Genomic DNA, 230,686 nt, shown 5'->3' on the forward strand with positions numbered 1-230,686 from the left:
GGTGCATGACCTTCGGCGGCCCGCGGGTTGATGCCGCGATCGCCCGGGAGTTGTTGCAGGCGGTGGAGCCAATGGCGATCGAAGCCGCGTTCGAGGCGGAGCGGATGCACCGGGAACAACAGGAAGACCAGCAACGCATCATGGACTTGGAAATGCAGCAGGCCCGCTATGAGGCAAGCCTGGCCGAGCGACGCTACGCCGCCTGCGATCCTGACAATCGTCTCATTGCCGCGCAGTTGGAGAAGAACTGGGAGCCGCGCTCCGGCGTGTCCGGGACCTGGAGACACGCCAGCCCGCTGAAAAGCCATCAGACGTCCAGGTCGATCCGAGTGCCTTCACCAATCTGGCGGACAATCTATCGGCGGCGTGGAATGCGCCGGGTGTTACGATGCGTGCCCGCCAGCAACTATTGCGGACATTGATCACTGAGATCGTCGTCGATGTCGATGATGATGCGCGCGATGTCGTGCTCACGATCCATTGGCGTGGTGGTCAGCACTCCGAGCTGCGCGTCCATAAGCCACGGACTGGTGAACATGGTTGCGCAACGACCGAAGACGCTTTGGCGGTCATACGCAGCATGGCCGGCCGCTGGTCCGACGAACATATCGCCGCGTCGCTCAATCGAATGAGCTTGCCCACCGGCCAAGGCAAGACCTGGACGGTGCACCGGGTCGCTTCCGTTCGACGCGTGCGTGGAATCCATGCCTATCGATCCGCGGAAAAGATGGCGAATGGCTCACCATGACCGAAGCGGCAAAGGTGTTAGGCGTCACAAACCACGCGATACGGCGCCTTCGGCATAGTTGGTCAAGCAGATCCTTCCGTCATGGACAAAGCGGGTGAAGCCGTCCCACCGCTTGAGCGTAAGGCTCGTATGTCCGACTCTTCCGGTGAGGTGGCTCGCCCTACACTGCGCGTCCGAGGGTTAATCGGGCGTACCGAGCCGATCCTCATCACAGGCGGACGAGCGGTGGCAGATTATAGGGAAGCACTTGTCGGAATCGAACGCGAAGCTGAAAAGCGCCATCGCGATCGCGGAAACAGGCCGGGAAGGAGAGGTTCGCTTCTTCGGTGAGGTCGACGCGTCGGCGACCGGCATGCGCCGGGTCGTTGAACGGATCGCCAGCCGGTTTGATGGTGTGCATTTCTGTTACGAGGCCGGTCTGACTGGCTATGGCCTTTATCGCCTGATCCGGTCGCTCGGCCATGAATGCACCGTGGTTGCGCCGTCGCTGATCCAAAAGAAGCCATGTGATCGGGTGAAGACAAACCGCCGGGACGCGGTTTCCCTCGCCCGGCTGCTGCGCGCCGGCGAGCTGACGGCGGTATGGATTCCCGATGAAGGTCACGAAGCGATGCGCGATCTCGTCCGCGCCCGCGCGGCGGCGGTTGAGGCGCTGCGGGTCCACCGCCAACAGGTGAGCGCCTTCATGCTCAAGCACGGCCGCACCTATCCCCGCAAGAAGGGATGGACGATGCGCTATCTGCGTTGGCTTCAGAGCAGCAGTTCGATCATCCCGCGCATCAGATCGCGCTCCAAGAAATGGTCGAAGCAGTTCGCATCACCAGGGAGCGGGTCGAACGTCTGGAGCGCACGATCGAAGAGTTCGTCTCGGCCTGGTCCTTGGAGCCACTCGTGCCGGCGCTTCAAGCACCACGAGGTATCGATCTAATCGTCGCGGTGACATTTGCCACCGAGCTTGGTGACGCCGTTTTGAGATCTCACGTCAGCTCATGGGCTATCTCGGCCTGGTGCCGGGCGAGCGATCGACCGGGGAGACGGTCAGGCGTGGCGGCATCACCAAGGCCGTCAATAGCCGGGTTCGCCACATGTTGGTCGAGAGCGCCTGGACGTATCGACACCCGGCGAAGATCGGAAAGACAAAGCTATACCGGCTCGAGCAGGCATCGCCAGCGGTGCGAGAGATCGCATGGAAGGCGCAGATCCGCCTGACTGCTCGCTACCAAAGCTCGCTTCGCGCGGCAAGCGAACGATGGTGGTCTGCACTGCTATCGCCCGTGAACTGGTCGGCTTCATGTGGGCGGTCGCTAGGCAAGTGCAATCAGCCTGATCAGGCCCTCTCATCATCGCGCATTGGCGGAGGCGGGACCACGGTAGAGGGAATGCCCGTCAGACGCTTTGTGGCCGGCAAGAACACCGACGCCCGCAGTAAGATCGGAGCAGACCCCGGACGCACAATCGGGAATGCGGTAGCCAACCCGCGCATCAGAGCTTGATCACCGACGTCCTTCGGTTCCGCCTCTACCCATGCGCGATCATCAGTATCTACAGCCGATCAACGATCGGACGAACGTCTGCGTTCTGAGCCTTGACAACGGACATCAGAGCGCTGTTCAGCGGCCACCTACCGGATGACGGGGTGATCTGCGAGCCTGCGGTTTGTTCGGACCGTTAGGCTTAGAATGGACACAGTGCATAGTGCTATCACGGAGCCGGTGCGGCGGCTTGAGGTCTTCACCGGAGCCGGTCGTCGGCTGGAGTTGAGCGACGAGGACAAGGCGCGGATCGTCGCGGAGATCGTGGCGAGTGGCGACTCGGTGTGTTCCGTGGCCCGACGGCATGGATTGTCGCCGCAGCAGTTGTTTGGTTGGCGCCGCCAGTTGCGAGAAGCAGCAGGCGGTCATTCCGAAGCGGACAAAGTACAGTTTGTGCCAGCGGTGGTGGAGGCCGTGGTACCGGCGCCGGCTGCTCACCAGGAGCGCAAAGTGGTGCGCAAGGATCGAGATCGAAGTCGACGGCATCACGATCCGGGCAGGTCGTGGTGCGGACCCAACGATGATTGCGTCGATCGTCCAGGCGCTGAAGGCGAGCCGGTGGTCGGTCCGTCGGGTGCGGTCCGGGTGATGGTGGCGACCAAACCGGTAGACTTCCGCAATTATGCGTGACCTCGAACCGATCGAGATGAACCTGTTTCGCGGCAATAGTCCGAATACCTGCTCGCAACGGGTGTTCGGTGGCCAGGCGATTGGGCAAGCGATGGTAGCCGCCTGCCGCACGTAGAAGGCCGGCTGCCTCATTCGCTGCATTGCTACTTTATCAAGGCCGGCGATCCGCAGGTGCGATCATCTGTCAGGTCGAACGCCTGCGCGACGTCAGGAGCTACTCCACCCGGCACGTCACCGGGATCCAGCACGGCGACGCGATCTTCTCGATTATGGTATCATTCCATGTCGGTGAGAACGGCGCCCTAGACCATGAGGACAGTATGCCCGACGTACCCCAGCCAGAGCGACTCACGGCTGAGGAATTCTCTAAGCAGCCGATGTATCGCGAAATTCCGGATTTCATCCGCCGCTACTACGAATCCGATCGACCGATTGAGCTACGCCCGGTCGAGCTCGGCTGTTATGTCGGGCAGAAGATTAACGACGGTCGCATTCATATTTGGATGAAGGCCGTCGCGAAGTTGCCCGACGATCCCACGCTCCATATGTGCGCGCTGGCCTATGCCTCGGATCTCTTGCTGCTTGATGCGGTGATGGCGCGTTATGGCCGCACGCTGTTCGATGAGAGCATGATCTCGGCAAGCCTCGACCACGCAATGTGGCTTCACCGCCCGTTCCGCGCCGATGAATGGCTACTCTACGCCAAGAAATCACCGAGCGCTCAAGGCGGACGCGGTCTCACGCGCGGCCTGATCTTCAAGCCAAATGGAACGCTGGTAGCTTCCGTCGCGCAGGAAGGCTCGGTACGCCAACGAGGCGCCTAGAGACAACCATTCGCGTCACGGATGAGGATGGATTTGCGCCCGCGAGGTCGATACCGTCTGGTCGATCAGGAGACCATCTACGCGCCAAGGCACGGCAACGACCGCCTGCTGCTCGGGCTCAACGGCAGCCTCAACGAGTACGAGCTGGATCTGTTGCGCCAGCGCTCGCTCACGGCCCGCTACGAGAAGGCACGCCGGGGCGAGTTGGTTGTGGCAGCGCCCGTCGGCTTCGTGAAGGTCGGCGACCGTTATGAGAAAGGCCCGGATCGGCGTGTCCAGGAAACAATCAAGCTGGTGTTCGACAAGGTCGAAGAACTGGGCAGCGCGCGACAGGCGCTCTGCTGGCTGCACGAGTACAATCTCGATCTACCGGTGAAGCAGCCCAACGGCGACACGGCCTGGCGGCGGCCAAACTACTCCGCCATCCACCGGATCATTGAGAACCCGGTCTACGGCGGCGCCTATGCCTATGGTAAGACGGCTGTGGCGGCGGGATACGGCGCCGCGGGCGTGAGTGTGAAGATCCGCCGCAAGGCGCGGAGCCAATGGCGCCGCTGAACAGCGGTAGCCGGTCAGGCAGGACGTTTATTTTCGGTCCCTTTAGCCAGCAAGGACCGGGGAGTTGAACGTCTTGAAGCCACACCTGCAAAGCACGGTATTTACACTACTCGATCGCAACGCCAGCCAGCGCGAGATCCACAGACTGACGGGGTCGATCGCAAGACGATCCGGCGTTACCGGGCGCTGCGGGCTGGTGCGGAGGCAAATTCCCCCGGGGAAGTGACCACCGGCCCGGTGAGCGTGGACGGCCAAATTCCTCCAGCCCGACCACCGGCTTTGGGGCATCGGAAGCGACGGTCACCAGCAGCCTGGCCCGTTCGGCTTGCGAAGCGCATCGGACGTGGATCGAAGAACGGGTCCGCCTGAAGCGGAATGCGCAGGCGATTTACCAGGACCTGGTCGATCAATTTGGCTTTCCGTCCAGCTACCAGAGCGTCAAGCGGTTTGTGCGCCGGTTGCGGCACAGCGACCCCGAGCAGTTTGATCGCCTTGAGTTCCTCCCCGGCGAGGAGGCCCAGGTCGACTGTTGCCAAGGTTGAGCCATGGCTCGATCCCGTCTTCCGCGGGCTTGAACACCGGGATGTGGTAGTTCGAGCGCATTGATGTGACGCGCTCGCGGGTCCAGCGATTGCCGTTGCCGGTCTTGAGGCCGTTGCGATTGAGGAGGCCGGCGATCAGATCGTCGTTGCAGGCCCCTTCCAGCACCTCCGCGACTTCGGTGCCGCAGAAGGTGAACCGCGGCACGCGCAGGTGAGTAGCTGAAGAAGGTGTCAATGACCGTGAGCACCCGGAGCTTGAGCCCGGTCGCCAACTGATCGTGGACAAAGTCCATCGCCTAGGTCTCGTTCGATCGCGTCGCCGGCTTGCGATCATCGCGCAACTTGGCCCCGTGGTCGGTCAAACTCCCCCGGGTATGGTGAAACTCCCCCACCTGATGATCGCCGTCAGGCGGGGACGGCGCGCCCTCTTCGTGAAGCTGCGCCCAGACTCGCTGGCTGGATTGCCAAACCACCCGCCGCGACGGTAGCGGCCGCTCTTCGGATCAACCGTCGGTCGAGCACGACATAGCTGGGGACCCCGCCAAAATACCGGAACGCCTACGCCGAGGCGAGCCAGCTCTTGCCGACGCCGGCCGGGCCGCAGATCAGCAGGTTGGCATGGTCCTCAATCCAGCGGCCCTCGACAAGCTTGACGAACAGCGGGCGATCGAGGCCGCGCGGGGTGCGGTAGTCGACGTCCTCGACGCACGCCTGCTGGCGCAGCTTCACGTAGCGCAGGCGGGTGGCGAGCCGCTTGTCGTGGCGCAGCGAGGCTTCATGTTCGAGCAGCAGCGCGAGCCATTCGGCGTGACCGAGGCTTGCGGCCTCGCCGGTTGCTTCGATGTCGGCGAAGGCCTTGGCCATCCCGTGGAGGCCGAGGGCGTTGAGGCGGTCGAGGGTCGGATGGATGAGCAAGGGGTGGCCTCCTAATTGTAGTAACGCGGTCCGCGGATGGCCAACTCAACAAGGCGCGACGTGGCGAGCTTGAGATGTGCCCTCCGGTCGGCTTGGTTTACCGGAATGATCGGACCCTCGGCCTCGATCCTGACGCCCAAGTGCAGAATGCCATCCGTCTCCTGTTCGACACCTTCGAGCGGACCGAAAGTGCCGTGCAGACCGTCCACTTGTTCCGAGAGCAGGGTCTGTTGTTCCCACGTCGATTGCGCGCTGGTCCAAACAAGGGTGACCTCCTGTGGGCGCCGCCGAATCATGCGCGCATCCTGCAGATGCTCCACAATCCACGCTACGCCGGCGCCTTCGTCTATGGTCGCACGCGCACACGGCACAAGCCCGACGGCGGCAGCAGTGTCGTCAGGGTTGCCCGCGCGGACTGGCAGTTCGTCATGCCGGGCATGTACCAAGGCTACATCGACTGGGAACGGTTCGAAGCCAGTCAGCGGCGGCTCGCCGACAATGCTCGCGCCTTCGGCGGCGAACGGCGGTCGGGGCCGGCCCGCGAAGGACCGGCGTTGCTGCAAGGTCGCGTGGTCTGTGGCCTCTGTGGCGAACGCATGGATGTGCGGTACAGCCAAGAGCACAGCCGCACAGTGCCGACCTATGTCTGTCAAGCTAATGCGGTGCGGCGCGCGGGATGGACATGCCAAACGGTTCCCGGGAAGCTCGTCGATGCCGCGATCGCCGCCCTGATGATCGAGCTGATGACACCGATGAGCCCGGCGGTCACTTTGGAGATTCAGCGCGAGCTCGAGGCGCGCGCCGCGGAGACTGACGCAGCGCGTCGCCAGCATGTCGAGCGGATGCGCTATGAAGGCGAGCTCGCACGTCGGCGCTACATGAAGGTCGATCCCGACAACCGCCTCGTCGCCGATGCACTCGAAGCGGAATGGAACGAGAAGCTGCGCATTCATGCCGATGCGGCGGAAGACTACGAGCGCTGTTGCAAACAGCAGGCCGCAGCACTGAGCGCCGAGACCTGACGGCGCATTCTCGATCTTGCCGAGCAACTACCCCGAATCTGGCATGACCCGCGTATCGACGTCCGCGAGCGCAAGCGTATTGCGCGTCTACTAATCGACGACGTAACCCTGATCAAAGCGGAGAAGATCACCGTTCACGTGCGCCTGTCGGGCGGCGCCACGCGCTCCTTGGTGCTCGAACGGCCGCTGCCTATCGCACAGATCCGCAAGTTCAAACCTGAGCTCGTCGCCGAGGTCGATCGTTGCCTCGACCATCACTGCGATCGTGAGATCGCTGAGATTCTCAATCAGAACGGACGGCGCACATGGGACGCAAAGCCGTTCAATCTCAAGAAGGTCGCCTGGATTCGTTGCGCCTACAAGCTCTCGAGCCGTCATGATCGACTGCGCCGGCGCGGCATGCTCACGACGCGCGAGGTAGCCGCGAAGTTCGGTGTCTCAAAGACAGCTGTGCGCGAATGGGGCAATCAGGGGCTCATCAAAAAATGCTATACGGACAGCCTGAACCGCGGACTGTGGGAGATCCCGCCGAGCAAAATCATCATCAAGGCCATGGCGGCCCTCGCGGTTGCCCAGCACGACTCATCTCGATCACCGCGCCATCACAGGAATGAGGTGCAGTATGAAACAGCGCGGCCGCGCCGGCAATATGGCGGTGCCGTAATGCGCCGCCATTTCCGCACAGGTGCGATTGATCTGCGGGTCGTACAGGCAGGCCTTGATCACCGCGACCTTGGCGTTGTCGGGCACCAGCAGTTGCGTCGCGCCGCCAAAAAAGCTGTAGGCCGCGTTATGTCCCGCGATCCAGTCGCCGAGCTGCTCGGTCCACGTAGCTAGCGCGAACGACAAGCTGGATGCGCCCATGACCGCGACGAAGATGTGCGCGTCACGCACCTCGCCAGTCTTACGGTTAACCACCGGCACCGAGTCGCCGGCATAGTCGACAAACAATTTCTCGCCCCCGCCGTGGTGCTGGCGCATCACCAGCGGCAGCCGGCCTTCCCAGTTGCGGAACAGGTCACAGAAACGGCTGTACCGGTCCCCGTCCGGATGCTCTGCAATATACTCGTCCCACAGCACCTGCAGGGTCACATGCTTGCGCTTGAGCTCGCGGGCAATAACGGACCAGTCAGGCTCGGCCACCTTGCGGCGCCCCGGCTTCACGCCAGGTACCCCGTACAGCCGTTGCTCCAGCTCGGCGTCGCTTATCGCTTCCGGGACTGGCCATGCCAGACCCGCGCGCGCAAACCGCTTCAGTGTGTCACGTACCGTCGTCGACCCGACGCCGACACGCTCGCCAACCACGCGCGTCGAGAGCCCAGCCTCAAGGCTCAACCTCACAATCTCGCGCACCTGGCGCATGATAACCCTCCTCGTCGGCATCCAATTCTCCAAGGTGTTTCCAGCCGGAGAAATGGCCCATCGGGCCTCACACCATCCGAAACTGCGCGCGATCAAATCGGAATGCTGCGCGGACAATGCTCGGAATGCTGCGCGCGATCATTTCGGAACCCCGCGCGCCATCAAGTCGGTACGGTGCGCACCATCATCTCGGAATCGGCATCTTGGTCAGGCCGACAGCGCTCGTGTTCGCGCGTTGGTAGGAGAATTCCGTCGTGTCCTGAATGAGGAGAATTGGGCCTGTACAATCATCGTACCGCGCGCGTGTGGCGGCGAAGTGGCCGCTGAGAATGTCGGCTTCCTCCACGCGCTCGTTGGCGAAAAAGCGGTAGGCCGCCTTCGTGTTCGCCCAGTTCTGGCACGCGAACGGTATGCTCCCGCCCATGCCGTCACCAATTTGCTTCAACAGCTCGCCAAATCGCTGACCAAGACGGGCATCCTTGAAAGCTGTCTTGTCGATCTCGCGCTCTGTCCAATGTTCGACGACGCTTTCATCACCATCATCCTGGCGACCATCCGGGCCGGCCGACCAACGAGACGTCGTTCCGCTCGAACACATCAAGGCACCGCGTCGTCGCGATTCAGGTGCTCAACAATGAATCACAAGCGATTCATCCGATTCAAGATTTTCGATTAGGGCTACTGCAATCGAATCAAGCATTTGTGGGTAATTGAAAGCTACACCGGATGCGTACGATGCGGTCGCGCTTGACACGAGTCCTCGGTTGATGCGCGCACAAACTAGTCCCCCTTGCGATAGCGCATCCGGCTGGGCTGGACGCCAGCACGCGTGTCGCGCAGGAGACTCATTCTCTCTCACCCCACGCCTGTCAACTTCGGCACATCGTCCTCCCCTGGCCGTGCCCGCCGGCACGGTTGGAGGCCGAATGCGGCGGATACCGAAGCCGCGAGCCTGCAGCGCAGCCTCGAACGCATCAAACGCACATTTTTCGAAATGGTGCGGTCCGCGAGTAAGGACCCGGCGGCGGTCTCCGTGCGTGAACGCCACAACTAGTTCAGACATTGTTGGCGCTTAGCCTCCTGCTCCCAGATTCAGAGCACCTGTCGTACAAAGTTGAATGTCAGGGGCGAGCGAGTGCTCTGAATGGCATAGCGGCACTCTCGCCGCGTTGGACGCCTCTGTGATTTACAGACCCCGCGGCAATCATAGAATCGTGGTACGCTCCTTCGGTAGAAGGCCTCCGGGGAGGCATCCCGGAGGCCTTCTTGGAGGTCAGACTTAAATGGGTAGAGCGGTTACCCTTTCTCCTTCTAGTTTGACGGAGACTCACCAGTTGCGCTGAGCGCGGAGCAGCAGCGTGAGGGCGCCCTGATCCTTCAGCTCATACACAGCACCCGGCTTTGCAACACTCGACTGCACCGGCAGCGTCACGGTGCTCCCGCCCGCATACTTCTGATCGAGGATATTGTAAGTAATTTCCGCCCCGAAGGTCAGGTTTTTGACGGGGGTCCAGGCGGTGTATGTACCGACGGTCGCATAGTTGAAGTCAGGATTACAGCCGGCGATGCCACTCGATAGCGCGAGGCCTGTGACGAACGCACTGCAGATGTAGCCCTTGGCTGTGCCGTTATAGCGCACACCCCCCCACCCGCCGAAGACTTGGGTAAACCATTGCGGGTTCCAGTTGTGGGTATAGCCGGCGTTGAAGCCGTATGTCGTCGTTAATTGCTGGCCCGCGCCTGCAACGAACACGGAGTCAGAAATACCGGCGAGCCCGACGCTCTGGTAAGCACCCGCCAAGTTCGTACCAGTGTACCTCGCGTAGGTGGTCGACATATAATCATGGAAAACATAGCGGCTTGCACCGTTCGCATACACGCCTGTCAAGTTGATCGTATCACCCGCGCCAGTCGGGAGGTTCTTGATCGACAAAGCCAACTGACCAGCCCAACCCCACTTGTCGTCCGGATGTCCCGACGTTTCGTCAGCGCCATAGTAGGCGGCATGATTGTCGTGGGCAGCCACCGATGCCTGGAAGAGGCCCCAAGCCTGGTCGACGCGAAGCGAGGCAATCAGGTCCGGGGCCCGCGTACCGCCGATGTCGCCGCCACCGTACGTACCGGTGGCGAGGCCCGCCGCCGTTGCTGCGCTCACGTTCCAGATATTGGTGGTGTCGTGGACGACTTGATCCTGAGCCGAGAATGAGACCGTAACGCCTTGACCGAAGTCAGCAGTATAACTGAACTGGTTTACAGGATCCCACGCGCCAGAGCCCGGCAGGTCGACATTGTTCGCGGGGTACTGGCCCCAAGGCGTGGAGAACTGCGAGGTCGCCTTACCGAGGGTGAAACCAGCGAACTGGATGAAGGCGTAGGGGACGCCGAGCGCGCCGGCGGCGACAGCGCCCGGATTCGCGTTGAGCGGCGCTGAAACGCCACCAATCGACTGGTAAACGGTCGAGCCGTTTCCTGCCCCGGTGTAGCCCCCAGTGGTCCAAGTGAACCAACCCATGAAATAGGTGCGGACGACGCCGTACTCGGTTGCAGTGCGAGTGTCGATGGTCAGGGCTTCGCGAGACCGGAAGATATAGTCGTTGCTGAGGCGGTTTCGTGCCGCAGCTGCGCCGTTGTCGGCAGGATCAGCGTCACTGTGTGAGTTAGCGGTGACGTGGACACGCAGATACCCCCCCAGCTTGAGGCAGGTGTCCGTACCCGGAATATAATAGAATCCGGGGCCATATAGCGAACAGACCTTGACGTACTCCACCGCCTTCGCCTTTACCGGAAGATCGGCTGCCTCTGCCCCGCCCCCCGCAAACATTGCTACAGAACCGAAGACGAGACTCTTCGTCAGCTTCATGATGAACCTCCAAGTTGGAAACGTCGTTTCCGTCCTTCAAAGATCCGCCGGTACTAGCCTCGCCCCAACGGGGCCTGCTTGACGGAACGACTTCGAGGCGCCCCTCGCTGTCCATCGTCATATAATTTCGTAGATCAATTGCTACAATTAATTATTTCACGCAATCAAAATTTACCACCGATTCGTTGCGCTTCAGCAACACAAGGCATGACGACGAAGGAAGCCATCACAAAGAAAGCCCTTTAAGACCATTGCATTTCTCTAGCGTGACCGAAACATGAGAGCCTCTCATAGTCTGCAACAGCGGTCTGACAGTAATCAGATCGGTCCAATTAATTGAATTTGTCAATTGTTGGTTTGCATGGCACCTGTGTCCTGTGAGCTCTATTTCGGGTAACCCAAGAGAGATACGTACGTTCTTGATGAGTGGGCCGCCGTGCGCCTACCGGCGACACTCAGATTTGGCGGAAAGACCAACATGGCCGAGAAACAACTAGATAGAGCCGTTACTGACTTCATCTGGAACATTGTCGAGATTCACGCCCAGATCGAAGAAATACATAAGAGCTGGGCGCAGATGCTGGGAATCACGGAACCTCAGTGGCTGATTCTGCTGGCCGTCGATGAACTTGACGAAGGTCGCGGAGTCTCAGGAATAGCGGTTGCGAACAAATTACGAATCCACCCCGCCTTCGTCACCAACCAAACAAAGAAACTCGAGAAAATGGAGTTTTTGGCCCGCGTAACGTCGCCCGATGACGCAAGGTTTCTGCAGATCTCGCTGACTCAAAAGGCGCGGTCGGAAATCACAAATCTGTCGATGAAAAGACAGGCTCTCAACTCAACCATGTTTGGCGACCTCGATCAGGACGCACTTCACTACCTCAATAAGCGACTAACCTCGATTGCCAAGAACAGCCGCCTAGCGTCTCAAAAACTGAGCATAGGCTTGTTGTAGGCATAAAGCGAATGCTCGCTAGTCGGTGCCGGCAAGGCCTTGCGATTGGCCGCCGATAGCGCGTGGTATCTTCACAGTCGTACATCGACGTAGCGACGAATAGCAGGTCACGTGCGGATTGATTTTGAATATGACCACAACCTCAACGAGCCACACCGAGTCTTCCCTGCGGCCCTGGCGGATAATGGCTAGGGAGCGGATGTAGCTTATGCTCTAGCCATATGAAGATGCAGTCATCGGATACAATGAAATTTTCGATTTCCCCGACGAAGCTATGGGTCATCCGCGGCATCGTTAATTCTAGATCGATATGCGCGGACGGGCAGTCAGCTTGTAGTTTAATCGCCTCTTGCACGCTGACAACGCCGCGCCCACCGGCGACCACGAGAATTGGGCATCTAAACTGCCGTACTAATCGCGAGCGACGCGTTAACAGCGTGTCTTCGCTAACATCATCTGCAGCCCTCGTCCTCCAGCCCACAGACGCCAACACCCGAGCAAAACTCCAAAGGCCGCCATCGCAAACCGCGGCCGCAACCCGGCGATCAGACACAGCGAAATCGGTCGCGAGAACAGCTGACAGTCCTTCTCCATAGACGCCAATGCGAGCGGCATCGATATCGGGCCGAGCGGACAAGTAGTCCAAACAGCAAGACAGCAACATTTCCGATTGACCGCGCCATTCGTTTGAGACGTCATCGTGAGAGACGACGAGGACTGACAGACCTCGACCAATCACGGCGGGCAAGAGCCTTCCGAGTAGGGTCGCAGCTGTTTCATCTTCTCTGCTGATACAAATGACTGCTGGAGCACGCAAATTGGAGCCACCGGCAGGCAAGTAGTAGGCAAAAAACTCAATTTGATCGCACGAAATTGGCACAAGCTCCAACTTGCGATCCAGAGACAATCCGAATCTCTCAATGCCAGCCTGAACTTTGGCCGAAACTTCCTTACTTTGCGGATTCCCTTCGCCGGCAAGTCGCCTCGCAACCTCAAAAGCGGTTAGCGCGCATAGGCAAGCTTCAGTCGCCTCGTCGAAAGCCGCCTTCTTTATGTTCAGATCACCAAGAAGGCAGTGAGCGTCTCCTATGCTTGTCCATCTCGTGACCCAGTTCTGCCGACCTATCGCTCCATCGATCTCCTCGATATTGTCTAGGAATACCGCAGCCTCTCTCCGAGTGGACGCAAGATCACCTCTCACATGAGGCCAAGCAGCGCACTCCATCCGATTCGCCCCTTGGTGTAGATCCCTAGCGTCCGCTCAGCATTCCGGCACGAAACAACGTGGAGACGACTAGGAGGCCATCTTCAGCAAGTAATCAGGCCTCGGTCCCGACCCGTCTCCACGATCTAAAAATATTACCAACGTCCGGACATAATTCTTCGTATCATGATTGGGCGCCGAAATTCCGCGAAAATTCCAAGGATTTGACGCTTTTAATCCATGTCGGCACGGAGGTATCCGAACTTTGTCGAGATCAAGTCAATGCCGATGTCTCGCGATCCCGATTCAGATTCCTCATCCGCGGCTGGCGGGGAATACCACAAGTAATTGCAAAATAATCGGGGCGCGCCAGCGAGCACTCCAAGATCGAACTAAGCTCGCAAACGCCTCATCATAGGACGAATTCATTCTGATCGCGATTGCGGTCAAGCGAGGGTGCATTGTTGCGACAGGTCGGAAGCGCCGCGGCTCTCGACGCACCAGGCCTCGCGCTGCTCCAGAATCGGCAGCGCCGAGAGGGCCTGAACGATGTGGAACTGGGTGGGCATCTGCTCCCACGTCGTGGAATGAAAGTTCACCCGCCCCTTCCCGACGCGCAGTTTTTCGACGATAGGCTTGCCAGCCGGCGGCTGCAGACAGGCGTGTGCGACGGCGGCTTTGCCCCACTCTCCGGTTTGCGGGATGTACTTGTAGTGCAGCGTGCCAACGCTGCGTTGCTCGCCAAGACCCGGATAGGCCGGCATTCGAGGCGCGGCTTCGGAAAAGTCTGCGAGCCCCAGCCAGGACGCCGTACACGTCACCCGATCGCCCATAATTCGTGGCGGAGGGAGTTCGCACCAAAGCTTTGCGAAGCCGAGCTCCTCGCGACCGCTTATGATCGGATCAGCGAGATTTTCCCAAAGGACCGATAGGAAGTGACCGGCTACCTGGTCGCGCTCCCCGGTGTAGGCCGCCGGGAAACGCACCTGCAGCATCGAGTAACCACGCCCGGCAAGCCAGGCCAGCTCGCTCATCACAATAAATTCGACCGTCACCACGGGCTCGCCAACCAAGCCGAACCCTGGAGGCAGCAAACCGTTGAGGTGATCTCGGTCAGTGAGGAAGCTTACCGTGCGAGGTGAGAGGCGGTAACGCCAACGGCGCGATCGCGCCTTCCTCTCGCAGCAGCGACAACCATCGCTTCAGCGCTGCCCGGTCACCGGTTGGATAGACTGCTTCCCGCCTCGATGTCGGAGGTACCGCTCAACGACCTGCTCATCGAGATCGACCAGCTTATAGCGACGGCCCGCGATCCAACTCAGGAGCCCTCCAACCACGTTGAGGCAACGCCACGTACCGTGCCGAACGAGCCTCTCTTCGACGAGACGAGCGCGTAGCGCTCGACAAACTGTCCGTGCGGCCCGCTTCTGAGACGCCGGTACAGCCGGCTTCTGCCCAAGTACTCTTCAACTTCCATCTTCCTGTTCTCCGCTGTTGAAAGTGGAGGTACAGAACGAACTATGCCGAACCGACCAAACGCCGGTCAGCGAGAAATCTGGGGAAAACGATCCGACTCGACATAGTTCGGCGGGCGGCATAAACCTGCAAGCTGAACGACATAGATCCGCTCGCCTACCTCACCGGCGTGCTGACCAATCGTCAACGGTCATCCGAACCGCGACATCGACCAGCTATTGCCTTGGGCCCACCGCAATCAGTTCCTCAAAGCCGTGGCCTGAGGACGACGCTCTGATGTCCGCTGTCAAGGATTAGAACGCAGAGCATTGTCCGATTGCGTGTTTCGGCAATTTCCGGACAGCAATTTCGCTAATTCGCGGACAGCGATTTCAGTAATTCCGGGACAGTGATTCCGCTAAATCGCGGACAGTTGCGGGAGGTTGGTTTTCGGGAGCGCCGTTCAGGCAATGTTCTCTCTCAAGCTGAGTTTGAGAGGGGCAATGCCGAGACGGAAGCAAGCGAAACGAATTACTGTGAAGGACCTACGATCGATCCTGAGGCTGACGTACGAGCAGGACCTGTCGGTTCGGGAGATCTCGGAACGGCTGCAGATCAGCAAGAGTTCGGTTGCCACCTACCTGCTGCGAGCGCGTGAAGCGGGTTTGAGCTGGCCGCTGCCGCCGATTTACGAGAACGAGGCGGCCTTGCAGCGAGCCTTGTTCCGGCGGGTCGGGCGGCCCCCGCAGGACTTGAGCGAGCCCGAGTGGCCACGGGTGGCGCAGGAGCTCAAGCGCAAGGGCGTGACGTTGACGCTGCTGTGGCAGGAATACCGGACGGCGCATCCCGACGGCTATGGTTACACGTGGTTCTGCGAGAAATTTGACGCCTATCGGCGCCGGGCGAACCCGACCTTCCGTCATCGCCACGCGGCGGGTGCAGTGATGCAGACCGACTATGCCGGTCCGACGGTGGAGGTGATCGATCCGCAAACCGGCGAGATCCGTCAGGCGCAGATATTTGTCGCGGTGCTCGGGGCCTCGTCGCTGACCTTCGCTTCGACATCCCGCATGTCGGCCTCTTTGCCGTCATCGTCGCCGACGGCCGTGATCTCGCCGCAGCGCATCGCCTGCGCAATGAACTCCTGGTCGAAGCGTGGTGGCGACGCGCCGATTTCGTCTTTGACGGGCAGCCTCTCGCCGCGTCTTTGGCCTATGCGAAAACCCTCGAAGACAACTATCGTCCTCGCCCTCGCAGATGGCATCCGCGAAATGTTCGAAGGCCGCGTCCGCGACGGGCGCTCGGTGCGGCAGACACCGCCACGGGCACCATGAGCACCGCGCCTTCGCGTCGCACCAAATCGATATAGGCGGCGATGGCTTCGTAGACGGCCGCGGAGGTTCGCTGTGCGGCTTTGCGCGGCCTGTGATCAGAAGACGGCCTTCGTGCCACATGAATACCGGCATCTGGTACCAAGGCTCGAAACGGTCGTGTGTCGAACCTTTCCGAAGCGAGAGACTTATCCTGTCCCGGAGAAGAAAGTCGTCAAATCATGCCGGGACGCGCTTACATCAGGCGAATTTGCCAATCGTGACGCAGAACTTCGTTGTCAAAATCAGCCGGACCATGCGCATTCGGACGGGCTGACATGATCAGTTCGTCCAGATCCTAATCCCGTTCCCGCTTCCGTACCTTGCCACTTCAGGCAGCACCCTGCGGCAGGTAGCCAGCATCACTTTTTACCTGCTCTATGAATCAATGCAGGAGTGGGAGTTGGCGGCGACTCGATCGAGCCCTTGTGTCCGCCGCCGTCAATCCGGCTCACCATCACGAAGGGCTCTTAAGCAGCGCGATGAGCCTGTGGACGGCCTGGAAGGCGCCGAGCCGCAGATGTGGTGGAGCGATTGATTCCATAGCGTTGAGCTTCTCTATCGGATTTGCCGCCCGGTCGACAGATGAGCCTCAATCACAGTGACACGCTCACAGTTGAGCTACTCGCAGGATGATAACGCGCACGTGCGCCTGACGCTCGTGGCACGCTTCTGGTCGACGCCAAGATGCGCCCACGGCGGCGGACGCTGGGATCCAGAGCTCAGCTCGCCGCTCGGGCGGCAATTGGTCCTCGAGCGGTGGCTTGGTGGTAGGTTGGTCGTCTGAAACTGCGAGATCTACTGATTAGGCGCAGAAATTCGGCGATAGCAAAGCCCGGATTAGATGAATTTGACTTGAAGCAGTGCTATAATTTTCTTCATGACATCACAAATCCAACGCTCTCTCGGAGTCCTCCTCCTCGAGCGCGGACTGCCTCGGGACGCGCCGCGCCCATACCTACCTGGCTCGATGCTGAATCCGGCTACTTACGATTTTCCGATAATATCGGAAACAGTCGCGGGAGCTTGGGTGGAGAATGTCGTCCAAGGTGATCCAGCGCTGGAGCCGTCCTACATTGCAGCCGCCCGGCGGCTAGTCGAGAGGGGGGCCGTCGCAATAAGCTCTAACTGTGGCTTTTCTATCCGACATCAGGCTGCGGTGGCGACATCGGTGAACGTTCCTGTGGCGATGTCGAGCCTTCTTCTGTTACCAGCATTGCTCCGACAGCTGCCGAGGTCCGCCAAGGTCGCCGTCTTGACTTACGACTCGACCCAATTGGGCGAAGATCTGCTTGGGGTCGATGATCCGGCCGAGCGGGCAAGAATCGTGATCGGCGGTATTGAAGGCAGCAAGTTCTGGAACGACGAGCTGAAGCGACCGGCCCCCCCCGTTGATGTGTCCGCGATTGAGACGGATGTGGCCGCCTGCGTCGCGCGACTCCGTGCGGAGCATCAAGAGATCAGTGGAATCCTGTTCGAATGCACAGGATTTCCGCTGGTCGCGCCGGCAATCCGTCGTCTCACGAAATTGCCTGTCTACGACATCACAAGCCTTTGCCGGATGATGATCGCGTCGATCGCCTGATGGCATTTTACATGTAGGGAACACGCACAGGCTTGGGCAGATAGCCCATTTCGCGCTAAGCAACCTCGAACCGTCAGCTCCTGGGCGATGCCCTCAACTGAACGATGCGATCACTAGGGGGTAGGCCACGTTTAGCAGATCACCCCAGCACCGTCATACCGTTCTTGATCACGGTAACGCCGCGCGCCTTCACCTTGGCTTCGAACGAGATCACATCGCCGTCCTTCCACATCTCGAGTGTCAAGGTTTCACCGGGATAAACGGGCGCCGAAAACCGGGCTGCGTGCCGCCGGAAGGCCGCTGGATCGTAGTCGGCGTATGTTTGCAAGATCCCGCGGCAAGTGATCCCGTAGGTGCACATCCCGTGCAGAATGGGCTTGGGAAAGCCGGCGTGCCGCGCATATTCTGGATCGGAATGCAATGGATTCCGATCGCCGCAAATCCGATAGATCAACGCTTGGTCAGGGCGAGTCGCGATTTCGATGGTCTTGTCTGGAGTACGGGACGGCATCAGGTGTGGTTTAAGCTGGTTGCCCGCCGGTCCGCCAAAGCCACCATCTCCGCGAGCGAAGAACGAGCCAACCACGGTCGCCAGAGGTTCGCCATCGTTGCTCTTCAGCACGTGCTGAGTTCGGATAACCGCTCCCTTGTCCTTGCCCTTATCGTAAACAGCGATGACGGAAGAGTCGGCCGTGATGTGCGCGGCCGCCGCGAGCGGCTTGTAAAAGGTTATATCGCGCTCGCCGTCCACTTCCATTAGACGGTTGTAGTTCAGTTCACCTACTGTTGCGCTGTAAGCGACTACGGTCGCGAAGGTTGGCACTACCTTCAGAGGCCGTGGCGTCGCCGTCGCCTCATTAACGAACGCAAGCTCTCTCTCATCCATGGGATCAGCTCCCATGCCAATGCAATAGGCGTAGAGCATGGCCTCTCGATCGGCGTAACTAATTTTCTGGCCAAAGTTCTTCATGGCCATAATTCGCTCGTAGTCAATTGGCATATGCGTCTTTCTTCTACTAGGACGGAGACTTTCGGCTAGCAAAGCTCGAGAGGCCAAACTGAAAATTTGCCAAGTTAGGAGCTTGACTGTGCTACGGACTTCTTCTGCCCTCGCTTGACCGTACCGGAGAACGTGAACAAGATCCGCTCATTGGTAGTCAACCGGCCTTGCACGAAGATGAGCGAGCGGCCGGCTCGGGTGATTTCGCAGTTGCCCATGATTAGATCCCCCTCCTGCGCAGCATCAATAAAGCTGCCGCTGAAGTTTATGGTTGTGGGCGCCTGTCCTTCAAGCACCGGTAAGGTGGCCACGCTTAGGCAAAAGTCGGCAAATGTCATCAAGCAGCCGCCGTGCACGTTTCCCGAGTCATTGCAGTGCTTTTTCTCAACCCGGAATGCGCTGCGCACGCTGCCGCCTGGCTCCTGCCGGTACCAAAATGGCCCGCTATGGATTTCATAGGGAGTATGGACAGACGTTCGCCACCCCGAGAACTCACCACAGGCGCTCCCGTGGACGTTCGAATTATCAGAAGTCATTTTGAAAGTTCCCGCAAAGAAAGAAGCCTTCTGTTGCCGATGTTTAGCCTTAGAATCCGATCTGCCGATAGAAGGCTTACTTTGCCCTAGCCGATAGAAGGCTTACTCTGCCCTGGAAGGCTTTTCAGCTGTGCTGTTCAGCTTCGCCGCTTTCGATTCAAACGGCTCAAAGATCCCATTGCGCCACTTCAGAGCCGCCTCAAGGCCATCGGACACAATAAGCTCACCGAAGCGCTTAAACTCCGATTGCGAGTTTTCCATTATCAAGTTGGCTTCGGCACCATAGCGCAGCGCAGAATCGAAACCTGCCACTTGTAGTGAATGGTTGAGAGCTCTTTTGCTCCAAACTAGAGTCGGCATGGCGATCCGCGACATGCGCTTCGCGATGCGAGTAACTTCTTCGTCGAGGCGGTCTTTCGGAAAGACCCGGTTCACTAGACCGAGCCGATACGCCTCTTGAGCATCGAACATGTCCCCCGTGTAGATCAGCTCGCGACAACGTTGACCGATCACCCAAGGCATTGCCATGGTCAGGACACCAGAGGCAAACCGTGTCTCACTGACCTGGAAGCGTGAATCTTCAGAGCAATAGCGAAGGTCACACAAAGTTGCGAACTCTAGGCCGCCGGCCAAGCAGTAGCCGTCGATCATCGCGATTACGGGCTTGGTGCATCTGAACGGAGAATAGTTGAACTGGAAGTCTTTACTATTGCGCCTGTCATAATGTTCGAGCAAACGCGGCTCCCCAAACTTCACTTCATTGTCTGGATCGTCGAGATCGTAGCCGGCCGAAAATGCGCGTCCCCCGGCACCAGTAATCACGATCACCCGAACTTCCGGATCGCGTTCGGCAGTCGCCATCGCATCTTGGACTTCGCCACAGAGTTTAAGAGAAAGCGCGTTCATTTTCTTGGGTCGATTGAACGTGATCCGCGCGACGCGATCGTCTGCTTCGTAGAGAATGGTGCTGTAAGTCATCAGATGCTCCTATGGGTTAAACGGTCAAATGCCAACCACTGATCTAATTTCTAATCAGTGGTGACAGAATCGGAACGCGTTAGCCGGACTTGCTCACTTAATCGCAACGCCGCTCCCATGTCTTGAGAGCAACGGCTCCGGATCTCGTCGACTGATATCATTTCCTCCGCGAACCGTTCGCACCGGAGGCGGGGACGATAAGCGCATCAACTGCGACGACACCCTGCTTCCGCACAAAGAGAGGATTGATGTCAATTGAGCTGATTTGGTCTCCAAGACCCCGCGCGATCGCATCGAGTCGTCTCACAGCTCCAAACAGAGCTTGAGTATCGAGGGCAGCCGCACCGCGCACCCCACGCAAGAGCTTTTCCGCGCGCAGCTCCGAGAGCATCTGCTCCGGTTCGCCTACCCGAAGACCTGCGGGGCGCAGAGCTGCATCGTCCATGATCTCCGTCCAGATGCCGCCCTGGCCGACCAATACGAAGGTTCCCAGAACGTCATCGGTCTCCAGACCCAAGATCATCTCGACCCCATCTCGCACATACGACTGGATAATGAGCAACTTTGAACCTGCAGCTAGTAGCTTTTTCGCTGCGGCGGACACTTCTTGCGCATCTCGCAAATTCGTGATCACACCGGACAGCTCGGTTCGATGCAGTACGTCGGTGTCTCCGATCTTCACGACAACGGGGTACCCAAGCTCGTCAGCCGCATTGACTGCGGCATCGACGCTCGTCACGAAACGGCTCTCGACGACAGGAATGCCCGCGGCCGCCAGAAAATCCAATGCAGGCCTTCCCGCGAAAGGCTTTCCCCGGAAGTCATGAAGCCGCGCGGCCATCCCGAGCGTGTCGATCGGCGGCTGGTCCGCGATCGGCGGCACAGGTCGCCTCCACGTCACGGCTCGGTCGAGCGCGCGAAAAGCCTCCTGCTGACCAAGGACGGCGACGTTCTTTTCCAGGAAACGGTCGATTTGCTCGGGCAACGCCGAAGCATCCACCGGCGTGATCAAAGTGACAAGCTTGTCCGTCCTCCCGGCGACTTCCACTGCGCAGTCGGCCCACATTTCCTGCTCCTCGCCTGTCGTGCCGACGTGATTCGGGTCGTAGGGAGTTACAAAGATGTCGACATTCGCGTCGCTTGCGATTGCATCATAAATTTTGGCAGAATCTTCCTTCTGGTTCTTCAGACCCCAGAAGTCTAGAGGGTTCCCGCAAGCCGCGAGATCTGGTAACACGCTACGGAGCGTCTTCACCGTCTGGAGCTCAAAGTCAGGATAACTGAGCGCTTCGCACTTCGACGATTCGTCCAGGATCATTTCAAGCCACGCACCTGACGACGAGGCCAATCCAAGCCTCCCCTCCCCCGGTGATCGCCCCCCCTGCATTGCAATGGCTGATGCGAGCAACTCCTCATAAGAGTCGACCTGCACCACGCCGTGCCTTTTAAAGAGCCCGCTGTAGAGTCGGAACGGTGCGGCAAGCGCACCCGTATGCGCCGCGGCCGCCTTTTGAGCAGCGTCAGTACGTCCCGACTTCAGCAAGATTACGGGCTTTCCGGCGTCACGCGCTCGGTCGCACTCGAAGAAAAAACGCTCGGGATCGCGAAGCGTCTCAATGAACCCGCAAATAACTCGCACTTGTGGATCGTCAACGAAGTACCGAAGGAAATCGGCACTTCCCGTAACAGCCTCGTTTCCACAGGACACCACATGACTCCAACGCACGCCGCGCCTATTTGCGACGAGGGCGTTTTTTGGCCCACCTCCTTGCGCAATAAGAGCCACGTGCCCCGCCTTCTTGGGCTCGAACGCTCCCAAATTGAGGTGCACGCGATCAGCCCAATTGATCAGGCCGCTACAGTTCGGCCCGACAACCGCCATTCCTGACCTTCGCGCTACATTCACAAGCCGCGCCTGCGCCGCGGCCCCTTCCGCCCCCGCTTCAGCGAAGCCCGTAGCAACCGTTACCGCCGCCCGCACTCCGACGTCTGCCGCCTCTTCGATAGCAGCGACCGTCGACGCCGCATCTCGCAGAACAAAGACAGCGTCCGGCACGAACGGCATGCTCTTGATCGACGGATGGCACGAATAACCCGCGACCTCCTCGTACCGCGGATTCACCACGGCCACCTTACCTGAGTAGCCAAGCTGCTCCAGTAGCCTAAGGAACTGAGGACCAAACTTTGAATTCGGGCTGGCGCCGACCAAGCCTATAGACTTCGGCCGGAAGAGAGCTGATAGGTCGCTGTCGCTGGCCATCTGCGGTTTGTTCATGCCGGCACGGTCTCCATTTTCAAGCATCGGGAGTAGTGGAACCCCAGATGGCCTCGATGCTAGTTAGTTAATCGCGTTCCACGATCGAGCGTTTTACTTTGGTTTTCCGCTTAAGCTCGTCGCGTTGCTTCAGGTTTGCAACAATCAGCCTGTCGAGTTGATGAGGAATAATCGCGATCATTTGGACTGGCCCCGAGCAATCCATGAATCACCGACATTTCCCCGGAAGTATCCCCTTTGCAGCGAGAATGGCCTCGCGCGGCTGCGATGAATGTAACGCGAGCCGACGCACAAACGCCATGAAATACCCTCGACAGCGCAGGATTGCTGCAAAATGTCCGGGGAATCAGCCCGGAATGCCCTGCATCTGAAATAGAACGCAAAAGTTCACCGATCACGAATTGGCTCAAATTCGGCATGTTCGCTACTTGCTGAGGCACAAAATCTCCGACGAGTAGAAAGAACAAATCGGCAAGCATGACTCGGTACTTTTGGGCGAGGTCGGCTGGTCGGACCACATCTCTCCCCGGGGCTCGCTGATTGAGTGGCGTTGCGAACTCGATCAACATGTCAACCTTCGTCCGGTTCGCGTGTGTCGGCCGTCACCCCGCCGTTTGCCAGCCGCAAGCCCGGCAGCATCAACTTGTTCGTGGTCCGCGAGGGCATCGGTTGGGAATATCCCTCGATCGACGGCCGGATCTTGAAGTAGCGAGGGAAAGAGCGATGATAGCGCGCATCGGTCTCGACCATATTCTTTCGCCTTCGACCTCGCCCAGAGCGTGGAGACGAGACCTCACTTCGGAGAGCAAGTCGGACGGCATATCGATCACAATGGCGAACGTGCACCGCGCCGACCCATCGCTCATCCCGTCGGCGGCGATGATGCTCGATTATTGATGCGGGCCGGAGCACCAAGAAGGCATCGTCGGTGCGCTGGAGACCGCGCTCACCGATGAGAGACTGCACACGTGCGATCGCGGCGGCAAGCCAACACGATCGCCAAGGGCGAGGAGACGCATCACGCCATCGACTAAGACGAGGGGGCGCGAAGCTTTTCGGTGTGAGCTTTTGCTAACCATCCAGAAACGATCGACGGTTGCGCCTTGCGGCGGAGAGGAGTCCGCGCGCGCCTCGGCTGTCGCTTCGCGCATCCCGTGGCGGGAGAGCCATCGTCAGCGAATCTCGCGAGCGCGGTGCCGACGTGTACGTGGAGGATATTGCCGGCGAGCGTGTCTTCCACGCTGACCTTGCCGCTGCAAGCGGGAATCGGGCCATGATCAGCCATGTCCCCGCAGCCGCTGGACATCTCGACATGCTTGTCTTGAATGCCGGATGTCAGTTCTTCGCACCAATCGATCAGTTTCCGGACGCCGAATGGGAGCGTTGCGAGGCGCGATGCTGGACGGACCATTCCTGGTGAGCCCCGATGCTTCCGGGCTGAACGGCGTGTGCGTCCCCATCATGTCGTCGCGAAGGGGCCACCTAGGCCGAGGCTGGCGCAATTGCGCGTTGCGATATGCAGGATGTCACTTTTTTAATTTTCAGTACTGTTGGGTGCCTGGCAAGTGCGGAAGCGATGCTGGCTGCACGAAACCATCGTTTCAAACAGCATGCGATGAAGACTTTCTCCTCTTTCAAAGCATGGGCTCGTATTGGCAATGCACAAGCAGTTCCGAAACTCCCGCATTGTTCGGCAAGCGAAGGACCGTCTCTACTAACTCTGCGAGATCTTCAGGCTGCGTCATTTCACCGCGCGGAATGTCAGTCGAATTTATTGTCATGTCCGTAGCGACATGCCCAGGGCAGACGACCGTCGCCCGAATGCCCGCTTCGCGTTCTTCGCGTCGGATACCGTGGGTGAGTGCTACTACCGCGAATTTGCTCATCGCATAACCCACATTTGATGCGACGCGCTTCCCTGAAAGCGAGCCAAGATTGACAATGCGTCCTTGTCCGCACGCCCTGAGGTATGGCAACGCAGCGCGAATCACACGCAGAGGTCCCTTTACGTTGACCTGCCACATTTCGTCCAGGAGGTCCTCTTCGTTGTCCGACACATTCACCCTGTGGCTTATGCCTGCCGCATTTACGACGGCATCGATGCGACCAAACTTAGACACTGTTGAAGCCACCCAAGCCTCGGCAGACCCAGGTTCGATCGCATTGTAGCGGTTCGCCATAAAACGCTCTTTCGACGTGCACTGATCTGGCTGACGCATCCCAGCCGAGACGGTGAAACCTGAGTTGAAGAGGCGATCGGCAACCGCGCGACCGATACCTCGCGATGCCCCCGAAACCATTACGATGCGTCCGTGTGATGCCAACATCTCCATTTCTCCACTAGCGTTCGAGCCCGGTGCCGATTGCTATGCGATAGGCTCGCAATAGGTACCATGTCTTCAAAAAGAGGATCCTGTGAGGCAAACGCTCAGCAGGAGGATCGATTCTGGACCTCGTCACTGATGCTCACGTGTCAGCCCCCGATACGAACTCAGGTGATCCCGCTCGAGATTAGATGCCGTTGCGGATTGCGACCCTCTTCAGGAGCGCAAGCCGCACAACCTCCTCGAATCCATTTTCAAGACCCAAACCGGATCGTTTGACACCACCAAACGGCGCCTCCGCCGAGCCATAATTGTTTACGAAGATCTGCCCTTCTTCAATGCTGCTGCACAGACACGTTGATCGGCCTAAGTTTGCCGTCCGTTCTCGTCTCGGAAGCTCAGGGCAACGAGTACGGGCCCGAAGATTCTCTCCTGGGCCAAAGCCTGAGTGGGAGGAACACCCCCGATCAAAGTCGGTCGCGCAATGCGACATCTTTCCCGTGATTGTAAGGCCACACTGTTAGCGGGAGTTACCGCACCCCGCGCATACAGAACATGCCTGCCAAACTCTCGGGACTGATGCGGAAGCCGACTGCATGATCAAAGCCTTCCAGCAGGTCTATTGCTTTCGCGCCGCTATGGATGGATTTCGAATAGCTCGCGCGGCAACTTCGAGAACGTTTCGACCCCGCCTTTTGTGACTCGGATTGTCTCGCTGAGTGAGTACCCAAAATCTTCGTCGATCCAATTCCCCAGCATCAAATGGAACGTCATGTTTGGTTGTAAGATAGTACGATCATCTTCCTTGAGGCTTGCAGTCGGCTCAAGCCAATCGAGGCCGATAGCATACCCGCAACGCGATTCTTTTTCGAACCCGTGCTTTCGAAGCGTGTTTTTGAAGGCAGTTGCAACGTCCGCACAAGTAGCACCCGGCTTAACGGTCAGCAGTGCGGCCTCCAGGGCTGCGACCTCGCCCTCATGAATACGGCGCAGCCGATCGGACGGCTTGCCGATCGATAAGGTTCGCATGAGCGGCGAAACGTAGCCGTGACGGACTCCAGTAAACTCCAAATTGACCTGGGAGCTTTCCCGGAACGTCTCTTCGGTCCACTTTATGTGGCAAGTGCCCGTTCGCGGCGAAGCGCATAAGAAGAACGAGTGATGTACATCAGTGCCGACTTTTCCGTTTGCGCCGCGCGCCAACGTTGAAATGATCTCAGCAGCAGCGTCCGCTTCCCTTACCCCAGGACGTACAACCTCTTGCGCTCGTCGCATTCCAGCATCGGTAATGGCCGCGGCCTCTCGCATCACGGCAATTTCCAAATCTGATTTTACCAGACGAATCCACGAGACCCCGTTGCTGAAGTCATCAATCGACGCTTCAGGAAGCCGAGATTTGAATTTGGCAATTGTTTGTGGGGTTAGAAACTTTTCCTCGAGACCAATCCGCCTCTTTGCAACACCACTGTCGAGAAGGAAGTCAACAATTGTATCAAAGCCGTCCCTCTCCAGGTTTCCGATTAATCCTTCCGGATAACCAATAATTTGATTATGGGCCAAAAACGTTTGATAGATTGCAGCCGGCGCATCCATGCGTCTCAGGATGAAAGTCGGCTCTTCGTCTTTCAACGAAACGATTAGACCTTGAGGTACATAAGCGGACTTGGCGGTGTAACCCGTGAGATAACCAATGTTTTGGGGTGTCGTTACGATCAGAACATCGATTCCGCGCTGCTGCATTTCAGATTTTACTGCTGAGAGTCTTCGCAGATATTCAGTCCGAGGAAATGCTTGCGGGCCTTTTGGCATTGCCATGACTTCAGTTCCTTCTACACAGCAGACTTCTCTTGGATGCGATCGAAAGGCACTCACCGTCGGGTGAGCAACTCTTATCGGGTTGCTTCTCGATGATAGACGGTCTCCTGCGCCGAATTTGATTGATAAGTTAACATATCTTGCTCATTTCCTGAATGGACACACTCTAAATCGGAGTTTTTTTAGCAGAGCTTGTCGCAACATAGGATGCGTCACCTCACCGGAGTAGGCAGGAGGATTAAATCGTGGCATATAGCACAATCCTGTACGAGGCGAACGACCGCGTCGCTTGAATAACTCTTGACCGCCCCGATAAGCTGAATGCATTTACCCATAAGTTTTACGTGGAGTGTTTGGATGCACTCGGAGTGGTCGAGCGCGATCCGGATGTTCGGGTTGTCGTCCTAAGAGGGGCCGGAGATTGAGCATTCTCAACTGGATTTGATGTTGGCGACGAGTCAGGAGACCCAGATCTGACTGCTGACGAGCGGAGTAGGCTGATGAGCAAGTATCGGTAGTTCTGCTACTCTGTTTGGAGCGTTCCCAAACCAACTATTGCGATGATCCACGGCTAGACGATTGCGCGCGTGCAGGCGTAGGCGGGATTGCTCTATTCACGGCGGGCCTGGCTGAAACAGGAGAGGTAGGCGCGACTCTACAAGATGAGTTGGTGCAACGCGCAGCTCAGGCTGGAATTAGGCTTATCGGCCCCAATTGCCTTGGAGGCGCGCAAGCTTGGCGGTGGCCCAAGCCTATGCGTCAGCCTAGGGAATCAAGCCGACGTCCAGATCGGGGAAGTCATCGATATTATGGCTGAAGACGAGTCCACGAAGGTGATCGTCGCCTACGTCGAGGGTGTGCGTGATGGGCGCGCATTTCTCTCGGCAGTCCGTGAAGCCGTCACTCGTAAGCCTGTCGTCATAATCAAAGGCGGTCGGACTTCTGCGGGAGCCAGGTCCGTGGTGTCGCACACAGCAAGCCCCGCGGGCTCCGCCGAGGCCTACTCGTCGATATTGCGATCGGCCTGAGCCGTTCTGGTTGAAGACCTACAGGATCTCTATCCAGTTGCCCTGACGCTTTCCAAGGCTCCTCTCGCACACGGAACAGGCGTTGCGGTCATCGGTGGCGGCGGCGGTCTGGCGACGCTCACGGCGGACGCCGCTGGAACGCAAAGGTTTGATCGTGCCCAGGCTTTCTGCGGAGGTCCAGGCGAAGTATCGGGATATTTTGATCCCACGTTCTTCCGTGAACAATCCAATAGAGTTTGCGGGCGCTGGTGAGGAACGGTCCCTTGCCGTGTACCAGCAGTGCGTCGAACTGGCGATGCAACAAGATAAGGTCGATTCAGTGTTCGTGTACGGCTATTTCGGCGGGCTACGTACAGATCTCGAACAGGGCACGAATACCTATACAGCTTCTGCCCGCGCTCTCTGCAGCTTGGTCAAACGGTATGCGAAGCCACTGGTGCTACAATCCATCTATGCGGATGATCCGCTTCCTGCGTTCGACCTACTCAGGGCCGGCGGGATCCCTGTCTTTCGGCAGCCCGAGACAGCGGCACGCGCACTTTCTTCTCTCGTCGAGGCTGGGCGTCCGTTTGGCCATGGAGGGCGTTCTGTATTCCAAGAGCCCGGACATAACTCGGCAGTGGCTGTGCAGGCGCCAAATGTCCTCTCATTTCCAAGCGCGGCCGAGCTGGCACGTGGCTACGGCATGCCCATTTCACCTCTCACCGAGGTGGCAGATGCCGAAGCGGCGGTGCAGGAGGCAGGCAGGACGGGTTATCCCGTCGTGCTCAAGCTTCTGCTTCCCGGCGTAGCCCATAAAACCGAGGTCGGTGCAGTCGCGGCCAATCTTACAAATGAAGCCCAGTTGCGCGGGGCGGTGGAGCGCATGCTAGCAGACACTCGAATGCCGGGGCCCTCGAGTGAGCGCCGGCTGGGGATTGGCCCGATGGTAAGGTCTGGGGTCGAGGCGGGGTGGGGGCGCTCCGCGACCCGACCTTTGGGCCGATTGTCATGGTTGGCTCTGGCGGGATTTTCGTTGAGCTCTTTGGAGATGTAGCATTCGATCTCGCCGGACTAGATGAAGCGGCCGCCGAACGGCTTATCAAACGCACGAAGCTGGCTGCACTTCTAAGTGGAGCTCGAGGGCGCGACGCGATCCCGCTTCAACCGCTGTGTAGGACTATCGTTGCGGTTTCGGATCTGATCCTCGCTAATCCGAGAGTTGCGGAGATCGACTTAAATCCTGTCTTCATAGGCCCAGTCGGCGCGATCGCCGCGGACGTTCGAATTGTGGAGCAACAAGCAGACCCCGGCTAATGGAACCGGCAGCGACGCTTCGATCATTGGATACCTTATTGCGGTACATCCCGGTGCGCCGGAATGCCTGAGCAAGTCTGTTCTTGCCGTATTGATCCTGAAAATCTTCCGGCGCCGTGCTGTACGCTTAGTGAGCCGGCCGCGATAAAGAGTTCGGTTCTAGCACACGGCAATATCCAATTCGAAACCGACGGCCTACCAGCCAACGAAGGTGGCGTTCCAACAACGTAGGGCTTTTCCTCTCGCATGCGATTCGTCGTACGGCCAAGTTGCCTGTTTACGACATCACAGATCTATGGCGGCTGACAATGGCTTCGATCGCATAATAGTATATTGTCGCACTACATATAAAGCGTTCGATTTCATCGCCGGTGACGGCTAAGCCCTCGCTGGTGATCGGCACTCCGCAGATGCGATCTGCGCTGCGGCTCGATCATCTCAGCGAGACTGGCGATTCTCACTGCATTTCCTGAGCCGAGCGCTTCTGCGCAAGTGCCTTTACTGCCGTTGCTAGAGCAGATTCTGATCAGACGCGATCATAGCCGGCAGCGGCGAAGAAGTTCAGACACTCTTGGGCGGTGAAGGCGGCCAAGGCGAGGGCGATAGCGTTGACCAAAGCCTCGATAGATCTGGCGGCCGCCTTTCGAAGGGCGGCTTTGAGCTTGGCGAAGGCCATTTCGATCGGATTGAGGTCGGGCGAATAAGGCGGCAGATAGAGGAGCCGAGCGCCCGCTGCATCGATTGCGATGCCGACCTCGGCCCGCTTGTGTGCTGCGAGATTGTCCATCACCACGATGTCGCCGGGCCTGAGTGTCGGCACGAGGACTTGCGTCACGTAAGCCTCGAACGCCGAACCATCCATGGGGCCATCGAGGACCATCGGCGCCGTCATGCCAGTCGCCCTGAGCGCGCCGACGAAGGTCGTCGTCTTCCAATGACCATGCGGGAGCGCTGCAACACAGCGCTGGCCGTACGGCGAACGGCCATAGAGCCGCGCCATCTTGGTCGAGGCTCCGGTCTCGTCGATGAATACCAACCGGTGGATGTCGATCTCAGGCTGGGATGCCTTCCACGCCGCGCGTTCAGCGGCGACGTCCGGCCGATCCTGGTCGCTGGCGTGCGATGTTTTTTTGAACGTGATGTTGCGGCGATCGAAGAACCGCCAGACCACGCTCGGCGCGAAACGCTCGCCGTGGACTTTGAAGAGATGATCGGCGATCTCGGCCAGCGTCATGTCAGGCGTAGCCTCGACCAGGGAGAGGATCTCTGCAGCATGCCCCTCGATCCGAGCCGAACGCCGGTCGCCACCCTGCGCTCCGCCTCACAGGCGCGGGTGCTTCGCCACTCGCTGACCAGTTCGATCGCTGTCGACGGCGCCACGCCGAACCGGCCGGCGGCAGCTCATGCCTTCATCTTCCACGGCCCGAACAAGGCGAAGGCGAGGGTCCGGCGAGAGGGGTTTAGCCATGGGGGCTGGCCTCCATCACCAGCCCTCAGGGTGAATCACGATTTGCCCCGGAAGGGAATCCCTTTCGATTCCGCCAGGTCGGAAAATGCTCTAGCCGGCATGGCCGTCAGCGGAAAGGCGTCTTTACACGCGGTCTGCAAAGGCCGAGGACCGGCGACTTCGGGCTCGAGTAGGATCGTGTCCCTTGGCGTGATGTAGATCACCACGTTCACCGGCATGGGCCGGACAGGTCAGCTGGCGATTGCCGGAAGGCTGACGGTGGGATCATCGCTCAACGGCGCGATGGTTTCCAGCGTCATGTAGCGGGCCCGCTGGACGGCCCATTCATCGTTCTGCTCAAGCAGGATCGCGCCGACGAGGCGAACGATCGCGTCTTCGTTGGGGAAGATGCCGACCACCTCGGTCCGCCGCTTGATCTCGCCGTTGAGGCGCTTGATCGGGTTGGTAACCGGTATGAGATTTCTCGGTGCCAACGTTCCGCTGCGGTATTCTACATCGTGGCGTATGGTGCGACCATCGGGACAGAGGCACCGGGAGCACGATGAGCCGAGAGCTCGAGTTAGTAGCTGCGCCTCTGCGACTCGCCCGGTTGCGCCGAGAGCGCGAATCCGTAGTTGTCGTGTCGCCCGCAGCTCCCGTGACGTATCTGACAGGAGGTGCGAATGCGACGGGTAATTGGCATTGATGTCCACCGAACCTTCGGGACGGCAGGCTTCGACATGCAGGCCGCATTGATATGACGCGGACTGCGCTGGAGGGATTTGGCAAGACCCTGCTGGCCAGTGATGAGGTGGTGCTCGAAGCGACCGGCAACAGCATCGCGGTGTCGCGAGTGCTGGCGCCATACGTGGCGCGGGTGATTATCGCCAATCCGTTGCAGGTGAAGGCGATCGCCCGGGCTCACGTCAAGACCGATAAGATCGATGCTGGCACGCTCGCCAGTCTGCTGGCGGCGGGATACCTGCCGCAGATCTGGACGCCTGACGCAGAGACCGAACGCAAGCGCAGACTGGTGGCGCGGCGCTACCAGATCGTGCGGCATCGTACGCGGCTCAAGAACGAGGTGCATTCGATCCTGCACGCACACCTGATCCCGAAGTGCCCACATGCCGATCTGTTCAACGCCCGCGGCCGGGCGTGGTTGGCCGCTCACCCGTTGCCCGACGATGAGCGAGCGACCATCGATCGGCACGTCCGTGAGCTTGACCGGCTGGCGGAAGACCTAGCCCTGCTTGACCGCGAGATCGCGCAGGACGCAATTGAGGATTCCGCGGTCAACAGATTGATGACGATTACCGGCGTGAATCTGGCGGTCGCCGCCGGCATCGTGGCGGCGATCGGCGACATCAGCCGGTTCAACAACCCGCAGAAGCTGGTGAGCTATTTCGGGCTGAACCCGCGGGTCCGGCAGTCCGGGTTGGGAGCCGCCCACCACGGCCGTATCAGCAAGGTCGGCCGCAGTCATGCGCGCGCCATGCTGGTCGAGGCGGCCTGGGCAGCGGCCAAGGCGCCCGGTCCACTGCATGCGTTTTTCGTGCGCATCCGCGCCCAGCGCGGCCATCAGATCGCCGCGGTGGTCGTGGCGCGGAAGCTCACTGTGCTCTGCTGGCATTTGCTGACGAAGGGCGAGGATTACCTGTGGGCGCGCCCAGCGCTGGTCGCCAACAAGACCCGCGCGATGCAACTTCAAGCCGGACATCCGCAACAGAAAGGCAGCCGGCGTGGACCAGCCTATGCCTACAACATCAAGGCGCTGCGCGACCACGAGATGTTGATTGCCGCCCAGGCGGAGCACAGCTACGAACGCTTCGTGTCGCAATGGAAACCGCGGCGGCCAAAAACCGGCGCGCGGGCGCCTCAGCTCGGCAAGACAAAATAGGCAGTCCGGTGACGCTTGCAGCCGACGCGTCACGCTTCACCACGAGGTCGCCCGCGCCCAACAACCATAATCGCGGCTGACGGCAAGTTCTAGCCAGGAATGCAAGTCCCATTCCACGCCAGCGTGCCGCCGCGCGCAGGGCCGGTCAAGGCCAAGCCTTGCGGTGGCCGCAAATGCGGCCAGCCTTGACCGCCCCTGCGCGCGGCGGCTGCGAGATCGGTGGCCGGGACGGAAGAATGACCCACAGCGCAGCCGAACAAAAGAATGGACTTACAGCGATCTCCGCAATCGTCGTCTCGGCCATGAAGAAATCGCTTGTCCATCTCATCCGTCGAGTGAAGGTTGGCGCGGTGCGCGGCCGGGAAGCTCATGTAGGCGAGCACGTCGGTCTCGGCCTCGTCGAGGAACGCCGCGAGCTTGGGCAGTTGGGGCGGAACTGGTCGGCAATGCGCCGCCACTGCGCCCGCGCCGCCTCCGCATGGTTCTGGGCGAAGGCGGTTGCGATGAAGGCGGGAACGATGCGCCGCCGCTCTTTCCGGCATGCGCCAGCGCGTTGCGCATGAAGTGGACGCCGCAGCGATGCCAGGTAGCGTTGAGAACCTTGCCGACCGTGGTTTGATCCCCTCATGGGCGTCGGAGATGACGAGTTTGACGCCGCGCGAGCCCCGCCGCGCCAGCTTGCGCAGGAACGCGGTCCAGAGCGTCTCTGCTTCGGACGGACCGATGTCCATGCCGGGCACCTCGCGCCGGCCGTCGCTGTTGACCCCCACCGCGATGATCAGATGATCACCGCGACCGAGACGATGCGCCGTTCTGGCGCTCTCCACAAGGTGGCGTCAATCCACAGATAGAGCCAGCAGCCCTCGATCGGACGGTTGAGGAAGGCCTTGTCGTCGATCTCACTGCACACAGCCGCGACACTGGCTCCTGGAGATCCCTCTCATGCCCATCGTCTGCAACAGGTCGTCGACCGAGCGGGTCGAGACGCCCTGCGCGTAAGCCTCCTGCACCACGGCGGTGGGCGCCTTCTCGACCAAAGCGCGGGAAGAGGAGCCTTTGCGCAGCTTGGGAATACGCGGACCGACGGTGCCGGCTCGGGTCTTCCCAGCTCCGATAGCGGTAGCCGTTGCGCCGGGCCAGAGGCTCTTGGCTCTTCGCCCGTAAGCCGCCCCGCCAGGCCATCGACTTCCAGCTCCATCAGACGGCCGACGGCAAAGCCGATCATCTCGCGCAACAGATCAGCACCTGGGGTCTTCTCCACGAACGCGCAGGTTCATCATGTCGTCGGTCATCGGTGGCTCCTCGAACAGGGTTGGTATCGCAACCCGGACCTTACCGACGAATCATCGTTGACTACCGGCGAAGCCGCTCTCTCGCCACGGCGCCAAGGCGCGCGTCGCGAGCGGCTTCACTAACCCGCTACACCATCACCCGGGATACGACCTCGAGTAGGCCTTTGCGATAGCGCGCGCATGACCAGCAATTTTACAGACCGGATCTGTGATGAAATATAGGATTTAGTCGATTCCGATAAAGACTTTTCGTCTCAGACCAGCAACGAAGAATTCAACCATCGAAGTAAAGTCGAAGACAGGAACGCCGGTCGCCCGCTGAACTGCCGCTGCGAAGGGAGGCAATTCCGAACATTCCAACAAGAATGCGCCGATGTCCGGGCGTGCTTCAAGTAAGGTCAAGGCGGCGTTGACAGTTTCGGCTTCGACCGCGCTGAAGTCAAAGTCACCACTCGCTGTCATAACCGCTGCAGAGAAGACCGGCGCGCTTTCCAGCCCAGCGATCGCTAGACGGTGAAAGTTTGTCCGAAGTCCTGCCGCTTCTAAGAAATCCGGCGCGAGCGCTGAAGCTTTCGCGGTAATGATACCAACCGTTCGGCCTGACGGAAGCATCTGCTCGAGAAGCGGGATAAGAAGAAGTGGTGAAAGGAGGACGGGTACGTCGACCGCAGCCCGAACTGCTTCCTGGTATCTGATCATGAATCCGCAGTTGGCAGTTATCAGTTGCGCGCCTTCGCGATCAAGCTCTTTCGCCGCTTCCACAACCATCGATTCTGACTCTTTATCGCCAAGATCTAAAAGCGTCGCGAATTTCAACCCTTTGACATACCTGTAGCGCACCGGGACGCTGAACGTACTTGCGTTGCCCGAACTTCCGGGCGGATAGGGACGATCGAAGGGATCATCCATGGTCAGGCGCTCGACGCCCAACATACCCACCGGTGCACCGTAGTACTGCAGTTTGCGCTTCCGCCGGGCGGACCAGAGCTTGTCCTGAGAAAACGCTGCTTTCGTGTCGTGCTTGTTCATCATTGATATTCTCCCTTCAGACGGAGTTCCAAAGACGTAATCCGCAGAACCTTGCTTGAATCACTCGGATACCGCGGCGGCCCGGCGGTTTCGCGTGTTCTAGCTTCGCGAGATATTCGCCACGACCGGTCCCCATATCAACCGCCGGGGTAGGCGGAACCAAAGATACTCCGCCGCCGTGACGACTAACTGCTATTTCGCGCGCCACGCGAGCCAACGCTCTCGTAGGTGCTCAAGGTTGGTCTTACCGTCGGAGCGTTTCACCGCGAGCCACTCGGAGTCCTGGACGACGATTTTTGAAGAGTTCTCTGGATTTACACTCAGTAGCGGGATCAAATCGGCCGGTAGATATTTGAGCTGATTTGTGTTCGGGGACGGATATCCCGTTCCCTGCGTAAAACCGGCCGCAATCTGCGCGCGGTTCATGAACGCAATGTACTTTTGCGCATTTGCTGTATTGGGTCCGTTTTTCATAATCGCTGAAATGGGGCTGTAGTTGACGTATGCATCTACCCAGGAAAATTTAATCGGAGCGCCTTGGCGGATCGCGCTGATTGCGCGGCCATCGAAGATGCTGGTCATCACGTATTCACGATTTATCAGAAGTTGAGGCGCTTCTCCGCCGGCAGTCCACCACTTTGAGATGTGCGGCCTGATCTCATCAAGCTTCTTAAATGCGCGATCGAGCTTGTCATCGGTCAGCGGCCAGACATCCTTGCGTGCTACTCCGTCGGCCAGGAGAGCGAACACGAAGTTATACCTTACGTTGGTGGTATCGAGCCCCCGTGGTCCCGGAAACTTCTTGACATCCCAGAAATCCGCCCAGTTTTTTGGGCCGCCCTTTGGAAACGCGCGCTCATCATACCCGACTACAACTCCGGAGGAGTATCGCGTCACTCCGCATTGAAGGCGAGACCGAGACGGAACGCCATCCAGGGATTCTTGGTCCCACAGACTGTAATCGATCGGCGCGAACATCCCGGCTGCATTCATGGATGGATAGTTCGACGATTGCACATCAATGACGTCCCAATCGATTTTGCCGGCGCGGAACATTGCCATCGCCTGTGGTTCAGCCTCGTCAGCCACCACATCTACGACTTTGATTCCTGTCGCCTTGGTGAACGGGTCGTAGACATTTCGCCGAACGCCTTCTGTAAAAGGCCCCCCAACGCTAAAGACGACGACTTCGCCGCTGCCGGCGAGCTTTTCCTGAGCCCAAGCAACCGTGGCCCTACCTACAAGCGGTACGCTCAATAAGCCTGCCGTTGATTGCAGTACCGTTCGCCGGCTCAGGCCGGAATTTGAACTGCTGCCGAATTTCCGCATGGTCATGAGGCTCCTCATCCATCCTGAACAGAACTACATTGTCCGCAAACCCGGCCATCGGCCTCTAGTTGTCGACGCGGCGTCGGTTACGTGCCTTACGATCCCCGAATAGATCGACGACTCTTGCACTCGTAGACCGTGGGCCGCACGTGACCCGGATCGGAACCGCATGCTGAAGTCGTTTCGGGCCAGCTCGCAGTTTCATCGTGCGCAAGCTCGCCAACCTACTCAGCCAGAATAGTCGCGTCGTTGGCAGCCCATGAGGCCACGCATGTATCGCCGATAGCGGGTCGCGCGTCAGCCGATACGTTCAGGACCTTCGATGTGAGCCGCAATCCAGAATCGTTGCAGAATTCAAGAATCGTCGCGTCTCCAACAAATGTCATGTCAACGATGCGTCCTCGAATTCCATCACGGGTTTCGATGGCTTTCTTCTCCAGACGCAAATGTTCGGGCCGAACACAAAGGCTCGCATCCCGGTCTGGCCCAGTCCAGCTCATCGCGGGCAACCTCTCGCTTGTAGAACCGTAAACGATGCCGGATCTGAGACTGACGGGTATGAGGTTAACCTCTCCGATGAAGCCCGCCACGAACAAGTCGGCCGGTTTGCGATAGATCTCCTGAGGAGCAGAAACTTGTCGAATTCGGCCCTCATGCATCACTGCGATCCGATCGGACATAGCGAGTGCCTCTTCTTGATCGTGCGTGACGTAGATCATCGTTTTACCAACTTGTTTGTGCAGGCTCTTGATCTCGTTCCTGAGGTGCTCGCGGAGCTTCCTGTCCAACGCGCCCAAAGGTTCGTCAAGAAGAAGAACGGGTGGTTCGAAGACCAGCGCCCGGGCGATGGCAACTCTCTGCTGCTGGCCACCCGACATTTGATGCGGATACCGTGAGGCCAGAGCACCGAGATGCACTTGATCGAGCACGCGATGCACGCGTTGTTCGACCTCCGACTTGGCCACACGACGCATTCGAAGCGGATATGCAACATTCTCTGCCACTGTCATATGCGGAAAGAGAGCGTAATTCTGAAAAATCACACCGAGTTCGCGACGATGGGGCGGATCCCGTGTGATCTCCTTCCCATCCAACAGGACTTGGCCACTGTCTGGGATTTCGAATCCGGCCATTATCATCAGGGTCGTTGTCTTTCCCGAGCCACTTGGACCCAGCAACGAAATGAACTCTCCGGGCGATATGGAAAGACTCACGTCGTCAACAGCCGTGACACCACCATAACGCTTCTGCAGGTTATGCAGCGCGATGGCTCCAGAGTTCGCACTGACGCTGCTCAACTTGGTCCTCATCAACATTGGAGCTCCCTAACGCAATTCAAAGTAGCTTCTTGGTTATGGTGCTGAGCCGGTCAGCTACTCTTACGGCGCAGCAGGGCACTAGCGATAATGACAACCGCCGCGAACAGCATCTGCAGGGTCGCTACGGCTGCAATAGTGGGATTGATGTCCTGCTTGATCCCTTCCCACATGCGCATCGGTAAGGTTGTGATCCTTCCGATGCCGACAAATAAGACGTAGACGACGTCGTCGAATGAAGTCAGGAAAGCAAAGAAGCAGGCAACGATGAGGGCCGGCATGACGAGCGGCACGACGATCGTGCGGAAGGTTGCCAATGGTCCGGCACCGAGGCTGCGGGCCGCGCGCTCGTACGCCGGATTAAGGTCGCGTAAGCTCGCAACCACGATCACTACCACGAACGGGATAGCGTGAACCGCATGGCCAAGCGCCAATCCGAACTGGGTTCCTTGAAGCCCCACTCGAACCAACAGGAAGTACGTCGCCACTGCGGACAAAATCGTCGGAATGATAATGGGTGAGAGAACGAGAGCGACCACCGCTCCACGGCCGGGAACGCGACCGCGCGACAATCCGAAGGCAAGCATGCCGCCGAGTACGGTGGCCATTCCGGCGGCCATCAGGGCGACGCGAATGCTGGTTAAGGTTGCGCGCGCCCACACTGGATTGGCCAGATAGGCTTCATAATTGCGCAACGAATAGCCCGGAATGGGAAAAACAAAATAGGACGATGAGCTGAACGATAGATATGCAACTATTAGTACGGGCAACAGCAATAGTGTTGCCAGACCCCCCGCGAATATTGAAACACCATGGCCGCGCATCGAAGGGAGCCAACGGTCGACCGCATTTGCCGCAACGCCGATGTTCAACAGCCACCGTCCCCCCATCTGACGGCGGACAGTGGAAGTCGCATTACTGTCCGAAAATCCCAGAAGCTGCTCAATTGGAAAGAGTTTCCCGCCAATCCACAAAATAGCTAACACCGCTACGAGAAGGACGGTCGAGAGCGCCGAGGCAAACGTCCAATTGAGCTCATTCACGATCTGTGAACTGATCTCCATCGTGATCGTGACATCCGAGAGGCCGCCGAGCAACGCCGGAGTGATGTAAAAGCCCAGACAATAGATGAACGCCAGCAGTACACCTGCGATCACACCGGGCAAACTGAGCGGCAGAAATACCGTGAGGAATGCAGCGAGCGGATTTGCTCCGTTTGCTCTCGCCGCGCGCAGCAGCCGTTGGTCGATACCTGACATCACCGTGTACAGCGGCAAGATCATGAGTGGCAGAACAATATGCGTCATGCCAATAATGACGCTAAATCGATTGTACAGCATGCCGACCGGCTGCGAGATCATGCCGAGCTGAAGCAAAATCTCATTAACAACTCCATTGCGCCCAAGGAGGATAACCCAGGCGAAGGTGCGCGCCAAGACACTGGTGAAGTAGGGTAACACCACCGCCACCAGCAGGAAGGTACGCAGGGCCGTTCCGCCGGTTGTGAGGGCGTAAGCGACTGGATAGCCGAGCACGAACGACAGCGCCGTCACCGAAGCGCTGATCTGCAACGTGTTACGCAACACGGTGACATAGGCAGCGTTGTCGGCGATACGCAGGAAATTTCCGAGCGTCCAGTTTGGCATCCCAAATGAAAGCAACAGAAGCTCCGCAACTGGAACGACAAAGAGCGCCACGAGGAAGATACCCCCGGGCAGCAATAGCCAAGCCCAACGTGTAGGCCCGGCCAAGGAAGCACGTCGCAAGGGCTCCGAAGGTCCGGCAGCATTTACCGCGATTACTGTCCCCGCCATCCTGGCCACCACTCCCCTGGTTGTTATCTGATCTCGCACCGACCTTGGGTGCCGAGCAACTGCGTATTCTGAAGCGTGGAAATGCTCGGTTCATCGCCGCTGCGCGGCGATCGAGATCGATTCTCCACTTTGTGACGACACTTAGGTCTCTTGAACCAACATTGCGTTCTCCCTCCTGACGAAGTCACACAATGCTGCCAGATTGACGTAAGATTTCAGAGCGTTAATTCACGCCAGAACGCCGGATTTATGCACACAAACGCACTTTTGCGCCGTTTTACGCGCGCCTGCAGCAAAGAGCGTCGATAGATCGGCAGCATACCACCGATCAATAGCGCCGATCCCGAGGCAACGCCCTGCACTCTCCGTACCAGCCGACTTCAAGAGCGCCTGCCGGTCTGCGAGAAGGCGATGCCAGCTCGAACCCCTCCACCGACCTCGCCCAGGGCCCGCCGCCGATTGCTCCCCTGCCAGGGCATCTGCCGGCGCCGCCGCGGGGACGCGTCATCTTGCTCGCGACCGGCAAAGGTGGCCCGCAATGGTCGCCGGCGCCGAGCGGCATTATCTCGACGCGATCGGCCTTGCCGCCGATCGCCTGCTCGGAACGGCGGCGACGTGTCACGGTCATGGCTGCGCGACGCGCCAGATCAAGGTGATCAAGGACTGCCATCCGGTGCCGGAGGATGCCCGTCTCGAGGCCGCGGCGACAGCGTTCGAGCTTGCCCGGGCGGCGACCGCCGACGATCTCGTCCCTGGTGCTTAACGACCAGAATGTAACGGACAATGCAGTGGAACGTCTTGTCTTTCATTTCTCGCCGTTTTCCAAAGGCAGACGTGCGGATCCCCTCACTACCAACTCGCCGCCGACGACAAGACGACGCGCTGGCTGATTAGGCCGCTCTGGAGATCGGAAATCATTCCCACAGTCGCCGTTACCATTGGTACAAGCGGTTGTGAGAATGACGTTAGATCAAAACTTTTCCAACGAGCGGGGCCAGCATCATCGAACCCTACGACGGATAAGTCGTCAGGAATTCGCAAACCAAACTCGTGTCGCACCACCTCGATGCACGGGAGCGCCATGTGATCGTTGGCACAAAAGATTGCGTCAGGCCGGTTCTTTTGCTGCAGTAAAGCTCGTGTTGCTCCCGCAGCCTCCATTTGGTTGTAGTGACCGACCGCTCGTTGCAACCCCGTATACCCGGCCCGCTCAAGAGCCGATCGGAAACCGCGCTCGCGATCTCGGCTCGTTGAGGACTCCTCAAGGCCCGCAATAAAAAAAGCTAGACGTTTGTGATTTCCCGCCAAGAGGAAGGACGCTATCGCCGCACCGCCACGCTCATTATCACCCGTAACGCTCGACATGTTGGCATCGTCTGTCGTTCTGTTGAACAGCACAATCGGAACACCGGCGCGTCTGCACTCGCGCGCAAGCTTAGAGGACAACATAGTCGATGCAAGTATAACTCCATCGACCTGATAGCGCATCACATTCTCGAACATGGGATCCGCTGTAGAGCCGTGTGCTGCGGTGAAAAGCAAGATTTGATAGCCGCGCGCCTGTAGTTGATTGGACAGCGCTTCTAGAACGTCAGGATGGAATGGGTTGTCGAGATAAGAGATTGTGACCTTGCCCCCAAGTTTTATCCGGTCCAGAGTTCGCCCCGGCTGTTGGATTTGCCCGGTTGGGCGGTGGTAGCGACGGGAGCTGGCGCGGAGCCCTCGGCATAGCGCAGCGCCAGATCCCGGCGCGGATGGCAGGTGAAGGCGAACTCGGACGGCGTCTTCCATCCGAGCCGCGAGTGTGGTCGTGCGTCGTTGTCATCGGTCCGCCAGCATCGGAGCGCGACGCGGGCCTGGGCCAGCGACGTGAACAGCGTCTCGTTCAACAATTCATCCCGCAGCCGGCCATTGAAGCTCTCGATAAAGGCATTCTGCATGGGCTTGCCCGGCGCAATGTAATGCCATGCGACGCGGTTCTGATCGGCCCATGTCAGGATGGGTTTGCCGGTGAACTCGCTGCCGTTGTCGCTGACCACCATCTTCGGCTTGCCACGCTCGATCACAAGCCGGTCCAGTTCCCGCGCCACCCGGGTGCCGGAGAGCGAGGTGTCGGCCACCAGTGCCAGGCACTCGCGCGTGCAGTCATCGACGACGGTCAGGATGCGGAAGCGGCGGCCGTCGGTGAGCTGATCCGACACGAAGTCGAGCGACCAGCGGTCGTTCGGCGCCATCGACACCGTCATCGGCGCCCGAGTCCCGATCGCCCGCTTGTGACCGCCGCGGCGGCGCACCGCAAGCTTCTCTTCCCGGTAGAGCCGGAACAGCTTCCTGTGGTTGATCACATAGCCCTCCCGCTTGAGGAGAACGTGCAGGCGCCGATAGCCGAAGCGACGGCGCTCCTGGGCGATCGCCCTCATGCGCTGGCGAACGCCGGCTTCGTCCGCCCGGGTCGTCTGGTATCTCACAGTCATGCGGCAGCAGCCGATGGCTTTACACGCCCGCCGTTCACTCATCCCGAAGGCGCCTCGGAGATGGGCGACAGCTTTCCGCTCGGCTGCGGGCGTCACCATTCCTTTCCCACGAGGTCCTTCAACGCCGCATTGTCCAGCATGGCGTCGGCCAGCAGCCGTTTCAGCCGCGTGTTCTCGTCCTCCAGCGTCTTCAGCCGCTTGGCCTCCGACACCGCCATCCCACCGAACTTGGCCTTCCATTTGTAGATGCTGGCGTCGCTGACACCATGCTTGCGGCAAAGATCGGCGACCGACACGCCGGCCTCATGCTCCTTCAAAATCCCGATGATCTGCTTCCGAAAAGCGGCTGCGCTTCATGCTCTGGTCCTTGTCGTGGGCCAGAACGAACTTCAAACTGGATTAAGCCCGAGGGTAAGGTCAATTGCGACCGCAATAATGCGGGAGCGACGCTGATCAACGAACGCGCAATGGCGTTTGGGCGATAGCTCAGTTTACGCGCGGCCTTCATGACGCGATCGCGAACTTCCGCGGAAATGCTGGCACCGGGAGTAAAGGCGCGACTTACGGCGGACTGTGATGTCCGCGCCTCTCGCGCGACATCTGTCGCCGTTACCCGACGATACTCGCCGCTTTCGTACTTCATTCTGCGGTCCACCCCCCGTCGATCAGGAGTGCCGAGCCCGCCATCATCGACGAAGCATCGCTAGCCAGAAAAACAATAGCGCCGCAAATATCCTCAAGTTGGGCAAGACGGCCAAGCTTAATTTTTTTGGAGCACTGCATCGCGAAATGATGCGCTCTCAAGAAAAGGCTTCGTCATGGGCGTTTCAACGAACGTCGGACAGAGCGTGTTAACGCGGATGTTGTATGGCGCAAGCTCGATGGCCATTCCTTTGAAAAGCCCTCCATGGCAACTTTGAGGCACAGTAGACGGAACGATTCGGCGATCCGACGTATTCCATTTGCGAGGATACGTTAATGATCGATCCAGGTCGCTTCGATGCTACCAATCGCCTCGCAACTGCTTGTGCGACAAAATAGGCGGCGCGTACGTTCAACCCCATAACATGATCGAAATCATCGACTGACACATCGAGCGAAGCGCAGGGCCGATTGGTTCCCGCATTATTGACTAATATTTCAAAGGGCTCGGCTTTTCCGAGGGCGGTTTGCATAGCCACCAGATCACTAACGTCGAGTGGCAAACATCAGCTTGCTCGCCCCGAGCCCGAATGGCGGCAGCGACGGCATCGATGTCACTTTTGCTCCTCGCTGCCAGCGTTACGGCGGCGCCTGCACTTGCGGCCGCAAGCCCTAAACCTCGCCCTGCACCGGTCACCAGCGCGCGTCGTCCGTCAAGCCTAAAGGAGGCTGGACGAGGAAGCGCAAGAGCAGCCGTCGCAGCGCTCATTCTGCTGCTTCTCCATAAGGAATATTGCAACCACCATAACGCCGCACGCGTATATTCGCTTGCTCGGCATGGCCAACAAATCCTTCCAACATGCAGAGACGTGAGCAGTATTCACCGACCATTCGTCGGATAGCACTCGTTGGTAAGTTACAGTCTTCAGGAATTTGCCGACCCACAGGCCGCCGGTGTAACGCGCCGACTTTTTTGTAGGCAAAGTATGATTGGTGCCGATGACCTTGTCACCGTAGGCCACGTTAGTGCGAGGCCCTAGAAACAATGCGCCATAATTAGTCATGTTTCCAGGAGATAATCGGGATTTCGTGTCATTACCTGGACGTGTTCTGATGCGATATTGTCGGCCTCACGAACCATCTCCTCGTCACTGTCACAAACCAAAACTGCCCCATAATCTTCCCATGCGCGACGTGCGACAGCCGAGGTTGGAAGGATCGTGAGAAGACGCTCGACTTCAGCCATTGTCTCACGAGCAAGCTTCTCTGACGTGGTAAGAAGAATGGCTGGCGAGTTTGGACCGTGCTCAGCTTCTCCCAGCAAATCGGTGGCGCACATTTCCGCATCAACAGAATCGTCGGCAATTACCAGTGTTTCGGTCGGACCTGCAAAGAGATCGATTCCCACGCGACCGAAAAGTTGGCGCTTTGCTTCTGCCACATATTGGTTTCCGGGCCCATCGCCTTCGATCATTTCAGTACCGATCGCCATCGCCCCGACTGCTTGCACGCGACCAAGGCAATAAATTTCATCGGCACCAGTGAGATACTGCGCAGCTACAATCGCGGGCGCTGGCTTGCCTTGATAGGGTGGCGCGCAAGTTGCGATACGCTTCACGCCCGCAACACGGGCAGTGATGACAGACATATGTGCGGATGCAAGCAGGGGATATTTGCCACCTAGCACATAGCACCCGACAGCATTTACCGGGATATTCTTGTGGCCGAGCACGACACCCGTCATTAGAGCTCTCACCGACGAAAAGGCCCTCACGCGGTTGCTCCCGCCAAGTTGTCGATTGGCAGGCGATCCGGTGCTGACAGTTGGCCTCACAATGCTGACCAATCTCGGATGGCTGGCTGGGAGGGGCTACAATATTTTCCGCGTCGGGTGCGAAATTATCTTTGACGGAAAAGCTGGATCCGTGCGCGGCAATCTAGCGTTGGTGCTCTGGGAGAACCACGCTGATCCGATACTGACCGGCCGAGAAGAACTTGGTACGCCAAAGCTATATGCTACCCTTCCCGATGCGGGTTTCCTTGAGGACAAATGCACCTTCGCTGCAAGTTGGGAGGGATTTCGTTTTGCCGAATTTGAGGTGGTAAACCTCAAATCTGGTCCGATAGCGGATCCACCGCCGCAGTATGCAGCTCAGGGGGGATTGCCGTTACTTTGCTATCGGTACCACCCGAAGGTCGGCGATTGGCAAAATGCCGATATCGCGACGATGACAATGTCAACGCCCGGGCTAGCGCCGCCGCCGGTCGTGCATCAGCAACTGAAGGGGGAAGGCCGCTTCGCGTTTTCGCGCCTCGCTGGGAGGATATGCCGACGCAGTACCCGTACGTTGCGACGCTTGCCAGCTTGCCGTTGTTGGAATTCCGCGGCGCGGTCGTTTCGAAGTCGTCAGGCATCGCAGATCTCGCTGCGATGGTCACCATTCGATAGCAGGGTTGGCCCTGGATACCAGCGGAAGAAGCATAGCGCGAGCCCTTGATTGACAAGGTCGTGAGGGGGCGACCTCTATAGGCTTTCGCACGAGCGAAAGAATCTACTACAATGAGCTGAGACAGATCGTTTTTGCGTGACAGCGATAACCCCACATAGAGCCGTCTGTTAATTGTCGCAGTCGCTGACTTAAGTAAGGATTCCGAGGCTTCGTGAACGCGCAATCATAGCGGTTTCGAGCCCGAAACCTGTAATCGATAAAAGCGCGCGGCAGTTCCGAAGAACAGCTCGTTCTTCTCGGTTGCCGAATAGCGCGCGGCGAAGCGTTTGAAGGCATTCCACAGAGTTGCGTAATCGCACGTCAGCGCATCAACCGGAAAATTGCTTTCGAACATTGCTCGTGACGGTGAGAATGCTTCTACACAAGTTTGAAGATATGGTCCCCACTCCTCGGCGAGCTGGGCGGAGGAGACTGGCTGTCTAGCGCTCAAAGAGGGGAAGCCCGAGTAGTGCATCGCAAGCCCGCCCAATTTCACGTAAACGTTCTTGCATTCAGCTAGCGCCTCGATATTGGCACGCCAAATTTGGAATCGGTCTTTCCGCTTCCCGACATACCAGCCTGTTCCCAGGGGAGTACCAACATGATCAAGGCAAATTGAAGTTTCAGGAAACGCCCTCGCGAGTTGGATTAACTCAGGAAGCTGGGGCTCCAAGAGCCAGGCATCGAAGGAAAGATCGAGCGCAGCAAGCAGCCGGAACCCAGCGCGGAACTGCGTATCACCATAGAGGCAATTGGATGTTCCGGATGCGGAGGGAGGGAGATTTATGTCGATTTCGTGAGCTATGTTTTGACGAACGCCGCGAAATCTTCCTGCGCCTGCTGCGACGTGGGCCTCGAGCACCGCTGCTGCGCGAGAGCCTAGTGCGAGATCAACATAGCCGGCGATACCAGCGCAGGGGCGACGGTCGTCATGAGCGTCACTGGCAGCCATGACCGCGATACCATTTGCAAATTCAGTTTCGCCGACTGGTGCGAATTCTATGGCGCCCGCCTCCCGATACATTGAGCCGCATTCCAAATGGACGGTGGCGCGAACATCGTGGCCCGCACTAAGATCAGCGAGCAATTCTCCGAGTAAATAACGAGGCGTTTTGCGCAAAACGTTATCGAAAGGATTTTGCGGCGTCCGAGTTGCCGCTACACGGTGCCTCCAATTCTAGAGGTGGTGATGCGGATCGATAATCGGCTGCGTAGGGTCGATGATTGCTTCGTTAATGGGTGAGCTCATTAGCTCTCTCCAGTTGATTTCGGCTCAAAAGCAAAAAGAACGTCCACATCCCATGCATCGAGATCGGCGAAGGACGATGAATGGGAATTGCCGCCGAGCTCGAGCACGACGTTGGTGGAGGCCGGCTGCTGCATCAGGAGCTTACCAACCGAATGTCGAGCCGATGAAACACACCGACGGCGCGCGATCATTACCTCCAGATTGCGACGGCATCGCCCGTCACGAGGTTGAGCACGCCTTTGGGTAAGCCCGCCCGTTCGGCGAGCCCGACCAGCGCCATGCCGTCCGAGGATCGGTCGGATAGCGTGAGCATGCGTCAAATCATTCTGATTATTAGCGTAGCGGCCTTTTCTCTTGGGTTACCATCTAGGGCGGCACGTTCAAGCGGGACGATACGCTCCAGTCCCTCAAACACGATCAGGATGGTGTCTCCACGCCGCCGACCTGGCGGAATCGAAAGGGATTCCCTTCCGGGGCAAATCGTGATTCACCCTGAGGGCTGGTGATGGAGGCCAGCCCCCATGGCTAAACCCCTCTCGCCGGACCCTCGCCTTCGCCTTGTTCGGGCCGTGGAAGATGAAGGCATGAGCTGCCGCCGGCCGGTTCGGCGTGGCGCCGTCGACAGCGATCGAACTGGTCAGCGAGTGGCGAAGCACCCGCGCCTGTGAGGCGGAGCGCAGGGTGGCGACCGGCGTTCGGCTCGGATCGAGGGGCATGCTGCAGAGATCCTCTCCCTGGTCGAGGCTACGCCTGACATGACGCTGGCCGAGATCGCCGATCATCTCTTCAAAGTCCACGGCGAGCGTTTCGCGCCGAGCGTGGTCTGGCGGTTCTTCGATCGCCGCAACATCACGTTCAAAAAAACATCGCACGCCAGCGACCAGGATCGGCCGGACGTCGCCGCTGAACGCGCGGCGTGGAAGGCATCCCAGCCTGAGATCGACATCCACCGGTTGGTATTCATCGACGAGACCGGAGCCTCGACCAAGATGGCGCGGCTCTATGGCCGTTCGCCGTACGGCCAGCGCTGTGTTGCAGCGCTCCCGCATGGTCATTGGAAGACGACGACCTTCGTCGGCGCGCTCAGGGCGACTGGCATGACGGCGCCGATGGTCCTCGATGGCCCCATGGATGGTTCGGCGTTCGAGGCTTACGTGACGCAAGTCCTCGTGCCGACACTCAGGCCCGGCGACATCGTGGTGATGGACAATCTCGCAGCACACAAGCGGGCCGAGGTCGGCATCGCAATCGATGCAGCGGGCGCTCGGCTCCTCTATCTGCCGCCTTATTCGCCCGACCTCAATCCGATCGAAATGGCCTTCGCCAAGCTCAAAGCCGCCCTTCGAAAGGCGGCCGCCAGATCTATCGAGGCTTTGGTCAACGCTATCGCCCTCGCCTTGGCCGCCTTCACCGCCCAAGAGTGTCTGAACTTCTTCGCCGCTGCCGGCTATGATCGCGTCTGATCAGAATCTGCTCTAGCGCGCAAGGCGGCCACCGTCGATGTTCCAGCCCACGCCGCGGACTTCGTCGGCATCTGGCGAGCACAGAAACGAGACGAGCCCCGCGACCTGCTCGGGCTTCACAAATTGGCCCGATGGGACGCTCGCCGACACCAGTTCAGTCGCGGCGGTTGCGAAGCTCACTCCATCCCGGGCCGCCCGGGCTTCGATCTGGCGTTCAACAAGGGGCGTCAAAACCCAGGCGGGGCAGACCGCGTTGCACGTTACGCCCGTTCGGGCAGTCTCGGAGGAGACCACCTTCGTCAGGCCAAGCAGTCCGTGCTTGCTGACGGCATAGGCCGCTTTGTGCGGGACGCCGACATAGCCGCTAACCGACGCAATGTTGATGATGCGCCCCCAATTCCGCTCCAGCATCGCGGGCAGCGCGCGCTGAATGGTCAGGAACGCCGCCGTTACGTTGACCGCTAGCACGGCGTTCCAGCGCTCAAGCGAGAACTCGGTTACCGGGCAGACGTGCTGGATACCGGCGCTGTTGACCAGGATGTCGATGCTGCCGACGGTCCGCGCAACCTCGTCGATGAGGCTCTGAGCGGCGCCAGGGTCGGCCAGGTCTCCGCCGAAGTGTCCCGGCTGGGGACCACTTCCCGATGAAGCGGCCGAGATCGCCGCCTTGATCTGTGCAGCGTCGCCCAAGCCATGCAGGCATACCGTAGCGCCATCTCGCGCGAGACGTTGCGCAATGGCTAGGCCAATACCGCTGGTCGATCCGGTGACAAGTGCAGTGCGGCCTTCAAGGCTGCGTTGGATCATAGGACGAACTCCAGTCTGATGGCGTTGCGGTCAAGCGAGGGTGCATTGTTGCGACAGGTCGGAAGCGCCGCGGCTCTCGACGCACCAGGCCTCGCGCTGCTCCAGAATCGGCAGCGCCGAGAGGGCCTGAACGATGTGGAACTGGGTGGGCATCTGCTCCCACGTCGTGGAATGAAAGTTCACCCGCCCCTTCCCGACGCGCAGTTTTTCGACGATAGGCTTGCCAGCCGGCGGCTGCAGACAGGCGTGCGCGACGGCGGCTTTGCCCCACTCTCCGGTTTGCGGGATGTACTTGTAGTGCAGCGTGCCATCGCTGCGTTGCTCGCCAAGACCCGGATAGGCCGGCATTCGAGGCGCGGCTTCGGAAAAGTCTGCGAGCTCGAGGACGGCAAACTCATGCCCCAGCCAGGACGCCGTACACGTCACCCGATCGCCCATAATTCGTGGCGGAGGAAGTTCGCACCAAAGCTTTGCGAAGCCGAGCTCCTCGCGACCGCTTATGATCGGATCAGCGAGATTTTCCCAAAGGACCGATAGGAAGTGACCGGCTACCTGGTCGCGCTCCCCGGTGTAGGCCGCCGGGAAACGCACCTGCAGCATCGAGTAACCACGCCCGGCAAGCCAGGCCAGCTCGCTCATCACAATAAATTCGACCGTCACCACGGGCTCGCCAACCAAGCCGAACCCTGGAGGCAGCAAACCGTTGAGCTGATCTCCGTCAGTGAGGAAGCTTACTGCCGCTGACCATCGGTGGGGCGTTCTCGACCAGTCGAAAGGCTTATAATCCGGTCCCTGACGAGGTCCTGCCGTAGGTCCGAAGCCATATGGCATTCGATACAACAGCCCTTCTTTATGAGCATGAACCATCAGACGATCCTCCAGCTTCCCTCTACGCGAATTCCGATGTGAACCAACCGCGTTCCGTTGGCCATTGAAGGGCACCTACCTGCGCCTCGCTAACGTCGTTGTCTTGCTTGCGCGTGAACCGGCACGCAAGGAAAGTCCTAAGCCCCGGAGCGCTCCGCTTCGGTCTTCGCCCTTCTTCACAGAGGCCCCATTTCTGGAGTTTTGATTTGCCGAGAAGATCGAAGATGCCCTCAATCGCGAGTTGCACTTTGGCGAGCGCGTCGGCACTCAACTCGCACCAGAGATGGCGATCATGTGCGAAGACCTGCACAACACCCTGGTTGGGCACGCCCCCAATTCCCTTCGGTCATTGTTACTATCTATGGCGAGCGAAACGGTCGCATGTCGACCGTTTTCGAAGCATACGGAAAGACTTATCCTGCCTCGGGGAAGAAAGTCGTCAAATTTGGCCGGGACGCGCTTACATCAGGCGAATTTACCAATCCTGACGCAGAACTCCGTCGTCAAAATCGGCCCGACCATGCGCATTCCGACGAAACTGAAGAACCGGTCGATACGACCAGCGCACCGAGATCGTAAATCCCGTCGTCGACCGCCGAGCAGCACCGTGGCAGCGGTTGGCAGATGAAGATGGCGTAAACTTCAACTGAACCTTAGAATGCGATTGGCGACCAACGCACATCGCCGCGGCCGCCTCGCCATGCTACAGCTCAGCGTGCAGGACGCATTAGATCCCTAGGGGCTCAAGGCTGAGCTTGTCTTAAGCGGCTGCCTGGGGGCGCGGCCATGCGCCCCCTCCGTTCCATCCCGCTTAGCCCAACCCACCAATATGGAAGGTCTTCATTTCGAGGTATTCCTCGATCCCGACGTGTGCTCCTTCGCGCCCCAAGCCGGATTGCTTGATACCGCTGAATGGCGCCACCTCCGTGGACAACATGCCGGCGTTGAGGCCGACCATACCGGCTTCGAACGCCTCCGCGACTTGCCACGATCGCTTCAGGTCTCTGGTGTAGAAATAAGCGGCCAGCCCAAAGGGCGTCGCATTTGCGATGGCAATCGCCTCCTCATCGGTCTCAAAACGGAAGAGAGGGGCGACCGGACCAAATGTCTCTTCGTGCGCTAGCACCATATCGGTGGTCGCCTCGGTCAGTACGTCGGCGACATGGCGGTTGATCTTGCTGATCGCCGCCTCGTTGATCATCGGTCCAATGGCCACACCCGGCTCGAGGCCTGGTCCCACCTTCATTCTCTCGACGCGGGCGACAAGCTTGTTCGCAAAAGCATCATAGACGCCGGCCTGCACGAGGATCCGATTGGCGCAGACACAGGTCTGGCCGCCGTTGCGGAATTTTGATGCGATCGCACCCTCGACCGCGAGTTCGAGATCGGCATCGTCAAAGACGATGAAGGGCGCATTTCCGCCGAGTTCGAGGCTGACGCGCTTCACGCTATCAGCGGCGCCGCGCATGAGCAGCGAGCCGACGCGGGTCGAGCCCGTAAACGAGATCTTGCGCACGGTTTCGTTGGCCATGATCTCTGCGCCGATCTCGGTCGGCAGGCCGGTGAGAATATTGATGACGCCTGCGGGAATTCCGGCGCGCTCGGCCAGCACGCCTAAAGCCAGCGCCGAATAGGGCGTGAAATCCGACGGCTTGATCACGACGGTGCACCCCGCCGCGAGCGCGGGAGCCACCTTGCGTGTGATCATGGCGTTCGGGAAATTGCAGGGCGTGATGATTGCGCACACGCCCACCGGTTCCTTGAGACCAACGATGCGCCGGTCCGCCGTTGGCGAGGGGATCGTCCTGCTGCCGATACGCCGGGCTTCTTCCGCGAACCATTTGACGAAGGAGGCACCGTAACGGATCTCGCTTTTGGACTCCTCCAATGGCTTGCCCTGTTCGAGCGTTAGAATGCGCGCCAGATCGTCCAGATGCGCGATCATGAGCCCATGCCAGGCCTCCAGAAGCGCGGCGCGCTCGGCATTCGTCTTCGCGCGCCAGGCGGGATAGGCCTTGGCGGCAGCGGCGACCGCCGCGCGCGTCTCGTCCCGCCCCATGTCTGGCACGGTACCAAGAACCGCCTGGGTCGCCGGTTCGATCACGTCGATCGTCTTGCCCGAGAGCGCCCCCTTCCATTGGTCACCGATCAAGCCCTGCTGGCGGAAGAGCTGTTTGTCGCTCAGGTTCTGCATCTATTGTTCCTTGTCGATTATGAGAGACGGGAAAGCACTGCTGCGCTTATCGCTTCGGTGCACTCTTTGCCTGGAACCGTACCGATGCCGCTGGACGTGGTGGCCTCAATTGCCGCCATGACGCGTGCTGCTGCATCAGCCTCGCCAATATGCTCAAGCATCATCGCCCCCGACCAGATCGCTGCGATCGGGTTGGCAATGCCGAGATGGGCGATGTCGGGTGCTGAGCCGTGAACGGGCTCGAACATCGAAGGAGCGCTGCGGTCCGGATTGATGTTGGCGGAAGCGGCAAAGCCGAGCCCGCCCTGAATAGCGGCGCCGAGATCGGTCAGGATGTCGCCGTAGAGGTTGGAGGCGACGACAACATCGAGGCTCTCCGGCGCCATAACCATGCGCGCGGCGAGCGCATCCACGTGGTAGCTCGTGCATTCGACATCCGGATAGTCGGCGGCAACCAGTTGTGTCACCTCGTCCCAGAAGACCATCGAGTATTTCTGAGCATTCGACTTGGTGACCGAGGCAAGCCTTCCGCGTCGCTTGCGCGCCTGGTCGAATCCGAATCGCAAGATTCGCTCCACGCCGGCGCGCGTAAACACCGAGGTCTCGACCGCGATCTCGGCGCCGGTGCCCTGATGTACACGTCCGCCGGCACCCGCATATTCTCCTTCGGTGTTCTCGCGGACGCAGAGGATATCAAACTTGGTGGCTTTCAGCGGGCCGTTGGCGCCCGGGAGCAGGCGATGCGGCCGGACGTTGGCATACTGTGTAAACCCCTTGCGGATCGGCAGCAGCAGGCCGTGCAGCGACACGGCATCGGGCACCTCCGCCGGCCAGCCGACTGCGCCAAGCAGAATGGCATCGAACCTCTCGAGCGTCTTGATGCCGTTGGCGGGCATCATCACGCCCTTTTCCTTGTAGAAGGCGCAGGACCACGGAAATCTCGTGCCGTTGAGCGCAAAGCCGGAATGCTTGGCGGCAGCATCGAGCACGGCCCATGCGGCTTCCGTCACGCCGCGGCCGATGCCGTCGCCAGGAATGAGTGCGATTGTGTAGTTCTTCATCACGACCCTTCCGGGGCAAACCGTCGATAGCACGACGAGCGTATTGCCTATTTCACGAAAAGCCTGACCAAAGGAGTGCTCTCGACCTCTGCGTTGTACTGCTCAAGAGGACTCTGCAACCGCCTAGCATGTCGCCCGTGCGACGGAGAGTACCTCTCTGAACTCAACCTAGTCTGGTGTTTCGTACGTGTTCGTTTTCAGAGCACTAGACATGTACAGCACCCCAAGTTCCGGGCTGGTAAGTACCGGAACTTGCGTCGCGCCCACCTCGAGCAGTGCATTGGCCATTGATGCTTGAGCGAGCACCACCACGTCGACACTGCCGACGACCGAAGCTAGACCTTCACGCACCAAGGCGTCGTGTGCCAGCTTTTCACCGCTCCGCAGCTTGTCGAAGGCGCCCTCGCACAGATGGCTGGCGATAGAGGCGTGACGCCCTAGCCGGGCGGCATGATGCTTAATCAGCTGTGTCGTGGGCTCCAGCGTGCTAGCAAGCGTCGCGAGCACGGCAATTCGATTCCCACGCTCAATTGCCTCGATCGCCATCCCGTCGTCGACACGGAAGAGAGGTACGGGACAGAGCGGCATCGCCATATCCACCGCGGGACCGAGGGAAGAGCAGGTGACGAGAACCGCCTGTGCCCCCGCATCCACTGTCCTTAGCATCGATGTCGAGAAGGCGATGAGCGGTTCGTTGATCGCCACCGAGCTGGTCGACTTTGTGCGCGCCAATCAGGGTAGGGCGCCGCTGGTCTATTCTTCCTCGCGTCCGGAGCAGGTCACGGCTCTGCAGGAGAAGTACAGCCGGGAAGCGGTCGCGCGCAAACTCGACAGCCTCTTTGCCGACGCGGCCAAGCGCCTCTTCGATGCTGGAGTGCGCCGCATCGTGGTCGGAGGCGGCGAGACATCGGGTGCGGTGGTTTCGGCACTCGGCGTCACCTCGTTCCGCATCGGCCCCGAGATCGATTCGGGCGTGCCCGTGCTCGTCTCTGAGGACGGCGTGAAGCTCGGCATGGCACTCAAATCGGGCAATTTCGGCGCAATTGACTTCTTCGAGAAGGCGCTCGATGCGATTTCCGGAGTGTCGGTATGAGCGGGATGGACGAGCGTACCGCGCGCGAAGCGCTGGTGCGGCTGGGGCGCTCGCTATTCGAAAGAGGCTATGCCGCTGGCTCGGCGGGCAATATCAGCGTGGCGGTTGAAGACGGAATTCTTATGACGCCGACGAATTCCTGCCTCGGCTTCCTCGAAGCGGAAGTGATCTCCAAGTTCGATCGCACAGGGCGCCACATCTCGGGCGACCAGCCATCGAAGGAAGTTTTCCTGCATCAGGCCCTCTATGACACACGCCCTGGCACAGGAGCGGTGTTTCATCTGCACTCGACCTATGCCACTGCGCTGTCCTGTCTTCCCGACCTCGACCCCGAGAACTGCATCGCCCCGCTCACGCCCTATGTGGTGATGCGCGTCGGCCGGGTCAGGTGCGGCCGGGCGATCCGGGGATGGGGGCCATGATCCGCGAACTCGACGGCGCGTTCGCAGCCATTCTCCTGGCCAATCATGGGCCCGTGGTGACGGCAAAGGACCTCAAGACAGCCATCTATGCGGCCGAGGAGCTTGAGGAGACGGCCAAGCTGCTCGTGCTGCTCCAGGGTCGTCAGCCGAGCATGCTCACCCCCGCTCAGATCGAAGAACTCAACACAGTCTTTCCAAACTAGAGTAGCACGTCATGGCCATTGCTGTTTTCCGAGCCCCGCCCGCTCGCCCTGATCCACACTGTTCCTGGCCTCATTCCGGTGTTCGAGGAACTCGTCGGCCGTCATCTGCCCGGCTGGCGTCCATTCAACATGTTGGATGAGAGCTTGCTGCGCAACACGATTCGCGAGGGCTCGCTGTCGCGGCTCACTATGCGGCGGCTCGCTGGCCAGGTCTGGTCAGCGCTAGCAGGTATTGACCGGCTCTTCAGCGCGATCACGCAGGCCTCAACGTCAGGCGCCGCATCCGTCCCGGTACGCCGAGATACTGCATTGTGCGCAGACCGCCTTCAGGTAGGATGCCCTTGGCGATGGTGTTGGCGATATCGCTCGCGCCGGTAAAATCATCGGCGATCACTCCGAGTAGCATGGCGATGTCCCCCTCCAGCAGATCGCGATTTGGGCGCTTTTCTTCATGACCGCTTGACAGGGACGGCGAAGTAACCGTCGCGGCCAAGAAAATGATGGCGGGAGACCGGCGATGAACGAGGCGATCAGCGTATATTTCTGACGATCCGACGCAGCGACGCTATCGAGCACACCAATGAGATCTTCAGACCTTTGATTCTTTCGCGAGCTCGTCCATTACCTGCTTAGTCGCTCGATAGGCGAGATCGACAATCTCATCTATCTCATGCTCGGATACGACGAGGGGCGGAGCAAAACCAAGAATGTCTCCATGGGGCATTGCTCGTGCAATAAGCCCCCGATCACGAGCAGCCTTCGAAATGCGGGCGCCCACCTTGAGCTCCGGATCAAATCGCCGCTTCGTCTGGCGATCGGCAACAAACTCCACGGCCCCCAATAACCCGACACCCCTCACTTCACCGACGATCTCTAACTGTGCAAACCGTTCCCTCAATCGTTTAAGGAAATGCGACCCGACGATCCGCGCGCGATCGCTCAGCCGCTCCTTCTCGACTATATCGAGGACTGCATTGGCAGCGGCAGCCGCGATCGGATGGCCTGAATATGTATATCCATGCGAAAAAGCTCCGACTCGATCCGCAGCTTCCTCCATCACCGCGTAGACCCTCTCACCAACGATGGCCCCTGAGAGCGGCACATACCCTGACGTCAGGCCCTTTGCGACCGTCACCAAGTCCGGCTCCATCCCGTATAGCGTGCTACCGAAGTCCGCGCCGGTTCGACCGAATCCGCAAATCACTTCGTCGGCGATCAGAAGGACATCGTATCGACTGAGCACGGCCTGAATCTCACGCCAATAGCCGGTAGGCGGGGGTGTAATTCCCCCCGTGCCCAGCACCGGCTCAGCAATAAAGGCGCCGATTGTTTCCGGCCCCTCCCGTACGATCAATGCTTCAAGCTCGGCTGCACGGCGACGAGAAAAGGACTCTTCCGTCTCGCCTGGCTCGGCGCCCCAATAGTAGTGCGGCGCGCCCGTGTGCAAAATGCCCGGAAAGGGGAGGTCCATGTGATCGTGGTAGAAGGACATTCCGGTCATCGAACCGGAGATTACTGAACAGCCATGGTACCCTCGCTCGCGCGAGATGATTTTCTTCTTCTTAGGCCGGCCACGTAGATTGTTATAATACCAAACGAGCTTAGCTTGCGTTTCGTTGGCATCCGATCCGGACAAACCGAAGAACACTTTGCTCGGCTTACCAGGCGCCATTCGCACGAGACGGTCCGCCAGCGTAGCCAGCTCTTCGGTCGTGTGCGCCGCGTATGTGTGATAGTATGCAAGACTATAGGCCTGCCGCGCAATGGCCTCAGCCACTTCCGTCCGACCGTATCCAATATTCACACAGTAGAGGCCAGCAAACCCGTCGATGTAACTACGCCCTTGCGCATCCGTTATGCGGACGCCTTTTCCTCCAGCGACGATCGTAGGTTCACCAGCCGTACCATTGGCGAATTCCCTGAGTTGGGTGAAGGGATGCAGAACACTCGAGCGATCTTTTTCAGCGATGGTTTTGACATCATTCATAGCGCTTCTCCTAATCCGCCAGATCGCCGAAGCAGACGTACTTCAGTTCCATGTATTCCGCTAAACCGTGCCGCGACCCTTCGCGACCAAGCCCAGACTGCTTCCATCCACCGAACGGAATGGGCGCGCCCGTGAACGACGCCGTATTGATGCCAACCATGCCGCACTCGATTTGCTCAGAAAGTCGCAGCGCTCGTCGCAAGCTGTCTGTGTAGACGTAGCCTGCAAGCCCCATTTCGCTCGCATTAGCTCGTGCAACGACTTCTTCTTCAGATTCGAATGGCAACACAGCAGCTACCGGCCCAAATGTTTCCTCATGGGCGATGAGCATGTCTTCGCTGACGTCACTTAACAGCGTTGGAACAACAAAGCTAGGACCTAAACTGTCGCCTTGATTGGCGGAAATAGCCCGCGCTCCCTTTGCCACAGCATCATCGATTTGCGCCCTGCACTTGCTGGCAACCGACAACTTTGTCATCGGCCCGATGTTTGTCGCCAAGTCCAAGCCATGCCCGACCTTGAGCTGGGCCATTGCCGCGGCAAACGATTCAACGAAGGCATCATAGATGCGCCTCTGTACGTAGATGCGGTTGGCGGCCAGACAGTCCTGGCCGGACGTAGCAAATTTTGCAGCCATCGCCCCTTTGACAGCCTTGTCGAGATCGACATCGTCAAAGACAACAAATGGGGCATGCCCCCCAAGCTCGAGCGAGACCTTCTTTACTGTGGTCGCCGCCCCCTCCAGAAGCAGACGACCAACTTGAGTCGAACCCGTGAACGAAAGAGCCCGTATCCTTTGATCGCTCAACAGAGGCGTCGAAAGCTCGATCGGATCACCGACCAACACCTGAAATACGCCGCGCGGGACGCCCGCCTCCTCAGCCAGCCTGGCAACCGCAAGAGCAGAGAGCGGAGTCTCGGGAGCGGGCTTCACGATGATCGGACAGCCCGCAGCCAGAGCGGCTCCAGCCTTTCGCGTAATCATGGCGACAGGAAAATTCCACGGCGTGATCGCCGCCGCAACACCAATTGGCTGCATTCGCACCTGAAGCAGACTACGAGACTTGTGGCTGGGGAACGTCTCCCCGTACGCGCGCTCCCCTTCCGCAGCAAACCACTCGAGAAATCCTGCACCATACGCAATTTCGGAGCGTGCCTCCGCCAACGGCTTGCCCTGCTCGCTCGTCACCAAGATCGCAAGCTCCTCCGAATGGGCAAGCATCAATGACGCCCAAGACCTAAGGATCGCGCCGCGTCTTGCGGGCAAGAGCTCTCGCCAAGCAGAAAAAGATCGCTCAGCTGCCGCGACTGCCAGATTCATATCTGCGGCATTACAACGAGCAACGTCCGCAATTTCTTCCCCTGTAGCGGGATCGATCACACCATCTCGTTGCTCGCCCGCAACCCAGCGACCGTCTATGAGCACCCCACCCGCGATGAAATCGCGACGACTTAGCCTATGCAGATGACTCCTGGCGAGACCGAGCAAATGCGGACTTGCATGTCGAAAAATTCCAGAAGCCACTGAGAGTCCCACGCGGTCATTTGTTGAAATCGGGTAGGCATTCAGGATACGTTCGGCCTGAAGCTGATTTACGTCGCATTTCCTACCGGCTGAACGATTTCCTGCACCGCGGACGGATTTCGTGACGAAATTCACCCTCGACCGGAGCCCATTATGCAATACGACCGAATAGATGCCCGCATTCTTGAGATCGTGCAAAAGAACAATCGTCTAACTTCCGAGTCCATCGGTGAAATAGCCGGGCTCTCTCCTACCGCGTGTCAACGAAGACTGAAGAGACTCCGTTCGGAAGGCATCATTGAGGCCGACGTCTCGATCGTTTCGCCGAGGGCGGTAGGAAGGCCAATTCAAATGCTTGTGCTCGTGACGTTGGAGCGCGAGCGTTCAGACATAATCGACAAGTTCAAGAAGGCCATCAAATCTTCAGTTGAAGTCGTCAATGGATTCTACGTCACCGGCGATGCAGACTTTGTCCTGTATGTCACCGCGCGCACCATGGAAGATTATGAGCAGTTCACCCGACGATTCTTCTATGAGAACTCGGATATCAAGGGCTTCAAGACAATAGTCATAATGGACCGCGTCAAAGCGAGCTTTGCGATTCCAGTAGAGGTTGCGCGCGAAGATTGACGAAACAAGTGGTCTTCACGCTACGGATAAAGAATTCACACCGCTTTTCGTCGCCCCTTCGCACAGAACGCGCAAAACCTGCACTCTTTGTCTGTTATCTAGGCCTGAGCTGAACGAAAGTTCGATTAGAACACACGAATATTGCATCCGGCTTAATTGCGCGGACTACTTGGGAGCGGACATAGGCTACGTCGAGGGACGCCTGTATCGGCTGGGCCGAGCTTAAGCCCACAAAGTCCCCGCCGAAGCTATGCAGCATAGAACGGTTTCAATTCCACACATAGCGCGTCGGGCGAGCGAGCAAACAGAGAGGAGGAATGGGCAAAACACGCGTGAGGTCGATAGTTTAGGAGAGGTGGAGGTCCTGAGCGGGAATTATTATGGCGCTCAGACTGTACGAGCGATCGGAAGTTTTTCTATCTCTGGAATTCCAATTAGTCTCCTTCGCAGCTTATCCACGCGATGGCGATAGTTGAGAAAGCCGCCGTTCTGGCGAACGCTAGACTTGGCGATATTCCTGCCAGCAAAGTTAGCGCAATTGCCTAGCTTCAAACAATTTGGAAGTTCCACAGTCAGAGCTGCACTTGCGTCCCAGTTGCTCAATCTGTCGCGTTGATCCATCCACCATCACGAGACCATTGAGAGCGCGAAAACTCGATTCTTCCCAGGATCATCTGACGCCTAGCTGACAAAACAGAGCAGCGCCGCGATGTCGACGAAATCGAAGAGACAGTATGCAAGCTACTTGGCGCTCTATCGCACGCGAATGGCTAGAATTGTCAGCATCGCTCCGGGGTGGTAGTAGGCCTCATGCGCAATGACTGATCCACTTAATCCCAACACATTCAGCGTCGACGGCATTACCGAACCGCTGCGCCATGGCACGTTCCGGCACATCTGGCTGGCGAGCTTGTTTTCTAATTTAGGCATCCTGATCCAGGGCGTCGGTGCTGCCTGGGCGATGACGGAGATGACCTCGTCGGCCGACAAGGTCGCACTGATGCAAACGGCCTTGATGCTGCCGGTAATGCTAATCGCGATGCCCTCCGGGGCCATTGCGGACATGTATGACCGCCGTGTAGTGGCGCTAGTTGCACTCTCGATAGCGCTTTGCGGCGCTTCCGCGCTGACTGCGCTCGATTGGTTGGGTCTTACTACACCGAATCTGTTGCTAATGCTCTGTTTTGTGGTCGGCAGCGGGATGGCATTGATGGGTCCAGCCTGGCAATCCTCTGTGAGCGAACAGGTGCCGGCCGAGACGCTGCCTGCGGCGGTTGCGCTCAACGGCATCAGCTACAACATCGCCCGCAGCTTTGGCCCTGCGATGGGCGGTATTGTGGTTGCTACTGCAGGGACAGTCGTCGCTTTTGCGCTCAATGCGCTACTTTATCTCCCGTTGATCGGAGCCCTATTTTTGTGGAGGCGTGTGGCCGAACCGTCGCGGCTGCCGCGGGAACAGCTCAGCCGCGCGATCATTTCGGGCGTGCGTTACATTGCCAATTCGCCATCCATCAAGATCGTCCTGGGCCGCACCATGGTAGCCACCGTGATCGGCAGCGCGATCCAGGCACTGATGCCGCTGGTCGCCCGCGACCTCTTACATGGCGGCGCGCAAACCTTTGGCATTATGCTGGGCGCGTTCGGCTTGGGTGCAGTGATCGGGGCACTAAGCCTTGGTGAGGTGCGCAGGCGCATGAGCGGAGAGGCTGCGGTGCGCGCCTGCACTCTATCTATGGGAGGCGCGATCACGGCGGTCGCACTGAGCTGCGAACCGGTTCTGACCATTGCGGCGCTGGTGTTGGCGGGCGTCGTGTGGACAATACTCTGGACACTGCTCAATATTGGCGTGCAGCTCTCCGCGCCCCGCTGGGTCGCGGGTCGATCACTTGCGGCTTGGCAGACTGCGTTCTCCGGCGGAATTGCCGTCGGTAGCTGGGGCTGGGGCCGGCTCACCGATGCCTTCGGCGTCGACGTAGCGCTGCTCGGATCGGCCGCGCTGATACTGCTGTCGCCCGTGCTCGGGCTCTGGCTGCGCATGCCGCGTACCAGCGCACGCGATCAAGACGCCGAAGTCCTTGCCGACCCCGAAGTGCGGCTTGCGCTCACTCATCGCAGTGGGCCTTTGGTGGTGGAGATTGAATATCGCGTGGCGCCGGAGAATGCACGCGCTTTCCACAATGTGATGCAGGACGTACAGCTCTACCGTCAGCGCAACGGGGCTTATGGCTGGTCGATTGCGCGCGACATCGCGGATCCGGAACTGTGGACCGAACGTTATCACTGCCCGACATGGCTCCACTATCTGTGTCAGCGCAACCGCTGGACGCAGTCGGAGCGCGCGCTGGATCGACAGGCGACTGGTTTCCACATTGGCCCTGGGCCTGTGCGTGTCCATCGTATGCTGGCGCGTCCATTCGGATCGGTGCGCTGGAAAGAAGACGTGCCTGACCGCGCTGCAAATGAACCCCTGCCTCGTTGACTTAGCAGGCTGTTGAAGAACTCAGCCGCGTTCGCAAACGAAGCCTGAATCGTCGCCATTGTGATGTAGAAGTGACCGACGAGCCTGCCGGCGGTGCCGATCATAGCCCATCCGTGACCTCAGGCGGGGTTATTCTCATCGTGCCCTTGCCACGAGAACTCCGCCCAGGCCGAACCGTCTCGTGCGCCGTAGCGGACGTCGAGAAAGCCCTTCAGCGCACCGAAGGCGATTTCACCGTCGGACTTGAAGGTGAGATGCGCCTGTTCGACGAGGTCGAGGAAGTCGCTGTCCTAGTTGTCCATTTCGGCAATGCGCCAGCGGCCGGCAAAGACCTTGGCGAAGCCGGACACCTTGGCCATCAGCCGGCCTCCGCGATCAGCTTGGGCAGCCGCACCAGATTGTAGGCGGCAGCAGCGAAGAAGGCCCATCCGACGCGTTCACGGCCACGGAAGGCGGTCTTCTCTTGCCCGGCGACCGTCTTGATCCAGCCGAACGCCTGCTCGATGCGCTTGCGGATGCGCTGGCTGACGAAATAGCCGCCGTGAAAGCCAATATTTGGTCGGAGCTTCTCGCCGTCTCGCCACTCGATCAGCAGCCATTCTTCCGGGCGGCTTTCGGTAAGCCAGCACTCGATGTGCCGGACGGAGCCGCACACGGGCAAAACGCGCCCAGGCCCAGCGCAAATGATCAAGCGCAATTGCCGGCTTCGTCTTGAAGGTGATTTCGTTGGGGACTCCGCCTTTGCGCCGGCGTGCACGATCCGTCACCCACTCCCTTGGTAGATAGAGACGATAGGCCACCGGCAAGCTCGCATGATGGTTCGCAAGCGAAAGCGTCACGGCAACCAGACAATTGTCTTGCTTGCCCAACTGACCGCAATATTGCCGTGCAACCCCGACCGAATGACGCCCCTTCTTAGGAAAGCCCGTATCATCGATGATCCAAGCTTCGATCTCTCCGTGTCGCTCGATGCCCGGCAGCACTAACTCTCGGACCTTGGCCAGCACGTGCTGATCCGATCAGTCGCCTTGGCCGACAACATGCAACAGGATGGTGTAGGAGGCCTTTAAACTTGTGAAGAAGAAGGGAAAGGCGGCAGGCGTCGATGGCCAGAGTCTAGAGCACTTTGCCGGCGATCTTGAGAACCACCCCTACCGGCTGCGGAATCGGTTGGCGTCACGAAGTTACTTCCCGCCACCAGTTCGGCGGGTCGAGATTCCTAAGGCCGGCGGTGGGGCTCGTCCTCTTGGCATACCGACGGTCGCGGACCGTATCGCCCAGACGAAGGGCGCACAGTTCGTGCTACATGCCAAGGCGCTGCATGGCAATCCCTTCGACGGCCACACGCTCGGCCCTATAATTGCCGACATGGAGAAGCTTACCGGCGTGGAGGCTCGCCGCATCCACGTCGACAAAGGGTATCGCGGTCACAACCACCCCCATCGGTTCAAGGTCTGGATCTCCGGTCAGGTTCGCCGCGTCACGGCTTCCATCCGTCGCGAGATGAAGCGTCGTGCGGCGGTCGAGCCCGTCATCGGCCACGTCAAGTCCGAGCACCGCATGGACCGCAACTATCTCAAAGGCCACCTCGGCGACCGCATCAACGCCCTGTCCTCGCCGCGGCCGCTGCAACTTCGGCCTGCTCCTGCGATGGCTGGCAGAACTCTTACGTGCCATCATCTGGGCCTTCGCCGAAACTGTCCCGGCTCAAGAGATCGCTTAAATCAGCGCTCGTCCGCGTTCTTCACGGCGGTCCAAGCAATCGGCGAGCCGAAAAACGGGATGCAAGTCTTGCTTGAAGAGATCTAACTCCATGTGCTTTACCTCGGGTCGGCGGAATACTTGCAGCTTCCTGTCGGGATCCAAACATAAGACGTCCTCAATCAGACACGACCGAACACGAAGGCGGGACGCGTGAAACGACGACGGCGCCTCGTGCCGCACATTTGGCGACGGGGTCCTCCTTCGGAACTAGAGCAAGACACGCTCGCTCGAAAGTTGATGTTATGCGGCAGGCACTAGGTGGTGTGGACACTAGCGCATCCATAGGACAATGGCTGCGAGAGTGACAACGGCGCGGTAGTTGCGGGCGGTTTTCTCGAAGCGGGTTGCAACGCGGCGGAATTGCTTTAGCTTTGAGAAGCAACACTCCACGAGATGGCGCTGGACATAGAAATGCTTGTCGAGCGGGTATTTGAGCGCGCGTGACGGATTGTTGGGGATGACGGCGAGCGCACCTTTAGCAGCGATGGCCTTGCGCAAGTGATCGGCATTATAGGCGGTGTCTGCCATGACGACCTCGGCTGGTAAGCCTTCGATCAATACGGCCGCTTGCGGTGCATCGCCCTTCTGCCCTGCGGTCAGGGTGAACCGCACGGGACATCCCAAGCCTCGAACGGCCAGATGTATCTTGGTGCTCAGGCCTCCGCGCGAGCGACCGAGCGCTTGATCTTCAGACCCCCTTTTTTTGGCCCCGGCAGCATGCTGATGGGCTCGGACGATGGTGGAATCGACAATCAAGTACTCGAAGTCGGGGTCATCGGACATCGCCTCAAAAATGCGGCACCAAACACCCTTGATACTCCACCGGCTGAAGCGTCGGAACACGCTGTTCCATTCGCCAAAGACCTCCGGGAGATCGCGCCAGGGAGACCCCGTACGTACGATCCACAGCATACCCTCCACGAACATCCGATTGTCGCGGCCGGTCGAGCCCTTCTGGTCAGGCCGGCCTATGATCAGCGGCGCCATCCGCTCCCACGCCGCGTCGCTCAACACCAGCCGATCCATCACACCCAAGACTGCCTCCCAAAAGCAGTCTTGAATCTGATCTGCTCCTAAAAGGGAATCCCTAGAGTCCACACCACCTAGTGGGCTGCGGGCGGTTTGAAGGCATTGATGCCGCTCGCTCACTAGCTCGCCTGTTTGCGGCGGCACGGCTGCACATCAATTTCTTCCAGCCCTCGTTTGAGCTGAAGGAGAAGCACCGCGAAGGTGCCAAGATGATTAAGCGCTATCTTCCTCCCGCGACGCCGTACGAAAGAGCATTGGTCCAACCGAGGCTCGATGAGGCATTCAAAGGTCGGCTGCGAGAGATTTACCGGACGCTTGATCCGGTGGCATTGCTGGCACAGATGCGGGACGCTCAGAATGAGCTGGGTAAGCGCGTCGATCAACGGGCTGGAAAGCCAGCGATGACTGTCGCGCAGGGGCACAGCGACTAGGCGGCCTTTGCCCGAGAGCTCGGCGATGGTTGGAAACAGGGCGAGCAGCGAGGCATTCATCGACGTCGCTATGTGCGGCGCAAGCCTGTGCCACGTCGGCCATCAATGCTCGACCCCTACATTCCCATCATAGAGGGAATGGCTCGCCGCGGCTCCGCACTTGTCCGCGGTCGATCTTCTCTCCCGGCTGCAAGCGCATGCGCGCTGCCGGTCAGCGGCCATTAGCGGCGCACGGTGCAGCGATTGGCGAAGAATTGGCGATCAAAGGCCGCTCGACAGCTCATCAGCAGCACAGAGATCAAACTATCGGTCCAAGCTTCGTGCCTTAGTATTAAATCCTGACAGGCTCTTTCGCCGAAGCACCGCAAGCCTCTCGCTCGCTACGGCGCTCTGGAGGGCGTGCTTCGCGAGCGGCTTGCTCCGACTCGCGGCAGCCGATCCAGAAGACATCAGGGTGCGCTTCGGTAACGTTGTCATCTGAGGCAATATGAGGGTGCAGTTCCGGATGGCGTTTGACAGCCTCATCTCCTGACGTCCAAGAAACCCTCCGCGAGCAGATCAAGGCGTCTACGGCGATGGGACCGCGCCTGCAGTCTCCGATCCTACCATGCTACTGCGCCGGATGATCTGGGAGGCTATGCGGCTGTACAGCGTACGCTGGTTCAACATTCGCTACGTAACCAATGATGTTACGATTGAGAATTATCGTTTTGTAAAGGACTCGCGCCTGATGCTTCTTTCCTTCGTGATCAATCGGCATTCCTCATGATATTCGGAGCCGAACCAGTTCCAACCGATCGTTACTTGAGGGGCGAAGCTGAGCCGCTTTTCCATTCGGCAACGGCCCGCGGGTCTGCATCGGCCGCGCGCTTGCGGAGCTGGAGATGCAGCTGTTGCGTCGATTTAAGCTTGAGGCGGCGTGCACTCCTTGCCCGATCGCGGGAGTCCTGTTGCAGCCTGATCGGGACGTGCTTGCAGAGCAATTAGACCTCTGGCTGGCCGGCGGCGCAAGAATGCAGGCCGCCGCCTGCAGGCCTGAACGGGAACCAGGATGCTTAAGTACTCAGCGGCGTCAGCTTCACCATCGCGGCTCCGTAATCAACAAGATAGGGCGATCTTCCACGAGTTGATCACTCCTTCCGGGACACGAAGGCGAAAGAGTTCGCCTTATTCGTCCGCGGGACGGGTCAGTGGATGATCCTGCGTCAGAAGCAGCGTGAGTTGTGGTGCTTGATCAACGCCTCGAGCGCCTGCTCAAATAATCGCTCAAGATGGCGCGCACCTGTTTGTAGGGATGGACGTGATGACGCACCGCGTGATCGCAGGCCTGCTGGACGAGTCGGGCGGGATACTTCTTCGCAAGTCCGACAATGCCCCACATCGCGCGTTGTCCGACGCGGCCTTCGGTGTCGAACAGGTGCTGACAGAGCGCCTTCGCTTGTGGTCCGATATCGTCGGCGCTTGCCAGCAGGAAGACGGTTTGACGAGATGGAATTGAACGAGCGCTCGTTGTGCGACAGTTCGAGCGTACCAGCCGTGCAGCGCGGGCATGAACAGCAACGCCTCGGTGCTGCGGTCGCGGATATCGATCGTGGTATCGTAAAGGCGTACCACAACCTGGCTGCCGATCGGCGCGGGCGCGTGGCATAGTCGCTGTGATCCACGCGCGCGGTGGTGTCGTCGTAGACGGTGCGCACGAGCTCGGAGAAGTAACGGAAACCGGTCGCGGGTAATGGCCGCAGATTCGGCTTCTTCTCCTGGAACATGGCCCTCGACCTGACGTCTTGTGCTGCCATGGATGCGTTTGGAAGCCCAGTTCGTCTCCCAGTGCGCCAGAAACCTGTTCTGAGCCTCGAGTGACTCGAAAGCGCCGCCCGGCGAACGCGGTGCCCTGGGTGTGCTAGATCGCGTTCTCCACTCCCCTTGCGGTTCGGGTCGCGCACCCGTGCCGGATCGGCGACGACGCCGTAATGCGCGAGCACCGCGCCGTAGAGCCGGTTGACTCGGACTCGTACAGGTCAGGCGTGATGACGCCTTCCTTGAGATTATCGATCACGACATAGCCGACGGCGCCGCCGAAATACCGGCTGTTCGATCCATTCCCGATGCGGTTCAGGGCGGCTGATCGGTCGCAAAGCGCGTAGCAGGACGTTTATTTTCGTCCCCTTTAGGGAAGAGGAGACGGGAGTTGAACGTCTTGAAGCCGCATCTGCAAAGCACTGTATTTACGTTACCTGAGCGCCAGACAAGCCAACGAGAGATCCACGGCTGACGGGGATCGACCGCAAGACGATCCGGTGCTACTCGGCGATTTTCGCGTCCGGGCGAGCGCCGGAGGCAAATACCCCCGGGGTGACCGCCGGCTCCGAGGCCGCGGATGGCCAAACTCCCCACCTCCGCGACCGCCGGCTATCGGAGTGAAGGTGGCCGCCAAGACGTTTGATTTCGCCCGCTCAGCCTGTGAAAGCCAGGCGGAATCAGGTGGGGGAGTTTGAGGTGACCTCACCGGGGGATTTTGACGGACCGTCGGGGCGGCTGATCGTATGTCGCCCTTCGAAAGGACCATTATGGCGGCATAGATCTCGTCGCTGCCGAGATAATCTGCGGATTCCGATGATCGCGCGCAGCTATTCCAATCTGATGCCGCGCAGCGTTCCAAACTGATCGCGCGCATGTGAAGCCCCCGATCGTTAAAGGCAATTGGCACTATCGTTAGCCCGTGGTCAAGCGGCCGCCGAAGAGCATGTCTGGTGTCGTTCGATGGAGCGAAGCTGACTGGACGCGCACCCCCAACAGTGCGTAGCGGCCGGTCAGCTTCGCGGGCGGCAGTCTCGGTCTTCATCGGCCGATCACGTAATCAAGGCCGAGGAAGAACCGGCGGGCGATGCATGAGTCACCGTTCAGTTCGAGCCGGTGGGCATTGTGAAGCAGGCGATCAAGGATGGCATCAGCGTAAGTTGGGTCATTTATGAGCTCATGCCATTTGGCAATTGGGAGCTGGCTGGTGATGAGAGTTGATCGACGGCCGTAGCGGTCTTCAAGGATTTCGAGCAGATAATGACGGGCATTGGCGACTCTCCAAACGGCGGCTCAAGCGCGGTGTCGTCCGGTCGGTCCGCGAACTCAAGGCCGCCATCAATCGCTTCCTCGACTAGACCAACAATGATCCCAGGCCCTTCACTTGGGCCGCAGATCCAGACAAAATCGTTGCCGCCGTCAAACGAGGGCACCAACTGTTAGATTCGATCCACTAGGTGCGATAGCGCGGCCGATATACGGCGCTTCAATCGTACGCCACCAAATAGTTAATGCCAGCACGGTGGCAGATCGTTTGCGGTAGCTTGGAGGTCCGACTCTTTCGATGTAAATCGCATTCCAGAACAACACGCTATCACGCGCTTGCAGTGGATGAACGAGTTGGCGCCTAAAGCGCACACCGCTCCACACCTCGAGCCTTGGCCTGCCGCGACAATCACATGAAACAACGGTCTTGCGCACAAACGGCCATGATCCTTGTCCAGTTTCTGGCAGCAGTACAATGGCTGTCGGGTTCGAAACAGCAGCCGGTGCCTGCGGCCTTCAAATTTTTCAGCGTAGTCAGAAGCTTAATGCGCCTAGGCAGGATTGGCATGGCCGTTGCTACTAAGAACCCGCGACAGAGGTCCGGGTGCATTCAACAGCGCAACCGAGCAATACTCCACGTCGCTTAAAGCCTATGTTCATTTGCGAGAGACGCGAGAGAAAGGCGTACGCTATGCGAAAAGATCTCATCCTGGTCGGGCTCGGTACCTCTGTCTTGGGCGATACATATTCGTCAGACACGATCGACAGTTGTCGAGCATTGGGCTTCCTGGCCGAGTTCGGGAAGCGCGCAAGACGATCTGGATACGTCGTTCCGGACCGACGCACACGAACCGACGTGCGTTTCGCGGGTATGCGATCTCTCCGGCCAAGGGATGATCTCATCCCGCCACTAATTTCAATCCGTTATTAAACCTGTTGGCGAACTCGAGCACGTTTTGAAAGCCGCAAGGACATCGTCATAAGCCCGAGCAAGACGCAGTATCCACCGACGCCGATCAGGGCATGAGCCGCAGCCAACCAGATCCTGATCGAGCAGAGCCGCTGCTTCTATCTGGCGTGACGCCAAGGGGCAACGACATCAAAGGGAGCTGCCCGATGCCGATCGACTATCCCGCGGTGCTTAATTTCAAGACCGAAGCCACCCCCTATTCGTGGAGCGATCGTGAGGTAATGCTTTATGCGCTTGGTATTGGCATGGGCTCCGATCCTCTGAATGAAACGGAGCTGCAGTTTGTCAACGAAGCATTTGCAACACTCAAACCATTGAAGGTGGTTCCGACCTTTGCTTCAGTCTGCGTCTGGGGGGCGCGTCCCGGAGCAATCGATCTCAACCGCGTCATGGTCGTTGATGGCGAGCGCGACATCACCTTTCACAAGCCGATCCCTGTCATGGCCAGCGTTACCGCAGATGCTCGAGTTCGCGGCGTGTACGACAAGGGGAAGGAGAAAGGTGCGATCATTCAGAACGAAGTTGTCGTCAGGAATGGCGATGGCGACAAGATCGTCACGATCGTTTCTTCGACCTTTGCGAGGGGCGATGGCGGATTTGGCGGACCATCGGAGGGAATGCCTGAGCCGCACCAAGTACCCCGCCGGGCGCCGGACAGATCAATAGATATCCCGATCCGGTCCGACCAAGCACTGATCTATCGTCTGTCGGGTGATCGGAATCCTTTGCACAGTGATCCGGAATTCGCGCGTCGGGCCGGATTTCCCAAGCCGATTCTCCATGGTATGTGTACCTACGGACTGACCTGCAGGGCCGTGTTGCAGACGTATGCCGACTATGATCCCTCTGCCTTCCGTCGTCATCGTGTCCGCTTTTCGGCGCCGGTGTTCCCGGGTGAGATCATCACGGTTGATCTCTGGAAGGACGGCAATTCGATTTCGTTCGAAGGTCATGTCCGAGAGCGCCAAGTCACCGTCGCCAAGAATGGCCAGACGGTGCTAGGCTGAGCCCTTCCGGATCGGCTCCGCCCGAACAGAAGCACGCGGCAAATGACCTATGGCCGCCATGCGGAGCTATTATGTTCCCAAGCAAGTACTGCCGTGAGCTCAATTGCAGAATGGCCTATCCATTGGTCACGCAGCCCGGCCTCCAGCTCAATGGTCGCACGCGTCTGAAGCTCGCCTGGAGGAGCTGCGGCTCTATCGGTGCGCGTTCCAGCCGATCGTGATCACCGATTGAACGAACCCGCTACGCGGGAGTGGAGGCAAGCCTGCTGAACTGAGGTCTCCTGTCTGAGAGGATGCTGGTCTTCGCACCACCCCTCTCAAGACAGGGGACCCAGATGGCTACGATAAGCCCTCTTCGCCAGAGCATGATCGAGGACATGACGGTCCGCAATCTGTGGCCGTCGACTCAACAATCCTATATCTATGCGATCGCAAAGTTTAGCTACGCGCCGGACCGGTTGAGTTTCGAGCAGGTCCGCGTCTACCAACTGCATCTCATCGGCCAAAAGCGTTCTATCAATCAGGTGGCCGCGCTGCGGTTCTTCTACGGCGTCACACTCGGGCAGACGAAGGTATTCGAGCGGATCATCGGTGGCCAGAAGCCCGACAAGGTCCGCTCCGAAGAGGTCGAGCGTCTCCTGGACGCGGTTACAGGGTTGCGCAACCGCGTCGTGCTGGCGACGGCTTATGCGGCTGGCTTACGGGGTTAGTGAAGTCGTTCGCGTGACGGTGAGCTCGATAGACAACAAGCGAATGTTGATCCACATCGAGAACGGCAAGGGGGGGCAGAGATCGTTACGCGATGCTTTCCCCCTCGGCTGCTGGATATTCCTCGTACGTACTGGATGCGAGCCCGACCGGAACTGTGGCTATTTCCAGGCCAAGCCCCAAGTGAACATGTTGCGTGGCGCGGTTGTCCCAGATCGCGATATCGGGACGCGAGCGCTGCAGGTCCTAGGGGTAATCCTAGGAGAAGCGCTATGACGATTTCGCGGGCAGAGGTGATCACATCGGTCGAGCGGCGGCGGCGGTGGTCACGAGATGAGAAGGAACGGCTCGTTGCAGCATCGCTCGAGCCCGGAGCCACTGTTTCCGAGGTGGCTCGCATGGCCGGCCTTCATGTGAGCCAGCTGTTCAAGTGGCGCAAGGAGCTTTGCAAGCACGGTGAAACGAGTGCGGCGCCGTTGGTGCCGGTCGAGATTGGGCCGTCTGTGCCGCCGCGGGATGTGGCCGAAGCGCCATTGAAGACGGCGCCGGCGCGTCGACGGAGGAGCCAGGGCATCATCGAGATTGATCTCGGTAGCGGACACCGCATCCGGGTCGATGGTGACGTTGATGGAGACACGCTGCGGCGAGTTCTCGATGCCCTGGTGCGCCGATGATCCCGGTTCCGACAGGCGCGCGAGTGTGGCCCGCGACAGGCTGCACGGATAGCGCAGAGGCTTTCCGTCGTTGGCACTCCAGGTGCAGGAGATACTGCACAAAGACCCGCTCAACGGTCATCTGTTTGTCTTCCGTGGTCGCCGCAGCGATCTTGTGAAGATGATCTGGCACGATGGCCAGGGAGCATGCCTGTTTACCAAAAGACTCAAGAGAGGAAGGTTCATCTGGCCATCGGTTGCCGGTGAATCGGTAACGATCTCGCCGGCGCAGTTGGGCTATCTGTTGTCCGGGATCGATTGGCGCAACCCACGAGAAACCCAGCGTCCAACGCGGGTCGGATAGCGTCTTATGGTTTGAATCTGCGACTTGATCTGATTCACTGGCTTCATGATATCGAAGCCGGACGATCTTCCATCGGACCTTGCGAGTGCCCTGGCGGCGCTGCAGGCCGAGCGTGAGGCGCGGCTACACGCAGAGGCGGTGGCTGCCAGTGTGCGGGCGGAGCTGTCGGACAACGAGGCGCTGATCACGCATCTTGAGCTGCGGATCGAGAAGCTCAAACGCGAACTGTACGGGCCGCGCTCCGAGCGCACGGCACGGCTGCTGGAGCAGTTGGAGCTGGAGCTCGAGGAACTCGTTACCACGGCGAGCGAGGATGAGCTTGCCGCGCAGGCTGCAGCAGCAAAGACGCAGAACGTCCGTTCCTTCACGCGCAAGCGGCCGGTGCGCAAGCCATGGCCGGATGACATCGAACGCGAGCGAGTCGTCATTGAGGCTCCAACGGGAGCTGCGCCTGCTGCGGTGGATCGCGGCTGGCGAAGATCGGCGAGGATGTGACCGAGACGCTGGAGGAGATTCCACGCCGCTTCAAGTTGATCGAGACGGTGCGCGAGAAGTTCACCTGCGCGATTGCGAGAAGATCAGCCAGCCACCCGCGCCGTTCCATGCCACGCCGCGCGGCTTTATCGGCCCACAATTGCTGGGAACGATCCTGTTCGACAAGTTCGGCATGCATATCCCGCTCAACCGCCAGAGTGCGCTTTAAGGCCGAGGGGATCGACCTGCCGTTGTCGACGCTGGCCGACCAGGTCGGCCACGGGACCTTCGCCGTCATGCCGCTCTTCCACTTGATCGAACGCCATGTACTCGCTGCCGATCGCCTTCATGGCGATGACACCACCATCCGGATCCTGGCGAGGGGCAAGTGCACGACCGGGCGGATCTGGACTTATGTGCGGGATGACCGGCCCTTCGCCGGGCCTGCGCCGCCGGCGGCGGTCTATTACGCCTCGAGCGACCGACGAGGCGAACACCCGCAGAGGCATCTGGCCGCCTTCGCCGGCATCCTGCAAGCTGATTGCTACAGCGGCTTCGAGCCGTTGTTCGATCCGCAAAAGAAACGCCGGCGTTTTGCCTGGCCCATGCGCGGCGGGGCTTCTTCGAGCTGGCTGACATCGATAAAAATGCTCGGGAAGGTAAGAAGGGCAAACCGGTCTCTCCGATCGCGCTGGAGGCGGTCAGACGCCTCGATGCGTTGTTCGAGATCGAGCGCGCCATCAACGGCTGGGGTGCCGACGAGCGGCGCGCCGTGCGCCAGGAAAAGAGCAAGCCGCTTCTCGCGGACATGCACGCCTGCTTGCTGCGTGAGCGCGAAACCCTCTCGCGCTCCTCCGAGGTCCTGAAGCCTATGAATTACATGCTCAGGCGCTGGGACGACTTCGCGCGCTTCCTCGACGATGGCAGGATCTGCTTGACCAACAATTGTGCTGAGCGCGCGTTGAGGGGCATCGCATTGGGAAGGCGCAACTGGACCTTCGCCGGAAGCCAGCGTGGCGCCGACCGTGCCGCCATTATGCTGACGATGATGACGACCTGTCGCCTCAACGAGGTCGATCCCAAGGCCTGGCTCGCCGACGTCCTCGCCCGCATCGCCGATCTTCCCGCATCGCGTCTGCACGAACTGCTGCCCTGGGAATGGAAGCTCCTGCGCCAAGCCGACAAACCCGCCGATCAGCAGGTCGCCTGACCTTCACGCAACACCGTCATAGAGCTCGCCGTGCCCGCGCGCATGCATCAATCAGGCGGTCCTCGTCGTATGCGTACAGAGTTTTTCCAGCACGTTTTCCCGCACGAGCGCTCAGACCTGAGCCATTGGCGCAAGCGGCTCGGCGACAAGCTGGAGCGGTTGTTGGCGGAGAGCCTTCGCGTGGCGCACGAGGCCGGTGCGTTCCGCAGCCAAGACCTCAAGCGGGTCACGGTCGACACGATCGTGCAGCCGAAGGCCATCAGCTTCCCAACCGACGCCAAACTGCTGCATGCAGCGATCCGGGGGTTGAACCGCCTGGCGAGGAAGCACGGGGTCAGGCTGCGGCAATCCTATGCTCGCGTGGCCAAAAGCGCGGCGATGATGGCGGGCCGTTACGCCCATGCCAAACAGTTCAACCGGCATCAGCGACAGCTGCGTATCCTGCGCAGCCGGCTCGGGCGGATCATCCGCGACATTCGCCGCAAGATCGAAGGCCAGACGACGCTGGAGGAGGCGTCGCCCTCCCGCTTGGCCGGGCCTCGCAGATCCGATCTGCAGCAGCAGCGCCAGCGCGGTTCAAGCTTTATTCTTTCCATGCTCCGGAGGCGGAGTGCATCGGCAAGGGCAAGGCCGCCGCACCTTACGAGTTCGGGGTGAAGGCCTCCATCGTTACCAACAATCGCCGCGCCCCCGGCGGACTGTTCGTGCTGCATGCCAAGTTGCTGCCCGATAACCCGACAAGGGCTACCGCGGCCACGACGCGCAAAATCCCCACCGCGTCTTCATCTCCGGCCAAAAGCGCGGCGTCTTTGGCGCCATCAAGCGCGAGCTGCGCCGCCGCTCCGCCATTGAGCCCATCATCGGACACCTCAAAGCCGAGGGACACCTTGGCCGGTGCTACCTCAAAGGCCGCGCCGGCGATGCCGCCAACGTCGTCCTCTCAGCCGTCGGCCACAACTCTCGCCGCATCCTCGCCTGGTTCAGAGAACTTTTGCGCCTGTTGCTGGTCTCGCTCTGGCGCGCTCTCAACTGTCCAACTCAGCTCAATCCGGCTTCTTAACGATCGACTGATTAGCGCGTTTGATGCGGTACGATCTACTCGTCTACCACTACAGCAACAATAGTGGATCGATACCTACCTGGTGTGTTGAGGACTACGAGAGAGGCACTCTCCTAGCCGCCAGATAACGGCGCGGCGAGGATCGCGGCGCGGTGGCGGACCTAAACCGTTGCCATTAGTTGACCGCGCAGCACGCCGAAGGTGTGCGACAAGCGTGCGCAAGCGTTGCCGCGCGTACAAACACGATCGCCGCCAGCTGAAGCGAGGTGAACCCATCCCATTGCGAAGGGCACTTTTTGAAACGCGCTCGTCGATGATCCAAGCTCTGTTGTTGCGGGCCCTACATTCAAGAGGTTCTTCAGGGCGCTTTTGGGAAGCACCTCGCGCCGCCGCCAAGCTCGACCGCTCCATCTTTTCATTCCCTAGCACAGTAGCCTCGCAACAGTCGGCTCGCACTGTTTCGCGTTCTCTCACACGAGAATGGCGGATGCTCGCGCCTTCTCGGCAATCTAAGCAACCAGATCGCCCGCGCCGACCGCGCAATTCTGGCGGGATTGCAACAAACCTGAAACGTTCGGTCCTGACTAACACCAGATGACCCCACTTGGCGTTGAACTGCCAGGGTCTTCACGAAATCCGACCTACCGCCTCTGCTAGGCAGCCTCAGCGGCCCGTGATTTCAGCCTTCTTAGGTGCGGTAAGCCCACGTCAATCGTAAGCCCGTCCATGGCCCAATGAGGACTGCCGATTTCATTGATGGGATACCGCTCGGTCGCGCGATTGTCCCAGATTGCAACGTCGCCTGATTTCCAGTTCCAGCGCAGAGTGTTCTCCGGCGCGGTGAGGTAAGATTGCAGCAGTTCGAACAATCTTTGGCTGGAATAGCGCTGCAGGCCGACAAAGTTCTGCACGGAACGACCAAGCGTGAGCATGCGTTCGCCGGTCTCGGGATGAACACGAACGATCGGATATGTCGTTTCGTAGATCGTTCCGGTGAATACGTCGTCCAGTGTCCTATTGTCGGTTTGCGTGCCGACTTCCGCCATAGTGTAGTCGAATGCGGCGCAACGCACAGCCCAGAGACTATCGGCAAGCATCCGCAGGGACTCGGGAAGGTCAAGATAAGCCGCCGCAGTGCTCGACCAGGCGATGTTACCGCCAAAAGGCGGGATCGCTGCACCTCGCAGCACTGAGATTTTCGGGTGGCCGGCATTGACGACATCGTCATCATTCATCTGGTCGAGGTGGCGGCAGGCGCGATCAGCGAGCGTTTCCCGGATCGTCAAGCCTCTCCTTGTGTCCACCATTTTGGGATGAGGTATCAGCGAGCCAAGCCGGAGAGCAAAACGCTGTTGCTCGGCATCATCGAGATGCCCCTGATTACGGAAGAAGATGACCTTATGCTCGAGCAAAAGCTGCTTAATGGCGGCGATGACCTCGTCCGACAAACCGTCCGATAGCGCAATGTTCTTGATTTCGGCGCCTAGCCGGTCCCCATGCCTGACGATGTCTGCTCGCGGAATGACGTTATCATCAATCATTGTGCTACTCATGACGGCGCCTCTCTCTGTGGATGTCGTAAATAAAGCCCCCGATTGGTGATGATGCCGGACGAGCAACGTGACGAGCCATCTGATGGCTGGCGTCCGAATTGCCTGATCCACGCCGCCCAACGAGCCAAGCAGGATTTCGGATATGCACCACCATCATCTTATGGTCTGACTCCCTGTGCGTGCGGAAGCATCCAGTGCGGTTTCGATCGAAAAACATTTACGTATAAACGCCATCGGATCGATTTTCCGATTGATCATTGACCTAGCATGACACCGCAGATCATAGAGCCAATCCATGTCCAGTCCATGAAACGAAACCAGCTTTCTTTTCCGATCTTGAGCAACGCTTGCTCGCCGCCAAACGTGGCCATGGAAGATCTTTGATGATGGTGTGATACGCCCACTCAAGCGATCCTCACGCCGCCACACGACGAACGAACCGCAACTAGTTGGCTCAGCCCTCGCCAAGCAGCAAAACAGTGCGCTCGCGACTTAAAATTGTCTATCTTTATAGAACAACCTAGGCGCGTCTACAAGCATTTGTTCGCCGCTTTGAATTGTTCAAAACACGCGCTTTTCACCAGGTTGTCAGGTCAAGCTCTCTGCCCAAGGTGCGCGACGCGAAACTCGAACGGTGCAACCGCCATTACGGTTTAACAACGGGCTCAATCCCACCATTTGCAATCTCCGTTGCTCGACCGAGACTTGGGCGGACCGGCCGTGACTTACGCCTTAGCTCCATCCGAACAGAGCCGCGGATTACCGCTGGGGCTAGAATGATAAGGCTACACAGGAACACTGGGTGCCATAACAAAGGATTGGAGCCTCAAACCGGATTCGCCGCGGTATTCGCTTCGGAACACGGCTAAGCCGGGACGGACCTGGTCCTCCACCTGACGAGACTCGGCATCGTCCAATTCGTGCAACTGAGACTAGTCACGTGATCTCGAGCGCACAAATGCACCTGCCGCTATGACGCCGCCGGGCGCGCCATGCGGAGCGAATGTGCGGCCCGGAGCTCTCCGACTATATGAGTGGGACCAAAACAATGCAGCGCTAGGTCAGTATCTCAGGATTGAAAACCGCGAATTGGCTGCGCTGTTTTTGTCCTCCCCGCCCCTATTGGCAGGTTCGGACGCTCAAGAAAGCCAGATAGGATCACAAGCTAGAACCCGCTATTCTTGATCGACCTATCGCCTTCTCTCGATCCACAACTGCAGCGCGCGTGAGCATGTCACACATGTGAAATAAATGCATGTGTTCCGAGAAGATGAGGAAAGAATGCACCCGCAGCGCAACAACGCGGCCCACACGGCGGAGCTATGGCGCAAGATGCGTAACGTACAATAGAGACCTCTAACAGACGAGGGTCGTCACAAAGCGGAACGCAGGCTCTCAAGTACTACTTAATGTGCGCACGAAGGCGCTTATAAGCACCGCGCAGTGCTTCCCGACCGTCTTGGTCGCACAGACCCTGATCTCGTAACCGCGCCAGGCGACGAGCCCTTGCCATGGGGAGCATAATGAAACCACCTCGCTAAGCGGAATAGCAAGCGTCGAAACACAATTTCGTTCGAGAGCGTTCGTAACATCTCTCACAAAATTGAGTGGCACCCATTCGTGGATGGCTGCGACGAAGGTGGATCATTTTTCGCCAGAGTCCAGAAATCCGCGTGATTTGGTTTCGAGCCACCACAGCGCTGGCGCAGTTGGTCCCAAGATTGCAATTTCGGTCGATGTGACAGTTTGCGACCGCATTGATATCGATCCGATCCTTTGAGACAACATCGTCAGGACAGATCTCGTCGCTTTTTGAGCCTCCTAGCGTGCATCCGTGCGATCTAAATCGGCCAAAATAGTCATGCTCGCACTCGAGCTGGTCGTTTATCTGGTCGCAAGTCGTCCACGCTCTTCGCGGGCTTGCCTGGTCAATTGCCGATGTACGCGGTGCCGTTTCAGGAGCTGGCATGTTGCAGCGTTATGACTGCCCTTACGGCGATGCCACGCCATTTCGCCGCAAGCTCAGCTGTTTCGGATTCGCGTCCATAACGGCGCGCTCGCTGAATGCTTCCAGTTTCCAGGCACGTTGCCGATGGATCCGGATCGACGTACTTAATCCTGTTTGGGGGAGCCGGGCAGGTTCAGCGGCGCCCCCACTTTCGGCTGAATACCTGGGTGCGGATTCCGACGAAGTCGCCCAGGCGTGCCGATATGAAGTCGCCCGCCGATTCCGAGACGATGTCGCCCACCTCTCCGATTTGATCTCGCCCGGTGGAGAGGCGTTCTGGCCGGTTGGTTCTCTGGCATCGGTCAAGCCGGATGGTCAATCTGGAATCGCAACTTGAACCTGTTTTCTTCGTCTGCGTTTGCTGTGGGCATGTGGGCAAGGCGTTTGCCTTGTCCAAGCGCAGCGGCATGTCCACAGCGCCACGGGCTCAGGTCTTTCGGGCGGATGACGGTGTTCGGCGCAGGATGGCAATGCCGTAATGCGCTGCCATCTCCGCATAGGTGCGGTTGATCTGCGGGTCGTAGAGACACGCCTTGATGACCGCGACCTTGGTGTTGTTCGGCACCTTCAGCGCCGGGATGCCGCCGATCGCCGCGAAGGCGCCAACATGGGCGCTGATCCAGTCGGCGAGCCCCTGCGTCCACGTCGCCTGAGTGTAGGTGAAGCTCGATGCGCCGAGCACGGCGACGAAGATCTGCGCCTTCCTGCGCTCCCCGGTCAGACGGTCGACCACCACTGGTACGCCATCGCCGGCATAATCGACGAACAGCTTGTCGCCGGCCGCGTGCGCCTGGCGCATCGTCACCGACAGACGCCCCTCCCAGGCGCGGTAGAGCTCACAGAAGCGCGAGTACCGGTATCCGCCGGGCTCGGCGGCGATATACTCCTCCCACAGGATCGACAGCGTCACGTGCTTGCGTTTGAGCTCGCGGTGCACGGCCGCCCAGTCGGGCTCCGTGACGCGGCGGTGACCCTGACGGTTGCCATTGCCGGTCTTCGCGAACAGGCGGAGTTCCAGAACCGTGTCGGTGACGTCGTCCGGCAACGGCCAGCTCAGACCCGCGGCCTCGAACCGCCGGATCGCCAGCCGCACCGTCGAGGGCGCCGCGCCCACCCGTCGCGCAATTTCGCGGCTCGGCAGCCCGGCCGCCTTCATCCTGATCACATCGCGCACACGGCGCATCGCAAGCCTCTCCGTCGGCATCTAGGGTCCCCCTTCGCAAAGCTGAAAGGGTAGACCTATGGGAGCCAGAAGAGGCCTCGTCACCCGGGCGACATCATCCCGGAATGGTGGGCGACATCATCTCGGAACGGGTGGGCGACTTCAAAGCGGAATGGTGGGCGAGATCATCTCGGAATCCTGGGCGACATCGACCGGAATCAGCACCTGGGAGACCCTTGCTGAACCCACATTGACGGGGCGCTGATCAACGCGTTCTGCCCGACCTGCCGGAGAACTTCGACGGACGTCTCGCCTCGAGCGGCGGCTTCCAGAATTTTGGAAGCGACGTGCGTTCGAGTGCCGGTCTCGTGAGGAGACAGCCCTTTGCAAACCTCATCCAGAACTCGACGAAGACAGGCAGTTGTTTCGGAGTCGAGCATACACGACCTCCTTCTCTGGAGCGGCGCAATGACTACACTGCGAGCGCGGCTTTCACGACACGAACAATGTCAGCCGCGATGTGAACCGCGAAAGAGATGGCTTTCCATCTCGCTTAAGGTTGTGCGACCATACAGCGGACAACGCCGCGTGTCATCACCCGCTGATGTCTCTAGCAGGATTGCCGGCATTTCGGAGAAATTGTTCGACAGCCTAACATGGTCTCCTGACCAAGCAGGTCTTCGCGACTTAAGATGTCCGCTCTCGGCACGTTATCGTCGAGCTATTCTACGTCGCGAGCCCCCAAGCCTTTCTCCATACGCAAATGCTCGGCGTGCGCGACCGGTTCAGATGTCAACGCATTCTGCGTTCCGCTGAAGCACTTGCCGCGTTCGCAGCACGGAAGAAGCATCAAGGCTCTACGCCCGGCGGCCACAGCCCAGCCTTCCTTGATTGAACAGTCAAGCCAAGCCCGGTCGGGACCTTCCTGGCAATCCAATCGGAGCCAGCGCCGTCATCTGATCCGCAGAATGACGTTCAGCCGTTCCCTTGCGGGACACTGAGTGAGATCCTCAATACATGCATGAGTCTACGTCGAGAGTATTCCTCCCAAACTTCGGCCTGCTCTGCATCCTGATTATCAGCCTTAGTTTCCAGACCACAGACTCCCTACAGCGTCTTCAAATACTCAAGCAATGCCCGCCGTTCAGCGTCGGTCAATTCCGGACCGATGGTCCCGGGCGGCAGCTTCGTTATATCGGCTTCCTTGCCCTCAAAAGAATGCCCGCGATTGCTGTTCCCAAGCAGCGACACGTTGAAGTCTGTCAGGCCGGCGGCGCAGGCGTCATTCGATCGCAGTTTCGTAACAAGCCCGACGTTAACAGGATCGAACCTGCGGCTGCCGACGCAGAAGGAGCTCGGCCGCTGGTTCTGCGGCAACAACATGTCCTTCAGCGTCGGGACGGATCCGTTGTGCAGATACGGAGCCGTTGCCCAAACCCCGTCCAGCGGGCGCGCCCGGTAGCGAGGTTCAAGAGCAAGGACATCTTCGTCCTTGCCATTACGGCTGGCCCGCGCGCCAACATAGACTTGCGGGTTTTGACAGTTTTTCCTTGGCCCCCACATCTGCTGCTTGGCCCTTTCGGTCGAGCCGTTCGCAACGTTCCATTGATCGATGGTCTTGCCAACCACGTCCATCAGCGCAAGCACAAATAGCGGGTCTGCCGACCGATCGGCTGGAAGGCCGCAACCCCACGTCTTGTTCAGATCCTCGACTGGATTGAGACCGAGCGATTTCGGCAAATGGACGCGCCGCGTCGTCAGAACATTTGATTGTTGAGGATCAGTGCCGATTGCGTTCACCGGCAGTTGAACGACATTGAAATAATGGCGCCCTCCGATCTCCACCCAGTTCTTCTCGCCTCGAGCAGAACGATCCGGGTTCTCCTCTTTCCAGAACGAATCTTCCGGCCACTTTGCGTCGAAGGCCACGTCATTGACGGGTCCTCGGTGGCACTCAAAGCAATGCGAGCGATAAAGATCGCGGCCCTTCTCAACGAGCCTTTCGTCAATCATCCAGGCCGGGTCGCCTCGGAACCTGTCCTGCGCATCCTTCCATCGTGGTGCCACAAGCCCGCTGAATTTTCTGCCGCTTGCCTCGGCTGACGAAAACGGATCGGCCCCACGCAACAGCTCCTCGAATCGCGCGATATCGGACAGATGGATCGATGATGCAAAAAGCGGCCGTCCGGGCGCGGACGCCCTCATATTGATTTTGGCGCTGACGCCAAGCGCCTCGCCGGAATTGCGAACAAGCTCGTTGAGAACCGAGGCGTCATACTGCGCCCAGAGGAAGTACGGCGTATCCCAGATCGGCGGAAAACTGACAGGAGCATCGTTCCGCGCAAAGTTGCCCTTGAGCAGCGGATCAGGGAGTTCTCCGTTCACCGGATCGAGAAAGTTGGTATAGAAGACCTGGTTACCGATCCGGTTCAATGCGTCAAGCCGGCCGAACCCCTCGTCGAGATTCGCAACGCCCTGCCCTGTCAACAGACCGTCGGTCAGGTCCTTTTGCGTCTTGATCTTTTGAAGGGCCAGCTCCAGCTCACCTCGCAGCTTCTTGCGATCGATGCTGTGGCCTTCAATGCTTTCCAGCCTACTGGCAAAGCGGTCGAACCGCCAAGGCAACATCAGCGTATAGCCGATCGACAGTCCAATGACCCGTTCGACCTCGCCCAGATTGACCATCGCCGGCCCACCGTCGTAGCGAATGCTGACATTCTTGTATTCGAGATGGCCGGTGTGACAGGCGGCGCAGGTCAGCCCGATCTGATCCTCAAAGAGAGCGCCGGTGGCCGGGTCGACGCCCCCCTTGAGGATTGCGAAGCCGACCGGCAGACCGTTAGGATTGTCAGGGGTTGTTGGTGTCCAAGTGGAGGGCACGTCCTTTGGCGCATCCTCGTGATAGCCATAGGCGGGTGCGTTACGGACAAAATCCTTTGAGCTCGGACTTGGTATGAAACCAAGGCGCCGGAGATAATCGTTGTCGGTCAAGCTCGTGTAGTGGATGGACAACTCGGGACGCTCGAGAGCCAAGAACCATCGGTATGGAACCGGAATGGTCGCCGTGCCCTGGGATGTATGGTGAAACCAGTAACGCTGCCGCGAATTCCAGTTCTGTGGCAGCCAGTACGCGGCTTCGATCTTCGAGGCAGCCGGCAGTGTCGCGGGCAGCAATTGGGCGACCAGATTTGCGTCGTTCTTGACCCTGAGCGCCGCATCGCGAAGCCTATCCGGCGCGACATACGCCATGCCAATGAACGCCGCCACGAGGATCAGAATCGCGAACATGAGGCTGACGAGATGCGGCCATCGCCGCAGGCGGCCAGTCACCCAAGCGCGGAACGAACGAGCTCCCATGGCAAACTCCTAAAAATTCATCTCAGATGGCGCTCGGGACGCGCGAGCCGCGCGGCCGCCAATGACGCCGATTACTTGTCGAGCAATCGGCTGTTGATGAAGGTGACCACGTCGGCGGTCTCAGTTGCCGCGCGTCGGGTTATGGTTGCGGCTGCAGGGCCACCATGCAAGAACGAGGGGAACCACCCGAAATTGCGAACATTCCAGTTCTCCTTCGGCAGCACCGCTCGGTTCACCCCAGGCACCGCGAAGTTCGAAACTTTCCTGGCGAGCGGCTGCGCCGTCTCGGTGTGGCAGCTGACGCAGTCCGTATTGAAGAAATGGCTCTTCTTCGGATCCGCAATGATATTGACGATCTCAAGAACGCGGCTGTTCGGGACGTTGCTGTCGATGAAATCGGCCGTCGAAACACCCTTGCGATTTTCGACAGGCAAAGGCGGGCTCTGCAGCGCCGCGTGACGGCACGTCACCGGATTTAGGTTATTCGTGACAGGCTTTGGCAGCACGTGTGTGCCGCCCACGATGCTGAACATCTGCGCGGCATGCAGGCCATCGAGGGTCGGGCCGGGCACCGGTATCAGGCCCGCCTGCGGGACCCTGAGCATCGAGACGAACACCCACGGCTCAGGCGGTGATATGCCCATGACGGCCATGGCGTTGAGCCGCTGCGGCGAGAGGTGCTTTTCCAGAAAGGCCTTCATCGCGTCGCGAAACGGCTTCGCCGAAGCCCCCACAAGGCCTGGATGCACATTCATGTCACCGCTCGTTGCGACTTTGACATTGCCGAATTGTCCCGCGGCGAGTTGATCACGCAAGGCCACGACGTCGCGAATAATCGCCTTGAAGGCTTCATCGTCAGGTTTGAACCGAGGGAATGGCGCGCAACCATCGAGAGCTGGGTCGCCATCGAGGCTGAAGCTGAAGATCAGGTGACCGGCCGTGTCATGGACTTTCAGTCCGTCGGGACCATTGGTCACCGGCTGAATGATCAGGCGAATTTGTGGTTGGCGGCCAAACTGCGCAATGATGTCCGCAGATAATCCGGGGGCTCCAGGGTCGATCCGGATGCCGGCAACGAACCAGGCATCGATCTTTTTCAAGGCCTCAGGCAGCTGAATGCGCCGCACGCCCGAGTCCGGCACCCCCGCATGTTCCGGGTTTTCGGCGTTTGCGATAAAACGCGCGAAGTCGGCGTCGGACAAAAGCCGCTGCGCAGACCCGTTGAGGCCGGCGAGATCGGAGACCGCAATCAGATTGGCGAGGTCCGCCTGCGATCTGGGGGCTGGAAACAGGATGGACACGTCATTGGCCGACAACGGCCTTGACGCGGTCTGGGCCCGGGCTGTTCCAAATGCCGAGGCAACAGCGAATATCAAGCCCGCTACACACGACTTTGCAAACAGTCGGCCAAGTGTTGAGCTGCATGGTCTTCCAGATTCAGCCATCTCGGCAATTCCCCTGCAAACAAACTACTTCAACGATCGATTGTCAGATGCAAAAACGCACAAGGCTTGCAGTAGCGTTCTACGCCTTGCGAGCGCCGCCAGCGGTTCGGCTTCTCACTCGCTACCGTAGAACTTGCTTTGCCATGTCTTGAATTGAGTGGGATGTAACGCCTCTTCGATGCAGCCGAGGAACATCTTGCTTCTCGCGTTGACGCGCTCGCTGACATCCGCGCTATGCTCCATGTCCGTCTGCAAGGAGCGCACGGCAATCCAGTCTTTCGACGGGTCCTTGAGCAGGTCGAACAGGGTTCGGTTCTGGTAGGGATGGAATCGGAAGTGAGCGAAAGCGACCTTGGCCGAAATCTTGGCATCGCCCAGTGCGTCAGGAAGCGCCAGAAGATCGAGCCCCTCGAGCTCTCTCACCTGTTGCATCTGGCTCTGCGCTTCCTGGTACTGCTCGCGGCCCACCAATTGGTACATTCCGCGCGGTCGAAACAGCCAGCCGTCATCCGTCCCGGGCCGGTTCCCGAATGGATTTTTGTCATAGGCTAGAACAAAATTGGCCAATTCCCTGGGATGGTTGAGCAATGTGTCCATGCTGACGGGCGGCTTATTTGCCGCAACAAGATCACCGTTATTCTTGTCAATTCGATCGTGCCATTTGCGCGGCAGTTGCGAGGCTGCGCTGTAAGAGAAATCTTCGCTGCTGCGTGTAAAATCGGCGCTGTCATAGGAGATTGCGCCGAGGATATAGGCCAGGATATGGGGATCGGTTTCGTCGACGCGGTCCCATTCCTGCAGCAAGGCTTTGACCCGCTCGGCCTGAAAATAGGCCATATAGCTCTTTCGATATGGCGGAACGGGTGCAGGAGGCGGCGCATGGTTCTTGACCGATTCCGCCAGCTGCTGCTCATACGCGGCAAGTCTATCCTGGTACTTCTGATAGGCTCGTTCCTGCAACCACTTGCTCTCGTAACAGGCGAGCAATGGTTGCGGTTTGATCTTCGCAGCGGGGCGGTATTCTTTGTCGAGCTCATCGGCGTAAGCAGCCTTCGCAAGCTTGGCATCCCTGAGCGTTTCAAACGCCGATGCGACAGATCCGTTCAGTAGATGAAACAGCTTCACTTGCAAGCAATCGGCGTTGCTCTGCCTCTCGCGCGATTGATCGAAGTCGTCCTTGGGCACACAATCCCAGAAGCGGCCGCTGCTCAGCGAGATGATATCTTCGGTTTTCTGAGACAGCGTCCAACCGAGCGGCAGGCTGTAAAACAGGCCTTTGACGTCGGTTCGCCCGAAGGCTGGAAAGCGTTGCACGCTGGGAATGACATCGCTGTCCGGCCGATGCTCAATATTGGCGGCGTGATTGAGCGCAATATAGGTTCGAGAGCTTCGCGTGCTCAACAGCGCCCGTACCGGCTCCATCAGCTCGCCGAACATGAAGGAACCGTGATCTCCGAACTGGCCGCTTACCAAGGATAACAGGTAAATCCGGAACTTCGGCGCGTCGGAGGTACCCTTGATGCTATTGAGCCGCTCGATCAGGTCGAGCGCGGTCTCGATTCCAGAATTCTCGACATATCCACCGTCCACCAGGCGCGCTTGCGGATTGGCGGTCATGCAATCGTTCCTCAATGGGACCGTCGCGGCCGGAGTTACCCATGGAAACCGCGCGCTGGTAAAAGCAGCTGCGCTCAGCGGAATGGGCAGCGAGTGGCTCGTGACGGTTTGATCGGCCTCGGTGCCGGCCCGATCGAGCGCCGCCAGAATACAGAGATCTTTATCTTTTGAGTGTAGCGGATCGATGTCGAAGGGAGAGAACACAACCCGCTTGCCGCTACCGGCGTCCGTCGTATTCAACAACAGCGCCGGCATATTGTTGGATGGCGTCCAATGTGACTGAAAGTCGGCCTTCAGCAAATTGGATTGATCGCCGGCGCCCTTTTTGGCCTTGAGCATTCTGTCTGCAGCATTTTCCAGCGTGTATTCCAGAAAGCGCGCGCGATCAAAACTTGGAATCGCGACCGGAGAAAACAGCTGGGTAAAATCGGTAAATAGAAAGCCGGCAACCAAGGGCGACAGAAAATCCGTCTCCAACACGCTTGCAACGCGTTGTTCCACCGGTCCGGACGCATCGATATCCTCCGCCCGGCCGACGCCTGCCAAAAAGTCTGCGATTTTCGGGCATGTCTTTGCGTCGGGGACGGTCGCATCAGCTGGCGCGTTGTCGGCATGAAGTGCAGCCGCGAAGATCGCCGAGCCGACGCTTCCGCCGGAGACGCCGCTGATCGCAAACAGATGGCGCCGAAACGCCGGACAGAGATCCTGCATCCTGGCCAAAAAGCGCGCCGCGTTGTTGGCCGCGTAGATGCCTCCGCCCTGTGCCGCCACAATGAATACAGGATATTCTCCGAGCTTTTCGGCCTCGGCCACGCGCGGTTTTTGCAGAAGCCACTCATGAAATGCTTCGACCGCAGAGAGGCGTCTCTGCTCGCCTTGGCTGGTTGCAGTGGCCACGGTGCGCAGTCCGTGGTCGTCGCTTCCGAACAAGGAAGCAATCAGGAACAAGCCCCCAAAGACAAGCGGTATAAAAGGAAAATTGAGCCTGATCGTCAGCAATGCAAAATGGGTGGTGAGGCCGACCACGCACATCGTAAAGAGCGCGATCACGCCGAACGATCCGACGAATTGCGCAAGCCGGTCAGGAACCAAAACGAAGGCTGTTGTCAAAAGGGCAATGGCGCCGATCGTGAGCGCGAGAAATCTGTAACGGATGAAATAAACCATGTTGGCCCGGTTCGCGAGCGTCGCGGAGCGATCTCTCGATCCGATCCGCCAGGCGAATACGACAAAGCAGGCGAGCAGGATCAACATCGCAAAGGCGAGGATGAGCAGCATGTTTCGCTCGAAGGCCAGCGCCTGGTCCTGAATGCGGAAGATACTTCCGACTTCTTCGACCTCACCGATTTTTTCCGCCGGGCGCGAGACGAGTTGGCCTGCCGCAGCCGCGATGATCGGCAGCGCCCCGAGCACAACGGGCGCAGCTTTGATGTAAAAGGCCATCCGCCCCGTGGCGTACGGGATTTGGGGAAGCGTTGCGGTGGTAAGCTGAAAAGCGGCCGCCCAAATCGTCAGCGCAATCACGGCAAGCGCAATGAATTCCCTGACGGTTACCCACCCAATGTCGTCAGCTGCTATCCGGTAGAGCTCCTGGATCTGATCTGGCAGATACAGCAATATTGAGATGGCGAGCGAAAGAACAACGATCCACCGCAGGTTGCGCAATAGTGTAAAGAGCTGCTCGCGCACAGTCATCGCGTCATTTCTCCCATACGGTTCTTTCGGAGATCGCCCTTGAGCTAGGTGCAGTAGATTTAGCGTCCTCGAAGCTCGTATCTGTCGTGATCGAGCGCATGACGCCGCAGACGAGGGGCGGCATGCAAATAAACTGACAGCGATCCACAACCCGGCGACGCGCTGAAATTAAATAGCTTAACCTATAGTAGTGACGCGATTTATCGATGCGTTCCGCGCGGCGGTCAAGAGATTTTCGACACCGATCAATTGAAAACGTGGCGCCGCCGTTTCGCCCCGCCGGCACGCTCATTTGCGAATTTTTTCTTCAATTATTCGGTTCAGACGCAATAAACCCGCGAAGGTCTGCGAGCCGCTCTCTGTTCGTTGTTCAAGGATTAGTGGATCCTCATCGACAGAAGTTTGCTTCAACCTCAAGGGAATTAGAATCGACCGGCGATCAGCTGCGCGGTCCCAAGCTATCCTTCCAGCTAGAAGTCGACAGCAGGCTCGCGCTTGAACCACCCGCGAGACAGTCCTGAAATTGCCGCGCTGCAGACCAGATATTGTAGCGCCGCCGGTCGGCATCGACCGTGACGAACTCGATGACGCTCACGGCTCAGAGGCGACGCCCTGTGCGTGATGGACGTGCTGCCAATCGCCTGGTTCTCAGCGCTCCGCGCAAATCGCAAGAGGCGGATTCCTATGAGCTTGGTTTGATGAAGGCTGACCACTGGCGGCGCTCCGATCCGCGTCTTTACAGAAACGCGCCAGGTCCGACGCCAGCCCGATGGGCGGGCAGGTCCCCGGCGTCGGTTCAATCTCGCCCGGCAGTGCGCTGAATCCGCGCCCTATCTCCGCCGATCGGTCCTTCTTGTCTTACCGTCACCTTATCCCAATTCCCTATGAACTTGAGGGAAATACTCTCGAAATGGGCGAGTGAGATGGCTTATAGTCGCGTGAAGCGCGTACTAAGGGGGCCAACTCGGTGCACGACAGTTCGGGGGAAAGAGCCAGATGGCTGCGTGATTTGCTGCGCTTTCTGCCTCTGCGCAGCCAATTCGTGCTCTCGGGCAATACCCGCGACCTTCAGATGCACGAGATCGTTCCCGGTGAGGTGACCGCAGCACCGCTATCCCGGGTCTTGCCGGACATCTTAAAGGCAGCTGGTTATGCCCAGATCGTATGGTTCGATCTTCTGAACGGGTTTCGAGATATCGAGCCGGCAGACGGGAGCTCCCTCACCCGGTTGGGCCTTGTGCCGGCCAATGGCACCGCGGCAGGCGGCATCGACCTGCTATCGACGACGCTTGAACGCCACGTCACAGCTGAAGGACAGCCCTGCGCCCTCATCGTCGACTTCGCCTCCAGACTGGTGGCGCGAAGCGATGCGTTATCGCCTGCCGAGCACCAGCTTTTCTCGCGGGCGCTGATCTTATCGCATGCGGCGCGTGCCCGTCCGGCTGGCGACAAGCGGCTCCCCTTCTTCAATGCGGTCGTCTGGATCGTCGACAAGGAGGGCGATCTGCCCGATTGGTTCCTGATCGGAAACCCGAAGGTCAGACACATCCCGATCGGACGGCCGGATCATCTTGCCAGAAGAAGCATGATCCGCTCCCTCGCGCGGGGTCTGCCGGGCGCGCAGAACGCAGAACAATCGAAACTGGAGACGTGTACGCAAGAGTTCGTCGACGAGACCGAAGGCCTGCTGTTGCTGGATGTGAGCGCGGTCGCCCAGCTTGCCCGCAGCGAAGGCGTCCCATTCGACCGGATCGGAGATGCCGTAAGGCGTTTCAAGGTGGGCGTGACCGAGGATCCCTGGCGCAAGATCAGCCGTGACAAGATCAACTCGGGTGAAGACTTCGTCAGGCGCCGCGTCAAGGGACAGTCCCACGCTGTCACGCATATGCTGGATATCGTCAAGCGCGCGGTGACCGGAATCGGACAATCGCCGCGCGGCGGCCGACCAAGGGGTGTGGTTTTCCTTGCTGGGCCGACAGGCGTCGGCAAGACGGAGCTTGCGAAAACGATCACGAGCCTGCTGTTCGGCGATGAATCAGCCTATATCCGCTTCGACATGTCGGAGTTCAGCGCCGAACACTCCGACCAGCGGCTGATCGGCGCACCGCCGGGCTATGTCGGGTACGACGTCGGAGGCGAGCTGACCAACGCTATTCGCGAGAAACCGTTCAGCGTCGTCCTGTTCGATGAGATCGAAAAGGCGCACCCGAGGATTCTCGACAAGTTCCTGCAGGTTCTCGACGATGGCGTCCTCACCTCCGGACGAGGCGATCGCGTCTATTTCTCCGAAGCCTTCATTGTCTTCACCTCGAATTTAGGCATCTACGTACCCGGACCGTCGGGCGAGAGAATTGCCAACGTCACGCCGGAAGAGCCTTTTGATGCGGTCCGCAGCAAGGTCCGAGGTGAGATCGACAGGCACTTCAAGCAAGTCCTCAACCGGCCCGAGATATTGAACCGCATCGGAGAGAACGTCATCGTTTTCGACTTCATCCGCCCCGGGGTCGCAAACGAGATATTCGATTCAATGGTCGACAATCTGCTCAAGGACGTCAGTTCGCTGGGCTATGAGGTGAGCTTGTCCGCCGCCGCGCGCGAGGTCCTTCGCAGCCTTTGCCTGGCTGATCTTTCCAATGGCGGCCGAGGCATCCGCAACCAGGTCGAAGCTCACCTCATCAACCCGCTATCGCGGGCCCTGTTCGATCGGGGACCACAAGATTCGCGCAGCTACAGGATCGAACAGGTTCACCTGGGGACATCGACCTCGATCGATCTCGTGAGCGAGCAGCCTTCATGAGCACGATGGTCAATCTATCGCGCATCCATTTCCCGATCACGACCTTGGGGCCTGGACGGAGGATCGGAATTTGGTTTCAAGGATGCTCGATCCGTTGCCCCGGATGCATCTCCATGGATACCTGGGTGCAGGGGCGCGGAACGACGGTTGTCGACGACGTCGTCGAGGCTGTTGCGCCATGGCTTTCGACCGCCGACGGCATCACGATTTCGGGCGGAGAGCCTTTCGACCAGCGCGAGGCATTGTTCGATCTTCTGGCACGGCTTCGAGCTCGAACGGGTGCGGACATCCTGGTGTTTACGGGCTATCCCTGGACCGCCATCTGCGAAACGCTCGCGTGCGCGCCATCTCTGATCGACGCGGTCGTGTCCGGGCCGTTCGATATCGATGAGGCGCAGACGCTTGCGCTGCGCGGCAGTGATAATCAAAAGCTGCATCTCTTGACGCCGTTGGGCCGCGCCCGGTTTGCGAGCTTCGAGCGCAAGGTAGACGAAACAGATCGCAGCTTCGACGTCATGTTCGACGACAATGGGGACGTCTGGCTTGCCGGCATTCCCGCGCGCGGCGACTTCAGGCGGCTGCGACATATTCTCGAAGGCGATGGCTCGACGCTCGGTACTTCGGAAGACACCCGTTTCCTTTCTCGTTAAGAATTTTGCTGATGATCAGACTTTGCCCGAACTGCGATAGCGAACGGCCCGTCACCGAAATCTTCTGCGAAGGCGCGTTGAATGGCCAAACCTGCGGCTGGGACCTGTCGACGGTCGATATAACGGCGCCCGGAGCGACAAGACCGAAGCCGAATCCACTGCCAACGCCTGCTTCGAACGATCCGACCTGCCGAAATGGTCACCGAGCCTCTCCCGGCGATCTGATCTGCGCGATCTGCGGCGAGCCGACCATCGAAAGCAATGAGCTGCCCACACCGGATGCCGCCCTGCCCGAGCCATCGTCCGAGACTGAGACGATCGTGGACGGTTGGCACCTGCAGGACCGGATCGCCTCGTCCAGCACAGTCCGCGAACGCTTCCTCGCCACGCGCGCCAGCGACGGACAGCGCGGAATACTCACGCTTTACGCTGCAGGCTCAGAGCCGGATCAAGCGATCTACGATTTGCTCTTCAAGCTGCCTCGAGATCACGTCCCGCAATTCTTCGCAACCGGCCGCTGGCAAGAGCGCGCCTATGAGGTTGCTGAGGAATTCAAGGGTGGCACTCTGGCGGATTTTGCCGTCGATCCTGCCGATCCGGCGGCGATAGATAACCTGGTCGGCGAGCTCGCCCGGGCCGTTCACGCTCTCACCGAAGCCGGATTGCGACATAGGGACCTGCGCCCTTCAGTCATCTTTGTGCGGTCAAGGGAGCCACTGGATCTCGTCGTCGCAGGCTTTGGATCGGCACGGCTGTCCGAATTCGATCTCGATATCGTGTCTCCGCTCGAAACCACGCGCTATATGGCCCCCGAGGCGATAGCCGGCGGCGTCGCGCCGGCTTCCGACTGGTGGAGCATGGGGATGATCTTGCTGGAAAAGATCACCCAAGGCGCGTGTTTCGAAGGTATCAACGAGCAGGCCTTTCTGATCCACATTCTGACCAATGGCGTGCATCTGCCCGACCATCTGGACGGCCGGACCAACACCTTGCTGCGCGGTCTGTTGGCCCGCGACAGGCGTCAGCGCTGGCAGTGGAAGGAAGTTCAGGCGTGGCTGCGCGGAGAGAGTGTATCAGCTCCGTCATCCGAGCCCGCGGGCGACAACGAGGGGCGGGCCCCGATTTCGCTGGGCGGAAAGCAATATCGCTCCGCGAGCATGTTCGCATTGGCGGCGGCTGAGGCGGCCAACTGGGATCAGGCCAAGTCCCTCGTGCTGAGAGGCGCCGTTGCAAGTTGGGCTTCCGATGCCGGCTTTGACGCGGCGATTGCGGCGGGTCTTCGGCAAATCCTGCGGAGCGAAGATCTTCAGGAGGATTTAAAGCTCTCCATCTCCTTGAAGACGCTCAATCCTTCGATGCCCTTGATCGTCAGGGGCAATATCGTCACGCCGGGTTGGCTACTCGACCATCCAAGCGATGGTTATGCTCTGATCACCGGCCCGGCGCCCGACCTGCTCCGGAAAATCGATCCGGACGATTGGCTTTGGCGTCTAAAAGTCCGTTCGGACACGGTTCGAAAGCGCTTGGCCCAGCTCGAAATCACGGTCGAGGAAGACGCGCTGCGTGTCCACCTTCTGTCGACGTCCATGGCCCGCCTGGGCGCCCTCTGGGAAGAACGGCGAAAGCTTTTCCCCGATAGCGACCATGCCGGCGTGGCCACCCTCACCGAGCGCCGCATCTCGGCGGAAGAAGACCTCCTTATCCTGCTCAGCGCGACGTCGAACCAGTTCCGCTCTGCCTCGGAGGTCATCGAAGAGGCTGAAAAAGAGGCCTCCACCGCGGGGCTCGGCAGCTTTTCGGCCGAGAAGGCGATGGAACTGCTTGGCCGGCCGCGTCGCGAGATCTATCAGACGATCGATGAACGCATTCAAAACTTCGCCAGATGCAGTATCAAGCAAGTTGACGAGTGGGCGGATCAGTTCCGCCTGGACAGACGGATGCCGCTTGGGCGCGCGCTCGCTCTTCTCTGTGTTGACGAAGCCAGTTGGAAGCCGCTGCCAAAGCAAGGCTATGTGTCGACGATCCTCGACTTCTTCGCCAAGCGGATCTCCGGCGGCGTTTTGCGCGGGCCGCTGACGCGGATGCTGATCGGCGCATCGGCGAGGATCGATCTCACCGAGCTCGATACGTCCAGGGTCGCGGCGGCCGATATTCTCGATCAACTGCTCGCTCGCTCCAACCGGACAGTGAATCTCGATCCGGCCGCTTTCGCAGATGATGACGGCCTTGAGCGAAGGTTGCGATCGTTGCACTCCCGCTCCCTGCTCTACAAGCGCGATACCGGCATCGACGGCCTGTTCATGGGATTTCCGTTCCTGATCATGCGCGATAGCCGGCCGAACGCGAGGCCGCGGATTGCGCCGGTGTTGCTGTGGCCGGTGCGTGTCAACCCCGAGGTCGGAAACCGCGGTCATGTCACTTTAGGCTATGGACGCGAGAAAAATCCGGATACGGAGATCGAGCACGTTCTCGTCAATCCGGCCCTCGAGGGAATGGTCGGCGTGCCTGAGGCAAGACGTTGGCAAGACGCTGCCAACGAGCTCCTTACCCATGCAGGCTTGTCCGTGCAGGCCGTGATGGACGCCTTCAGCCGATTGGCTGAGCCTGTCGGCAACAAATTGACCGCCCTCCCCGGAAAGGACGTCAAGGTCGGCACCCAGGAACGTCAACTCGTGCCGGCAGCCGTGCTTTTCCATCTGGCGTTCATGGGTCAGGCCGTCATGAAGGACCTCGAGACGCTCCGGGGTTTACCGCCGACCGACACGGCACTCGAGGCGGCTCTGCGTCTGAACGAACCTCAACCGGCGCCTTCTGCAGCCCCGTCAGTAAAGGAGGCCGAGCGATACTTCACTGCCGATAGCGATCCCTCGCAGGAGGCGGCCGTCCTTGAAGCCCGTCAGGCCCCGGGGCTGGTCATCGAAGGGCCTCCGGGAACTGGCAAGAGCCAGACCATCGTCAACATGGTCGCGGATGCGATCGGCACGGGAAAATCGCTCCTCGTGATCTGCCAGAAGCAGGCCGCTCTCGAGGTGGTGCGAAAGCGCTTGGACAAGGAGCGCCTGACGGATCGCTTCGTCATGATCACGGACGCCAATCGCGACCGCGAGGCGATCGTCGGCGCCGTCCGCTCGCAGGTGCAGACCTTGCACAACCTGCCCCGCGGCGGATCTTCGGCCTGGAAGCTGGAACGCGAGCGCCTCGCGGCGCGCATCGAGACGCTCGAGACGGAGCTCGACCGCCGGCAGATCGCGCTTCATGCGGTGGACGATCGCACCGGATTGTCCTACCGAGCGCTGCTCGGCGAACTGCTCGAGATCGAAGAAGGTGCCCCAAAACCCATCGATGCGCCTGAACTGCGCCCTTTGCTGTCGGATCTGCATCCCGCGGACGTAGCGACGATCGAGGAGAATTGCGGCCCGCTTGCCAAATTCTGGCTGCCATCGAAATTCGAGGACAATCCGCTCTCGGCCCTCAAGCCGTTCAATCCCGACCGGGGAACAACGGCCGCCATCGCTTCGCATCTGCAAACATTCTTGCAAGTCGACGCCCGGCGGGAGCAGACCGATGCTGAGACGTCGAACTGCCTGAAAATATCGGATGCGGCGGAATTGAAGTCGTGGCTTGCCGAAGCGGACGAGCTTCGCTCGATCAGCGATTCGGTATGCGCAAATCTTGCTCGATTGCGGCCACTGTTCCGTAAAGTCGAGGATGGGGTAACGGAAGCCAATCGCATTCTCGAGGGCCTGTTGCAGATCAAGGAAATCCTTTCATCGCTCCAAGGCCCGGCCTATAAGCCGAATTTTTGCTTGAAGCTTGTTGCCTTCAACGAGGAGGAGCTCAACTCCGCCGGCGAGCTCGCGGGCCAGGTTCGCTTGCCGGCCAGTGCCCTACAATGGATGAACCCGCTACATTGGCTAAGAACGCGGCGTGCACGCGAGCTGCTTGGCTCGTTGCAGCTCCCGAAAGATGCCAGTGCCATCAGCTCGTTATATTATGCGGTCGAGCTCGAACTGGCCATGCGTCAGCCGAGGCGCGAGCTCGAGCAATATTTCATTGCCCTCTTCGGCCGAGCCCCCAATCTGGATCTGTCGCCCGGTAAGCTTGCCGATCTTGCCGAGCGCCTTGGTTCGTTCCTCAACGGTCTGGGCGGCCACAATGTGCTCATCGATCGGTGCCCGAGCCGGCCCGAGCTCGATCAAGCCCTCTCGGCCGGAACCACTGAAGAACTCGGCTTGTTCTTTGAGCGGGCGGATCTGGCGCTCAGAAGGCACGATGCGAGAGAGGAGAGCCGCCTCGTCCTGGATCGGCTCAAGCCCTATTTCGACGAGCTGTGGCTCGGATCAAGACGCTCGGCGATCGAGAATGGACGTTCGAACGCCAGCGCGGTCGCCGAGATCGTCGAGGCTCTGCCGATGCTGAGCAACTACCAGGAATTTAGACTTCGATCTTCCCGCCTGGGCGAGAAGGAGCGAGCCATCTTCGCCACTCTCAGGTCCAGGGAGAGCGAACTGTTGACCCTGGCTTCCGAAGATCTCGACGCCTGTATTCGCGCCACCATCGGGCGCGAGGCCCGTCTTTCATGGAAGGCCGCCATGGAGGGCGCGAACCCTGACGTGTTGTTCGATGGCGACGAGCTGGAGGCCAAGGTAAAATCGCTCGCGGAAGCCGACGCGCAAATCCGCAAGTACAATAGGGATCTTCTCGTCCAAGGTATCGACGCGGCAAAGGTCCGTCCGACGACCGAGTGGGACGCGATCACCAAGCTGCGTGGGCCGAGAGCGTTAAGATTGCGCGAATTCATCGACCGGGCCGCTTCGCTCGGTCTGTTCGCGCTCCGCCCGGTCTGGCTCATGACGCCAGACGTCGCCAGCCGCGTGCTGCAACCTCGCGCCGGCCTCTTTGACACCGTCATCTTTGACGAGGCGTCTCAGATGCCGGTCGAATACGCCTTGCCATCCCTGTTTCGAAGCCGGCTCGTCGTTGTTAGCGGCGACGAAAAGCAGATGCCACCGACCTCCTTCTTCGCAAGCAAGGTCGAAAACGATGAAGCGGCGATATTCGACGGGGAAGAGCCAGAAGAAGGGGCAAGCGAAGAGGAACGCGAGGCCTTTGCCGAGACGTGGAATCGCAGAGAGATCAAGGACTGCCCCGACCTCCTCCAACTCGCCCGCTCCGTACTTCGGACCCGTACTCTGCAGGTGCACTATCGCTCGAAATATCGGGAGCTGATTTCATTCTCGAACGCATCGTTCTACGCCAACACCCTTAGCGTTCCCGTTCGCCATCCCCAGGAAACAATCCGCAGGCTCAAGCCGATTGAGGTGGTACGCTCGGGCGACACTTACAAGAGCCAAACCAACCAAAAGGAAGCCAGCGATGTGGTGGAATACCTCTGCAGGCTTTGGGAGGATCCCTCGCCCCCGTCAGTCGGCGTCGTCACCTTCAACCGCAAGCAGGCCGATGCCATAGAAGATGCATTGGAAGACCGCGCCGAAAGCGATGCAGCATTTCGCGAGGCCTTGATGCGCGAGCGCGAACGTATCGAGCACGGCGAAGACATGGGCTTTTTCGTCAAGAACGTGGAGAATGTGCAGGGCGATGAGCGCGACATCATCGTCTTTTCAACGACCTTCGGTCGCAACGAGCACGGGGTCTTCCGCAAGAGCTTCGGCGCACTGGGCCACGCCGGGGGCGAGCGTCGCTTGAACGTCGCGGTGACAAGGGCAAGGGAGAAGGTAGTCATCGCCACATCCATGCCGGTGCCGGAAATATCGGATCTGCTGACGCGACGGAGCGGTCCCAGGGTGCCGCGCGACTACCTGCAAGGCTATCTTGAATATGCCAGGACTGTATCCGATGGCCTCGCAGATACCGGAAAGACCCTTCTGGACCGGATGGTCACCGAACAGCGTCCCCATGACGAAGCTGGAAATCACGAAGAGGACGGCTTCACAAAGTCCGTCGAAGCCTTCCTGCACGCGAATGGCTACAAGCCCAGCCGGGCTCGCGATGGCGGCGCATTCAGCCTCGATTTCGCCGTGACCGACCCCCGTACCGGCCTTTATGCGATCGGCGTGGAATGCGACGCGCCCCGACATCGTTTGCTGGAAAGAGCGCGTGCGCGCGAGATCTGGCGTCCGAAAGTGTTGGGAAGAGCCGTTCCCCACGTCCATAGAGTTTCGTCCTATGCCTGGACTCATGCCGGAGACGCCGAACGCCTGCGGCTCAAGAACGCTGTCGAAGGCGCGCTTCGTGGGGGAGAATTGCAATGAGTGGGCCCAAAGCATTCAGGATTGTTACCCGAGCCGAGATCATCGCCATCTGTCGTCGCAACCTGGCGAGGCTCGACGCCGCGATCGAAAGCTGGACCGCAGCCGGCAGACGCAGCGGGACGCTTGAGCAAAAGGACATCGAAAAGGTCATGGCCCGGCGAGAAGAGCTTTATCGCCTGCTCGACGATGATCGTTTCGTCGAGCTGCAGAAGCAGGTCGCGGCCGAGATCGGCTTCCTTCAGATGGATTCCGATCGGCGGGTCGAAAGGGCCGCCGAACTGGCGGCGCGTTCAAAGCGTGATTTGAGGCGCTCGAGAGCAGCAGCCGAGGCGCTGCTTGAGAGACTGCAAGCTTTGAAGGTCGAGATTCCCGCCGACATTCGAAGCGAGCTTGGCGGCTCGGCCGGGTCTTTCGAGCGCCTGGAAGCGGCTATGGCAAGGGCACTGTTGCTGCTCCCTTCTCAAGCGACGCAGGATACCTCGACAGACCGCCAACGCGCACTTGCCGAGCAGCTAGGCGCCGGCGAACGCCGTGACACGCTGCAGGAATGGCTTTCGCGACAACCTCAGGAGATGGAGGATCCGGCCTTGGGCCGCGTCGACGCTGTCCTTGGCGAGTTGCGCGGTCTCGGCATCGATTCGTCACCATTCTCGGACCGCGTCGCGCTCCTGGAAGCAGAGCCCGCGGCTCGAAGATCGCTTGTCGCCGATAGCCTTTTATTGGACTTGGCGGCAGCCGTGAAGGATGGCCGCGCCCGGGCGCGACTAGCTGACGAGCTTCGGCAACGACGCGCGGAACTCACCGTGATGAGGTCACCTGAGGCAGCCTCGCTGCTCAACGAAATCGAAGAGACGCTTTCCTCACCGTCAGCGAGCAACGGTCAAGACCTCGTCGAGCGCGCGGACCTTCTCATCGAGGAAGAATTCAAGGCGATGGCCGCCGCGGAGCGCAGGCGTGCGGTCCTCGAAGGCCTCGCCAGCCTGGGATACGAGGTATCCGAGGGAATGGCGACCGCATGGGTTCAAAATGGTCAGATCGTGCTGCGCAAGGCGGCCAATCCTGGCTATGGTGTAGAACTTCTGGGCGGATCGAAATCGGATCTCCTCCAGGTACGGGCCGTAGGGATCGGCAGCTCGGCCGAAATTCGCGATAGGAGCCGTGACCGCGACATGGAAACGATCTGGTGCGGCGAGTTTGACCGGTTGAAGGCGCTGGTAGCTACCGCAGGCGGCAACGTTGCGATGGAATTCGCAAGGCCGGCCGGTCAATTCCCTCTGAAGATTGTCTCAGGTCCGGGCGTAAGCCATCAAGCCGAAGTTGTCGAAAGATCGTATCGAGGACTACCACTCAACCGTCACAATTAGGAATCTGCAAAAAACCAGTCACCAAGCTAAGGAACGTGATCTTGCAGATGCTGGCGAACATCAAACAGAGTATCGCTTTTTGCGCGATCGAGAGCTTTTGTGGCAACTGCTTTATAGCCGTCCCTTATGATTAGACCGTCTGTTGCCCGGACAGAAATTCAGGATTGGCTCATCGAGACGTGCTGCAGCGGTATGTCGCTGCGGTGACTCGACCGAACATGGTGTTCGCAGCTGGTTCCGCCCGAAGGGACACATCGTCGTCGACAGTGCGAATGGCTCGCCACGGTAACGCTCAAATTCCTCGCTTGAGCGCGATTTTTAGCGAATTTCACCAGTGTCGTCGCGCTACGCATTCTCCCTCGCGCTGACGGGACTATGCCCGCGCGCTGCCCGCATATTAATCAAAAACGCAATTGCGAATCTCAATCTTTGATTGATATTAGTGAAAAACTCACCCAACTACATTCAAGGAGAATTATGTCAAAGGTTGCTCCCTACCACACGGATTCGCCCGAATATCCCCCTCTCACCGCAACGTCTATCACGACCACGACAACTGCCCGGCCGGAAAACACATCAAGCAATGGCACCGTAAAGCCGGTTCAGCTGGTAGGCCACGTTGCGATGATTGCAAGAAGCTCGGTTAGGTCGCGAATGCTCCACACGGCACGGACCGCAGTTCAACGCCGAGCCAGGTCCGCGTAGGTTAATAAATTTTGCGCGGCGGCGCATGTCGCCGCGCGTTTCTATCAGCATGACTATCGACTGCAACCCTGCAAACAATATCCCGCACCCATCTTCTCACTCTCCCGTTACGACACATTCACAGAACAAGGTACGGCTCGATATAATATCGGTCCTCGAGGCGACACGCAGCTGGCGCCGCCTTGTTAAAGGACGGAAGCCGGTGTCGCCGGAAATCGAAACCATCGTCGATTGCGGGTTCGATGCTCACACTGCCCGCTCACTTGCAGTGAGGTTTAAAAACTACTTGGCGTTGCGTTGTTATGGGCAGTAGCCGGTTATAGTTCGCGTGTCATTCCGACGCTTCACCACAAACTCCATTTACCCTGATTCATACGGAACTGTTCACCTGGCTTGGATTCATCACAAGGTCACCACGGTGTCGCTAAGCCCGATCTATTTCACCTCCCCCGGGCTTCCGCACCAAATGGAAGGCCTGAGATCCGATGCAATAGAGAGCTTCCCACGCACCGCGGAAACGCGGTTCCTCAACTGCGGTGACTGGAAGTGGAAGATCCTGTTCGGCGACCTGACCGAGGACGGAGGATGCGAGAACTCCGCCGAATACTGTGGCGGCCGCTGCTGGAGCGGACTTGAAGAGGTGCCGGCAACGGATTCTTTTCCGATGATGCGAAGGGTTGCCGTTATGGCCCCTTGGGAGCTGCAGACACTTCGTCCGGATCGACCTCCTCGGGAAGAAGTGGCTCCTCGCCGAACGGGCGATTGATGATGCTCAGCGCTTCGGTGGCCGCATAGACGCGGTTGCGCAAGTAACCAGTACGCTCCGCCAGAATGCCAACCTCTTCCAGTTGAACGATCGCTTGATGGACTTGCGGAGGACTGATCTCGAGAAGTTCGCCAAGTCGCTTGGCCGTCACGACTGGATAATTGTGAAGTTCGTCGAGTGCGCGCGCGGCCGCCGATCCCCTTCTGAATTTGCGGCGTTCCCTCCAAACGTTGGACAGTTCGGACAGCGCCTCACGGGTCCGCATGAGTTCGTCGACCGTTCCGGTGACGGCGTCGGCCATGAACGTGATAATCGGCTGCCAGTCCAGTCGCTGTTGAGCATCCTTGAGCGAGGCGTAGTACGCTTCCTTTTTGCTTTCGATATACGGCGACAGGTACAAGGGGACGTGCTTCTCCGCCGCCATCATAAGCGGAAGAAGGAGGCGGCCGACGCGGCCGTTGCCATCGCGGAAGGGATGTACCGCTTCGAAATGAGCGTGCGCGATGGCCATGCGCGTAATGAACCCTTGAGTCATCTGCTGCATGCCCTCGTTCCGCAGGAAGTCGATGGTCTGAGCGAGGCAGTCGGGAACATCGGCTGGGGGCGGAGGATTCAAGCTCGAATACGCGATATCGCCTTTTCCGCCGATCCATACTACGCGGTTGCGGAGATCACCGGGGACGTCCTGGTAGTCTGGATCGTCCTTCATCACGGCGCGATGGAGATTTTGGATCAACTCCATCGTGAAGACGCCGTATCCATCCTTCGCCGCCAGCGGAATGAATCCATCCAGTGCCACGGCGTAGTTTCTTACCTGACGTGCTTCATCCCTGGCACCATCGTCCCCCGTCTCTTCCACGGAAAGCAGTTCGTCGAGGGTGCTCTGGGTACCTTCGATCGACGACGAACTGACCGCCTCGCGTCTGGTCAGCACGCGGCTGACGATGTAGGGGTCCTTCATCTGCGCCGCGATGGCGTCGACCTTGCCGAAAGCCGCTTGGGCAGCATCCAGAGCTTTCGCCGCCCCAGCTACCGAAACGCCCTCCTCGGGCGGCGCCGGCGGAACGACTCCGTAATGTGAATCGTACGGCGGCGGCAACCGCTTGAGGGTCTCCCGGATGGTGTGGCTGAGATCGCTCCGCTTCATGAAAAGCCAAAATTTGCTGTTGGATTTCCTATTTATAATTAGGGTTTCAGTAAAAAGCCATAACAATGCGCGACCTTTGAAGCCAAAAATAGGGGGTCCGTAAGTCGGCCGAAAGAGGCTCGACCACGTTTGCTCGCTATATGTTCCAGCCCTCGTCGCAACCGACCGACTGGCGAGCTGGCGAATGCGCACCCAGGGACAGTTGGAAAGACTAGTCTAGCTCGCGCCCTCCCCAACGACGGCGCGCACCTGCCCACCGCGCCGTCTCTGGTCAACGAAATGCGCAAGCCTCGCAGCAGTATCGCATTTACCGCGGTGGGATTGGCGTGAACCGGCTCGAGTCGGGACCGGAAGCCGCAACGCACGTGCAACGGGAGTGATCATTGCGCTGCGCAATCACCGGCCTCGCGGCCTTTCGAAGCGGCTGGGATATTCTTTATTCTGACGACGGAGAAGGTATTGATGGAGACAGGACAGGCACAGCGGAGTGCAGGTCCTTCTACGGACAACCGCAATCATGTGCTGCAGGGAAAGCTCAGTTCGCCTGGTCCAGGTTTGGTCCAAGCAGCAATTATTGGAGGCAACGACCCGACTATAGGGATCTTGCAGTTGGAGGAGCGGCCGACGTCCCCTGAGTCTCTTCGCCCATACACAGGAGCCGCCCTCTTGCGGTCGGTGGCGGAACTTTCGGGGAAATTATCGCGACGATCACGACAGCGGTAACTTGGGATCGAGCTCCTCCTGCTCGACAGTTTTGGCGCCTTCTTGGGCGAGATATGCGGCAAGTTCTGCGATGCAGGACTCTGCCGGGCATCGCGCCGGCGCGCCCTTTCTCGGCGGCACCTGTCCCGACCGCTCGGCGATGTCGACGCTCATGAGGTGCGGACGTAGCAGACGTCCGAAAGCGCGCTCGATCGTGTGGAAGATCCAGGTTCCGTCCGGATCGATGTCCGACCAGTGGAAGATCGGTGTCTGTGGCGACACCATTTCGCCGATCACGCGCAATGCTTGCTGGGTAGCGAGCGAAGGATAGCCCCCCACATACAACGTCGCGCCAAGTCGATCGGGATCGGCTTCAGTGATATGCCTGTTGAAGCTCGCGAAGTTTTCGATCGTCAGGACGTACGCCGGGGGCTTGCGGAAGCGAATGCGATCCGCCTCCTTTGGTGCGATCCCGAGATAATGCGGACAGATGCTGGACAGATCGGCCCCGTCGAGATCGATCTGCCCCGCGATCAGGAGCGGAGGCGCGAAGCGCTCCAGGCCGATCGTCCGTAGCGCCTCCCGAGGGCGGGCGCCGGGCGGCAACTCAAGGATTCCGCCGAGGAGACGGACCACGGCACCCTCGACGTGTTCCAGCGCCTTGCTGTCACCCACGATCTTCCGCGAGAATGTTTTGTAATCCACGTCGAGGTGTTTGCCATCGAGAACCGCCTGAGCGAGGGCAAATGCACCCCGCAGCTTGTCGACGTCGGACGCGAAGAAGCCGTGCCAGCTCTTCCCTCGCCCCCAAGCGTCCGCGATCGAGGAGACTGGCTCCGCCAGGCGACCGTCGAGGGCGAGGCCAGCGACGAGGCGCGTTCCGGCGTCCCGCGCGATCTGGGATGATGGGATGCGACCGAGGTGGTGGTACAGGGGTTCGGCGGCCTGGAGCCTGACATGCGCAATCTGGTCCCGCCTGGCTCCGCGCCCCCGACCAAGAATGACGGCGCCGATTTCTTCGGCGAGCGCAACCTGCTTCAGGAAGGCGTCGGCGGCGACTACGGAAGGAAACGCGTCGTAGTCCGGATGCGCGATGGGACTCGCGGCTCCGCCTTCATAACGGTCCAGCAAGTCATTGAGCAGGCCGGTTGCGTCGGTGAAGCGGCGAGCCATGGCTATTCAGCGGCGAGTCGGCGAGCGAGGTCGTCGTCCGACATCAGGTCCGGATCGATTGCCATGAGTTCGCGTTTGGCTTTCTCCTTCAGCGACACAACGGTCGCTCGCGATTGCTCGCCGATGCGGTCCACCTCCACGATCGTGTCCATGTGCTCTAGAACCGCGACCCGCTTCTCGAACGGGGCTGCGATCACGAACTGCAGGCCGAGGTTCTTGTAGAAGCTCATCATCTGGCGCTGGTTCTTGCCGTCCATCTTCGAGAACGCCTCGTCGAACATGGCGAGCGCGAAGCCCACCGGCTTGCCGGCACGCCGCTCGGCGCTGCCGTAGACGGCTGCGAGCGAGGCACCGATAGCGACATAGATAGGCACCTGTTGTTCGGCTCCCGACCCGGTACCGCGCCGCTGCTCCCAGCGCGTCTTGCGGCCAGTGACGACGTCCTCCATGTGGATCTCGAAGGTGTAGAAGTTGCGGTAGTCCTCGAACTGCGTGAAATCTTTCTCCTTATCTTCCAGCAACGCTTCGAGTGCCAGGATCGTGTCCTTGTGCGGGAAGTCTTCCGGCACGTCGCCGCGGAACAGCATGTCCAGCGCCTCCGGAGACGTCCTGGCGATCTCGATGATCTTCAGAATAGGCTGAAATTCGACGACCTGCGCGCTGTGGAACGAATACCTCTCGTTATGGAAGGGATGCGCCTCAAGGCTCCGATTCAGGGACCGGAGCTCCCGGTCCATCTTTCCGATCCGCGCAGTCAACGCGTTGATGAACTCGCCGCGCAACAGGGTCGAGGCCTTCTCCGCCGCTTCGCGGGCCTGACGTTCATATTGACGCAATTCGTTGGATTCTATGTCGGCGATCTGCTGCGCCATCCAAGGCTGCACCTCCTGGAGTGGCTCGCTCTCGACGCCGATCTGGGAGCTGATAGTGAACTCCTCGAAGAAGCCGCTGAGGAATTCGCGCACCTGCCGTTCGATTCTGATGCGGTCGTCGTTGGCACCCTCGGCATCCTTGACGGCCTTATCGGCGATGGCGCGATGCCGATCGACCTCGTTCCTGCTCGCGCGGCCATCGAGACGCGCCCGGTAGACGGGCCTGCCTTTCGCCACCGCATATAACGGCAGGTTCTTGAGGAACAGCGCCCAGGCGATACGCAGGTTGAGCTGCGAGCCCGGCACGTTTTCGCCGTCGCCGAGTCTTTCCTTTGCCCTATCCGCTTCGCTGCTATGCCTGTTGTAGAGGATCTGCTGGGCCTCGCGTGCGTCAGTCCTGATCTGCTTGAGGTTCAGCTGGGCGGTCTTCTTGTCGCGGAGACCGCCGTCGCCGGCCTCGTCCAGGGCGGCGAGCTTTGCCTGCGCATCCGCCCATTCGGACTGAGCCGCCGCGAAAGCCGCGGCGCACGTCTTCAAGTCGCCCGCCGGAGAATCGCACAGAAGCTTCAACGCCAGGAAGGCGCTCTCGGCGAGTTGGGCCTCCTTCGCCGCCGGCTCCAGAGACTGATCGAGGTCGTCCGCCTGCTCTTGCAAGACGCGCAGCGCGTTCTGCTGCGCCGTCTTGCCAATCTTGTGCTCCGAAGCATTGATCGACCGGTGACTGCGGACCAGGCCGTCGTCGTAGAGGCCATCCTTCATGATGGCGCGGCCGGGCCTATAGAACTGATCCAGCGTGTCCGCCAGCCGCACGGAACCGTAACGGCGCATGATGAACGACAACGCGTCCGGATCCTGCGTACGGAAGATCGACGGAAACGTTCCCCGCTCCGGCTTGGCTCTGAACTGCTCCAGCTTGTTCAAGCTCACCAGAGACGTGCGCCGGAATTCGCGCCGCCCTTCCTTGAAGATCGCAGTCGCCGCGCCGATGTCCGCTCGATCGACGAATACCGCATCGCGGTCGCGGCCGAGGAGCGCTTCGGCAGCCCCCGTCCATTCCGGATCGGCAACTTCGATCAGTTCACAGAGTACCCGCGGCGCCATTCCCTTCTGCCGGAGCTTCAGGCAGAGCCGCTCGGTGTCAGGCTCAAGATGCGCCCGCGGTCCTCCCGAGGAGTGCTGGCGGATCCGCTCAAGCATATCGTTTCGCTGGCTGCGAAGAGCGGAAAGCCGCGCAATGAGCGTCTGGCGCGCCTCGTCGAGCTGCACGAGCCGCTGCACCCCCATCGCCGTCACGGCGGCTTCTGCCGAGGACTGTTCGTCAGAAACGCGCTCAGCCGATGCGGCACCGACGGCGGCGAGCAGCCTGTCCACGACTGCAATGAGATCGTCGAAACCGCGCCCGTGCATCGCCCGCAGTGGCTCCAGCCGCCGGATTGTTTCGAGGCGCGCCTTGAAGTCGGCCGCCGCACGCTGCACCGACTGTTCCGCGACGGCCACCGCCTGGTGGAGGCCCTTCCTGCCGGTCTTGGCGTCGTGCTCGGCGATGGCCTCCGTAAGCCGCTGGAGTTCGGTGTCGATACCCTTGATATCCTCCTTCAAGAACTTTAGCTCTTCAGCCGCCGCATCGCGCTGCGCGACCGCGCTCCGGAGCTTGCTCCTGAAGTCGCGGTTGATGGCGCGAGCCGCGAGCCACTCCGCACGCTTGGCAATCCACTGTTCGCGGAACTTGGTTTCCAGCGCTTCTTCCAGGGTCGCGAGGATCGACCGTAGCTGCTTGAGCGCCTCCAGCTTGAGCCGCATTTTCTTGATAGTGTCGCTGATGTTCCGGTAAGTCTGGATCGACTCGCGCAATTCCTTGATGCCGATCGGACTGTCCTCGAGGATGTAGTTCCGCACGAACTGCGTGGCGGTCTGGTTGTGGTCGAGCGTCATAGCGTTGACGATCGATTTCTGCAGCGCGGCGGCATTCTGTTCGCCGTACGGCGAGTGCGGCAGGAGATGGCGCATGTACTCGCGGACGTAATCGCTCGCCCGGTCGCGGTGATTGACGAAATTGCCTTCGCCCACGGCCGCGACGACGCGTGCGCGCACGTCCTCCCATTGTGCGGGAAACAACGACTTTCCGCGCTGTTCGATAAAATCCTTGGACGTAAGCGTCGCGCCGACCGTGATGAACAGCGCCAGTACGGTCTCACGGCTATCGGATTTGCGGGCCTCGAGCGCCATACCGATGGTGATCGGCGGCCGAACTCCGTCCGTGTCCTCGAAGCTAAGAGCGACGTAGGTCCGCGCTTCGTCGCGGCGACGTTGGTCCTCGCCGAGCGTGCCGAGGCAGTAGTCGACCACGCTGCGCTTCGAGGCGCTGCGCGATTTTCCGCCGTCGCCGGCAACGGCATTCAGACGCAGGAAACGCCGGCTGCCGCCCGTCAGGACGACCTGAGCCATGTCGAGGATCGTCGACTTGCCGGAACGGTTCTCGCCGAGCACGCCGACATGGGCGTTCACCTCGATGTCGGCCACGTCGAACAGGTGCCAGTTCACCATCGTGAGGCGGCGCAGCTCCATCATGCGTCATCTCCCGTCGTCTGCGGCAGCCGAGCTTCCTCGCTCCGAACGTAGCGCTCGAGCCGCTGAAGGGCGTCGCCGCCGCTTATCAGCTTGATCATCGGACGGAGCCTGACTTCGCAGTCCTGCTGCTCATCGTCGAAGTCGCCGATCTCGATGAGGCTGCGCTGGGCCGCCTCGCGCAGGATGTCGCGGAAGCGTGCCGGCGAGATCGCGCCTCCGCCGCTGTGCTGAGCCATCTCCCGATAGCGGTCGAACAGGTCATTCAGTGTGGCGACGACGACCGCGCGGTCTTCGACCGCTCCGACGTTCACCTCCTGCTGCCAGTACGCCGCCAGCACCAACATCACGATGGTCTCGTCGAGCTTCATGCGGGGCAGCGGAACGTCCTCGTCCATGGCGACGATGCCGGCCCATTGCGCTTCCGGATCGCGATGGACGCGGAAACCGCAACTGTCGAAGAAGCCGTCGATCACGTCGCGAAAGCGACCGTCCATGATCGTGTTGTAGACCGTCCCGGTACGGGGGTCGCCGGCAAACACGAACTGCCGCCGCAGCAGGAAATGCAGCGCCTTCCGGAGATCGGCCGCCTTTTCCGAGCCGGCAGATCGTTCGATGTTCTCGAATTCACTGAGCATTTGCCGCCCTCTCCTTGCGGAACGCGCCCGACCGCGTGACCACGAAGTTCGCGCAGCTGAGCCATTCGCTATCGTGCGGCGGCGTGTCAGGCGAGGGAGCTAGATCAAAGCAGGCCCCGATCTGTGGCGGCACTTCGCCGGTCAGTGCGTAACGGCGGGCGCAATCGAAGGCGAGGAAATCATCGACGGTATCGATCTCCATGAAACGGGCCTCCTTCGTCGCGAATGGAGGTACCTGCTCTTCGAGAAATCTCCTGACGTCCTCCGGCCGGGGCGCGATACGGGCGATGTACTCCAGGCGAAGCTGCTTGCGCAGTTCGTAAAGCGGATCCGATGGCGGCGCGGCGAGCTCCCTGGCCTCGACGGGGCGTCGGGGCTGCCTCGCCGGTGCCTGATGATGTTCCGACCACGGCGACCGCATCGGCTCGATGCTCCACTCTACGGTCGCCTCGCCGTGCCTGCCGCTGCGCAGCAGTGCGTCAAGCCGGCGCACCAGGTCGCCGGCGCGGCCGACGAGTCCTTGTGCTCCGCGCTCGGCGTACTTGATGGTGTTGCGGACGCGCGCCTCGAGCTGCCTGCGAAAGGCCTCGATCCGTTCGAACATCTCGCCGATCTGCTCGAAGATGCTTTCGACGGCCAAGAGATCGTCCGCCGCCGCCATCCGCCCGTCCTCGACGTCGGAAGCCATGCTGTTGGTGGCGTACTCTTCCGCGAGCACCTGCATCGTCTCGGGCGTGTAGGAAATCCGCCGCGCGAGATCGACGATCGCATCGCGGAACCGGTAGGGATGATTGACGGTGAGGATGGACTCGAAATCCTTCAGCAGCAACTGGTCCACGAACTCCTCGAAGAACGCCTCAAGGCGAGTGCCGACGGTCTTCGATTCCATGACAGTCCGCCGGATCCGTTTGAGATCGGCGAGAATGGCGCGCAGGCTCTTGGTGAACTGGTCGGCCTGATTGCGCGCCTCGCGGACGGCCAACGCAGCTTCGCGCTGCTTGCGGTCGGTGATTTGCGGAGTGAGCTTTTCGACTGCCTCAAGATTCAGTCGGATCTGGACGATGAGACCGCCGAAGCGCTGCGAGAGGTCCTTGTTGAGGCTCGCCAGCCGCTGGATGACGAGCAGCGGGCCCATGGCCATGTCGACCGTGACCCGGAGCCCGTATTCCTCCTCTTCGAGCCATCCCCAAGCGACGAGCCGAGCGTATAGCTGGCGCGCCATTGCGAGCGCCTTGTCACCCCTCTCGGAGGCGAACGCGACATCCGCCTTCCTTATCCGACGGCGCCCCGCCGATACCATCTCGGGCAGACTGCCGAAATCGTCACCTTCGCTCCATAACGTAGTATTAGCCCGCATGACGTCGTAGATCGCGTGAACGACCTGCTGCGGGGTCGGAAACGCCGGCGAGCCGGTGAAGTATCGTTCATGGAGATCGAGCAAACAAGCCGCGTAGAGGTGCTTGTGATCTCGCGAAAAGGCCAAAAACGCGTCGTCATGCAAATGGCGGAATAAGGACAATTGACACGACTCCTTAGGGTCGGCGTCATCCCGATGAAGGCAGAGCGAGCCGACACCTAAGCTTATGATCTGCCGGGGAATGCTCTAGTTGACGTGTATCACGGGGCGTGCGCAACCCGGAGGGATCAGTTCATGGTATGTTCCTCTATAACGTGCCGAATGGTCCCTGTCGAGACTCCAAATGTCGAGATCGCGCCCGCACGCCGGCAACATCAGCAAAAGTAGTCTGGAGATGGATTGAAACCGATGACATCCCTAAGGAAATTCGAAACAGACTGCCCAAAGACTTGGTCTGCAAACCGTGTTGTTTGGCCGGCATCGAAGGACACGCCAGGCGATTTTTCGCTCCCCCGGTTCGTCACCGCATCTCGCGCGACGCCGGTTCGGCGAACGGGTGTAGGAGCCTCATGTGCTGGCTGTCCTTCAAAATCCGCCTACCGTCGGTTCGTGCCACGCGGGGGTCGGCCTCGATCGCCGCGGCGATGACATTGCATGGCGGAGCCGACAGCCCAAGATACCGACAGAATGCATTGGCCAGTGCATCTGTCGAAGCGTTGCGCAAGTATAGTACCGATACCGGCCTGACTTACCGGTACGGAGCGTCATGCCGCCGCCGCAGCTTGCGCAGGTCGCAATGCCCGTGAGGAGGATCGGCCCCGTCACCACGCGCGGAGGCGTTGCTTTCGGATTTTTGGCCTTCAGCATCGCCTGCACGGCATCGAACGTCGCAGCGTCGATGATGGGATCAACGGCGACCGCGACCTGATCGGCTTCAGGCTTGGCCTCGCGCGTTTTCCAGACCTTGCGGTTGAACCGGTGCTCGCCCTTATAGGTCGCGCGGGTCAGGATTTGATGCAGCGGGCCAATGCCCCAGCGCGCACCGACGCGCGTGCGGTAGCCGTGCTCATTCAGCCAGCAGGTGAGAGCCTTCACGCCCATGGGGCCGGATGTGCCGTCACCCTTGAGGAAGAGCTTGAACATGAGACGCACGACTTCGGCCTCGACCGGATCGATGGCGAGGCGCTTCTTCGTCTTCGCGCCGCGCTGTTCGGCATCGATCACCGCATAGCCGTAAGGCGCTTTCGATCCGTTCCAGAATCCCTGACGCGCATTCTCCTGCATCGCGCGCAAAGTATGCTTCGCGTTCTCCTTCGATTGATACTCGTCGAACAGCGCGAACACCTGCCGCACCATCACGCTCATAGGATCATCGCCGAGATCCTGCGTGATGCTGACCAGCCTTAGGACTTTTTAGAGGATATCATCGTTCGACATAGCGGCTCAAAATATCAGGTTGATATCGCGGCACGGTACAGCGCCTTCGTTCGCGGATCAGCGCATCCGCTCAAAGTGCCGCTCTTGATTCCCGAACTTCGATTTGAGGGACGCGCCAAGGCGCACAAGTATCGGTTGGATTTTTGCATCATCGACGGATCAACGATGCAGAAAAAAGGCTTCGAGCTGTCGCCTTGGTCCAGCCATGGCAAGCTCACGGCGACAAAGGGCAAACTTCAAAAGGACATCAACGCGGAGGCAAGTGCGAATTTCGACAAGGAAATGGCCAAGCATAAGGCCTATTTCAAGAAGCATGGCATCTTTGCCTCGATTTTCACCGATGCCGATCTGATAGATATGGACAAGGTCTGGGCCTACATTGCCGACTTCCTCGAACCGAAGGAGGTGATGGCGCAAATGAATCTTCACCTTCGGAACAATTTCTTTAAGAATAAGAAAAAGCCACGCAAACCGTAAAGATTGGCCGATTAGGCCGCCGTCTGGCGCGCTGATTTCGGGAGGCTTGGGCATTTCGCTGCCCATTCAGGGCCTATGAGGCCCGTAACCGAAAGAACGAGCTCGGGCGGCACGCGCATTCTTGCCGCCGTGAGCGCTTTCACCAAGGCATCGGCCTGTCCGTCGGCTCTCAGGCCGTCGGCAATCAGATCGTGGATCAGAAGCTCTGCGGTGCACAGCACCGGAAGTTTGGGAAAGGAGCTTCGGCAGATCGCTCTTGCCTTCCGCTCGTCAATGAGAGCAATTCCTGATATTTCATAGGCACAAGCTATCGTGGCTGCCTCTCCGTCGTCTAGCGTAGCGGCGGTTGAGCCATCGATAAGGGATTCGTAAATCCGTGCCCCGGTGGATTGTACCGATAGCGTTCGGATGAATCCAGCATCGGCGAGTTCCAGAAGGCGGTCATGATCGCGGTGCCCCTTTGTCGATCCGTTCGCCAACTCGAAAGAAGCGTTCTCTGTCACAAAGAAGGGGCTTCCAAGTGCGTTGATGATGTCAGCAGCACGGCCCGTTGCATTCAGATTAATGACAACGCTTGCGTCGGCGACGAGTGCTATGTGTGGACTAAGGGGAAAGCTTGACGAGTTCATTCGCTTCGCTTTCTTCAGTTTCCACACCATCAAGAAGCACTCTCACCTCGTGACGATCCAGATGGAGCAGACGCGCAAGCTGCCCCTCGCTGTATATTTCCTTCTTCGATGCCTCTCGCGCAAGCAAGGCTAGTCTGGGCGGCACAGCTCCTTGCGCGCGAGCAGAATAGGTCTTCCGGTCCGGCAATTCGCCTAGTACCTGACAGACCTGATCGTCGGTAATCCCACCATTGGCAGTGAACCAGTCCCAGGTGCCCTCACGCGCTAGCTTCAGCTCCTCAAGACGCCGGACGATAGCTTCTCGTGATACGTGCAACGCGTGCGCGAGAAGGATGATGTGACGCCGCGTCAAATGAGACTGACCTGCCGTGATCTCCGCGAAACGTTGTCGGACGGTCCGGGCGGGCATCGTAAAGGATCGCTGGAAACAGTTAGCGTATCGCTCCTCTCGCGACGTGAACCGCTCGTCCTCAGTAAGCACTTCCGGCTGACGCCTCGTCGAGATTAGATGCGCGGCCTCATGCGCTCCGGTTTGATTCAGGCGTTCCGGGGGATGATTGGAGTTGAGTAGAATACAAGCGCCCGCCGACTCGTCAAAAGCAAACAAACCGGAAACCTTGCCATCCAGAGGCCGCACGTAGACGCGGACGCCGAGTTGCAAGTCGAGAATGGACACAATGTCGGTGATTGGACCGGGGCCAAGTCCCAGCCAGTCTCGTAACTCCTGAGCATCCTGCTCCGCCTGAGCGCGCACGTCTCCAGGCAATATGGGGCGTTCGGGCGGATAGTTTCGGGTGCGGGTTACGCCGAGCGCGTTTTCCAGCTCCAATTCCGCGCGGACTAGGTCGTTCAACAATCGGGTCGCCCGTTCGACCCCACTGTCCTCATTTTCTGCAAGCTTGCGGAAGCGGGGAATCATATCGAGATGAACGGCTTCGCGGCGCAGCAACGCGTTGGCCGAAGTGCCGTAGATGTTCGCAAGCTTTTGAAGTTCATCGATCTGGACGCGTCGCTTGCCTTGTTCAATGGCTACAAGGGTGGTTCGCACCACGCCGACCTGCGCAGCCGCATCTGCCTGAGTAAGCTTTGCGCTTTCGCGCGCGACTCGCAGCCGCTCCCCGATTTCCACGTCCGTTAGCCGTTCACCGCTCATTGACTTGCCCGCGTCCACTTCCTGATGAAGGAGCGCGCTCCCAGATCATTCACAAAGCTGTTCCACTCTGCGGCATGCCGTTCAAGCATGCCTATAAGATTTTCTTCGGCATCCTCGGCTGATAGCCCAAGTGCCATTCCGGTCAACACGGCGTGACGGCGGACGGTTGGACGAGCATCTTCCTCTGCCATATCTGCCATGTGATCAAGATGGAGCGTTCCAGCGATGGCGTACTGCTCGAAGGCCGCGCTTTTTCGTTGAAAGTCCGGATGGATTGCTTCGGCAAAGGTAGGAGCTCGCAAGTCTTCGCAGATATACTTTCCCGGCTCTTCGCTAAGGCCCGCCGCGTGCACGCTCATTCGCCTCAACATGCAGGCCGCGCATACGCCGCATTGAAGTTTTCTTTTGTTAAGCGCGCTCCAACGACTGTCTCGCCAGCACGACTTCGTGTCTCTCCAGGAATCACCCTCCGGCATAGCTGCAAATTCGCGCAGCGTCTCTCCCTTGGTATTCCAGAGGCGAGGAAATTTGAATTCAACCGCATGGCCCGTGAGCGCATTCAAGAAGCGGCTCATCAGTCGCGTGAACCTCGGGTGGTTCCGGTAGTCCGGATACCCATGATTTACAGTCACTAGCGCCGGGCCAATTGCACCTTGCCCGCTTTCGGGAATAAGAATGTCGCTTGCGTTCGTCAGATAGGCCGCAAGGCCACTGATCAGCGCGAACTTGAAACCGCGGCTTCTTGCCGTCGTTTCTCCGTTCGTTAGAGCTGATTTGAATTTGTACGGCACTCTCGTGAAAGGCTGCAATCGTCCGTCGACAACAGGTTTTCCCGAAGCCTTAGCGCCGACGCGCACGCGAACAAGTTCTTTTCCGAGCGTCTTTCCAAGAAGCCCGGCCACAGCTCGCGAGTCCATGCCGTCGCTGTATGCGATAACGGCTTTCGTTGGCCGAGGGATCTGCAGGCACTCTTGCGCCGGAGAGGGTTCGGTCTTAGCCCGTTTGACGAACTCAATCTCCCAAAGATCGCCGGTCAGGAATCCCAACACTTCGTGCAACGATCCTGAAACGGAGGTATCGCTCCAGCGCATTGGATCGTGCACGGGGATGCGCAGTTCAATTTTTCGGGGCCAGCCTCGCGCCGGACGCTTGATGGCGCGATCAGAAAACTCGACCGCGGCGGCGACGACCATTGCGTCGTAAATCATCGGCTCCCATCGCGCGAACGCGAAGGATCGCAGGGCATCGGTGCTGAACTCAAGGTCACGATTGAGCTCAAGTCCGATACGGCCTTTCCGAGGGCGGCGACCCGCCTCAACCACATCAACCGCTCTTTCACTGATCTTCGGCTTGTAACACGTAATGGTCATAGTGGCGGTCCTTCATCTATCCCCGACTGGCGAGGCAGCGTAACTGACCGCTGGGAGGGCAGTTTAGTAAACGACATGAGCTCTCGGGCGAGACCTCCGCAATCGAGCTGCTGTCGGGCCCCGTCTAAGCGGACCCGAACGAACCCGGCGCTGCGGGAAGAAGCCTCGCGTTGATAGTGCTCTTCAATGCCGCGTATGTGGTCGCGTGCCGCGCCTTCCAACGCATTCGCCAAGGCAGCTTCGGTAGCGGTCTCGCCGCTCAGTCCCACGGCGACAGCTTCGATTGCGCAGTCGATAAGCTGGTGCGTCGCTGCAGAGCCATAGTGGCCTTGCCTTAGCACCTCCAGTCTTTCGATCGTCATATCTGGAAACAGGGTGCCACCTCCCAAGATATCCCGGACCTCGCCGATTGGTGCGCTCAGAATGTCCTTCTTGAGCGCATGAGGCAGTCCTTCCGCAACCTGATCCGACGAGAACGCCGCTTTCGCTGCTCGCTCGGCTAGGTCCTTCCAATGTCTCCTCATGGGGAGACTTCTGTGCGGTCCATCGCTCATCGGGGGCTCCAATGTCAGGACTATACTAAAAGAATAGTGACAATGTCAAATCTTATGAAGTGGATGATTTTCACAACTTAAGAATTGAGCGTAGATTTTTCATCTACTAAGATAGATTTTCCGAACCTGGCCTCTCTGGTGAAGAAAATTCGGAGAGCGGAGAAGATTTTTCAGAGGAAATACAATGAGCGTTGAATTTTCAGGATCGGTGAGCGTTTTTCACGACAGGCGATTGCCTGAGCCCGGTGTCCCAGCGGGTTATGCCGCGCTTATTGGAGCTTACAGGCTCTCCGTCCCAGTACCCCGAATCCTTTCAGCCATAGGGACCAAGCACCGGAGCGTTGAACAGAATGGTTGGCGCATATACACGCCGCGCCATGCTCCCGAAGCCTCGCTTGAAGGACACCTGACTTTTGCCCTCAAGAATGAAGGACTCGACCTTGCTATCCTGAAGCGACTTTTCCTCGCGGTCAAAGAGGGAGATGTCGCGGAGCTTGTCCGGCAGAAGCCTACCGGCATTTACACACGCCGTATCTGGTTTCTGTACGAGTGGCTGCTTGGCCGCGAGCTAAAGCTGTCGCTTACAGACAAGGTCTCATATGTGGACGCGGTTGATACAGATATCCAGTTCGCGGGGACAGGAGAGAATTCAGCTCGGCATCGCGTTCGCAACAACCTTCCCGGCACTCCGGAATTTTGCCCGCTCGTTTTCAAGACGCCTGCGCTGAACGAATTCATCGCGCAGGACTGGAAGGAGCGCGCGCGCGCAGTCGTAAGCGAAGTTCCGAAGGATTTGCTCGCGCGCACGGCTGCTTTCCTGCTGCTGAAAGATTCAAAGTCCAGCTACGTCATCGAAGGAGAGAGGCCGCCCCAGGATCGTATTCAAAGATGGGGCCGCGCCATCGGCGAAGCCGGGCGGGCGCCGCTTGACGAGCAAGAATTCCTGCGTCTGCAAGGCATTGTCATCGGAGACGAGCGTTTCGTGAAGCTTGGGTTTCGGCAGGAAGGGGGCTTTGTCGGTGAGCACGACCGCGATACGCAGCGGCCTATCCCGGACCACATCAGCGCGAGGCATGAAGACATCGCCCATCTCATGACAGGATTGATCGCATTCGACCATGCCGCAGAAAGCGAACTCGACCCCGTTATCGCGGCAGCGGTGCTCGCATTCGGCTTTGTCTATATCCACCCGTTCGAGGACGGAAACGGACGTATTCACCGATATCTCATGCACCACGTTCTTGCGCGGCGCGGGTTCAATCCGGCTGGCGTCCATTTTCCGGTGTCGTCGGCAATCCTTGACCGGATCATTGAGTACAAAGGCGTGCTGGAAAGCTACTCAAGCAGGCTACTTCCCTGCGTTCAATGGGAAGCGACTCCAAAGAACAACGTGAAGGTCTTGAACGACACCGGGGATTTTTACCGCTTCTTCGACGCGACCCCTCACGCGGAATTCCTATACGAATGCGTACGGCAGACAATCGAGCAGGACCTTCCAAACGAGACAAGCTTCCTTCGCAACTTCGATGCGTTCCGGTCCGGAGTCGAAAGCATCATCGACATGCCGGAGCGAACGCTGAACAATCTGTTTGGCTTTCTGCGGCAGAATCAAGGAAGGCTTTCAAAAAGGGCGCGCGAGAACGAATTCGCCGAGCTCACCCAGGATGAAGTTGCCAAGGTTGAGCAATTGTACGCGGACTCCTTTGGCCAAAGCGGAGCCGCAAGTGACTGACGGCGGATCTCATTCAGAGACCGGAAAGGCCACCCATTTCCAGCGATGGTTGGACAATTGATGAAACGCATCAAGATCGACAGCGTAGAGCCAGGAGACATTCTTCTTACAGCGCGCCCTGGCAAGGTGAGTAAAGCTATTCGCTTCACGACCGGAGGCGTCGTATCTCACGCGATGATATGCGTCCAGCATGGTTCATTTATCGATTCGACTTCAAGCGGGGTGCAGGCACGTAATCTGCAACGGGAACTATTCGAGGACGACGAGAAGGCGTTTCACTTCCGTCTGAAGGACAGACCTGATCGCGAGGTGCTTGAGCGGATTGTTGACTATGCGCGATCCGAAATTGGTGCACGCTATTCTAAAAGCGAAGCCGCACGATCAGTTGCTGCAGTCCGCAGGCCAAGATCAAAACGGCAATTCTGCTCCCGTCTGGTAGCGCGCGTATACAAGACGGCCGGCATAGAGCTTGTGCCGGATGCGGATTACTGCTCGCCGGAAGATCTGCGCATCAGCCCGCTCTTAAAAGAGCTTCCGGTAGAGTTTGAGCCCGTATCCGCCGACGAACTCGCATGGACATCCGGTCGCCCGAACCCGATCCAGGCCATGCATGACGCACAGAACGCTGTGCTGGACGCCGCGCGCTCTGTTCACGCCAACGTAGAAAATTTCAATGATATATACGACCTTCTCGTAAGGCGCCCAGAATCTGATCAGGTGATTGCAGCTGCACTCAAGAGAAGTGGTTATCTCAACATTTGGAAATTTGAAGTCGAGGAGCACCCATGGCGCTACACCCGTGGGCTGATCGATAATCTTTCCGCGTCGCCCGAGGCCTTGCGTGACTATTGCATAGGCACCGTAAAGGAGGCCTACAGCGGCGGAATTCGCTATTCGATCAATTTGGTGCAGCTTCGGGCGCTCCAGCTGCAGCACCCGCGAGAATCGTTCCGCCTTGAAATTGCATTGTATGAAACGTTGGTACGTAACGATCAGAGCCGTAGGGAGGTGGCTTATGATTGGTTGCAAAGGCATTGCCTGGATCTGCTGGAACAGCATATGGAACAGATCGAGCCTCATACTGAATACTGGTGGTCGTTGATCGATCGGGTCGAGCCGAAGCTTGCAGTTTTATCCCGTCATGCCGTCTCCGTAGAGGGGCGTACCGACATCTGCTCCACATGCGGGGATGATCCTGCCAAGCCCTACCGTGTAGTCAACGGCGCGGAGCACATGCCCGGAGTGCCATCATTGCGTCTCTGCGATGACTGCCTCGAAATTCGGCGCGGCATGGGCCATGTGTTGATGCCTTTTCTATTGAGGTCTTGGAAGACGTGATGGAGGGCAGCATTTTAATGGCGCACTGTCTTGGTGAGTGGAGGTCTTTTTCTTGACCCGAGCGGCGCAACGAAGAAGCAACGTCTTGGATCCGGCGCAGCTAGTCCGGATCGAAGCCGTGCATCGCGGCTTCATTTTTTTCAGCATCTGTACACTGTACAGTGTCTGCTCTCGGCAACCGCGTTGTCGATAGAGAGCGTTGAGGTCGAGAGCGATGAAGATGTCGAGGTGCAGTTTAATGGGCGGCGCATCTACGTCCAGGTGAAACACCGGAAAGAACCGCTCGCCTGGAACGATATCGACGAAGCTGTGGCGCGCTTCGGAGAATTGCGCGCCGCTCATAAGCGTGGTGAACGCCAGGGAGAACCGGGATTTCTCATCGTCAGCAACGCAGCTCCCAACGGCCCTCTCGCCGCTAGGCTGGCCGCGGCGGACTGGCCGAACGATGTGCGGGTCGATTGGCCATCGGCCGATCCAGAAAAACGAATCCTTCCGGCGCCGCAATCATCGCTTGTCGAAGCGGCGGAAGCAGCGAGCAGAATGGCTGTAAAGTTGCCGTTCGCAACTCTCGCGCCTGAGACTCTCGTTTGGAAGCTTGCTGGCCTGATATCTCTTGCCGCGACGGGAGAGGACGCGAATTTAGACCACAGCTTCCGGGCTGGAGAGCTTCCCAACCTTTTTGAACAGCTCGTAATACAGTTGCAGGATCTGCCACTGCCCCCATCTCCCTATCGGGTGCAGGAGCAGGAGCCCAACCTTTTGACGGGAGAAAGGGTCAGGCTGATTGTCGGCTATTCGGGGGCAGGCAAGACATCGTGGCTGGCACAGTCTGCTCAACATGCCCCGGGCACTTTGATCTATCTCGATGTGGCCGATACACCCGGCGCGGCCCTCGCCAATGCCGTTGCCCGAGAAGTAGCTGGTCGGCTGTTTCAGACGGGGGGCCTTGGCCAAATCCTTCTGCCTGGCGCGTCCGGGCGAGAAATCCTTCAGCTTCTATCCCGCCGTCTGGCGGAGCGCGGAGAGATTGTCACTGTTGCCCTCGACAATGTTCACCAGTTGCCTGCCGATGATTTGATGGGGGTGATCCAGTCTGGGAGAGACATGCGCTTCGTACTTTTGGGGCGCGCAGAAGGCGAAGTCTCCACCCTTGAGACGATTCTCGGCGTCACCCGTGAGGCCCTCCTTGGTTGGGCACCAGACACAGTAGCGGCGGCAGCCCATGATCAAGGATGCCAAAGTGATGCCGCCACTTGCCAGCGATTGATCGATCTCACCGGTGGCCTTCCGCTTTTCGTTCTGAATGCAATCTCCGTTGCAAAATCCGACTATGGTGGTTCGCTAAAGCAATTCTGTGCTGATCTTGCTCGATCGGCACACACCCGGGAAGTCGCCCAGGACTTCATCCTCGGTCGGGTTTTTGACCGGTTGCCAAAGGCAGTGGCTGACGTGGCCGAAATGCTAAGCCTTTGCGATGCACCACTGAGGCGCACGGAAATACAGGCCTATATTTCAAGCGCCGGCGGGTCCGATCAGGCTAACGCCGACCGGGCTTTTCGCCACTTGATGAGTCAGGGTCTGCTGCAGGTGTTTGCCGACGACCGGATCAAGCTTCACGATGCGGCGCGCGCCGTAGGCAAAGGACGATTGCTTCTCCGCGGCGCTGAGAGCGTAAAAGCGTCCCGGGAAACCCTTCGAGCTGTCGTACAGAAGAGCCTTTTAGAGAGCTGGCACCCGGCGAAGCTATCGCTGTTCCTCCGGCTGAGCGGAGAGGTCGGTCGCCTCGATGTTTTGGTCGAAATGGCTACAGACGAGCTCTTCCATGAAATGGGTGTCTGGCCCGAGGTTGAAGCTTTCCTCGAACACGGCGTGCAGAATGAGACTGTTCCGCCTGATCAGCGAATAAAGGCACTCGACGGACTGGCATTTGCCGACCTTAAGTCTGGCTCTGATCCCGCTGTTTTATGGCTCGATCAAATGGACGCTCTGATCACGGCCCACAATCTTGGCGCTGAGGAACGGCTGCGCGTCGGCATGAAGCGAATGAACTTTTTGGCTGGCAAAGGCGACCGGCGCGGCGCTATGCGTCTGGTGACGGAACTCACGCCCGCCGTTAATGATCTCTCTTCCGGTCATCAGCGCGTGTTTTGGTATAATGTCGCATGTGCGGAGCTCGCACTAGGGGACCCGAAATCCGCAGAGAAGCGGGTTCAGTCTCTCATCCAAGACTACTACAAACTGATCGGCCTGACACCCGAGATGGTGATGGGAAACAATGCGCCCGAGCTGCAACGGATGCTAAAGGACGGGGCGGACATCGACGACATTAAACATCTCGCGGATTCCCTTGACGTACTGTAAGCGTAGCTCTGCGGCCCTTTTGATTGACGCTTGACGCCTACTTTGTCCGCGTAGCGCGTCGTCGCGGCTTCCATATGTCGGACAATGCGTTGACCGCCGCCTCAAGCGCCTTGCGGTCGATGACGTTGGGATCGAACCGTTCCGGGCCCCAGAGGCGCATATGTTCGTGCTCCGGGTGGGTGGGGTCGCTGATGGCCTCAAGATATTCGGCATAGCCTGGCGCACCGCCGACGTCTTCCGGAGGACAACGACCGGCGGCCTCGAGCAAGAAGGGCAGGCCCTCCGTTGTGGTGTTCTCGAACCATTTTTCGAGCTTGATCACATGGTCCCAGCTGTCGCCGAAGTCATAGAGATAATGGATCGTCTTCGCACCGGTCTCTTGAACGATATTGGAGAGCCGCGTCTTGCGGGCATCGACGGGCTGGGGGCCAAAATCACCATCGGGATCAGGGATGCCCCAACGTCCTTCGCCAGCCAGGAACTCGAAGAGATGGCTATTCGTCCAGCCAAACGCCGCCTGAAGCGTCAGATGCAGCCGATCAAGGCGCAGCGTGAGCGGCACGACAAGGCATCGCATCACCTCCGGTTTCACGTCCTTGAGGGTCACCTTGATCCGGACCGCGGTCGTGTTCAGGCTCATGCCGCCAGCCTCGGATCGTGTGTATGCATCGTATAGGTCGACGCCCAGGGAAGCAGTTCGTCCAGTCGTGCCGCAGCCCAGCCATTGACGAGCTTGGCGAGAACGTCAGCAAGCCAGTGCTCGGCGCTGACGCCATTGAGCTTGCAGGTCTCAATGAGCGAAGCGAGCAATGCCCAATTCTCAGCGCCCTCGTCGCAGCCGGCAAAAAGGGCGTTCTTGGCGTTGAGCTTGATCGGCCGCATCGCTCGCTCGACAGCATTGGTGTCGATCTCGATGCGCCCGTCATCAAGGTACAGTGTCAGGCCGTCCCAATGCCGCAGCGCATAGCGCAAAGCCTTCGCCGTGTCGCTATTCTGCGCAAGGTGATCAAGCTTGGCCTCGAACCACTGCTTCAAGGCTGCAGCCAGAGGCCGGGCATGCGCGTGCCTGCCGGCGCGGCGCTCGTCCGCAGATCGGCCGCGGAGAGCCTTCTCGACCGCATATAGCTGAGCGATGCGCTCGAGGGCCTCGCGGGCAACCGGAGCTGGCGCTGGTGCCGCCTCGCGCTCGATCTTCACAAACTGGCGCCGCAGATGCGACCAGCAGAAGGCGAGCGTCCCGGACAGGGCGTCCGCACGCGTCTCTCGGGTCATGGTCTTGTAAGCCTGATAGCCGTCGCAATGGATGATACCGCGATAGCCCTCAAGCAGCCGCAAGCCATGAACGGCGCCGCGGCCCGGTGCATAGGCATAAACCACTCCAGGTGGATCAGGCCCGGCCCAGGGCCTGTCGTCGCGCGACAGCGCCCAGAAGTAGCCGGTTTTCGTTCTGCCGCGACCCGGGTCCAACACCGGCGCCGGGGTCTCATCGACGCAGAGCTTCGAGGAGGCGAGCAGAAGCTGGCGCAGCCGATGCCACAACGGCTTCAGTTCCTGGGCGGCATAGCCGACCCAGAAGGCCAGCGTGGAACGGTCCAGCGCTATTCCGTGCGTCGCCAGCATCTGCGCCTGGCGGTAAAGCGGCAAATGCCAATGATACTTCGCGTCGATCACATGCGCGACCAGCCGCTCGGTGGGCAATCCTCCCCTGATCAGTCGCTCGGGAGCAGCATGCTGGAGGACGACGCCATGACAGGCGCGGCAGGCGAGCTTGGGCCGGCGGGTGACGATGACGCGATACTGCGCCGGAACGACGTCAAGCCTCTGGCTCTCATCCCGACCAATCTCAAAGAGGTCGCCCGCACAAGACGGGCAACAGGTCTCGGCCGGCATCAGGGTTTCCACGATGCGCGGTAAATGCTCCGGCAGCTGACCACGGTTGGCTCTGCGCTCGGCCGTCCTCTTCTCGCAAACTCTGGGATTGGCGCGATCTTCGGTGGCTTCGAGAGCTGCGACGGCTCCTTCGATGTCCTCCAGAACAAGCTGTAGCTGATCAGCATCGAGCTTTTCCGAGGATCGACCGAACTGCGCATCTTTCGCAAGCTTGAGTAACCGCTCGAGCCTGGCGCAGCGATCCAGCAGAGCCGCGGCAAAGACACGCAACTCGGCTGGATCGCTCGGCAGCTCATCGGGCAAATCACTCATTGGCCCGAGCTTGCCATGCTTCGCGCCGTGATGCAGCGAAGATTTGTATTTTTACGCAAGCGCTTTCGGCTGCGGGATTCGAGGCGCGTGCATGCGTGTCCAATCCATGCCGGCCAGAAGCGCTGACAACTGGGCGGCATTCATCCGCATCACGCCGGCCACGATGGGTGGCCATTTGAAGCCGCTGCCATCAAGCCGCTTCCAGTACATCGCAAGGCCGGTGCCATCCCAGACGACAATCTTCACTCGATCGGGGCGCTTCGCACGGAAGACCACCGCTACGCCCTTCATCGGGTCATGGCCCAGCGTCTCTTTCGCCAGCAGGGCCAAGCCCTCCGCACCCTTCCTGAAGTCCACGGGTTGCGTCGCCACGTAAATCGTGAGGCTCGCGGGCATTGTCAGCATGCAAGGGGCGCGCGTAGAGGTGCGCGGGACGCCTGGCCTTGCTGTGCTGAGTGATGTGTTCCTAGCGCTCCGACGGACACGTTCACTCGACCGTCACAACGGCGACTTCCGGCGACCCGGAGGGTTCCGCGGTCGCCGGCAACGCCGATTCCGATACCACCGGCACGAACGACAGCGTGTCCGCCGACGCCGGCAGCACCAACTGGCCCAACCGCGCACGGCGCCGCCAGTCATGCACCTGCTGGGGCCGGCAGCCATGACGACGGGCGACATCCGTGACAACCGCACCCGGCTCGAGGCTTTCGGCGGCAATCTGCGCCTTCAAATCGTCCGGCCAGCGCTTGCGACCTGCACCAGCATACACTTCGATACGTGGTGACAACCGTCGTCTTATGTCGTCAGAATGGTCGTCCATTATGAGCACCCTTGCAGAAGATGACTCTTCTAGCGGTGCTCTCAAGACTCCGCACAAACAATCCAAGGGGCCTCGGCGCTACGCTTACGACGTACTCGCGAAGGCGCTTGACGCTCAGAATCAGTTTTCTCCGCTCGCTCGTGTTCACGCCCTGAAATTCTACGATCTGGCACGCGCCCCAGACTCTCTATTTCGTGTCGGGCAGGACCTGGTGGATCAGTTCGTGCGCAATCGCGACTTCGATGGTGCGCTGAACATGATGGAAACCATCGTTCTGCCCCAGCTTCGCCAGTGGAAGATCGCTGATTATCTGATTTCTGTCCGCTCCCAATATGCCGTCGTTCTGGCTTATTGCGAACGATATTCAGATGCTGAAGCTGAGATGGAACGTCTTGAGCCGTATAAGAGCGGCCTTCCCCCTCTAGCGCAGGGAGAACTTGAAAACCAACGGAAACTGATCGCAAGACTTCAGGCGTTCGGACCCCCGCCAAAATGGGTGCCGCCTCCAGGCCTACTTGAAGGGCTGGCGGATCACTTTGCAAAGACAAAGCAGATGCGGCAGACACCGGCGCGGGAATCTAAGCGCAAGATCGGACGAAACGAACGCTGTTCCTGTGGATCAGGTAAGAAGTTCAAACATTGCCATGGTCGCGCTAATTGACGCCTCAGTTGCTTGGGAAGCGCTGACGCGAATGTGCTCGTCATGCTCGTCTAGCTTTCAAAGCTACCGGACCATTCGCAGGTCGCGGCGCAACATTAAAAAGAGACAGTCTATTCGCCGTTAGGAAGCTGCTTTCGAGGTAAAGCGTTAAAATCAACCGGCTGCAGGCCTGCCGTTTCCTCAAAGGGAAAGAAGCCGTTCAGAGCCACCGTTATAACTGACCCGTTCCTAACCGGTTCTTGTCCCTTGGGTTTGCCGTCCTCAGCACGGAGCTCAGCCAGAACAGTATATTTTGCATCACGGGGCCGGGCGGCAGATGACACTGTTCCATTGACGAAATTCTCGACGGCAAGAGCAAAAAGATATTGTTCCGCGCGGTCGACCGTAATCCTACTCTGATCGATCTTGATTCCGAGGTCGAAAGAAAGCTTCGGGACGAAGATGCGCGCCAAGCCTTTCGGTATTACGAATGGCCGGTCCGGCAGCAAGTTAATCGGGCGTCGAAAATATCGCGTACACGTCGCCCCTCCATTCATGATGAAGCTCTTCTCAAAAGCTGTTGCGAAGCTCTGCCGTGCCGCATCGAAAATATAATCTTCAAGCCGCTTGCCAAGCGAAGCACCCTCGCGCGCAAATTGTAGGCGTTGAGCTTACCGGACCTTCAAGGCCAAATTCCAAATTCATGGTAAGGGGTGTTCCATCGGCGGGGTAGCCGACGGCTTTAACATTGTCGGATGTTACGTTGCCGATAGACATTTGTGTCACGTGGAGAAAGACATCGACGATACGTCCGGGAAGTCCCCATTCCTCGTTGGTCAGGTCGCGAACGACGAATAAGTCGATATTCTCGTGATGGGCTTGGGTAATTGCACCCGATTGAAATCCCTTGGTTGAAAATATGACGCCGCGGGATGCCCCAAGATCGAGCACCGCAGTTGCAAGCGAATCGACCTGCTGCCGCTCCACTTTGGAGTTCCAAAATTTACATTCAGCAATGACCAGGTGCTCATAAAGACCTTGCTTGTGCCGGAGTAAAACGTCGATCTGACGCGGAGCGCCCGAACGTCCCGTCACAACGACATCTCGTTCAACGCTCACTTCTCCGGTCTCATGGAGCGACGCGACCAACCGCTCGAAACCGCCCCAATCCACTACTAAGTCCGTCAAACTCATCCAACAAATCTAACTCATTTGAAGCCAAGCGTCGCGAACTCTAGCGCGCTCGGCTTCTGCGGTCCGGATCTGAGTGTACGCAAGCGGCCCGCCCTCCAGGCTGACATCTCCTACCAGCGCCTGGGGGATGCCAGCCTTCCCTTTGCCACCTTCCGCCGATCCGGTAGTGTGTCACGGCTCAGAAGATCCACGCCTCCAGACCACTTGCGACAATTTCGGTATGACAGGGCATTGGAGCATCGCCAAAAAGTGGCATGTAAGCCATTGATAGGATTTGGTATTTTTGCTTGCTCGACGAGATCGAAAACGATGACCGCACCAAAGAGAAGATGTTATAAATAAAGCAGTGTGACATACTGGCTCTGTGGCCAGTATTGAAGACATTCTCCGCCGGACCGGACCGGCCCTTACGACCGAGCTTATCGCCGAAATGGCGAAGGACGGCGTGTCTTCCGATGCCGCGCGCCAGCGCATCGCGCGTGCAGACGACTTTACGGTTAAACGGCTTGCCGGGCTTCGCTTTCCGCACAATGCGCGATTCCTCTATCTCGACGATCAGTTCGGGGATAAGCGATACTGGCAAGCGCTGGAGCGTGTTTTCCGCGAACACGGCAAATCCTATTGGGCCGCGGTCGCGAGCCTGAAGGCGCGCGGCGGCATTTGCCCGCGCCAGCTTTTCGATGGGGTATGCGGCAGCCCTCTCGCCCGATCGCGGCAGCTTTCCCCGCAGCGCATTCTTGACCGACTTACGGCGATCAATCTGCTTGAAGAGATTCACGACGACGCGAGGGGCGAAACATACGTGAAGTTTAGTCCCCACGAGTGTGGCAGCGATCCCGTCCCGCAGATCAGAGCGCGTCTAGTCGCCGAGAATGTCGTGCTGCACGGCATGAAGGAATGGTTTCGGCGCACGGGTTTCGGAAGCTTCGATAAGGTGAGGGTTCGCGGTGAAGGCGACCCGCCGGTTGTTTCGAGCATCACCTGGGATCTCAGCGCGCCCTCCTATGCGCGGCCGCTGGTAGCCCCTTCCGGCACTGGAGGGCTGAAGCCAGGCTTTATTGTCTGCGACGTCAATATGCGCGATGTGCTGAGTGAAGATGCTGTCGCAGCCTTCGTCCGCAAGCATGATCTTGCGTCGGCACCAGCGAATGTCGCGCCGATCATGCCGTTCTTGATCGCAGACGGCTTTTCGGGGAAAGCGTTCGGGTTCGCGCGCTCGCGTGGAATTCTCGCAACGACGACATCTCATCTGTTCGGCGAGGAAGTCGCCAAAGCGCTTCGTGATTTAATCTCCCTGCTGACTGATACGGGCGCGACTGCTTCGGTCAATCCGGATCATGTTGAACGCGTCCTGAATAGTCTTACGCGCATCGAAGGAGCCGCCAACAATCTTCGCGGCGCGCTTTTCGAGATTATCGTCGGATCGCTGGTGAAAGACGTTGAGGGTGGATATTTGCGCTCGGGCGAAAAATGGAAAGATTACGAATCGGGCCGAACGGCGGAAACCGATGTTCTCCTAGATAGGCCGGACGACAAAGGGCCGCTCGTGGTCGAATGCAAGGCGAAAATTCCTGGAGCGCGCGTTAACCTTGAAGAAGTACAGAAGTGGCGCGACGATCGCGTGCCGCTGCTGCACAAGATATTCAAGACGGACTCGCGCCTGTCCGGAAAGCATGTGACGTTCGAGCTATGGACGAACGGCCCAATTGGGACGGATGCGCTGGAGTGGCTAAAAGCGTACCCAGCCCCAACGGATTATAGCGTCGGCTGGAAAGATGGCGATGCCATGAAGCCCTACGTCGAGAAGGCGTCATCCGCAGCCATCCGGAGCGCAATGAGGGACCACTACTTTCATCACCCTCTCGCGAAAATCGCCGCTCAGGTGGCACGGAATGTAGCGCCCGTGTCGTCCTAGCCCGTCAATACTGGCAATCCGTTCGGGATACCGCCATCGTCGGCGTCTCACAACTCATAGGGTGCCACTCCGTTCATGATTGCATGTGTGCTTTCCCAATCGAAATTAGATAGTAGAAATAATGACATATAAGTTCCCATCTTCATCCTCCTGGGCGCGCCATTTGCGTACAAAACCACGAACATTTGCGTTCTCGGTCTGTTTGCCGCAATGGCGACTTGGAGGATATCCTTGCTGCCGATGATTCGGATGGCTTGGTCGTTGACCTCGACCGCGTCGACGATCGAGCGGATATAGCGTTTGCGTGTATTGGTGTCGCCCGCGTCCGGCTTCGCGTTCATCAGTCGCGCGAAGGCGTCGATCTTCTCTGCATTGACAGCGGCCGCCAAACGCATTGACCGCGAGCATGATTGAGGGCCGCTTTGGCCCGCTGAGCCTTCAGAGTGGCGGTGCGCTCTCGCAGGATATCGTCGAGCTCGACGATGCCGTCTTCAATCGAGCGATAAAGCCGCTTCATGCGATCTTCGCAGTCGGTCAATTCCTTCTGCAGAGCCAGCAGCCGGCCGTCGGCGGACTCGCTCTTTGCCGCCTAACGCTCGATCAGCATCTCAGGTCGGAAACGCCGTCAGCAATGGCAATCGTCATGACGCTGCTGGTTCGCGGATGTGATCATTTTCGAAGCCGCTCGGTGATGAGCCATGGCCCATCCGAATGCGACACCCTGCGGGCGCCGCTCAACGAAGCGGACAGGCGATTACAGATCAGATCGCGGTCCGACCGGGTTTCTCAATAACAGCAACATTTCAGACGCTTGGAAACCTGCGATGGCCATCACGATTGGCCTTTACCTTGGCCTCAAGACCCGTCTAGATTGAGGGATATTCGCGCACTGGTTGCGCATCAAAGCGAGTTTAACGTGGAAGATAGCCTGCAATCAATTTTGCATCTCCAAGATGAACTGCTCAGTTCAAACAAGATGTACATCGTCGACGAGGTGATCTCAGAAATCGCCCGCGCAATCCCCCAGGACGGAAAATTTCTGTTCTATATGCGGCAACCGCGCCACTTCTCCGACCCACATGCCGCCGAGACGCCTTATCTGCTCTTTCCTTATCTCGCGTTCGAGATCTGCGATGGAGAGGTTTGCAGATTCGGTCACAGAACCGATCTTCAGAAACGAGCTTTAGAGGTTGCGGAGGAATACACGGAGGAAGTTCTCTCCGAGAGCGCGGTCGTGCGCTGGGTTCCGCACCCGGAAATCAGCCGGTTTTTCGTGGAGCAGGTGCGACGCACCTTCTTGGTATTCTACCACGTGAGCGGGTCCCGGGAGCACTTCATCGAAAGTGTTTCCAGACGGTTCGTACGCGAGTTTGTAAGGAGCAAGACGGGCCGCGAGATCATTGATTACGATCACCATTTCGGTGAAATCCGGCAACGCCTGGGTATAGATATTTTGCTCGGGCTTCAGAAAAACCCGTTTCTGAAACTGGAGGACGTCCAAAAGATCGAAGATATCATCGATATCGACCGCGGCTCGTCCAAGGTGCTGAAAAGCATTTCGAAAAACAAGGACTTCCTGAAGGATCTCTTCGGTTCGATCGCGCGGAAGTCCATCAACTACGGTTATATCAATAAGCCAAAGACGTATTATTGCATCAACACCCTGACCGAAGAGCACCTGTTCTTGGATCGCGGCAGTCAGGACACGGCTTTTCAGGTTGCTCGGCAAGCGGTTCTAATCTTCATAAAGGGTGGCGATCGGCTCAGTCTTGATGCGGTTCATAATGCGACGAAACTCATTTCAACGAGCTTGCGTGAGCAGGCATCTGCTGAACGAGAAGATCCGCTATTCAAAGTCATGAGGTCGTCGCAGGATGCGGAGGAGCGCCTCGGAACTTCGCCAGTCGAGACTCGTGCGGCCCTTGAACGCGAAATCCGCAACATTCTGGAACCGTTCCTTCGCGAAGTGATCCAAGCGAGCCAGGCCGAAAAAATAGCGGTCTGGCGCTTTGACCCCTTCAACAAAGAGTTCGTCGAGATCGCCTCGGTAGGCTTTCCGTCGAATTATCGCCACCTTACGATCCCTCAGACGAACGACGTCTCATTATGCGTCAAATCGTATGTCACGGATCAGCCGATATGGCAGGAGCATCGGGATCAGTATTCGGCCGAGACGGGCGAGCAGCCCCTCCTTACGAACGATATTGGCAAATTCAGCGATGCCACCCATGCGAGGCCGATCTGGGTGGGCAGCACCAAAAGCGCCGTGATCGAGTTTGCCTCGTCGCGCGCGAAGAGACTGGTCACTGAGGGACAATATTTCGAGCGCGTGTCGATCACATGTGGAGAAGTCATCCGGAGGATCGAGCTGGCCAATGACCGTTCGTGGCTATCGCGAATGTCCTACGTGCATGCAGCTCGTCATCGGATTGAAGCGATTATCAGAGAGATACAGGAGACGGATGAACAGCGGGCGGACCAGCTCCGTTCCCTCCTGTCCTCCTACTCGATTGTTCAAGACAGCGAAAACCGCTTCCGGAACGTCGATAATATCGATGAACTTGCGGATGCGATGGTGAGCGCGATGTCAACCCTGACGACCTCCCCTCTCATGAGGTCCCTGTGCGAGAAGGTCAGTCAGCAAGGAAGCGAACACAAAGCATCGCCGCGTTCCTACGGGCTCGTCCTGGAAATTCTCGACACATTGGGCTCCAATGCCGGTCATTCACCTCTTCTGATCGAAGATGTGAGTATCGAGACAGACTATGATGAGCCATCCAAAATCGCGACGATGAAGATCCTATACAGGCCGAAAGCCGCGTTGCAACAGGCTGTCCGCCTTTCCCAGGTCTGCATCTCACCGATCAAAGACAGCCGGTCGGCGACCTATCATTTCGGTCTGTTCTTGTTGGCCGCTCAATTGCGGATGGTCGGCGGCAGTGCGTCAGCCGCTCCCATGGTTGATGACGGATTCGGCAATTCGCTCTTCGGCGTGGCGTTCTCCATCCCCCTAAACGACAACGAAGGTGCAGTATGAAGCGTCACTTTCGAGTTTTGCTTGTTGAAGACGACCGCGATCGCAAGAACCGCTTTGTTGCGGTTTGGAAGGCTGCCTTCGCTGCCGCGGGTGTCGAAATCGACATTCAGGTCGAGGAAAACTTTGATGATGTCGCGTCCCATCTGAAGAAGCGGCCTCATATCGCCATCTTTGACAATGTCTTCGAAGTGCCCGGGGGCGGTCCAGGAAAGGCAAGGGATAATCTCGGCATAGAGCAGATCAGCCGTCTGAAGCCCGACCACACTGACACGGTGTTCGCGCTTTACAGCCTGGCAACCTTCAGTATTGACCAACTCGGGGTACGCATACCGAACCCTGATATGCTCATCACAAAGACGCATCTTTCCAATATTGAATACCAACACTACCTCGGAAAGACATTGGCATCGCGGGTACAACGCCTGCCATTCAAGAATTTGAGCTTCACCACGCCCTCCGTGCGACCTGAGTTTGCGGATGTCGAGCCAGAGCTCGCCTCGATCATCGAGCAGTGCATTGCAGGTTTCCTGAATGACGAGCTCGACGACGAAGTCATCGAGGTCCGTCTTCATAAACTGACCGGCGGGTTTTCAGGTTCAAGTGTATTCCGCTTGGAGTTCTTTGGGTCCACACGCTACGAAAATATCCCGTTCGTCCTCAAGTTCAGCCGCAAGGCGAATGTTTCGAACGAGGCGACACGTTACAATTCGTTCGTGCGCCTGCAATTGTCGCACGATATGCGTGTTGACCTGATCGGGTATGGTGAGGCAGGAGAATGGGCGGGGGCTTGCTACGCGTTCGCCTTTGGGCGTGCTGATGGCGTAGTGACCCTTACCGATAAGCTCAAGGAGGGCGACGGCACTGCCGTTACAACGGCGGTTCAAAGGATCTTTTCGTCGAACACCACCGGTTGGTACACGCTGAAGAAAGCCAAGCCGCAGCGGCTCGACGACTACTTCTCAAATTCCGAAGAATACAAGCTATCGAAGGATGATAGGAGGTTGGCCGGATTGCGCGGCGTTCTTACGGAGGTGGGCGCCGAGGAAGGTGTGTCGAGCACCGTATCAACGGATGCAATCCGCTTCGGCACATTCGAGTGCGGATCACTACGCCGCACCCTTGCTAAAAAGGGGGCCGGAGAGATTGAATTGTGCTTCGGTCATGGCGACCTGAACGCGAATAATATCTTCATTGATAGTTCTGGTCGAAACCTTGCAATGATCGACTTTGAGTACGCTGGTCTCGACCACTGTTACAAAGACTTCGTATCACTCGAATCATCGATCCGACTTGAATTCAGAAAAACAGCGTTTCCGAACTTCAAGCTGATGGATCTCGTCGAAGTCGAGATGAAACTGTTCCGAGACCCCGATCAGGTCATTGCCGGGGCACCGGAATATGTCGAGCCGATCCGGGAGCTGCGAAAGGCAGCAGTCGCGCGGTTTAGCAGGCCCTTGGCCCTAAATTACCTTGTCGGGGTTGGATTGCATTCGCTGAAGCTTCTGGGGGTCTCTGCAGGCTGGCGTCCTGACCAGAGGAAGGTTCTTGCGGCGGCTGCGCTCGCTTCGGCGCGTTGTGCGGAAGGTTAGACTAGCCGTCGGGGCTCATACCTGTTCGCCAGCAGCCGGAGGCGCGACACCCTGCGTGCCGCCGCCTGCCATCCACTCAGAGCTACGGGCGACGCGCCAGCGAACCGCCTACCGAGATGGAGGCTTCGCGCGCGATCTTGGCGTCGCGGATCTGCGAGAGGATTGAGCGCCGCGACAACGAAGGACGCAAAACAGTGTCAGCAAGCTCGGATATAGAGCGCTTTCGCATCGACGAAAGCGGATACACTGGGTTCGATTTTCTCAACCTCGATCATCGCTTCCAGGGCGCCTCTGCCATTGCGATCAGCGACGATGATGCCGCTCGGCTGATAAAGCAGCACCTTCCGAGGCTGCAGGCGTCGAAACTCAAGTACCGCACGTTCTCGCGTCGACCGGTCATCACCAGCCGCTGCTCGCTCTGCAACGGGATGTCCTGTTGCATTTCAAAGCGGTGACTTACGTCTGCGATAAGCGCTTTCTATTGGTGCTTATGTTCGTGGATTATGCCGTTGAGCCCTTCTACTATGAGCGCGGTGTCGATTGCGATGGCATCACTACTCACGACGGCGCGGCCAACAATCCTCGGTGAAGCTGCGTTCGAGGCCATGCTGCACCGTTCCAGCACGCCGCCAAGGCGAAGACACCAGAAGCTTTGACGGTCCTGGTCGATGCCGCGCGCGCGACCCGATGGCAAGAGCTGCCGGAGGCCTTAGGACCCCTTGCTAAATATGCCGCGCCAAAATGGCTGGCGGCAATTGCGACGCCTGGCGTAAGGATGCTGATTGCAGTTTGCTCATGCGGCTGCCAGCTTAATATTTTGTACGGACATAAGTCCCGTAGGAGCCATAACACTGGTAGCCCGCTCTATTCTTGTGCGGCCGCAACTCGCTGTCGTGAGCCTTGCGCTCGAACAGCTTTCCGCACACCGTGCAGCGAAACACATAGGTTGGGCCACCGCTCGCTGTCCGCGACCGGCGTCGGGTCGAGGTTCGAGGCGCTACAATTCCCGCGGGGCGTGATGTCGGAGGAATTGACTGCGGGCCCGCCGGTGTCAGCTCGATGGGATAACGCGGCGAGAAGGTCGTCTGCGTCTGCGAAACCCCTAGAATGCTGTCGAGGCGATAACTGCGCGGTTGACCATCTTCTGCACGAACGGCCATCAACAGAACATCGCCCGCTCGGGAGCGGCGCAGAGAGTAAGCTTCGATGGCGCGTGTCGAGCGTTTGCCCTTTTGATCGCGATAGTCGATGTTGACCAACAGGCGGTTAGCGGCGGCGAACCGAATACTCTCGATGAAGGCCTGACCGGATAAGCCAGCCGGCAGGCTGATGATGCGCTGACGAATGATTTCTTCCGTCGCCCCGCCCATAGGCGGCATTGTCGGTAGAACCGTCGCTGTAACCCGGCCGTGAAGCCAACCAAATATCTCCGGCAGAGTATCCCAGAAAGATGTGATTGGCAGCAGGGCGGGAAGTTGGTGATTCAGCATGCCGGACCAACCGGCCTCAACATCCCCCCGGTGCGGCTCGATGTCGGAGAGCTTCGGCAGCTGGATGCCCTTGAAGAGACATTTCTCCCGCAAAACCGCAACAAATTGGTGCTGCTCGGGACGAGCATCGGTATTGCGATAGAGATTGACGACGTCGTAAAGGTCTCGAGGCCGGGTACGCTCGGCAAGCGCTCTGAACTTTTCGGCGAAGGCTTCGACGTAATCGTAAGCGAGCACCTCGATTCCTTCTTCGGGCGCATCGGAATAAGGATGGAAAATTTCGACGGTCTCGGGCGGCAGGACGACGCGTTCGTCGGCGGTCAGGTCTAGTTTGATACGCGGCAAGGGCCGGGTTGGTGAAACCGGCCCCTTGTAGCTGATCTTGCCCTGGCAGGAGATTTGGCCACGCGGGTTGCGATAGATATCGAACTCCTGCTGATCGGCAGGGATTTCAATGCCTGTCTCTTCATAAACCCAGGTACCAACCTCGGCAAAGACGCGTTTGAGAAACGCTTCGTCAAGATGGGCCTCGTCACGGAGCGTGAAGTCAAGATCCTCGGAAAAGCGATAGGTTTCAAAGAAGCATTTCTTGAGACAGGTGCCGCCCTTGAAAATCCATTTCTCGGCGAGCTCCTCGTGAGCGTAGATGCCGGCAAGCATCCAGCCGAGGACATAGTCCTTTTCGATGACATGCGGTGTGAGCGACGTCTGCGCGGCAAGATCAAGGATTTCGCGCTTGTCGATCAACTGACGTCTCCGGTAGCCCAGGATAGGGGAATGAGGAGCCGCCATCTTGAGATGAGTCGCTTGCATTCCAAAGCAGGATCAAGCTTGGCATTGCCGGCCGTGAGCCTTGTGCGACATTGCTCCGCAAGCCCCCTTCCGTCATCCTGCCTGTCGGCTAGGAAGCCAAGGCGTTTGAATACAGCGCCATTTCCGAGCAGGTCGGCATATTCGATCAATTTTTGATCGCTGCGATCGGGCCGTTTGAAGTACGTGCTCAGGCAGTCGTTGACCTGCTGAATGCCCCCGCCCATGGCTGGATCGTCGAGTATGTCGACGATGGTCCGGTGCACATCGGAAACAGGCACCTTCGTGTGATGTCGCCAGACAGGTTTAGTACCGAATATCTTCTCGGCTTTCACGTGTTTGAGCGAAAAATCAAAGCCGTGCCGTTTTTGGTGCTTCGTACGGATGACCTGGCCTGTCACCACCACGATATCCTTGAAAATCTGCTCGGTAAGATCCCAGTGCTCGGCGGCAGTGCGACCGCCAACGTAGGCTGGCGCGAAAAGCGCCGGCACAAGAACCCAGCCATCATCAAGAACACGTTCCGCACCAAGTGTATCGATGGATGCAGCAATGTAAGCACCAGTTCCGACCCGGCTGAGCCAGCCTTGCTCGCGCCAGCGGGCAAGCCGCTTGGCCGCCTCGACCCGTGAAATGGCAAGCGCCTTCTCGACGTCGACGATGTGGATGACATCCCCCGAGGCAGCAAGGACGCGCTGAAGTTGGGCACGGCCCTGAGGAAGGCGATATTGGGCATGTTCTTTCATATGATAAACTTCGCAAAAATGTAGAAAAATTGCGTATACAATATCCTACCCTCTTAATTCAAGTATGCTATTTTTCGCAAAAAATGCGAATTTTTACATACAAACTATCTTTGATCAAGTAGGCTTCTTCCCGACATCAGGTCAATCGCCGTTTGGTGATCATCTGACTCGAACAGATGCCCGCAGCGAGCCATCGTGACTTGAAGGCTGCTAAGGCCAGCACGCCGCGATAGCTGCATGTGAAGCTGAAAGAGAAACAAGGCGGGCGCGAACGCGTATCGCGCGGTAGCCATTGTTCGGGCGGACATACTGACTGACAAGATTCTGCCTCCACTAATGCCAAAGGAAAAGTCTTCTGCATACGCGCCGAAATTAAAGGTCTTCTGCGCGGCTTGAATCGCAGCGTTCCGCGCGTCGAAGATTGGAGGCGGCAGACTCGCTGGCATTGCGCTCGTCGCGCATCCGGCCGTTGATGGGGAAGACGGCCCCGCTCCCTCGGAGCCGGCGATATACTGCCGATGCACGGAACCGCTAACAGGAGCCATTGACCAATGGAAGTCGCGACAATTGGGTTGGACATTTCGAAGCACGTATTTCACGTCCATGCAGTTGACAGCAAGGGCCAAATAACCAGTCGCCAACGCCTCCGGCGAGGCGAGATCGTGTCGTTCTTCTCCTCGATCGAGCCGTGTCTGGTCGGCATCGAAGCCTGCGCCACCGCTCACCACTGGGCCCGCGAGTTCAGCGGTTTGGACACGAGGTGAAATTGATTCCGCCTGCCTATGTAAAACCTTATGTGCGGCGAGGAGCTAAGAACGACGCCGCCGACGCGGCCGCGATCTGCGAAGCGGTGACCCGCCCCAATATGAGGTTCGTTCCGATCAAGAGCGTCGAGAACCAGGGCTTCCTGATGCTTCATCGCGCAAGAGGCCTGCTGGTCCGCCAGAGAACCATGACGGCTTGTGCCATTCGAGCTCACTTCGCTGAGTTCGGAATCATTGTCGGGCAAGGCCGGCAACGGGTGGACGGTCTGGTGGACTTATTGGATGACGAGGCCCTGTCGTTACCAGCCAATGCTCGTCTGGCACTCGCCGCTCTCGTGAACCAACTGAAGGAATTGGACCAGCAGGTCGAGGCCATCGAGCGTGAGCTGGCTCTCATCCAGAGAACTAATCCGATGGCGAAGTTGTTGTCCTCCATTCCCGGCATTGGTCCCATAACGGCCACGGCTCTCGCTGCGACCGTGCCGGACCCGACAATGTTTCGCTCCGGGCGAGAGTTCGCGGCCTGGCTTGGCCTGACACCTAAGCAGAATTCAACTGGCGGGAAGGATCGGCTGGGCAGAATAACAAAACAGGGCGATTCCTATCTCAGGCACTTGCTTGTGATCGGAGCACGTAACGTCGTTCGGTACCCAAAGGCACGCTCCAGGGTCGGAGGCGGCTGGATCGAAGCCCTGCTTGAACGGCGTCGGCCCATGGTGGTCGCCATCGCCGTTGCCAACAAATTGGCCCGGATCATCTGGGCAATGATGACCACCGGGGAATTCTATCGGCCTAAGCTCGCGGCTTAACTTTCCGCGTATCCTGGCCACCTTATGGTGTGAGGGCAAATGACAGCATGATGGAAACCGGCGGAGCTGGGGATCGAGCAAGCCCGAAGAGCTTTAAGCGCACAAGCGCGACCCGTTGATGAGGCCTCGATCCGCGATCTCCATCAGGGCCCGCGGCCATGGCATCGGTCGCACTAACAGGCCGTATACATGAACGCACCCGACCGGTATCCAAAGTATGCTGCCAAAAATCCCTTGCATCCGCGGGGCCGTCTATACATGAAGCTCTCGACAAAGCCGTTCTGCATCGGCTTTCCCGGTGCGATGAAGTGCCAGTCGATGGCTGTGTCCTTGCATCAGGCGAGCATGGCGTTGCAGGTGAACTCAGTGCCATGGTTCGGACACGATCATTCCTGGCTTGCCACGCCGCTCGACGATCGCCGTCACTTCGCGGGACACGCGCCGCCCCGAGATCGACGTATCCGGAATGGCGCCGAGACACTCCTTGGTCACGTCGCAAGCTCCCAATGCCGGCATCTATCGATGCATGGGTTGTCACCGCGAGATCGGCATTGCGTCGGGACACGTCTTGCCGCCGCAAGGACATCATTCGCACACGATGGCGCAAGGATCGATCCGATGGCGATTGATTGTGTACGCAGATCATCAACCGAAATGATTTATTCCAAATGAAAGTCCGATGAAAGTCGGACTTTCATTTTTCGACAGCGTCGCTCGGCTGACCGCTGCTGATGCCGAGCATGCCTGGAGTTACGGCAATCCTTCTAGGTTGGTTGGGGGGTGAACAAGTGTCTTGAATCGTATACATACGGATACTACCCTGAGCCGAGGCACAGCACGATATCACCGGTCTTCATTTCATTGGAGCTTGTACAATCGCACCCGCCTCCATTCTGCCATGGGGTACATCGCCTCGATCGACACGGAGGCAGAAGCTTGAATCTGTTCACCCCTTGGGACGATCGCGCCGCCCCTCTAATACGAGGCGACGGGTCGCTTCCGAATTCAACAGATGAATTGAGCAGATCGCCTGGACTGCCCTTTTGCTAGTTTCCCGTTCCGCTTCCGGTTTCAGAGCAAGCATAAGCATCCGAGATCAGCTTGTAGCAGCCACATGCCCTTTGCTCGAGGCCCTTGCGTTCATCGATCTCCAAGACGCCGCGCCCCTTGCGGATCAACCCTTGCGCTTCGAAGCGGATCAGGGTCTCCGTAACTCCAGCTCGGCGCAATCCCAGGACGGACGAAAGGTAATCATGGGTAACCGGAAGCACATGATCACCTACAGCGTCACTCGCCAGGCAAAGCCAGCTCGCGAGCCGCTTTTCGCGACCATGCCGAACGCCGCACAGTCCAGTCTGAGCGCAATGCAAGGCGAGCGCTTGGCTATACCGAGAAAGATGTTCTCTTATCTCAGGACGCTCATTCATTACCCGACGCAGATCCTCGACGCGAATTCTGCGAGCGGTTCCGAGAAAGAGCACAACGTACTGGTATGTCGAAAGATGTCCTCCGACCAAGAGCGAAGCGCCGGCCGCCGCTCGATGCCCGAGTATCGCCGTTTCAAGGACGCTTCCCGCCGCCACGATCCTGAGCGAGACGAGACCAGAATCGATAAAATAGACATGGCCAAGGTGCCCTTTCGGCTCCTGCAGCACCATGCGTTCTCTCAAGACGACCGGCTCAAGGAACTCCTTTATGTCTGCGAGCGCTTGGGGAGAAATTCTCTCCAGGATCGTATTTTTAAGGAACGACCGCGTATGCGGACGCATCTCGGCAGACTGACGAAGGATTTGCGGTGTGCCGGCTCTCTCGTTGAGAGCTGCCTGTTCCGTGCTGTCAAGCGCCTCCAAGAACGCGGGCACGTGCTTGGTCATAGTGCCGTCCGTCTCCTAGCATGTCGAGTTCTGCGGCTGCCGCGTTAATTGTAGCGATGTTTTGTTCGTCATTAATGCAATGAATCCGGGCTTGACGCTCAAATACCGCTGCCACGCATCGCTTTCCGCCGGATTCCAACCGCTCGCGGCCTGATGGACGCGTCGACGAAAATTCCTCGCAACAGCACCAACGGCCTACCTTTAGGCTTTGGCAATCTGGCCTGCGCATCCGGCGAATGACGGTAGCATCCGCCACTGCCGAAGAGGCGGATCGGCTTGCGTTGCGGGGCGAGGTTTGCTCCGGCGGTTCGAATCAATGCTGATCTCTGCACGACGGATGGTGATCGATTGCAGGGATGCATTCGTGTGAATCGGGCCTCGCCGAGCCGAGAAACGCCGTCGCAGCTACCGACTCCAGGGCGGCAGAACGGCTATGTTTTGTTCAGTTAAGTCGACGTGACGGCGATCATTGAAATGGGTCATCAGGCGGCTTGATCGCAGCTTAGAGCCCGATCGTGTCGCTCATAAGGGTGCTGCAGGCGGCCGGTAACGGGCTCGCCCGCCACATGCTCATCGAATGCGCCTCGCCCTGTCGGCATCCTGCCCAAGAGCGGAACAAGGAGGCTATACCGGCTCGAGCAGGCACGGCGGTGCAAAGACACAGATCCGCCTGATGGATCGCTAGTGGAAGCAACCCATGGCGCCAACTACGCCAAGGACCGGCGAACGAAATTGGATGAGCTGCCCTTTTTTTCGGTAGGGCGACTACCCCAATTCTTGCCTGTATCCTCCATCTGCAAGAGCGAGACCGTCGCGACTAACGCGCTGCAAGTTGTAAGTGGCGGGTACCAGAAAACGATGTTGGCTCAGATTGTGAGCGATACGGAACTTGCATCGAACAAAGAGCACCAAACTCAAAACCTGCATTCAGATCGAGGCTGCACATGGCATGTTCCGATGATCGTCACTCCCCAAAATACTTTCAGTTGCAGCAATTGGCGCGCCAACGCTGGGATCAGAGAACTTGCGCTGAGGTCGACTATATCAAACCGGCAGCAGCTGCCCATGTAACTTCTGCCCGTTCTCCTGAATAGCTTGATGCGATTTCTGATTACTGCCGAGCCGGCGCATCATGTCGCAATTGCCACAGACATCTGAGTTCGATTGCTCATGCTACGTAACCATCCGGCCAGGTTAGTCGCACCAAATCGGAGCATCTCGCGCCAAGCTGACGGCTCTGTCGAGATATTATGCCCGGGACAAGCCCTTGGCAGGCGCTTTAGTGCCAAAAGATGAAGGAGACGAGAGTGACCACCCAGGACCCAGCCCTTAGAATTCGTGTCCCCGAACATCCTGCTGAGCGGATATTCGTCGAGCGCTGGTCGCCGCGTGGGTTCACCCAGGACTCAATTCCGATAACAATTCTGAACACCTTCTTCGAGGCCGCTCGATGGGCGCCGTCAGCGTTCAACTCCCAGCCATGGCGATTCCTCTATGCCTTGCGCAGCCAGTCAGAATTCCAAACCTTTCTTGCTCCTTTGATCGAATTCAACCAGGGTTGGGCACGCCACGCGGCCGCGCTGATCTATTTGTTGTCCCGCAAGGACTTCACACCGCCCGGAAAGACCAACGCGCAATTTTCACGCACGCATTCCTTTGACAGCGGCGCGGCCTGGGCCAATTTTGCCAACCAGGCGACCGCAGCAGGTTGGGCCGCACACGCCATGAGTGGATTTGACGCGGACAAGGCACGCGACGAACTCAAGGTGCCAAAGACCTTTGCTGTCGAGATCGCGATCGCCGTTGGGCGCAAGGGCGACAGTGCGCACCTGTCACCGACTCTCGCGCAGCGCGAACAGCCGAGCGCGCGTTCTTCTATCGAGGACTTTGTAGCCGGCGGCTTGTTCCCCGATCGATTCAAGCGCTGACGGATGATCGGCACCGCTTGTTAAAGGCCGCTCAGAGCGCCCGACCTAACGACCGCGCTCAACTTGCCATCAAGTGGGACCTGTATTTTGCGGAACGCGATATCCGGGAATCAACCCCTCCGGGACAACGTCGGAGCTATTGCACCTGATAAACATAGCCATTCGGCGCTCGCCGCGAAGAGACGACGGACGACGGCTCTGATCTGGCAGCGGCCCCTCCTTATCTATCTATCGGAAGCGAGATTCCCTCGCGGTCGACGATAGAACCACCGGCCAGCTTCACTTGAATGCCGCAAGCATCTTGCTCGCCCCGCAAATGAATGCAAGCGTTCGATCCTCGCAATGGCCGAGAGCTTGCGATCCCAACTGCCTATCCTGTCACACCAGGTTTAGTGCGACGACTGCGGCACTTCTGCACGGATGTTGCCTACACCTGCCCTCGTGAACCGATTAGCCGGCCGCTTGAGACCCAAATTGTCTCTTAGTGTTTGTCCGGCATATCCGGATCTAAATTTGGCTCGTCGGCGCAACTCGGGCACGACGAGCTCAATGAAATCCTTCAGTCCGCCGGGGAAGGTTTCCGGTATGATGTTAAATCCATCAGCCGCCCGTTGATCGAATCTATCGACCATGACGTTTGCTATCTCGTCTGGCGTACCAACAACCAAGAGTTGGCCTTTGCTGTCAGATATATAGCGGATCAGTTGTCTCCAGGTGAATTTCTCGCGCGCAGCCATTTCGAGGAGCAGCTTCTGTCGGCTCTGAATGAAATTCGTCTGCGGTAACGTCTCGGGGACCAACGAGTCGAGGTCCATTGAACGCAGCTCGGTAACAAACCCCAACAACCGATCGGCTAGTCCGGTTAGAACGTCGATGTGCACATACGAATGCAACCTTTCGAGCTTCTCGGCGGCCTCCTGCTTGGTTCTCCCGACGACCGGTACGATGCCGGGCATGACTTGCACCTGATTGTCCTCGCGTCCGAATGCACGGGCTTTCTCTTTGAGAGCTGCGTAATGTCTTTTGCCATCCTCCAAGTAGGGAGCGGCGCCGAATACGACCTCGCCGAACTCGGCGGCGAATGTTGTCCCGGTCTCGGATGCGCCAGCTTGAACGAACACGGGATAACCTTGCGGCGGCCTTGCAATATTGAGAGGACCGCGCACTGACAAGTGCTCTCCTCGATGGTTGAGCAAATGCAGCTTGCTGGTATCGACAAAAATACCACTTTGCTTGTCGCGAACGAAAGCGTCATCCTCCCACGTGTCCCAAAGACCCTTGACAACTTGTACGAATTCCTTGGCGCGAGCATAGCGCGTGTCATGATCCGGAAGCTGGCTCTCGCCGAAATTTTGCGCTTCGAACTTGTACCCCGAAGTAACGATGTTCCAGCCCGCGCGTCCCCGCGAGAGGTGGTCGAGTGAGGCGAACATGCGTGCTAGATGATAGGGCTGATTGTAGGTCGTTGTCGCTGTCCCGATCAGACCAATTTTGTCTGTCTTCATCGAGAGTGCCGACAGCAGCGTAATTGGCTCGAACGCATCGTTTCGGCTCGACCGCGCGATCGTGGCCTCATCTCGTTCCAGGACGCTTGGGCTATCGGCGAGGAATACGAAATGTAATGCTGCGCTTTCGGCAAGATTTGCCAGATGGGCATAATAGTCGATATCGACGCCACCATTTGCCGGCACGCTCGGATCGCGCCAAGCCCCTTCGTGAACTCCCGCCTGCGTGAGGAACACCCCAAGCTTCATTTCACCATTGCGTCCCATACCGTCCTCCTGCTGACATCCTTGCGGACCATGCTCAGCTGCGCGGTCCTGCAGACTTCGCCGGCGTCACCCTTGCTACAGCAACGGTTGCCGATTCTTTCTCCAATTCGGTCGACATCACAGTGGCGAACCACCGCGGAACAGCCCTCTTGATGATTTGAGAAATGGCGAGCGCATCACACCCGTTGCGCATGCCAGGCTGCAGAGCGGAATCTGAGGTTGACCGGCTGCCGCTTTCGGAAGGTCTCCCCGATCATTTCCAGTATGGAATTCCACAATTGCGAGGAGACCTGACTGGGGATATCATGTCTCCCACGCCAGTAATTGACATACCGCTCCTCGTTCATCGGTATTGCTTGGCTGGTCGCGAGAGAAATGCAGTTCCCGAGGCCAGGAAACTGGTTGAGGAGCGCCTCGTAGGTGCCCATCTGGCCGGTGAGGGTCGTCCGCGACCGTCGTAGAGCCGGAGCCATATCGCGTATAAGATTTTCGATTTCGAGTTGAAAGGGATCGGTCTCAAGATCAGCAAGGACGTGCGCTATTGTGAAGAAACCGCCCGGCCGCAGGATTCGCATGCTTTCACGAAGCGCATCCGCCGCATTCGTCAAATGGAATGACAGGCTGTAGCAAACCCAATCCAGCGACTCGTCGGCAAGAGTCGTGTTTTCTCCCGGTGCATTAATCCACGATATGGCAGGATATGTTGGGCTAAGCCTCTGTCCCACCGCAACCATTTGACTCTCGGGTTCGACCGCGTAGCCGGTAAGACCCATGTCAGCTAACGCATAGGCGATTGCCCCTGTACCTGCGCCGATATCACCAAACACCGGGCTCCCGGTTAGGTGTTTGACCTGGTCGACAAGGACCTGAAGCAGCCTCCGTGAGTAGGGTGGGAACGCCGGATAAAACTCTGCAATTTCGGAAAAGCTTCCAAAAGACGGTCTCTTAGCAGCCTGCATTTTCTGTCTCCACAGCCACTGATTATGAGAGTGAAATGGCTGCGGTCACCCGCATTGCCCAAATTGCCGCTTAGGCATTGCGCCATTGCTTCTGACCTGCAGATCCACTCATGCGAACAAGAACCTATCAGACCGTCATAGCCGACGGTCCCCTCGAGCTCGCTCCATTCCCCCGAGGGGACTCAGACCAGATCATCGATCCACCGATCTCGCCCGAGCCATTGCCCGAAACGTATTGCGCCGCCTCTCACCCACGAGTTGTCGCAGTAGATGTTTTGCGCTCTTGATGGAACCGTCCGACAGCAGCGTGATCGGGTTGCGCTCTTTGCTTCCTACTAGACAAGTGTGTGCGCGTGCCGCGTTCCGGCGCGTGTGAGTGACCGACGAGCAATAGCCAGCGAAATGCTGTAGGCCGGCACGCGTTACGAGCATTATCGTCGACACTATAGCCCCGATCCCTGGCGGGCTCAGGTTGCGGTCCCTGACATGAAGGCCGGCTCGAACAGGCGAGAGGCTGCGCTTCGCTTCGTCATTGCCCAGCATGCCAACTCTCGCTTGTCAGACTACGACCTCGACCGCGTTCAGTTGGCGAAGCGCTTACTTGTCGAGGCCAGCCACCCGGCTCAACATACGAGCGGACGGCCTCGATCATCGCGTGGGCACGCCCCCCCTGCACGTCAACGAGACGGTACATCACCTCGGCGACACCAAGGATACCAAGACAAAGCAATACAACATCTCTCCACACCATTAGCCAGCGCATCGGCTGCCGCCAGGCGGCCTCAACAGTTTGTAATCGATGCCGCATCCTGCACTTCTTTTTTGCAGTTGAACACTGAGCCAACCGGCGCTTTGTCGATGACCGGTCAGCCGGCACTCCTCACGCAGGAGGTGGCATGCTGCAGCACCCAGGCTCAACTACCAGCTTTGGCAGTTGACGGCCCAGATCTTCCCAGTCATGAGCTCTCTCTGAATGCTCGTAGGCCCTACGGCCCGGCGCTGCAGGTTAAAAGATGTTCGGCTACGAAATCCAAGCCCCATGCACGATCGGCCAATGGCGATCAGATTGATTACGATGACTTCGATTCCGGCCATTTCGGCAACCAGTTGTCATCAAGCTCGAACAGGCGAGATCCCTGACTGCGAACGGCATTAGCTGCAATCTTCCTCGTGCCCAGTGCTGTGTATGGGCCCGGCGACCACAACAGCTCAAGCGGACCGCAGCTGTCGCCATTCCTGTTTCTAGTCCTGGTGCTGTTCGCGACGCGTGGCACGAACAGGCGATTTGCCGGATCGCGCTGGAACGTACCCTCGCAATGGTCGCCTGAGCCATACCAACGTTGGCTGACAGGCGGTAACGCTGGTAGTTTGCCACTGAACTGCGGACATTAGCAGGGACGCTCAGGTGCCACATCGGACCATCGTCCACCCACTACTCTCATCGAAGGTGGTACGATTTTTGAATTGCTTTGCTTGGCTGTCATAGATGGCCATCAGCATCGCTTCGCAAAGATCCGCCCTATTGAGGGGAGTAAGACGAGCAAAATGTCACATCTACGACGCGCATTCGCGTTTCGTCGACATTCTTACTCCGTAGCACCATAAGCATCGCCAGGATGAGACGCCAGAACGGCACTCTGCCGTTGGTCACTCGTCCGACAATTAGGAACAATCGCAGCATGACTGCACTTGCCAAACCATTCACCGCCGATATTGTCGAAGCGCTTTCCTTCCCGACGTTTGTACAAGTCACGCACAATCTGATTGCCGCGAAATTCGATCTTATGAAGTTCACGCCGGCGAAATGTATACTTGACACCGCGTTGGCAAGCGGACGACTGCGACCTGGCGGACATGTGATTGAAAGCAGTTCTGGCACCTTTGCCTTGGCTCTGGCTATCCTGTGCTCCTTGTATGATCTTCGCCTCACCCTGGTAACTGGCCCGACCTCTGACGTTGTCCGCTGGCGGCTGGAGAATCTGGGCGCGGCTCTACATACAGTTCACGCCAGCAAGAACTGCGAAGGTGGCATTCAGCAGGCCCGCCTTGAGGTGCTGGCCAGGTTGCGTTCATCGCTTCCCAATACCTTCTGGCCACAACAGTACACAAATCAGCTGAACTCCTCCTCTTACAGACCGATCGCCGAGCGTGTACTGCTGACAAAGCCGAAAATTGATGTAATCGTCGGCACAGTGGGCAGCGGCGGATCCCTGTTTGGAATTGCATCGGTCTTGCAACGCGCGAATCCGGATTTGAAGGTCATCGCTGTCGATCACAATAGAAGCGTGATTTTTGGTGCCCAAGCCAAGCGGATCAGCAAGATGTGCAGGGACACGTTCGAGCAAATTCTGGCGATGGGAGCCGGAATTCCCATGGGCAATGTAAATTTTGAACGTTGCGACGAGGTCCACTGGATCCCAGTGCCGAAAATGGTGCAAAAGGTGCACGATTTCCATCGACACACCGGAATTCTAGTCGGACCATCGAGTGGCGCCGCTCTTACAGTTGCGGAGTGGTTCGCAACTCAGGATCCATCGCATACCGTTTTGACTATTCTACCGGATCACGGCGTCCGTTATGTAGAAACAATGTTTAATCCCGGATGGTTGAACCATTGGAGCGATGACCTCAGTCGTGATTGGGCAAGGCCTAGCGAGATCGCTTCGCTGCAGGATGTAACGGAAGGGTGGTGCCGATTCATGTGGGGGCGACGCAAATACCGAGATGTCGTCGGGGCCGATCCGGCGCCCCGCCATGCCGGGTATAATCCGTAGCGCTCGTTCTAACTGCCCACCTTAGTGTTCAAGTGCGTGCGGACGGTAGACTGGGAGAACTAGTCGCCGCGAAGTTTTAAGGCAGCGCAATAGGTCATCCAGGCTGATTGCTGCGGCGGCCTCCACTCAATTGCAAAGCCGCTGCGGTCTCGACAATGCGACTTTCCATGGCTCAACGTCTTCCCGTTGCATCGGGCCGATCGGGTCCCGACCGCCGCGGCGTTGCGCAGTCCACATTCGCACGCCGGCGCGATGGCAGCTCGCGACGCCAGCGCCACAGCGAGCAGCCGAGAGCTCTATATCTGCGGGCTTCGGCGTTATCGATTGGAAATGATCAGCGCCGCCTCCGGACGTCTCAGCGCTAGTGTCTCCGTCAATCGGAATATTCTAACCCCAGGAACGGCGAGATGAACTAGCTTGCGGCAGAAAACCAGACAGGATGTTCAATGAACGACATCGTTGTCGTGTTTATCACGATGGTGCCCGGACGCTCATTTCAGGGAACTGCCCAGTTAAGCCGTTGATTAGCCTCAAGGGAGCATCTTCTAAGATCCTTTCGTCACAGTGGCACGTCTTTTGAAGTTATGGTCGCAAGGCGCCGCAAGGACGCACGCGCTATTCGCTAATCTCGAACAAGCCGCAATCAACGCAGGTACCGGATCTTGACCATCGGCTGCACACACAACTTTAGCTCGGATCTATGAGATCAACCGCTCCTGCATCAGTTGGCTACGGTGAAGCTATCGGTCACCATGGTGAGCTACTTCAGGGCATATTCGAGGACGAAAATGCTCGTCTGCGCCGTGGTCTGACATCGCTGCCTTGCCGTCATCTTAAGTCAACGGCAACGTTCAAAGCGAGCGACCAAGAGGGGTTGACCGTCTCTCCAGCGTGTCGTGAAAAGTCGAGACGCGCCGCCGAGCTCGCACTCGCGATGTTCGCAAGGAGCCGAGTTGGCGGACATCTGACAATAGCAAGCAATATCCCCGTTGCGCGTGGCATGGGTTCGTCGACGGCCGACGTCCTAGCAAGCATCTCGGCCATTCTTGACTATCTGGACCTCGAAGCACCGCCTGGCCGCGTCATGGAAATCGCGGTGAGAGCGGAGACGGCGTGTGATTCCACATTGTTTTCGCAGCAGGCTGTGCTGTTTGCGCATCGCGAGGGAGTCGTGATAGAGTCTTTTCGCACCTCGCTACCAGCGCTTAACTTCATCAGCGTCGATGCAGCTCCCGACCAAAGCGTCGATACGCTGCTATTTGAACCGGCACGGTACAGTTCTTTCGAGATTGAGCTTTTTCGTCCGCTCCGCAGTCTTATGCGTCGGGCAATCAGGGATTCCGACCTTGAATTGCTTGGCCGAGTTGCGACCGCAAGCGCTCTGATCAATCAGAGATTCCTCCCAAAGCCGCGCCTCGACCACATTCGGGCGATTGGCACTTGCCACGGCGCTCTTGGCGTGCAGGTTGCACACAGTGGCACCGTTGTTGGCTTGCTGTTCGATCCAGCGAGCGACAGAACCACCAGGCACATGGAAAAGGCGATGCACGACCTGCAAAAGTCGGGCTTCGAGCCATCGATCTTCCGGAACTGAACGAGATTTGGGAGCAACGATTGGCTAGCGTGCGCAAGCTCGAGGATTTCGAGAATCCGAGATTCATCAAGTTGAGAGATGGCCTGTATGGTGCCAGTTTCTTTCTTATGAAGCTTCTCCCTGCCCGCTTCATCCTTGAGCGGGCCGCGGAGGAGGGTTTGCTCAGACCAGGGGGGCGAATTTGCGCGTCCTCTTCGGGCAATTTTGGTTTGGCCCTGGCCATGCTTGCCGTGCAGCATGGATACCAGCTTACTCTGGTAAGCGACCCCACCCTCGACCGGCACCTTCATAAGCGCCTCAGCCATCTTGGGGTTCACTTAGACATTGTTCCAAAACCAGCAGCCAGTGGTGGATTTCAGCGCGCGCGGTTGGACAGGCTGACCGCGTGGCAGAAAGAAACGCCCGATAGCTATTGGCCCTTACAGCACGCCAATCCGCACTATCCGATTGCTTACGCGAAATTCGCAGCCGCGCTCATCGACAGGGTCGGAAAGATCGACTGCCTGGTGGGCACCGTCGGCTCAGGTGGTTCCATGTGCGGCACGTGCGAGGCCCTAAGGGCACTGTTCCCCGAACTAAATGCGATTGGTGTTGATACTCTCGGGTCGGTCCTGTTTGGGCAGCCCAGCGGTCGACGATACTTTAGGGGGCTGGGAGGTGACGCTCTATCCTCCAATCTCGATCACAGACACTTTGACGAGGTGCATTGGCTGCCGGCTGCAGACGTCGTTCACGCAACGCATCGGTTGCATCGGGAGCATGGACTATTCATGGGGCCCACCAGCGGGGCTGCATTTAAGGTTGCGGAATGGTGGTCAGAAACGAATCCGGGCAAAACGGTTGTTGCCGTCTTTCCAGACGAGGGCCATTGTCACACTGACAGCACCTACAACGAGGAATGGCTGTCTTCCAGTCTTGGATGGCCGATTTCAGCCCGCCAAGAGCCGCTGGCTGTCGCAGCCCCGACCGACGAACTGAAGGGCTGGTCATGGTATAAATGGGGCAGGCGAGCGCTTGACGAAGTGCTTTCCGGATTGATCGACCATGCTCCAAGACGCACAGTCCACCCTCTCCTCGGTTCGGCAATCTAGGAGCGGGAACCCGTCGGCATGACACCCTGGGCATCGACCAGAGCTATCGAGGACACTCGCGTTGAAGCCGTGAAATTGTCTCACTTCGATGAGGCGGCGGTCAGCCATTTAAGCCTTCGTCCCGAGCAGGAGCAGTTTGTAGATCCGATCGAGCAAGTGTTCTCCGAGTTTCGAAGCAGTCCTGGTCCCGAGCTAAAGCACCCATTCGCGATAGTTGCCCGCAATAGCGTCGTCGGCTTTTTTGTGCTGCGTGAAAAGACGGCAGTACCCGAGTGGGCGCCACCTGGCGTGATTACTCTGCATAGCTTCCGTGTTGGCCCACAATACCAAAACAATGGGTACGGTACCGCAGCAATTCGACTTGCGACTCAATGGATCCTGGCGAAGCGGCCATGCGTTGATCATCTTATGCTTGCGGTAAATGCCCGCAATGCGACAGCCAGGAAGCTCTATTTGAAGTCGGGATTTCGTGACACAGGCGCGACTTACCTCGGCCCGGTCGGTATTCAGAACATCCTTGAATATAAAATGCGCTAGGAAATGAGGAGCCTCCCCCTCTTTTCCGGCTCTCTACAAGAGGCAGAGCAGAGACATCGGATGGCCGTCCCAATTGACAAGGTAGAAGTGGGCTTGGAGCGTGGCGGTTTGAGCGCCTTCGCTGTGGTGTCACCGAGACCGCGCCGCCGTCGACGCGCGCGCTCATTATTTCTCGGGCGCTTGCGTCGACACCCGGAAACCATGCGAGCTGGTGGGCCGACGACAAAGTCTCCCTTCGGGGCTTCCCGTCGTCGGGGACCTTGTCTTGGTTCACCAGGAACACGGAGCACTATCCGAGCTCATCTTCAATTCCGCCGCGACGAGCGCGTCGCGATGACGCTCGCGTCGCGCTCGCTCCCGATCCGTCCGAATCGTCGTCTGAGACGCAGCTCGATCCGTCGGAAGAACACATGAGCCAAAAAGAGCACCTTCGGTTGGTTTGGCAAACTTCTGGAAGCCCATTAATGCAGAAGACGGTCGCCGGTTCGCTGCACGAAACGGTCAGACAAGAACTCGTGCGGCGAGTGATGAAAGGTGAATACAAGGCAGAGGCGCCTTTGCCATCGGTCGCCACATTAGCGGAGGAGTTTGGCGTAAGCGCGATAACGATCAAACGTGCGTTGCGCGACCTTCAATCTACAGGCATCCTGCGTACCGTGCCCGGGCTCGGCACCTTTATACGAGAGAGGCATAGGTTCATTCGCGACGTCAATTTCGGCTTCGTATCATCCAAAGATGGGCAACGATCTGAGCGCGAGCCGCGCATTCAGTTGGCGTCAGTATCTAGAGAGGCCATCCGCCATCCCTCGTTCAGCGAATTCGATGCACCGACTGGAACAATGCTCTGCCTACGAAAGATAATATCGGCCGACGGCATACCCTTGATATTTGACACTTCGTACTTTCCGCTGTCGTTCGACAGCGTATTCGATGAATATGGCGACGAGCTTGCCTGCGAGGCTCTGCACAATTGCGGTGCGAACCAGGAAAAGATAAGTTTGCTTATCGATGCCGCTCCAGCGTCAGAAGAGGCACAACAGGCATTCGGGATCCCTAATGGATATCCGACCCTGCGACGGCTTTATGAACTGACGACCCTAGAGCCTGCCTTTACGGTATTTGGTATTTCCGAATCGCCATTTGACCGGTTGGCGTGCTCGGTACACCTGAACAGAACAGACACGATCCGCTCGCCAATGCAAACGTCTTGAAGCCTACGCTGAGCTTCAAGATTGGTAAATCTAACTCACTGGCCGACGACTGACACGGCACTCGTCGGACATTTGATCGATCACGAAAAACGGGACAGAGGCGATCGCCGTTCGGGAATCGGGATCATCGCCGGCTCAGACGCTTCGAGCATCCGCTGTACGGCGCCAGCGCCAGTATCCACGCTCCGTCCAAGCTGCGTGCGGCAGCGACCACACTCGATCTCAATATTGCTGACCATATGCCGCTCCGCAGCCGAACGGCGCGCTGACCAATCTGTGACCTGGCCCGCAAGTGCGCCCAAGAGGAACCAGAGCTGGCACGGACCCGCGGCAATACGAAGCTGTCGCGCGTTCCGAGGCAAGAAGGACAGCGGCCGTGAGCTGGTCCCTGCAACGCACAACGCCTCCTCACAAGGATCGCGTTCGCAAATCCAAAAACAGCGAATGCAACGGGCCAAAGTACCGATGGTAAAAATCCAAAAACCGTGGTGCTTCCTTGGATCGAGGCGAGATGCCAAGTGATGGGTGAGACGCGGCCGCCCTAGTTCGACCGCATGCGGACAGGCGTAGTGTTCGGAATCTCGATTTGCGGCCGCGTTCAGAGGGCAAATCGTATCATCCTTCCTGATCGTCACGCCGCCGAGCGTCACGTCACGATTCGGACTTCTGTAGCGAAATTTTACCGACCCACGGAGTGGGACGTCTCCTCGACAACGCGCTGAGAGCTCCTTCCTTATCACTCGTCACTGCGGCTCGCACCGCGGAATCGGTCAACGTAGAGGTAGATGGTGTTGGGAGTCGCTTTCGTGTTCTCGCCGGCGCCGAGCGCCAATTCCCCAACGACCCCAGGGGAGCGGCCTTGGCGACCTGCCGCCGGCGGACCGCCGGAAGGCGTGGTCGAGATGATCCTTGATGTCGCTGAACACTACGCTGCCGAACTCACAGCCAACCACCTTTGCGGCTGGCAACAGCGCTCTTCCCTACCGGCGCGAAGCGGTACGACAAAGATCATCGCTCGGCGCACCGCTGAAATCCGTCGGATGCAGGTCGTCTCAGGCCAATCGGGCTCGAGATTGCGGCTTGGTGAAAGTGATGGAACGCAGATTGCTCCCGAAGAATGCGCCCGGTGTGGCAGTCGATCCGGCGATTGATGTCCGATACCCTGCCCGCGCAGCTATTCGTTGCTGCGCACTGAAGTAAACATTTGAATTGACTTACTCTTTTTCCAATCTCTTGAGCCGGGGGCCGGCTCGGCCAAGAGTTGGTCGATCAAGTTACGATGCCACACCAGTCCGACGCTGGCATTGTTTTCATCGTCGAATAGTCTCCCAGAATAAATGCCCATGAACTCCGAGACTAAGATGTTGTCGGCTTGAATGGAGCCATCCCCAAATGCCGCAGGTCCAAAGACCCGCGCGAAAACTGGAGAACCTGACATACCCTTTGAGGTCCGACTATCGATCAGAAACGCCGGTCGCATGTTCCATGGGACGATAATCTCACTTGCGATACTTCCCCGCTTCCAAATGGGAAATGGCACAGGATAGGCATTCGTGCTTTCGGGCAATGCGTGGCCCAAAACAAAAATCTCGCTTCCGGCGAAGTGATATAGCCTTGGGTAGGTATGGTCGTTGACGCAGAACACGTCTCCTCCGGCTAATTTGTCCGTCACGTCGAGCGCCACTACGTCGGCATTCCACTCGTAAGCCATCGGATGCTGAACCCAATACGGCCTGTGAAAATCTTCAAAGAGCGGAAGATTGATGTCTGGCACGGCCATGCTTCGCCAACCCTTCGGTTGGGACGCTCCCATTACGAAATATCGCAATACGATGCGCTCCGGTACCCAATGATTGCCGATAGCTGTTCCGTCCATCATGTTGAGGCCGGTCACCACATGCCAATTCGTGATTAGAAATACCTTCTCTGAACGCCGCCAAAAAAAGCCGGTTGCCTGTCGCGGCATATCGCCTACGCCTTTCAAATCCAAGAAGCACGCCGAGAGCGAAAGAGAGTCAAAGCGAGTAGCATAGTCCGGTAGAGTCATTTGCATTACTGTAAAGTCCTACGTTTCTAGTGTTGGCCCGGCCATCAATACGACGTTAATCGCTTGCTGGACTCCTCGCTTGCGTCAATACAATCAGATGGCGGCGCTTGTCAGGATAGCCCCGCACTTCGCGCATGCCTTGCAACGCAAGTAGCGCTCCCACTCATGGATGGGGTGTCGCCTCGTTCGATGCACGAGGTCGATGGCTACGATCTGATGTATGTCGCAACCGTCAGGTACACGTAACCAGGGTTGCGGATAGGTCGCTATCGTGCGCGCGGCGACTTGACGAGGCCGGCGGTATCGGTCCAACCGCGCTGTACTCCCTCTCCACGCGCCCCATCACGATCTTCAGGGGCGCGATCGGGCGAGGGGTCGACAAAAATCCGCAGCACAATTGCGGAGCAGGCGCATCGCACAGCGATTTCGGCCCCGTCAACATCTGGCGTAATCCGAGGTCGAAGGAACTTGCGCCACTGAACGAGGACCGTGGTGGTCAATCTGTTCAAGCCGAAGCAGGGTGACTACCTGTGGGTTGGTTCGCCTGATTAGGATCGGAGTCATCCCATCTGCGGTGCAGGAACTTCTCCACATCATCGAAACCTCCATGTTTGATGTAGGCGTGAATTCTTGCCAAAATTGACTCTGGCGGAGCCCAACCAGCGTGACCAGACAGAACTCCGATCCAATAACCAAGGTATGGATAGACGTCATCCTGCTCGACCAATTTGCGCTGGATGGCACGTTCAAACTGTTCGATATATATGAAGAAGCCATCGAAGCTATCGAGCATGTGGAGCTGCTGAGCGCTCAGCGGCCCCTTGCGCAATACGCTGTCAATCGCCTTGCTCAGCTCGTCGAAATTGTACAAATAGCGTTCAAATTTTTCGCCGCACTTGTAAGTTATCTCGCGTGGATCGCCTTCGAGCATCCAGCGCGCATGCCTGCAATCCTCGTTCTCGGAGAATTCCTTAAAGAGCTTCGCTACAAATTCGGTCTTTTTCCAATTCTCGGACCGTACATATTGGCCCAGCGCAATCGCAAACACCACGACTGCTCCGAGGGGAGCGGCGGCGCTCAAGCCGTGCAACATATACTTCGACCAGACCCGCGCATCTTGGATGAGTTGATAGATGAAATCCACGTGACCGCCCCCTGCCCTTGCGTCAGTCCCGATCGCCTAGGAGCGTCGTGTGACACCAAGCTAAAAGGCTCTCATCCCGGAAGGGTAAGAGCGTGACGCTCCAATCGTAATGTCGCGCGATGGGGACCGATGCCATACGGGCCCCTCGATGGTAGATCCGGCCGCGCAGGCGATCACCGAAGCCGCCTGCGCCAACAAGCTGGAAGCAAACGGACCGTATCGCCCTCACAATCGTCGCTGCCGGCGCATATCGCCCCCCTTACTGCAATGCGTTGTTCAAGAGCTTCGCAAGACGTGCTCCTGCGACGGCCGCCCGCTCGTTCGCAACCGCCTTCGCCCTTCGCTTGTACGTGTCGGTAATGGTGAACGGCCCACCGCCAACACCGATCGGCGGTTTGTAAACGTCGCTCTTGGCCAGCTCAAAACTTTCCACGATCCAGGTGTGGACGTCCTCATTGGCGGCGCTACCAGCCGGCGCATCATCGATCTTTCGCGCGGCATTGATCGCCGCGCGCGTGCTCGTTCCCGTTCCAAAAAGATTGTCCCAGAAGGCGTGCAGTTCGTCCCTGCACGGCCTTTCGCACAGTTTCACGTCGTTACCGCCACGATCGCCATCCGGCAAGTCCTGGGTGAAACGCGAGGTCGCGTGTAGGGGCTGGTGCACGTCGCCCACCAGGTGAAGCAGCCAGACGAGATCATACGATCTCACGTCATCCGAAGCTTCCGAGGCGAGTGCATCACGAAACGCAATAATCTGAGTCTCGGCATTAGGCTCGGGCCCGTCATGCGTCTGGGTGTCGTCCGGCGAGAACGGGATATCCTTATAATGCCAGTAGCGATGCATCAATTTATCACGGTATCCTATGTTGCGCGCAGAATCCGGATCTGACGGCTTCTCACCGTCATCCGTGTAGTCGTTCTTTTTCTTGATGTCGTCGGCCCATCCGGCGGCCCGGGTAAAGGCGGCCTTGCTTTTCTCGCGGCTAGAAAAGCCCTCAACCCAGTGATCATAATCCGGGTTCAGTCTCAGGAGCTGACTGACTCTAGCCCTGCTTGTGGGCGTCAGCTGATCCCAGGCGATCGCCGCGATCTCCATATGGCCACGGAGATTCCAGGCGGAGGCGTCACCGGAAAAAAAAAACACATTGCAAATGGGATTATCGCTTTGGCCTTCATCGCACTCTCCAAACAAAAAGTGATCGGTTTTACAAAATCGCTGACGATCGGTAGCTGGATGCTGGGCACGCGCGCTCCCGGCTTCGGCCTTGTGGCCGAATACGAATCTAGAAGACTCGCGGCTTGAGATGGCGCAGTCCAGCCAAAGGTTGTATAAGACGCTATATTCGCTCAGCGCCAAAAAATTACAACCACAGATTTTTTTCATGAGGCCCTTATGCCCCACGCCTCGACGTCGAATATCGCCGCATGTGGTCTCCCCTTAGTACGTTACGTACATTTCCTAACTGGCACGTTGCTGGCCTTGGCAGCTGCCCTCCTGCTCGGTCTGTTTGCGCCAGACACGGCCATCGCCGACGACACCTGGCCGGTTCACGGGTTGGTACAAGGCAACAACGGCAAGAAATCAAAAAACGTGAGCGGCATCGCATGCAGCAATCTGCATGGCTTTCGGCGCGCCTGCCTCGTTATCAACGACGACGCGCAGCCGGCCCAGTTCGTGACGTTGGAGGACGGCGCGATCCATGCTGGCGAGATGATGCCGCTAATCGATAACCGCTTCGAGGGTCAGGCACTCGAGCTCGACAGCGAGGGCGTCGCCTACGCCGAGGAGTTCTTTTACGTGATCGGTTCGCACCGTCGTCCCCGCGACAGTGAACACAATCTCGGCAAGAAAGAAACTGTGGCGCGGATAGCGGCAAGCAGCCAGATCGTACGCTTCCGCGCGAAGGCAGCCATGATTTGTCTGTCGTCGAGAGGCAGGCAGAACTTCGCGCAATCATCGCGCAGGAACCGACACTCTCCAACTATCTCGATCGCAGGTTAGAGGACAATGGGCGGACCATCGAAGGCGTCGCAGTCCGGCACGGACAGATCCTCGTGGGGTTCCGCGGGCCTTCATTGGCAAATGGTCGCGCCGCCGTCCGTTCAGTTGCCGTTGATGCCATATTTGGCGATGCGGCCGCCAGTGCTCATTTTTACCGCTTGCCTCTGGGAGGAGGCCGGGGGGTCCGTGACCTCGCCACCTTCGGCGGTGGCGTCCTGGTGCTCGCGAGGCCGACCACAAGCGATCCCGGGCGGTACGCGATCGGTTGGTGGGACGGCGAGAGCGACGACGCAAGGCTTCTCAAGGATCTTGCGGGCGTCGTGGGAAAGGAGAGAACGCGCAAAGCCGAAGCCCTTCTGCTGCTGGATGAGGGCCCGTCCGGTCTGCGCGTCCTCATCCTGTTCGATGGCGAAAAAGAAGGAGCGCCGGTCGCGCTGACGATCCCGAGAACCTGACCTTTGCCGCCAAAGATCCCGCGGCACGAACCGGTGAGAAATTGTGACAGCCTCGACAGTCGCAACCCACCCACCCCCTTTCCCGAAGACGGAGGAGCGAATGACCGACACCAACCGGACGTGCTTTATGAAGGGACAGGGCGCTCAGCCGCGGCGCGACCGCTCGCAATTGCCTCCACGTAAAATGGCAACATTGATTATTGTTCTCACGATGCTGTTCTTCCTCGCCGCGGCTCATAACGCCGCGGCCCAACCACAGAAACCACAACCAGAAAGACCCCTCGTCTTTGTCCCAGGCATCCTGGGCTCGCGGCTAGTCGATGATAACGGCACGGTTATTTGGGGTGACCGCAACTCATATCTGAATTTTCCAAAGCTCGAAATAGCGCCTTCAGGTCCCGTAACCGCGCTGCACTCTGACGGCCGTCTCGTCGAAAGCATCAACGTTCTTGGTCCGTTTTGGACCATCCATCAATACGATACGCTCCTCCACTATCTGCATAGTCTCGGCTATATCGATAATGAGACGCTATTCGTTTTTGCCTATGATTGGAGGCTAAGCAATTTCGAAACGGCCAAGCAGCTCCAGACATTTGTCGATGATCCTAAGCGCGGCCGCCTGCAGAACGGCCAATTCGACCTTTTGTCCCACAGCATGGGAGGCATCGTCTCGAAGCTTTGGATGGTGAAAGAAGGTGGCGCCGCGCGCGTCCACAAAGCGATCTATATGGGCACTCCCTTTCAAGGCAGTATGAACGCTTTTGAGACCCTATCGGACGGTTGGGGCGACTTCACCAACTTTATTGCGGGCGGACTTCCAACCGTGCGGCGCGTCGCCCTTTCATTTCCGGCACTCTACGAACTCTTGCCAACATACGACAAGTGCTGCCGTCTAGGGTCGCCTGAGAAATACACTCCCCTGGACGTTCTCGATGTGGCGACGTGGCGCCAACGGGATTGGCTGCCCTCGGAATATCGCGCGAACGGTCCACGCGGCGCTGCCTTCGAGCGAGGCCTATCGGAGGCCAGGCGCGTCGGAGAACTGATGCGCCAGCCGATTCCAGGTGTTGCGCAGGTCATGATAGCGGGCGACTATTTTGATACCGGTCTCTACCTGTACGTTCCCACGAACAGGCAAAGCTGGCGGGACTGGAATTTTCGCCGCAGCAAAGGCGACGGCACTGTTCCCGTTTGGAGTGCTGCAAATAATTTCTCTTCTATCGAAGGAACGGAGCCTTCGTTCCAACAGCATGCAACGATCTTCGCGGACAAGTATCTGCAAAACAAGCTCGAGCGCGAACTGCTGAACACCGCTCCCCCACCGGTAAAGCACGACGTACTAGGCGAGATCGATACTCCGAAACATGAAAAGCGCAGGCTCGATCTTGCCCGTGCCGATCTCAGTCCGCGAATAGCCGAACCGGGCGCGAATGCGACTGTGACAGTCGCCTTTGAATTTGAAACGGGCGTAACGCGGGGGGATGTTCAGCCTACCGCACAATTGCTCCAGCGTGGAGCCGCAGACGCTCCAATAACGCTTGTGGAAACCACCACAGATGCTGATCTTGCCGTGCGCCGCCTGACATTTGCGGGATCCCTCGTGGCGCCGGCAGTTGAGGATACGTATCGCATCGACATCAACGTCGCCGGTCAGGGAGACCACGCGGTGTTTCTGACGGTGCTTTCGGCCGGACGGAGGCAGCCGTGACCAAACTCTTGGCAGTGTGGGGCGTGCTCGCAGCTATTTTCTGCGTCACGGCCGCTCGCGGCGCCGATCAGCGCAGCGCCGTCTGGGAGAAAAACAAGCTTGCGATCGTCCGCATCAAAGTGACCGGCCGCAATCCGCAGGGCGAAGCCGTTCCTGCACGATACGGCGTTGGCGTGGTGGTTCGATCAAGGGGAGAGATTATCACTGCGGCACAGATGATCGGCCAAGATAGCGAATGGAATCAGATTCCCAGCGGGCTTGACCGGCAGATAGAAATATCCGGGCTCGATACGTTTCGGATCATCAAGCCGCTGGGAAATGCCTCGGCGCGGCTGATCCCCTCGCTCAACGTCGCTATCCTCACGATTACGGCTGAGGGCCTTTCTACAGCTCGTGTCGCCGAATATGCGCCGGACGAACTGGCCACTTTCGTTACGATCGCTTGGGAGCCGCAGAACAGCATTCCGGAGGCCGTCTCGACAGATGGCGTACCGACGGACAGAGGGAGGGACGGAGACGTTTTAACAGTACGCTTTCCAGCGATCGACGGTTACTTCGGCGCTGGCGTGTTCGACGCTGAAAGCAACCTGGTGGGTATCGTCTACAAACGAAGGGATGCCTCAAGGCTGCTCGCCGTGCCTAGCTATTTATTCAACCAATTCCTGTCTCCTGACGGGAGCGCCGGCAGGCGCGCGGGTGACACCGTTTTGACAGCCTTTTTGAACGTGAAGTTCTCGACGCCGACTTCTGATAGTCCAGACGCGATGTTGAAATCATTCAATCTGAACGTCACAAACGAGGAGAACCAGCCGGTGTTTCTCGATCCTTCCCTACGCTGCCTGGGCACTGATCTCTCAAAAGAAAGCACACTGGAGCCCCTCATGGTCCGGTTCAAAAGCAACGAAGTGACCCGCATTTCGTCGAAAGACACCGCAAGCATTGTGTTCGAATATAGCGATACATCCCCCGTCGTCCTGAAGGGTGCGGCCGAGGCAAGACGTTTCTGGACAGTCGACGGCAGCAAAACGGTGCCGCAGTTCTCGTGCATTTATGCGTACACCGTCGGCGGCAAGCTTCGGCTTGGCGCAACGGCGCCCGCCTTGTTTGTGCGTCACGTCGTTCCGTAGGTCCGCCTAGCGCACCAGCGATAGCGATATTGACGATCGACATTGTCACATTTGAGGAAAGAAACATCGCATGCTGTCAAGGACATCTTACACGGCTTTTGTAGTTGCGATCGCTCTGAGCGCCCCTGCAACCGCACAAAGTATCGATCGGAGCTCGGTGTGGGCTGCGAACAAGCAGGCCGTCGTCAAGATCAATGTAACGGGACGTAACCCGGCGGGCGCAAGCGTGCCCATGCGCAAGGGCTCTGGCGTTATTGTCCGTCCTAACGGAGTAATTGTGACGGCGTTGCATGTGATCGGCGATGACGCAGAATGGTCTGAAACGCCCGATGGGAGAGACCGCCGGATTGAGATTATCGGGCTTGATGGCAATGGGATTGAGCACAGTCTCGGGACGGCCTCGGCCAGAGCAGTGCCTGCCTACGACTTGGCAATCCTGACGATCACGGCCTCAAACTTGCTTGCGGCAACCGTTGCGGATACCCCGCCTGCGGAGCTCTCAAGCGTTGTTGCGATCATTTGGGATCCCGGGTCTCATCAGCCCGAGCCTGTCAGCGCGGACCTCGTCCCGACCGACGCATCGCGCTTTCGAGACAACCTGACGCTTCGCCTCGCCGTAGTTGAAGGCCACAGTGGATCCGGTGTTTTCAATGCCGACAACAAGCTGATCGGAATAATAACTAACCAACTCGACGCCAACCGGGCGCTTGCCGCGCCCGTCTTCGCGTTCAACCACCTTTTGCCGCCTCCGCAGCGAGCTCGGCCGACTGAGCAGGATGTCGCGCAATGCGAAGCGGACGCGCGTAAGACACGCGTCGATCGGGAGGCATTTAGCGTGTCCGATGGCGTCCGCTGTCAGAATATGGGAGATAACCAGCAAGGGACCGTGCAGTACAACGCACCGCCCGGCTATTCCATCGTCGGCCAGGTGCAAAGGGTCGATGAGACCAATTACGGATCTGTCGGGCCGCTTCGATATACACGTGATGGCGGGCGCGTCAGCTCGGTTTCGGCGGATGTTAGTTGTTCGACTCCCAACCGTCCCTTCGGACCGGGTGGATGGTCGAACGCCACCTTGAACGGCTTTATTGAGAGAAGCTTAGCTCAAGACGAACTGGCGGAAATCCGGCGGACTTGCCTCGCCCAATGAGCCCCAGCCATATCCGAGCGCCAAATTCCCGCCGCCGTGCAGAAAACGCACAGAAGCAGCCATACAGAGCTTGCACCGAACTCGACAGCACCCTCAAACGCGTAAGTGACTGGACTGCGAGGATTCCAGTTCGGCAGGATCTCGTGTCTAAAGCATGATCCGGAAAAGTGCGAAGCGGTTTTCCGAAAAGATCATGCTTAGTCAAAAAGCTAAAGCCCGATGACGATTCGACCTGATCACATCGCGCTTTAGTCGCACGTGCTCTTCCGTCAGCTCGAGCAGCGTGTACGTGAAGGAGCGCCTGCGCGTCGTTCCGAACGAGTGAAAACTGTTTTGGCTGAGGCCAGACGTCGAACGAACGATACTGGGATTGAATGAAAGCTTGCGGGCGGCGAAGAAGCGTGCGGCCCGCTGACGAGTTTGCATCTCGGCCAGGTGAAACACTGGATGCGGGACATATGAAGCATCTTGCAGCGGGATTGCGCGAACCTTGAACGATGCCGGAATCACGTCGGCGTTGGGCGGAAGTTCTCTACGCAGAGCGTCAAGAACTATCCGACCCACAGTTAACATTTTTGGGGTCTCGATAGCTCACCGGCACTCAGAAACAATTTTGATAGTTAAAGCACGTTGACCGCATAGTCCAAGGTCAAGCATTCACTCGAATTTAAACCGGTGCGAAAACATCTCATAATGGAGAACCTGTCAGGTCCCCTGTAGCCCTTTGAAGCAACGTATTGCCAGGAGCGCCCGTACTTCGTCAACTCGCCATGAACCGGACGATCCTTGATAAACAGGTCAACCACGCCGTTTACTGCATCAAACCATCTCTGGCACGCACCATCACGCTGCAACCGGACTTCAAAATGAAATGGCTTGATCGTATTGGTTACAGCGCAAAACCGACCCTCTGTGCGGCCCAACGTTTTTCTTGCTTCGGCAACGTCATCAGGTCCGAGTTTAGCTGCATCCTCATCGTTAAACGGATCGAGGTCTGGTCCTCCGACGCCACAGTAGTGCCCTGCACAAGGCGATTGGTCAAGTCGAGCTATTTTTCCGTTGCGCTTGACGCCTGTCGTTCTTGAGGCGTGTTTCTGCTCTGACGTTTCATCATTCTTCGAGCCGAGCAATGCGAAAAAAAAGATCACAAGGGCGATTATCAAAATGCTACCCAATCCGCAGAGGACAATAGGCGAGCCGTCTTCCTTCCAAACCTTCCAAGCCGTAGCGCCATACTTCGCATATACCAAGCGAACGAATGTCGCCAAGATGCAAACGATGATAACTTCCGCGACGAGCGGGGCACCCAACTTCCCGATTGCGTCCCGGATAATGCTCAAGACTTTAATCGCCCGGTCAAGAGTGACCCACAGTTCGTTAAGCCAAACCCACATCGCTCCCTCAACGACAATAGATTCCAGTAACGGCCCCGCCCCTCCTTTTAGAAAGCACAAGGAGAAGTTGTCAATGTACTTCACTCCGTCAGCTTCGGTGCGCTTACGCGTGTGCCATTTCTTTGACAGAACGGTTTGCAGCTAGGACTATTCCGACGTCGCCAACATCCCTGTCGTTGCTTGCCGACCAATGAGGTCCGACTTCAATATCTTAGGCTTCGTTCTTGTAGTTGGCCTTCAAAGCACGATGACTGCTCACTGCGAATGTCCAACTCTGTCGATCATGAACCGCGAGCCCACCACCGACTCCCCGCGCTTTCCGACTGGGTAACCTAAGTTCACTGAACTGGCCGCTTTGGAACGTTTATTTCTTATCCAACGTAACTTGGTCGGCAAGCCAGTCGGATGACCAGCAGCTGAGCATGGTAAGCTCAGGCCCCTGATAGACGCCGTTCAGTTTAGCTGTGCGGCGGGCCCCGACATGAAAATGCATCCGTTGATATGCTGTAGCGGATGTCAAGGCGCTTGGCAGAACAACCATGTAAAGGACCGATTTAGCTTTGTACGACGCCAGCCGAACTGAGCGTGGAGGAAGCGAGTTCTAGCTGCGCGCGCAAACTGTACGTTTCGTACTTTCCAGATATCTGACGTTCGACGCGCTGCTGGCCCACATGAACCACCCAACGTAAAGTCTAATGAGCTGGCAACAAGATGCTAAAAAAACGATTGATCTTGGGTCACTTGCTAAAATGACAGCCGGCGCAGAACTCCGACAACGAGCAGTTCAGAACAGCGGCGGATCAGTGCTTTCAACACGCTGCCGGACCGTCGGCGCATCAGTGAGATGATAAAGACTATGTCAACAGTGGAAGATGTCGGCACGCCGAACTCAACGCGAGCCGAGACAGAGCATAGCGCATTGGTATACCGATAGAGGCCTTTCGACGAAGAGCGAAGCGCCGCCCGCCGTCCCATGTCCTACGGCTATGGCAAGGACGGACCAAGCTGAGCCCGATGGGAGCGGCCAGACAAGCTCCCATGAAGGAGAGCCGGTAGGCTACTTCGACGGCTTGATGAAGAATGAGATGCAACCCTTATTGTCTTTGTAGAGCCACTGATAGGTGCGAGGAAGGAAGAGGACAGCGTCATTTACGTAGAAGAACAGTTCATCGGTCACCTTGGGCGTCACGTATTCAGAAATCTTCTTCACGCGCCGGTCGGGGTCTGGTTCGAGGAAGTCCACTTCGCTGCCAAGCGAACCATAACGCGCCACCGGCTGGAACCAAGGCTGAAAGTAGTACCGCCGCAGCGGTAATGCGAGAACATGGACGACGGTCTCGGTCCAGGACAACTGGGTGCCATCCTCCGGATTGCGGAAGGTCGAATATCCGCGCGCGTCCGTCTCAACGCCGCCATTCATCAAGATTGCTTCGCCCGCGCCCGCGGCCACTTTGCATGTGTCCCTGCTGGTCGAATAGTTCTCGTACTGACGGGCAAGCGCAGCCGGATCCGGGTTGGTCCAAACGTAGTATCGTTCGAGGCGGCCGACCTTGTAGCCCGTGGCAAAGCAAGGGTCGGCTGTTACAAAGGAGACCAGCGCTCCGGCATCAGGGATGTAGTCCAGCTTGCCGGTTGGCTTGCAAATCAGTCCCGCTTGATCCACAGCGGTGAATAGAAGTCGGTCCCCGACCGTGAGTGCCAGGTATGCAATGACAACGGCGGAAAGCGCCGGGCCCAGATAGTAGCGCCATCCTGAACGGACTCCCATCAGGATACGTTCACGACCGCCCGGCATGGAGTTTGGAGCCGTCACCGGCGCAGAGAGCTTTCCGGCGAATGCTTTGCGCCAAAGCGCGGTCATTCGGTCGTCGGTCGCGGAAGCGACGCGCTTACCACCGACGATCAATGCTCCAATGATGCCCACCAGGATCAGGAACGTCCCGGGATATTGTGCATAGGAGGCGAGCCATTGCGAGATCCATGACGGCAGGAACCCACTCAACGTCCGGATAATGTCCGAAACCCATTTGAGCGCGTTGACCCTTTCACCAAGCGGATCGCTCCGCCCAGTGAAGGGAAATACGACGAACACCATGGTTGCCGCCAATGTGAGAAAATATAGCGCCGCCCGGGTGTAGACCAGCGGCCAGACGTCTTGGCGCTCGGCGAGGACGCGGGCCTGAGCTTGCTCCGATGTTTCCGGCGTGTTGATCGTCGGCCCCGATGCGCTGTCCGGCAAGCTATCGATTCTGAACCGGACGCTGCCGTCTTGCGCTATCTCGGGCGAGATAACGTCATAGTCATGTGGAATTCCAATCGGCGCATAGACATGGGCGTTGTTTTTTATGCGCCGTAATACCGTCTCGTGGATCTTGGGCTTCTCAACATATACCTCATCGCCGGTCGTCCAGGAGAAGCGCTGCCGGGTCAGGCGGGATATGCGTCGTGGCCCATAGCGGTAGTAGCTCGCCGCGCCCGCGCGGGAATCATACAGCCGGCCGTCTTTATCCTGCGCCTGCTTAGTTTCCGCGAGCGCTGCAGGATCCGATAGCTTGAAGCAAAGACCCTGGGCTCTCGCTTCCTGCATAATCCAGTATAGCGGGATCTGAGCGAGGGAATCGTCCGGGTATCCGCCCCCAACGTTCGCATGTACCCCGACAAACCAGACCTGGCTAATTCTCTCCGCGCAGGTATAACGGGGCGTTCCGCTTGTCGGTTGTTTCTCCTGTCTCTCATTCCAAAGAACAGGATGAAATGTGGTGCGCTCGTCATCGAGGGAAAGCGCATGGCACGCGCGCTTGACACTGGGATGAAGCGTGTGGCCGGGCAGTTCCAGCGGCCATATCCATTGGCTCACACCTTGGGTCATCTCGTCGATCGGAAGGCCATAAGCCGCAACCGTATCCCACAGCCCCAGAAAGCGGATGACTGGCGTTTGCCTTCCGGCAGGCACGGTCGCTGGCTTGGAAGACACTTCTCTTCCAAACAATTTCTTCAGGCCAAGGACCATCAAGTACCAGTTCGTATGGAAATGCCTTCTGTGATACGCCCGGTAGGCCTTTTTCGCCTGCCGGTCCAATTCGCTATCGGAGATGCCCTGTGCCGGAATCAAGCCCTGGTCGAGGATCAAGCCCATCGTCACGCGGATGGTGAAAGCGCCACGGCTGAAGCCGAATGCGAATATCTCGTCGCCCTCGTTGCGGTAGTTGCGACAGGCGAACTTGTAGAGCGTGATGACATTGCGGCGCAGACCAATCCCGAAGGCGCCACCTAGGATCGCCAACGGCTTAAAGGACGAGGTCCCAACGCCGTCATCATAGCAAGCGACTTGATCGTCGTTGGTAAGATCCAGCGCGCTGAACATGCGCCAAACGTTTGTCCGCCAAACCTTTGCCGAGGAATTGCCGGTGCCATCGGAGAGGAGCACGATGCGTCGTGGCATTTTCTTCCTCAAATCAAGACTGAAATCAGCGGGCCGCTGCGGAGCGAACAATATAAGGTTGCAACATCATTTAGGTGAACGCTCCGGGGGCGCAAGTCAAGACCATTTGCAGTCTGCTCCTCAAGGGATGTTTGCCCAATGAGAAGAGTAACTTGCTGCGCTGCCAACATGCAGGAAATCGATGCAGGAGTTCGGCAACTTTCTGCATCATCTCGCAGGATTTCAATCGATGACTGACCTAAACTGATCGCACGATAAACTGTCGGCCTGGCGGCCCCCGCGCATGCTCCTACCTGGCCATCTTCGCGCGAGTGGGCGGCAGCCGCCAATCTCTTTCAGATGGCATTCAGTGGAACACAAAACCCATCGCGAGCGCCATCCGTCCGTTCCCAGACAAATTCCAAGGTCTGAGCTAACCCAATCACTCGATAAGGACAGCTGAGCTGTTTCCATCCTAGATTCAGGCTCGGATTCAGGCTCGGCGATTTTCCGTGGACGCTGTGTTTTTAATCTCAGCGCGCTTGCGGACGCAAATGCGGATAGGCGAGGAGTTTTGCCCTACGCTATTTCTATTGGACTCGATCCTTGTGACAACCCTTTTTGCGTCCAATATCCGCAGCTGGGCCCCGATTCAGTTCCGCGAGCACGAACGATTGACCGAACTCAGGGGTTCGGATTACGAATTTACGCACGCCGCAAGAGGAGGATCGGGAAAGAGAGTATCGCTGATGGTTGTTGGCTACTGCATAATTTGTCCCTAGCAACCGGGCCTTTGTAAACAGTGTTCGCGTCCCTCGCGATCCGTGCGAAAAGCTTCGATGAAGCCGCCTTGACGCTGCGTTACGAATACCGTCTTTCCATCAGCACCACCGAATGCAAGATTGGTGGGTTCGCTACCCTGCAGATCGACCTCTCTCTGCAGCGCGCCATCGGGTTGCATAACCGCAATCTTGCCTTTCTGGATTCGTGCGACCAGCAATCGTCCCGCAGTGTCGGTACGCAGGCCATCCACGGTATCCGCCTGGAAGGTCTTGAGCGTGCGGGCCGACATCAGTTCGTTGCCGCGAACGTCATAAGCCCAGATCTGGCCGCTGCTCGACTCGCTGACATAGAGGGTCTTCTCATCGGGGCTCAAATCGATGCCGTTCGTTGTGCCCATCGATCGTGCCGCGGTCATCACCTGGCCTTGCACCGACCCGTCAGCGGCTTTTGCAATCCGCCAGATCCGGCCGCTACGCGCCTTCCAATTCGGGTCACTGGCGTAGATCGTGCCGTCTCGAGCGATAGTCATATCATTTGGCTGACTCATCGCATCGGCATGAAAATAGACTTCCGATTGCAGGCTGCCTTGCTTGATCTGGAGAATGTTGTGCTTTTTGTAATCGGCGACGAACATCGTCCCATCGCGACTAAAGCGGATCGAGTTGCCGACACTGCCTTCTGGCAAGTCCAGATATTTTTTCGAGCTGGCGCTTCCCGGGGCGAGCTTGCCGATCGTGCCCTGCTTTCCGAAATTGACGACAAACAGATTCCCATCGCGATCGACGGCAGGTCCTTCGATGCCGAAGGTGTATTCGCCAGGTTGCGTCACCGCCTGGCTCTCAAACAATTTTGGACCTGCGTACGCGGCGCTTGCCACGAGCGTGACCAGCAATGCGCTACCGCAAGGGCACAAGAGCCTTTTTAGGAATGTAATAGCCATCGGCGTCAGTGCACTCTCCGCTCAGGAAAGGATCGGCCGGCCGGTAAATTCGGCTAAAACCCGGCTTACCTACGCCCTCCGCTTCTGTCACGATAACGACCTTGGTTGTCGGAATTTGGCCGCAGATCTTGCCGGTCTTGCTGAAGAAATCCCTCTCGGCCGGCCCCTGCTTGACCTTCATCCGCGTGCCGGGAACCATCGTGCCGGCCAGGTAGTCCGCCAGGTCGAGAAGGCGCGCATAACCCGGTTCCGTCTTCGGCAAGGACTCTCCTCCGGGCGGCATCAGCCTCTCGGCGCCAAAGCCGCGTAGACGCGTGCGCAATTTACCGGAATCGGGATCTCCCGGATAGATCCAGCCGTCCTGCGACAGCATGAATTTCAATGCGGCCTGATCTTTGTCCGCGTCTGATTGGCCGTGCTTCAAAGCGAAATCCGAATGGCAGCCAAGGCAATGTTTCTCGATAATCCCGCTGCGAACTGCGGTAAGCCGGGCGCGGTTCTTAGGATCGTTTGCGACGAAGTCAACCAACTCGTCGATCTGTGCTTGGGTTCGCATATCGCATGGCAATGGATCTGGCGCATTGCCAAGCGCGCGATCAATGCGGATGACGGTCTTGTTCTTGTCCTCCACCAGCCAGATCGCCCCATCGGCCGCGACAGTCAACCCAACCGGTGCCCCTCGCGGTCGTGCGCCATTGACCCTATGCCATCCTGAAATTAGCTCCTCGAACGGCGCCGCGGGGGCCCTGCCCGCATCGGTCTCAAACGCACGTGAGGGCACGGCCTCGCAGCTGACCTTATAGCTGACCGGCGGAGCGATGACCTTTGGAAAGCCGTGATCGTCGACGTCGTAGATCAAGACCCGGCTGCCCGCAGGCCGATAGCCGTGCAGCCCGACCAGCAGCTTGCCATCCAGCTCCGGAAATCTGCTGCCATGATAATACAGCATCCCGAGCGGCGCGCCGTGGGGCGGTAACAGCGAGTGCGGCGGTTTGTAGATTGCCGTGTCGTTGCAGAAGTTCTTGTAGGGTCCGTTCTGCAACACGGACCTAAACTCCGGGCTCGGTGTTGCCAGATCGTAGCAATACGGCCAGCCGTAATGTTTTCCCTTTTCAATCGCGTTGATCTCTTCGTTGGGTTTGAAGAAATCCTTCAAGTCCCTGCCGTTTTCACCCTGAAGGAAAGCAAAGCCCGGTTCCGGAAACCGCAAGTGCAGCGCCAATGCCATCGAGTTGCGTAGTCCCCGTGCGTAGATCTCGCGCGGCGGGTTGGGATCGGCGGGTTTGAGCGCGGGGAAGACGCCACCATTCGGCGGCATGAACATCCAGATCGATGCGAGCGGCGATGGTCCCTCTCCCGTGGGGCACACCTTGGTCACCGGCCTTCCAGGATTTGGGATGCAATCGTCGCTGTCTGAGCCGACGTTGACGAAGATCCTGCCCGTCTTATCGAACACGAACTGCTTCAGCGAATGGCTGCTCTCCGCTACCTTCGTGCCGTCGGAAAGGGTTGTCCTGCGGCCCGGCAGGCCGTGGATGATTATCTCCATCGTACTGCGCGGATTGGAGGCAAGCGGATCGAAGCGAAAGATCATCTCTGCAGTTGAGGCATAGACCTTCCTGTCCGGGCCGACCGCCAATCCAAAAGGATACTCGAGCCCGGTTATCGCTTCCCTGATCCGCTTTCCATCCGCAGCATGAGGATCCAAGATCAGCAAGCGACCATCCGTACGTTGCCACCCTCCCATGTCCGAAATAACAAAAAGGTCATGGCCAGGAATCTGTACAATCGAGCGCGGAAAGATCAGACCGTCGTCCTCGCTGGCGACCAGACCTGCGCAGAAGCCCTGCCTCATATCGATTTTGATCCGGGGGAACGACAGCCTTCCGCTGCCGCATTGCTCGGATCCCAGCGTGTAACCGCTCTTTTTGAGGGCTTGCGACGACGCGACTGGACTGCCGGTCGATAGAACAGCAAGCGCAATCATCGACACATGAAAGACATGCGCGAGAGGACGACAACGGCTCGATACTTTCAATGGCGAATCTCCCCAAAATAACCGACGGCAATACGACTCGGTCTCCAGCAACCATACCGTGTGAATACACGGTTTGTCTCGTCCCGTGGTTCTATCAGACAAATGTACTTGGCGGACGACACTGCGAGCGCGATTGCTTAGTCGTGGCTGGCAAAGAACCGGACATTGATGATCTCGCGATCACCGCATGCCGGCACGTCCGGCAGATTACGTTTCTATTTCCCGGGTTGCCGCCTCGGTCTCACTGCTGGGACAATGCAACGGCACCGCCCCGAGCGCAGAAACCCAGTCATGAAGCATTCGTCGTGACCGGTAACGTTCATCGTAACCAAAAGCGCGAAGGTACGTTCTGGACGAACGTTGGCTGCATCTGGCCGCGCGATGGCGGCAAAAGGCCTTGAATGTATCGAACTAATCGCCCGACCAAGTGGCGGTCGACTGGCCATCCACGAGCGCAAGGAGGCGAAAGACTAGCCGCGCAATTGATTCAGCAAAGCTCTCAGTCGCTCTTTGTATTCTCCCAGAACAGTGGCAAGGCGCACTGGCGCAGCGAGGAAAATCACCGATCGGTTCACGACGGGTCGAAGCAAGTGAGAGCTGTGCAGTGAAAGCTGTGCCGCGCAACGTGCAGAGCGATGCCCGTCCGCAATCGTATGCGCCGCGCGTCGACAGAATGGACGCGGGATCCTGCCGTCGGCCGAGACGTCAACCGCGTCTGACAGACATATCCCGCCAATCAGTATGAGCCTAAGCTTTCCGCAGTGACGGCAAACGAATGGCCGCCGAGGATAGAGGACCTGCCGAGTAGGCGGGGATGTTGCAATCCCTGCCCCTCACCAACCCGGACGAGCGGATTACCCGCATCCGGTCCTTCGCGCGTAAGCTTCGCTCCCGGGACGGCATATTGGTGGACGATCTTGGCTGTCGGCAGCGGGTGTCGCGCGAGCATAGCCCGGAAGCGCGACCACGGCAGATTGCTGTGGCGGCGGCCACGCGGGAGGGACCACCGGAGGCGGCAAACATATCGTCGATATGAAGAAGCCTCGCGATGAATCGAGGCCACAAAACGGCGCCTCGCCGACAAGAGCTGGCTGCGGAACGTGTTGCGGCTGCCGTAGAACCACGTCGCTAACATCCGCCCCGGCTAACGGCCCACAAGGGAGCAAAACGACCGGGCCATTGCACGGCCCGGTCTTTTCTTCTACTTCGGGCGCCTTGCCGACCTACCCTGGAATGTACACGCAACCGGGATCGTCCGGAGGACAGTCACATTTACCGATCGTCTCGGCCAAATTGGAGAGTTGAGGTCTGTCCTTCACAAACTCCTTGATGGCCGTCAGGCTCTTCCGGCTTACCTTGACGAACTGTCCGGAAGACTTGAGACGTGTATTGAGCTCATCACCCAAACCCGCGTTATGTACGGCAGTCATGATCTTTCCCAGGCCATGTACGCCGAAATTGACGTGAGTCCCTCCTGAGCGGGCCGGTTTGGGCTTGGCGGCTTTCTTGGTCGCGTTCGGCGCCTTTTGGCCTGCTGCTGGTTTGCCTCTCTTGGCTTTCTTAACTGTTGCCATGTCTTGCTCCTTTTAAAGGACCGGTTTGAAAATCTTCAATGCTAGAAATTGCTGAACTGCCCGCGCCGCGCCTTGTTCGGCGCGTCCACCTGATGCGGTGATGAGCGAACCTTCGTAAATCGGGCCACGAGCCACATCGAGAATTTTTGCTTCTCCCTTATCCAGATACAGCCCTACGGTTAACTGGTGTGTGTCCTTGCGCGACACGGTAACGGGAAAGCTCACGTCAGTGGCTTGTAACTGCGGCCCTGTCGGCGCGAAGACAATTTTGGGTGATGCCCCACCGCCAATGGTCGTGGTGAACTGAAGCTGCTGAACCATGCTCGGCGGGCCTTTTTTTACCGTCGCCACATCCTTGTTGAGCTCGTCGAGATTCTCGAACAGACTCATCAAGGTGAATTCCTTGATCAACTTCGCGAGGCCAATCCTACCCGCGATGGGGTACACATAATCTTCAGTTCTCACCAGATGGTGTGTGCAATAGCTCTCGCTCGTCTTTTGAACGAGATTTCCGAAGTTGTCGGTGATCGTAAACGACCACTCGTTCTGCCTTTGCCTGTCGAAATTTCCAGTGAGACCCAGGGTCACAAGCGACGTAATGGGCGTCGGCCTAATGAGGTTCGCAGCCGGATCGATGTTGTTCGTTTCCAAGCCCGTTAGATCGTAGTAGTAGGCGATGCCTGTACTGTAGAGGAGCTTTGTCACCGTACGGGCGAAACCGGTCACCTGTGAAGGATCAAAGGCTCTAATCGCCTCGGGATTCTCGTGGTACGCCCGCTTGAGCTCATTTCCGACTGCATAGGAATAGTCGTCGAGTTTCTTCTTGTTCATATTGTTGTCGGGGCTAGTCAGATAGCCGAGCAATGCGTCTATTACAGCCTGCCGCGCCTCGCAGCGGACCTGCCTTGCAATATTTGAGGCTGAAATATGCGCAACGTCATCCGTGACTGGCGCAATGGCGCATCCGCTCAATACAAGTAATGCGCCAAATAAAGATATGCGGGTGCGCTTCGCCCGTGTTCGCATTGTATCCCCCAATACATTACTGAAATCCGCAACTTTTGAAACGATCGGTCTCGAATAGACGCCAAAAAACTCAACTTCTCGCTGACTGATCGACCCTTCGATAGGCAGGGCGCCGCATGAATATGCCGTGGACCATCGCGTCGATGCTTTTGCGGACGCGGCTTGCCATCAAGTGGCATCGGGCATTCCCCTCCCAACCCGTCCCACTTGCCACCTCAGAAACTCAACTCGTGAAGACGTCAAACCGACTGTTCAATGCCAACGCCCCACAACCCCGGGATGAGCCTAGCCTATCTATCTGGTCAGACAACCACAAAGTGCACAAGTATTTCGCAGTTTTTCGGCAAAAGAACCGCCACTTGCGCATCGTCGCCAAACCGTAACCCGTGACCCCAGCTGCTAACCAGCCGCCTCTCCACGTCGGAAAAACCGGCGGATGCTGCAGGTCTTCCCGGCCCCGGCGCGCCTCGCGTAACGGGGGTCAGATCTGACCGGCGTGCGGCAGCAGGTTTGATCACGCGCTGACCGCCCGAGTGCCGGCCCCATCGTGCGTGAGGATCTCAGCAGATATTCGGGACGCTGTGTGTCTGCGCGCTCGAAGATCGCGGTCGGATGCGCTCACCCGTATATCGAACGCGTCGCCCCGATATCGCAAAGCACCTCGCGCCACTCGCGAAGCGAACTGAGCACAATCGACATGCGAAAGGCGGCCTTCCGAGTTTTCTTCGGGCGCGCGGATCAGGACATGTTGCTGGCGTACGTCCGCTCCCGCGGACTACACCAATGCTTTAGCGTTATACCAGGTATACTATTCGGTCAAGCAGGCTGCAAAATGAGCAGGTTATGCGCTAATAATATGCAAGGAGCCAACTGGAGTTCAGTTCTGGTCCGAAACAAAGAGAAGACCCTTGAACAATCTGCAATTGGGGATTCCGTCCATTCTGCATGAGCGTGTCCGAGAGGAGCTCCTCAAGCGGATTACGACAGGCACCTACCTGCCGGGTGATTCGATTCCCTCAACAGCGGCGCTTTGCGAAGAGTTCGGCGTCAGCCCAATTACCATCAAGCGCGCACTACGTGACTTGCGCGTCTCGGGCGAGTTGGTGGCAGTTGCGGGCAAGGGCACCTTCGTCAAGCGGAAAAGAAGATTCGTTCTCGCGCTGGACGCGGGGATATCGACCTGGCGCGGAGCCAGCATTCGCCTGCTATCCGTCACAAGGGAAAAGATATCCGAACCGACGATGGAGATCTTCAATCCGCCCGCTAAGGCCATGCTGTGCGTCAGGAAGATGATATTCTTTGCCGACGAGGTGACGGTCATGTACGATGCGACCTATCTTTCATCGGACGTTGAAAGCGACATCGTGGACGAATTCGGTGAACGGTTGATAGCCGACGCGCTACAGCGACATGGGATTGATATCGTCAATACCTCCCACCTGGTGGATGCAGCCCCTGCTGCTGGGCAAGCTGCCGAATTATTCTCGGTACCCAATGGTTATCCGATGTTACGCCGTTTCTACAAAGTTGAGACAGCCAAACCGACCATCACTGTTTTCGGTGTCGTGCAATCTCCCTTCGACCGGCTTGCCTGCTCCATAAACATCCAGTCGGGCTCTTATCCCAAGCGCAAATGAACCGCGGATGCAAGCTCTCAACAGCCCCGCATGGACCGAACTGTGATGTGTTCTCGCAAGCGCTTAAGAAGCGCTGGATGCGGCAATTGGCTACTGCAAGAGAGACTTTGCTGACATCCAGCTGGGAGCACGGTCGTTCGTTCCGTACAAAAGTGGCGCACTGTCGACACGATGCAGATCAAAAGTCAGCGTGCCCACGATGAACCGGCGACACCACGAAAAATGTGTTTCCGGATTGGCTATAAGTTGGAAGCCGCTTTGCGCTGAGCTTGATAGCTGGCGATCAGCGGCGATCTCCCTGACCTTGGGCCGCCGGCTTTCACTGCCGGCGGCTCCCTTTCGACAATGCCTTCTGTCGTTTGTTCTCGAGGTCCGTTGCGGGTCGGCGCACGATTGAGAAGCCGTCTTGGTCTTCGACGGCCCTGCTGCGAACGGCCGTCGACTTGGTACTTCTGCGATTGAGAGGAATTAGATCACGTCTGGAACAATAGTTTGCACGATTGACGCATCCAAGGTTTCGTAATCCCTCAATCCGATCAGCTCGTACAGTTCCGCGCGTGTCTGCATCTCGTGGACAATGTTATGGGCGCCACCGTCTCTTTTGAGGGTGGCAAACAGATTGGTCTGAGCCTTGTTGGCAACCCGGAGGGAAGAAACCGGCCATATCACCATCCGATAGCCCATTTCCTGAAACTCGGAGGCGGTGAAAAACGGCGTTCGTCCGAACTCCGTCATATTCGCGAGCAACGGCACCTCTCCCATCCGCTGTGCGAATTCTCTGAGCATCTCGCCACTGGTCAGCGCCTCCGGGAAAATCGCATCGGCGCCGGCCTCGACATAAAGCTTGGCCCGCGCAACGGCCCCATCGAGGCCTTCGCTTGCAGCGGCATCCGTGCGTGCGATCAAATAGAGATCGCGCCGCGCACGTGCGACAGCCGCAACCTTTGCTGCCATGTCGTGCGCGTTTGCGAGCTTCTTGTCATTGAGATGACCGCACTTCTTGGGAAGGATCTGGTCCTCAATATGAACGGCGCCCGCACCTGCATCTTCAAAGCAGCGTACCATATGCATGACATTGAGGATCTCGCCATAGCCAGTGTCCCCGTCCACGAGCAGGGGCAGCCCACTCGCGCGAGCAATCTGACGAATGAAGAATACCACTTCATCGATTGTGATGATGCCGAGATCCGGCAGCCCCATGGATGCGCTCATCGCCGCGCCGGACAGATACAGGCCCTTGAAACCTGCCGCTTTTGCCTGAAGGGCCGCCATGCCGTTGTGAGTTCCTGGAAGCTGCACGATCCCGCCACTCTGCACCAGAGCGCGAAAGCGCTGGCCGGCGGAAGACCGTGGAAGATCAGCAGCAATCAAATACGCCATGTCACTCTCCTCACGCCGCGCATGACGCAGAGGATCCAGTCCTGTGCTGGATCGGCACGAAGGGGCGATTTTCCGGCCCGATGTAGTTGGCAGACGGCCTGATGATCTTGTTGTCCGCGCGCTGCTCGATGACGTGAGCGGCCCAGCCTGACGTGCGTGCGATGACAAAGATCGGGGTGAACATTGCGGTCGGCACGCCAAGCAGGTGGTAGGAAACAGCGCTGAACCAATCAAGGTTGGCGAACATTGTTTTGCGCCGGGCCAGCACGCCTTCGATCCGTTCGGCGATGTCGAACATTCGGCTCGAACCGGCCTGCCTGCTGAGCTGCTGCGCAACCCGCTTGATCACTTCATTGCGGGGATCGGCGATCGTGTAAACCGGGTGCCCGAAGCCGGTGATGACCTCCTTGGCCTCGATGCGACGGCCAATGTCACGTTCCGCTTCATCTGGATCGGCGTATCGCTTCTGTATATCGAAGGAGAGCTCGTTGGCCCCTCCATGCTTGGGACCTCGCAGCGCGCCGATGGCGCCCGCAATCGCCGAATGCATGTCCGCGCCGGTGCCGGCGATCGAGCGCGCAGTGAACGTGGATGCATTGAATTCGTGCTCCGCGTAAAGGATCAAAGATGTGTGCATGGCGCGAATGTGGCTGTCCGCTGGCGTTGCACCGTGCAACAGATGCAGGAAGTGCCCACCGATCGTGTCATCGTCGGTTTGCACTTCGATGCGACGGCCGTTGTGGGCGTAGTGATACCAATACAGCAGCATCGAACCAAGCGAAGCCAGAAGCCGATCGGCAACATCGGATGCCGCGGCTGCCCCATGGTCGGCGGCTTCCGGCAAGACGCAGCCAAGGGCCGAGACGCCACATCGCATGACATCCATCGGGTGCGCTGAGGCAGGCAGCGCCTCGAGGGTCGATCGAACCGCCATCGGCAGCCCGCGCAGAGATTTCAGCCTGGCCTTGTACGTGGTCAGCTCCTGGATCGAAGGGAGCACGCCATGCACCAGAAGATAGGCGACCTCCTCGAACTCGCAGTTCTCGGCGATATCGATGATATTGTAGCCGCGATAATGCAGATCGTTTCCCGTGCGGCCGACGGTGCAAAGTGCGGTGTTACCCGCGATAATGCCCGATAGCGCCACCGACTTCTTTGGTGCAACCGGCTGCTGGACTGGAGCAAGCTCTGTCATATCGATCTCCTTCAACACCGGCATCACGCCTGGCGACCATCGTTCCAATCGAACAGACCAACACGCTCCGCTTGGCCAAGCAGATCGCTATCGACCGCGAAATTGAGAGAGCCGAGCTCGCCGGCGTTGAGTTGCTCCACGCGATCGACCGCCTCGAGGAAGCGCGTCTGCTCGGCTGCACTCACGACACCGTCTGCGAGCGTACGAAACTTGTTGATGTAGTCCGAGCGGCCGAATGGTCGGGCACCGAGCGGATGAGCATCGGCCACCGCGATCTCGTCCTCGATCGTCGCGCCGTCCTCCAGGGTGACGACCACCCGCGCGCCGAACGCCTTCTGCCGAGGGTCGTGGCTGTGGTAACGACGGGTCCATTCTGGATCCTCAACCGTCCTGATCTTGTGCCAAAGGGCGACCGTCTCTGGGCGGCCCGCCCGTTCGCGAGCGTATGATTTCTCGTGATGCCAGGCGCGGTCCTCGAGCGCGACGGCGAAGATGTACATGATCGAATGATCAAGTGTCTCGCGAGAAGCATGCGGATCCATCTTCTGCGGATCGTTGGCTCCCGTGCCGATCACATAATGCGTGTGATGACTGGTGTGAATGACAATCTCCCGCACGCGACCCAAATCACCGATCGCCGGCGCCAATCGACGCGCGAGATCTATGAGTGCCTGGCTTTGATACTCGGCCGAGTGCTCCTTCGTATAAGTGTCGAGAATTGCTTGTTTCGGCTCGCCTGGCTCCGGCAGAGGCACACGATAATTTGCGTCCGGACCGCCGAGCAGCCAGGCGATGACGCCATCTTCGCCCTCCCAGGCGGGGGACGGCGCGCCCTCTCCGCGCAGCGCCCTGTCGACCGCCTCGACCGCCATTTTGCCCGCAAAGGCCGGTGCGTACGCCTTCCAACTCGATATCTCGCCCTTGCGGGACTGCCGCGTCGTGGTCGTGACATGGAGCGCTTGCTGGACGGCTTGATAGATCGTCTCAGCAGCGAGGTTGAGCAGCGCGCCAATTCCGGCCGCCGCGGACGGCCCGAGATGCGCGATGTGATCGATTTTGTGTTCATGCAGACAGATGCCCTTCACGAGATCCACGTGGATCTCGTAACCGGCCGCCACACCTCGAATGAGATCGGCGCCGGAGCGTTTGCAGTGCTGGGCAACCGCGAGAATCGGCGGAATATTGTCGCCCGGATGGGAATAGTCCGCAGCCAGGAACGTGTCATGGAAGTCGAGCTCTCGAACGGCCACACCATTGGCCCAGGCAGCCCATTCCGGCGAAACGCGGCGCTCAGTGGCGAAACCGTACAGGGTTGCGCCGGGTGTATAGCTATGCGCCAATGCTTGCGCTCGTGCGCTCACGACTGAGCGTCGCTTTAGCGAGGCGGCTGCGACCGCGGCATTGTCGATGATCCGGTTTCCGATCATCTGGGCCACCGTCCGCTCCACCGGAACCTGATCGGCGGCCACTTCGGCAATCTTCCAGGCAAGCTGGCCGGACCTTGGCAAGGGCGCTCGTGAAGGGTGAACATGAACGTCGTACTGCTTCATTCTTTGCACCTCGGCTGAATTTGTGCAAACTTAGCAAAGCCAAACTCAGCGAAGTAGCGTCAAAGATGCTCATAATTGCCGACGAACCGCCCATTTTTGTAAATTTTGCGAATACATGAGGCCACTCAAGGTATTCGCAGGGGATCGGCTACGGCGCCTGCGGGAGCAACGCGGCACGACGCAGGCCGCCTTGGCACAGACCCTCAATATCTCCGCGGGTTATCTGAGCCAGATCGAGGCCGACCAAAGGCCGATTACGTCACAAATGCTGTCAAAACTGACGCGGCTGTTCAATCTCGAAACTGGATACTTCGCGGACGACGAGGATCTGCGCATGGCGGGCGAGCTGCGCGAGAGCGCGAGCGATCCCTTGTTCGGCACGGCAATTTCCGCGGAGGAATCGGGCGCTGCCGTGCGCGTTGCCCCTGAAGTTGTGCGGCGCTTCCTCCATCTCTACCGATCTTATCTCGCACTTGAGGAGGAGCACCGCGCACTTCAGACGAGTTTTGCAGAGGCAGACGGCGCGGCGAGCCGATTTCCCTATGACGAAGTCCGCGACTGGGTGCAATCCAAGCGCAACCATTTCGATGTGCTGGATCGTGCGGCGGAACGGCTCGCCGCGGCAAAGCATTTTCAACCGCAGAATCACGGGGAGGATTTTCTAAAATACCTGCGTGATGCCTACCGGATCAGGATTGAGCACGCGCCTGAATCGCTGGACCACGGCATGATTTGGAGGCTCGACCGGAACGCGCGGACGCTGTTTCTGTCCAAGGACGCGCCATCGGAAAGCCGCGTGTTTTGGATCGCACACGTGATCGGTTTGCTTGAGCAGCGCGATGCAATCGATCGCCAGGTTCGACAGGCGTGCCTGAGCAACGAAGAAGCCGCCGCATTGGCCCGTGTTGCCCTCGCCAATTACTTCGCCGGCGCACTCGTCATGCCGTACGAAGCATTCTTGAGCAATGCGCGCGAGGCGCGATACGATATTGAGCGGCTGCAGCTGCGTTTTGGAACGAGCTTCGAGCAGGTATGTCATCGCCTAAGCACCCTGCAGCGCAGAACCTCACCTGGAATTCCGTTCTACTTCCTAAAGATCGATATCGCCGGCAATGTCCTGAAGCGAAGCAGCGCAACTCGCTTTCAATTCGCGCGTTTCGGCGGCCCCTGTCCATTGTGGAATGTGCATCAGTCGTTCTCTCAACCCGGTCGCATTATGGTTCAACTTGCAGCTACGGCCGACGGTACGACCTATTTGTGCATCGCACGCACGGTGAGCCTATCCGGCGGCTCTTATTTGAGCCGTCCACGTGCGGTTGCGGTCGGATTGGGTTGCGAGATCGCCCATGCCGACCAGGTGGTCTATTCAAAGGGACTGGACCTGGAGGATATCGAGGCAGCCGATCCGATCGGGCCGGGCTGCCGCGCCTGTGAGCGCACCGATTGCCGCCATCGCGCTCTGCCACCCATTGGACGCCCTTTGGACGTCGGCACCGCGGAACGGGGTCTGGTGCCGTACCGGATCGAGACCAGGCCACGTCAACGCTAAAGACGCGCCGAGTGTGCACCTGAACAGGGCCCGAAACTTGAGCTCGCAAGCTGAAGCTGCGGGATTGGCCCCGGTTTTCGACATCTCACCGACAACCTTAGGCGGCATTCCCTCTTGCCGTGACGAGTGCCGCAACGGCATCGGCCGTCACCGCCGAAAGCGTCCAGCCCAGATGGCCGTGGCCGGTGTTGTAGAAGACGCGCGGATCGCGGCCTCTCATGACGCACGGGAGAATGTCCGGCATCATCGGCCGCAGGCCCACCCAGGGCACGACGTTGCGCGTGCTCATGCCGGGAAAGTGCCTGCGGCACCACGCGATCAGTGGTTCGATGCGCGCTGCTCTTATTCCTTGTTGGTGCCGTTGAACTCGGCTGTCCCGGCGACGCGGAAACGTCCGGAGCCAAGACGACTGGTCACGATCTTTGCGCGGTCATCCAGCAGACTTGTCCATGGCGCGGCCCGCTGATCCGAGCCGTCAGGCAAGTGCACGGTGATTGAATATCCCCTCACGGGATAGACATTCACCCGATCACCAAGATTGGCGGCGATGCGGCGAGAACCGACACCGCCGCAAACCACGATGCCATCAAAATCGGAAATCCCAGCATCACTGTCGTGATTTTCGGTCGACTTACACTTCAGCTGGATGTTCGTGCCCTTGTCGAGCGCGATCGAGAGCACATCGGTGGAGAAGTTCAGCGTCGCACAAGGCGGCCACAGATAAGAGCCGGTCCCGTCGTGAACTTGTGGATGTCGCCCCTGAAGTCGGAAGCGGTGTAGAAGCCGCCATGGAATGTCCCGCGCAGGGCCGGCTCGATTGACCGGATATCTTCAGGGGATACAGCACGCCGCTCGAGCCCTTCTTTGGCGAGCAATGCCGAAACATACGCCGCGGCTTCAAATTCCGCCTTGCTGTGATAGAAGTGCAAGATGCAGCGGTTTTCGCAATCGAAGTCGATGTCCTCGTCCTGCGCCATTCGTCTCAGGCGGTCGCGCGACTCGATTGCCAGCCGTACGGTTGTGACGGTGCTCTCTTCGTATTTCGGGATCGAAGCGACGAATTGGGTCATCCAGGAGAGCTTGTGCCAGGACGGCGTCGGATTAATCAGAAGTGGCGCGCCGGGCGTGAATATCCACCTGATGCCTTTGAGCACCGTCGCCCAACTATTCCAAACCTCGGCATTTGAGGCTGGAAGAAGGACGTTTCCATTGCCGCATAGGGTGGCGGTCGAAAACGGTCATCCGGCAGCCCCGCTTGAGCAAGTTATAGGCTGTGGTGATTCTGGTTACGCCCGCGCCGATGACGGCGATATGGCCATGATGAGATTGGGTCGTTGGTGCTCCTGCCCGCGACACGCGGGCCATCTGGCATCACCTCTGTCATTGGCCTGAGAGCTTCATCGCAGCCGTCATCCAAGCGGCGACTTTCACCATCGGCACAGGACTGAAGTCCTGCTTTTCAGAGTCGAAATGTGAGCGTTCTTTTGCCTGAGAGTTTCCGGGGTCGTTGGTCCGTCGGCGCCGCGCCGAGCAAACTCGCCACAATTAACCGCATTCAATTCAAGCCTATTAAAGTATACTCAGTATTTCAACACTCCAGACTGCTTCAGTTTGAAACGGTTCAACGACCGGCCGCCAATTGACTGGCTTCCACGAAGACGGTATACCTAGTATGTCAACAGCAGAAATATCGCTCGTTTTGCGAGCGGTGCAAATGAACGGGAGCGAAGTTGAGAGAATGGCCGTAGAAAAATCTCTCGCCACCGCCCAGCTCTCGCTGGGTCCTGACAAGGGCTCGTTTGCGCTATTCCCCCCGAAGCTGCGGGGCGTCGAGAGCCTAGACGGGTCGTACCAGTACCCGCTGGAGATCGGGTTTGAGTATTTTCGCCTGGATCGATACGTCCTTTCGACCCAGCGCGGGCAAGGAATGCTTCGTTGGCGGAGTTTGCTGCCTCCCATTCTTGACGAGCTCAGTCTGGGCGAGGGAGGCACGCCCCTGATTGAACTTCCAGGCCAGTCCGGTCAGGCCAAAGTTTTTCTCAAGGACGAGAGCAGAAATCCGACCTTCAGTCACAAGGACAGGCTGAACCTGTGTGTGGTGAGCGCCGCCAAAATGTCGGGCGCACGCGGCATCGTTGCCGCATCCACAGGCAATCATGGCATCTCAACCGCAGCTTACGCAGCCAAGGCGGGGCTGCCATGCATTATACTTGTCCCGGAGCGCTTCAGTAAAAGCTACTTCGCTGCATTGAACGCTTACGGAGCGCATGCCGTTCCGGTCAAGGCCGAGCGCAAATTCGAGATACTCGGCAAGTTTGTAGCCGAGCTTGGTTTTCATCCGACCAGCAATTCGACACGCTACCATACTGGTCACCCTTTCGGGCCGGAAGGGTACAAGACAATCGCGTATGAGCTGTTTGATCAGCTCGGGCGGGCGCCGGCAGCCGTGGTCGTACCAACGGGCTACGCTGAGCTGCTGTTCGGGATCGTGAAGGGGTTTCAAGAGCTGATCGAGCTCGGCCTGACGGGTGATCTGCCACAGGCGTTCTCGGCCGAGCCTGCGGGGTTAGCCCCGTTGGCGACTGCGCTGGACAACAGGCTGCCGATGGCAGCCGTCAGTGCCGCGGACAGCCGCCTGACGTCGATTGCCTGTACCGTGAGCAGCTACCGTGGCGTTTGGGCGATCTCGAAGTCCAAGGGTGCCGCATTGCGCGTCACCGATCAGGAAGCGTTGAAGGCGCAAGCCAAATATGCCCGGATGGGTCTTTGGCAGGAGCTTTCCAGCTCGGCTGCGCTGGCTGCCGTCGACTTCATCTCCCCGAACTTCCAAAACAAGGACGTGGTGGTCATTGGCACATCGAGCGGAGTGAAGGACCCGATCGACTGGCACACCGTTCAGCGGGTCTGTTCGACAGTTGACGAAGCCGTCTCCTACTTGAAGGATGTGTATGCCTATAATCCTGGTCCAAACGCACAATAGCGGGCTCCGTCGATGCTGATGCAGGCAAAGGATAATGTACGCGAGCTTCCGGCAGCGCATGCCGCTATCAAGATGATCGGCGTCAACAAGTGGTACGGCGAATTTCACGTGCTGCGTGACATTGATCTGAGCATTCGCAGAGGCGAGAAGATCGTCATCTGCGGGCCGTCCGGGTCAGGCAAGTCGACCATGATCCGATGCATCAACAGGCTCGAGGTGCATCAGAAGGGACAGATCATCGTCAACGGTACGGAGCTGACCGGCGATCTCAAGAAGATCCACGAGATCCGCCGGGAGGTCGGCATGGTATTTCAGCACTTCAATCTGTTTCCCCATCTCACGATTCTGCAGAACTGCACCCTTGCACCGGTCTGGGCGAAGAACATTGCGCGCAAGGAAGCCCAAGAGATCGCAATGAACTACTTGCGCATCGTGAAGATTCCCGAGCAAGCCAACAAGTATCCGGGCCAGCTCTCTGGCGGCCAACAACAGAGGGTCGCGATCGCGCGGGCGCTGTGCATGAATCCGAAAATCATGTTGTTTGACGAGCCGACCTCCGCGCTCGATCCAGAGATGGTCAAGGAAGTGCTAGACACCATGGTCAGCCTGGCCGATGAAGGAATGACCATGCTTTGCGTGACCCACGAGATGGGCTTCGCGCGGCAGGTAGCCGACCGCGTGATCTTCATGGACGGCGGCCAGATCGTCGAAATGAACACCCCTGACGAATTCTTCGGTAATCCCCAGCAAGAGCGCGCCAAGCTTTTCCTGGGTCAGCTCCTGCACTGAAGAAACCGTGCGACGTATCGCGAAAGCGTGACGCTCTCTGATATGCGCAAGATCCTTACCGATCAGCCAGATCATCGCGGGGCTGGCAACGCATTTTTGTCAGGCGCCGAGCATGATCTTATCGCGCGATCCCCGCCCAAGAGGTTGAATCAGCTCCTTCGCCATCCGCGGCATGCCGATCGCTGCAGCAGGGTTGAGTCAGAGCTACGGTAGGACGCGAAGGGGGCAATGTCGAGGGTCGCAGCGCACCGAGGCATTCGGCTTCAATCGGAGGCCGCTCTCGCGATCTCCTGATCGGCGGCGTCTCGAACCGGTCGTATGCCTTCAGACGCCGTGGTCAAGATGATGTCGAGATCGATATCGTCGTAGCCGGGTCGCACGACGTTCGATAGTCACGAGAACGTCTCGCCACGGGATGTGAGGGTAACAACCCTCCATGAGCCCCGGCTCGCTCCGGCGCTTCTCTTCCTTGTCTAAACCAATCGCGGCTTCCCCGACCGTTTGCAGCGAGTAAAGGATGGCGTTTTGGGTTCGCAGATCGCCGTCGAACGCCTTGCGTGAACCCGCGCAGAGAAACGCTCCGATCTGATCGCAGCACTTCATGACATCGCGTAAGCACGCGATGCGGCGCCGTTCACTAGCCATGGACCGCATCCCTGATGAGCTCAATGTCCAACCCGCGACGCGTCCGGCCCCGGCGCGCTATATCAACGCGGTGACCAATGATGTCCTGGAGCGTTCGTCGCACACGGCTATAGGCAAACAAGTCTCTCACAATGGCACGATCGAGATCGACCAAAATGTCCACGTCGTTGCCTGCAGATCTTCACTGCGGGCCACTGAACCGAAGATCTCCCCATGACAGACGCCGATCTTTTTCGAGCTCTCCCCCGATCGGCGCGAAGCAGTCGAATAACTTCCACCAGCGTCGGACGTGATCTTGGACCGGCCGTCAGGTCACTCACGACCAGGCCTTCAGGCTAGGCCGTTAGTTTCTTGCCTTCGACGTCCCTAGCTGGTCGCGATCAAGCGCCTCTTGCTGATGCGGACTCTGAAGTTAGTAATGGCAGTAGACCGTCAGACACATTGGCAGGAGATCCCCACATGCTAAATTTTGGTAAGGCGAAGGAGGCATATCGGTCGTCTGGTGCGATTGATCCGCATGATAGTGCGGTCCCTCATTCAGAGCGAAGGCGGACCAATTTTGGAAATCGGTCCGTTGCGTACTCAACTTACTATTCTAAGATGGCGTGGGTTGATCTACATGGGCAACGGGTGGAACTCTTGCGTCTGATCCTAGGGAGATGATGAATGCCGGTGATAACTATTGATATGCTGCCGGGGCGAACCACGGATCAAAAGCAGGAATTTGCAAACGTAGTCACTGATGCTTTTGTGAGAATTTGCGGTAGTACGCCTTCGAACATCCACGTCATCTTTAATGAGATCGAAGGTTCCGACTGGTTCATTGCTGGCGTGGAAGCTGGCCAGCCCGTTTTGCCCCAACCCTGATGTACGTTTCTCTCTTTGATGTGCTTCCGGGCACCTGCGTACCGACCAATCACTTCACGCGAAGGCCGATGCGATCACCCCAGGGTTTCGAATAGGCGGCCCCAACCCGGTATGACATCTTGGCATTTGGCCAGTCGCAGAGCATGCCAGCACAGTGCCTGATTCGACGAGATGACAGCTTTTCCCGTGATACGCTCGAGCTCATCGATGAGGGCCGCAGCGCGCATCTGTGTGCAGGCGACCACAATCGTGTCAACATCTGCTTGATCGGCCATTTGGTGGACGGCTTTGGAAATGCTCGCGGGGGAAATAAAGGGTGCGTCATCGGCAATAAAGCCATCCGCCTTGTGAAACGTGCTGGCTTTTGGCACCGGGAAGCCCGCGATTTCGATCTCGGCAATCATCTGCCCGGCAAGATCCCGAGGATAAGGTGACACGTAGCCCACGCGCACCGAGCGAAGCGCCCGAAGAGCAGAGAGGATGGCAGTAAAGGGGTTCGTGACGCTTGCACCTGGATGCACCTTATGGATGCGAGCTTCCAGTTCCTTGGGACCAAGCGCCATTGCAGCCGACGTACATCCCAGCGCGACAACGTCGGACGGACGCATTGTATTGATCTGGCGAAGCGACTCATCGATGCTCTCCGCCTGCTTCTTCATTCCACCGAGCGTTACGGGCTGGTTGCGAGCACGCGAGGGGGGCACACGGCTCTCGTAAAGCGCTACGCCTGGAATGTTCAGCATCGCTCGCGCTTCATGTGAGAGCGACTGGTCATTGGAAATAACGACCATCCCGATGTGCGCTCTCCAGCCAAACCCCTGATCTAGCTCGTAGGGAATATCGCTCCAGAGCCTGGTTTGCGAGATCGCTCGTTGCTCTGACATGCTAGGCTCCCTCAGCGCCTATACTTTGGTTGATACGGGCTTCCGCTCTTCATGCAATTTCCAAGATGGTGAGAAGGCTCAATTCCGTCCAAGCCGATCTTCGATCCGGGCACCGGCACTCTTGGCAAGATACATACCGGGTATACTCCCTGTAGATATTTATGCTGTCAAGCCGGACGGCCGGACCGCCAGTCAGTTGGCTTGTCGATCCTGCAGATGGTGCCTGCACGCTCCTATCCGGCGCATATCACGGCGCGGGGCCTTGATCGGGCGGCATCGATCCCTCAATTGGCGGCCGCCAGAAAACAGTCGCGCACGCACATCGACCAGCGTCCTGCGAGAGATTCCGACCTCAGCAACTCACCAAGAAACTTGCGCGTCCGATCATGCTCAGGTTCGGCAAAAAACTACGTCGGCGCAGCCTGTTCGACAATGCGTCCTCGGTCCATAAAGACGACCCGGTCGGCGACCTCCCGCGGGAAGCCCATTTCATGCGTGACGCAGATCATCGTCATGCCTTCCTGCGCAAGCGTCCTCATCACATCAAGGACCTCCTTGGTCATCTCGGGATCCAGAGCGGACGTTGGTTCATCGAAGAGCATCACCTTCGGCTTCATGCAGAGCGCCCGTGCGATCGCCACGCGCTGCTTCTGTCCACCTGACAGTTGATCCGGATATTTCTTTGCGTGCTGTGGTATGCACACACGCTGAAGGTTCGCCATGGCGACGGCTTCGGCTTCGCCGCGAGACATCTTTCGTGCGCGGATCAGAGCCAATGTACAATTGCTGAGTATGGTCAGATGCGGGAAAAGGTTGAACTGCTGGAACACCATCCCGATTTCGCGACGCACTTCGGCTAGCCCGCCCATGCCCGGCGCGAGCTCCGCGCCATTGACGACGATTCTGCCTTTCTGATGCTTTTCGAGCTGGTTGATGCATCGGATGAACGTGGACTTTCCTGACCCTGACGGGCCGCAGACTACAATCCGCTCGCCTGTGCCGACGGAAAGGCTGACGTCACTCAGGACCTGGAAGTCGCCGTACCACTTGCAAAGGCCTACGACGTGCACCGCTTCAGCCGCGATTGCGGTCTGATCAGTGGTGTTGTCTGACTCTCCTAGCTCGGACGCCATGTCGTCCTCTGCGTTATCTTCACAGGACTAGTGCGATGGAGCGACTACTCCGAGCCGCCGCTCCAGTCGCCCGATGAGAGCGACTGCGACGGATGCAAGAGCAAGGAACAGGATACCGACGACGAACATCGGTTCGGCATACCGGTACGTGTCCGACGCCACGTCGAAGGCGCTGCTGAGCAGTTCGGGAACGGCGATCACGGCCAGGTATGGCGTTGCCTTGAGCACCGAGACAGAGTATGCGCCGAGTGGCGCGGCGACGTTTCGCAGCATCTGAGGCGCGATCACGAAGACCAAGGTATCAAGCCAGCTCAGGCCCAGGCTTTCGGCGGCCTCGCGTTGCCCTCGCGGCACGGCATCAATGCCGGCCTTGAACACTTCGGACATGTAGCCGGAGTAATAGAACCCAAGACCGAACACCCCGACGAACATCGGCGGCAACGTGATGCCATAGTACGGCAGAACGTAGAATGCGAAGTAAAGCTGGGCCAGCACGGGGGTCGATCGAATTGCATCGATAACAAATTGAACGATCGGACGCACGATCGGATGGGAGCGCCGAAGCATCTCCCACAAAAATCCTAGCATTGCAGCGCATAAGAAGCTGAGGACCGAAACAACGAGCGTGTTGTCCAAGCCTTCCAGGATTCGTGGTAAAATTTGCAGTGCAAAGCCAAGATCGAAGTTCATGCGCCCCCCGCACGTCCCTTGCCGAGCGACTTTTCCGCACGCCGCCCGAACACTGTCACCGGATAACAGACGATCAGATATGCAAGGAGGAGAGCCGAATATATCGGCACCGGATTATAGCTTAACTGAGAGATTTCCTTTGCTCGAAATGTCATATCGGTCAGCGTGAGCAACGAAACGAGTGAGGTCCCTTTGATCAACTGAATAGCCAGGTTTATGAACGTTGGCATCATCGCAGAAATTGCCTGCGGTAATTCGACCAGACATAGCACCGCCGGGCGACTGAGCCCCAACGCCAGTCCGGCTTCGCATTGCCCCTTGTCGAGGGCCTGAAGGGCTGCGCGGACCGACTGGCTGCCATACCCTCCGATATTCAACCCGAGCACCATGGAGGCGACGGTGATGCCGGACAGGTAGATCCCGAAGGCCGGGAGTGAATAGTAAAAGGCATATAGCAGCACAATGGCCGACGAACTGCGCCAGAACTCTATGACGGCCGTCACAATCCAGCGCGAGATGCCGGTCGAGAAGTGTTGCAATACGCCCGCGACAAGCGCGAACGGTATTGCGTACAAGAGGCCGAGCAGGGTCACGATCGCAGTGATACCGAAGCCGGAAAATATCTCTGTCAGGATACGAAGAAAGCTCATTGGCCTTACCGACCTAGCTGACGGTGAATGATCTGCGCTGCGAATCCCGACCTGCTCGTCGGAAGGATTGCAGCTCGAAATTGCAAGCCCCGCATTGGCCCGGCGCACCGCTTGATTGAAGTCTTCTTGCTGTCCGACGCGGCAGTTTGCATTTTCGGCTCTGCCGTTGGAAGGCAAGCGGCTGAGCTGCAATCTGCGCGCAATGCGGCATCAGCGCGCGGACTTGGCCGGGACCAAAGTTGGCGCGGCCTCAATCCGGCTCAGGCTACACAGCGAATCTACGAACGGGCGCCCGTCGGCGCCTCAACCATATTAGTGCGCGGGGGCCAGAAACTTCCACCTTCATCGACCGCACCCCTCCTCCCTAGTATAGCGAGTTCTTCTTGATATACCCAGTATATCAAGTTCGTGAGACCGTCAAGTTTTCACGATGCCTTGCAGGTCGACGCCCCGCCCCGACTTTGGTTGCCGCTCGCAGAGCGGGCCGAAAGGCGGGCCTCGGCCAGCTTGCTTCCTACGAGAAGCACAGGCGGCCCGCGGCGGGTCAGGCGGCCGGCTTTCAAATTGACAGCCTACAATGTTAGGGTCGGCGCAAAAGCGGAAAACCGTTCGACGCACAATCGGCAGATGTAGTACTGCTTGCAAAGTGACCAAGCCAGGGAGATCAAAGTTGGTCAATACAGCCAACGCAAAGGCAAAGCCAAAGGTAGGCCGATCCAGGTCGGCACAGGTAAAGAGAAGCAACCTTGCGGCGGTGTCCAGTATTGCGCAACCTTCCAACTTTCAGCACAGCTCGCGCCCGCTGCACGAGATGGTTCGCCTCACGCTGCAAGAGCGCATTCGCTCCGGATTCTACTCCAAGGATCTTGCACTGCCTTCCGTGCCTGCCTTGGCCGAAGAGTTCAGCGTCAGCGCCATTACCCTCAAGCGAGCCCTGCGAGACCTGAAAATGGCCGGGCTGGTGCGCTCGGTTGCGGGGCTCGGCACTTTCGTGCGTGAGCAGGAACGATTCGTGCATGACATGAGCGCTGCGCTGAAGCTGTTCGGCAGCAAGGAAGATGCCTTGCGCTCCAGCCGGTCGTTGCGGATCAAGCTTCTTTCGGTCTCCAAGAGCGAGATCCACGAGCCGGCGCTTCTGCCCTTCAAACCTCCAGCTCAGATCTATCTGCGTGTCGAGAAGATGGTGTATGTCGATGAGATTCCTCTCATTTTCGATCGCGCCTTCATCTCCCAGCCGGTGGACGAAGAGTTCGTTGAAGCACTTGGGTCGCGGTTCATTTACGAGATCGTGCGCGAGCGCAAAATGCCCATTGTTTCAAACCGGATTTTGATCGACGCTGCGCCGGCAAACGCCGATGCTCAGGCCGCGTTAGGCATTCCCGACGGATATCCAACCCTTCGCAGGTGCTACCACTTCGCGGCCGGCGCGAAACCAATGCGTGTTTATGGGATCGCCACCTCGCCTTTCGATCGCGTCGTCTGCTCGCTGGAATTGTCTGAGTCGATCCACACCTGAGGCCGAAGCGAGAACAGGTTCACACTTCAGCAGCCGCAGTCGCTGACGAGCGCAGGCTCATGTTCTCATGGCGTTGAGAACAGTCGCGGCAAGAACGCTGGCGCCAATAGCAAGGGCATCCTCATCAATGTTGAATTCCGCAGTATGGTGGGGCGCGGTGATACCGCGATCCGCATTGCCGCAACCCACCAGGAAATAGCACCCAGGGATCCGCGTCAGGAATTCGGCCATGTCCTCGCCTGCCAGTGTGCAGTAGGGAACATTCGCGTCACAAATCCGGCTAAGCGAGGCTGCCGCCGCTTGCCTCACCTTTGCGACGGCATTCTGATCGCTGATACAGGCTGGAATAGCGCCGGTGGCTTCGAGCGATATCGAGACCTTGAACTGCCGGCCGGTCGCGTCTGCGATCTCATTCAGTCGCTTCAGTATGAAGCTACGGCTTGCGGGGGACTGGGTCCGCAGCGTCCCACGCGCGTAGATCGCCTCCGGAATCACATTGTGCGCGGAGCCTGCTTCCAACTGCCCTATGCTGATGACCGCGGCTTGCTGAGCGTCAACCTCGCGAGCCACCAGATGATAGTTTGCCTGGATCAATTGCGCGAGCGCACCGACCGTATCATGCGCGAGATGCGGTATCGCACCATGCCCGCCGGTGCCCCTGATGGTCCACGATAGTTTGTCGCAGGATGCAAAGAGTGCCTTTGAGGTGATCGCGAGCTGGCCGGTCTGAAGCTCGCTCCACAAGTGCAAACCGTAGCATTGAGTCGGCTGATAGCGCTCGATCACGCCATCGCGGATCATTGCCAAGGCACCTCCGCCCGGCTCTTCCGATGGTTGGAAGCAAAGCACAAGGCGGCCGGCCATCGAGGCCTTGTGCCGGGCAATAATGCGAGCCACGGTGAGCGCGATGGCCATATGGCCGTCATGGCCGCAGGCGTGGCTATTGCCTGGGATGGTCGAACGCCCTTCGCGCCCGGCGATCTCCTCAATCGGAAGCGCATCCATATCGGCACGAAGCATGATCGTAGCACCGGGCTTGGCTCCTTCAATCGACGCAACCAGCCCCGACTGACCGTAGGGCCGTTCATCAATGGTGCAATCAAGGCCGAGCAAAGCTTCTGCAACGAAGGCGCGCGTGCGCGGCAGATCAAAGCCAAGCTCCGGGATCTGATGCAATGCGCGCCGGCATTTGAGGGCCCAGTTGAAATCGTCATCTGTCATGGATGCTTCTTCATTCAGATACGATTTGTATGCAACAAGGGACAACTTGGCCTCCATGCTATGCTGATCAATCCAACTGTCCGCGGTCGAATGACGGGACCGCGCTCACCTGGCACACACGGCCGAGGCGATGGCGTCGGGCATTTCAGATGCTGAAAACCCATACTTCTGGAGGATATTGAGCAGCGTCCCGTCAGCCTGCATCGATTTCAGCTGCACGTTATAGGCGTCACGGAAATCGGAGTCTTCCTTTCGGAACGCTGGAGCCACGTAGCTGAAAAGCGGATTGCCGGCGGCATCCCGCTTGCCGTTGAAAGGGACCGCTCGCTCCACGCCCTTATTTTTGAGGTCGTCAAGCAGGGCGACGATGGACCCGAACGTCGCTGAAACAGCGTCAATGCGTCCGGCGATCAGCGCCGAGATCGCAGCCTGATTGTCCGGATACAGAACCTGGCGTTCCTTCGGCACGCCCGCGGCCAACGCGTCCGCCGCAGTGGTGAAGCCGCGCCCGGTTCCAATCGTTGCATCCGGATTCTTTGCAACGTCCTCGTAGCTATGCAGGTTCTTGGGATTGCCGGCCTTGACCAGCAAGGCATCCGCCATCTTAGCGGCGGGATCGCCAAATGCGACCAGCTGGCAGCGCTCGGGAGTGATGGCTAACGCGGCCGAAACAACATCGATTCGGCGGGCTTGGAGACCCGGGATCAGAGCGGCAAATTCGGTGCTCACGGCCTCGAGCTTCTTTATGCCCAGCCGCTCCATCGCTGTACGAACGACATCGACTGCCAGGCCGTGAAATTCACCCTTCTCGTCGGTTACTCCCCACGGCGCCTGATTGTAAACCGCAACCCGCACAGAACCGGTGCGGACTGCTTGCTGGTACACCGATTCGGCGTTTGCCGCGGTGAGTGTGACCATCCCAAACAAGAGCGCAATGGACCCGAGTGACAACTTGAACAATTTCACCTGCCGCATGTCCGCCTCCAATTCAGAAAAAAGCAATTCTTAAGGAAACTATACCAGGTATACCTTTTTCGGCAATGGGCGGCGGACGGGATTTTTCTCGATGGCTACCTGCCGATCGGCCCGTTCCAAGATGTGCAAAAAACCACGATGCCGGCAGACCTTGGCTCCACTGTCGCCTGGGCCGTGCAATTACGTATCGGCTTCGGGCCCATAGGCGTGTGATGGATTGCCACCCGCGCTACGTTTCAACTGCCCAGCGGGCCTTGCGGCCCGCCCGGCCGCACGTTGGAAGCGGAAAAGTCCCTCTGGTCGGGCTATATCCGAAACTCAAAACCTCAAACATTCGCTCGAATTCGGTTGCCATCGCGGTGCGTAGACAAACCGGCTGATCTCCACCGGAACGGCATTTTCATCCCGCCGGAAACGACGTCACCATACGTGCCAGCTGAACGTCCGGTTTGATCGTTTCGTACAAAGATTCCGGCGTCCTTGGCGGCGCATTTGCTTTATATTGAAGGATATCGTGCGCTCGTGGGGGGCTTGCGGAGCGGACGGAATACTCCGCTGCAGGCGCGCCGGCAGCCGGCGTCATCCAGTCTCCCGATAGGAATGTCGTCGGCCAAGTCTTGCGCATCTCGCCACGAATTTTTCATGATGCATCAGCCCGCTCCCCGCAAAGAAAGGTTAGTGACGGTGGCCGACGACATTCTAGACGCCTTGCGTTCAAAGCCGGCCCTCAGGGCGGTACAACGGCCCGCCGAGTGCTCGGCGACGTGACGAAACGAGCACTCCCCTTCAAAGAATTGATTGCCGGCGAACTGGCCCGCATCGAGGCTCAGCTAGTCAATGAGCCAAGTGGCCCGGAGCGCGAGGCGCTTGAACGCAAACGACGTCGGTTCGAGACCGCATTTGACACCGGTAATTGGGACAAGCCGGCAAGACCGGTTCAGTAGCTGATGGGTCGATCCTCAGTAGAGCTCGAACGACCGCACGTTCCGCGATTGCGCGCAAGGACACGTGCTTTGTCATCAAGCTGTGGATGGAACTAAGCGTTGGACCGCGGGAGCAAAGGGCTCTCTCATGAAGCTTTTGGACCCGATCCAGCTGAATTGCGCCTCCGATCGCTGCCCCGCAGACGTTAACACTGAGGCAACAAGGCCGAACGATGCGCCTGCGGACCGGAACACTTGTCGGTTACGACTCGCAGTGGATGGTGTACAGATTCATCATGTTTGACGGCGAGCGAAGGGTTAATTGCGAGATCAGCAATGCCGCCTTGTCCGCCTTGGGAGAGATGCGGACAGATCCCGGACTCACCCGCGATCTCGTGGTCGCACGCCACCGCCGACTGATCGAAAGAGTGGCCTCAGGTCTATACAAGGGCGATGCAGGGCCAGTGAGGCTTTTCGCGAAGCATTTTCCTTCTACGAAGTTGCGAGCAAGCGGACCGGTCAAACGTTCCACTCGCCTGAGTCGCTTGGTGTCTTGATTGTTTCAGAAAGCATCGTCGATTCGAGCTAGTGCTGCCTTGAACCATCTGCTGCGCGGTACGGCCGGCTCGCAGAGCATGCTTTCATTAGTGCGCTGCGTCAAATGCTCGTCGCGAGGTGGCTGACGAGAGGCTGCTCTTGAAGCAAGGCTTGGCAGTATTGCTGCGCAGGAAGTCTGATGAGCATCCATCCGTTTCGTCACAACTGCAGCTGTTTGGATGCGACCTCAAGCGCCGGACGCATGGCGTAATGGCTTCCGGGCGCGGCCCGTATGCGATATGCCCGCATTGTTCGTTCCGTACCAAGTGACGAACCCGTGAAGCCTCTTGGAATTGACCGCGCCACCGTTTAGTCTGGTGGGACTTTCCCTGCAGGCGGACCAATGCTGATCTCTGACATGACGTGTCGATGCGGTGCCGCATACGAACGTGCGCAATCAGAGCAGTACAAGTGCGTGTCGCAAGACAGCAACTACCGATGCGACCGCTGCGGGTCGATGCTGGAGAACCACGATCGGCAGTTCCTCGTCGTGTATCGGCGGGCCTTTATTCCATCTACGCGGTTCGTCATTTTCCCAGAGTGGAAACCAGCTTAGCCCAACCAGTCTCAGAAGATGCGCGCCAGAGCCGAACCGGGAAAAGCCTGGTTTGCGGCCGTAACAATGAGCGTGGCCGCCGAGGACCGGCAGCGTCCTCGCCCAATTCCTAGCTTACGCGGGACTGCCCTGCGGGGCAGCCCAGATGCGCCGGGAGTGGCAGCATGCGGCACCTCGACGAAGTTGCAGACACCCGCCTCTCGCGGTTTGTGGAGTGACCGTTCGCTCTGATAGTGAACCGCCATGTAATGCGACCGAACGACAGCGGTCGTGGTCAACTGATAGGCAGCTCGACATCGAGCTATTGCCCCATCGCCGGCGCTGAGAGACATTTGTCTGTCCAAGCCGATAGGGTCTGAGCCAAGACCGTTCGTTGGAGACCGTCGTCACTCCCTGCGCCGCGGCAACCACTGGCTAATAGCCCAGATCGAGCTTGACTTCATGCGTGAGAGGCATTCCGCGCGCAAACTCAACCAAGCTCTGCGTACCCCACTCCAGACACCGCTGCAGGACGTCATCGGCATTGTGCGCCTCGGCCATGGACACAAGGACATTTGGCAGCTTTTCGATGCCTAGGCGTGACGGGTACGAGAGAGAGCGAGGGTAAGCTCTGACGTATTCATAGATCCACCAGACGTCGGCCGCATATCCACGCAAGCGAGCAGTGGTCAACGCGTCATAGAGCGGCTTTTCCTGAACGATGTTGGCGCGAGATACATTGATCAGATAGGCTGACGGCTTCATAGCCTCAAGCTCTCGTTTTCCGATCAACTGATTGGTCTCCTTCGTCAGAGGCGCCGTAATGACGACGTAATCGCTTTCTGCCAGCACGTAATGCAGCTCATCTATTCCATGCATTGAATCCACGAATTCGGCCGGTTCAGTCTTATTGCGACGGACACCCAGGACCCGCATGTCGAAGCCCTTTGCGAATTTGGCAACGCGCCCCCCGATGCTTCCCGCGCCAATCACACCCAACGTACGACCACTCAGCATGGCCGATCTGTTATCATCTCCCCACAGCGGATAAAGCCTGCGGCATTCACGGCCGGCATTGTGCTTGCGCAGGGTCTGCTTTGCGAGAGCCAGCATGAACATCATGGCCTGCTCCGCTACGGCCAGAGCATTCGATCCCGCTATGTTCGTGACCTTCACGCCGCGCTGCTTCAATCGCGCGAGCAGACCAAACTGCGCCAGATCGTCGACGCCCGCATGCAACCAGCAGAACAGCCTGAGTTTTTCAGCGACTTCAAGCACGCCTTCCGGCACGGAAAAGCCAATCAACGCATCAGCGTCACGAGCATGGGCCTCGAGTTCGCAATATGTGGTTTCGTAGCGGGAAAAGTACTCTCCTTTCGGCGCCACCACTTCTGTGCCTACCGGCATCGCCCGCTTGATCTTGTTGATCTCCTCGTCGCTCGCGTACCACAAGCATAGAACCTTCATAGGTGACGTCTCCTGACTGGATTCAACCGCGCGCCCACATGGTAGGGGCGGCGCGTTCATTGCTACGTTGGCGACTCTTGCCTTCCCGGATCCGGCCCACCAGCTTGTCATCGATCGTCGGCAACGATGCGAGCTCGCCACAGCGGGCAAGATCAGGGCCGTCGATCATGACATGTGCCACCATGGGCGTGCAGCGATGATGTCTGGTACCGCCCCCGTCACTGCTGACTGCGGCGCCTCAAGAGCTCGGCTATATCGAAATCAACATCCAGCAAAGCGCGTTTTGTGACGTCCCCCGCAGCCAAGAGACGGCGCGCTGACATATGCTCGCGCGCCCGGTTTACGCTCTCCACACAGATGCAAACATCGCCAAGGAAGTGGAGGACTGAAATGTCAGACGCCGTTCCAGGCCGCACAACGCGCTCGGTAGCGCCTGTTGGAAGTCCTGCGATCTGAAGCTTCAGTCCGTATTGGTCCGACCAGAACCAGGGCAGAGCTGCGTATGCCTTGTCAGCCCCCGCAATGACGGCTCCCGCCACGCGCGACTGATCGATCGCGTTCTGCACCGATTCCAGTCGCAGTCCGCCTAAGTTGAATGGCCCGCGAAACAGCGCGCAATCGCCAGCTGCAAATACGTTCTCTCGGCTGGTACGTGACCGAGAATCAACTACGATACCGCTGTCGCCCGCAAGGCCGAGCTGACGCGTCAGTTCAACGTTCGGAATCGACCCGATCCCGACGATGACAATGTCTGCATTGACCGATCTGCCGTTGTCGAGCACCACTTTGTGGACGATGCCGCTTTCGCCAACCAGCGACTTAACGGTCCGAGACGTCAGCAGTTTGACGCCACGAGCGGTGTGTGCCGACGAAAAGAAATGAGACAGCTCCGGTGCGACGACGCGAGCGAGCACCCGGTTTTCGGCTTCGATCACCGTGACTTGCTTCTGAAGCTGCACCAGAGCTGAGGCAATTTCCAGACCGATGAAACCACCGCCCACGATCACAACGTTCTCGGCGTCAACCGCTGCGGTTCGCAGAAAGCGGGCGTCAGCGACCGAGCGCAGGTCAAACACGTTTCCAAGTTCTGCGCCTTCGCAGGCCAGTTTTCGCGCACGCGCGCCGACCGCAAGGGCGAGAGTATCAAACGCGATACGGCTTCCGTCAGACAAAAGGGCCGTCTTCGCTCCGGGATCAAAGCCTGTCACCGTGGCGCCCAGCTTCAGATCGATTTTCTTCGGGGCGTAGAAGGCTTCCGCCTTGAGGGGCTCCGCCTTTGCCGTTTGATCCTTGAGATAGGTTTTTGAGAGTGGCGGCCGATGATAAGGAAGTTCGGGCTCCTCGCTGACAATCAGAATGTCTTCGCCGTAGCCGTTTTCGCGGGCATGCGAGGCAAGCTCGCACGCAGCATAGGATCCACCAACGATCAACAATCTTTGACGCATCTGCGACGTCGACATCTAGGCCCCGATGGCCTTTAGGGTGTGGAGGTCAGTCAATGCCAGATGATCTCTTGGGACGCGGCGGACCCGCCACCGCCATCCGTCAAAATTCAGCGCCAGGAGCGAGTGTCACAATCAGACCGTCGAGCTCTTTCGAGAGCTCGATTTGGCAAGACAAGCGCGAATTCTCCTGTCGCGCCTCGGCGACATCCAGCATGGCGTCCTCGGTCTCCGCGATAGGCTTGAGCTTGCCGCGCCAGGCCTCATCGACATAGACGTGGCAGGTCGCACAGGAGGCGCACCCCCCACATTGCGCCGTGATGTTCAATCCCGCATCCCTGATCGCCTGCATAAGGGTTTTATCGGCGGGGTTATCGAGTTCGAACAACGATCCCTTTTGATCGTAGACCAGCACCTTCATCGTGAACCGCTCCTAAAACAGCACGTGCAACGGGGCAAACGAGCGATGGGAGAAGTCCGCAAATTGCGGAGCCTCCTTGGAAGGATCAAGACGCAGGTCCGGAAGACGAACGATCAGCGCTTTCAAGCTCTCTCGTATCAAAAGCCGCGCAAGATGCATTCCCGCGCAAACGCGGGGACCAACACCGAACGCCAAGTGATCGGTGAGCGGCCGCCGCTTCAGATCGATCATGTGGGGGCACGCATAGTGTGCGGGATCGCGATTGGCGGCCGCATGCAACAGAAGGATGGAATCATTCTTCTTGACCGCCACACCGCCAAGCGAAATGTCATCATTGGCGATCCGGTAGCGCCACTGGACCGCTCCCAACAGCCGCAGGACCTCCTCGACAAAAGCATTCAGAGTTCCAGCCTGGTCATTCTTCACCGCCTCGCGCATGGCAGGATCAGACAAGAACAGATAGATTGAATTGGCGATGGCATCGGTGGTCGTCTCCCCTGCCCCGATAGCAGCGTCTCTTACTATCGCCAGCACCTCGGCCACACCGACCTCGCCGTAGTCCTCGGAGGCGCGCGACCAGATCGAGCTGACAAAATCGTCGGCGCGATTGTCCTTCCGCTCGAGCACGCAAGGCAGGAGCAGTTTGTTGAGTTCATCGGACGCAAGCTTTGCCTTGCGCGTCAACTCGTCTCCGGAGTTCTTCATGCCAATCCAGGCGGTGACGTCTTTATGCCATCTTGAGATATTGACAATCAGCGTATCATCTCTCCAGGAAAGGCCGAAAAGCGATGCCATTACCCGCTCGGGGATCTTTTCGGAGAATTGAGAGACGAGCTCCGCCCTTCCGTTGGCAATGAAGCGGTCGATGGCGTCGTTGATCACCGGAAGAACATGCTGCTCGCGATATTGCGGCATCAGCTTGTCGCCGAGGAGCTTCAGGTAAACCCGACGCATGCGGGGATGCCTCTCTCCGACCAGAGCCGACAGGCCCGCCTCACCGCCCTTGATCTCGAGCGTCAAAGGAGACGCATCAGCGTACATGATCCGAAAGGTCTTCTCGTCCGACTCGATGAGCTTGCAGAGGTCATAGCTCAGCACGAGCCAGCACTTCATTCCCGGATCCCAGACGATCTCCCCTCGCTTGCGCAGCCTCTCGTAACTCGGAAATGGATCCTTGTTTGCGAGCGACAGCATCGACCACTCTGCAGAGGACGGAGGTATCGGAGCGGCACTCATGGGAGGTTCCCTCGGACAGCGGCTATTGGACACATATTATACCCGGTATACCTTCCTGTCAATGAGACCCCTCCTGCCGGCGGCTGTCGCCCAAAGAGGATCAGAGATCGCGAGAGGAGCCCGGCGCAACGCACGATGGATTGTGCAAGCACATCAAACCACTCGCATAGTCTCGGCGGCTTCGAGCACAAGCTTCGCCTACCTGCAGAGCCGAGAATTGGTCCGCGGCTCGGCTGCGATTGCTGCGGCCTCGACGAAACGCTCACGACAGGATAGACGCTGTCGGTCAGCCTATCCTTTCGGATGCATAGCTGCCCGGGCTCGCCGGGAACACGACGGTTCGCTCGCCATTGACGAACGTGCGGTGGTCGATATGGGCATGGATGGCGCGGGCCAGAACCTGGCTTTCCACATCGCGGCCGATCGAAGTATAATCCTCAGCCGACTGTGCGTGAGTGATGCGCGCGGTATCCTGCTCGATGATTGGACCTTCGTCGAGGTCCGCGGTGACATAATGCGCCGTTGCACCAATCAGCTTCACGCCACGCTCGTAGGCCTGCTTGTACGGGTTCGCTCCCTTGAAGCTCGGCAGGAAGGAGTGATGGATGTTGATGATCCTGCCTGACATCCTTGCACACAGCTGGTCGGATAGCACCTGCATGTAGCGAGCCAGCACGACAAGCTCGGTGTCAGTGCTCGCGACGATGTCCGTCAACTGCGCTTCCGCCTGCGGCTTGTTTTCCTTCGTTACCTTGATGTGATGGAAAGGGATGTCATTGTTGACGACGAGCTTCTGGTAGTCGAAGTGATTGGACACGACGCCCACAATGTCGATCGGCAGCGCACCGATCTTCCATCGGTAGAGTAGATCATTGAGGCAATGGCCAAAGCGAGAAACCATCAGGAGGACCTTCATGCGCTTCGACGTGTCGAAGATCTCCCAGTCCATGCCGAATCTGTCGGCGATAGGCGTAAAACCTGCCGAAAGCGCCGCGTGATCGACACCTTGTTCGGAGATGAAGCTCATCCGCATGAAGAACATGCCGGTGTCGCGATCATTGAACTGCGAGCTATCGGCGATGTTGCAGCCATTGTCGGCCAGGTAGGTCGAAATCGCGGCGAGTATTCCACGCGCAGACCTGCACTTCACCGTCAGGACCAACTTGCTTGTCATGATTTCCCTCGCAGAACCACAGCAGGCGGGCACGCCGGCGGCTAGCACTTGCCCTTCGAATTCAAGTCAGCGGAATTCCGCGCTGAGCTCGACGAGCTCATCCCAAAGGCTTTCCGCAAATCCTCGCAGCACGATCAGCTCGAACCCGTCGTCCGAGACACGGGTGATGTGCGCGGCGATGTGGCCGATCAATGTCGTGGTCGCATGGCCAACCGGGAAAGCGTTCAAGGCGAGATCGACGGCGGTTCCCTTGGCCAATACCGACGTCGCCTTTGCGCCCGCGATGCCTATCCGAACGCGGCCATGGCTCTGGTCGACAATCTCGGCATGCGGCTGCACCTTGCGCGCAATTTCGGCAAGAGCTTTTGGCGACAGCGGCTCGTCGCCGACGAGGAACCATTGGCCCGGCGACACGCTCCTTTTGGCAAGCGCATCGCATCCGAGCACAGCGGAGACGGTGCTCGAGACCTCGCCATCTGCGCTCGCGGAGAAAAGATGCAACACATGCCCTTCAGGAAGCGCATTGAGGGTTACGCCGCGCAACATCAGGGGAGGTTTGCCGGCAAGCGCGGCGCGGTGTTCGATCGCGAATGCGGACATCTGCTCAGCCCTTCAGCTTTTCGTTGGCGGGATCGACGAAACCCGGATGGCAGAGACGTCCGGCGGTGAATTCATTCTGCAGCCCGTTCCAGACCTGCACCTCCTCGCCATGGCGTGACGAGCCGCGCTTGACGAGCGCAAGGCCAATCGTCGATCCGACATGCGGCGAGTAGCAGCTGGAGCTAATGTAGCCCTGATCGTTCTCGAGCGTCGCTGCCGCGCCCTTTTCGAGGATGTGGGCACCACTGCGGAACGACATTCCAGAATCGAGCGGCACCACCCCCACGAGCTGGTGCCGGTTCGGGTCGTTGAGACCGTCCCGTTGCAGCATCCGCTTGCCGATGAAGTCCGCTTTGGTGACTGACACCATCTTGCCGAAGCCGAGATCTGCCGGCACGACCGTGCCGTTGATCTCGTTGTGTGTGACGTGGCCCTTCTCGATCCGCAGCACCGAGAGCGCCTCGACCCCGTACGCGCAGATTCCGTGGTCCTTGCCGGCTGCCATCAACGCATCGGCCACGGCCTCGCCGTAGCCGGCGGGAACGGCGAGTTCGTAGGCCAGCTCGCCGGAAAAGGATATCCGGAAAAGCCGGCCAGACAGCTTGCCGCCGAACAGCGAGACCTCCTTGGCGCCGAGAAATGGGAACGCTTCGTTGGACATGTCCTGGTCGACGATCTGCTGCAGGATGAGGCGCGATTTCGGTCCTGCGACGGCCATCTGTGCCCACTGGTCAGTCACCGAGGCGAGCCGCACGTCGAGCTCGGGCCACAGCGCTTGGGCGCAAAATTCCAGGTGGTTCATCACGCCCGCCGCGTAGGCGGTCGTGGTCGTCATGAAGAAGCGGTCGTCTTCGAGGCGGCTGGTGGTACCATCGTCGTAGATAAAGCCATCCTCGCGCAGCATCAATCCGTATCGTGCCTTGCCGACGGGCAGCTTTTTGAAGGCGTTGCAATAGACCCGATCGAGGAACTCCGCGGCATCCTTGCCGGTGATCTCGATCTTGCCGAGCATCGAGACGTCGCAAAGGCCTGCATTGCCGCGTACGGTCTTCACTTCACGGTCGACGCTTTGGCGCCAGCTCTTTTCCCCGGTAAGCGGAAACCAGGCGGAACGATACCACAGGCCCGTCTCGACGAACGTCGCGCCGTTCTTGGCCGCCCAATCGTGCAGCGGGGACTTGCGCACCGGCTGGAAATGCTTGCCATGCGAGCTACCGGCAAGCGCCCCGAAGGAGACAGGGCTATAGAACGGGCGAAAGGTGGTGGTGCCGATATCGGCGGGATTTACGCCGCGCGCCTCGGCGAGAAGGCCGATGGCATTGACGTTGGAGAGCTTGCCCTGGTCCGTCGCCATGCCGTTGGTGGTGTAGCGCTTGGTGAGCTCCACGTGCCCATAGCCTTCGCGAGCCGCAAGGCCGATGTCCTTGCGATGGACATCGTTCTGAAAATCGACGAACGCCTTGCCCTTGATGCCCGGAATGATCCAGAGCGGCTTTGAGGGGGCGGCAACAATATCGCCTTCGACCGCGCCGAACACGGCAGCCTGCACTTTGATGCCGAGCTTGCCGAGCAGCGCCGCGGCCTTGCTGGCGCCGGCCTGAAGGCAGCCGGCGAGATCGCTCGTTTTGACAGCGGCGCCAGCCAGCGAAAGCCCGTTGTGATCCTCGGCCGCCAGGAAAGCGCCTTCTCTGTCCGACCATGTTGGCCTGCCGCCGCGATGGCAGGCGAGATGGATGACCGGGCTGAAGCCGCCCGACATAGCGAGCGCGTCAACAGCGAGCTTTTGCTTGCGGGCATTCTGGAGAATTGTGATGGAGGAGAGCGCCTTGCCGCCTTCGGCGTCGGGTACGAAGGCCCCGTTTATGATACGGGCCGGACCGTCATACACGCCTGCTGCGGCGCCGGAGCGACGGCTGTCGATGATGGCAGCAAGCTGCACGCCAGCCGTTTCGAGATCGCGAGCCAATATGTAACCGCTGTCGTTGGTGGTGACGACCGCGACCGACTTGCCCGGTGCAACGCCATAGCGATTGAGATAGGTGCGCATGGCGCCAGCCATCATCACCCCGGGGATGTCGTTGCCGCCGAAGACCAGCGGACGTTCTTCCGCGCCGGTGGCCAGAATGGCCTGCTTGGCCACAATGCGCCATAGCCGCTCGACGGGCAGCCGGGCACGCGGCTCTGAAATGTGCTTCTGGACCCGCTCGACTGCGCCGAAGACGTTGCCGTCATACCAGCCGAACGCTGTCGTGCGCGAAAAAAGCTGCACGTTGGGCAGGCTTGCGAGCTCGGCAACCGCCTGGCGGGCAAATTCGACCGCGGTCAGGCCGCCGATCGTCGCGGTTTCGGATAAGAGCCCCCCGCCGATCATCGCATTCTCGTCGACGAGAATGACCCGGGCGCGGGCGCGGCCTGCGGTCAGTGCCGCAGCAATCCCGCTGGCGCCGCCGCCGACGATCAGCAGGTCGCAGTGGGCCCAGCACTTTTCGTAGCGGTCAGGATCGGCCTCGTAGGTTGCCTTGCCGAGGCCGGCGGCCCGGCGGATCAAGGGCTCGTAGAGCTTTTCCCAAAGAGGCGCCGGCCACATGAAGGTCTTGTAGTAGAAGCCGGCGGACAGGAAGGGCGACAATAGGCCATTGAGCGAACCGATATCAATCTTGAGCGAGGGCCAGCGGTTCTGGCTCTGCGCGATAAGGCCCTCGTAGAGTTCCTGCATGGTCGCGCGACTATTGGGCTCGGTACGCCCACCGCCGCCGAGCGTCATCAGCGCATTGGGCTCGGATGCGCCGGCCGAAAGCGCCCCGCGCGGCCGGTGATACTTGAAGGAACGGCCCATCAGCATCTGGCCGTTGGCCAGCAGCGCCGAGGCAAGGCTGTCGCCTTCGAGCCCGGTCATGCGCCTGCTGTCGAAAGTGAAAGACAGCGGCTTCGCGCGGTCGATCAGGCCGCCTTTGTCGAGACGATAGGACGTCATATCGCCGTCTCCGTGCGCACGGCGGCGTCCCGGGCGCCTTCGATCTCATGGGTTGCGGTGTCCCGCGTCACCACCAGCCAGCGGCGGCAGCCGGACGTGTGGTGCCAATGTTCGTCGTAACGGCCCCGTGGATTGGCGCGCAGATAGACATAGTCGAACCACAGCTCTTGGGCAGCGTCCGCGGCAGGACGCACGAGTGCGGCCCCCTTCACGGTGAATTCTTCCCTGGGCCTTTGCCCGCAATGTGGACAGGGGATGAGGCTTGCCATTTCGGTGTCCTTGCTGTCCCGAAATCAATGCAGATTCGGTTGGGCGCCCTGGCCCTTCTCGTCGACGAGATACCCGCGCTCGAACCGGTCTAGACGCATTTCGCGGGTCACCGCGTGCGGTTGGTTTTTGGCGATGAGATGGGCGAAGCAGAAGCCCGAGCCAGGTGTCGCCTTGAAGCCGCCATAGCACCAGCCGGCGTTCAGATAGAGATTGTCAAGATGGGTACGGTCGATGATAGGCGTGCCGTCCATGCTCATGTCCATGATGCCGCCCCACGAGCGCAGCACGCGGACCCTCGATAGAGCGGGTATCATCGCCTTGCCGGCTTCGATGACGTGCTCGACGCTGGCAAGATTGCCGCGCTGGGCATAGGAATTGTAACCGTCGAGATCGCCGCCGAAAACGAGGCCGCCTTTGTCGGATTGCGAGACATAGAAATGGCCAGCGCCGAAAGTGACAACGCAGTCAATGAAGGGCTTCAGACCTTCCGAGACGAAGGCCTGCAGCACATGACTTTCGATCGGGAGTTTGATGTCCGCCATGGCGGCCACCTGAGAGGAATTACCGGCCACGGCGACGGCGAGCTTGCCGCAGCCGATAAAGCCCTTGGAAGTCTCGACGCCAGTCACCCTGCCCCTTTCGCGGCGGATGGCAGTGACTTCGCATTGCTGGATGATGTCGACCCCCATCGCATCGGCGCCACGCGCATAGCCCCATGCCACGCCGTCGTGGCGCACCGTGCCGCCGCGGCGCTGGATGAGGCCGCCCTGAATCGGGAAGCGAGCGTCGTCGAAGCTGAGGAAGGGAAGCATCTTTCTGACCTGCGTCCGGTTCAGCAGGTCGGCATCGACACCATGCAGCCGCATGGCATTGCCACGCCGCGTATAAGCATCGCGCTGGGCGTCTGTATGAAAGAGGTTCAACACGCCGCGCTGCGAGACCATGGCGTTGAAGTTGAAGTCCCGCTCCAGCCGTTCCCACAGCTTCAGGGAAAGCTCATAGAATGGATTGTTGCCGGGCAGCAGGTAGTTCGAGCGAATGATCGTCGTATTGCGCCCAACGTTGCCAGAACCGATGTAGCTCTTCTCCAGAACAGCGACGTTGCGGATTGCGAATTCCCTGGCGAGATAATAGGCGGTGGCAAGACCATGCCCGCCACCGCCGACGATGATGACGTCATAATGCGATTTGGGTCTGGGCTCGCGCCAGGCAGGCTTCCATGCGGCATTGCCGCGGAGGCCGTTCAGGAAAATGGAGAAAGCTGAATAGCGCATGGTCTGTTCCACGATATTCGGCCTTGTATAGCGGCGATTTTCGCGTAAAAATTTCACAGGAGAGCCATAAAAGACCACACAGCGGCCAATGAGCGAGCCGGCCAGCAGACTGACGCAAACCATGGGCTTTCTGTTGCTGCCCGGCTTTGCGTTGATGTCCTATGCTTCCGCAACCGAGCCGTTGCGCGCCGCCAACCTGCTCGCCGGCCAGGTTCTCTATGATGTCAGGCCGCTGTCGGTCGATGGCGCCGCGGTGACGAGTTCGTCGGGCGCCGTTATTCCTTGCCAGCGTCTCGATCAATCGCTGTTGCACACGATCTTCGTCTGCGCAGGCGGAAATCCTTCGACCTTGGGATCTGCAGCGCTTTATGCGGCTCTTCGTCAACTGTCCCGAAGCGGCGTGCGACTCGGAGGAATTTCGGGCGGACCTTACATTCTCGCTGCAGCGGGACTGCTCGACGGGCGGGATTTTACCATTCACTGGGAGCACGCCGCGGCCCTGATCGAAGCCTTCCCTCATCTGGCTCCAAGACAGGCGCGTTTCGTGATCGATGGCAACCGTATCACCTGCGGGGGCGGCGTGGCGCCGCTCGACATGATGCACGCGTTGATCGCCGACCGGATGGGCACCGATTTCGCCCGGCGCGTGAGCGATTGGTATCTTCACACCCAGGTCGCCGAACCGGCCGCGCCGCAACGCGCCTCGGCGGCGGAGCGTTTCGGGGTCAACCATCCCGTTCTCTTGAACATATTGGAGAAGATGGAGGCTGCGATCGAGCAGCCGCTGGATCGCTCACAGATGGCCGTCTATGCCGGCGTCAGCCAGCGCCACCTCGACCGCCTTTTCTCCCGGCATCTCAATGCGGGATACCTCGAGGTGTATCGAAACATGCGCCTGGCACGCGCCCGGCGATTGCTGCAGCAAAGTCCACTCTCCGTGTCTGAGATCGCATTCGCCACGGGCTTCTCCAGCGCATCACATTTTTCACGCACCTATTCCACCCTGTTCGGCAAGACTCCGAAACAAGAGCGCAAATGATAGGCCGTCCGGTCCAGCTTGAGCCTCAGAGAACAGTCGATGAAGCCGACCGTTGCGGCATATTCCATTCGGATGCCGTTTGCTTCCTGCAACCACTTCAGTATGCGCGACGTGTCGTTCGCATGATCGCTGCTTTCCCAGATCAAATGTAAGCTCCGTTATTTGTTTCACTACTGACACTACCGTGCTGCTTCAAGCATCGCTCGCAAGTTTTCGCAAATTGCCGACATCAACCGTTCGAGATCGGCGCGCGTCTCGGCCTTGTGGAGGACGAATAGATCTGAGAAGGCGCTTTCGAGGATCGGCCGTACCGGCCCGAAGATCAAAAGGTCCGTCTTTTCGTCCGAAAGCGAAGCAACGGTCATCAGCACTCCTTTCCAGACGTTTATTCAGTGAGTGCGGCAATTTCACATGCGATCAAGGAAATCCCTGACCATGCGCAAATTGAAATATGCATGGCGCCCTAGTACGAGGTGCTACGATGTCGAGATCGCGGGCGACAAGGCGTTCGAGTACCAACAGGCAGCCGAGCATCGCCTCGTATCTGTGACTGGCGTCATCAACATACCGCATGGCCACGAACATTACTCGTCTGCGCAACGAACATTCGCAGTTGTCTGCCCGAGATTGCCAAGCGATCCAGCAATTTGACGATCCGCAGGTATCACCCCGGTATCATCTGCCGCACAAGCTGGATGACGTCGCGTCAGGCATCTCGGCTTCCGAAAATCCGTATTTCTGCAGTATCTTCAGGAGTGCGCCGTCGATCTTCATTGCCTTCAGCTGCATATTATAGGCATCGCGAAAGTCGGCGTCTTTCTGGCGGAACGCAACAGCTGCGTAGTTGAAATGCGGTTGGCCTGCAGCGTCCCGCTTACCGACAAAGGGGACGGCGCGCTCTACGCCTTTGGTTTTGAGATCGTCATACAGAGCGGCGATAGAGGCCGCGGTCGCTGACACCGCATCAACCCGGCCCGCGATCAGCGCCGAGATCGCTGCCTGATTATCGGGAAACAGGGTCTGCCGGTCCCTAGGCACGCCGGCAGCCAATGCATCCGCGGCCGTGCTGAAGCCGCGAGCCGTGCCAATGGTTGCAGCCGCGTTCTTGGCGACATCTTCATAGCTGTGCAAGTTCTTGGGATTTCCGGTCTTCACCAGCAAAGCATCGGTCATTTTGATGTCGGGATCACCGAATGCTACAAGACGGCAGCGCTCAGGAGTGACGAACAGCCCAGCAGTCACGGCGTCGGCCCGGTGCGCCTGGAGTGCGGGGATCAGGGCGGAGAACTCCGTGCTGACGGCCTCGAATTTTCCTATCCCCATCCGCTCCAGCGCTGTCCGCAGCACGTCGACAGCGAACCCGTGATACTCGCCTTTCTCGTCAGTCACACCCCAAGGCACCTGATTGTAGACCGCCACGCGCGCCGAACCGGTGCGGAGAGCCTGCTGGTATGCGCTCTCGGCATGTACCGAGGTCGCCGTAAACATCCCGAGCACCGCCCCTCCCCAGACGCGAAAACCAAATCCTGTCAACAAGCGCATACCCGCCCTCCGCCTCTATCGTTGACGACTACGCTATACCTGGTATACCTTTTCGTCAACGATATAGCCGCGATTTTCGAGCACCGGGTCAGAAAGGTCAGCAATGATGGCGAGTTCACAGGCGGACGAAGTGGGACGACGAATCGAGAAGCTGCGCGGCGAAATGGCGCGCTTGTCGATCGACGCTTTCGTTTTGACCGATCAGTCCAACTTCGAATACTTCACCGGCTACAGGTCGTTGTTCTGGGCATCCAAATCGCGTCCGTTTTTCGCGGTGATCTTTGCGGACGACAATGCACCGCTCATCATTACGAGCACAGCTGAGGCGCGAACGCTCAATCAGTCCGTCGGCATGCCCGCCAACCTGCGCGTTGAATTTTACAGTGGGTTCATCGAGGCGGGCCTGGCAAAGCTGATGGACAGTGTCGCGCCCAGATTGCCCGTTTCGGGCGTGATCGGCCTCGATTATGGCAATGACCATTTCGGGCGCGGATCGCTGACACTCCCCGAGATGTGGCACGCGCGTCGGCAAGACATCGAGATCATCGACGGGTCGGACGCGATCTGGAACGTACGCATGATCAAATCCGAATATGAAATCGAGCTGAAGCGGCAGGCAATGAAGGTCGCCACTGACGCGTTCTTTACCTGCCTTGAGGCGCTTCGGATTGGCGACACGGAGGAACAGTTCGCGACAGCGCTGAAGCGCGAGATGCTTGCTCAAGGGGCGGAGAGCGTGCCGTGGCTACCGGTGCGCTTCGGCCGAGCCGACATGGCCTATAGCCTGAGGCCCACGAAAAGGCAGCTGGTTGAGAACGATTACATCTGGGTCGATATCGGATGTGTCCGCGAGGGCTATATGTCTGATGTCAATCGTATCGCCAAGGCCGGCACGGTCACGGACGAAGAACAGGACGCCTACAGGACTATTCGAAAGCTCACGCTCGACGTACTGCACTCCATTCGTCCCGGAGTGACGGGCGGTGATGTGTATAGAAACTGCGAGAGGCTCGCTTCCATAACGCCGTTTGGCGCACCGGCAGCCGCCGCATCGCGGATCGGACACGGTTCGGGTATCGATCTGACTGAGCCGCCTTCGATCATGGCGGCTTCCCAGGAGGTGATCAGGCCCGGGATGATCATTCATATTGAGCCCAAATATGAAACCCAGCTCGGCGTATTCCAGCTCGAAGAGGTTGCCGTGGTACGCGAGTCAGGGATCGAAATGCTGACGATAGCTGCGCCCGAAACGCTTCCGGCGTTGAAAGTGCATAAAGGCCGCGTGCAGACCGAGTTGGTGCCCTAGGCCTACGGAGCCGGCCGGTCGCGGAACAGCGAACATTGGAGGCGAGCGTTGTGACTGCTCAAAGGTAGCCTTCACGCGGATGAGCCGGGGCTGCCTTTTCGGGCAGCCGCTCGTTGGACCGGCGCAGTTCGAGAAGGACGATTTTAAACTGGAGACGTTTTGGCGAAGACGGTGCCGATATTTCAAGGCCTCGAATGTCTGGAGCGGAAGGTGGAGCGGGTACACACTGCGCGCTGCGTGCGCCCTAACACGCGGACATCCGTCAAGAACACGATCTTGGCGAGGATCTCTCTTCAGGATCTTGCCGCGGTCGGGCCGTCTCTTGAGCCGGTCGTTCTGCGAGAACGTCTGGTGCTCCATGAACCGAAGAAGCCGCTCGATTATGTCTATTTCATTGAATCAGGCCTTATCTCCTTAAGAATCATTGCCGAGGGGAGCATGCTTGAAACGGCACTGATCGGATATCGCGGCGCGGTCGGCGCCTCATTCTTGCTTGGTGGCCATTGCTCGACGCACCAATCGGTCGTGCTGTTTCCTGGAAGCGCACACAGAATTCGCGTCGAGGATGTGCGCAAGGCGATGAATGAGCATCCCGCAATCCGGGAACAACTCTCTGGCTATGTGCAGGCGCTGAGCTTGCATTGTGCTCAGATGGCCTTGTGCGGCGTTCGGCACAATCTGGAGAAGCGCCTTGCCTCCTGGCTCTGCCTGGCGAGCGATGCTATTTGCTCTCATGTCCTTCCAACCACCCACGACTATCTTTCCTCAGTGCTCGGACTGCGCCGCGCCGGGGTGACGGAGACTTTAAACAGGTTCGAAGATAAGGGCTTGATTCGCAAATCGCGCGGCGTCTTGCAGATCGACGATCGCCAGCACCTAGAGCAAAAGGCATGCTCCTGCTATAAGCTCATCTCCCATGCCTATGCCTCGCCCGAGCCCGCCATTCCGATGGCCGTGCCGGCGGAATAGCGGGCTCGCGCAAGGTTTGATGACAGAATCAGGACCTGCACGCCGGCACCCTGCAGCACCGCGCGGATGAGCTCGATAGATTGGGTCGTCGTGGCAGCACAGCCGCAAGTGCCAAGCATCGCCCAACTTGGCCGGTGGGAGCGAGACTGCGACCTGCTTTCAAGCCGACCGAAGATCCTGGAACGCCTCGACCTTCCCGCTGATTCAGCAGCGTCCGTGGGGCCGACGCAACGGCGATCCTGGACGCCCGTCTTCAGGCTTGGGTTGTTTGAAGCGCTGGTATTTCTTGCCCTTAGGGCCAGGGCCATGAATCTGCCATCCGATGAAAACGCGACAATTCGGGCTCTCGTCTCGTCCAGCTGGATCAGTTCGGAATAGAGCCTCGCTAGCTGATATCGAGCCGCATGGCCGACGATCCGCTATACTATTTCCGCGAGATAGTATAGTCACGCGGCCTCGCCTATCCTAAAGGACAGGGTCGACGCTGAACAACAGCTCGGACAGACGCTCGACCACGTCGACATGAGCGTCGAGCGCACTGCACATCGTGGCCGTCTCCAGGCCGATGATCCCGCCGCTGGGCATTCCGCTCCCCCTTCCCGTTCGGCCAATTCGACATGCTCGTTGCCTCTTTCGTTTCCTTAACCGCGTGCAAGCGGAAACACAGATAAGGGTTCTTTCGAGAGCCGTCAGCGTCTGCGGCCCGCCAGGACTCTCAGCGTCTTGGGGCCCGATCTTGCAAAATCAACGGATGAGGCGCCGAGGCCCAAGCGCACAGACCGACTCTTCCGTGGTGCCTTGCTCGCGCAACTGATTGCCGGGTAGCGGGCCGCGTCCCGGCGATATTGATTTCCCTTGCGACCGGCCGTCTCCCCGAACCGCCACCTGCTGAGCGTCCACGAAAATAGCCATCCGCCGAGCACAAGCTCGCCTACTCTGCGCTCTTTCATCGGCCGCCGGAGCTGCACTTCAACCGGGGCGATTAAACTGATTACGAATCCGCCCGAAGACCTCAAGCATTTGTTTCGTCGCACTTGATTTGACGGCAGGAGGAAGACCAGCGCATACGCGGTGGAACAGCTCCGCCATATCTATCGTTCAGCGATCGTTGAATTGACCAGAATACCGTCTCAACACCGATATCGCGGCCAGGCAGGCTCGTCGGTCGCTGGCGGCAGATGGTACCGAATCCGTTGAACTGTCACGCGAACATTGGTGACCAGCATGCGATCGAAGCCAGAGGAACAGTGAATCCCACTTTGGCTCGATCCAAGACAACCATTGTTTCCAGGTGCTTTATGTCCGGGTTTTGGCGCACAAGATGCCGGGTAAACGCCTCATACTCTTCCAAATCATTTGTTGTGACAAGCAGGGCGAAGTCGGCGCGGCCGGTCACATAGAATCCACTCATCACCTCGGGCATCCTGCAGATCGCTCGCTTGAAGCGGTCGACGATGTCGGCCCGAGCGCGCTCAAAATAGACGAGGACCAACACGGTCACGTTCCGTCCAATTGCCTTTGGAGAAATGATCGAAACATCGGCCTGTATGATGCCCTCCAAACGCAAGCGCTTCAATCGACGCTGAACTCCGGATGCGGATAAGCCGACCTTCGCGCCGAGTTCTTCGCTGCTCAAGCGATTATTGCGTTGCATGAGATCTAGAATACGAGCATCGATTTTATCGAGTTCTGCGGCTGCGCTGCGCTCAACAGAGCGGGCGTCCGTGGCCCAGGCACACGATGTCATTTCGCTAGTACCTGTCATTTCCCACCTCCTCGCTTCTGAACACGACTTTGCTGCCTAGCGACAATGTTCGCAATTGTTCGAACGCCCAAAGGAAGCAGCGGGCTGAGGAACAATGCCTCACGTTGCATTCTGGCCGAAGCGCGCCAGCGCCTTGACCGAACTCCTCCGGTGGAACGGCTGGTCGGACGAACTGCCGGCCTGATGCAGCGTCAAACTCGCTAATCGTCACTTCCCAGTTCTTCGCTCAATCCTGGATCGATGCCACCAAAACGCGTCGCGCATTGGCAAACTCGCGTCGGTTCCGATTTCCATGTTGCGCAAAAGTCTGACTCCTCGTCGACACATGGCACAACTGAGCGATCGCGACCTTGCAGATAAACTAGCAACGCTCCTGCCATGGTAACCTCACGCTCGCGACCGTTTTTCACCAGTGAGCATGCGCAAAATCGCGTCTGATTCGCCAAGAACCGGAACACAAGTTCAGCGCCGTTCTTACGAAAGACTGTCTGACTGAACAAAGGAAGAGATGCATCAGCAGCGCGTGCAGCGACCCAAGCCAACGTCGGATGATTTCACTGAACCCGAATTGATTCAATCTCCGCTATCGTATGCGGTCAGATGGTCCTTCTCCCGCTAGCGACCGGCAATAGGTCGGTACACACGCCTTCGAACAGCTCCGCGGCCATGCCTATCGTCTCACCCAAAGTGGGATGGGGATGAATTGTCTTGCCAATGTCGATCGCGTCGGCTCCCATTTCGATGGCAAGGCATATCTCTCCGATCATGTCCCCTGCATGAGGACCGACGATCACCCCTCCAACCACGCGGTGGGTGTCGGTGTCGAACACAAGCTTCGTCATCCCGTAGCGTGCGCCAGATGCGATCGCGCGACCTGACGCGGCCCAGGGAAATTTGACGGATTTGACGCTCCGCTGCGCGGCTATGGCTTCTTTCTCCGACAGGCCGACCCAGGCAATTTCCGGATCGGTATAGGCCACAGAAGGGATGACCTTGGCGTCGAAATAGCTCTTCTGTCCAGCCGCGGCTTCGGCCGCAACATGTCCCTCGTGCACGGCCTTGTGAGCCAGCATCGGTCCACCCACGATATCGCCTATCGCAAAGATGTTCGAGACCGATGTACGCATTTGCTTGTCTATCGCCAGGAACCCGCGCTGATCTGGCTTCAGTCCGGTGGAAGACAACCCGAGTGCGTCACTGTTGGGCGTTCGTCCCGCCGATTGAAGCACGAGGTCGTAAGAGCGCTTCTCCAGATCCTCAGCCATTATCGTAACGACGACTTCGTCATTGACGATCTCGGCGCTTTCCACCGAGGCGCGCAGCCATATGCCATCAAAGCGGTGAGCATTTCGCTTGCGCCAGATCGCAACTGCATCAGGATCAACGCCGGGCAGGAGCTCGGGCAGGCGCTCGACGATATCGACACGAGCGCCGAGCGCGCTGTACACCGTGGCCATCTCAAGGCCAATGATCCCGCCGCCGATCACCAGCATCCGGCGAGGGATTTCTCTCAGCTGAAGAGCTCCGGTGGAATCGACAATGCGCCGATCGCTCGGCAGCATGGGCAACCGGACAGGCGAGGACCCCGCCGCAATCACACAGGTCTTGAAACCGATGGTCTGGGTCCCGCCGCCGTCCGATGTAACGGCCAGTTGGTTCGGCGATTCGAATCTGGCTGATCCGCAAACGATCTCGACTTTGCGTGCCTTCGCCATCTGGCTCAACCCATCCGTCAGACGCTTTACAGTAGCGCTCTTGAACGATCTGAGCGCTTCAAGGTCGATGACAGGTGGATCGAACCGGACGCCGTTCGAGGCGATCCGCTCGGCCTCCTCTTTCACGCCCGCAACGTGCAGCAGCGCCTTAGACGGGATACAGCCAACATTCAGACAAACGCCCCCCAGGACGTCGTAACGTTCGATCAAGGCAACCTTCATTCCAAGATCAGCGGCACGGAAAGCCGCTGAATAACCGCCGGGGCCTGCCCCGATCACCACAAGGTCGAATTCAGGTGCAACCGGGGTGTCGTGCGACTTCAACGGTACCGCCACGCGATCGGTCGCAGGAGTAGCCTGCAAGCCCGCGATCTCGGCGATCACAGTTCCCTGCGATACCTTGTCGCCAACCTTGACCGCAACAGACTCGATCCTGCCGGCCGAAGGCGACGGAATCTCCATCGTCGCTTTCTCGGATTCAACCGTCAGAAGCGCCTCGTCCTGGGCAACGATCTGGCCTTGTTTGATCAGCACTTCAATGACCGCGACGTCCTTGAAGTCACCGATATGGGGCACGCGAATGTCGGATATTTGGGTCATGAGTGATCCTCAGAGCGCGAACCGACGCAAGTCGCTGATGGCAGTAGCGACGAATCCCAGGAATTTCGCTGCCGCAGCGCCGTCGACGACCCGATGGTCCCAGGATAAGCTAATGGGCAAGATCAGCCTCGGCTTGAACGCCTTGCCGTCCCAGATTGCTTCGGTCGCCGACCGTCCCGCGCCGAGGATAGCTACTTCGGGGGCATTGATAATTGGCGTAAATCCGCAGCCACCGACACCGCCGAGCGAAGACACCGAGAAACAGCCGCCCTGCATGTCGCCTATCGGAAGCGCTCCCGAGACGGCCTTGTCGGCCAAGGCTCGCATCTCTGCCGCGATATCGAAGAGCCCCTTTCTGTCGCAATCCCTGATAACGGGCACCATGAGGCCGTTCGGCGTATCGACGGCAAATCCGACGTGGACATATTTTTTCAGAACAAGTTCTTCGCCATCCAACGATGAATTGAATCGCGGGAATGCCTTGAGCGCGAGCGCGGACGCCTTGATAAGAATGGAGACCATGGTGAGCTTGGCACCCTGTCCTGCCGTGCCGTTCACGCTCTGACGGAATGCCTCAGCATCTGTCACGTCGGCCTTGTCGAAGTTCGTGACATGAGGAACAACATGCCAGTTCCGCGACAGGTTTGCGCCGGCGATCTTCTGAATCCTCGATAAAGCGGCGCGCTCGACCGGACCGAACTTCTCGAAGTCCACCTTGGGCCAATCGGCAAGCCCGCCCCCGCTTGCGGTCAGCTGCGGGGCGGCAGCTGAACCGAGCCCGCGCTTGACATAAGCAGCAACGTCCTCGCGCAGAATCCGCCCCTTTGCGCCGCTCGGGGTCACTTTTGCGAGATCCACGCCGAGCTCGCGCGCGAACGCTCTGACCGACGGCGTGGCATGTGCAGCCGCCGTCGGATCGGCATTTTGCGTTGTTGGCTCTGTCCTGATCTCATCCGCGGGTTTGGAGGCCAGCGCTGGCGCAGCGGCCGCCGAGGCGGTCTCGGTCGAGGCCGCCTCGGCGGGAGAATTGGCCGAGGGCATCGCTTGGTCGAGTAGCTGGTCGAGCAGCATGAGTGGGCTGCCATGCGACACGCGGCTGCCGACCACTACCTTCAGCTCCCGTATCACGCCCGCAAAGGGAGACGGCACTTCCATCGTCGCCTTGTCCGATTCGATCGAGAGCAATGGCGTATCGATCGACACGTGATCGCCGACCTTTACGTTGATCTCGATGACCGGCACATCCTTATAGTCGCCGATGTCCGGCAGAACGACATCCACCAGTCTGGTCATGGTGAGCTCCACTTATACAGACCACGGCGAGGGAGCGCCGACCGCTACGCCGTAACGCGAAATCGCATCAGCGACCCGCTGCCTGTCGATCGCACCGGAACGCGCCAGGGCAGAAAGAGCTGCAACAACCAGTTGATGACGGTCGACTTCGAAAAACGCTCTGAGTGCGGCCCGCGTGTCACTACGGCCAAACCCGTCGGTACCCAAGACTGTGAAGGGAGCTTCGATATACGACGCAATGAGCTGAGGATATGCGCGCACGTAGTCGGAGGTCGCGATGACCGGCACCTGCCCAGGCAGGCATGCCGCCACGTGACTGGTGAGTGGTTCTGTCAGCGGATTGAGACGATTTTGCCTCTCGACGTCGCGAGCATCACGCGCGAGCTCGGAGAAACTCGTCGCCGACCAGACCTCGTAGCTAATGCCCCAATCGCTCTTCAGCAACTTGCCGGCCTGGATCACCTCCGGCAGAATCGCGCCCGAGCCCACCAATCGAACGCTTGGCGATCCTGCCGTCTCGGCGCTGCGCGCAATGCAGTACAGGCCCTTGACGATGTCCGCTTCAACGCCCTGCGGCATCGATGGCTGCGAATAATTCTCATTCATGACGGTTAGGTAATAGAATTCATCGCGGTCCTCCTCAAGCATGGCGCGCATTCCGTGGTCGAGGATCACTGCGACTTCATAGGAGAACGCCGGATCGTAAGCTCTGCAGTTGGGAACTGTTGCCGCAATGACGTGGCTGGAGCCGTCCTGATGCTGGAGTCCTTCGCCGCCGAGTGTGGTGCGTCCCGCAGTGGCGCCGATCAGAAAGCCCCGCGAGCGCTGATCGGCCGCCGCCCAGATGAGATCGCCGACGCGCTGAAATCCGAACATCGAATAGTAGATATAGAACGGCAGCAGCTTCAGACCGTGCACGCTGTACGAGGTAGCCGCGGCGGTCCAGGACGAAATTGCTCCCGCTTCCGTGATCCCTTCTTCGAGAAGCTGGCCGTCGACTGCCTCCTTGTAGTAGAGCATCGAGCCGGCATCTTCCGGCTCGTACAGCTGCCCGACCGGCGAATAGATCCCAACCTGCCTGAACAGGTTCGCCATTCCGAACGTTCGTGCTTCGTCAGCGACAATCGGAACGACCCGGGGGCCAACCTGCTTATCCTTGAGCAGATTGGAAAATAGCCGCACGACGGCCATCGTGGTCGACATCTCCTTGCCGTCGCTTTTCAAGGCAAACTCGGCGTAGCTATCAAGTGCGGGTACGCGAACCGATGGTGCAGTTCGCTTCCTGGCCGGAAGAAATCCGCCGAGTGCTTCACGACGTTGCCGCAGATACTCTAGTTCGGCGCTGTTTTCCTCAGGCCGATAGAACTCGAGGCGTTCGACCTGTTCATCACTCAATGGAAGCAAGAACCGATCCCGGAAGGCATAGAGCGCATCGACATCCAGTTTCTTGGCCTGGTGGGAAGTCATCCGTGACTCGCCGGCACCACCCATGCCGAAGCCCTTTTTGGTCTTCGCGAGAATGACCGTGGGCTTACCTTTGGCGGCCTTGGCTGCGGCAAAGGCCGCATATAGCTTGCGGAAGTCGTGACCGCCACGCCGAAGAGCGTCGACCTCCCGGTCCGACATGTGAGAGACCAATGCCCGCACCTCGGGATCTTCATCGAAGAAGTGCGCCAGATTGTAGGCGCCGTCCTTTGCGCCAAGCGTCTGATACTTGCCATCGACTGTCGCGGCAAAGCGGCGAAGCAGCGCGTGTTCAGTATCGCGGGCGAAGATCTGATCCCATTCCGATCCCCACAGGACCTTTATCACACCCCAGCCCGCACCGCGGAACAGCATCTCCAGCTCCTGGATGACCTGACCGTTACCGCGAACCGGCCCATCCAGGCGTTGAAGGTTGCAGTTGATGATGAAGGTCAGGTTGTCCAGCCCCTCGCGCGCGGCAATCGACAGCCCCGCCAGGGATTCCGGCTCGTCCATCTCGCCATCGCCGAATACGCCCCAGACGTGGCGGTCCTCTGTCACCGCCAGACCCCTGTTCTGCAGGTACCTCATGAAGCGGGCCTGGTAGACGGCACTGATCGGTCCGATTCCCATCGACCCGGTCGGCACCTGCCAGAAATCGGGCATCAGCCATGGGTGGGGATAGGAGGACAGTCCACTGCCAGTCAGCTCCTGACGATAATGCTTGAGATGTTGCTCCGTCAGGCGACCTTCCAGAAACGCGCGCGCATAGACACCTGGCGAGGAGTGCGGTTGGAAGTAGACGATGTCTCCGCCTGATCCGTCGTCAGAGGCGCGAAAGAAGTGATTGAAGCCGAGCTCGAAGATCTCCGCCGCCGAGGCGTAGCTTGCGATGTGTCCACCAAGCTCGCCATAGGCCTTGTTGGCGCGCACCACCATGGCCAAAGCGTTCCAGCGTATGATTGCCGTAATGCGCGTTTCGATGTCGATGTCACCCGGATAGGGAGGTTGCGACTCCAGCGGGATGGAATTGCGATATGGCGAAAAGGGAGGCGCCTCCGAGATCACGCCGAGCTCCTTTGCGCGTGCGTCCAACGCCGACAGGACAAAGCGAGCTCGTTCGGCTCCGCCATTGCCGTAAAGCGTCGCCAGAGATGTCAGCCAGTCTGCCGTTTCCAACGGATCTGCGTCGTCAGTCGCGGAGGCCCGGACGTGGCGAATCTTCTCGACATCGTGAATCATGGAGCTCTGCCAATCTCGTGAATGCGAACGTTCTCCTAGCACCCCATGCACGAGCAGGTCATACCGAATACCTTGCGAAAAGGCCTCCAAACAGCTAACCTTGCCGTTTCTGTAGCCCATTTCAGCACGTCATGCCGATGCAAGATTTCGATGCAATCGACCTTAAGATACTCAAGCATTTGCAGCGTGATGCGAGCCTGTCGAATGTTGAGCTCGCGGCGCGCGTCGGCCTTTCGCCGTCTCCCTGCCTGACGCGTGTCAAGCAACTCGAGGCGACGGGCGTCATCTCACGTCGTGTTGCGCTGCTGGATCCAGTCCATCTCGGCTCCGCCCTCAGCGTTTTCATCCATGTGGCCCTCGAGAAGCAAACAGAGCCAAGGCTTCAGGCCTTTGAGAAATCCATGGCGAACCTTCCGGAGGTGATGGAATGCTATTTGATGTCCGGTGACTCGGATTATTTGCTGCGCGTCGTGGTGCGGGACGTGGTTGCCTTGCAGCAATTCATCGTCGACAAGCTAGCCAAGACCTCAGGCGTTGCGAATATCAGATCCAGCTTCGCGCTTAAGCAGGTCAAATATAACACCGAACTCCCGATCGAGACCCTAGTGAATCTAAAGCTTGGCAAATCAAGGCCGCGAAACCCGCGATGAATCGCAGCCTTGGGCTTCCATCCCGCGCAACAGGAGCAGAATATAGCGTTTCTGGGCTCCATTCTGCATCCGGATCACCTGTCGTCGTTCTTATCCAACGCTTCGCACTGAGCCGGCCGACTGGCCAGCGCATGGATGTTCGGTCTGACGTCCCGACTTCGATGGTAAGCTCGTTCGCGAAAAAAGCTGTTCACGGCCTCGGGTGAACTCCGTGCCTGACCGCAGGCGAAGCGTCCCACCCCATGGGTGACCAACGCGCTGGAAATGAATTCATATCAAGCCGCGCGGAAGTCTAACTTCACGAATACGCGGCAGCACGTGCGACACGCGATTGCACCGGCACGGTAGCTTGGTTGATGAGCCTGATGACTACAGTGGAAAAGTGCCCGCAGCACGTACGATGAAAGTGTCTAAAGCGTGATGGCATTAGGTTCGATAGCCTGAGTTTTTCAGGTAGTTGGCGCATTCCACGGATGTGAAGGCCTCGAGTGCGTGACCGATTGCGGCGCAGACCGCGTCGACGGTTCGCGCGGCAGCTTTGCGGACGAGTTGCTTGAGCTTGGCAAAGACCTGTTCGATCGGATTCAGATCGGGCGAGTATTTTGGCAGGAAGAAGAGTTTGGCGCCGACCGAACGGATGAGTTGGCGAACCGCCTTGCTCCTGTGGCTGCCGAGGTTGTCCAAGATGACGATATCGCCGGGTCGAAGGACAGGCAGAAGAACCTTCTCGACATAGGTGCGAAAGCTCACGCCGTCGATTGGCCCCTCGATGAACCATGGCGCATCGATCCGGTCATGGCGCAGGGCCGCCAGGAAGGTCATGGTCTTCCAGCGGCCGTGGGGGACCTTGGCGTGAAGTCTGCGCCCGCGCGGCGCCCATCCCCGCAAGGGCGCCATATCGGTCCGGGTCCAGGTCTCGTCGATGAAGACCAGCCGCTCAGCTTCGACGCGATCTTGATACTTTGCCCACTGGGCTCGCCGCCGCGCGACCTCGGGTCGATCGCGTTCCCCAGCCGCCACGCTTTTTTTTGAAGCTGAGCTTCTCGGCATGCACGAAGTCCCACACCGAGTGGTAGTCGACCTTCAGACCACGTCCGGCAAGCTCGGCGACGAGACCACGTATGGTGAAATCGCCGTCCTTGATCCGTTGTGACAGCCAGACCGCATGCTCGCCCGAAATTGCCTTCGGCTTGTAGCCGCCGATCTGGCCAGGCTCAACGCTGCCGGTCTCATCGACCCGCTTCATCCAACCGATGGCCGTGCTGATCGCCACCCCAAACTGCTTGGCGGCCTGATTGCGGGACATTCCGCCCTCAATCGCGGCTACCACACGCTTGCGAAGATCCAGAGAATACGGCTTGCCCATCCATGCTGGCCTCCGTCCAGCCAGCATGATGAATCAGAAACCAGCTGATTTGGGAATCCCAAATCGATTCAGACTAAACTCATCCCGCTTTAGGGCGACTGGCACACTGGATGGTGGCGTAACACTAATCCTTGACCACCCGGACAGCACCGCGCGCAGCGCTGGAGGTCAGAGCCGCATAGGCCTTCAGCGCGGTCGAGACCGCGCGCTTGCGCGGCGCTGCCGGCTTCCACGCCGCATTGTCCTTGGCCTCCATCGCCGCGCGGCGGCGCTTCAGCTCAGCATCGTCGACCTTTAGGTTGACCTTGCGGTTCGGAATGTCGAACTCGATGATATCGCCTTCCTCGACGAGGCCGATCAGGCCGCCTTCTGCGGCTTCCGGCGAGACGTGGCCGATCGAAAGGCCGGACGAGCCACCCGAGAAGCGGCCGTCGGTGATCAGCGCACAGGCCTTTCCGAGGCCCTTCGACTTCAGATAGCTGGTCGGATAGAGCATCTCCTGCATGCCCGGGCCGCCGCGCGGACCTTCATAGCGGATCAGCACGACATCGCCGGCCTTGACCTTGTTGGCCAGGATGGCGTCGACCGACGCGTCCTGGCTCTCGAAGATGCGGGCGGGGCCTGAGAACGTCAAAATGCTCTGGTCGACGCCGGCGGTCTTCACGATGCAACCGTCTTCGGCAAGGTTGCCGAACAGCACGGCGAGGCCGCCGTCCCTGGAATAGGCGTGCGCGGCGTCGCGGATGACGCCCGTTTCGCGGTCGAGATCGACCTCGTCGAAGCGGCGGTCCTGGCTGAACGCTTCCTGGGTCGGCACGCCGCCGGGCGCGGCCCGGTAGAAATTGCGCACCTTGTCGCTTGAGGTCCGCACCACGTCCCAGCGGTTCAGCGCGTCGTCCAGCGTTGCGGCATGCACGGTCGGGCCGTCGGTGGTCAGCAGTTTGGCGCGATCGAGTTCGCCGAGGATCGCCATGATGCCGCCGGCGTGATGCACGTCTTCCATGTGGACGTCCTGCACCGAGGGCGCGACCTTGCAGAGCACCGGCACTTTTCGTGACAGCCGGTCGATGTCGGCCATCGTGAACGGCACCTCGCCCTCGCGGGCGGCGGCGAGCAGATGCAACACGGTGTTGGTCGAGCCGCCCATCGCGATGTCGAGCGTCATCGCGTTCTCGAACGACTTGAAGTTCGCGATGTTGCGCGGCAGCACCTTGGCGTCGTCCTGCTCGTAATAGCGGCGGGCGAGATCGACGATCAGATGGCCGGCCTCGACGAACAGGCTCTTGCGGTCGGCATGGGTTGCCAGCACCGAGCCGTTGCCGGGCAGCGCGAGGCCGAGCGCCTCGGTCAGGCAGTTCATCGAGTTCGCAGTGAACATGCCGGAGCAGGAGCCGCAGGTCGGGCAGGCCGAGCGCTCGATCACCTCGACCTCCTCGTCCGAGACGTTGGAGTCGGCGGCCGCGACCATCGCGTCGATCAGGTCGACTGCGCGCTTCTTGCCCTTGAGCAGGATCTTGCCGGACTCCATTGGGCCGCCCGAGACGAACACGGTCGGGATGTTGAGCCGCAAGGTCGCCATCAGCATGCCGGGCGTGATCTTGTCGCAGTTCGAGATGCAGACCATCGCGTCGGCGCAATGTGCGTTGACCATGTATTCGACGCTGTCGGCGATCAGCTCGCGCGAGGGCAGGCTGTAGAGCATGCCGTCATGGCCCATCGCGATGCCGTCATCGACCGCGATGGTGTTGAACTCCTTGGCGACGCCGCCGGCCTTCTCGATCTCGCGCGCGACGAGCTGGCCGAGATTCTGCAAATGGACGTGGCCGGGCACGAACTGGGTGAAGGAATTGACCACCGCAATGATCGGCTTGCCGAAATCCTCGTTCTTCATGCCGGTGGCGCGCCAGAGGCCGCGAGCACCCGCCATGTTGCGGCCGTGGGTGGTAGTGCGGGAGCGATAGGCGGGCATGGTGTTTCTCCGGTTATGTAAGTTTCTCCATTCCGGTACGATGCGGAGCACCGAACGCGAAAAGGCCGAGATTTCCAGATCTGCTCTTTGAGTGCCCCCGGAATAATCTGGTTCATACGAATGGTTCTAGGCCGCCGCCATCGCTTCATCGAGATTCGTCGACAGTGGTTTCGGCACTATCTGCGGACAACTGAAAAGGCCGACTTGCTACGAGGACTTCCGCTACTTGGTATCTGCTGTGGGAACACTAGGCGAATCGAGGATGCTTCAAAACGATCAGGCGGCGAAGCTCAAGTCACCACAGAAAAAGCCCGGCACCTTGAAGATGCCGGACCAAGATTGCGCCAAAGTAAAGTCCGAGGCGCTTCCGGGAGGGACCGGAACTCGATTGTCAGATATCCAATGTGTGATCGCGCTCCCACTTGGTGAGGTGGCGCGTGAAGCTGCCCCATTCCTCGTGCTTCAGCTTCAAGAACGCGTTCACGAAGGGATCGCCGAGCCGATCGCGCAGGACTTGCGATTCCTCGAGCGCGCGCAACGCGTCGAGAAGATTGAGCGGAAGGCGCTTCGCGTCCTTTACGCTCGCGCCCTCGGTATACATGTTGATGTCGAGACGCTTGCCGGGAGTGCGCTTGTTTTCGATGCCGTCCAGTCCGGCCGCCATCACGCAGGCGGGAAGAAGATATGGATTTGCCGCACCGTCTGCGAGACGAAACTCGAACCGCCCGGCACCGGGCACGCGGATCATGTGAGTACGGTTGTTTCCTGAATACGTGATGGTGTTCGGCGCCCAGGTCGCGCCGGAGACGGTCCGAGGGGCATTGATCCTCTTGTACGAATTGACCGTCGGATTGGTAATGGCGCACAAGGCGTCGGCATTGTGGATGACCCCACCGATGAATGCGTAGCCCAAACTCGACAGGCCAAGCTCGTCGCCGCGATCAGCGAACACATTGTCGTCTCCCTTCCACAGAGAGACATGCATGTGACAGCCGGATCCCGTGAGATCGATAAAGGGCTTCGGCATGAAGGTCGCGCGCAGGCCGTGCTTTTCAGCGAGCGTGCGAACCATGTACTTGAAGAACACATGGCGGTCGGCCGTTACCAGAGCGTCGTCATAATGCCAGTTCATTTCGAACTGACCGTTGGCGTCCTCGTGGTCGTTCTGGTATGCGCCCCACCCCAGGGTCAGCATCGCGTCGCATATTTCGCGGATCACGGGGAACTGCCGCATCAACGCCGACTGATCGTAGCAAGGCTTTGACGCGTTATCCGCAAGATCGCTGATGGTGTCCCCGGACGGCGTAATCAGAAAATATTCGCATTCGACCCCGGTCTTGACCTGGAAATCCTGCTTCGCCGCTGCGCGAATCACGGATTTCAGAATGTTGCGGGGGCCCTGAGCCACCGGCTCGCCGCCCATATAGAGGTCCGACGCCAGCCATCCAACCTCTCGATTCCAAGGGAGCTGAACCAAGCTGTGGGGGTCCGGAATCGCGAACATGTCGGCGTCGGCGGGCGACATGTCGAGCCAGGTTGCAAACCCGGCAAAACCGGCGCCGGCGACCAGCATGTCGGAAATCGCGGATGCAGGAACCAGCTTGGCGCGCAGGCTCCCGAACAGATCGACATAAGACACGAGGAAATACTTTATTCCCCTCTCCTTGGCGACTTCCGACAGATCGGCCACTCGCGATGATTCAGAAGCTGACGATGTCATCTTGTTCATGTGTTTCCCCCTCGACTCCGTTGCGTTACAGGCCGGGTATCCAGTTCGTCCCTGCAAGGGGCACGCGCGCCATCGCAGCGGCCTCAACGGTCAGCGCGACGAGATCCTCCGGCTCGAGGTTGTGCAAATGGCTCTTGCCACAGGCCCGCGCGATCGTCTGCGCCTCGAGCGTCAGCACGGAGAGATAGTTCGCCAGTCGGCGTCCCGCCTTCACGGGGTCGAGGCGGGCAGTCAACACAGGATCTTGAGTCGTGATCCCGGCGGGATCCTTGCCTTCATGCCAATCGTCATATGCGCCGGCGGTGCTGCCGAGCGCCTGATATTCGCTCTCGAGCGATGGATCGTTGTCGCCCAAAGCGACCAGTGCCGCGGTGCCGATTGCGACGGCATCGGCGCCAAGTGCAAGAGCCTTGGCAACATCCGCTCCGGTGCGGATGCCACCCGAAACGATGAGTTGAACCTTGCGATGGAAGCCGAGATCCTGCAACGCCTGCACGGCCGGCCGAATGGCGCCCAGGATCGGAAGCCCGACATTCTCGATGAATACGTCCTGGGTGGCGGCCGTGCCGCCCTGCATGCCATCGAGGACCACCACGTCCGCACCGGCTTTCACGGCAAGCGACGTGTCATAATAGGGACGGGATGCCCCGACTTTCACATAGATCGGCTTTTCCCAGTCGGTGATCTCGCGCAGTTCTTCGATCTTGATCTCCAGATCGTCGGGCCCGGTCCAATCCGGGTGACGGCACGCCGAGCGCTGATCGATGCCCTTCGGAAGGGTTCTCATCGCAGCGACGCGATCGGAAATCTTTTGTCCAAGCAGCATGCCTCCGCCGCCTGGCTTGGCACCCTGCCCGATGACAACTTCGATCGCGTCCGCCTTGCGAAGATCGTCGGGATTCATCCCGTAACGAGAAGGAAGATACTGATACACAAGCAGCGACGAATGTTCGCGCTCCTCGGCCGTCATTCCTCCGTCACCGGTCGTGGTGGACGTTCCGATCGCGGATGCGCCTCGACCCAACGCCTCCTTGGCGGGCCCCGACAGGGCGCCGAAGCTCATCCCGGCAATCGTCACCGGCGTCTTCAGGGTGATCGGCTTCTTGGCGAAGCGCGAACCCAACGTCACGTCGGTCCCGCACTTCTCGCGGTAGCCTTCGAGGGGATAGCGCGAAATCGATGCGCCGAGAAAAAGCAGATCGTCAAAATGCGGCAGCGCTCGCTTGGTGCCTCCGCCCCGAATGTCGTAGATGCCGGTCGCGGCCGCTCGCCTGATCTCGGCGAGCACGTGAGGCGAGAAAGTGCTCGAGAATCTGGGGAGCGTTTGCGGAACCGGCTTGGTATGCATGGTCATCTCAGTGAGCCCTCAATACGCGCCGGCATTGTCGACATGGAAGTTGTACAGCCGACGCGCCGAGCCGTAGCGCTTGAAGCTCGAAACATCGACCTCGCCGGCAACACCTAATTGCTTCAGCTTCTCGTGCAGCGCCGATTTGTGCTCGTCCTTCATCGGCTTCTCGATGCAATCTGATCCTAGGCTGGCGACCGAGCCGCGGACGAACAGGCGCGCCTCATACAGAGAATCCCCGAGATATTCTCCCGCATTACCGAGGACGATCAGGTCTCCCGCCTGCCCCATGAAGGCGCTCATGTGGCCGATGCTGCCCTTGACGAGGATATCGATGCCCTTCATGGAAATGCCGCATCGGGCCGCGGCATTGCCATCAATGATGAGCTGACCGCCACGACCCGTGGCACCAGCGGCTTGGCTTGCATCGCCATGGACATGGACCGCTCCGGACATCATGTTCTCGGCCACACCGACGCCAGCGTTGCCGTTGACGATCACGGTCGCTCGCTGATTCATGCCGGCACAATAATATCCGACATGGCCGTCGATCTGGACCGTTAGAGGAACGCGGATGCCGGCCGCCACCGCGTGCGCTCCATTCGGATTCTTGACGACCCAGCGCCTGGTAACATCTGCTTCAGACGCTCCATGCAAAGCCGAATTGAGATCGCGGAGCTTGATGCGCCCCAAATCGAAAACGTTGTCGCTGACCATCAGATTCACGCCGCATGCTCCCAGAAGTAAACTGTTGCGGGCTCCGGCTCCCATAGTTTCGCGTTTGCAACGCCCGGCAACGCCGCCAAGGCGCGATACTCCGATCCGAACGCCACGTACTGATCGGTTTCGGCTAGGATCGCCGGCTTGCAAGCAATTGGATCGCGGATGACACCGAAGCCGGATTCGGTTCCGACAACGAATGTGTAGAAGCCGTCGAGATTTGACAGGCCCGCCTTCAATGCTTCCCCTAAGGTTTCTCCCTTGCTCATCCGCCAGGTTAGGTAGCCTGCGGCGACCTCGGAATCATTATCCGTCTCAAATTTCAGCCCCTCATGCTCGAGCTTGCGACGAAGGCCCGCGTGGTTCGAGAGCGAGCCGTTGTGCACAAGACATTCGTCGACCCCGGTCGAGAACGGGTGGGCCCCTCGCGTGGTGACCGCGGACTCGGTCGCCATGCGGGTGTGACCGATACCGTGGGAGCCGCTCATGCGAGGAAGGCCGAATGAGTTCGCAACGTCCGAAGGACAGCCGACATCCTTGAACACTTCCATTCTGCGGCCGACGCTGACGACACTCAGGCCGGCCGAGTTCCGCAGCGTGGAGCGCGCGAAGCCCTCGTCTGATTTCCGTACGGTGATGGTTGTGTGATTGAAGCGGCGGACCGGCCGCAGATCGTATTCAAGATGCGCCTCGATGTCCTTGATGGCGGATTGAGCGCTCTGCGGATCGAGGTGGCTAAAGGTGATCTTGATACCGGCCTGCGGGCTGCCGTTGGAGTAGACGGCAAATCCGGCGCTGTCGGGGCCGCGAACGCACATGGTCCCGAGCATTTCGGACAGTAACGCACCGAGATCTGGCTCGAGCTTCTTATCCTTTATGAACAAGCCGACGATGCCGCACATAATCACCACCTCGCTGGTCAATCCAACGAAGTGATATTACCCGGTCACTTTTCTGTCAAGAAAAAAAATTTCGCAATAGGAAACTAGCTGGATTCCCGCGAATACACGATGATCGACAGATAAGTCATAGGAACTTCAATGAGTTGGTCCGGACCGTGAGCCGCCCGGGAATCGAACATCAGCGAGTCGCCGGGGCCAAGCTCGTAGACCTGATCTCCGTGCCGGTAGCCGACCCTTCCGCTCAGCATGTAGATGAACTCAATACCGGCGTGCTGGAACCCGGTGAACGACTGGGCGCCTTCGCGCAACGTGATGAAGTACGGCTCCATGACGATGTCACCACGCAAGGCATGTCCGAGCAGTTCGTAGACATGCCCCGATTTGCTGCCGCGCCTTTCGATGATGAGGCCTTTTCTCGCGGCCACGTATGAACAATCACCCCTCTCTTCGGACGCGGCGAACAACGAACTGATCGGTACGTTGACTGCCCCGGCGAGCGCGGCAATCGTTGTCAGGGATGGCGAGATTTGACCGTTTTCGATTTTCGAGAGCATGCCAACCGAGATGCCGGCCGTCTTCGCAAGGTCAGCAACTGACAGATCCTGAGAGCGGCGGATCCGCTTGATCTGGCGACCCAGCGCGCGCTCCAGTCTTCGTTCCAAAGCAGCCGGCGCGCCAGACCCGGTTGGAAAATCTTCTTCAGACAAATTGCACCCAACGATTGCTCATGCCTAGATAGGCATGCGCTGTCGCCATGTCCATGATTCAATTGTCTGAATTGCCCGTCCGACGCTCAAGCTCGCGGTCGCCGCGACGATGGTTCTGCGCGTTCGAACTCTTCCCGACCACTAAACAGAACGCCTAGACGAATTCGGCTCTCCATCTCCATCATCATGCGGCTGCGTTCAGGACGTTTCTGCAATCAAATTAAAGGGTTGGAAGGTGCCTCGCAATTGACCGTCGCTCCAAGTCGAGTTCGCGAGCAAAAAATGCAGCACACGCCGTTTGTCCTCGGCAGTCCACACGCCCAGGCGTCTTCAAGTGCCGTCCTTGTCAGAAGCCCTTCTCCGTTCTTCTCCGTGACCGTACGTGTTCGAGCGCAGCAAGATCAAGCTGAACGTTTCGGTGCATGCCGTCAATCTCCACATCGTGTCCAAGAAACGCTTCTCCACTCACCAGCTCATGGTCGATCAACTCGACAACGTGTGGAAGAGCGGTCATCGCCTGCAGACGACGTCACGATTTTCTTTCACCGGATCTGCAAATATGTGGCGGGACACCCTCCCCGAACTGAGCGGAGCGACAGTGGCGACGCCGGCGATACCGACGCCCTTCTTCGCCCGCTCAATCGTGATTGAAGACCGAATTATCAGCTAGACGTGTCCATTGTCGTAAATGGGAAAAGCGGCGGTCAGCGAGCGCACCCGCTGCTTGACGCTGGATTGAGCCTTCTCAAGCGCGAGATCGTCGCCTTTCATGAGGGCCTCCAGAAGATCCGCGATCATTTCCCCGATCACCTCGAATTCGAATCGTCCGAAGCCGCGGGTTGTCGCTGCCTGGGACCCTAATCGGATTCCGGACGTAATGAACGGCTTTTCGGTGTCAAAGGGGACGCCGTTCTTGTTGCAGATGATGTTCGCGCCAACGAGAGCCGCTTCAGCCGCTTTGCCGGTTAACCGCTTGCTGCGGAGATCGACGAGCAAAAGATGATTGTCAGTTCGGCCGGAGACGATCGCAAATCCTCTCGACGCGAGCGTTTCAGCCAGCCTCTTCGCATTGCTGACCACCGACTGGGAATATTCCCTAAATTCCGGTCGAAGAGCCTCCCCGAACGCCACCGCTTTTGCGGCGATGACATGCATCAGGGGTCCACCCTGGATCCCGGGGAAAATCGACGAGTTGATCTGCTTGGCAAGCTCGTCGTCGTTGGTCAGGATCATGCCTCCGCGCGGACCGCGAAGTGTCTTGTGCGTGGTCGTGGTCACCACATGGGCGTGTGGAAATGGCGAGGGATGAACGCCGCCGGCAACCAAGCCGGCAAAATGCGCCATATCCACCATCAGGTAGGCTCCTACGGCTTCGGCGATGGCGCGAAACCGCTCGAAATTCCAGAACCTGGAATAGGCTGATCCACCGGCAACGATAATCTTCGGACGATGCTGGTGGGCCAAAGCCTCGACCTCGTCCATATCGATCGTTTGATCTTCTCTTGTCACGGAATACGGTACGACATTGAACCATTTTCCCGACAGATTAACCGGAGAGCCGTGCGTCAGATGGCCCCCGGCGGCCAAGTTCAGACCCATGAATGTCTCACCCGGCTTCATGAGTGCGAAGAAAACGCCCTGATTGGCCTGCGAACCCGAGTTCGGCTGCACGTTGGCGTGAGCGCAGTCGAAAAGCTGCTTTGCCCGGTCGATCGCCAGTTGCTCTGCTTCATCGACCCGCGCGCAACCGGCGTAGTAGCGCTTGCCGGGATATCCTTCGGCGTATTTGTTGGTCAGCACTGACCCTTGGGCATCGAGCACAGCGCGAGAGACGATGTTCTCGGAGGCGATCAGCTCGACTTCGTGCTGTTGCCGGGCAAGTTCGCCGCTCACGATCGAGGCAATTTCAGGATCGGTATCGCTGAGACGGCTTGAAAAGAATTTCCGGTTCAAGATCGCGTTCATCAATGGCTTTCCTTCAACACTCGGGGAGATTGACCGCCAATCCGCCCAATGACGTCTCTTTGTATTTCGATTGCATATCGCGGCCGGTATCGCGCATGGTCCGGATCACGACGTCGAGCGACACGATATGCCTTCCATCGCCTCTGAGCGCCAGGGAGGCGGCGTTGACCGCACTGACCGCTCCGAAGGCATTGCGTTCAATACAGGGCACCTGAACCAATCCTCCCACCGGATCGCAGGTCATGCCGAGATGATGCTCCATGCCGATCTCGGCCGCGTTCTCGATTTGCGCATTGTCTCCTCCGAGCACCGCAGCGAGGCCAGCCGCCGCCATCGAACACGCTACTCCAACCTCTCCCTGGCAGCCGACCTCCGCCCCCGAAATCGACGCGTTCATCTTGAACAGAGCACCGATCGCAGCCGCAGTGAGCAGAAACGTCCGCATACCGTCCGCCGAACTTGTCGGGCAATGGTCGCGATAGTAGCGGAGCGTCGCAGGGACTACTCCCGCCGCGCCGTTGGTCGGAGCGGTGACGACGCGTCCGCCGGCCGCGTTCTCTTCGTTGACAGCGATCGCGTAAAGGCTGACCCAATCCATCACTTCATGGGGAGAACGCATGTTCGATCTGGCCGAGGCCTCGAGCTGATCGAAGATCGATTTCGCCCTGCGCTTGACCTTCAGTCCGCCTGGAAGCTCTCCTTCTATGCTCAATCCCCGGTCGATACAGCCCATCATCGCGGCGGTGATTTGATCGAGATGATACTCCACCTCCTCTTTGGAGCGGATGCTGCATTCATTTGCCATCACCATCTCGGCAATGCTCAGCTTGCGTTCGAGGCCGAACTTGAGCAGATCTTCGCCGCTTCTGAAGTCGAAGGGCGCGGTGATCCCTGTAGGCTGGGATGGCGAGGTTTGCGCGATGTCGTCTTCCCTGCAGACAAATCCTCCGCCGATCGAACACCAGGCCTCCTCGACGACCCGCTCGCCATCGCCGTCGAGGGCACAGAATAGCAAGGTGTTGGGGTGATGTTTGGCCTCGCGGGCGACATCGAAGACGATGTCGAGATCCGGATCGAACGAAGCCCGGAACGCCTCGCAAATCTTGATCGACTTCTCGTTGCGAACTTCGGTCAGCATTCGATCGATCCGTGCGGGATCGACCGAGCTGGGCAACTGGCCCAGCAGTCCCAGCACGACGGCCTTGTCCGTTCCATGCCCCCTGCCCGTCCAGGCTAGGGAACCGAGCAGACGCACCTGCAACCTTCGAACTCTGCCGACGCATGCGCTGCGCGAAAGCGACCGCACGAAGTCGTGCGCCGCCCTCATCGGACCAACCGTATGGGAAGACGATGGACCGATCCCGATTTTGAAGATGTCGAAGACGCTGATCAACGGATATCCTCATGCACGAACAGTTCGAATTCCATATGGAACATGGTCCTTGCGCCGGAGGGCGCCTTCGCGCCCGTCAGCCGCACAATCGGCGGATCAGTGACGAGTAGATCTCGAACGCATCCTCGATTTTGCTGACATGGCAGAACTCGTCGGTCCGATGGCATTGCGCAGCTTCGCCAGGCCCGATCACAACCGTCGCGACATCGTTGAAGCCGGGCACGAGCGCCGAGGCATCGGTGAAATAGGGGGCACCGGCTGGCTTGGGCGCCGTCCGCGAGCGTGACTCCAGTATCTGGATCAGCGGCAGAATGCTCGGATCGTCCGGCTCGGTTGCAAATCCCTTGAAGTCCGTGATGACTTCGATCCTTGCCTCGTCTCCGCACAGCCGCTGAATGTCGGCGAGCAGCTCGGGGTGCCCGTAGGCCGGAATGGTACGAAAATCCACCGTGAAGCAGGCGGCGTCAGGAACGGAATTGATGCTTTGACCGCCGGACACGGTGGTCACAGAACTCGTGACATGGCCGAGCAGTGGATGCGGCTCGATTGGGAACTTGTGGGCTTCGATGCGGCGTATCCATTCAGCGATGGTGTATATCGCGTTGTCACCTAGTTCCGGCATTGAGGAATGAACGGTCTTGCCCTTGGCGGTGATACGCACGCGCAGCGAACCCTTGTGGGCGATGATCGGCAAATTTGAGGTCGGTTCGGCGACGATCAGCAGCTCGGCCGATCCAAGCACGCCCCTTTTAGCAAGGTGGAATGCGCCCTCGCATCCGGTTTCCTCTGCCGCCGTAATCACCAGGGTGATGCCACGCTTGAGCGGCACCTTGCCTTTACTCTCGGCGATCGTCGCGGCCACGAACGCCGCGACGCCCCCCTTCATGTCGCTGGCTCCGCGTCCAAAGAGCTTGCCGTCGCGAATTTCCGCTGCGAACGGCGGTACCGTCCAAGGCTTGTCTCCGAGCGCAACGACATCGACATGTCCCGAAAACACCAAGGGCGCTAGGTCGCTGTCGCCGCGCAATCGCGCGACGATCGACGGCCGTCCCGGGACGAAGTCATGGGTTTCGACTTCAAGGCCTGCGCGCGATAGCAACTCCGCCAAGAACTCGATGCAGGCTCTTTCGTCACCTGGCGGGTTCAGCGAGGGAAACTGGATCAACTTCCTCGCGAGCTCGACGCTACACAGTGTCATGCTTCCACTCCTCGCCCAATCGGGCGCAATCATTTGGCGCGCGGGAACGCCACGCACGCGCCGCGATCAGCGTAATCCCAAGCGAACCGCCGTTCAGTGGTCCAGCACAGAATGCAGGAATGCGCGCGTGCGGTCCGACTCGGGGTTGCTGAAGATCTTGTTGGGCGGTCCCTGCTCTATGATACGACCGCGATCGAAGACGATAATGCGATCAGATACCTCCCGGGCAAAGCGCATCTCATGCGTGACGATGAGGATCGACACGTTCGATTCCTGCGCGACACCGCGCACGACATCGAGAACTTCGCCGGCCAATTCCGGGTCCAGCGCCGAGGTAATTTCATCCAGCAACAGTATCTCGGGCTTGAGGATGAGCGCCCGAGCAATCGCAATGCGTTGCTGCTGACCTCCGGAAAGTTGGGCGGGATATGATCGCACCTTGTCTGCCAGCCCCACCTTCTGCAGATATTCTAGCGCGCTCTGCTCTGCCTGTTCTTTGGAATGGCCGAGGACTGTCGTTGGGGCCAGAATGAGATTCTGCAGTACGGTCAGATGTGGGAACAAGTTGAATTGCTGGAACACCATCCCGCAACGGCGACGGATACGCGCTTCCTGGGCACTAGAGAGTGGCTTGCCGTGCGCATCAAACAGAATGCTCTCTCCAAGAATCCTGATGTCCCCGCTGGTCGGCTTTCCGAGCGTCATGGCGAGGCGAAGAACAGTGGTTTTGCCTGATCCACTCGGACCAATCAGCGTAACCTTCTCGCCGGGCCGCACTTTCAGATCGAGGTCCACGAGCACTCGATGGGATCCAAACGATTTGCAGACCTTGTCGAACTCGATGGCCCACGGGAACTGCTCCGCGTTGCTCATGGATGACTGAGCCTTGGATTGAGCCGGTGTCTTGCTCGGGGCTGCGGCAGAGTCCTGGCTTGCGAGCGGTCCCGATGGATTGAATTGGGTGATGTTATGCATGGCGGACCTTGAATCTGTAGAGGACGTAGAGGAACGGCAAATTCATGGCCACATAGATCAATCCTGTCAGGGTGTAGGGCTCAAGGTAGCGGTAGCTTTGTTCTGCCACGACATCAGCTTGAAACATGAGGACAGGAACACCTATTGCGAACAGCCAAGCGGTGAGCCGAAACAGGCTGAGAACGTAATTGAGCAGGGCGGGGATCGACCGCGTCACCATTAACGGGATCAAGACGCGCTGCCACATAGCAAAGCGGCTCAAATTCAGCGCCACACACGCATCGCGCAATTCGCCGGGAATCGTGATCAAGCTACCGCGATACACCTCCGAGCAGAACGCGGCGTAGACGATCCCCAACACGCCGATGCCGATCGGCAGCGCCGGCATCGTGACCCCGATTTCCGGCAAGACATAAAAGCTGAAGTAAAGCAGAACCAGGACTGGCACGCCGCGGAAGAATTCCAGCCAAAACCGCACAAATGTCCTGCCGAGCGTGGTACTCACACTCTCGAGAATTGCGAGCAACAGACCGCCGACCAGGGCAATGGCCGAACTCGCAATTGTCACAAGAATGGTATACCAGATGCCGATCATCAGGCTCGGCATGATCTGCTGTACGTACTGCCAATCCCAAGTCACGAGGCAGCTCCTTCAAGGGCGTCCAGGCCGGGCACGACTCGCGTCGGGGCTTGCGCCGCCCGCAACGCACGGTTCAGTGGCAGTGCCCGCTCAAGCAGACGAAAGGCGGTGGCGCATATGAGGCACAGGATCCAATAGGTTGCGGCAAGCAGAGCAAACACGATTGCCGTCTTGAAGGTCTGGCCTCGAACGTAGTTTGCAACATAGAGAATATCCTGCACACCGACAAAGCTGACGATTGCGGTCCATTTGACCATGTCCCTCGCCAGACTGCCGAACGCCGGCACAATCTGCGAGAGGGCCTGAGGAAGCACGACCCTTGTGAAACTGTTGAATTTACTCAAGCCGAGCGCGTGGCATGCGTCAAACTGGCCGCGATGCACGGTCTCGATGCCGGCACGCACGATCTCAGCACCGTACACGGCCCCATCGAGCGTCAACACCAGGATCGCAGCTGCCTGGGGTCCAAAGCGCGGCATCCCCGGAATGAGAGGAAGCGCGTAGAACACCCAAAACAGCAGCACGATAGCCGAAGGGCCGCGGATAAGCTCCGTAAAGAGCATCGCGGCTGCCCGGATCGCGGCCGTTTTGGACAGCCTCAACGCACCGAGCAGAACGGCGCCGACTGCGCCGCCTAGGATCGTGGTCGCCGCGATCCACGCGGTGACCCATAATCCCTGCAGGAAGGCAGGCCAGTACTCCAAGACCTCGCTCATGGCGGTCGCAGCCTACTGGCAGCTTGGAACGAGATCGCGGGCTTTGCTCACCTTGGCGAGCATCTGAGCTTGGGCATCGCCGCCTGATAGTCCGTATTTGTCGTAAAGCTTTTGAACCACCCCGCTCTTGACCAGTGCCATCCTCTTCTCGTCGAAAGCATCGCGGAAGCTTACGT

At 58.8% G+C, this 230,686-nt stretch carries 166 protein-coding genes, 35 pseudogenes and 1 riboswitch (2 of these 202 running past the window's edge); of the genes and pseudogenes, 75 read left to right on the plus strand and 126 right to left on the minus strand.

Translation table 11 applies throughout. From position 1 onward, the window contains the following. From XH92_RS36015 to XH92_RS36040, 6 genes and pseudogenes are all read left to right on the plus strand, one after another. Nucleotides 1–846, plus strand: a pseudogene (locus tag XH92_RS36015) (recombinase family protein) (it extends 1,102 nt beyond the left edge of the window). Between the two features lie 31 nt (nucleotides 847–877). After that, nucleotides 878–2,075: pseudogene (locus XH92_RS36020) on the plus strand (IS110 family transposase). A gap of 361 nt (nucleotides 2,076–2,436) precedes the next feature. Then, nucleotides 2,437–2,910 (plus strand): transposase, encoded by a 474-nt coding sequence (locus XH92_RS36025; RefSeq protein WP_246787902.1) that lies wholly within the window; start codon nucleotides 2,437–2,439, stop codon nucleotides 2,908–2,910. After that, a pseudogene (locus XH92_RS36030) lies at nucleotides 2,903–3,734 on the plus strand (acyl-CoA thioesterase). Before XH92_RS36025 ends, XH92_RS36030 begins: the two are co-directional and overlap by 8 nt. A 27-nt stretch (nucleotides 3,735–3,761) precedes the next feature. Beyond that, the gene (locus XH92_RS36035) at nucleotides 3,762–4,292 is read left to right on the plus strand and encodes a recombinase family protein (protein ID WP_246787905.1); all 531 of its coding nucleotides are present in this window, start codon (nucleotides 3,762–3,764) and stop codon (nucleotides 4,290–4,292) included. Between the two features lie 29 nt (nucleotides 4,293–4,321). Further along, nucleotides 4,322–4,831, plus strand: a pseudogene (locus tag XH92_RS36040) (IS21 family transposase); the annotation flags it as partial. A gap of 151 nt (nucleotides 4,832–4,982) precedes the next feature. Here the strand turns inward: XH92_RS36040 and XH92_RS36050 are convergent. Both XH92_RS36050 and XH92_RS36055 read right to left on the minus strand, forming a co-directional pair. Next, nucleotides 4,983–5,181: pseudogene (locus XH92_RS36050) on the minus strand (IS3 family transposase); the annotation flags it as partial. A gap of 214 nt (nucleotides 5,182–5,395) precedes the next feature. Further along, nucleotides 5,396–5,749 (minus strand): annotated as a pseudogene (locus XH92_RS36055) (ATP-binding protein); the annotation flags it as partial. A 74-nt stretch (nucleotides 5,750–5,823) separates the two neighbouring features. Here XH92_RS36055 and XH92_RS43365 point away from each other — a divergent pair. Then, nucleotides 5,824–6,771: a recombinase family protein gene (locus XH92_RS43365; RefSeq protein ID WP_246787907.1), complete on the plus strand. Its 948-nt coding sequence runs from the start codon at nucleotides 5,824–5,826 to the stop codon at nucleotides 6,769–6,771. Between the two features lie 90 nt (nucleotides 6,772–6,861). On the opposite strand, the gene XH92_RS43370 is transcribed toward XH92_RS43365, so the two are convergent. The 4 genes and pseudogenes from XH92_RS43370 to XH92_RS36075 all read right to left on the minus strand — a co-directional run bounded on the left by XH92_RS43370 (nucleotide 6,862) and on the right by XH92_RS36075 (nucleotide 10,993). Then, nucleotides 6,862–7,149, minus strand: coding sequence for a hypothetical protein (locus tag XH92_RS43370; RefSeq protein ID WP_246787909.1), 288 nt, complete (start codon nucleotides 7,147–7,149; stop codon nucleotides 6,862–6,864). 252 nt (nucleotides 7,150–7,401) lie between these two features. Next, nucleotides 7,402–8,133: pseudogene (gene istA, locus XH92_RS36065) on the minus strand (IS21 family transposase); the annotation flags it as partial. A 184-nt stretch (nucleotides 8,134–8,317) separates the two neighbouring features. Next, nucleotides 8,318–8,731, minus strand: coding sequence for a transposase (locus tag XH92_RS36070; protein ID WP_194456338.1), 414 nt, complete (start codon nucleotides 8,729–8,731; stop codon nucleotides 8,318–8,320). A gap of 729 nt (nucleotides 8,732–9,460) precedes the next feature. Continuing rightward, on the minus strand, nucleotides 9,461–10,993 hold the full coding sequence (locus XH92_RS36075) for a porin (RefSeq protein ID WP_194456339.1): 1,533 nt from the start codon (nucleotides 10,991–10,993) through the stop codon (nucleotides 9,461–9,463). 478 nt (nucleotides 10,994–11,471) lie between these two features. Between XH92_RS36075 and XH92_RS36080 the strand changes: the two genes are divergently transcribed. Next, nucleotides 11,472–11,951 carry a MarR family winged helix-turn-helix transcriptional regulator gene (locus XH92_RS36080; RefSeq protein ID WP_194456340.1) on the plus strand — a complete coding sequence of 160 codons (480 nt, stop codon included), beginning with the start codon at nucleotides 11,472–11,474 and terminating at the stop codon, nucleotides 11,949–11,951. Between the two features lie 1,650 nt (nucleotides 11,952–13,601). Here XH92_RS36080 and XH92_RS36085 read toward each other — a convergent pair. Next, nucleotides 13,602–14,249, minus strand: coding sequence for an acetoacetate decarboxylase family protein (locus tag XH92_RS36085; RefSeq protein WP_194456341.1), 648 nt, complete (start codon nucleotides 14,247–14,249; stop codon nucleotides 13,602–13,604). A 506-nt stretch (nucleotides 14,250–14,755) separates the two neighbouring features. Here XH92_RS36085 and XH92_RS44060 point away from each other — a divergent pair. From XH92_RS44060 to XH92_RS43375, 3 genes and pseudogenes are all read left to right on the plus strand, one after another. Then, a pseudogene (locus XH92_RS44060) lies at nucleotides 14,756–14,894 on the plus strand (transposase domain-containing protein); the annotation flags it as partial. Between the two features lie 219 nt (nucleotides 14,895–15,113). Next, nucleotides 15,114–15,698 (plus strand): annotated as a pseudogene (locus XH92_RS36090) (sigma factor-like helix-turn-helix DNA-binding protein); the annotation flags it as partial. Nucleotides 15,699–17,151: 1,453 nt separating this feature from the next. Beyond that, on the plus strand, nucleotides 17,152–17,565 hold the full coding sequence (locus tag XH92_RS43375) for a hypothetical protein (RefSeq protein WP_246787913.1): 414 nt from the start codon (nucleotides 17,152–17,154) through the stop codon (nucleotides 17,563–17,565). 139 nt (nucleotides 17,566–17,704) lie between these two features. Here XH92_RS43375 and XH92_RS36100 read toward each other — a convergent pair whose 3' ends face one another. The 5 genes from XH92_RS36100 to XH92_RS36120 form a co-directional block, all read right to left on the minus strand. Then, on the minus strand, nucleotides 17,705–18,565 hold the full coding sequence (locus XH92_RS36100; RefSeq protein ID WP_194456343.1) for a MaoC family dehydratase: 861 nt from the start codon (nucleotides 18,563–18,565) through the stop codon (nucleotides 17,705–17,707). Nucleotides 18,566–18,639: 74 nt separating this feature from the next. Then, a complete protein-coding gene (locus tag XH92_RS36105; RefSeq protein WP_194456344.1) occupies nucleotides 18,640–19,101 on the minus strand; it encodes a PaaI family thioesterase in 462 nt (153 codons plus the stop codon). A gap of 102 nt (nucleotides 19,102–19,203) precedes the next feature. Beyond that, nucleotides 19,204–20,079 (minus strand): enoyl-CoA hydratase/isomerase family protein, encoded by an 876-nt coding sequence (locus XH92_RS36110; protein ID WP_194456345.1) that lies wholly within the window; start codon nucleotides 20,077–20,079, stop codon nucleotides 19,204–19,206. A gap of 157 nt (nucleotides 20,080–20,236) precedes the next feature. After that, nucleotides 20,237–22,354, minus strand: a complete 2,118-nt coding sequence (locus XH92_RS36115; protein WP_194456346.1) for an acetate--CoA ligase family protein — start codon at nucleotides 22,352–22,354, stop codon at nucleotides 20,237–20,239. Between the two features lie 570 nt (nucleotides 22,355–22,924). Next, a complete protein-coding gene (locus XH92_RS36120; RefSeq protein ID WP_194456347.1) occupies nucleotides 22,925–23,104 on the minus strand; it encodes a hypothetical protein in 180 nt (59 codons plus the stop codon). Nucleotides 23,105–23,561: 457 nt separating this feature from the next. Between XH92_RS36120 and XH92_RS44065 the strand changes: the two genes are divergently transcribed. Continuing rightward, nucleotides 23,562–23,774, plus strand: a complete 213-nt coding sequence (locus XH92_RS44065; protein WP_371817863.1) for an SDR family NAD(P)-dependent oxidoreductase — start codon at nucleotides 23,562–23,564, stop codon at nucleotides 23,772–23,774. A 214-nt stretch (nucleotides 23,775–23,988) separates the two neighbouring features. On the opposite strand, the gene XH92_RS36130 is transcribed toward XH92_RS44065, so the two are convergent. The 4 genes from XH92_RS36130 to XH92_RS36140 all read right to left on the minus strand — a co-directional run bounded on the left by XH92_RS36130 (nucleotide 23,989) and on the right by XH92_RS36140 (nucleotide 26,493). Continuing rightward, nucleotides 23,989–24,681 (minus strand): SDR family NAD(P)-dependent oxidoreductase, encoded by a 693-nt coding sequence (locus XH92_RS36130; RefSeq protein ID WP_194456348.1) that lies wholly within the window; start codon nucleotides 24,679–24,681, stop codon nucleotides 23,989–23,991. 184 nt (nucleotides 24,682–24,865) lie between these two features. Next, nucleotides 24,866–25,030: an aldehyde dehydrogenase family protein gene (locus XH92_RS44070; RefSeq protein WP_371818106.1), complete on the minus strand. Its 165-nt coding sequence runs from the start codon at nucleotides 25,028–25,030 to the stop codon at nucleotides 24,866–24,868. A 14-nt stretch (nucleotides 25,031–25,044) separates the two neighbouring features. Then, the gene (locus tag XH92_RS44075) at nucleotides 25,045–25,194 is read right to left on the minus strand and encodes an aldehyde dehydrogenase family protein (RefSeq protein ID WP_371817864.1); all 150 of its coding nucleotides are present in this window, start codon (nucleotides 25,192–25,194) and stop codon (nucleotides 25,045–25,047) included. A 120-nt stretch (nucleotides 25,195–25,314) separates the two neighbouring features. Beyond that, on the minus strand, nucleotides 25,315–26,493 hold the full coding sequence (locus tag XH92_RS36140) for a Xaa-Pro peptidase family protein (protein WP_194456350.1): 1,179 nt from the start codon (nucleotides 26,491–26,493) through the stop codon (nucleotides 25,315–25,317). 344 nt (nucleotides 26,494–26,837) lie between these two features. On the opposite strand from XH92_RS36140, the gene XH92_RS44080 reads away from it, so the two are divergent. The 4 genes from XH92_RS44080 to XH92_RS44090 all read left to right on the plus strand — a co-directional run bounded on the left by XH92_RS44080 (nucleotide 26,838) and on the right by XH92_RS44090 (nucleotide 28,817). Beyond that, the gene (locus tag XH92_RS44080; protein WP_371818107.1) at nucleotides 26,838–26,918 is read left to right on the plus strand and encodes a hypothetical protein; all 81 of its coding nucleotides are present in this window, start codon (nucleotides 26,838–26,840) and stop codon (nucleotides 26,916–26,918) included. A gap of 237 nt (nucleotides 26,919–27,155) precedes the next feature. Further along, the gene (locus XH92_RS44085; protein WP_194456351.1) at nucleotides 27,156–27,521 is read left to right on the plus strand and encodes a hypothetical protein; all 366 of its coding nucleotides are present in this window, start codon (nucleotides 27,156–27,158) and stop codon (nucleotides 27,519–27,521) included. 82 nt (nucleotides 27,522–27,603) lie between these two features. After that, complete coding sequence (locus XH92_RS36155) at nucleotides 27,604–28,557, plus strand: acetate--CoA ligase family protein (protein WP_194456352.1); 954 nt, start codon at nucleotides 27,604–27,606, stop codon at nucleotides 28,555–28,557. Then, nucleotides 28,512–28,817, plus strand: a complete 306-nt coding sequence (locus tag XH92_RS44090; protein ID WP_194456353.1) for an acetate--CoA ligase family protein — start codon at nucleotides 28,512–28,514, stop codon at nucleotides 28,815–28,817. Before XH92_RS36155 ends, XH92_RS44090 begins: the two co-directional genes overlap by 46 nt. A gap of 526 nt (nucleotides 28,818–29,343) precedes the next feature. Here the strand turns inward: XH92_RS44090 and XH92_RS36165 are convergent. Together XH92_RS36165 and XH92_RS36170 are read right to left on the minus strand one after the other, a co-directional pair. Beyond that, nucleotides 29,344–30,285, minus strand: a pseudogene (locus tag XH92_RS36165) (IS630 family transposase). Nucleotides 30,286–30,515: 230 nt separating this feature from the next. Continuing rightward, nucleotides 30,516–30,734: pseudogene (locus XH92_RS36170) on the minus strand (transposase); the annotation flags it as partial. A 213-nt stretch (nucleotides 30,735–30,947) separates the two neighbouring features. Between XH92_RS36170 and XH92_RS36175 the strand changes: the two are divergent. Both XH92_RS36175 and XH92_RS44095 read left to right on the plus strand, forming a co-directional pair. Next, nucleotides 30,948–32,164: pseudogene (locus XH92_RS36175) on the plus strand (IS110 family transposase). Between the two features lie 236 nt (nucleotides 32,165–32,400). Continuing rightward, nucleotides 32,401–32,727 carry a hypothetical protein gene (locus XH92_RS44095; protein ID WP_371817865.1) on the plus strand — a complete coding sequence of 109 codons (327 nt, stop codon included), beginning with the start codon at nucleotides 32,401–32,403 and terminating at the stop codon, nucleotides 32,725–32,727. A 111-nt stretch (nucleotides 32,728–32,838) separates the two neighbouring features. On the opposite strand, the pseudogene XH92_RS44100 reads toward XH92_RS44095, so the two are convergent. The 5 genes and pseudogenes from XH92_RS44100 to XH92_RS36200 all read right to left on the minus strand — a co-directional run. Beyond that, a pseudogene (locus tag XH92_RS44100) lies at nucleotides 32,839–33,279 on the minus strand (transposase); the annotation flags it as partial. A gap of 402 nt (nucleotides 33,280–33,681) precedes the next feature. After that, nucleotides 33,682–34,488, minus strand: a complete 807-nt coding sequence (locus XH92_RS36185) for an AroM family protein (protein WP_246787914.1) — start codon at nucleotides 34,486–34,488, stop codon at nucleotides 33,682–33,684. Nucleotides 34,489–34,677: 189 nt separating this feature from the next. Beyond that, a complete protein-coding gene (locus tag XH92_RS36190) occupies nucleotides 34,678–35,820 on the minus strand; it encodes an ABC transporter substrate-binding protein (RefSeq protein ID WP_194456355.1) in 1,143 nt (380 codons plus the stop codon). Nucleotides 35,821–36,038: 218 nt separating this feature from the next. Further along, nucleotides 36,039–37,112 carry an ABC transporter ATP-binding protein gene (locus XH92_RS36195; protein ID WP_246787916.1) on the minus strand — a complete coding sequence of 358 codons (1,074 nt, stop codon included), beginning with the start codon at nucleotides 37,110–37,112 and terminating at the stop codon, nucleotides 36,039–36,041. Between the two features lie 71 nt (nucleotides 37,113–37,183). Further along, nucleotides 37,184–38,827 (minus strand): ABC transporter permease subunit, encoded by a 1,644-nt coding sequence (locus tag XH92_RS36200; RefSeq protein ID WP_194456357.1) that lies wholly within the window; start codon nucleotides 38,825–38,827, stop codon nucleotides 37,184–37,186. Between the two features lie 655 nt (nucleotides 38,828–39,482). Between XH92_RS36200 and XH92_RS36205 the strand changes: the two genes are divergently transcribed. Continuing rightward, entirely contained in the window at nucleotides 39,483–39,707 is a 225-nt protein-coding gene (locus XH92_RS36205) for a DUF4147 domain-containing protein (protein ID WP_194456358.1), read from the plus strand. Nucleotides 39,708–39,793: 86 nt separating this feature from the next. Here XH92_RS36205 and XH92_RS36210 read toward each other — a convergent pair whose 3' ends face one another. From XH92_RS36210 to hisD, 6 genes and pseudogenes are all read right to left on the minus strand, one after another. Beyond that, nucleotides 39,794–40,705: a substrate-binding domain-containing protein gene (locus XH92_RS36210; protein WP_246788617.1), complete on the minus strand. Its 912-nt coding sequence runs from the start codon at nucleotides 40,703–40,705 to the stop codon at nucleotides 39,794–39,796. Next, nucleotides 40,588–41,775, minus strand: a pseudogene (locus XH92_RS36215) (IS3 family transposase). Before XH92_RS36215 ends, XH92_RS36210 begins: the two are co-directional and overlap by 118 nt. A gap of 175 nt (nucleotides 41,776–41,950) precedes the next feature. Then, nucleotides 41,951–42,061 (minus strand): annotated as a pseudogene (locus XH92_RS43380) (transcriptional regulator); the annotation flags it as partial. Next, entirely contained in the window at nucleotides 42,058–42,201 is a 144-nt protein-coding gene (locus tag XH92_RS44105) for an SDR family oxidoreductase (RefSeq protein ID WP_371817866.1), read from the minus strand. The gene XH92_RS44105 and the pseudogene XH92_RS43380, both read right to left, overlap by 4 nt. After that, nucleotides 42,179–42,593: pseudogene (locus XH92_RS44110) on the minus strand (SDR family NAD(P)-dependent oxidoreductase). The gene XH92_RS44105 and the pseudogene XH92_RS44110 overlap by 23 nt, the downstream one beginning before the upstream one ends. Nucleotides 42,594–42,825: 232 nt before the next feature. Further along, nucleotides 42,826–43,804, minus strand: a pseudogene (gene hisD, locus XH92_RS36230) (histidinol dehydrogenase); the annotation flags it as partial. 55 nt (nucleotides 43,805–43,859) lie between these two features. On the opposite strand from hisD, the gene XH92_RS44115 reads away from it, so the two are divergent. Then, nucleotides 43,860–44,558, plus strand: coding sequence for an acetoacetate decarboxylase family protein (locus XH92_RS44115; protein WP_371817867.1), 699 nt, complete (start codon nucleotides 43,860–43,862; stop codon nucleotides 44,556–44,558). A 175-nt stretch (nucleotides 44,559–44,733) separates the two neighbouring features. Here the strand turns inward: XH92_RS44115 and XH92_RS36240 are convergent, their stop codons facing one another. The 3 genes from XH92_RS36240 to XH92_RS43720 form a co-directional block, all read right to left on the minus strand. Beyond that, on the minus strand, nucleotides 44,734–45,669 hold the full coding sequence (locus XH92_RS36240; protein WP_210345512.1) for an amidohydrolase: 936 nt from the start codon (nucleotides 45,667–45,669) through the stop codon (nucleotides 44,734–44,736). A gap of 128 nt (nucleotides 45,670–45,797) precedes the next feature. After that, a complete protein-coding gene (locus XH92_RS43715) occupies nucleotides 45,798–45,932 on the minus strand; it encodes a hypothetical protein (protein ID WP_256437505.1) in 135 nt (44 codons plus the stop codon). Nucleotides 45,933–45,988: 56 nt separating this feature from the next. Then, nucleotides 45,989–46,111, minus strand: coding sequence for a hypothetical protein (locus tag XH92_RS43720; protein WP_256437508.1), 123 nt, complete (start codon nucleotides 46,109–46,111; stop codon nucleotides 45,989–45,991). Nucleotides 46,112–46,319: 208 nt separating this feature from the next. On the opposite strand from XH92_RS43720, the pseudogene XH92_RS36245 reads away from it, so the two are divergent. Continuing rightward, nucleotides 46,320–47,261 (plus strand): annotated as a pseudogene (locus XH92_RS36245) (IS630 family transposase). A gap of 12 nt (nucleotides 47,262–47,273) precedes the next feature. Here XH92_RS36245 and XH92_RS36250 read toward each other — a convergent pair. From XH92_RS36250 to XH92_RS36270, 5 genes are all read right to left on the minus strand, one after another. Further along, nucleotides 47,274–48,068, minus strand: a complete 795-nt coding sequence (locus tag XH92_RS36250) for a 3-hydroxybutyrate dehydrogenase (RefSeq protein WP_194456360.1) — start codon at nucleotides 48,066–48,068, stop codon at nucleotides 47,274–47,276. 30 nt (nucleotides 48,069–48,098) lie between these two features. Next, nucleotides 48,099–48,935, minus strand: coding sequence for an acetoacetate decarboxylase family protein (locus tag XH92_RS36255; protein ID WP_194456361.1), 837 nt, complete (start codon nucleotides 48,933–48,935; stop codon nucleotides 48,099–48,101). An 811-nt stretch (nucleotides 48,936–49,746) separates the two neighbouring features. Next, complete coding sequence (locus XH92_RS36260; RefSeq protein ID WP_194456362.1) at nucleotides 49,747–51,129, minus strand: NAD-dependent succinate-semialdehyde dehydrogenase; 1,383 nt, start codon at nucleotides 51,127–51,129, stop codon at nucleotides 49,747–49,749. A gap of 17 nt (nucleotides 51,130–51,146) precedes the next feature. Further along, the gene (locus XH92_RS36265; protein WP_194456363.1) at nucleotides 51,147–52,190 is read right to left on the minus strand and encodes a tartrate dehydrogenase; all 1,044 of its coding nucleotides are present in this window, start codon (nucleotides 52,188–52,190) and stop codon (nucleotides 51,147–51,149) included. 168 nt (nucleotides 52,191–52,358) lie between these two features. Then, a complete protein-coding gene (locus tag XH92_RS36270; RefSeq protein ID WP_246787918.1) occupies nucleotides 52,359–52,895 on the minus strand; it encodes an aspartate/glutamate racemase family protein in 537 nt (178 codons plus the stop codon). Here XH92_RS36270 and XH92_RS36275 point away from each other — a divergent pair. Together XH92_RS36275 and otnC are read left to right on the plus strand one after the other, a co-directional pair. After that, nucleotides 52,813–53,283, plus strand: coding sequence for a nucleotide-binding domain containing protein (locus tag XH92_RS36275; RefSeq protein ID WP_246787920.1), 471 nt, complete (start codon nucleotides 52,813–52,815; stop codon nucleotides 53,281–53,283). The genes XH92_RS36270 and XH92_RS36275 overlap by 83 nt on opposite strands. Nucleotides 53,284–53,288: 5 nt before the next feature. Then, a pseudogene (gene otnC / locus XH92_RS36280) lies at nucleotides 53,289–53,908 on the plus strand (3-oxo-tetronate 4-phosphate decarboxylase). A 221-nt stretch (nucleotides 53,909–54,129) separates the two neighbouring features. On the opposite strand, the pseudogene XH92_RS36285 reads toward otnC, so the two are convergent. The 3 genes and pseudogenes from XH92_RS36285 to XH92_RS36295 all read right to left on the minus strand — a co-directional run. After that, a pseudogene (locus tag XH92_RS36285) lies at nucleotides 54,130–54,320 on the minus strand (four-carbon acid sugar kinase family protein); the annotation flags it as partial. Between the two features lie 177 nt (nucleotides 54,321–54,497). Further along, entirely contained in the window at nucleotides 54,498–55,895 is a 1,398-nt protein-coding gene (locus XH92_RS36290; protein ID WP_194456364.1) for an aminotransferase, read from the minus strand. A gap of 10 nt (nucleotides 55,896–55,905) precedes the next feature. After that, the gene (locus XH92_RS36295) at nucleotides 55,906–57,384 is read right to left on the minus strand and encodes an NAD-dependent succinate-semialdehyde dehydrogenase (protein ID WP_194461590.1); all 1,479 of its coding nucleotides are present in this window, start codon (nucleotides 57,382–57,384) and stop codon (nucleotides 55,906–55,908) included. A 189-nt stretch (nucleotides 57,385–57,573) separates the two neighbouring features. Between XH92_RS36295 and XH92_RS36300 the strand changes: the two genes are divergently transcribed. Together XH92_RS36300 and XH92_RS36305 are read left to right on the plus strand one after the other, a co-directional pair. Then, entirely contained in the window at nucleotides 57,574–58,050 is a 477-nt protein-coding gene (locus XH92_RS36300; RefSeq protein WP_194456365.1) for an Lrp/AsnC family transcriptional regulator, read from the plus strand. Between the two features lie 817 nt (nucleotides 58,051–58,867). Next, nucleotides 58,868–60,529, plus strand: a complete 1,662-nt coding sequence (locus XH92_RS36305) for an MFS transporter (protein WP_194456366.1) — start codon at nucleotides 58,868–58,870, stop codon at nucleotides 60,527–60,529. A 21-nt stretch (nucleotides 60,530–60,550) separates the two neighbouring features. Here XH92_RS36305 and XH92_RS43390 read toward each other — a convergent pair. The 3 pseudogenes from XH92_RS43390 to XH92_RS36320 form a co-directional block, all read right to left on the minus strand. Next, nucleotides 60,551–60,888, minus strand: a pseudogene (locus tag XH92_RS43390) (hypothetical protein). Further along, nucleotides 60,888–61,073: pseudogene (locus XH92_RS36315) on the minus strand (IS5/IS1182 family transposase); the annotation flags it as partial. The pseudogenes XH92_RS36315 and XH92_RS43390, both read right to left, overlap by 1 nt. A 121-nt stretch (nucleotides 61,074–61,194) precedes the next feature. Then, a pseudogene (locus tag XH92_RS36320) lies at nucleotides 61,195–61,548 on the minus strand (transposase); the annotation flags it as partial. 265 nt (nucleotides 61,549–61,813) lie between these two features. Here XH92_RS36320 and XH92_RS36330 point away from each other — a divergent pair. Next, nucleotides 61,814–62,252: pseudogene (locus tag XH92_RS36330) on the plus strand (IS5/IS1182 family transposase); the annotation flags it as partial. 311 nt (nucleotides 62,253–62,563) lie between these two features. On the opposite strand, the gene XH92_RS36335 reads toward XH92_RS36330, so the two are convergent. Beyond that, a complete protein-coding gene (locus XH92_RS36335; protein WP_194456368.1) occupies nucleotides 62,564–63,328 on the minus strand; it encodes an IS5 family transposase in 765 nt (254 codons plus the stop codon). Nucleotides 63,329–63,441: 113 nt separating this feature from the next. Further along, on the minus strand, nucleotides 63,442–63,813 hold the full coding sequence (locus XH92_RS36340; protein ID WP_194456369.1) for a hypothetical protein: 372 nt from the start codon (nucleotides 63,811–63,813) through the stop codon (nucleotides 63,442–63,444). A 577-nt stretch (nucleotides 63,814–64,390) separates the two neighbouring features. Here XH92_RS36340 and XH92_RS44120 point away from each other — a divergent pair. Together XH92_RS44120 and XH92_RS44125 are read left to right on the plus strand one after the other, a co-directional pair. Further along, on the plus strand, nucleotides 64,391–64,522 hold the full coding sequence (locus XH92_RS44120; protein WP_371818108.1) for a hypothetical protein: 132 nt from the start codon (nucleotides 64,391–64,393) through the stop codon (nucleotides 64,520–64,522). An 88-nt stretch (nucleotides 64,523–64,610) separates the two neighbouring features. Further along, entirely contained in the window at nucleotides 64,611–64,883 is a 273-nt protein-coding gene (locus tag XH92_RS44125) for a hypothetical protein (RefSeq protein WP_194461591.1), read from the plus strand. A gap of 43 nt (nucleotides 64,884–64,926) precedes the next feature. On the opposite strand, the pseudogene XH92_RS43395 reads toward XH92_RS44125, so the two are convergent. Then, nucleotides 64,927–65,839: pseudogene (locus XH92_RS43395) on the minus strand (IS21 family transposase); the annotation flags it as partial. A 68-nt stretch (nucleotides 65,840–65,907) separates the two neighbouring features. Here XH92_RS43395 and XH92_RS43400 point away from each other — a divergent pair. After that, a pseudogene (locus XH92_RS43400) lies at nucleotides 65,908–66,221 on the plus strand (IS21 family transposase); the annotation flags it as partial. Between the two features lie 370 nt (nucleotides 66,222–66,591). Here XH92_RS43400 and XH92_RS36360 read toward each other — a convergent pair. Further along, nucleotides 66,592–66,810: pseudogene (locus XH92_RS36360) on the minus strand (ATP-binding protein); the annotation flags it as partial. Between the two features lie 14 nt (nucleotides 66,811–66,824). Between XH92_RS36360 and XH92_RS36365 the strand changes: the two are divergent. The 7 genes and pseudogenes from XH92_RS36365 to XH92_RS36395 all read left to right on the plus strand — a co-directional run. Beyond that, nucleotides 66,825–67,007, plus strand: a pseudogene (locus tag XH92_RS36365) (IS630 family transposase); the annotation flags it as partial. 925 nt (nucleotides 67,008–67,932) lie between these two features. After that, nucleotides 67,933–68,793, plus strand: a complete 861-nt coding sequence (locus XH92_RS36370; protein WP_194456372.1) for a MaoC/PaaZ C-terminal domain-containing protein — start codon at nucleotides 67,933–67,935, stop codon at nucleotides 68,791–68,793. Nucleotides 68,794–69,128: 335 nt separating this feature from the next. Continuing rightward, on the plus strand, nucleotides 69,129–69,503 hold the full coding sequence (locus tag XH92_RS43405) for a phage integrase N-terminal SAM-like domain-containing protein (protein ID WP_246787922.1): 375 nt from the start codon (nucleotides 69,129–69,131) through the stop codon (nucleotides 69,501–69,503). 270 nt (nucleotides 69,504–69,773) lie between these two features. Further along, entirely contained in the window at nucleotides 69,774–70,175 is a 402-nt protein-coding gene (locus tag XH92_RS36380; protein ID WP_194461713.1) for a transposase, read from the plus strand. Between the two features lie 70 nt (nucleotides 70,176–70,245). After that, nucleotides 70,246–70,518, plus strand: coding sequence for an IS66 family insertion sequence element accessory protein TnpB (tnpB, locus tag XH92_RS36385; protein WP_371817868.1), 273 nt, complete (start codon nucleotides 70,246–70,248; stop codon nucleotides 70,516–70,518). Nucleotides 70,519–70,563: 45 nt separating this feature from the next. Beyond that, a pseudogene (locus tag XH92_RS36390) lies at nucleotides 70,564–72,202 on the plus strand (IS66 family transposase). A 78-nt stretch (nucleotides 72,203–72,280) separates the two neighbouring features. Beyond that, nucleotides 72,281–73,262 (plus strand): annotated as a pseudogene (locus tag XH92_RS36395) (IS5/IS1182 family transposase); the annotation flags it as partial. A 653-nt stretch (nucleotides 73,263–73,915) separates the two neighbouring features. Here the strand turns inward: XH92_RS36395 and XH92_RS36400 are convergent. Then, a complete protein-coding gene (locus XH92_RS36400; RefSeq protein WP_246787924.1) occupies nucleotides 73,916–74,803 on the minus strand; it encodes a TauD/TfdA family dioxygenase in 888 nt (295 codons plus the stop codon). 1,979 nt (nucleotides 74,804–76,782) lie between these two features. On the opposite strand from XH92_RS36400, the gene XH92_RS36405 reads away from it, so the two are divergent. Further along, nucleotides 76,783–77,160: a hypothetical protein gene (locus tag XH92_RS36405; protein ID WP_194456374.1), complete on the plus strand. Its 378-nt coding sequence runs from the start codon at nucleotides 76,783–76,785 to the stop codon at nucleotides 77,158–77,160. Between the two features lie 99 nt (nucleotides 77,161–77,259). Here XH92_RS36405 and istA (XH92_RS36410) read toward each other — a convergent pair. The 4 genes and pseudogenes from istA (XH92_RS36410) to XH92_RS36425 form a co-directional block, all read right to left on the minus strand. Next, nucleotides 77,260–78,006, minus strand: a pseudogene (gene istA, locus XH92_RS36410) (IS21 family transposase); the annotation flags it as partial. A 1,086-nt stretch (nucleotides 78,007–79,092) separates the two neighbouring features. Continuing rightward, nucleotides 79,093–81,342, minus strand: a complete 2,250-nt coding sequence (locus XH92_RS36415) for a di-heme-cytochrome C peroxidase (RefSeq protein ID WP_246787928.1) — start codon at nucleotides 81,340–81,342, stop codon at nucleotides 79,093–79,095. A gap of 71 nt (nucleotides 81,343–81,413) precedes the next feature. Then, nucleotides 81,414–82,643, minus strand: coding sequence for a hypothetical protein (locus XH92_RS36420; protein ID WP_246787930.1), 1,230 nt, complete (start codon nucleotides 82,641–82,643; stop codon nucleotides 81,414–81,416). A gap of 258 nt (nucleotides 82,644–82,901) precedes the next feature. Continuing rightward, nucleotides 82,902–86,099, minus strand: coding sequence for a hypothetical protein (locus XH92_RS36425; protein WP_246787932.1), 3,198 nt, complete (start codon nucleotides 86,097–86,099; stop codon nucleotides 82,902–82,904). A gap of 967 nt (nucleotides 86,100–87,066) precedes the next feature. On the opposite strand from XH92_RS36425, the gene XH92_RS36430 reads away from it, so the two are divergent. The 4 genes from XH92_RS36430 to XH92_RS36445 are packed head-to-tail and all read left to right on the plus strand — an operon-like array spanning nucleotide 87,067 to nucleotide 97,182. Continuing rightward, the gene (locus tag XH92_RS36430; RefSeq protein WP_246787933.1) at nucleotides 87,067–88,896 is read left to right on the plus strand and encodes an AAA family ATPase; all 1,830 of its coding nucleotides are present in this window, start codon (nucleotides 87,067–87,069) and stop codon (nucleotides 88,894–88,896) included. 5 nt (nucleotides 88,897–88,901) lie between these two features. Then, nucleotides 88,902–89,546: a 4Fe-4S single cluster domain-containing protein gene (locus tag XH92_RS36435; protein WP_246788619.1), complete on the plus strand. Its 645-nt coding sequence runs from the start codon at nucleotides 88,902–88,904 to the stop codon at nucleotides 89,544–89,546. 11 nt (nucleotides 89,547–89,557) lie between these two features. Next, a complete protein-coding gene (locus XH92_RS36440) occupies nucleotides 89,558–95,818 on the plus strand; it encodes an AAA domain-containing protein (RefSeq protein ID WP_194456376.1) in 6,261 nt (2,086 codons plus the stop codon). Beyond that, a complete protein-coding gene (locus XH92_RS36445) occupies nucleotides 95,815–97,182 on the plus strand; it encodes a hypothetical protein (protein WP_194456377.1) in 1,368 nt (455 codons plus the stop codon). The genes XH92_RS36440 and XH92_RS36445 overlap by 4 nt, the downstream gene beginning before the upstream one ends. A gap of 1,388 nt (nucleotides 97,183–98,570) precedes the next feature. Here XH92_RS36445 and XH92_RS36450 read toward each other — a convergent pair. The 6 genes and pseudogenes from XH92_RS36450 to XH92_RS36475 all read right to left on the minus strand — a co-directional run. Further along, nucleotides 98,571–99,800, minus strand: coding sequence for a Fic family protein (locus XH92_RS36450; protein ID WP_194456378.1), 1,230 nt, complete (start codon nucleotides 99,798–99,800; stop codon nucleotides 98,571–98,573). Nucleotides 99,801–100,508: 708 nt separating this feature from the next. Then, nucleotides 100,509–101,675 (minus strand): Wadjet anti-phage system protein JetD domain-containing protein, encoded by a 1,167-nt coding sequence (locus XH92_RS36455; RefSeq protein WP_194456379.1) that lies wholly within the window; start codon nucleotides 101,673–101,675, stop codon nucleotides 100,509–100,511. A 2-nt stretch (nucleotides 101,676–101,677) separates the two neighbouring features. Next, nucleotides 101,678–105,115 carry an SbcC/MukB-like Walker B domain-containing protein gene (locus XH92_RS36460; RefSeq protein WP_194456380.1) on the minus strand — a complete coding sequence of 1,146 codons (3,438 nt, stop codon included), beginning with the start codon at nucleotides 105,113–105,115 and terminating at the stop codon, nucleotides 101,678–101,680. Further along, nucleotides 105,112–105,750, minus strand: a complete 639-nt coding sequence (locus XH92_RS36465; RefSeq protein ID WP_194456381.1) for a DUF4194 domain-containing protein — start codon at nucleotides 105,748–105,750, stop codon at nucleotides 105,112–105,114. The genes XH92_RS36460 and XH92_RS36465 overlap by 4 nt, the downstream gene beginning before the upstream one ends. Next, nucleotides 105,740–107,191, minus strand: coding sequence for a Wadjet anti-phage system protein JetA family protein (locus tag XH92_RS36470; protein WP_246787935.1), 1,452 nt, complete (start codon nucleotides 107,189–107,191; stop codon nucleotides 105,740–105,742). The genes XH92_RS36465 and XH92_RS36470 overlap by 11 nt, the downstream gene beginning before the upstream one ends. A 621-nt stretch (nucleotides 107,192–107,812) precedes the next feature. Next, a pseudogene (locus XH92_RS36475) lies at nucleotides 107,813–108,514 on the minus strand (recombinase family protein); the annotation flags it as partial. Nucleotides 108,515–108,628: 114 nt separating this feature from the next. On the opposite strand from XH92_RS36475, the gene XH92_RS36480 reads away from it, so the two are divergent. Continuing rightward, nucleotides 108,629–109,021, plus strand: a complete 393-nt coding sequence (locus tag XH92_RS36480; RefSeq protein WP_194456383.1) for a hypothetical protein — start codon at nucleotides 108,629–108,631, stop codon at nucleotides 109,019–109,021. Between the two features lie 11 nt (nucleotides 109,022–109,032). Here XH92_RS36480 and XH92_RS36485 read toward each other — a convergent pair whose 3' ends face one another. From XH92_RS36485 to XH92_RS36495, 3 genes are read right to left on the minus strand one after another with little or no spacing between them, the layout of a single operon-like run. Then, a complete protein-coding gene (locus tag XH92_RS36485; RefSeq protein WP_194456384.1) occupies nucleotides 109,033–109,680 on the minus strand; it encodes a hypothetical protein in 648 nt (215 codons plus the stop codon). Further along, nucleotides 109,625–110,803 (minus strand): XRE family transcriptional regulator, encoded by a 1,179-nt coding sequence (locus XH92_RS36490; protein WP_194456385.1) that lies wholly within the window; start codon nucleotides 110,801–110,803, stop codon nucleotides 109,625–109,627. Before XH92_RS36490 ends, XH92_RS36485 begins: the two co-directional genes overlap by 56 nt. Next, entirely contained in the window at nucleotides 110,800–112,173 is a 1,374-nt protein-coding gene (locus XH92_RS36495) for a 7-cyano-7-deazaguanine synthase (RefSeq protein WP_194456386.1), read from the minus strand. The genes XH92_RS36490 and XH92_RS36495 overlap by 4 nt, the downstream gene beginning before the upstream one ends. 738 nt (nucleotides 112,174–112,911) lie before the next feature. Between XH92_RS36495 and XH92_RS36500 the strand changes: the two genes are divergently transcribed. From XH92_RS36500 to XH92_RS36510, 3 genes are all read left to right on the plus strand, one after another. Then, a complete protein-coding gene (locus XH92_RS36500; protein ID WP_194456387.1) occupies nucleotides 112,912–114,459 on the plus strand; it encodes a Fic family protein in 1,548 nt (515 codons plus the stop codon). A gap of 60 nt (nucleotides 114,460–114,519) precedes the next feature. After that, nucleotides 114,520–115,797 carry a YiiX/YebB-like N1pC/P60 family cysteine hydrolase gene (locus tag XH92_RS36505; protein WP_194456388.1) on the plus strand — a complete coding sequence of 426 codons (1,278 nt, stop codon included), beginning with the start codon at nucleotides 114,520–114,522 and terminating at the stop codon, nucleotides 115,795–115,797. A 183-nt stretch (nucleotides 115,798–115,980) separates the two neighbouring features. Continuing rightward, nucleotides 115,981–118,158, plus strand: a complete 2,178-nt coding sequence (locus XH92_RS36510) for an ATP-binding protein (protein ID WP_194456389.1) — start codon at nucleotides 115,981–115,983, stop codon at nucleotides 118,156–118,158. Nucleotides 118,159–118,195: 37 nt separating this feature from the next. Here the strand turns inward: XH92_RS36510 and XH92_RS36515 are convergent, their stop codons facing one another. The 4 genes from XH92_RS36515 to XH92_RS44130 all read right to left on the minus strand — a co-directional run bounded on the left by XH92_RS36515 (nucleotide 118,196) and on the right by XH92_RS44130 (nucleotide 121,180). Beyond that, the gene (locus XH92_RS36515; protein ID WP_194456390.1) at nucleotides 118,196–118,798 is read right to left on the minus strand and encodes a plasmid pRiA4b ORF-3 family protein; all 603 of its coding nucleotides are present in this window, start codon (nucleotides 118,796–118,798) and stop codon (nucleotides 118,196–118,198) included. After that, on the minus strand, nucleotides 118,795–120,360 hold the full coding sequence (locus XH92_RS36520; protein ID WP_194456391.1) for an IS66 family transposase: 1,566 nt from the start codon (nucleotides 120,358–120,360) through the stop codon (nucleotides 118,795–118,797). The genes XH92_RS36515 and XH92_RS36520 overlap by 4 nt, the downstream gene beginning before the upstream one ends. 51 nt (nucleotides 120,361–120,411) lie before the next feature. Then, on the minus strand, nucleotides 120,412–120,756 hold the full coding sequence (tnpB, locus tag XH92_RS36525; protein WP_194456392.1) for an IS66 family insertion sequence element accessory protein TnpB: 345 nt from the start codon (nucleotides 120,754–120,756) through the stop codon (nucleotides 120,412–120,414). A gap of 91 nt (nucleotides 120,757–120,847) precedes the next feature. Then, entirely contained in the window at nucleotides 120,848–121,180 is a 333-nt protein-coding gene (locus XH92_RS44130; protein WP_194456393.1) for a transposase, read from the minus strand. A gap of 1 nt (nucleotide 121,181) precedes the next feature. Between XH92_RS44130 and XH92_RS36535 the strand changes: the two genes are divergently transcribed. Continuing rightward, entirely contained in the window at nucleotides 121,182–121,841 is a 660-nt protein-coding gene (locus XH92_RS36535) for an SEC-C metal-binding domain-containing protein (RefSeq protein ID WP_210345513.1), read from the plus strand. 110 nt (nucleotides 121,842–121,951) lie between these two features. On the opposite strand, the gene XH92_RS36540 is transcribed toward XH92_RS36535, so the two are convergent. After that, a complete protein-coding gene (locus tag XH92_RS36540) occupies nucleotides 121,952–122,293 on the minus strand; it encodes a hypothetical protein (protein WP_194456395.1) in 342 nt (113 codons plus the stop codon). Nucleotides 122,294–122,438: 145 nt separating this feature from the next. After that, entirely contained in the window at nucleotides 122,439–123,014 is a 576-nt protein-coding gene (locus tag XH92_RS36545) for a restriction endonuclease (protein WP_194456396.1), read from the minus strand. Nucleotides 123,015–123,378: 364 nt separating this feature from the next. Between XH92_RS36545 and XH92_RS36550 the strand changes: the two genes are divergently transcribed. Beyond that, nucleotides 123,379–124,929, plus strand: a complete 1,551-nt coding sequence (locus tag XH92_RS36550; protein ID WP_194456397.1) for a hypothetical protein — start codon at nucleotides 123,379–123,381, stop codon at nucleotides 124,927–124,929. Between the two features lie 47 nt (nucleotides 124,930–124,976). Here XH92_RS36550 and XH92_RS36555 read toward each other — a convergent pair whose 3' ends face one another. Further along, nucleotides 124,977–125,324: a hypothetical protein gene (locus XH92_RS36555; protein WP_194456398.1), complete on the minus strand. Its 348-nt coding sequence runs from the start codon at nucleotides 125,322–125,324 to the stop codon at nucleotides 124,977–124,979. Nucleotides 125,325–125,335: 11 nt separating this feature from the next. On the opposite strand from XH92_RS36555, the gene XH92_RS36560 reads away from it, so the two are divergent. From XH92_RS36560 to XH92_RS42870, 4 genes are all read left to right on the plus strand, one after another. Further along, the gene (locus XH92_RS36560) at nucleotides 125,336–125,722 is read left to right on the plus strand and encodes a hypothetical protein (RefSeq protein ID WP_194456399.1); all 387 of its coding nucleotides are present in this window, start codon (nucleotides 125,336–125,338) and stop codon (nucleotides 125,720–125,722) included. A gap of 123 nt (nucleotides 125,723–125,845) precedes the next feature. Further along, nucleotides 125,846–127,966, plus strand: a complete 2,121-nt coding sequence (locus XH92_RS36565) for a hypothetical protein (protein ID WP_194456400.1) — start codon at nucleotides 125,846–125,848, stop codon at nucleotides 127,964–127,966. Then, nucleotides 127,963–129,555: a phosphotransferase gene (locus XH92_RS36570; protein WP_194456401.1), complete on the plus strand. Its 1,593-nt coding sequence runs from the start codon at nucleotides 127,963–127,965 to the stop codon at nucleotides 129,553–129,555. The genes XH92_RS36565 and XH92_RS36570 overlap by 4 nt, the downstream gene beginning before the upstream one ends. 137 nt (nucleotides 129,556–129,692) lie before the next feature. Then, a complete protein-coding gene (locus XH92_RS42870; RefSeq protein WP_210345514.1) occupies nucleotides 129,693–130,010 on the plus strand; it encodes a hypothetical protein in 318 nt (105 codons plus the stop codon). A gap of 354 nt (nucleotides 130,011–130,364) precedes the next feature. Here the strand turns inward: XH92_RS42870 and XH92_RS36580 are convergent, their stop codons facing one another. Both XH92_RS36580 and XH92_RS36585 read right to left on the minus strand, forming a co-directional pair. Further along, nucleotides 130,365–131,792 (minus strand): nucleotidyl transferase AbiEii/AbiGii toxin family protein, encoded by a 1,428-nt coding sequence (locus XH92_RS36580; RefSeq protein WP_194456402.1) that lies wholly within the window; start codon nucleotides 131,790–131,792, stop codon nucleotides 130,365–130,367. Beyond that, nucleotides 131,789–132,601 (minus strand): type IV toxin-antitoxin system AbiEi family antitoxin, encoded by an 813-nt coding sequence (locus XH92_RS36585; protein ID WP_194456403.1) that lies wholly within the window; start codon nucleotides 132,599–132,601, stop codon nucleotides 131,789–131,791. Before XH92_RS36585 ends, XH92_RS36580 begins: the two co-directional genes overlap by 4 nt. 551 nt (nucleotides 132,602–133,152) lie before the next feature. Between XH92_RS36585 and XH92_RS36590 the strand changes: the two are divergent. Beyond that, nucleotides 133,153–134,174, plus strand: a pseudogene (locus tag XH92_RS36590) (IS110 family transposase). A 260-nt stretch (nucleotides 134,175–134,434) separates the two neighbouring features. Here XH92_RS36590 and XH92_RS36595 read toward each other — a convergent pair. Together XH92_RS36595 and XH92_RS36600 are read right to left on the minus strand one after the other, a co-directional pair. Continuing rightward, nucleotides 134,435–134,669: pseudogene (locus XH92_RS36595) on the minus strand (integrase core domain-containing protein); the annotation flags it as partial. 551 nt (nucleotides 134,670–135,220) lie between these two features. Next, entirely contained in the window at nucleotides 135,221–136,048 is an 828-nt protein-coding gene (locus XH92_RS36600) for a Crp/Fnr family transcriptional regulator (protein ID WP_194456404.1), read from the minus strand. 1,307 nt (nucleotides 136,049–137,355) lie between these two features. Here XH92_RS36600 and XH92_RS36605 point away from each other — a divergent pair. Further along, nucleotides 137,356–137,976 carry a nitroreductase family protein gene (locus XH92_RS36605; protein WP_246787937.1) on the plus strand — a complete coding sequence of 207 codons (621 nt, stop codon included), beginning with the start codon at nucleotides 137,356–137,358 and terminating at the stop codon, nucleotides 137,974–137,976. A gap of 389 nt (nucleotides 137,977–138,365) precedes the next feature. Here the strand turns inward: XH92_RS36605 and XH92_RS36610 are convergent, their stop codons facing one another. Together XH92_RS36610 and XH92_RS36615 are read right to left on the minus strand one after the other, a co-directional pair. Further along, nucleotides 138,366–139,748, minus strand: coding sequence for an LLM class flavin-dependent oxidoreductase (locus tag XH92_RS36610; RefSeq protein WP_194456406.1), 1,383 nt, complete (start codon nucleotides 139,746–139,748; stop codon nucleotides 138,366–138,368). A gap of 176 nt (nucleotides 139,749–139,924) precedes the next feature. Beyond that, nucleotides 139,925–140,707, minus strand: coding sequence for a class I SAM-dependent methyltransferase (locus XH92_RS36615; protein WP_194456407.1), 783 nt, complete (start codon nucleotides 140,705–140,707; stop codon nucleotides 139,925–139,927). A 1,679-nt stretch (nucleotides 140,708–142,386) separates the two neighbouring features. On the opposite strand from XH92_RS36615, the gene XH92_RS36620 reads away from it, so the two are divergent. From XH92_RS36620 to XH92_RS36640, 5 genes are all read left to right on the plus strand, one after another. Further along, nucleotides 142,387–143,481: a pyridoxal-phosphate dependent enzyme gene (locus XH92_RS36620; protein WP_194456408.1), complete on the plus strand. Its 1,095-nt coding sequence runs from the start codon at nucleotides 142,387–142,389 to the stop codon at nucleotides 143,479–143,481. Between the two features lie 1,000 nt (nucleotides 143,482–144,481). Beyond that, nucleotides 144,482–145,075 carry a hypothetical protein gene (locus XH92_RS36625; protein ID WP_246787939.1) on the plus strand — a complete coding sequence of 198 codons (594 nt, stop codon included), beginning with the start codon at nucleotides 144,482–144,484 and terminating at the stop codon, nucleotides 145,073–145,075. A 29-nt stretch (nucleotides 145,076–145,104) separates the two neighbouring features. Then, nucleotides 145,105–146,166, plus strand: a complete 1,062-nt coding sequence (locus XH92_RS36630) for a pyridoxal-phosphate dependent enzyme (protein ID WP_194456410.1) — start codon at nucleotides 145,105–145,107, stop codon at nucleotides 146,164–146,166. Nucleotides 146,167–146,184: 18 nt separating this feature from the next. Continuing rightward, nucleotides 146,185–146,703, plus strand: a complete 519-nt coding sequence (locus tag XH92_RS36635; RefSeq protein ID WP_194456411.1) for a GNAT family N-acetyltransferase — start codon at nucleotides 146,185–146,187, stop codon at nucleotides 146,701–146,703. A 410-nt stretch (nucleotides 146,704–147,113) separates the two neighbouring features. Continuing rightward, the gene (locus XH92_RS36640) at nucleotides 147,114–147,914 is read left to right on the plus strand and encodes a GntR family transcriptional regulator (protein ID WP_194456412.1); all 801 of its coding nucleotides are present in this window, start codon (nucleotides 147,114–147,116) and stop codon (nucleotides 147,912–147,914) included. Between the two features lie 1,174 nt (nucleotides 147,915–149,088). Here the strand turns inward: XH92_RS36640 and XH92_RS36645 are convergent. The 3 genes from XH92_RS36645 to XH92_RS36655 form a co-directional block, all read right to left on the minus strand. Beyond that, the gene (locus tag XH92_RS36645; protein ID WP_194456413.1) at nucleotides 149,089–149,904 is read right to left on the minus strand and encodes a hypothetical protein; all 816 of its coding nucleotides are present in this window, start codon (nucleotides 149,902–149,904) and stop codon (nucleotides 149,089–149,091) included. A 562-nt stretch (nucleotides 149,905–150,466) separates the two neighbouring features. After that, complete coding sequence (locus XH92_RS36650) at nucleotides 150,467–151,105, minus strand: hypothetical protein (RefSeq protein WP_194456414.1); 639 nt, start codon at nucleotides 151,103–151,105, stop codon at nucleotides 150,467–150,469. Nucleotides 151,106–151,364: 259 nt separating this feature from the next. Further along, nucleotides 151,365–152,489 (minus strand): S1/P1 nuclease, encoded by a 1,125-nt coding sequence (locus XH92_RS36655; RefSeq protein WP_194456415.1) that lies wholly within the window; start codon nucleotides 152,487–152,489, stop codon nucleotides 151,365–151,367. Between the two features lie 96 nt (nucleotides 152,490–152,585). On the opposite strand from XH92_RS36655, the gene XH92_RS36660 reads away from it, so the two are divergent. The 5 genes from XH92_RS36660 to XH92_RS36680 all read left to right on the plus strand — a co-directional run bounded on the left by XH92_RS36660 (nucleotide 152,586) and on the right by XH92_RS36680 (nucleotide 157,547). Next, nucleotides 152,586–153,107: a DUF3616 domain-containing protein gene (locus XH92_RS36660; protein WP_194456416.1), complete on the plus strand. Its 522-nt coding sequence runs from the start codon at nucleotides 152,586–152,588 to the stop codon at nucleotides 153,105–153,107. Beyond that, nucleotides 153,023–153,562, plus strand: a complete 540-nt coding sequence (locus XH92_RS36665; RefSeq protein WP_194456417.1) for a DUF3616 domain-containing protein — start codon at nucleotides 153,023–153,025, stop codon at nucleotides 153,560–153,562. Before XH92_RS36660 ends, XH92_RS36665 begins: the two co-directional genes overlap by 85 nt. Nucleotides 153,563–153,662: 100 nt before the next feature. Next, on the plus strand, nucleotides 153,663–155,270 hold the full coding sequence (locus XH92_RS36670; RefSeq protein WP_194456418.1) for a hypothetical protein: 1,608 nt from the start codon (nucleotides 153,663–153,665) through the stop codon (nucleotides 155,268–155,270). Next, a complete protein-coding gene (locus XH92_RS36675; RefSeq protein ID WP_194456419.1) occupies nucleotides 155,267–156,397 on the plus strand; it encodes a trypsin-like peptidase domain-containing protein in 1,131 nt (376 codons plus the stop codon). Before XH92_RS36670 ends, XH92_RS36675 begins: the two co-directional genes overlap by 4 nt. Before the next feature lie 70 nt (nucleotides 156,398–156,467). After that, nucleotides 156,468–157,547, plus strand: a complete 1,080-nt coding sequence (locus XH92_RS36680; protein ID WP_194456420.1) for a serine protease — start codon at nucleotides 156,468–156,470, stop codon at nucleotides 157,545–157,547. Nucleotides 157,548–157,748: 201 nt separating this feature from the next. Here the strand turns inward: XH92_RS36680 and XH92_RS36685 are convergent, their stop codons facing one another. The 7 genes from XH92_RS36685 to XH92_RS36715 form a co-directional block, all read right to left on the minus strand. Further along, nucleotides 157,749–158,120, minus strand: coding sequence for a hypothetical protein (locus XH92_RS36685; protein WP_194456421.1), 372 nt, complete (start codon nucleotides 158,118–158,120; stop codon nucleotides 157,749–157,751). Nucleotides 158,121–158,167: 47 nt separating this feature from the next. After that, complete coding sequence (locus tag XH92_RS36690) at nucleotides 158,168–159,025, minus strand: hypothetical protein (RefSeq protein ID WP_194456422.1); 858 nt, start codon at nucleotides 159,023–159,025, stop codon at nucleotides 158,168–158,170. A 973-nt stretch (nucleotides 159,026–159,998) separates the two neighbouring features. Next, nucleotides 159,999–162,383 (minus strand): DUF2235 domain-containing protein, encoded by a 2,385-nt coding sequence (locus tag XH92_RS36695; RefSeq protein ID WP_194456423.1) that lies wholly within the window; start codon nucleotides 162,381–162,383, stop codon nucleotides 159,999–160,001. A gap of 757 nt (nucleotides 162,384–163,140) precedes the next feature. Beyond that, nucleotides 163,141–164,085: an SMP-30/gluconolactonase/LRE family protein gene (locus tag XH92_RS36700; RefSeq protein WP_194456424.1), complete on the minus strand. Its 945-nt coding sequence runs from the start codon at nucleotides 164,083–164,085 to the stop codon at nucleotides 163,141–163,143. Next, nucleotides 164,042–166,072 (minus strand): sorbosone dehydrogenase family protein, encoded by a 2,031-nt coding sequence (locus XH92_RS36705; protein ID WP_194461596.1) that lies wholly within the window; start codon nucleotides 166,070–166,072, stop codon nucleotides 164,042–164,044. Before XH92_RS36705 ends, XH92_RS36700 begins: the two co-directional genes overlap by 44 nt. 1,274 nt (nucleotides 166,073–167,346) lie before the next feature. After that, nucleotides 167,347–167,697: a hypothetical protein gene (locus XH92_RS36710; protein WP_194456425.1), complete on the minus strand. Its 351-nt coding sequence runs from the start codon at nucleotides 167,695–167,697 to the stop codon at nucleotides 167,347–167,349. A gap of 12 nt (nucleotides 167,698–167,709) precedes the next feature. Beyond that, entirely contained in the window at nucleotides 167,710–168,723 is a 1,014-nt protein-coding gene (locus XH92_RS36715; RefSeq protein WP_194456426.1) for a hypothetical protein, read from the minus strand. Nucleotides 168,724–169,631: 908 nt separating this feature from the next. On the opposite strand from XH92_RS36715, the gene XH92_RS36720 reads away from it, so the two are divergent. Further along, the gene (locus XH92_RS36720; protein WP_210345515.1) at nucleotides 169,632–170,360 is read left to right on the plus strand and encodes a GntR family transcriptional regulator; all 729 of its coding nucleotides are present in this window, start codon (nucleotides 169,632–169,634) and stop codon (nucleotides 170,358–170,360) included. Between the two features lie 468 nt (nucleotides 170,361–170,828). Here XH92_RS36720 and prpB read toward each other — a convergent pair whose 3' ends face one another. Genes prpB through XH92_RS36735 form a run of 3 tightly spaced genes read right to left on the minus strand, consistent with a single transcriptional unit; the run spans nucleotide 170,829 to nucleotide 174,485 of the window. Continuing rightward, nucleotides 170,829–171,740 (minus strand): methylisocitrate lyase, encoded by a 912-nt coding sequence (gene prpB / locus XH92_RS36725; protein ID WP_194456427.1) that lies wholly within the window; start codon nucleotides 171,738–171,740, stop codon nucleotides 170,829–170,831. A 10-nt stretch (nucleotides 171,741–171,750) separates the two neighbouring features. Further along, nucleotides 171,751–172,935: a 2-methylcitrate synthase gene (gene prpC / locus XH92_RS36730; RefSeq protein ID WP_194456428.1), complete on the minus strand. Its 1,185-nt coding sequence runs from the start codon at nucleotides 172,933–172,935 to the stop codon at nucleotides 171,751–171,753. 23 nt (nucleotides 172,936–172,958) lie between these two features. Beyond that, on the minus strand, nucleotides 172,959–174,485 hold the full coding sequence (locus tag XH92_RS36735; protein WP_194456429.1) for an MmgE/PrpD family protein: 1,527 nt from the start codon (nucleotides 174,483–174,485) through the stop codon (nucleotides 172,959–172,961). 190 nt (nucleotides 174,486–174,675) lie between these two features. Here XH92_RS36735 and XH92_RS36740 point away from each other — a divergent pair, with 190 nt between their 5' ends. After that, nucleotides 174,676–176,034, plus strand: a complete 1,359-nt coding sequence (locus tag XH92_RS36740) for a short-chain fatty acyl-CoA regulator family protein (protein WP_246787942.1) — start codon at nucleotides 174,676–174,678, stop codon at nucleotides 176,032–176,034. Between the two features lie 97 nt (nucleotides 176,035–176,131). On the opposite strand, the pseudogene XH92_RS36745 reads toward XH92_RS36740, so the two are convergent. Together XH92_RS36745 and XH92_RS43420 are read right to left on the minus strand one after the other, a co-directional pair. Beyond that, nucleotides 176,132–176,715: pseudogene (locus XH92_RS36745) on the minus strand (FAD-dependent oxidoreductase). Nucleotides 176,716–176,729: 14 nt separating this feature from the next. Beyond that, nucleotides 176,730–177,104: an FAD-dependent oxidoreductase gene (locus XH92_RS43420; protein ID WP_246787943.1), complete on the minus strand. Its 375-nt coding sequence runs from the start codon at nucleotides 177,102–177,104 to the stop codon at nucleotides 176,730–176,732. Nucleotides 177,105–177,401: 297 nt separating this feature from the next. Further along, a riboswitch (glycine riboswitch) is annotated at nucleotides 177,402–177,507 on the minus strand. Nucleotides 177,508–177,772: 265 nt separating this feature from the next. Between XH92_RS43420 and XH92_RS36755 the strand changes: the two genes are divergently transcribed. Beyond that, nucleotides 177,773–179,014: a pyridoxal-phosphate dependent enzyme gene (locus XH92_RS36755; RefSeq protein WP_194456431.1), complete on the plus strand. Its 1,242-nt coding sequence runs from the start codon at nucleotides 177,773–177,775 to the stop codon at nucleotides 179,012–179,014. A gap of 18 nt (nucleotides 179,015–179,032) precedes the next feature. Further along, entirely contained in the window at nucleotides 179,033–179,803 is a 771-nt protein-coding gene (locus tag XH92_RS36760; protein ID WP_194461598.1) for an amino acid ABC transporter ATP-binding protein, read from the plus strand. 324 nt (nucleotides 179,804–180,127) lie between these two features. Here XH92_RS36760 and XH92_RS44135 read toward each other — a convergent pair whose 3' ends face one another. Then, complete coding sequence (locus XH92_RS44135) at nucleotides 180,128–180,457, minus strand: DUF86 domain-containing protein (RefSeq protein ID WP_371817870.1); 330 nt, start codon at nucleotides 180,455–180,457, stop codon at nucleotides 180,128–180,130. On the opposite strand from XH92_RS44135, the gene XH92_RS36765 reads away from it, so the two are divergent. Together XH92_RS36765 and XH92_RS36770 are read left to right on the plus strand one after the other, a co-directional pair. Then, nucleotides 180,405–180,665 (plus strand): hypothetical protein, encoded by a 261-nt coding sequence (locus XH92_RS36765; protein ID WP_194456432.1) that lies wholly within the window; start codon nucleotides 180,405–180,407, stop codon nucleotides 180,663–180,665. The two genes, XH92_RS44135 and XH92_RS36765, sit on opposite strands and share 53 nt — an antisense overlap. A 449-nt stretch (nucleotides 180,666–181,114) precedes the next feature. Further along, entirely contained in the window at nucleotides 181,115–181,315 is a 201-nt protein-coding gene (locus XH92_RS36770) for a 4-oxalocrotonate tautomerase family protein (protein ID WP_194456433.1), read from the plus strand. A gap of 74 nt (nucleotides 181,316–181,389) precedes the next feature. Here XH92_RS36770 and XH92_RS36775 read toward each other — a convergent pair whose 3' ends face one another. The 4 genes from XH92_RS36775 to XH92_RS36790 form a co-directional block, all read right to left on the minus strand. Next, the gene (locus XH92_RS36775) at nucleotides 181,390–182,199 is read right to left on the minus strand and encodes an Asp/Glu/hydantoin racemase (RefSeq protein WP_194456434.1); all 810 of its coding nucleotides are present in this window, start codon (nucleotides 182,197–182,199) and stop codon (nucleotides 181,390–181,392) included. Between the two features lie 407 nt (nucleotides 182,200–182,606). Then, on the minus strand, nucleotides 182,607–183,332 hold the full coding sequence (locus tag XH92_RS36780; protein ID WP_194456435.1) for an amino acid ABC transporter ATP-binding protein: 726 nt from the start codon (nucleotides 183,330–183,332) through the stop codon (nucleotides 182,607–182,609). Between the two features lie 27 nt (nucleotides 183,333–183,359). Beyond that, nucleotides 183,360–184,022: an ectoine/hydroxyectoine ABC transporter permease subunit EhuD gene (gene ehuD / locus XH92_RS36785; protein ID WP_194456436.1), complete on the minus strand. Its 663-nt coding sequence runs from the start codon at nucleotides 184,020–184,022 to the stop codon at nucleotides 183,360–183,362. Further along, nucleotides 184,019–184,864 carry an amino acid ABC transporter permease gene (locus tag XH92_RS36790; protein ID WP_246787945.1) on the minus strand — a complete coding sequence of 282 codons (846 nt, stop codon included), beginning with the start codon at nucleotides 184,862–184,864 and terminating at the stop codon, nucleotides 184,019–184,021. Before XH92_RS36790 ends, ehuD begins: the two co-directional genes overlap by 4 nt. Nucleotides 184,865–185,342: 478 nt before the next feature. Between XH92_RS36790 and XH92_RS36795 the strand changes: the two genes are divergently transcribed. Further along, the gene (locus XH92_RS36795; protein WP_194456437.1) at nucleotides 185,343–186,188 is read left to right on the plus strand and encodes a GntR family transcriptional regulator; all 846 of its coding nucleotides are present in this window, start codon (nucleotides 185,343–185,345) and stop codon (nucleotides 186,186–186,188) included. Nucleotides 186,189–186,245: 57 nt separating this feature from the next. Here XH92_RS36795 and XH92_RS36800 read toward each other — a convergent pair whose 3' ends face one another. The 11 genes from XH92_RS36800 to XH92_RS36850 all read right to left on the minus strand — a co-directional run bounded on the left by XH92_RS36800 (nucleotide 186,246) and on the right by XH92_RS36850 (nucleotide 201,297). Beyond that, the gene (locus tag XH92_RS36800) at nucleotides 186,246–187,454 is read right to left on the minus strand and encodes a M20 family metallopeptidase (RefSeq protein ID WP_194456438.1); all 1,209 of its coding nucleotides are present in this window, start codon (nucleotides 187,452–187,454) and stop codon (nucleotides 186,246–186,248) included. A gap of 60 nt (nucleotides 187,455–187,514) precedes the next feature. Continuing rightward, nucleotides 187,515–188,384 carry an ectoine/hydroxyectoine ABC transporter substrate-binding protein EhuB gene (ehuB, locus tag XH92_RS36805; RefSeq protein ID WP_194456439.1) on the minus strand — a complete coding sequence of 290 codons (870 nt, stop codon included), beginning with the start codon at nucleotides 188,382–188,384 and terminating at the stop codon, nucleotides 187,515–187,517. A gap of 2,490 nt (nucleotides 188,385–190,874) precedes the next feature. Beyond that, the gene (locus tag XH92_RS36810) at nucleotides 190,875–191,906 is read right to left on the minus strand and encodes an NAD(P)-dependent oxidoreductase (protein ID WP_194456440.1); all 1,032 of its coding nucleotides are present in this window, start codon (nucleotides 191,904–191,906) and stop codon (nucleotides 190,875–190,877) included. Between the two features lie 218 nt (nucleotides 191,907–192,124). Continuing rightward, on the minus strand, nucleotides 192,125–193,366 hold the full coding sequence (locus XH92_RS36815; protein WP_194456441.1) for an NAD(P)/FAD-dependent oxidoreductase: 1,242 nt from the start codon (nucleotides 193,364–193,366) through the stop codon (nucleotides 192,125–192,127). 85 nt (nucleotides 193,367–193,451) lie between these two features. After that, on the minus strand, nucleotides 193,452–193,769 hold the full coding sequence (locus XH92_RS36820) for a 2Fe-2S iron-sulfur cluster-binding protein (protein ID WP_194456442.1): 318 nt from the start codon (nucleotides 193,767–193,769) through the stop codon (nucleotides 193,452–193,454). Nucleotides 193,770–193,781: 12 nt separating this feature from the next. After that, nucleotides 193,782–194,963 carry a cytochrome P450 gene (locus XH92_RS36825; RefSeq protein ID WP_194456443.1) on the minus strand — a complete coding sequence of 394 codons (1,182 nt, stop codon included), beginning with the start codon at nucleotides 194,961–194,963 and terminating at the stop codon, nucleotides 193,782–193,784. 328 nt (nucleotides 194,964–195,291) lie between these two features. Then, complete coding sequence (gene purU, locus XH92_RS36830) at nucleotides 195,292–196,179, minus strand: formyltetrahydrofolate deformylase (RefSeq protein WP_194456444.1); 888 nt, start codon at nucleotides 196,177–196,179, stop codon at nucleotides 195,292–195,294. Between the two features lie 66 nt (nucleotides 196,180–196,245). After that, nucleotides 196,246–196,779: a sarcosine oxidase subunit gamma family protein gene (locus XH92_RS36835; RefSeq protein WP_194456445.1), complete on the minus strand. Its 534-nt coding sequence runs from the start codon at nucleotides 196,777–196,779 to the stop codon at nucleotides 196,246–196,248. A 4-nt stretch (nucleotides 196,780–196,783) separates the two neighbouring features. Then, nucleotides 196,784–199,753 (minus strand): sarcosine oxidase subunit alpha family protein, encoded by a 2,970-nt coding sequence (locus XH92_RS36840; protein ID WP_194456446.1) that lies wholly within the window; start codon nucleotides 199,751–199,753, stop codon nucleotides 196,784–196,786. Next, nucleotides 199,750–200,022, minus strand: a complete 273-nt coding sequence (locus XH92_RS36845) for a sarcosine oxidase subunit delta (protein WP_194456447.1) — start codon at nucleotides 200,020–200,022, stop codon at nucleotides 199,750–199,752. Before XH92_RS36845 ends, XH92_RS36840 begins: the two co-directional genes overlap by 4 nt. Before the next feature lie 24 nt (nucleotides 200,023–200,046). Beyond that, nucleotides 200,047–201,297: a sarcosine oxidase subunit beta family protein gene (locus XH92_RS36850; protein ID WP_194456448.1), complete on the minus strand. Its 1,251-nt coding sequence runs from the start codon at nucleotides 201,295–201,297 to the stop codon at nucleotides 200,047–200,049. A gap of 88 nt (nucleotides 201,298–201,385) precedes the next feature. On the opposite strand from XH92_RS36850, the gene XH92_RS36855 reads away from it, so the two are divergent. Next, nucleotides 201,386–202,336: a GlxA family transcriptional regulator gene (locus XH92_RS36855; protein ID WP_194456449.1), complete on the plus strand. Its 951-nt coding sequence runs from the start codon at nucleotides 201,386–201,388 to the stop codon at nucleotides 202,334–202,336. Between the two features lie 179 nt (nucleotides 202,337–202,515). On the opposite strand, the gene XH92_RS36860 is transcribed toward XH92_RS36855, so the two are convergent. After that, entirely contained in the window at nucleotides 202,516–202,701 is a 186-nt protein-coding gene (locus XH92_RS36860) for a hypothetical protein (RefSeq protein ID WP_194456450.1), read from the minus strand. Between the two features lie 310 nt (nucleotides 202,702–203,011). After that, nucleotides 203,012–203,878: an ectoine/hydroxyectoine ABC transporter substrate-binding protein EhuB gene (gene ehuB / locus XH92_RS36865; protein WP_194456451.1), complete on the minus strand. Its 867-nt coding sequence runs from the start codon at nucleotides 203,876–203,878 to the stop codon at nucleotides 203,012–203,014. Nucleotides 203,879–203,981: 103 nt separating this feature from the next. On the opposite strand from ehuB (XH92_RS36865), the gene XH92_RS36870 reads away from it, so the two are divergent. Further along, the gene (locus tag XH92_RS36870) at nucleotides 203,982–205,184 is read left to right on the plus strand and encodes a Xaa-Pro peptidase family protein (RefSeq protein ID WP_194456452.1); all 1,203 of its coding nucleotides are present in this window, start codon (nucleotides 203,982–203,984) and stop codon (nucleotides 205,182–205,184) included. Between the two features lie 159 nt (nucleotides 205,185–205,343). Further along, entirely contained in the window at nucleotides 205,344–206,153 is an 810-nt protein-coding gene (locus XH92_RS36875) for a Crp/Fnr family transcriptional regulator (RefSeq protein ID WP_194456453.1), read from the plus strand. Between the two features lie 465 nt (nucleotides 206,154–206,618). Here the strand turns inward: XH92_RS36875 and XH92_RS36880 are convergent, their stop codons facing one another. From XH92_RS36880 to mdeB, 5 genes are all read right to left on the minus strand, one after another. Next, entirely contained in the window at nucleotides 206,619–206,738 is a 120-nt protein-coding gene (locus XH92_RS36880) for an NAD-binding protein (protein WP_194456454.1), read from the minus strand. Between the two features lie 616 nt (nucleotides 206,739–207,354). Beyond that, nucleotides 207,355–207,900 carry an Lrp/AsnC family transcriptional regulator gene (locus tag XH92_RS36885; RefSeq protein WP_194461600.1) on the minus strand — a complete coding sequence of 182 codons (546 nt, stop codon included), beginning with the start codon at nucleotides 207,898–207,900 and terminating at the stop codon, nucleotides 207,355–207,357. 614 nt (nucleotides 207,901–208,514) lie between these two features. Continuing rightward, nucleotides 208,515–210,233 carry a dihydrolipoyl dehydrogenase gene (lpdA, locus tag XH92_RS36890; protein WP_194456455.1) on the minus strand — a complete coding sequence of 573 codons (1,719 nt, stop codon included), beginning with the start codon at nucleotides 210,231–210,233 and terminating at the stop codon, nucleotides 208,515–208,517. Nucleotides 210,234–210,242: 9 nt separating this feature from the next. Beyond that, complete coding sequence (locus XH92_RS36895) at nucleotides 210,243–211,526, minus strand: 2-oxo acid dehydrogenase subunit E2 (RefSeq protein ID WP_194456456.1); 1,284 nt, start codon at nucleotides 211,524–211,526, stop codon at nucleotides 210,243–210,245. Nucleotides 211,527–211,538: 12 nt separating this feature from the next. Then, entirely contained in the window at nucleotides 211,539–214,232 is a 2,694-nt protein-coding gene (gene mdeB, locus XH92_RS36900; protein ID WP_194456457.1) for an alpha-ketoglutarate dehydrogenase, read from the minus strand. A 137-nt stretch (nucleotides 214,233–214,369) separates the two neighbouring features. Here mdeB and XH92_RS36905 point away from each other — a divergent pair, with 137 nt between their 5' ends. Beyond that, nucleotides 214,370–214,882: an Lrp/AsnC family transcriptional regulator gene (locus XH92_RS36905; protein ID WP_194461601.1), complete on the plus strand. Its 513-nt coding sequence runs from the start codon at nucleotides 214,370–214,372 to the stop codon at nucleotides 214,880–214,882. 426 nt (nucleotides 214,883–215,308) lie between these two features. Here the strand turns inward: XH92_RS36905 and XH92_RS36910 are convergent. The 7 genes from XH92_RS36910 to XH92_RS36940 all read right to left on the minus strand — a co-directional run bounded on the left by XH92_RS36910 (nucleotide 215,309) and on the right by XH92_RS36940 (nucleotide 223,623). Next, nucleotides 215,309–216,248 (minus strand): IS630 family transposase gene (locus tag XH92_RS36910; protein ID WP_371817871.1). Its coding sequence is split into 2 segments (ribosomal slippage): nucleotides 215,309–215,911 and nucleotides 215,913–216,248, totalling 939 coding nucleotides; the frame shifts between segments, so codons are not numbered across the junction. 124 nt (nucleotides 216,249–216,372) lie between these two features. Then, a complete protein-coding gene (gene ilvD / locus XH92_RS36915; protein ID WP_194456459.1) occupies nucleotides 216,373–218,217 on the minus strand; it encodes a dihydroxy-acid dehydratase in 1,845 nt (614 codons plus the stop codon). A gap of 391 nt (nucleotides 218,218–218,608) precedes the next feature. Beyond that, nucleotides 218,609–219,946 (minus strand): type III glutamate--ammonia ligase, encoded by a 1,338-nt coding sequence (gene glnT, locus XH92_RS36920; protein WP_246787947.1) that lies wholly within the window; start codon nucleotides 219,944–219,946, stop codon nucleotides 218,609–218,611. Between the two features lie 25 nt (nucleotides 219,947–219,971). Further along, on the minus strand, nucleotides 219,972–221,300 hold the full coding sequence (locus tag XH92_RS36925) for an FMN-binding glutamate synthase family protein (protein ID WP_210345516.1): 1,329 nt from the start codon (nucleotides 221,298–221,300) through the stop codon (nucleotides 219,972–219,974). Nucleotides 221,301–221,312: 12 nt separating this feature from the next. Next, complete coding sequence (locus tag XH92_RS36930) at nucleotides 221,313–222,011, minus strand: protein glxC (protein WP_194461603.1); 699 nt, start codon at nucleotides 222,009–222,011, stop codon at nucleotides 221,313–221,315. Nucleotides 222,012–222,016: 5 nt separating this feature from the next. Next, on the minus strand, nucleotides 222,017–222,916 hold the full coding sequence (locus XH92_RS36935) for a glutamine amidotransferase family protein (RefSeq protein WP_194456461.1): 900 nt from the start codon (nucleotides 222,914–222,916) through the stop codon (nucleotides 222,017–222,019). Nucleotides 222,917–222,999: 83 nt separating this feature from the next. Continuing rightward, nucleotides 223,000–223,623 carry an XRE family transcriptional regulator gene (locus XH92_RS36940; RefSeq protein ID WP_210345517.1) on the minus strand — a complete coding sequence of 208 codons (624 nt, stop codon included), beginning with the start codon at nucleotides 223,621–223,623 and terminating at the stop codon, nucleotides 223,000–223,002. 382 nt (nucleotides 223,624–224,005) lie between these two features. Here XH92_RS36940 and XH92_RS36945 point away from each other — a divergent pair, with 382 nt between their 5' ends. Next, complete coding sequence (locus tag XH92_RS36945) at nucleotides 224,006–224,293, plus strand: hypothetical protein (protein WP_194456462.1); 288 nt, start codon at nucleotides 224,006–224,008, stop codon at nucleotides 224,291–224,293. Here XH92_RS36945 and glyA read toward each other — a convergent pair. From glyA to XH92_RS36980, 7 genes are all read right to left on the minus strand, one after another. Further along, complete coding sequence (glyA, locus tag XH92_RS36950) at nucleotides 224,290–225,588, minus strand: serine hydroxymethyltransferase (RefSeq protein WP_194456463.1); 1,299 nt, start codon at nucleotides 225,586–225,588, stop codon at nucleotides 224,290–224,292. The genes XH92_RS36945 and glyA overlap by 4 nt on opposite strands. A gap of 13 nt (nucleotides 225,589–225,601) precedes the next feature. Further along, a complete protein-coding gene (locus XH92_RS36955; RefSeq protein WP_194456464.1) occupies nucleotides 225,602–226,981 on the minus strand; it encodes an L-serine ammonia-lyase in 1,380 nt (459 codons plus the stop codon). A gap of 76 nt (nucleotides 226,982–227,057) precedes the next feature. Continuing rightward, nucleotides 227,058–228,179, minus strand: a complete 1,122-nt coding sequence (locus tag XH92_RS36960) for a M20 family metallopeptidase (RefSeq protein WP_194456465.1) — start codon at nucleotides 228,177–228,179, stop codon at nucleotides 227,058–227,060. 93 nt (nucleotides 228,180–228,272) lie between these two features. Beyond that, a complete protein-coding gene (locus tag XH92_RS36965; protein WP_210345605.1) occupies nucleotides 228,273–229,052 on the minus strand; it encodes an amino acid ABC transporter ATP-binding protein in 780 nt (259 codons plus the stop codon). Between the two features lie 94 nt (nucleotides 229,053–229,146). Next, the gene (locus tag XH92_RS36970) at nucleotides 229,147–229,794 is read right to left on the minus strand and encodes an amino acid ABC transporter permease (RefSeq protein WP_194456467.1); all 648 of its coding nucleotides are present in this window, start codon (nucleotides 229,792–229,794) and stop codon (nucleotides 229,147–229,149) included. Beyond that, the gene (locus tag XH92_RS36975; RefSeq protein WP_194456468.1) at nucleotides 229,791–230,510 is read right to left on the minus strand and encodes an amino acid ABC transporter permease; all 720 of its coding nucleotides are present in this window, start codon (nucleotides 230,508–230,510) and stop codon (nucleotides 229,791–229,793) included. The genes XH92_RS36970 and XH92_RS36975 overlap by 4 nt, the downstream gene beginning before the upstream one ends. Nucleotides 230,511–230,522: 12 nt before the next feature. Continuing rightward, nucleotides 230,523–230,686 carry the 3' end of a transporter substrate-binding domain-containing protein gene (locus XH92_RS36980; RefSeq protein ID WP_194456469.1) on the minus strand. 691 nt of this gene lie beyond the right edge of the window, so the window shows 164 of its 855 coding nt (coding positions 692–855); the start codon falls outside the window, past its right edge; the stop codon is at nucleotides 230,523–230,525.

Origin of the sequence: Bradyrhizobium sp. CCBAU 53421, from assembly GCF_015291625.1 — a bacterium.
Classification (GTDB): domain Bacteria; phylum Pseudomonadota; class Alphaproteobacteria; order Rhizobiales; family Xanthobacteraceae; genus Bradyrhizobium.

What these genes read in the sequence shown, in the direction of transcription:
- XH92_RS36100 (WP_194456343.1), bottom strand. Translation starts at nt 18,565, where the DNA reads ATGCCAATTGACTACGAGCGAATTATGGCCATGAAGAACTTTGGCCAG.
- XH92_RS36855 (WP_194456449.1), top strand. Translation starts at nt 201,386, where the DNA reads ATGAGCGAGCCGGCCAGCAGACTGACGCAAACCATGGGCTTTCTGTTG.
- XH92_RS43720 (WP_256437508.1), bottom strand. Translation starts at nt 46,111, where the DNA reads ATGCTCACGCTATCCGACCGATCCTCGGACGGCATGGCGCTGGTCGGG.
- XH92_RS43420 (WP_246787943.1), bottom strand. Translation starts at nt 177,104, where the DNA reads ATGACCCAATTCGTCGCTTCGATCCCGAAATACGAAGAGAGCACCGTC.
- ilvD (WP_194456459.1), bottom strand. Translation starts at nt 218,217, where the DNA reads ATGCCCGCCTATCGCTCCCGCACTACCACCCACGGCCGCAACATGGCG.
- XH92_RS36035 (WP_246787905.1), top strand. Translation starts at nt 3,762, where the DNA reads ATGGATTTGCGCCCGCGAGGTCGATACCGTCTGGTCGATCAGGAGACC.
- XH92_RS36465 (WP_194456381.1), bottom strand. Translation starts at nt 105,750, where the DNA reads ATGCTCAGTGAATTCGAGAACATCGAACGATCTGCCGGCTCGGAAAAG.
- XH92_RS36930 (WP_194461603.1), bottom strand. Translation starts at nt 222,011, where the DNA reads ATGGTCAGCGACAACGTTTTCGATTTGGGGCGCATCAAGCTCCGCGAT.
- mdeB (WP_194456457.1), bottom strand. Translation starts at nt 214,232, where the DNA reads ATGATTCACGATGTCGAGAAGATTCGCCACGTCCGGGCCTCCGCGACT.
- XH92_RS36775 (WP_194456434.1), bottom strand. Translation starts at nt 182,199, where the DNA reads ATGTCAGAGCAACGAGCGATCTCGCAAACCAGGCTCTGGAGCGATATT.
- XH92_RS44120 (WP_371818108.1), top strand. Translation starts at nt 64,391, where the DNA reads ATGCGGCTGTACAGCGTACGCTGGTTCAACATTCGCTACGTAACCAAT.
- XH92_RS36130 (WP_194456348.1), bottom strand. Translation starts at nt 24,681, where the DNA reads ATGTTGGCATCACACGGACGCATCGTAATGGTTTCGGGGGCATCGCGA.
- XH92_RS36305 (WP_194456366.1), top strand. Translation starts at nt 58,868, where the DNA reads ATGACTGATCCACTTAATCCCAACACATTCAGCGTCGACGGCATTACC.
- XH92_RS36250 (WP_194456360.1), bottom strand. Translation starts at nt 48,068, where the DNA reads ATGATCCAACGCAGCCTTGAAGGCCGCACTGCACTTGTCACCGGATCG.
- XH92_RS36965 (WP_210345605.1), bottom strand. Translation starts at nt 229,052, where the DNA reads ATGAGCAACGCGGAGCAGTTCCCGTGGGCCATCGAGTTCGACAAGGTC.
- XH92_RS36825 (WP_194456443.1), bottom strand. Translation starts at nt 194,963, where the DNA reads ATGCTGTCGCTCGCAAACAAGGATCCATTTCCGAGTTACGAGAGGCTG.
- XH92_RS36260 (WP_194456362.1), bottom strand. Translation starts at nt 51,129, where the DNA reads ATGCAGAACCTGAGCGACAAACAGCTCTTCCGCCAGCAGGGCTTGATC.
- XH92_RS36380 (WP_194461713.1), top strand. Translation starts at nt 69,774, where the DNA reads ATGACGATTTCGCGGGCAGAGGTGATCACATCGGTCGAGCGGCGGCGG.
- XH92_RS36515 (WP_194456390.1), bottom strand. Translation starts at nt 118,798, where the DNA reads ATGAGCCTGAACACGACCGCGGTCCGGATCAAGGTGACCCTCAAGGAC.
- XH92_RS36535 (WP_210345513.1), top strand. Translation starts at nt 121,182, where the DNA reads ATGAGCACCCTTGCAGAAGATGACTCTTCTAGCGGTGCTCTCAAGACT.
- ehuD (WP_194456436.1), bottom strand. Translation starts at nt 184,022, where the DNA reads ATGAACTTCGATCTTGGCTTTGCACTGCAAATTTTACCACGAATCCTG.
- XH92_RS36905 (WP_194461601.1), top strand. Translation starts at nt 214,370, where the DNA reads ATGCAAGATTTCGATGCAATCGACCTTAAGATACTCAAGCATTTGCAG.
- XH92_RS36570 (WP_194456401.1), top strand. Translation starts at nt 127,963, where the DNA reads ATGAAGCGTCACTTTCGAGTTTTGCTTGTTGAAGACGACCGCGATCGC.
- XH92_RS36560 (WP_194456399.1), top strand. Translation starts at nt 125,336, where the DNA reads ATGATTGAGGGCCGCTTTGGCCCGCTGAGCCTTCAGAGTGGCGGTGCG.
- XH92_RS44135 (WP_371817870.1), bottom strand. Translation starts at nt 180,457, where the DNA reads ATGCGGTCCATGGCTAGTGAACGGCGCCGCATCGCGTGCTTACGCGAT.
- XH92_RS36625 (WP_246787939.1), top strand. Translation starts at nt 144,482, where the DNA reads ATGGGTTCGTCGACGGCCGACGTCCTAGCAAGCATCTCGGCCATTCTT.
- prpC (WP_194456428.1), bottom strand. Translation starts at nt 172,935, where the DNA reads ATGACAGAGCTTGCTCCAGTCCAGCAGCCGGTTGCACCAAAGAAGTCG.
- XH92_RS36820 (WP_194456442.1), bottom strand. Translation starts at nt 193,769, where the DNA reads ATGAAGGTGCTGGTCTACGATCAAAAGGGATCGTTGTTCGAACTCGAT.
- XH92_RS36500 (WP_194456387.1), top strand. Translation starts at nt 112,912, where the DNA reads ATGAGCGTTGAATTTTCAGGATCGGTGAGCGTTTTTCACGACAGGCGA.
- ehuB (WP_194456439.1), bottom strand. Translation starts at nt 188,384, where the DNA reads ATGCGGCAGGTGAAATTGTTCAAGTTGTCACTCGGGTCCATTGCGCTC.
- XH92_RS43715 (WP_256437505.1), bottom strand. Translation starts at nt 45,932, where the DNA reads ATGCAGCAGCCGGCCTCCACCAACGTCGTGCTCGAGCTCGGCGGCAAT.
- XH92_RS36710 (WP_194456425.1), bottom strand. Translation starts at nt 167,697, where the DNA reads ATGGCAACAGTTAAGAAAGCCAAGAGAGGCAAACCAGCAGCAGGCCAA.
- XH92_RS36845 (WP_194456447.1), bottom strand. Translation starts at nt 200,022, where the DNA reads ATGGCAAGCCTCATCCCCTGTCCACATTGCGGGCAAAGGCCCAGGGAA.
- XH92_RS36485 (WP_194456384.1), bottom strand. Translation starts at nt 109,680, where the DNA reads ATGGTGTGGAAACTGAAGAAAGCGAAGCGAATGAACTCGTCAAGCTTT.
- XH92_RS44130 (WP_194456393.1), bottom strand. Translation starts at nt 121,180, where the DNA reads ATGGACGACCATTCTGACGACATAAGACGACGGTTGTCACCACGTATC.
- XH92_RS36700 (WP_194456424.1), bottom strand. Translation starts at nt 164,085, where the DNA reads ATGGCTATTACATTCCTAAAAAGGCTCTTGTGCCCTTGCGGTAGCGCA.
- XH92_RS36835 (WP_194456445.1), bottom strand. Translation starts at nt 196,779, where the DNA reads ATGTCCGCATTCGCGATCGAACACCGCGCCGCGCTTGCCGGCAAACCT.
- XH92_RS36680 (WP_194456420.1), top strand. Translation starts at nt 156,468, where the DNA reads ATGCTGTCAAGGACATCTTACACGGCTTTTGTAGTTGCGATCGCTCTG.
- XH92_RS36495 (WP_194456386.1), bottom strand. Translation starts at nt 112,173, where the DNA reads ATGACCATTACGTGTTACAAGCCGAAGATCAGTGAAAGAGCGGTTGAT.
- XH92_RS36555 (WP_194456398.1), bottom strand. Translation starts at nt 125,324, where the DNA reads ATGCGTTTGGCGGCCGCTGTCAATGCAGAGAAGATCGACGCCTTCGCG.
- XH92_RS36455 (WP_194456379.1), bottom strand. Translation starts at nt 101,675, where the DNA reads ATGGCTCGCCGCTTCACCGACGCAACCGGCCTGCTCAATGACTTGCTG.
- XH92_RS36460 (WP_194456380.1), bottom strand. Translation starts at nt 105,115, where the DNA reads ATGATGGAGCTGCGCCGCCTCACGATGGTGAACTGGCACCTGTTCGAC.
- XH92_RS36115 (WP_194456346.1), bottom strand. Translation starts at nt 22,354, where the DNA reads ATGAACAAACCGCAGATGGCCAGCGACAGCGACCTATCAGCTCTCTTC.
- XH92_RS36110 (WP_194456345.1), bottom strand. Translation starts at nt 20,079, where the DNA reads ATGACTTACAGCACCATTCTCTACGAAGCAGACGATCGCGTCGCGCGG.
- XH92_RS44095 (WP_371817865.1), top strand. Translation starts at nt 32,401, where the DNA reads ATGACCCACAGCGCAGCCGAACAAAAGAATGGACTTACAGCGATCTCC.
- XH92_RS36435 (WP_246788619.1), top strand. Translation starts at nt 88,902, where the DNA reads ATGGTCAATCTATCGCGCATCCATTTCCCGATCACGACCTTGGGGCCT.
- XH92_RS36960 (WP_194456465.1), bottom strand. Translation starts at nt 228,179, where the DNA reads ATGACACTGTGTAGCGTCGAGCTCGCGAGGAAGTTGATCCAGTTTCCC.
- XH92_RS36450 (WP_194456378.1), bottom strand. Translation starts at nt 99,800, where the DNA reads ATGAAGCGGAGCGATCTCAGCCACACCATCCGGGAGACCCTCAAGCGG.
- XH92_RS36935 (WP_194456461.1), bottom strand. Translation starts at nt 222,916, where the DNA reads ATGTGCGGCATCGTCGGCTTGTTCATAAAGGATAAGAAGCTCGAGCCA.
- XH92_RS36755 (WP_194456431.1), top strand. Translation starts at nt 177,773, where the DNA reads ATGGCCGTAGAAAAATCTCTCGCCACCGCCCAGCTCTCGCTGGGTCCT.
- XH92_RS44085 (WP_194456351.1), top strand. Translation starts at nt 27,156, where the DNA reads ATGAGTTGGTGCAACGCGCAGCTCAGGCTGGAATTAGGCTTATCGGCC.
- XH92_RS36685 (WP_194456421.1), bottom strand. Translation starts at nt 158,120, where the DNA reads ATGTTAACTGTGGGTCGGATAGTTCTTGACGCTCTGCGTAGAGAACTT.
- prpB (WP_194456427.1), bottom strand. Translation starts at nt 171,740, where the DNA reads ATGGCGTATTTGATTGCTGCTGATCTTCCACGGTCTTCCGCCGGCCAG.
- XH92_RS36765 (WP_194456432.1), top strand. Translation starts at nt 180,405, where the DNA reads ATGACATCGCGTAAGCACGCGATGCGGCGCCGTTCACTAGCCATGGAC.
- tnpB (WP_194456392.1), bottom strand. Translation starts at nt 120,756, where the DNA reads ATGCCCGCGAGCCTCACGATTTACGTGGCGACGCAACCCGTGGACTTC.
- XH92_RS36105 (WP_194456344.1), bottom strand. Translation starts at nt 19,101, where the DNA reads ATGACTTCTGATAATTCGAACGTCCACGGGAGCGCCTGTGGTGAGTTC.
- XH92_RS36850 (WP_194456448.1), bottom strand. Translation starts at nt 201,297, where the DNA reads ATGCGCTATTCAGCTTTCTCCATTTTCCTGAACGGCCTCCGCGGCAAT.
- XH92_RS36290 (WP_194456364.1), bottom strand. Translation starts at nt 55,895, where the DNA reads ATGAATGATGTCAAAACCATCGCTGAAAAAGATCGCTCGAGTGTTCTG.
- XH92_RS36880 (WP_194456454.1), bottom strand. Translation starts at nt 206,738, where the DNA reads ATGCCCAGCGGCGGGATCATCGGCCTGGAGACGGCCACGATGTGCAGT.
- XH92_RS36620 (WP_194456408.1), top strand. Translation starts at nt 142,387, where the DNA reads ATGACTGCACTTGCCAAACCATTCACCGCCGATATTGTCGAAGCGCTT.
- XH92_RS36925 (WP_210345516.1), bottom strand. Translation starts at nt 221,300, where the DNA reads ATGACCATGCATACCAAGCCGGTTCCGCAAACGCTCCCCAGATTCTCG.
- XH92_RS36600 (WP_194456404.1), bottom strand. Translation starts at nt 136,048, where the DNA reads ATGACCAAGCACGTGCCCGCGTTCTTGGAGGCGCTTGACAGCACGGAA.
- XH92_RS36715 (WP_194456426.1), bottom strand. Translation starts at nt 168,723, where the DNA reads ATGCGAACACGGGCGAAGCGCACCCGCATATCTTTATTTGGCGCATTA.
- XH92_RS36670 (WP_194456418.1), top strand. Translation starts at nt 153,663, where the DNA reads ATGACCGACACCAACCGGACGTGCTTTATGAAGGGACAGGGCGCTCAG.
- XH92_RS43370 (WP_246787909.1), bottom strand. Translation starts at nt 7,149, where the DNA reads ATGACGGCTCGAGAGCTTGTAGGCGCAACGAATCCAGGCGACCTTCTT.
- XH92_RS36975 (WP_194456468.1), bottom strand. Translation starts at nt 230,510, where the DNA reads ATGAGCGAGGTCTTGGAGTACTGGCCTGCCTTCCTGCAGGGATTATGG.
- XH92_RS36840 (WP_194456446.1), bottom strand. Translation starts at nt 199,753, where the DNA reads ATGACGTCCTATCGTCTCGACAAAGGCGGCCTGATCGACCGCGCGAAG.
- purU (WP_194456444.1), bottom strand. Translation starts at nt 196,179, where the DNA reads ATGACAAGCAAGTTGGTCCTGACGGTGAAGTGCAGGTCTGCGCGTGGA.
- XH92_RS36255 (WP_194456361.1), bottom strand. Translation starts at nt 48,935, where the DNA reads ATGGTTCATGCTCATAAAGAAGGGCTGTTGTATCGAATGCCATATGGC.
- XH92_RS43365 (WP_246787907.1), top strand. Translation starts at nt 5,824, where the DNA reads ATGTGCCCTCCGGTCGGCTTGGTTTACCGGAATGATCGGACCCTCGGC.
- XH92_RS44090 (WP_194456353.1), top strand. Translation starts at nt 28,512, where the DNA reads ATGGTTGGCTCTGGCGGGATTTTCGTTGAGCTCTTTGGAGATGTAGCA.
- XH92_RS36440 (WP_194456376.1), top strand. Translation starts at nt 89,558, where the DNA reads ATGATCAGACTTTGCCCGAACTGCGATAGCGAACGGCCCGTCACCGAA.
- XH92_RS36635 (WP_194456411.1), top strand. Translation starts at nt 146,185, where the DNA reads ATGACACCCTGGGCATCGACCAGAGCTATCGAGGACACTCGCGTTGAA.
- XH92_RS36610 (WP_194456406.1), bottom strand. Translation starts at nt 139,748, where the DNA reads ATGGGACGCAATGGTGAAATGAAGCTTGGGGTGTTCCTCACGCAGGCG.
- XH92_RS36490 (WP_194456385.1), bottom strand. Translation starts at nt 110,803, where the DNA reads ATGAGCGGTGAACGGCTAACGGACGTGGAAATCGGGGAGCGGCTGCGA.
- XH92_RS36190 (WP_194456355.1), bottom strand. Translation starts at nt 35,820, where the DNA reads ATGACCATGCGGAAATTCGGCAGCAGTTCAAATTCCGGCCTGAGCCGG.
- XH92_RS36615 (WP_194456407.1), bottom strand. Translation starts at nt 140,707, where the DNA reads ATGCAGGCTGCTAAGAGACCGTCTTTTGGAAGCTTTTCCGAAATTGCA.
- XH92_RS36425 (WP_246787932.1), bottom strand. Translation starts at nt 86,099, where the DNA reads ATGACTGTGCGCGAGCAGCTCTTTACACTATTGCGCAACCTGCGGTGG.
- XH92_RS36520 (WP_194456391.1), bottom strand. Translation starts at nt 120,360, where the DNA reads ATGAGTGATTTGCCCGATGAGCTGCCGAGCGATCCAGCCGAGTTGCGT.
- XH92_RS36760 (WP_194461598.1), top strand. Translation starts at nt 179,033, where the DNA reads ATGCAGGCAAAGGATAATGTACGCGAGCTTCCGGCAGCGCATGCCGCT.
- XH92_RS36075 (WP_194456339.1), bottom strand. Translation starts at nt 10,993, where the DNA reads ATGAAGCTGACGAAGAGTCTCGTCTTCGGTTCTGTAGCAATGTTTGCG.
- XH92_RS36405 (WP_194456374.1), top strand. Translation starts at nt 76,783, where the DNA reads ATGTTGCAGCGTTATGACTGCCCTTACGGCGATGCCACGCCATTTCGC.
- XH92_RS36445 (WP_194456377.1), top strand. Translation starts at nt 95,815, where the DNA reads ATGAGTGGGCCCAAAGCATTCAGGATTGTTACCCGAGCCGAGATCATC.
- XH92_RS36695 (WP_194456423.1), bottom strand. Translation starts at nt 162,383, where the DNA reads ATGCCACGACGCATCGTGCTCCTCTCCGATGGCACCGGCAATTCCTCG.
- XH92_RS36705 (WP_194461596.1), bottom strand. Translation starts at nt 166,072, where the DNA reads ATGATTGCGCTTGCTGTTCTATCGACCGGCAGTCCAGTCGCGTCGTCG.
- XH92_RS36860 (WP_194456450.1), bottom strand. Translation starts at nt 202,701, where the DNA reads ATGACCGTTGCTTCGCTTTCGGACGAAAAGACGGACCTTTTGATCTTC.
- XH92_RS36370 (WP_194456372.1), top strand. Translation starts at nt 67,933, where the DNA reads ATGCCGATCGACTATCCCGCGGTGCTTAATTTCAAGACCGAAGCCACC.
- XH92_RS36585 (WP_194456403.1), bottom strand. Translation starts at nt 132,601, where the DNA reads ATGAAAGAACATGCCCAATATCGCCTTCCTCAGGGCCGTGCCCAACTT.
- lpdA (WP_194456455.1), bottom strand. Translation starts at nt 210,233, where the DNA reads ATGACCCAAATATCCGACATTCGCGTGCCCCATATCGGTGACTTCAAG.
- XH92_RS36400 (WP_246787924.1), bottom strand. Translation starts at nt 74,803, where the DNA reads ATGATTGATGATAACGTCATTCCGCGAGCAGACATCGTCAGGCATGGG.
- XH92_RS36545 (WP_194456396.1), bottom strand. Translation starts at nt 123,014, where the DNA reads ATGAGTTTGACGGACTTAGTAGTGGATTGGGGCGGTTTCGAGCGGTTG.
- XH92_RS36265 (WP_194456363.1), bottom strand. Translation starts at nt 52,190, where the DNA reads ATGAAGAACTACACAATCGCACTCATTCCTGGCGACGGCATCGGCCGC.
- XH92_RS36300 (WP_194456365.1), top strand. Translation starts at nt 57,574, where the DNA reads ATGCAATACGACCGAATAGATGCCCGCATTCTTGAGATCGTGCAAAAG.
- XH92_RS36205 (WP_194456358.1), top strand. Translation starts at nt 39,483, where the DNA reads ATGGTCGCCGGCGCCGAGCGGCATTATCTCGACGCGATCGGCCTTGCC.
- ehuB (WP_194456451.1), bottom strand. Translation starts at nt 203,878, where the DNA reads ATGCGCTTGTTGACAGGATTTGGTTTTCGCGTCTGGGGAGGGGCGGTG.
- XH92_RS36780 (WP_194456435.1), bottom strand. Translation starts at nt 183,332, where the DNA reads ATGGCGTCCGAGCTAGGAGAGTCAGACAACACCACTGATCAGACCGCA.
- XH92_RS36655 (WP_194456415.1), bottom strand. Translation starts at nt 152,489, where the DNA reads ATGAAAAAAATCTGTGGTTGTAATTTTTTGGCGCTGAGCGAATATAGC.
- XH92_RS36080 (WP_194456340.1), top strand. Translation starts at nt 11,472, where the DNA reads ATGGCCGAGAAACAACTAGATAGAGCCGTTACTGACTTCATCTGGAAC.
- XH92_RS36810 (WP_194456440.1), bottom strand. Translation starts at nt 191,906, where the DNA reads ATGAAGGTTCTATGCTTGTGGTACGCGAGCGACGAGGAGATCAACAAG.
- XH92_RS36415 (WP_246787928.1), bottom strand. Translation starts at nt 81,342, where the DNA reads ATGGGAGCTCGTTCGTTCCGCGCTTGGGTGACTGGCCGCCTGCGGCGA.
- XH92_RS36140 (WP_194456350.1), bottom strand. Translation starts at nt 26,493, where the DNA reads ATGGCAATGCCAAAAGGCCCGCAAGCATTTCCTCGGACTGAATATCTG.
- XH92_RS36185 (WP_246787914.1), bottom strand. Translation starts at nt 34,488, where the DNA reads ATGATGAACAAGCACGACACGAAAGCAGCGTTTTCTCAGGACAAGCTC.
- XH92_RS36340 (WP_194456369.1), bottom strand. Translation starts at nt 63,813, where the DNA reads ATGAATGCCTCGCTGCTCGCCCTGTTTCCAACCATCGCCGAGCTCTCG.
- XH92_RS36870 (WP_194456452.1), top strand. Translation starts at nt 203,982, where the DNA reads ATGATGGCGAGTTCACAGGCGGACGAAGTGGGACGACGAATCGAGAAG.
- XH92_RS36895 (WP_194456456.1), bottom strand. Translation starts at nt 211,526, where the DNA reads ATGACCAGACTGGTGGATGTCGTTCTGCCGGACATCGGCGACTATAAG.
- XH92_RS36770 (WP_194456433.1), top strand. Translation starts at nt 181,115, where the DNA reads ATGCCGGTGATAACTATTGATATGCTGCCGGGGCGAACCACGGATCAA.
- XH92_RS36070 (WP_194456338.1), bottom strand. Translation starts at nt 8,731, where the DNA reads ATGTGTTCGAGCGGAACGACGTCTCGTTGGTCGGCCGGCCCGGATGGT.
- XH92_RS36120 (WP_194456347.1), bottom strand. Translation starts at nt 23,104, where the DNA reads ATGGTCGAGACCGATGCGCGCTATCATCGCTCTTTCCCTCGCTACTTC.
- XH92_RS36815 (WP_194456441.1), bottom strand. Translation starts at nt 193,366, where the DNA reads ATGTCGACGTCGCAGATGCGTCAAAGATTGTTGATCGTTGGTGGATCC.
- XH92_RS44105 (WP_371817866.1), bottom strand. Translation starts at nt 42,201, where the DNA reads ATGCAGTGCTCCAAAAAAATTAAGCTTGGCCGTCTTGCCCAACTTGAG.
- XH92_RS36505 (WP_194456388.1), top strand. Translation starts at nt 114,520, where the DNA reads ATGAAACGCATCAAGATCGACAGCGTAGAGCCAGGAGACATTCTTCTT.
- XH92_RS36735 (WP_194456429.1), bottom strand. Translation starts at nt 174,485, where the DNA reads ATGAAGCAGTACGACGTTCATGTTCACCCTTCACGAGCGCCCTTGCCA.
- XH92_RS36885 (WP_194461600.1), bottom strand. Translation starts at nt 207,900, where the DNA reads ATGACATCGTGTGCCTGGGCCACGGACGCCCGCTCTGTTGAGCGCAGC.
- glnT (WP_246787947.1), bottom strand. Translation starts at nt 219,946, where the DNA reads ATGAACAAGATGACATCGTCAGCTTCTGAATCATCGCGAGTGGCCGAT.
- glyA (WP_194456463.1), bottom strand. Translation starts at nt 225,588, where the DNA reads ATGAACGCGATCTTGAACCGGAAATTCTTTTCAAGCCGTCTCAGCGAT.
- XH92_RS43405 (WP_246787922.1), top strand. Translation starts at nt 69,129, where the DNA reads ATGGCTACGATAAGCCCTCTTCGCCAGAGCATGATCGAGGACATGACG.
- XH92_RS36640 (WP_194456412.1), top strand. Translation starts at nt 147,114, where the DNA reads ATGAGCCAAAAAGAGCACCTTCGGTTGGTTTGGCAAACTTCTGGAAGC.